The organism is Pseudomonas sp. GW821-FHT09C09 (assembly GCF_059418105.1).
In genome coordinates, this window is record NZ_JBWKPF010000002.1 from 111,921 (window position 1) to 342,606 (window position 230,686).

The following is a 230,686-nucleotide window of genomic DNA, read 5'->3' on the forward strand; positions in this document are numbered from 1 at the left end:
TTCACCCCGGAATCAGACGAAACAGAGCATCAAAGCTCAATCGCCCACGTCTGACTCACCAACTCCTTCCCGAAGCTGAATATCGACTCTTCCTCAACCAACTCAAACCCCGCCCGCTGATACAACTTGCGCGCATCCACCAGATTGCTGGTCGTCCACAGAATCATCTTTTTGTACCCGACATCCCGGGCAAACCTCAGGCATTCCTCGACGAGTCGATTGCCGATCCCCAGCCCCCGAGCGCTGGCGTCCACAAACAGCATGCGCAGTTTTGCCGTGGTTGCGTCGTGCCGGATGACAAATACTGACCCGACAACCTTGCCATCCTTTTCCGCAATCCAGCAGCGTTCGCTGGCAGGGTCGAACTCGCGCAGGTATTTGGCGACGATTTCGGCGACCAGCGCTTCGAACTCCCAGTTCCAGCCGTATTCGCGGGTGTAGATCACGGTTTGTTGCTGCACCACCAGACCCATGTCGCCGGGCTGCGGGTCGCGCAACAGGTAGGCCGGTTGCTTGTCGCTCCCGAGCAAGGTCTGGATCTGCTTCATGGACTCGATCAATTGCAGTTGCTGCGGCTCGGCCAGGCGTTCGAGCAGGGTGATGACTTCCTGCCGAGAGGCCTGTTCCAGCGGGGCGAGGATTTCGCGGCCGAGGTCGGTGATGTGCAACAGGCTGGCGCGGGCGTCGGTGGCGGAGGGGACCTTCTGGATCAGGCCCTTTTTGTCGAAGCTGCTGATGAGCCGGCTCATGTAACCCGCGTCCAGGCTCAGCATCTGGCGCAGGTCGGCGCTGGTCAGATCGCCGCCGGAGGCCAGTTCGTAGAGGATGCGCAGCTCGGTCAGCGAGTAGTCGCTTTGCAGCAGGTGTTCCTGCAGAACACCGATCTGGTGGGTGTAGAAGCGGTTGAATTGCCGGACGATGTCGGCTCGTTCGATCAATGGAGTCGCGGACATGGCAGATGCTCAGATAGTTGCCTTGAGCAACTATATAGTTGCCTGAGGCAATCAAGTCAAATGAATTGTCCAACGTTTCTCAGGGCAAACTCTGCCGGATCGAACCGTTCTCTGGTGTCCATTCGAATGTTTCTGAGAACCACCGTTTCGAGGTGTGATGCGTAGAGCATTTCCGAAAAATAAGTGATCAACAGTGTGCGACGACGGGCGCCGGTGGCGTTCAGGCTGCCGGCGTGAATGAGATCGGCATCGAAAATCAGGATGTCGCCGGCGTTGCCCGTCAGTTGCACGGATCGGGATTCGTCAGTGAAATCGAATGGGGGCTCGCCGAGTGCAGGGCGATGGCTGCCGGGGATGATACGGGTTGCGCCGTTCTCCGGGCCGTAATCGTCGAGATAGACCAGCGCGACAGCGGTGTCGCCGGGGCGCTGCGCCGACAAGTCGCGGTGCAATTGTTGATGACCGCCACCTGCAAGCGGCTCACGGCCCTCGACCTGGGAAAGGAAGAAGCGTTCGCCGATCAATTCGCCCGCCACGGCCAGAACTTGTGGCAATCGACAAACAGCCTGAACGGTCGGGTCAGTGTCCAGCAGCGAATGGCGCCAATCCATGCCACGGGGCACGGGCCATTCGCTTGAGGGTTTTACGCCGGTGTCGAACGTATTCCGTAGTCCGGTCAGCCATGCAGCCGGGATTGCCCGGCGCAGCAGGGCGTAGCCGTTTTGGTGAAGTTGTCTAGCGCAGGGCGTAGACCCAGGCATCCGTTGCGGTCCCGTCATCCAGAGTCACCTTGGTCAAAACCCGCTGATACTCGGCCCCTTCAAACTCATCGAGCGCCGCCCAGTGCTGCTGGAAGTTTTCTGACGAGAAAATATAGCCTTCGATGACATCGCCATCTTCAGCAATCACCAGCCCGGGAAACCCCATCGCCGCACCCCAGCCGGCGTGCGACAGACGCCCCTTCAACGAAGCGGCCTGCCAGGTGCCGCCGATGTTCAGCATCACATGCTCATTCGGCCGGCCGGGGCCCAGGGTTCCATAAACGAAGAGACGTTCCACGATTGCTCCTTCCGATCAAAAGGAACGAATCCTGACGTAACGTCGATGTGCAGGCAACAGCGCCATCAGTTTTGAGCCGACCGGGTCAGAAACCCGTCGATCAAGGCCACAACCTGTTGCTGGATCACCTCACGCGAACGGCCGCCGCCATCCCCGCAAATGATGCCGTCGCCTGGCGAGTCTTCTTCAAGCAACTCCACGGCGCCGGGCTTGCAGGATGCCACGAAGCTGAAATGGCTGGCGTCGCTGATCTCGACATACTGCGACGATGCCGAAGGCAGGCGCTTGGCAAGATTGGCCGACTCCAGATGGGCGGGCAGGTCTTCGGACGGCGCGCCAGCGCCAATTACCAGTGTCGGAATCGGCAGTGCGGTGAGGCTTGCGTCGGTCATGCCACGTGACAGGCCCAGGTCCAGTGACACGATGGCGCTGACGCGTTTATCACTCAAGTCCGCGCCCATCCGGCTTTTGGATTCTGCTGTGGCGGCGACGTTGATCGTCTTGTAGACGGAACAACTGGCCAGTTTTTGATGGACCGCGCAGTCCTTGGCAAAACGCTCGGGGTCGAACCGTGAGCCGGCGAGTTCGAGGGCGGTCCAGCCGCCAAGTGAATGGCCAGCTACCGCAATTCGACGCATCGAAACGGCACCCAGTTGCTCGGGTCGAGCGGTGACTGCATCGATGACGCGGCTGATGTCGGCAGGTCGTTGCCACAGCTGTGCAGCGGCTTTCGGGCTGCGGTCATGCGTCGTGGTGCCGGGATGGTTGACCGCCGCCACGATGTATCCCTGACGGGCCAAGGCTGTGGCCAGCCATGCCTGGTTGCTCCAATTACCACGGTAACCATGGGAGAGCACCAGCAACGGATGCTCACCGGCAGTCGGTGGCGCATCGCGCACGGCGGACGTCCCGACAAACACGATATCGTCGGCAATCAATTGCGGGGTAGCAGTGGTCCTGGCGGGATACCAGACGACCATTTCCAGCGGACGGTCGTTTTGCGCGTCCGGTAGTGTAGAAGTCCGGAACCCGATGGGTGTTTCGTCAGCGTTTGTGTTGGCTGAAAGGCAGATCAGAAGCAGGAGGCCGAAAGCTTTTTTCATTGTTTTTTTCTTCCTTGATCAAATCGGGCAAACGGGACGTTTGCCCAGACGTTCTACCAGTCTGACGAGATCGCTGTCCGGATTCTGGACAAGAAATTGCGGTCGTACAGGTCGTTTTCGTATCGTCGCGACTAGATTCAACTTGATCCGGTATCTGAACGCATTGAGCTCTCAACGTGGCACAGGTGCCCATTCAATTCCATCACGTCTACTCTTGGGTGGCAGTCCGTTTTCGAAGTTTGAAATCTTGATCACACGGTAATGGCCACCCCATTTTATTTGGCTGGCCGGAGAGCGGCAAAGCACGATATCCCGGTCAAAGCCTTTCTCGATATCGTCACTGTTAGGTTTTCGGGTAATGCTGATCCATTGGTTGGCCCCTTTTTTAAGCCGGCGACCTGATACATACAAATGCAGACCCAGCGGGAAGAAAATAAAGAATATTAAGACAGGTAATGCATAGGCGAATTTCGCAGTAGTACTTACAAACCCACCCTCAGCTGTGATCCCGGTATTGCCGAGAATCATGGCAGCGATCATTCCGATGGCCATCAAGGTAGTAGCGAGGCATACCGTTTGCATATCTGCATTTTTTCTTATCAAGGCCTGGCGTACTCGTTTAAGCAGTACGGGGTCCGAAATCAATTCCCAATCCTTTTCCTTCCACTGGGGGATCAGTCGGTATCCGTCCTCAGTCAGGAGTTTTCTTACTTTATAGCTGTTCCAGAGCCAAAGCGCGAAAGCCAGTAGCTCATAAAAAATAAAGGCGATAAGTGCGTAATTGGCCAAACCTTGAATAGAAAAGAAACCTTGGGACGAGGGGCTGGTGTCCAGCGCAATCACTGCTGCAGCACATCCCGTAAACGCATTGCTTGCGATTAAGGCCGCCGCGTCAGAAAGGCGCGCCAATGTAGTTTTGTGGTCCATGATTTCAGTAATACCATCGATCAGTAATTCCCATGACCTGTTGTTAGAGCATGAGAGCGGATAGGGCGGTTATGCGTGGCTGGGCCCAATGATGGGGCCGCCCACATGATTAAGTTTGATTCGAGATACCTCTGTGTTAACAGAGGTATCACCGACTGACCTGTAGAGGCGTCAATGAAAAACCGTGCAGATCAAGCAGGAGATTATGTCTCACGGTGTTTGGCGACCCCCTCCCATGCAAAGGGTACGAGGTCAAAAACAGTCGTGACTTCTGCAAAATTCATAAGTCGGCCTTGAGGGCGATCCAGCGCATCGGTCACCATATACAGGCGCCACTTTGGATTACTCAGGTACTTCTGCTCATTTCGCGTCATGTAAAAATGCATGACCTGAGTGCTGGTCCCTTTGACCTCCAAGTGAAGTTCTTCGCCCGTCTTTCGGTCGACTAACAATAGATCGTAGCCACAGTTATCTTTCTGACGATCAGTCACCCGATATTCATTATCGAACTCCCGGATCGCTTTATCGATCGCTGCCTTTTCAACGCGTTTTCTGTGTTCGGCATCAGGAAACTTGAAAGTGGGTGCCTTGGTTTCGGCAATGACTGGCGCAAGCCCGACAATCGTTTCTGCAAGCTCTGCAAAGTCTTGTCGCCAAGCATCATTCAAGCCGTTGCCTTGCACATAAATGATTGGCGAGCGCTTGAAATGGTCACCGGAAACCACATTCTGACGTAATTGTAGAGGAATGAGTGTGGCTTGGTCTGCACTGAAGCAGTAACTGTAGGGATGACCCTGGATGTCCATTTCAAAGTCGCCGACCTCATACTCTGGTCGGTCGCGATAAGCGTATTCGAACACCGCATTTTCATACCACCCAACTACGGTAAGAGGGCCGGTTCCATTTCGTGCGGCGACAAATATCAGAAGCCAGCCGCTTGCCTGTCTTGGACTGGGAGCACTCTGCTTTTTCCCCATTGGGGGGATGTATCCGTAGTACCTGCCGTCCTCGGATTTTCTGAAATTGAATCTCTCATGCGCTTCGTTGTACTCGCCGATGTGAGCATGCCGGCCCACCACTTCGTCACCCTCATAAAAGGTAGCCCAACCGGTTTTAACGAATGCGATTCTGTCCATGAGTGACGATGTCCGTTTGGATGAAACGACGAGGCTACGATTCTTGAATTATCAGGTCAATGTTGAATTGCCATCATGTGATTGGAAGAGGAGGTCAAAGTGGACATGGCCCTGAACCGTTTCGCCAACTCCAGCGCCACCCGACCACTTCCCACCGTCGGCAACAGATGCGTAAACGGAAAATCGATCATCCGGTTCTCACGCACGGCTCGCAGGGTCGACAGCACTGGATCCTGCATCAGCAACTGGCGCTTGCGACTGGCTGGCGACCAGTGTGCGTCGGCCAGCAGGATCACGTCCGGGTCCGTGGCGAGCAGGGTTTCACGGCTGACGGTCACCCGGTATTGGTTGATGCCGGCGAACAGGTTTTGCGCCCCGGCGGCGGCCAGCAGAGTGGTGACAAAACCACGCCGGCCTTCGCTGTCGAGACCGTTGACCTCGCTGTCGAGGTAGAACACTGACAGTGGCCTGCCCGGACGGGTTAAAGCCTTGGCCTTTTCCAGATCGGCATCCATCGCATCGCTCAGTTCCCGAGCGCGCTGCTGTCGGTGCAGCAGGGCACCAAGGGTCAAGAGGTCGTTGCGAATGTGTTCAAAGTAATCCCGCGAGTGCCCGTTGCAGGCCGACTCCAGCAGATACGAAGCCACGCCGTTGTGCCCCAGTCCGCTGCGTGACGTCACGCCGTTGCCAAAGGCCGAGGCGAACCCGCCGACCACCAGATCCGGTTTCTGCGCGTACAGCACCTCGCTCGACGGATAACGGTGCGAGATCACTGGCACGCCGAAGTACTCGGTCTGAGGCGCGCCGGTATCATCCAGATAGGCCACACCCGCCAGCGCCGAGCCTGCGCCCAACGCCAGCACCAGATCGGCCGCATGCTGATTGAGCGCAACAATCCGCGATGGTGGCGAGGCCGGAAGGTGCCAGGTCTCGCCACAATTGCGGTAATCATCTGCCAGAACCGGAGAAGCGCAAAACAGGGCAGCGGCCAGAAAACGCAGCCTTCTCACGAGCGCTCCTTGATCAGCAGATCCTCGACCACTTCACCGCCCACCAGATGCACTTCGACCAGTCGCTGTGCATCGGCGTGACTACGCACGCCGTACCAGCAGGTTTCCGGGTACACCGTCAGCACCGGGCCGAGATTGCACGGGAACTGACAATGCGTGCGGGTCAGCAAAACGCCGCCCGGGGTTTCGATGCGATCATGGGCCAGCAAGTGCCGGCGCAAGGTTTTCCATAGCTGCAAGGCGCCGCGCTGGGTGCAGCGCGGGCCGGTGCAGAGGAACACGTGGCGCGCATGCTCGGGAACGTGCGACCAGTCCGGGTGCGAATCGACGCCGTCGATGGTTTTGATGTCAGCCATCAGAAACGGTACGTGTAGCGCACTTCGGAGGTGAACGGCCGTCCGAGGTTGTCGATGTTGTTCGAGCGGCTGGTGACGTAGTCGCGGTCGAACAGGTTCTCCACCAGCAGGCTCAACCGGTGTTGGTGGGCACCGTCGAGATAGCGATAAGCGTCGGCATCCACCACCGAATAATGGCCGTACTCGACCTGTTTCGAGCTGATCACATCGCGGATATAGCGGATCGCACCGCCGGCGCCCCACATCCGGTCAACCGACTCGTAACCGATGCGCGAACGGGCGAAGAAGCTCGGCACATCATTGATCGTCACTCCCGCGCGGGACTCGGTCAGATTGCGGGTCATGTCCGCTTGCAGGCTCCATTGATGATTGAGCGCCAGTTTCGCGTCCGCCTCGAAACCGCGCATCTGGATCCGCCCCTGGCCGTTGACCCACTGGATGTCATCGAGGGTAATCAGGTCATCGATCTTGCGTTTGAACAGGGTGACGCTGGCACTGAACTCGCGGTCGATCAACAAGCCTTTGTAATCGAGACCGAGTTCGGCGTTGCGGCTTTTCTCCGGTTTCAGGTTACGGTTGCCCAGTTCATCACCCGGTTCGTTGACGAACAGTTGCTCGGCGTTCGGCAGTTTGTAGGCCGTGCCGTACTGGCCACGAACAGACCAGTTTTCATTGAGGTCGTACAGCGAAGTGAGCATGCCGACCGTGGCGCTGTCGCCGCCGCTCATGGCTTCGTGGCGGATACCGATGCTCGGATGCCAGTCGGGCAGGGCATCGATCTTCGGACGCAACTGGGTGTAGAACGCGTGGGCTTCGGCCTTGTCGTTGTCGATGATCAATACATCGTCCTGACCCTTGAACCATTGATTATCCGTGCCGAACACCAGCACATGGCCGCCGGGCAACTCGGCCTTGCCTTCGGCCTGCACGCCCCAGTCGGTGAAGCCCCAGTAGTCGTTGTGGTTGATGGTCCGGGTGCCGCCATCGGCGGTGTTGTTGATGCGCGTGTAACGGGTGTCCCAGTCGTTGATGTGGCCTTTGACGAAGTAGCTCAAGCGTTCATTGACGTTCTGTTCGAAGGTCGCCGTGGCGATCTGCTGGATGCGGTCGTTGGTAGTCTTGTGGTTGTCCACCGGGCGAGCGAAGTCGAGGTTGGCGTCGGCGTATTGGTAGAACAGTTCCAGGCGCGTGTCATCGCCGAAGGACTGAATCGCCTTGGCGCCGAAGGTCGTGACTTCGTAGGCGCGGTTCTTTTCGCTGCTGTTTCTGATGTCGCGATTGCGAAACGGCTGATAGCCGTCCGAAACGTTATGGCTGACGTAGGCCAGCAGGCCCAGGTCGCCGAAACCGTTGGTGAAGATGTTCTCGACCCGCGCATCCTCGGTGGTGCCGCCGAAGGTATCCACGCCCATGTTCACTTCGCCGGAGGCTTGGCGGCTCTGCGGGCTGCGGGTGACGATGTTGATCACGCCGGACACGGCCTGGGTGCCGAACAGCAGACTTTGCCCGCCCTTGAGCACTTCGATACGTTCGATGGCGTTGGCCGGCAGGGTGTCCAGGTACAGACCGCCGTACAGGCGATTGTTCAGGCGCACGCCGTCGAGCAGGATCAGCGTGTCATCGTTGCGTCCGCCCAGCAGGGAATAGGTGCCGTAGTCGAACGGGCCGTTTTTCGGCGCGACGTACAGGCCGGGAATGAACATCTGCATCACGCGGCTGACATCGGCGCTGGGGCCAGCACGTTCAATTTGCTCGCGGGTGACGATCTCGACCTTGCTGCCGAACTGCGCCATGTCGGCCACGGTGGTGGACTCCACGGACGGCGCGGAAACGATTTGCTGAGTGAGTTCGAGCGGCACGTCATCGGCCAGCAACAGCGGGCTGAACAGGCAGCCGAACAACAGGGATGGAGCCTTGGTGTTGAAAGGTTTGATCATCGTCTTCTCGAAAGGATCTTCGCAGAAGAGCATGCAGGAGAAGGCGTCGCGCACAAGCCGACACCGGCCCATGCCCGCCCACCGCAGGAGTTTGCCAAACAGCATTTCAGGCCGGTCTCCGGGCTCGCGCATCTGGACGCTTTCACCTTCCCATGGCCGTCTGGCCACAGTGGTATGTCGAAAGCATCACGCGCCTACCGTTGCGGGGGCAGCACCGGACTGGTTCGAAACGAACGCACCGGTTTCCCGTTTCACCCCATGCACGGCGGCATGGGACACCTGAAACAGGGCGGCATCTGAACATTCGGACGGGCGCTCGTCAACTTGCCGGATCAAGCCACTTGCGTGTTCTGTTGAACGAAGCGCTCGATCAACCACCGCGCTGCCGGGCCCGGTGGCACATCGGTGCGGTAGATGGCGTCGAAGGTGTATTGCCCGCTGGCGTACTCCGACAAATCCAGTTGTACCAGTCGGCCGCTGTCCAGATCCTCCTGAATCATTGGCCTCGGCATGTTGCCCCAGCCGATGCCCTCACGCAGCAACATGTGTTTGGCGCCCAGGTCCGCCAGGCGCCAGGTGCGGTTGCTCAGCACAGCAAACTCCTTGTCTTTGGTCAGTTGCGAGCGGTCGGACAGCACCAGTTGCGTGTGCTCGCGCCCGGCACCGGGAACATTGCCTTCGGCGGTCGCCAAAGGATGATTCGGCGCGGCCACCGGAATCAGCTCGACGCTGCCGATGCCGATTCTTTCGATGCCGTTGATGCCGTCGTTCATCGGCCCGCTGACGCCCACCACCGCGCCGCGATTGATCACCCGTTCAGTCACGGCGCCGAGCGCTTCCATGTGCAGATGCAGGGCAACGGTGGGGAATTTCTCGCGAAAGGATTTCAGTGCATCGACCACACGCTCGGCCGGCAACATCACGTCGAGCACCACATGCACTTCGGCCTCAAGCCCCTGCAGCAGGCCTTTGACCTTGGCGCGCAAGCCATGCACGCCGTTGGCGATGGTCCGGGCTTCGGCCAGTACGGTACGGCCGGCATCGGTGAGTTGCGGCTTGCGGGTGGTTTCACGATCGAACAGGGTGACGCCCAGTTGCATCTCAAGGTTGGCAATCGAGTAGCTGATCACCGAGGTCGCCCGATGAAGTTTGCGCGCGGCGGCGGCGAAGCTGCCGACTTCGACGACGGTGAGAAAGACCCGCAGTTGATCGAGTGTCGGTGTGCCTGGGTCGGAGATCATTTCGGTGTCCTTGAGTCGCCATGAGGCGTTTACTGGATGTTCAGCTTACCTATTTTATCGAACGTAACGATCTAAATTAGACGGCTATTCAGATGAGCTGCCGAGGCGCAACATTTCTTCATCCGGACGGTTCAAGTCGAACCGGACCCCATTGAAGGAAATTCTCCCATGGCTACTTCTGCAAACATCGCCCAAGCAACTTCTGTACAGAACGCTTCCGACACCAAACAAGCCTCGGCTGCCTTGATCGGCCGCGTCTTGCTCAGCGTTATTTTCATCCTCTCCGGTTTCTCCAAACTGGCCGCGCCGGCCATGATGATCGGCTACATCGGCTCGGTGGGGCTGCCGCTGCCGCAAGTGGCGCTGGCACTGGCGATCATCGTCGAAATCGGTGGTGGCCTGGCGTTGATCGCCGGCTACCGTACTCGCACCGTCGCCGCTGTGCTGGCCACATTCAGCGTGTTTACCGCACTGGCCTTCCACAATGCGCTGGCTGACCAGAACCAGTTCATCCACTTCTTCAAAAACATCGCCATGGCCGGCGGCCTGCTGCAAGTCGTGGCCTTCGGTGCCGGTCGCTTCAGCCTCGACGCCCGTCGCCGCTGAAAGCCGGGCGCCGCGAGGGACTGGTTCCCTCGCGGCGCTTTGCCGTTTGTTGGCCGTTCCCCGCATCAGAATCGAGTAATCATCATGACCGTTCAGCAACACCTCTCCGGCTACACCCGCGAACCTGTCACTCACCGCACTCTGCGCTACCGCACCAGCGGCAGCGGACACGGCTCGATCGTGCGACTGATGAGCCCTTCGGATCTGGGCCAGTTGATCAAGCCCTTCGTATTCCTCGACCTGTTCGAAGGCGAGGCGTCGTTCATTCACAACATGCCGATGCACCCGCATTCGGGGATCGCTACCGTGACGGTGATTACCGAAGGCAACCTGCGCTTCGAGGACGCCGAATCGGGAAAGGGCATGATCGATTACGGCGGCGTCGAGTGGATGCGCGCGGGCGGCGGGGTGTGGCACGGCAAGGAAATGTCGGTGGGCACTTCGCAGCGGATACAGGGTTTTCAATTGTGGGTGGCTTTGCCGCCGGAGCTGGAGAACGCCCGTGTCGACAGCCAGTATCTGGAGTCCGCCGCGATGCCTGAAGTGGGCCCGGCGCGGGTGATTCTCGGCGCTCATCAAGGCGTGCAAAGCCCGGTTCGGGCGCCTGCCGGTATCAACTATCTGTTGGTCACGCTGAATGCCGGCGAAACCTGGACTTACACGCCACCCGAAGGCCACGAGTCATTGTGGCTGAGCGTCAGCCGTGGATTGCTGGCGACACCGGATCTGGTCAGCGCGGGTGAAATGGCGGTCTTCGAACCGGGTAACGGTGCCGTTACTCTGAAGGCCCTGCGCGATGGCACGGTGTTCGTGATCGGCTCGGCGCAGCCTCATCCCTACGATCTGGCATTGGGCAACTACTCCGTGCACACCAACCCGCAGGCCTTGCGAGAGGGCGAAGCGAAGATCGCGGAAATCGGCGCGCGGTTGCGCGAGTATCTCAAGCAGGCGGATGGAGTGGGGGCGGTGCCGGTGTTCAAGTAGTCCAGTAAAAAGTCATTTGATGATGCGGGCGCTACGGCTATAACTGTCGACAACATGGGTGGCAGAGGCTTTTATGGCGGGCGAAAAACTTGAAGACATCCTGACCAAAGGCCTGTCCGTAGTGTTCTGCGGGATCAATCCCGGTCTGTTGGCGGCGGAGCAGGGACATCACTTCGCCGGGCGGAGCAATCGGTTCTGGCGCACGTTGCATCTGGCCGGATTCACAACCCATGAGGTCAGTCCGGAAAACGATCGCTCGATCCTGCATTACCACTGCGGGCTGACTGCCGTGGTGGAAAGGCCGACGGCGCGGGCGAATCAACTGACGGCGCAGGAATTCACCGCAGCGGCGGCGAACTTCGAGCGCAAGATCAAACGTTATGCCCCGCGTTATGTGGCGTTTCTCGGCAAGGCTGCCTATGCCGGATTGTCAGGGAAAAAAACGTTTGAATGGGGCGCACAGGACACGACATTCGGCAGGGCAAATGTGTGGATTCTGCCCAACCCCAGCGGCCGCAATCTGGCGTTCAATCAGGACCAACTGGTGACGGCGTATCGAGCGCTTTATCTGGCGTCGAGCGCATCGCGATAAAGCGCCGCGTGACTTTCATCAACGGTGCTGTGCGCTCAGGCATAATTCCGCGCCGAGCAGCAATCGCCCCAATGGCACCCGGCCTGTCGTCCAGGAAACCCGCAATCCATGCATTCGCTCCAATCCGCAATCGAGTTCATCGTCCCGTTCGAAAGCCACAAGCTTTACGCCGATACGCTGCCGGGCAGCGGTCGCCCGCATTTGTTCTGCATCCACGGTGGCGGTGCCCGCAGCCGAGAGGTGTTTGCAGACCTGCGGCAGATATTGCACGGGCAGGGCATAGGCTCCACCGCGCTGGACTGCATCGGGCATGGGCAAACCGGGGGCGTATTCGCCGAGTCTTCCCTGCAGCGGCGCGATCAGCAGTCGCTATCGGTCATCGAGCACAGTGAAACCAGGCCGACCGCTCTGATCGGCATCAGCATGGGCGCCTACAACGCCGTGCGCCTGAGCGAAATCCTGGATGTCCGGATGCTGATCCTGGTCGTGCCCGGGATCTACACCCCGCAGGCGTACAAGGTGCCGTTCGGCCCTGAGTTCTCGGCGATCATTCGCCAGCACCGCAGCTGGCTGGCGAGTGATGCCTGGGACATTCTCGGTCGGTTCAAGGGCCGGTTGCTGGTGATTGCGGGGGAGTGGGACGAAGTCATTCCGTTGGAAATCCCCGAGCGTCTCCTGGCCGCTGCAACTCAGGCACAGGACCGGCAGTTGTGGGTTGTTCCGCAGGCGGGTCATAACGGTTTGTTGCCGCTGGTGTTGCAGAATCCCGAGTGGGTGGCTGCGATCACCACCGGACTTGTTTCGAGCGCTTGAGAGCAAGCCTGTGAGGGCCGTCTGATCTTCCATCCGTGCGACAGAATTCGTCTATCGTCATGAAGATCAACACATGGCCACGATCAGGGAGCTGATCATGAATCGTCAGGAAGACCTCAACGTTATCTGGAAGCGCATATTCTGGATTTTCATCGCCTTGTTGGTGTTGGCGATAGCCGTAACCTACAGCTTGCCCGACTACAAAGTGCCGTTTATCGTTTGTATCGCCGGCAATGTCGGGGGCTATGTGGGGTTTCACCGACGACTGTCAATGCTTACCGACCCGGAAATCGAAAACCTCTCCCGATCATGGTTCGCTCTGATCCTGCCCTCATTCATAGGCGGGATACTGGCGGGGCTGTTGTATCTCTTGTTCCTTTCCGGCGTTATCAGGGGCGATCTGTTTCCGGTGATCGTTCCGGACGACAATCCGCAGTGTCTGAAGCAAATCTTCAATGACATCTTTTGCCAGCATGCGGAAGGGTATTCGGCTTACGCCAAGTTACTGTTCTGGTCATTCGTGGCGGGCTTCAATCAAGACTATGTCGTTGATCTGATTGAAAACATAAAGGGCAGCGACAAAAAGACTGAATGAAGCAGGCGCTTAGTTCTGCTTTTTTGAAATGACTTCGTTCATGTACTGATTCAAATCGCGAAAGTCGTTAACGCTCCAGGCGTGCGGCGGGATCTTTACACCATTTTCGCGCAAGGTTTTCGGGATCAGGTCACCGTTCGGGCGAAGGATGATCGAGGAGACGATCACGCCCGGATAATCACTCATTCGTTTCTTGAAGGCGGGTGTTGTGAGGTCTGGTGTCGGAGGCGTGCTTTTATTGGCCAGTGGACCGGTTCCCTTGATATCCGGCCCGTGGCACACGGCGCATCTCTGTGAGTAGAGATTCTTTCCGTTGATATTGTCTGCGAAGGAGAGTGCTGTTTGAGAAAGCAACAAAACTGTCAGTAACGCGATGGTTGATGTCTTCATTCTTATAGTTTGCCAGCACAATGCCACGGAACTTCCTGGAACGCTCCGCTAGCGGTCAGTATTGAGCCGAGCTCTTCAATTATTTGCCTATTGAGAGTGGGATTATCGGAACACTGGTCGGCTTCTCCGAAAACGGTCCAAGCGTCGCTGTCAATTCGGACAGTTCCAAACTGGCTTTCTGGATGGGGGTGGGATGCCCATATGCCATGCTCAGTCGTGCTGACCGAGAATCCCAATGGCGCCAGTACCAGGCGGAGCGCCTCCTGGAACCCGATATCCAATGGCTGTGGATAGAACTCAATCAGCAGTTCTTTGCTGCCATAGGCTTCTCTGATCGCGAAAGCGTACATGACCGTTCTCCTGAGGTATTTCGAGTACGTTGCACCGTCTCAAAAAGGGGACTGATTTATTATCTGAAAAAGTCAGCCCCTTTTATGCGCTTATTCCAACTCAGTCGGCACGCTGCGCCCCGAACAGAACGGGAACCGCGTCCAGAAAATGAAACAACTCGGGCACCTTGGTGTTCAAGCTTCGCGAACCATCATCTTCCTCACTGATTGCGAAGTTGCCATTTTCGAGTTGATCAACCAGCCACTCCATAAACGCAGCAACTGAGCTGCCCACAACGTATTTATCGTCTTCGTCACCGCCAAAGTTGATGACCTGACCCACGGTTCCACGCGCTCCCGGGTCCAGATCCACTCCGAGATGGTTGCCACCGTAGTCGTAGGCGAAAGGAATCCAGTATCGGTTGGCGTACAGCGCCTGGACAGCGTCGGGAGTTCCTGAAGTGCAGAACGCGCTCGTCTCGGTCATTTCTTCGGTCGACCACCCATCGATAATGTCTTTCCAGGACTCCCAATTCTCTCTGGCTTTTGCCAGCGACAGAAACTCAAGACCATAGAAAAGGCCTGAATTCGTAGCACCGCGTTGCCCGTCATGCCACCTGTAGAGATCCTTCAGGCTTTCTGGAAAAGGCCTGCCAACCAGGTTCTCGAACTCGGTGATTGCGGCATCCGAACATCCCGGAGCCAAATCTTCACGTATTTCAGGAATATTGGCTTCCAACCATCTTTCAAGTCGTTCCATCACTGCTTTCATTGAAGCTTTCCCAGCCTGAAAACGTGCACGCTAACGTAGCTTGCGGTTTTGTGAAAGACCGGAACATCCATCGGGTGCCTGGGCATACTTTCCTTGAAACTTGTGAACCCTTTTGCTGAAGAGCAAATAGTGAGCGCCGCACGCCAGAAATACCGCAGCAGCAATCAAGAATGCGCTCAAGTAGATATTGCTCTCCACGATCTCTATGGCAGTGCCGAGAGAGCTCTGAGCGGCAATGACGCATACGATCGCCAGAATATTGCAAGCAATCACACTTCCGTAAAAAGCAAAAAGCGAAACAGTCAATGAAAATGCGACATGACCCAGGCTGTCAGGTGCAGGCCCAAACAGGAATGGCCATACAGAATATGCGACATACAACGTGATAATGAGCGCAAGAAAGGCGGGTGGTTTTTTCATGTCTGGATTAGCTTTCGTCCGAGTTGAATGCTGGTGAAAAAAAGCCGAAATACTACCGATGTTTTAAGCCGCTGTCGTTACCTGTCGAGGCTGCTTATTCAGCATTTACCGATGTTGAGTGTGCGCTTTTGTCAACTCAAACAGTCAGCAAACATCCAAAAAACAATGACGAGATTGGCCAGCAGAGAAACAAATCAAAGCCTTGTTCGCGCCGCATCACACCGAGTTTATCCCGCGTCAACTGATCGCACGTTGACACCATAAAGCCATCTCCTATCGTTCTTCGCAGACCGCATCCAGGGACCGGATGAGCCGGACAGCCTTTGCGGGCGCGGTCGTTTATGCGATCTCAACTACAAGGAGCATCAATATGTCCAGTGCGACCCAAACCATTGATGTGCTAGTCAACATCGATGTGGATTATCTGCTCGCTCATCCCAAGAACGTAGGCGGCGCCATTTCCATGCTGGTGACGCGCGATGCCGTCGACAGCCACGCCAGCGGCGACACCGGTGAAGGCGGCAGCGAATTGTGGATCGACGTCAGGCCCGGCGACAACATCCGCTGGCGCGCCACCACACTGTCGCGCAACTTCGATCGCATTGCTGTGATCAAGGACATCGAGAGCGGCGACCCCCACCAAGGCGGCGATTACAAGGGCACCATGACGAAACCGATACACTTCAACGTCCCCGGTGTGGTGCTCTATTTGAACAACGCCGGTGTCGGCGGTATTTCGAAAACCGACGTGATCTACACTCTGTGGCAAGCCACCGCTCAGAATCCAGGGAAACTCTGGTACAAAATCACCTTCGCGCTGTACGACCGCGACATGAACCAGATTGGCTCGGACAACACCTGGGACCCTTACATCACCGTCAATAACCAATAACTGAACAGCCAAAAGCCCGGCCAGATACTCTTCGTCAGTGACGAAGGTGTCTGGCCGGGCTTTTTTATCGAATTTCATCAGTCTTGTTCAGGGAATGTTGGGGCGCGTAATGCTTGAATAGTCCCCGCTGTGGGCTAGGCTCAAATTCAACTTCCCGGGATGCAGGAACCCAACTCCAGCGTTACCGGAGATTCAAGATTCTGGCCAAAAAGAACAACTTCACTAAAGGGTTACCGATGGATCGATATGATGCCCCGCTTGTTGTAGAGCGCACTTGGCGGGCAGGCATGTTGAAGGGATTGATTACAAGAAATCCATGCCTGAGCATTTTCTTCATGACACTGGCCGTGTTCATGGTGTTGCAGTACAAACCTGCTGTCCTCAACTACACAACACGCTTTGTCGACTTTGCCGAGTACATGTTGCTGCACGGCGTCACACTGTTTCCCATTGCCGACGACCTCAAGCCTTATCCCGACTACACTGTCCTGAATACCTTGTTGGTCTATCTGGTTTCCTTGCCGTTCGGCCGTGTCTCCATTCTTTCAATGGGTCTGCCTTCCTGCATTGCCGCGTCCCTGATGCTGGTGTTCATTTATAGGCTCGGGGCTTTGCACAGCAAGAAGTGGGGCGCATACGGCGTGCTTTTCAGTCTGTTGACCTGGGCCTTTCTGGACGGTGTGAACTCACTGGCACTGGATATCTATCCGGCCCTGTTTACGTTGATCTGCTTCTACGTGGCCTATTCGGCCGAGTTGAAAAAGGATCCGCGTCGCCTGGTGTTCCTGTTCGTCGCGTTGGCGCTGGGCTTTGCGTTTCGTGGGCCTATCGGATTGATCGGGCCTGCCTGTGTCATCGGGGCTTACTACTTCCTGAGCCGTCAATGGCGCATGTTGCTGCTGTTTTCATTTCTCTCGGGCTTGATTTTGGCCGCCGGGGTTGTGCTGCTGGCCTGGGCGGCCTACCTGCAAGGAGGACAACCGTTTCTGGAAGAAGTGTTGAACATGCAAGGCATTGGACGCTTCGGCTCCGATCACGCGCCGCGCTATTACTTCTACTTCTCCGCAGGCCTGTTTACCTACGGCTTCACGGTGTTTTACGCCATCAACGTGATTCTTAAGAAGTACAAACTGTTCTTCCGCTCGACCCGCGATAAAGACATCGACCTGCTGCTCTATCTGACCGGGTGGCTGTTAGTGCTGCTGGTGCTGTTCACAATCCCGAGCTCCAAGAAAGCACGTTACATCCTGGCAATCACCCCGGCCATTTCACTGCTGGCCGCCTACCTCTTTGTCAGCAAGGAAGCCGCCTTCGTACGCGCCAAAAACGGCCTGTTGAACTTTTGCCTGAAGTTGCCCGTACTGGGGCTGGGGATGCTGGTGTCGGTGCTGGTCTACAACAACTTTGCCGAAGTTGCGTTGCAACCTAACTACCTGGGCGCAGGACTGGGGTTGATTGCGCTGTTGAGCTTCTACAACGCCAGACGCGAGTACTTCTCCGAACATCCTTATCGCGAGTTCATGACGCTGTCGTTCGGGGTAGGGGCGTTCTTGATTCTGGATATGTTTTTCTTCAATCCCATCACTTATCACCTGGAACTGATGATCGAGCCCACGCCGAAGTTCTTGCCGTATTGGTTTTGGTAAATGGCAGTAGAAGCAGCAATCGACTGCTTCTACAGCAACCGACCGCTTACGCCACTTCGACGCGATCCAGCGCCTGATTCAGTGCCAAATGGGCTCAGAGCCGGACTGTGGACGAAACCGGTGTAGCGGGGGAGTTTTTCGGTTGGCAGGGCGTCGGTGAAGAGGGAAAGCTGCCAGTTATGGAACGCGTCCAGAATAGTGATGGAACAGATCCTGAGGTCAGCAGGATTTCTGGTACGCCAGAAACGACAAAGCCCTGAATAATCAGGGCTTTGTCGTATCAAATATGGCGGAGGCGATGGGATTCGAACTCATGGACCTGTTACAGTCGACGGTTTTCAAGACCGTTGCCTTAAACCACTCGGCCACACCTCCGTTGCGTTGCGGGCGCCATAATACCTGAATGAAACACACTGTCAAACTCTGTGCATGGCTTGTTACAGAGCGTCTGTTATCATCTTTGCGACTGAACGTTTCAAACCAACAGGAGTGTCGCCATGCGCGAACAGGATTACGCAGTTCACAACAGCGTGCAGGCTGAGCAGCTAGAGGTTAGCCGCGTCCTGCGCAACACATACGGCTTGCTGGCGCTCACCCTCGCTTTCAGCGGTGTGATGGCTTTCGTGGCCCAGCAGATGCGCGTCGGCTACCCGAACATTTTCGTGGTGCTGATCGGTTTCTACGGCTTGTTCTTCCTCACCAACAAACTCCGTGATTCGGCCTGGGGCCTGGTGTCCGCGTTTGCCCTGACCGGTTTCATGGGTTTCCTGCTCGGCCCGATCCTCAACCGCTACCTGGGCATGCAGGGCGGCGCTGAAGTGGTCAGCTCCGCGTTCGCGATGACTGCACTGGTGTTCGGTGGTCTGTCGGCCTACGTGCTGATCACCCGCAAGGACATGAGCTTCCTCGGTGGCTTCATCACCGCCGGTTTCTTCGTGTTGCTGGGTGCGACGCTGGCGAGCATGTTCTTCCAGATCAGCGGCCTGCAACTGGCGATCAGCGCAGGTTTCGTACTGTTCTCGTCGGTCTGCATCCTGTTCCAGACCAGCGCCATCATCCACGGCGGCGAGCGCAACTACATCATGGCGACCATCAGCCTGTATGTATCGATCTACAACCTGTTCATCAGCCTGTTGCAGATCTTCGGCATCATGAGCCGCGACGACTGATTGCTACACCGCTATAAACAAGAAACCCGCGAGAGCGGGTTTTTTGTTGTCTGCAAAAACGTGATCAGTTGATGACCATGCTGCCATCGGCGTGCTGCTTGTAAATCGTGTAGGGCAGCAGAAGTGTATCCAGCACCCCGGAAACGGCTCCGTCAACCACCAGCCCGAGGGACGGGTTCTTGTAGTTGAACGCATCGACGTCATCCGGTTTTTCGGCGTGCAGCATGCAGAAGTCGTACGTCACGCCGCTGTAGATGCGCGGTACGGCGCCGCAGTAGGTTTTGTTTGCCTTCAACTGATGGACGTTCGTTTTATCGCTGAGCGCCACGGTCTGTATGGTCCCGCAACCCGCCAGCATCGATGCCGCCAGTATCACTGCCTGAATTTTCATGCCGCGAATCCTTCGCTGGAAAACACTCAATCTACGCCGCTCACGCCATCGGCGGCAATCGTCGTTTGACCGGGGTCTTCTTGACGATCGCGGTATTGGTCTCGGCCAGCGTATTGAGGCGATCGAGCAAGGTATCCAGCTGCTCCATCGACCGCACATGCAGGCGGGCGATGAAACAGTCCTCGCCGGTGACCTTGTCGCACTCGGTGAACTCGGGAATCGACAGGATCTGCCGCTCCACTTCCTGCAACTGCCCCGGTAGCGGTCTTACGCGGACAATCGCCTGCAACTGGTAACCGAAGCACTTCGGGTCGATCTCCACGGTATAGCCCTTGAGCACGCCGCGCTCTTCCAGTCGGCGCAAGCGCTCGGCCACACTCGGTGACGACAGCCCGCTGATCTGCGCCAGGGCTTTGAGCGAACGTCGGGAGTCTTCCATCAAGGCCCCGATCAGGATCTGGTCGATATCGTCGGTCATACAAAAAACTCCCGCATTAGGCAAATGACGCAAACCACCCTTGATAAAAAAGGCGGAATTCGAGTTTAGCCTGCTTTTTGCGCTGGAGAAGCTCCGGTCTCGCTTGGCATACTTTTGCCACACATTAAGGAGATTGATGATGGACAAAACAATCCGTCGCGGCTCATTCGAAATGACCGCTGCCATGCTGATATCCGGGACGATCGGCTGGTTTGTGCTGGTGTCCGGGCAACCGGTGCTGGACGTGGTGTTCTGGCGCTGCGTATTCGGCGCCGGAACGTTATTGCTGATTTGCGCCGCTTTCGGCTTCTTGCGCCCAGGCATTCTGACCCGCACCACGTTCCTGTTGGCGGTACTCAGCGGCATGGCGATTGTCGGCAACTGGGTGCTGTTGTTCGCCTCGTATTCGCGGGCCTCGATTGCCATCGGCACGGCGGTGTACAACGTGCAGCCGTTCATGCTGGTGGGATTGGCCGCGCTGTTTCTTGGCGAGAAGATCACCCTGCAAAAGCTGTTCTGGCTGGCGATTTCGTTTATGGGAATGCTGGCCATCGTCAGTGCCCACGGCGGGCAGGGCGAGGGCGGCAATGATTACCTGATGGGCATCGCGCTGGCGCTGGGGGCGGCGTTTCTGTACGCCATTGCCGCGTTGATCATCAAGCGACTGACTGGCACGCCGCCACACCTGATCGCGCTGATACAGGTCTGCACGGGTGTGTTGCTGCTGGCACCGTTCGCCCACTTGAACGCGCTGCCACAGGCGCCGAGTGCCTGGGCCAGCCTGGTGACGCTGGGCATCGTCCACACCGGTCTGATGTACGTGTTGCTCTACGGCGCGATCCAGAAACTGCCGACGGCACTGACCGGCGCACTGTCGTTCATCTACCCGATTGCTGCGATTTTCGTCGACTGGTTTGCCTTCGGACATCAACTGCAGACCCTGCAATGGATCGGCGTAGCGGCAATCCTGCTGGCCGCCGCCGGCATGCAACAGGGCTGGGGCTTCAAGTCGCGGCGTCTGGCGGCGCAGTGATCCTCAGATGTTCCAGCGCGGTGCGGTCTTCGCCAGGCGCTGGCGCATTTCGCCGATGTTGGACGCCAGTTGCCGGGTCAGCAGACGGTAACCGTCGAGAGGGCTGTAGACCGGCGCATCAAGGCTGGCGTCCGGCAATTCCACCGGGCGCCCGAGACGCTGGGTTGCACCGGTTTTCAAGGCTCGGGCCATGCCGATCAGTTGCACGCGAATCTGCCGGTGCTCGGCCTTCAAGGCCGATTGCAGATGCGCCATCGCTTCAGGATCGTTGGTGTCCGGCCGGGTATTGCCGAGTATTTCCAGGGTGCTGATGCACATGCGCAGGTTGCGCTGGATCGCATCCAGTTCGGTCATCGACACCTTCACTTCCTTGGACACCGACGGCATCAGTGAGCGCAGTTGCACCATCACCGTGTTCAGCCGGCCCATCAGTTTCAAGTGTTCATCGGCCGAAACCGGTTCACCGCTGATGATCCGCCCGTACACCGTGGCGCAATCGCGCAATGCATCGGCCAGGTTGTAGCGCCACGAGTACACCGCGTATAGCGGCAGGGCGAAGGAAAAGGCCAGGGCCAGGGCGATACCGATCAGGATATCGACCCCACGCCACAGCCCGTCGGTGATCGGGTTGTCGCCATGCCCGGCAACAATGAAAACGGTGATGGCGGAGAGCAGGGCGGTATAGCCACCCTTGCCGATGGCGTGATACGAGAAGAATCCGCACACCACCGCCATCGCGAAATAGGTCAGCCATGGCATTCCCAGCCAGGCCTGTTGCGCCACCAGCAACAAACCGACGCCGGCGCCGATCAAGGTGCCAGTGGCGCGTTCGGCGGCTTTCTTGCCGATGTTGCCGTGGTGCTGCAAACCGCCGATCACCACCAGCATGGTCACCGATGCCCACTCGCCGTGGGGCAGGTTGATGCCGGTGGTCAGCAGGATCGTCGCCAGCAACCCCAGTGCCACCCGCACCGAATGAATCAACCGCGCGTGCCGGTAGCGACGGTACGGGTCCAGCAACGGCCGCAGAATCCGCCGCAACAGCGGCGGCCAGCGGTGAGGGCTGAAAGTGCTCAGCGGTGATTCCTCCTCAGAAGATGTAATCGGTAGCGATGAAATTCGAATCGCGCCCGCGAATGATTTCGCTGATCAGGTCCTTGTTGGGCTCCTGGAACTTGGTTGCCACCAGCGTACGGATCGAAAACACCCGCAGCGCATCGTGTACCGACAGCGTGCCTTCGGCGGAGTTCTTGCGACCGTTGAACGGATAGGTGTCCGGGCCGCGCTGGCACTGGGCGTTGAGGTTGATCCGCCCGACCTGGTTGGCGAAGGTGTCGACCAAACGGCCGACCGCTACCGGGTTGGTGCCGAAGATGCTCAGTTGCTGGCCGAAGTCCGATTCCAGCACGTAGTCGATCACGGTATCGAGGTGACGGTACGGCACGATCGGCACTACCGGGCCGAACTGCTCTTCCTGATACACGCGCATCTGCGGTGTCACCGGGTACAGCACCGCCGGATAGAAGAACGATTCGCGCGATTCGCCGCCATTCGGGTTGACCACCTGGGCGCCCTTGCTTTGCGCATCGGCGACCAGGCCGTGCAAGTAATCGACCTTGCCCGACTCCGGCAGCGGCGTCAGCGACACGCCGTTGTCCCACGGCATGCCCGGTTTAAGGCTGGCCAGTTTCGCGTTGAATTTCTCGATGAAGCTATCCACTACATCTTCATGAACGAACAGGATTTTCAACGCAGTGCAGCGCTGGCCGTTGAACGACAGGGAGCCGGTGACGGCTTCGCTGACCGCGTTGTCCAGATCCACTTCCGGCAGAACGATGCCGGGGTTTTTCGCGTCCAGCCCCAGTGCGGCGCGCAAACGGTGCGGTTTCGGGTGCAGTTTCTTCAGGTCGCTGGCGGCCTTGTTGGTGCCAATGAACGCGAAGATGTCGATCTTGCCGCTGGCCATCAGCGCGCTGACGGTCTCGCGGCCACTGCCGTAAATCACGTTGATCACGCCGGTCGGGAAGCTGTCGCGGAAGGCTTCGAGCAGCGGACGGATCAGCAGCACGCCGAGCTTGGCCGGTTTGAACACCACGGTGTTGCCCATGATCAGCGCCGGTATCAGCGTGGTGAAGGTTTCGTTCAACGGATAGTTGTAAGGCCCCATGCACAGCGCCACGCCGAGCGGTACGCGGCGGATCTGGCCGAGGGTGTCCTGTTCCAGTTCAAAACGGCTGGAGCGGCGGTCGAGTTCTTTCAGCGCATTGATGGTGTCGACGATGTAGTCGCAGGTGCGGTCGAACTCTTTTTCCGAGTCCTTGAGGTTCTTGCCGATTTCCCACATCAGCAGCTTGACCACGGCGTCGCGCTGCTGGCGCATGCGCCCGAGGAAGGCTTCGACGTGCTGGATACGTTCGGCCACGCGCATGGTCGGCCACAGACCCTGGCCCCGGTCATAGGCGCGCACGGCGGCGTCGAGGGCGGTGAGGGCGGTGTCGGCGTCCAGCAGCGGCGTACTGCCGAGGATCACTTGTTCATCGCCGTTTTCGCCGTGCAGATAGACCGGGCTGCGCACGGTGGCGAGGGGGCCATCCCAGCGGCGCAACTGGCCATCGACCAGGTATTCGCGTTGTTCGACCTGACCGTCGAGGCGGTATTTTTCCGGGATGTCGCTGACAGAAGGGAACAGATTGCCAAGGATGTTTGCTGTGGTCATGTCGCTACCCTGCTTGCCAATTGAAAAGTCTGTACAGGTTATACGCCTGAACGCGCTGCAATTTAAACCCGCAAATGTCACGCGAATGTCACGCAAAGGCGCAGGGCAGAGGGCTCAGCAAAAATGCCACCGTTTAGCCGATGCCGAGAGGCATCCCGACTGTCCCCGTTTGCCCCCTTCACTGGCCCGCATTGCCCTCAACCCGACGCCGTCGCTGCCTTAAGGTGTGATCACAACAATAAGTGGCACCCCACGCGAGGATCGTTATGCGGGCATCCCGAATCATGTTGCCGCTGATGCTGGCCGCTGCACTGGCCGGCTGTGGCGAAGACCCTAAACCCCCGGCCAGTACCAACAACGCCATGCCCAAAGACCCGGCGCTGGCGCAGATCTACGCCAACAGCTGCCAGCTCTGCCATGCCAACCCCGCCGCCAATGCGCCGCTGACCGGTGACCGCAAGGCCTGGGAGCCGCGCATCCAGCAGGGCGCCGACACGCTGCTCGACCACGCCATCAATGGCTACAACGGCATGCCGCCGATGGGCCAGTGCGTCGAGTGCTCGGAAGAACAATTTTTTCAGTTGATCGGCTTCATGGCCGATCAGCCGCTGCCACAATAAGGGTGCGCGCATGACGATGGATCTGACTCGACGTCAGCTGTTGCAACGGGCAAGCATCGTCGGCGCTTTCAGTGCGCTGGCGACGAATCCGGCCTTGGGCCAATTGATGCGCGCGCCCCGGTTGATCCCGTGGCGCAACTGGTCGGGCGGGCAGAGTTGCCTGCCGGCGGCGCGAGTGGCGCCAAAGAATCTGGATGAACTGACGGCGGTGATCCGGCAGGCATCGGGCAAGATTCGTCCGGTCGGCTCGGCACATTCCTTCAGCGCATTGGTGCCCACCGACGGCACATTGCTGTCGCTCAGCTACTTCAACGGCATGCTCGATCACGACCCGAAAACCCTGCAAGCCGAATTCGCCGCCGGCACGCCGATGTCGCGCATGGGCACGCCGCTCAAGGACGTCGGCCAGGCCCTGCAAAACATGGCCGACATCGACTACCAGACCCTCGCCGGCGCGATTTCCACCTCGACCCACGGCACCGGCAAAACCTTCCAGTCCTATTCAGCCCACGTCTGCGGCATGCAACTGGTGACCGCCAGCGGCGAGGTGCTGGATTGTGACAGCCAGCGTCATCCCGAAGTGTTCAACGCCGCCCGGGTATCCCTCGGCGCATTGGGCGTGGCCACCAAAATCCGTCTGCAAAACCGCCCGGCCTACCGCCTGCGCGAGCGCCAGTGGATCGCCAAGACCGAAGAATTGCTGGAAGACATCGACAAGAACACGAGCGAAAACCAGCACTGGGAAATGCTCGTCGTCACCCATTCCGACTACGCCCTGTCGATTGCCCTCAACGAAACCACCGACCCGGCCACGCCGCCGATCCCGCCTGAAGAGGAGGGCGGCAACGAGTTCGTGACCCTGATCGAGAAGATCGACAAGTACGGCAGCGACTTCCCGGGCCTGCGCAGTTCGCTGCTCAACAGCCTGCGGCATCTGGCGAGTTTCGAGGATCGGGTGGGCGACTCGTTCGACATCTACGCCAACGTGCGCACCGTGCGCTTCAACGAAATGGAATACTCGGTGCCCGCCGAACATGGCCCGGCGTGCCTGCGCGAGATTCTCAAGCTGATCCGCGACAAGGACCTGCGCACCTGGTTTCCCATCGAGTACCGCTACGTCAAGGCCGACGACATTCCTTTGAGCATGTTCGAAGGTCGCGACAGCTGCTCGATCTCGGTCCACCAGCATTACCAGATGGACCATCACAACTTCTTCGCAGCCGTCGAGCCGATCTTCTGGAAGTACAACGGCCGCCCGCACTGGGGCAAGTTGCACACGCTCAACGCCCGCACGTTGCAGACGTTGTACCCGCGCTGGCAGGAATTCATTCAGGTACGCCAGGCGCTGGACCCGAGCGGCAAGTTTCTCAACGGACATCTGTCGTCGATTCTGGGGGTGAGCTGATGGCGGTCAATCGACGTAATTTCGTACTCGGTACTTTGGGTGTCGGCGCGCTGCTCGTGGGCGTCGGTGCGTGGCTGCGGCCGGGGGATCGCGGCGGGCCTTACAGTGAGTATTTCCGGGCGCTGAACAACGAGCTCAAGACCAAAGGTCCGATGCGCCCGGTGTTGTTGATCGATCTGGATCGCCTCGACCACAACATCGACGTGGTGATGGGGTCGGTGAAACGCAGCGGCAAGCACCTGCGCCTGGTGGAGAAATCGCTGCCGTCGCCGGGGCTGCTCAGCTACATCGGCCAACGGGCCGGGACGCAACGGTTGATGTCGTTTCATCAGCCGTTTCTCAATCACGATGCACAGGTCTATCCGCAGTCCGACATCCTGCTCGGCAAGCCGTTGCCGGTCCGTTCTGCCGAGCTGTTCTACCAGACCCACAAAGGCCCGTTCGACCCGGCGAAACAACTGCAATGGCTGATCGACAACCCCGAACGCCTGCAGCAATACCTCGCGCTGGCCCAAGGACTGGGCACCCGAATGCGGATCAACATCGAACTGGACGTCGGCCTGCACCGGGGCGGGGTCAGTGACGTGAACGTGCTCGGGCAGATGCTCGCGCTGATCGCCGCCAACCCGCAGCACCTGGAATTCGCCGGGTTCATGGGCTACGACCCGTTCGTGGGCATGGGCGTGCCGGGGATTCTCGGTTCGCCCGAGGAATTGTTCGCCAAAGTGATGGTGATTTATCAGCGCTGCGTCGATTTCACCCGGCAGCAATACCCGGCCCTGTGGCATGACGGCTTGTGCCTGAACACCGCCGGCAGCCCGAGTTATCGCATGCATGAAAACGAAACCCTGAGCAGTGAAGTGTCGGTGGGCACGGCGATGCTCAAGCCGACTCACTACGATCTGCCGTCACTGGTCGAACATGTGCCTGCCACGTACATCGCCACGCCGGTATTGAAAAGCACCGGCGCGGTGAACATCCCGGCACTGGATGACAAGTCGAAACTGTTTTCGTGGTGGGACGCCAACCAGCGCCAGACTTTCTTTATCTATGGCGGCAACTGGATGGCCGAGTTCGAGTCGCCGCCGGGACTTCAGAGCAATGGTGTTTACGGGCGCAGCTCGAATCAGGAGATGGTCAATGGTTCGAATGCCGTGGGGCTGACGGTGGAGGATCAGGTGTTCCTGAGACCAACCCAGACTGAAGCCGTCCTGTTGCAATTCGGCGACTTGCTGGCGGTACGTGGCGGCAAGATCGTCGATACCTGGCCGGTTTATTCCTGACGTTAAATCACGACGAAAACCTGTGGGAACCAGCCCGTTCCCACAGGTTTTTTTATGCCCGCCGTTTCCCGATCAAATTCTGTAATGAAGCTTTTATGACAAAAGTTCGGTAGCACATCGCCAGTCCGGTCATGCCTATGTAACGCGCTTGAGGGGCCCTTTGGGCGCTTTTCACAAGCCGAGGCGGGACGCCGGGAGTGAGGCAATGGGGACTATGGAACGCTACTCGAAAGTGGGCATGCAGGAACTCGATCAACGCCTGTCGAAGATCGTCGAAGCTGCGCGCAAGAAGCCGGTTTCGGTGTATCGCTACGGTGCGCCGTGGGTCTGGATCGTGTCGCAGGATGACTGGCAGGGTGCCTTGAAAGAGGTCTCCAGCTACATTCCGCCGGGTCATTCGCTGGTGCTGCTGCGCCCGCAGATCGACGACCTGTTCGACGCCCACGCCGATCTCCTGCACGAGCTCAACGCCCGGCCCGGCATGCTGATCCCGGCGCAAACGGTCATGCACATCCTGCTCCTGCAACTGTTGTATTCGGTGCCGAGCGAGCAGCAGTTGTTCGAACAACTCAATTACAACCTGCTGTTTCGCTGGTTCGTCGGCCTGGGCCTGAACCAGAAAGTCTGGAGCTACAACGTCCTCAGTCGCGACATCGCCACGCTGCTCAATGAGCCCCGTGCGGTGCTGCTCATTCAGAAAATCATCGGCGAAGTGTTCTGCGGTGCCTTGCTGCAAATGCCCGAGTTCTCCTTGAACTTCGCGCTGCTGCACACCTGGCTCGGCAAGCACGCCTGCGCCCCGCACGTCAGCAACTGACGGCGGCCAGCAACCGACGCAATACACAGGGCGCCGAGACGCCAACAGGTCATCGCGAATTTCAGGGGGTAGTGTGGAGCAGATTTTCACGTCACGGCTGGCGCTGTGGGGCTGGCTGCTGGTGACGGCCGGCGTGCAGCCGGCGTTCGCCGAGGAGGCCGCAAACGCAGGTGCGCAGCGTCTGGTGGACGTCAACGAATACTTCGTGCGCGGCAACACCGTGCTCGATGCCCGGGCCATCGAAGAGGCGGTGTACCCGTTCCTCGGCCCGCAAAAAGCCCTGAGCGACATCGAAGGTGCGCGGGACGCCTTGCAGAAGGTCTATCAGGAACGCGGCTATCAATCGGTGTTCGTCGAACTGCCGGAGCAGGCAGTGGCCGACGGCATCGTCTACCTGCAAGTCAGCGAAACCAAAGTCGGCCGGGTGCGGGTGGTCGGCGCCAAACACTATTCGCCGCTGGATATTCGCGACAACGTCCCGGCGCTGAAGGAAGGCGAGGTGCCGGACTTCGCCAAGGTCCAGGGCGAACTGGCGCAACTCAACAAGACCCCGGGCCGGCAGGTGATGCCGCTGGTGCGCGAGGGGCAGCGCCCCGGCACCATGGACGTCGATCTGCAGGTCGAAGACCAGAACCCGTGGACCGCCAGCGTGGGTCTGAACAACGACTACAGCGCCGACACCGAAAAACTCCGTGCCGTCACCAGCCTCGGTTACAACAACCTCTGGCAACTCGGCCACAGCATCAACCTGACCTACTTCACCGCGCCGCAGGACACCGACAACGCCAAGGTCTGGTCCGGCTCGTACACCGCGCCGCTGACCGACCGCTGGAGCGTGCAGTTCTCCGGTTACCAGTCCGACAGCAACGTCGCCACCATCGGCGGCAGCAATGTGCTCGGCAAGGGCCATTCCTACGGTGTGTCGGCGATCTACACCATCCCTTCCAGTGGCAGTTGGTCGAACTCGCTGTCGGCCGGCATCGACTTCAAGGACTTCGACGAACGCCTGACCCTGTCCGGCGAGAGCGACAAGGTGCCGCTGAAATACGCGCCGTTCACCTTCGCCTACAACGGCTATCGCTACACCGAAAAAAGCCAGCTCGGCCTCGGCCTGAGCCTCGTTGCGGCCACCCGCAGCATTTTCGGCTACGGCAGCTCCGACGAAGAATTCGACTACAAACGCTACCGCGCCAAGCCGAGTTTCGCCGTGCTCAAGGGCGATACCAGTTTCACCTGGACCTTCGACAACGACTGGCAGAGCGCGAGTAAAGCCGCGTTCCAGCTGGCGTCGGGGCCACTGGTTTCCAACGAACAATTCTCTGCCGGCGGCGCGACCTCGGTACGCGGTTATCTGGCCGCCGAACGCACCGGTGATGACGGCGTGCTGCTCAGTCAGGAAGTCCGCACACCGTCGCTGGCCCGGTACGCCGGCACCTGGATGCAGGACTGGCGCTTCTACGCCTTCGCCGAAGGCGCGCAACTCTACCTGCGCGACGAACTGCCGGACCAGGATGCCAGTTACGCCCTGGCCAGTGTCGGCCTCGGCACCCGCGCCAGCCTGAGCAAATGGCTGTCCGGCAGCGTCGACTGGGGCTACCCGCTACTCGAAGGGCCGAACACCTCGAAACAGGAATCGCGCCTGCACTTCAACCTACAGGCCACTTTCTAACAAGGAGCACTTTCCATGCAGCGCCTATTCCTTTCGTTGTTGATCTGCCTGGGCTTCGTGCTCCCGGCCACGGCTCAGGCCTGGTGGCAGGACGACTGGCATTACCGCAAACAGATCGCCGTCGACACCACGCCGCAAGGCGCCGGGATCAATCAGGCACTCGGCCGTACCGCGCTGCTGGTGCGCCTGCACACCGGTAATTTCACCTTTGACGGCGTGAAAGAGGACGGCTCGGACCTGCGCTTCGTCGCCGCCGATGACAAGACCGTGCTCAACCACCAGATCGAAAGCTTCGACGCGCTGATGGGCATGGCGCTGATCTGGGTCGATGTGCCGAATGTCGAGGGCGGTCAGCGCCAGGACATCTGGATGTACTACGGCAACCAGAAAGCGCCGGCCACCGGCAACGGTCAGCTCACATTCGATCCGAATTACACCGCGCTCTATCACTTCGAAGGCGCCACCGGCACCCCGGCCAAAGACACCACCGCCTACGGCAACACCGCGCAGAGCGCGACCGGCGCCGCGATCGACGGCGTAGTAGGGCGGGCCTTGCAGTTCAGCGGTCAGCCATTGCTGCTGCCGGCCAGTCCGTCGTTGCAGCACAACGCCGGTAGCGCCTTCACCTTTAGTGCGTGGCTGCGACTGGATCAGGCCAACGGCGAGCAACTGATCCTGGCCCGCCGCGAAGGCACCAACAGCCTGCTGGTCGGTGTGAACCAGGGCGTGCCGTTCGTGGAGATCGACGGCCAGCGTGCGGTGGCCACTCAACCGCTGAATCCGGGTCAATGGCAACACGTTGCCCTGACCGCTGAAGGTTCGAAGGTGACGCTGTACATCAACGGTCGCGAAGGTGCGACGCTGGCTCAAGCGATGCCGGCGTTCAACTCGGTCATGGCCATCGGCGCCGACCTGCACGAAGGTCCTTTCCAGCCGTTCGTGGGCGCCATCGACGAACTGCGCCTGTCGAAAGTCGCCCGTCCGGCACCGCTGTTGCTGGCCGACGCCACTTCCCAGGGCGCCGAGTCGAAACTGGTCGCCTATGGCGTCGATGAAGAACAGTCCGGTTTCGGTTTCGGCAGCCTCGGCTTCCTGCTCAATGCCGTGCCGGTAGACGCCTGGGTGATCATCGCGGTGCTGGTGCTGATGATGTTCCAGTCGTGGATCATCATGCTGCGCAAGAACCGCACCCTGAGTCGCGTGACTTCGGCCAACGAAGACTTCCGCGTGCAGTTCGCCAAGGTCGGCACGCGCCTGGAGATGTTCGCCGACGACACGCAACTTGCCCAGCGTCTGCAGCACTCGCCGCTGTGGCGCCTGTACCAGGTGGCGGTGAAGGAGATCCGCACCCGCCGCGAGCAGGGCGCCGATACCTCGTCCGTCTCCGCCGCGACCATCGAAGCCATCCGCTGCTCCATGGACGGCGTGCGCACCCGGGAAAACCAGCAACTGAGCTCGAAACTCTCGACCCTGTCCAACGCCATCGCCGGCGGCCCGTACATCGGCCTGCTCGGCACCGTGCTGGGGATCATGGTGGTGTTCCTCGGCACGGCCATGGCCGGTGACGTGAACATCAACGCCATTGCGCCGGGTATGGCGGCCGCGTTGCTCGCCACGGCCATGGGCCTGTTCGTCGCGATCCCGGCGCTGTTTGGCTACAACCGCCTGATCACCCGCAACAAGGAAGTCAGCGCCGACATGCGCGTGTTCGTCGACGAGTTCATCACCCGTCTGGCGGAGATGCACGGCGAAGGCCAGTCCAGTGAAGCGGCGCATCAGCGCGGTCATCACGCCAACCACTCCGTACCGGCCTGAGGAGCACTGACATGGCGTCCGTAAATGCCTCCCACGACGATGATGAAGATGCAGCGGTAGACAGCATCAACATCACGCCACTGGTGGACGTGCTGATGGTGGTGCTGGTGATGTTCATCCTCACCGCCACCGCGCAGGTCTCCGGGATCCAGATCAACCTGCCCAAGGCCAGCGCCGCGGTGTCGCTGTCCGAGGCCAAGACCAAGGCGATTTCGGTCAACGACGGCGGTCAGGTGTTCCTCGACGCCTACCCGGTGACCCTGCCGGAGCTGGAAGAACGCCTGCGCATCGAGAAGGCGCAGAACCCGGACTTTCCGGTGATCGTGCGCGGCGACGCCACGGTGCAGTACCAGAAGGTCATCGAAGTGCTGGATCTGTTGCGCCGGCTCGAACTGTCCCAGGTCGGTCTCGTCACCGGCAAACCGACGCAGGGCTGAGTCATGACTGCACAGATGCCAATCGAACCGCTGCCGGTGAAGAAGTCGCCAGTGCGCTACGCGAAGTGGGGCGCCGGGCTGATCCTAGGCGCACTTGCCGCGTGGTTCCTGTGGCAGTGGGCCAACGACATGAGCGGCATCCGCCGGGAAGCGCCGAAGGTGCCGACGATCATTCCGTTGCCGCCACCGCCACCTCCGCCGCCGGAAAAACCGCCGGAGCCGGAAACCCCGGTGGAAGAAAAAGTCGTCGAGCCGGAGCCGACCCCCGAACCACAGGAAGTGAAACCCGAGGAAGAAGCGCCGCCATCGCCGGCGGACGACCTGGCCAACCCGATGCAAATGGACGGCGACGCCCAGAGCGGCAACGACGCCTTCAACATCGGCGCGGGCAAGGGCGGCGGCATGGCCGGCGCCGGTGGTGGGCGCGTGGGCAACGGCACCTACAGCCAGTTCCTCGCGTTCACTTTCCAGAAGCTGCTGCGCGAGAACCCCGACCTGCGCAACCTCGCATTTTCGTTGCAGGCCGATGTCTGGCTGAGCGGCGTCGGCGAGATCACCCGGGTCGAACTGGTCAAGTCCAGCGGCAACCCCGAGATCGACAGTCAGGTGCTGGCCGCGTTGCGTAACGCGCCGCATCTGAGCGAACGGCCACCGGCCTCCATCACCTTGCCTGTGCGCATGTCCCTGCAAGGGCGGCGTCCGGGTTAACCGAATTCATAAAGCTGTATGAAAAGGAGTTGTGTGCAGATGATTTCCAACGTGAATCGATTGTCCCTGGCGGTCGGCATGGTCATCGCGACCCTGGTCGGTCAGGCCGCGGCAGCGCCTGCGCCCTCGGAGAACGCCACGATCAATCTGATCCGCTTGCTGGTCGAGCAGGGCATTCTGAAACAGGACAAGGCCGACGCGCTGATCGCCCAGGCCCAGAACGAAGCCGCCCAGGCCAAGCAGGCCGCGGCGTCTACCGCTGTGGCGGCCGGGCCGGTCGCCGCACCGGGCGATGTGCGGGTGCAATACGTGCCGGCCGCAGTGCGCGATCAGATCCGCGATCAGGTCAAGGCTGAAGTCATGGCCACCGCCAAGCAGGAAAACTGGGCCGCGCCCAACACCTTCCCGGACTGGGCGTCGCGCATCAGCTTCGACGGCGACATTCGCCTGCGCGACGAATCGCGCTACTACTCGGGCAGCAACAGCAACGAAATCGTCGACTTCGCCCGGCTCAACAACAACGGCCCCTACGACGTGAACCCCAACAGCAGCACCGCGTTGCCGCCGTTGCTCAACACCCGTGAAGACCGCACCAACCTGTTCCGCCTGCGCGCCCGGCTGGGCATGAAAGCGGTGATTTCGCCGGAATGGACTGCCGGTATCCGCATCGGCACCGGCTCGGACAACAACCCGGTGTCGACCACCCAGAGCCTTGGCGGCGGTTTTGCCAAAAAGGACATCTGGCTCGATCAGGGTTACCTGACCTGGAAGCCGTCGGATGAACTGACCCTGACCGGTGGCCGCTTCGCCAACCCGTTCATGTCCACCGACATGCTGTATTCCAACGACCTGAACTTCGACGGTGTGGCGGCGATCTTCGACCACAAGCTCAGCCGCGACTGGGGCGTGTTCGGCACCGTCGGCGCGTTCCCGGTGGATTACACCAGCGACACCACCACCAGCAACGGCTTCGACAAGGAAGAAAGCGACAACAAATGGCTGTACGGCGCGCAGGTCGGCGCCAAGTGGGCGATCAACAGCAACAACCGCTTGAAAGGTGCGCTGGCTTACTACCGCTTCGAAGACATACAGGGCCAGCGCTCCAGCCCTTGCGAACCGTGGGCCGGCGCGCCGGGCTGCGACAGCGACGGCACCCGCGCGGCGTTCATGCAGAAGGGCAACAGCGTGTTCCTGCTGCGCGACATCACGCCGAACCCGCTCAACCCGAGCACCACGCCACAACCTCAATTCGTCGGCCTGGCGTCGGAGTTCAACCTGCTGGACCTGAACCTGGTCTGGGACGCCGACCTGCCTGCCGACTTCAAACTGCGCAGCCAGGGCAACTACATCCACAACCTCGGCTACGACGAAGGCGACATGCGCAAGCGTTCGGCCGGGCAACTGGTCAACAACCTCGACAGCAGCGGCAACATCGAAAGCGGCGCCAATGCGTGGATGGTGCAGTTCACCCTCGGCAACGCGCTGGACCTGAAGAAGCAGGGCGACTGGAACCTGTTCGCCGGCTACAAGTACATCCAGCCGGATGCCTTGCCGGACGGCTTCAACGACTCGTCGTTCCACCTCGGCGGCACCAACGCCAAGGGCTACATCCTCGGGGGCAACTACGGTCTGGCGAAGAACGTCTACGCCACCGGCCGCTGGATGAGCACCGAAGCGGTGTATGGCGCGCCGTTCGACATCGACGTCTTGCAGCTCGAGATCAACACGCGCTTCTAAGGCGCCGGGAGAGGGTTATGAACGCGCGATTTTTAGTGTTGGGTCTGGGCTTGATAGTCGCCAGCGGGGCCAGCGCCGAAGGCATGGAGGAACGCCTGCGCACGCAATTGCGCAGCACCACCCAGCAGTTGCAAACCCTGCAAAGCCAGCAGGCCCAGGCCAGCGCCGCGCAACTGGCGGCGCAGAACGAAGCCAAGGCAGCGCAGGCGCAAATCAAGCAATTGACCGCCGAACTGGCCAAGGCCAAAGGCCTCGCCGAGCAACTGGCCGGGCAGCAACAGAGCCTGCACAGCCAGGCCCAGGCGCAGGTGGCGGCCAGCAACGAGCAGACCGGCAAGTTCAAGAAGGCCTATGACGAGCTGTTGGTCATGGCCCGTGCCAAAGAGGCAGAACGGTCTAAGCTTCAAGCGCAATTGGCCGAACGTGAAACACAAGTGCAGCAATGTTCGGTCAAGAATCAGCAAATGTACGGCGTGGCCAAGCAGATCCTTACCGCCTACGAAAACATCGATGTGGCCGAGGTGATGAAGATCCGCCAGCCCTTCGCCGGCAGCGCCCGGGTCAAGTTCGATGAACTGGCTCAAGGCTTCGGCGATGACCTGTACAAGACACAATTCGATGCGCCGCAAGCCGCGATCGCGCACTGATTAAAAGACTCATAGACAAGGAAGAAGTAATGACTCAATTGATCTCCCACGTATCCCCGCAATCCCTGACCGAAGTGCTGCAAGCCGCCGGTTATCGCGTCAACCAGACCGAACAGAACGGCATCGTTCAACTGCTCAGTGCCAGTCAGGGCATCGGTTATGCCGTGCGTTTCGGCAACCCGGCGGTGGTAGAGCAGGGCAGCTACGTCGACTTCACCTTCAGCTGCGCACTGCGCGTACAGGGTGAGCTGCCGGCGGGTGTGGCCGAGCAGTGGAACGCGACCCGTCGGTTTGCCCGGTTGTCGTTGCAGGGCGAGTTTCTGGTGATGGAAATGGATGTGGTGGTGGCCGCTGGCGTCAGCGGCGATTACCTGCGCGGCAATCTGGAGCTGTGGGATCGCCTGCTTCAGGAATTCATCGTGTACCTGCGTGATTTCACCCAGAACGCCGCTGCCGCTCAGGCTCCAAAGGTTGAGCAAGAGGAAGTCGCGCTGTGACGAAACCTGCCATGGTGATCAGCGCCGCTGCGGTGGCGCTGTTGGTGGTGGCCGTGGCGCTGGTGGTGCGGCCGGGCAATGACCCGGTCGCCGCCCAGCAACCGGCGCCGGTCGTGGGCGCCAGTGCCGGGCCGGCGGTGGCGCGGTTGGGCAATCAGCAGGTTACGCCGGAGGAATTGCAGGCGTTGCTGGCGGCTGTTCCACCGCAGACCCGCGAGCAATTGCGCGGCAATCGTGAGGCTCTGGAGCGCTGGATACGTTCACGCCTGGCCGAAAAAGCCGTGCTGGAACAGGCCGACGCCCAGGGCTGGGCGCAGCGTCCGGACGTGGTGCGGCAGACCCGCGCCGCCACCGAGCAGATCGTGTTCCGCGACTATTTGCAGTCGGTGAGCCAGGTTCCAGCGGATTACCCGAGCGCTGCCGAGTTGCAGCAGGCGTATGACGCGGGCAAGGCCAATTGGCAGACGCCGGCGTTGTATCGGGTGAGCCAGATTTTCCTCGGGGTGAACGAGCCGCAGAATCTTGATGCGGTGCGCAAACAGGCTGCGGATTTGAGCAAGAAGGCGCAGGCAACCCCGGCGGAGTTTGCAGCACTGGCCAAAGAGTTTTCTCAGGATCGGCTCACTGCTGAGCGCGGTGGTGATACGGGCCTGCAACCGTTACAGCAACTGGTGCCGGAAGTCCGTGGCGCCGTGGCGCGACTCAAGGTCGGCGCGGTTTCCGATCCCGTTCAAAGCAGCGCCGGTTTCCACGTGATCAAACTCACCGAGCAACAACCGGCCCGTACCGCGACCCTCGACGAATTGCGTGACCAACTGACCCAGGCTTTGCGTGCCCAGCGTCAGGAACAGATCGCCCAGGCCTATCTGGACGGCATGCTCAACACCGCGACGCTGAGCATCGACGGGGCCGAGCTCAACAAGGTGCTGGAGGAAAAACTGTAATTCAGACTCACCGCAGCTCCCACAGGAGATGTGTGCAAAGGCAAACAACAAAGATCGACAGGGAGTCATCGATGTCATTCACCGAACCCGCAGGACGACAGGGCAGCCCCGATTTTCGCTGGCCGCAGGAAAAGGCCGAACCCTGGCTGGCGCAGGTTGCGAAGATCGAGGGCGAAATCGCGCAATATTTTCTGGTCAGCGCCCGTTGCGGTTGCTTCATGCAGGCCGCCCGCAGCCTAAACGTGCGCTCGACCCTGCTGCGCAAACAGCTGGCGCAACTCGAACAGCAACTGCAATGCGCGCTGTTCAGCTTTCAGGGCAGTGCTTTGACGCTGACCCGCGAAGGTCAGCAATTGCAGGCGCAACTGGTGGCCCTGGCCCACGAACGCAAACTCCCGGTGATCGAGCAACCCCTGATCAGGCTGGCCGTCGCCGAATCGATCCTGCATGACATCCTCGGTCGCGACCTCATCGCACTGCTGCGCCGCAACGCCAGCGTGCGCCTCGAGATCATCGCCCTCGACAGCGAACTGGCCCTGCGCGCCGTCAGTGCCGACATCGTGCTGTGGCTCGCCCACGGCGAAACCCCGCATCCCGGCCCGACCTTCGCCACCAGCGAACCGCAGCGCCTCGCACAACTGGAATACCAGCCGCACATTGCCAAACGCTATTCGCGCGTGACCGCACGGCCAGAGAGCCCGGATGATCTTGCCGATTTCATGCTGGTGCAATGGCAGCATGATCGGCAGATCGACAGCTTCCGGCCCTGGAACAATCTCGTCGAACAGCGCTTGGCCGGTGTGGTGCAGATGCAGTCTTATGAACTGATGCTGGAGATGATCCGGTGCAGCGCGTGCATCGGGTTGTTGCCTATGTATATGAGCCGGTTTGATCGCGGGCTGGTGGCGTTGCCGGGGTTGTTTGATGAGGCGATGCGGTTGCAGGCGTGGTTGGCGGTGAACAGGGAGTCGCAGAGTGTCGGGGAGGTGCAGGTGTTGGTGGAGTTGATCAGGCGCACTTTCAGCGAGCGGGGGGAGTGGTTTGAATGACTGTATAGAGGAGAACGGATTTATTTTTTATAAATAAATCCGTCCCCTTTGGTGGTCCCCTTTGTTGCTTTGTTCAAGATCGAGTTAACGGTTTCAGGGAAACATCGGATCAGCAGGAATCGGTAGCGTTGATTGTGAATAAGTGTTCGTCATACTGGAAACATCAGCGCTGCTTACGCCCTGACTGGCTGTTTCTGGCGTCAATGGAATAGCCCATAAGAAGTCGTTTCCAGTACAGGCAACCAGAGCTCGCGAATCATCCGGGCTGATCGCGATTCCATAAGGGCGATCTCGGAGCGGGATTGTTGAAATAACTTGCCCTAGCGCAGTGTCAATTGTTGTAAATGCATAGATGAAGGGGCTACCGCTTTGAAAGAAGCTTGAGCTGCAATAAGCCCGGGTTCCGGCGTGATTCAAAACAATGCATCGAGAATAATTCGGGACCGGTATCGCCTTGACCTGCGCCCAAGTCTGAGTATTCAAGTGCAAGATCAGACTTTGGAGAAACTGATTGCCATTATGTGTATGAACGGACACATAAACACTATTGCCGTCCGGGCTCACTGCCACCTCGTAGGCGAATTGGGAAAGGGGCACCGTTCGGATAACGCCAAAAGTCTGTGCGTCAATCACAGAAATCGAAGAAGGCGATCCATTGCCGTAATTGGCAACGTAAACCCGCCTGCCGTCCGGGGATATATCAATGCCTCTGGGATAGGGCCCAACAGGAATTGTTCCGACGACCCTGAAATTCACAAGATTGATCACCACGACCGAGTTCCCCTGCCAGGTGCTGACAAAGGCGTGGGTACCATCCTTGCTTAAAACTATCCCGATGGGCCACCCTGCCACAGGGATATCAGCAATCAGCGAGTTGGTGCTCATGTCGATCGCTAACACTCTGCCAAAATCGACGACAAAGGCACGTGAGGCATCTTGATTCAGGGCAATTTCGCAAGAGTTTGTCGCTGGGACGGGTATTCGACTAATCACAGTTGAACGAGCTGTATCAATAACCTGTATGGAGTTTGCACCTGAGGTGTAAGCGAATTTGCCATCCTGGCTATAAGTAACGCCAAAGGCAAAAGAAGATAAAGGAATCGGTCCAAACGGTGCCTCCTCCAAAATAGTCAAGCTCGCACTGGCCGTGCTACCGCCACTGACAGCCGTAATTGAAAATGTTTCCGTTACTTGGCTCGCCGTCACTCCGGCGAGTCTCACCCTACCCTCTGTCCCTGTCACGAAATTGCCGATGCTTGTTCCATCTGCAAACGTCGTACCTTGCGGCAAGGTGACACTGACAGTTTTTCCCGCACTCGGTTGCCCCGCCTGGGTGACAAGCAACTCAATACCCGTCACCTGCCTTCCAGCCGTTGCGGTGTAAGGCCCATTGAGAAACGCTAATACAACGGCCGCTAACGCCTTGACGGTATACACCTGATCCGCAAACTTCGTCGCCGTCGCAAAGTTATTGCTCTTGTCCTCCGACACCCAGAATTCCATCCGCAAACTGGAGGCATCTGCCAGCAAGGCCAGAAAGCTGGCCGGCAGCGGTTTGGGCCAGAAGCCCTGGCTGACCCAGGTCGCATTGACCTGACTGCCGCCGCCATTCCAGATCTGCAAGGTGACGGTCGAGCCGTCGGGTTTATGTCCGGCCAGTTTGAGCCACACCTGCTGCCCCGACGCGATTCTCGTCCACGTCAGGCCGTGAATCGTGGCGTCTTTGCCGTTCAGTGCTGCAACGTCGAGAATCTTGCCCGGTTCCCCCTCCACGATGATCGGCGGGTTATACACTTTCTGGTTGGCTGTAATGGTGATTGAAGTCGTCGGCGACGCATTGCTGTTGGTCAATTGATCGATCACCCGGGCACTTACCGAATGAGTGCCATCGCCGATCTGTTGGAGTTCGGCTGCGGTCAGGGTGTGAGTGATCGGTTTGGTGGGGTCGGGGTTGGTGAACGTGATGCTCCAGGTGCCAATGGTCAAGGTGACCGTGTCGTAAGGCCGTGCGTAACCGACGGTGAGGGTGATGACCGCTGGCTGTCCCGGGCCAATGCTGGCCGGATGGCTGACGGTGATATTGGGGGCCGGGTTGTTGAACAGCACGTTGAGTATCGGTGTGGAGTCCTCGAAGTTACCGCTGGGTCGGGTCACCCGATAAAACATTGTGTTGATACCGTTCACCAGCAGTCCCGGCGGCAGATACATGAGAATGCGGTCGTTTTCTTCGCCCGGCTGGATGATTTTGATCGCCGAAGTGGGTTGACCATTGAGCCAAATCACCACGGTATCGAAAGCGGTCAGCGTGGTGGACAGCGTTGTCACCGGATCAATCACCATCGCCAGCCCGGTGGTCGCCGGGTAGATGACCAGAGGCGCACCGAGGTGGGCAAACCCCGTCGGTTGCACTGAAGTAAGCGCACCGGGAACGAACATGGGCAGGAGCGCAAGCGCGCTATCAGCCTGCGCTGAATTGACGTTGATATTCATCTTTTTCTCCTCGGGCGCCGCGCCTGGACCATTTCAGGGCAGGTCTCATCTCAGCGCGAAAGGAGCAAATCGTCACCTGTCAGATCTGACAGGTGAGCCTGATTTCAAGACGAATGGTCGTCGGTGAACGGTTTTCCTGCCGACACAAAAACGGCCCCGCAAAGGGGCCGTTTCAGTTTCAGCACTCAGGTCCGAGGTTCAGTCGCCACATCCAGATTATCCAGCACCCGGTTCACCGCCAGTTCTGCCAGCATGATCAGTTGCCCGATGCCCAGCAGCACATGCCGCTGCGGCGCCTCGATCATTCCGGCGAAATCGCTGGCCATGGTTTTGGCGGAGGTCAGGGTTTCGCAAGCGTCGGCCAGCAGTTCTTCATTCGGGATGCCGGGGGCGATGAGGTAGCGGGTGTTGGGTTTGAGCAGCGGCTTTCTGGGGTGGAACGGGTTGAGGTAGTGGTCGAGGGCGCGTTCGGCGGCTTCGTGGAATTTCTTGGAGTCGAGGGTTTCGTAGGGCGAGGTCGGATCGGTTTCGGGTGGGTTTGGCGTTGGTTTGATCATGATTGAATCTCCAGAGTCATGGAGCCGCCACGATTCGCTGCGATACGAAGGGGTGGCAGCTATACGCGGGTCGCAGACCGGGACTCTAGAACCGGCAGACCCGAGGGTCTCCCACGTACAGCCGCCATAAAACTGGAGAATGTTGTGCGTCTAGAGATCGCGGGCTGCGAGACCCGATCACTGATTCATCAGCGACCCGAAAACGATAGAGCCGGCCCTCAAGGCACACAAGCCGGCGAATTCTGGCGGATGCGTAGACAATGGCGCAAGGCGTTGTGGCTTGCCGGACATTTCGGTCAACGGCTTTAAACAGTCATGGCGAATCCGTGAAGCAGATTAAAGTGATCGGCTACGCACTGCTCCACGGCCGGTAAATAAATGCGTCCCCTTTTTCCTCGTCCCCTTTTTCCTTTTTCTATGAGCTGATGCTGGAGATGATCCGGTGCAGCGCTTGCATTGGTTTGTTGCCGATGTACATGAGTCGGTTTGATCGCGGGTTGGTGGCGTTGCCGGGGTTGTTTGAGGAGGCGATGCGGTTGCAGGCGTGGTTGGCGGTGAACAGTGACTCGAAGAGTGTCGGGGGAGGTGCAGGTGTTGGTCGAGTTGATTCAGCGCACGTTCAATGAGCGACAGGAGTGGTTTGAATAACCGCCTCAAAAGGACGGACTTAATTTAATAAATCCGTCCCCTTTTTCAGTCCTTTTTCAGTCCCCTTTTCAGTCTTTTGTTGTAATTAAGTGCGTCAGGTTAGTTGGTCTTTAGTTTTATAATTTTTATAGAGGTTATGTCGCCCAAGGTATTGTTTTTTAAACTGTTGGTAAGGCCTACCCAAACGTGTGCAAGGCTGTCTGCGTTTAAAGTTAGTTCTCTGGTGACTTCACTCCAGAACATGCCGAGCGGCGCCGATGTAAAATTGCCTCCAGTAGCAAATATGTAGATTAAATTTGCATCGTGATAAATCTTTCTCGCTGTTATTATTAGTTTGTATTTTCCTTTGGTTAATCTTAATTGCTTATCGATAAATGAATAGGTTCCGATAGTGGAATTGAACCGTAAGAATCGATCTTGGTCTTCCTCCATTAATGTCTGAACTCCGTCACCAGCCAACCAATCATTTGTACCGTTAGTGAAGTCCGTATCTTCGATGACTTCTCCTTCATTCGCACGAATGCTCAAGCCCGCACTGGCCGCTACACCACCACTGACAGCAGTAATGGAATAATTCCCTTCCACACTCCCCGCCGTCACCCCATTAACCGTTATCTTCCCATCAACGCCGGTCACGAAGTCCTTGGTTCCCGCCCCTCCGGCAAACGTCGTCCCCGGCGGCAAGGTGATGGTGACGGTCTGTCCTGCACTGGGCAGCCCTGCCTGAGTGACAAGCAGTTCAATCCCCGCCACTTGTTCACCCGCCGTCGCGGTGTAAGGCGCGTTGAGAAACGCCACCACGAGAGCTGGCTGTGCCTGAACGGTATAACTGCGAATCGGAAACTTCACCGCCAATCCTGCATTGGCCACCCCGTCATAGTTCAAACTGAACAGGATGGTCAACACACTGCCATCCTTGAGCCCCTGCAACCAGGTCAACGGTACAGGCCGGACCAGTTCCGGTCCGGCGCCCAGGGCGTCACCATTCAGGTCGTCGTGGAAGACCGGATTACCCTTGCTGTCCACCCCCTCATAGCGCAACCATCCGTTCTGTCCCGACACTTGATGTGCCCACGCCGCCAACTGAAGTACGGAGGTCGGAAGCAGTGTTGTAGCGTCCAGGTCAGATGTGTCGTTCCTATCAATCGTCGGCACAGGCAGTCTCGGATCGTGATCCGCAATTCTCTTTACTGAGGCGTCGAGTACTTGCGAGTCGTACAGCTTGCCACTACGTTGCAGTACATAACGTAAATTGAACTGTTTACCCATGTTCGCCGCGAGAAATGCGCTGTCCAAAGGAAAGTTTGCCCGGCTTGCGGAATTCAATGGTTTGAAATCGAATGTCGGTGAGCCAGCCCAAGAGCCAATCAGTTTTACGACATCGCCTGAACGGAAACCGAGCACTTCCACCTGGCCGTTTGCACCTTTCAGGTTAGTGGGATCCAACGGGTCCAGAACACCACCCACCGATTTCTGAAACCGTGGTGGCAGCAGATCCGGTAACCCTTCACCCACCACTCGGGCCATGGCCGCTACCGATTGGCCGATAGATGTGCCATTGCGCAGCACCGCATACATGCTCTTCACTGTGCTGCCGGCGATCACCTTGTCATTGTCTACCCACAGGATCACGACCTTTTTCTGTCCGAACTCGTCTGCTTCCACGACTCCCTTCAACGGCACCACGACGTCGAGTTTACCTTCAGCGCTTGCCGTATAGGTTCCATCGATGACATCCCCCGCAAGCAGGCGCGGGTCGTTGGTCAGCACAATCACTTGCAGTCGATTGGTGCCCAGTAACTCCAGGTCGATGATCTCGGACACATCGCCAGGATCGTTCGGGCGCTCACGATAGATCACCCCCTGGAAGCGTTTGCCGTCCAGGTTCTCGTCGACGGTTTGCGAGGCTGACCACACGGCGTCGGGGTCGGGTGTATTGAGGAGTTGGTCAGTCGCGGTGAATGAAAAGTCCAGCTTGCCGCTCGGCCTGATGGCCTTGTCGAGGAATGCGCGATCCACGATAAAACACACGGTGGTCGGTGCCGCCGAGCCGGGGTCAGGTGGTTGCGGTGCGTCGTTGGCGCCCACTTTGAAAGTGACGATCTCCCCATTGCACTTGAGTGTGATCGTGTCGTAGGCCCGGCAATAGGGATAGGTGAAGCACACCTGTGCGCTGACAAACCCTGGCCCGACGCCGTTCTTGATCTCGTCAGGCAGCGTCATGCCGAGTTCGGAATGGCCCACGATATCGGGGCGGACGTCTTTCAAGCCAGGCCGGATCATGTTGAAGAGCGCTTCCAGCATCGGCGTGGAAGAGCCGACGTTCTGGCTGTTGCGAAAAATTTCGTAGTACAGCTCGTTGACCCGGTCGGAGTGCAGTCGCCCCACTGGAATACGCATTTCAATCGGGGCGTTCGGGTTGCCGACAGGCTTGCTGTCCAGTGGCGCCACCTCACCCTTGAGCTTCAGCACGATGGTATCAGTCGGATCGACCGTGCCTGCCTGTGGCGGATCGATTCGAACTCTCGCGCCCAGGCCGTCAGGCACTAGATTGTAAATGGCAAGCGGGACACCGATGTGCGCGCCGATAACTGGATCAGTGGCGCCCTGCACGAAAGGAGGAGTCAGCACCAGGATGGTGTTTTGCAGTGAGGTAGGCGTAGCCATGTCGATGCTCCGGCGAGGTAGGGATGCAGGAGCTATCAAACGCTGGATACGTGAAAGCGTCACCTGTCAGATCTGACAGGTGAGCGCTTTTTCAAGACGAATGGTCGTCGGAGAACGATTTTCCTACAGACGCGAAAACGGCCCATGCAGGGCCGTTTTGGTTTCATCACTCAGGGCCGAGGTTCAGTCGCCACATCCAGATTATCCAGCACCCGATTCACCGCCAGCTCCGCCAGCATGATGAGTTGCGCAATGCCCAGCAGCACATGCCGCTGCGGCGCATCGATCATCCCGGCGAAATCGCTGGCCATGGTTTTGGCGGAGGTCAGGGTTTCGCAAGCGTCGGCCAATAGTTCTTCGCTTGGGATGCCGGGGGCGATGAGGTAGCGGGTGTTGGGTTTGAGCAGCGGCTTTCTGGGGTGGAACGGGTTGAGGTAGTGGTCGAGGGCGCGTTCGGCGGCTTCGTGGAATTTCTTCGAATCGAGGGTTTCGTAAGGCGAGGTCGGGTCGGTTTCGGGCGGGTTTGGCGTTGGTTTGATCATGATTGAATCTCCAGAGTCATGGAGCCGCCACGATTCGCTGCGATACGAAGGGGTGGCAGCTATACGCGGGTCGCAGACCGGGACTCTAGAACCGGCAGACCCGAGGGTCTCCCACGTACAGCCGCCATAAAACTGGAGGATGTTGTGCGTCTAGAGATCGCGGGCTGCGAGACCCGATCGCTGATTCATCAGCGACCCGGAAACGATAGGGCCCGTCCTCAAGGCGCACAAGCCGGCGGATTCTGGCGGATGCGTAGGCAATGGCGCAAGGCGTTGTGGCTTGCCGGACATTTCGGTCAACGGCTTTAAACAGTCATGGCGAATCCGTGAAGCAGATTAAAGTGATCGGCCACGCACTGATCCACGACCGGTAAATAAATGCGTCCCCTTTTTTTTCCGTCCCCTTTTTTTCACCGCTATTTAACGGTGATGTTTACTGGTGTTGAAACGACAAAACCCGCCCTCCCGGATAAAGGGGAGGGCGGGTTCGCATGGTTGGGTCGGTAAATAAGTTCGTCTCCATCTTGCCTTCGAAATTAAGATGACGGCTATATCGAAAATACTACAGTTTGGTACGGTGATTCGCAACTTGCATATAATCGATCACCCTTGCGATTTATGGCAAGCAAACCTGGGTAGCTGCTCAGATTCCAAGCCGTCACCTCGTGAAAACTTTGTGAGTCAAGAACTGTGATCTTCCTGCCAAGTCTACTTGCGATATAAATTCGCGTCCCATCCCGACTCAGCTTGACTCCGTGGGTGTAATGCCCAGAATAAACAACCCTGACCACCAAATGGCTTTTCAGATCAATGACCGTTAAATTACCGGAAGTTGCATCGGTTACGTACGCGAATCGACCATCCGGACTAACATCGACACCATAAGGAAAGCCCCCAAATAGAATTTTTCTCGTAACTTTCCCAGTCTGCACATCAATTATGTCAGCCCCTTTTTCCAAAACGCAGGTTGTCACAGCCTGCCTTCCGTCGGGGCTAAAGCAAATACCTGTCGGCGCTCTACTAACAGGTATTGTTTTTATGACTTTTAGTGTGGCAATGTCAATCTCGGAAACGTTATTTTTATGTTGATCAGTTACATATACTGACGGTCCCGCAGGATTCAAGGCAATACCGATAAGAGAACTTCCAATCGGGATGGTGTTAATAATTTCTTGTGTGGCTGAACTTAAAACTGATACCGTGCCGGCAGCATGGCCCGCAACAAATATCAAGCTCCCGTCTCCAGTCACAACAAGCTGAGCGGCAACATCACTCAATGGGATTTTGCCGATTACACTATTACTTGCAGTGTCAATCACCGATACGCCATTAAGTGTCGCCACATATATTCGACTATCATCCGGACTGAGCGCCAAACCTTGGTACGTGCCACCCCCTTCCGGGATTGTAGCGAGAAGCCCCAGAGCCTTGATTGTCAAAACAGCTGTTTGCACCACCGTGCTACTTGTGGCTTTTAAGAGGTAATCTCCCGGGAGTCCCGACGCTCTCATATCCCTGAGAGTGATGATGCCGTTCAGATCCGTAGTAAAACTTCTCTCATCATTGCTACCATCGGCATATACCACTCCTTGCGGCGGAGTAAACAAAATAGGTGCACTCGTCAAGGGCTGCCCATTACGAGTCAACCTCACCTCGAAATCCTTAATTCGTCCTTTATCGGCGACACTGTAAGGAGCGTCTATAAACTCCAATACGTCGGTTGTCGCGGAACCAATCACTTGCGCTTTTGCCTCCTTGGAAACTCCAATAACCTTTCCTTCCCTGATCTGCGTGTATGTCACCCGCACCGTGCTGTCGGGAATGACCTTGGCGTAGGGAATATCCACTGACAATTGTCCCGGTACCTGACTGACTGGCACCTTCACTTGATGTGTAGCCGTCACGACCCCGTTTACCAAAGCCTCGAAAGTCAGATCGCACTCATCCCCTACCTGCCAAATCGTATTGATCAAGTGAATCAGCGCCCACAACGGCCCGCCATTCATCTTGCCCAGATCAACAATGGCCGGATCGTCACCGTTGTCTCCGAGGATTTCCTGAAGGATCGCCTCGTGCAGTTCTACCCAATCCAGATGCACATTAACCACACAGTCCTTGGACCAGAATTCCTGCGGGTTGAATACTCCGTTCGATGACGTGCCGGAAAAGTCGTCTATCTGACTGATGACGTTGTACTTGAATATGAACTGTGGGTTGTTGGGGGCATGGGCGAAATCGGCAGTGTTGAAGGTCAAGACCACTGGTTTGGTTTCGGGGTTGGGATCCTGCGCAGTCGGTACGAGCTGATGGGTGAGGGTTTTACCGCCATAGTTGATGGTCAACAGGTCATACAGTTGCTTGCCCGGATAATCCATTGTCACGATCACGCCCGCTGCTGCCTCGGCCGGGCCGATACTCTTCGGGGTGACATCAATGCTCAGCAACGAATTGCCAGGGTTCGGGTCCGTGTCATTGCCGGCAGGGTCAACTAGGGAATGCAACACGGACAGCTCTGACGAATCCTCATTGCCCGACTGGCGCTGGAGGCTGACCTTCAGAATGTTTATTCCGTCTGACAGCAACCCCAATGGCACGAGAAACTCAAGCGGTGAGGTCGTATCCACGGTGGTCTGGGCCGGAGTCGGCACAGGCAAGCCATTGAGGTAAATCCGTCCGGTCTCGTTGCGTACCTGACCCTGATAAGGCCCAAACAACACCAGCAGTCCCTTCGAGTCCGCGTAGTAATTGAGCCGGGAGAGCCCAACCTGGGCGACCGGGTGAATGATCGGGTAGGTCTGGCTTGGAATATAGGGCGGTGTCAGTGCCAGGGCGACGATGGGGCCGCCGCTGGATGCGGGTTTGTTCATGGCACGCAACTCCTTGGTGATTGATGTGCCATGAGAGCCCTATGCGATCCATTTCTGCTACTGTCAAATCTGACAGGTGAGGCTGGTTTTAAGACGGGCGGTCATCAATTGGTACATACACTTCCCGCAGATAGAAAAACGGCCCAGTAAAGGGGCCGTTTCAGTTTCAGCACTCAGGGCCGAGGTTCAGCCGCCACATCCAGATTATCCAGCACCCGATTCACCGCCAGTTCCGCCAGCATGATCAGTTGCCCGATGCCCAGCAGCACATGCCGCTGCGGCGCATCGATCATCCCGGCGAAATCGTTGGCCATGGTTTTGGCGGAGGTCAGGGTTTCGCAAGCGTCGGCCAATAGTTCTTCGCTTGGGATGCCGGGGGCGATGAGGTAGCGGATGTTGGGTGTGAGCAGCGGCTTTCTGGGGTGGAACGGATTGAGGTAGTGGTCGAGGGCGCGTTCGGCGGCTTCGTGGAATTTCTTGGAGTCGAGGGTTTCGTAGGGCGAGGTCGGGTCGGTTTCGGGCGGGTTTGGTGTTGGTTTGATCATTGTGAAGCTCCTTGAGAAATGGAGCCGTCATCCACCGCTGCTAAACGAATGGGGTGGCGGCTGTACGCGGGTTAGCAGACCAGGCTCAAGGATCCCGGCGCACCGAAGTGCCCCACGCAAGCCGCCATAAAACAGAAATGGCGAAGCCAACGTGCCTTGAAAATTAACCGAGCTGCTAAACCCGATCGCTGATTCGTCAGCGACCGACACACGATAGAACCCGGCCCCCAAGGCACACAAGCCGGCGGATTCTGGCGGATGCGTAGGCAATGGCGCAAGGCGTTGTGGCTTGCCGGAAGTTTCGGTCAACGGCTTTAAACAGTCATGGCGAATCCGTGAAGAAGCGGTTTACAGTGGCCGGCCACGCACTGATCCAGGAGGGATCTTTCATGCCTGAGCACAACCCCGCCATTCACCTCGAACGCTTCAGTGAATCCCACGTCGAAGGCGTCACCGCGCTTTACAACGACCCGGCCGTGACCCGGCAGGTGTTGCAGATGCCGTTTCAGTCTGCCGAGATCTGGCGTCAACGACTGATGCCGGAAAACGAGCGGATGGTGAAACTGGTGGCGCTGCATCAGGGTGTGGTGATCGGGCATCTCGGGCTGGAGGCTTTTTCTCGCATTCGTCGCAGCCACGCCGGCAGTGTCGGCATGGCCGTTGCGGTGGCGTGGCAGGGCAAGGGTGTCGGTTCGAAGCTGTTGTCGGCTGCGCTGGACATCGCCGACAACTGGATGAACCTGCACCGGGTGGAGCTTTCGGTGTACGCCGACAACGAGGCGGCCATCGGGCTCTACCGCAAGTTCGGCTTCGAAACCGAGGGCCTGTTTCGCGATTACGCCGTGCGTGACGGGCAATGGGTCGACACCTTGAGCATGGCGCGTCTGCGCAAGCGCTGACCTTTTGTCAGTCCATGGCCGAAGTGGCGACCGTGCAGGCAAATGACTTGCACGGTCGTCTTCGGCATCTGCCATGCTCGAAGTCCGCAGCACCGCTCCTTGAAGGAACACCGCAATGGACGACGTACAGCAACTGGGCGAAATGCTTCGCCACTATGCCGACAGCGAAGCGCACAAGAAGCAATTGTTCGAGACGCAGTCAGCGACCTGGGCCACACGGATCACTGAGTTGTTCGGGCAGATCCAGCAATGGCTGGAGCCGGTGCAGGCGCCGGGTTTGCTGGAGGTGGGTCGGGAGGCTTATGTGGCGTTCGGGCCGAGCATTCCGGTTGAGACGTCAACCTTCAAGACTGAAAAACTGAGCATCGTGATTGCCGGCAAACCGGTGGAGTTTGTGCCGGATGTGATGGGCAGTGGCGGGCAGATTTCGCTGGCGGTGATGGGGCTGACGGCGGCGCGTTATGGGAGTGTTTCGCTGGTGGGGCTGCCCAATGGTGATTGGCAGTGGCGCAAGACCAATGGTTTGAAGGATCCGGATACGTTTGTGTTTGATGCGAATTTTCTGGCTCTGCAACTGCAAAGCCTGATTCCGCGCGATCGCACCTAGGGCCAAATCGATCCCACACCCAGTGTGGGATCGATCATCGGGTGCAGTTACATTTCGAGATTGACCCACCCCGGCTTCGCCACCTCCGGCGCCACCGCTTTCACAGTCTTGCCCGTAGCCAGCTCAACCCGCCGCGCCACCTCCGGATCATCCGCAAACGGCGTCAGACTCGCATCATCCAGGCTTTCAGCCGTTTCGTGGCGCAAGCAATACTCCACCGATAGCCACAAAAACAGCACGCCCAACACATTCAAAAAAATATCGAACATGACCGGCTCCCTGCCTCAGGCGATCTGCGCTTCACGGTGGGCAATTGCAACATCCGCCACCCGCACCGTGCGCCATACGTTGTAGGCCATCAGCAACATGCCCGTGAGGAAGAACACCCCGCCGGCAAAGCGCACGACGAACCCCGGATGGCTGGCCTGCAGCGCTTCGACGAACGAGTAGGTCAGCGTGCCGTCCTCGTTGATCGCCCGCCACATCAGGCCCTGGGTGATGCCGTTGACCCACATCGAAGCGATGTACAAAACGGTGCCAATGGTCGCCAGCCAGAAGTGCAGGTTGATCAGCGGCGTGCTGTGCATCCGTTCACGGCCGAAGACCTTCGGCACCATGTGGTAGGTCGCGCCGAAGGTGATCATCGCCACCCAGCCGAGGGCGCCGGCGTGTACGTGGCCGATGGTCCAGTCGGTGTAGTGGGAGAGGGCGTTGACGGTCTTGATCGCCATCATCGGGCCTTCGAAGGTCGACATGCCGTAGAACGCCAGCGACAGAACTAGGAAGCGCAGGATCGGGTCAGTGCGCAACTGATGCCAGGCGCCGGACAGGGTCATCATCCCGTTGATCATCCCGCCCCAGCTTGGCGCCAGCAGGATCAGCGACATCGCCATGCCCAATGACTGCGCCCAGTCCGGTAGCGCGGTGTAGTGCAAGTGGTGCGGGCCGGCCCAGATGTACAGAGTGATCAGCGCCCAGAAGTGCACGATCGACAACCGGTACGAATACACCGGCCGATTGACCTGTTTCGGCACGAAGTAATACATCATCCCGAGGAACCCGGTGGTCAGGAAGAAACCCACTGCGTTGTGCCCGTACCACCACTGCACCATGGCGTCGGTGGCGCCGGAATACACCGGATAGGACTTGAACCAGTCCACCGGGATCGACAAGTGATTGACCACGTGCAGCATGGCGATCACCAGGATGAACGCGCCGAAGAACCAGTTGCCGACGTAGATATGTTTGGTCTTGCGTTGCACCACCGTGGTGAAGAACACGATGGCGTACGCGACCCAGACCACCGCCATCCACACCGCGCCGGAGAATTCGATCTCGGCATATTCCTTGGTGGTGGTGTAGCCCATCGGCAGGGTGACCAGCATGATCGCGATCACCGATTGCCAGCCCCAGAAGGTGAAGGCAGCGAGTTTGTCCGAGTACAGCCGCACCTGGCAGGTCCGCTGCACCGCGTAGTAGCTGGCGGCGAATTGCGCGCTACCGGCGAAACCGAAAATCACAAGGCTCGTGTGCAACGGTCGCAAGCGGCCGAAGGTGGTCCACGGCAAGTCCAGATTCATGTCCGGCCATACCAGTTGCGAGGCGATCCATACCCCCATCGCCATGCCCACGACACCCCAGAAAACAGTCGCGATGACGAATTGGCGGACGACCTTGTAGTTATAAGCCTGTCCGATTGTTGCTGTGCTCATGGTCAATTCTTCCACGGTCAAAGTCTTGCCAGGCCACCCGGTCTGGCACGAGCTGCACTGTAGAAACACCGCCAGAAACAAATACAGGCTCAGGAATTATTCATTTATGCGGATCAGATCGAAGCGCTGCCTGCGGCCATCTGCCGCGCCCTGATACGGTTTTTATGCGTTCAGGTGAATCTGTAACGGGCTGCGCTGCAACGTCATAGTGCCTTCAGGAATCTGTGGGAACGAGGCATCTAGAGATTGCGCCAGATCGCGCAATCTCTAGATGCCTCGTTCCCACAGGAGTTGTGCTGAGTGCTGATGAGGTAGCCGATGTATCAATACGACGATTACGACCGGGCGCTGGTGTTCGAGCGCGTTGCGCAGTTTCGCGATCAGGTCGAGCGCTTCATGGCCGGGGAGTTGAGCGAAGAAGAGTTTCTGCCGCTGCGCCTGCAGAACGGTCTGTATATGCAAAAGCACGCCTACATGCTGCGGGTGGCGATTCCCTACGGCACCTTGAGCGCCGAACAGATGCGCACACTGGCGAGCATTGCCAGTGACTACGATCGTGGCTACGGCCACTTCACCACGCGGCAGAACATGCAGTTCAACTGGATCGAGCTGCACGAAGTGCCGGACATTCTCGAACGCCTGGCGCAGGTCAACATGCATGCGATCCAGACCTCGGGCAACTGCGTGCGCAACATCACCACCGAAGCCTTCGCCGGGGTGGCGGCGGACGAGTTGATCGACCCGCGTCCGCTGGCGGAGATCCTGCGGCAATGGTCGACGATCAACCCGGAATTCCTGTTCCTGCCGCGCAAGTTCAAGATCGCCATCTGCTCGGCGAAACAGGACCGCGCGGCGATCATGATGCATGACATCGGCCTCTACCTTTACCCCGGTCGCGACGGACAGATGCAGCTGCGGGTGATCGTTGGCGGTGGTCTGGGGCGCACGCCGATCCTTGGTTTGCAGATTCGCGACGGCTTGCCGTGGCAGCATTTGCTGTCCTACGTCGAGGCGGTGCTGCGGGTCTACAACCGCCACGGCCGGCGCGACAACAAGTACAAGGCGCGGATCAAGATTCTGGTCAAGGCGCTGGGTATCGAGGCGTTCGCCAAGGAAGTCGAAGATGAATGGCAACACCTCAAGGATGGCCCGGCGCAACTGACCGAGGATGAATACCTGCGGGTCGCCAACGCCTTTGTGCCGCCGAGCTACCGCGCACTGGCCGGCACCGATCTGGATTTCGGCACGCACCTGGCCGACAACCCGGCGTTCGCCCGTTGGGTTGCGCGCAACGTGCAGCCGCACAAGGTTCCGGGCTACACCAGCGCGGTGCTGTCGACCAAACCGGGCGTTGCGGCCGCACCGGGGGATGTCACCGGTTTGCAGATGCTGGCGGTGGCCGACTGGTCCGAGCGCTTCGGCTTCGGCGAAATCCGTATCGCCCACGAGCAGAACATCGTCCTGCCGGACGTGCCCAAGTCCGAGCTTTACGCATTGTGGCAACTGGCGAAAGAGCAGGGGCTGGGTGCCGCCAACGTCGGCCTGCTGACCGACATCATTGCCTGCCCCGGCGGTGATTTCTGTGCGCTGGCCAACGCCAAGTCGATTCCGATTGCCCAGGCGATTCAGGCGCGTTTCGACAACCTCGATTACCTGCATGATCTGGGCGACATCAGCCTGAACATCTCCGGCTGCATGAACGCCTGCGGCCATCACCACATCGGCAACATCGGGATCCTCGGCGTCGATAAAAACGGCAGCGAGTGGTACCAGATCACCCTCGGCGGGGCACAGGGCAAGAACAGTGCGCTGGGCAAAGTCATCGGCCCGTCGTTCAGCGCCGCCGAGGTGCCGCAGGTGATCGAGCGGATCATCGGCACCTTCGTCCGTTACCGCGAGGCGGAAGAGCTGTTCGTCGATACCGTGGCACGCATCGGCCTGGAGCCGTTCAAGGAACGGGTCTACCCGAAAGCGCTGGAGGTGTCGGCATGAACAATCTGCTGCGGATGGAAGAGAGCGGGGCACGGATCGTGCTCGATGATCCGTGGACGCTGATCCGTTCACCTGAAACAGCGTCCGGTTCCGGGATGCTGATTCTGCCGCTGGCCCACTGGCTCGAATCGCCCTCGACTCACGCAGTCTGGCTGGGCCCGGACGATAGCGTCGAAAGCCTGCTGCCATGGCTGACCTCGCTGCCGCTGATCGCCCTCGACTTCCCGAGCTTTCGCGACGGCCGCGCCTACAGCCAGGCCTATCTGCTGCGCAGCCGCTTCGGCTGGAAAGGCGAGTTACGTGCGATTGGCGATGTGCTGCGCGACCAGCTCAGCCACATGCGCCAGTGCGGCTTCGACAGCTTCGCCGTGCGCGAGGACAAATCCGCCGAGGATGCGCTCAAGGGGCTGGCGGGGATGAGTGTGTTGTACGGGCGCTCGGTGATCGAGCCGCGACCGTTGTTTCGGCGCAGGTGATGCAGGGGAAACCCTTAGAACCCTGATGAATCGGGGATTTTTCCTTGGGTCGATGCTGGCCTTTTGGTAGAGTCCCCGTCGCCAGCGGGTTTTCGGCTGGACGACGGAACGAAGAAGGGAGTCTGATCAGTGGGTCCGGGCAAAAAGATTCTGGGCCTCACCGCGTTGCTTTTGATGCTGACGCTGTGGGCCGGTTACATCTACGTATTCAACGAGAACCGTGGCGGTCAGCTCGGCGGTGTCGGCGAAAGCACCGCGTGGTGCGGCACACCGCCGTCCTCGGATGCGGCGCTGCTGGGCAAGGATCAACTGACCTTGCGCATCACCAACAACCTGCGCGGCGAGTTCATGCTCAGCGGTGCAGTGGTGGTCTCCGAGCGCACCTTCAACCGCTATGACCTGGGCCGCAACGAACTGCGTCTGCGCCTGGAACCGTTGCAGTGGTCCTACGGCGTTACGCCGATCTTCCTTGAGCAAGTGAAGATTCTGCCTCTGAGCCGCAACCTCGCCTCGACCGACAAAAGCGCCTTCGCCCAGCTCGAGTCGCGCCCGATCGGCGTTCAGGGCCGGGTCACCGAGTTTCCTTTCGACACCTATCGCTACGGCTACAAACCGGTGCTGTACTACGTCAAGGGCAACGAGCGCGTCGACCTGCGCTTCAAGAACATCACCACGCTGATGGAGATGTCCAACACCTTCACGCCGATACAGAAGTACAACCGCGCCGACTACATCAACGAGAAAAACGTGATGGTCCGCGATGAGGACTACAAAGCCTACGGCCACCACGAGTGCGCGTTCAGCGTCGAGCGCAAAGGCGCGTTCAAGGTTGTGGTGCTGTTGATGTTGCTGGTGCTGTGCCTGCCGTTGCTGCTGGTGTTCTACCGTGACGAGCCGGGCATCGATTTCCTCGCCACACTAGTGGGCATCGGCGTGGTGCGCACGGTGCTGGTGGGGCCGGTGCAGGATTTCCAGCTGTACAACATCGACTTCCTGTTTGGCGCTGCGTTGTTGCTGGTGGGCACGGTGTCGCTGATCAAGGCGATGCGGCTTCACAGTCGGCGGGAGATGGCGTTGCGCAGCGGAGAGACGTCGACCTGGTGAATCTGATCTGAATCGGGTTCTATCGTGCTTCAGTCCGGGGGCGGGATTCATTTCCCGTCCGGCAAGCGCAAAGCCTGTGGTTTTAGCTATACCTGTAACTCCCCGATGCAATAAATCAGGCCTTCTGACAGGAGTTACAGCATGAAGCTAGCCCTAATGATGAGCACCCTGTGCATTGCCACGCTTGGCGTGGTGGGTTGCTCCAGCAAGACCGTCGCTCCGGATGAGTATTCAGGCTTCCTCAAGGACTACAGCCAACTCAAGGAGGCCAAGTCACCGTCCGGTGCCGAGGTGATGCGCTGGGTCGATCCCAAACTCGATATCAACAAGTTCACCAGCGTCTACATCGAACCGACTCAGCTGTATCCCAAGCCCCAGCCAACGGTAAAAATCCCGCAACAGACCCTCAACGGCATCACGGCTTACTATGATCAGGCGCTCAAGCGTGAAGTGGGCAAATCCCTGCCGTTGGCCAGCGGGCCAGGCCCGGGCGTGATCGTCGTGCGCGCGGCCATCACCGCCGTCAGCAGCAAGACCGAAGGTCTGCATGCCTATGAAGTGATCCCGATTGCCCTGGTGGCGGCAGCGGTCACGACCGCCAGCGGCAGTCGCGATCAGGAAACCACCCTGGCCACCGAAGCGGTGTTCCTCGATGGCGGCAACAACAAGGTTGTGGCGCAGGTCGTGCGCAAGGGCACCGGTAAACCTCTGGAAAACGATTCTCAGGTCATGAAGGCCGATGACGTGAAAGCCGTGATCGATGGCTGGGCGTCGGACATGCACCAGTCTTATCTGAAAATGAAGTCAAAATAAGGTGGACCTGATGGCCTCCACGGCGTGAGTCGTGGAGGCCGGTTTGCGAGAGCGGGGCTGTCAGTGCTTTTTCGCCTGCTCGCGAATCCGTTCTTCCTGCTCGCGCAGTTCCGGGGTGAACTCGGCGCCAAAATCTTCGGGGCAGAATATCTGGCGAATCTCGATCTCGGCTTCGGTGCCCGGCATTGGATTAGGGCAGCGCTTGACCCACTCGATGGCTTCTTCCTTCGACTTCACGTCCCAGATCCAGTAACCGGCGATCAGCTCCTTGGTTTCGGCAAACGGGCCGTCGATCACGCTGCGTTTTTCGCCGCTGAAACGTACCCGGGCGCCTTTGCTGCTCGGGTGCAGGCCATCGGCGGACACCAGGATGCCGGCCTTGGACAGTTCTTCGTTGTAGTTGCCCATGTCGGTCAGCAACTGTTCGCTGGGCATCACGCCGGCTTCGGAATCCTGGCTGGCTTTGACAATGATCATGAAGCGCATGGTGTTTCTCCGTGAGAAATGGGGGGATTCACTGCTTTGTCGAACGGCCAGGGCTTGAATCGACAGCTCGTTAAAGAAAAGATGCAGAACCGCGTTTTAACAAGCATCGCCTTCATACGGAATGTGTCCGCCATGCCTACCCTGGAACTCACCACCCTGATCCCCGATCGCACCCCGGAAGAAGTGCTCGATTTCTGTCTGGAGGGCATCAACTTCCCGAAGATCTTCCCGGAGCGCGTTACGCCGCTGGGAGATATCGACCTGAACAACCTGCGCATCGAGGAGGGCCGGCAATTTCGTTTCCGGCACTGGATGTTCAACCTGATTCCGTCGAACTGGACGGTGACGATCCGCGAAGTCGGCGACACGCATTTTGTCGATGAAATGCTCAAGGGGCCTTTGCGTGCCTTTCGTCATGAACATCGGGTGGCAGCGGGCGAGGGCGGTACGCTGTACACCGACCGCGTGACGTATTCGGCGATTGGCGGGGCGTTCAGCGAAGGACTGCTGGTGAACGGTTACATGCGCCGCATCTTCGAGGCCCGGCATCGCAACATGCTGCAATTGCTCGGTTAGCGCTCAGGGTTGTATCCAATCTTGAGCGATGGCACATGACAATTTCGGTTCAGGCATAGGTCGTCGGACAATTTCGTGGTTAACTTCCGCCTCTTGCATGCTTTCCCAACAACGTTAAGAAGGACTCCGTTCATGGCTCAAGTCACTCTCAAAGGCAACCCGGTTCAAGTCAACGGCCAACTGCCACAAGCCGGTTCCAAGGCGCCAGCCTTTTCCCTGGTAGCCGGCAATCTGTCCGACGTCACCCTGAAAGACTTCGCCGGCAAGCGCAAAGTGCTGAACATCTTCCCAAGCGTCGACACTCCGACCTGCGCCACTTCCGTGCGCAAGTTCAACGCTCAGGCCAACGAACTGGCCAACACCGTGGTGCTGTGCATCTCGGCTGACCTGCCATTCGCCCAGGCCCGCTTCTGCGGCGCCGAAGGTCTGGAAAACGTACAGAACCTGTCGACCCTGCGTGGCGCCGAATTCATCCAGAACTACGGCGTGGCCATCGCTGACGGCCCGCTGAAAGGCCTGACTGCCCGTGCGGTGGTTGTTCTGGACGAAAACGACAACGTGCTGCACAGCGAACTGGTCAAGGAAATCGCTGAAGAGCCGAACTACGACGCGGCGCTCGCCGTATTGAAATAAGCGCTTTTACAATTGTTAACGGCCTGGCCCTGTCCAGGCCGTTTTCATTTGTGTATCAGTGTTTTGGCTCACACCTTGAAACGTAAGTTGAAGGTAAATTGCCGGTAAAGCTGCTTTGCTTTACCCCCACCAGTGCTTATCGTTCAGCCTCCCGTAAAAGAAGCCCACGCGCCCAATGGTTAATCACTCCATGCAATCGTCTTCCCGAAACTCCCGTCGCTGGCTGCTGAGCCTGCTTGTCCTGCTGGTCATCGCCGGCCTGTGCTGGAAATTCTGGCCCGCCGGATCGACCCACAAAGAGGGTGGCGAGAAAGCCGCGACGGGTCACGCCGGTCGCTCGGGGATGATGCGTCCGGGCTTCGGTGGCGCGGCAGGGCCGATTCCGGTACGCGTGGCGCCGGCGGTGACCGGTGACTTCCCGCTGTACTACAAGGCGCTCGGCACCGTGACGGCGCTGAACACCATCAATGTGCGCAGCCGGGTCGGCGGCGAGCTGGTGAAGATCTATTTCGAAGAAGGGCAGATGGTCAAGGCCGGCGACCTGCTGGCGGAGATCGACCCGCGCCCGTACCAGAACGCCTTGCTTCAGGCTGAAGGCACCTTGCTGCAGAACCAGGCACAGCTGAAAAACGCCCAGGTCGATGTCGAGCGCTATCGTGGCCTGTATAAAGAGGACAGCATCGCCAAGCAGACCCTGGACACCGCCGAAGCACAGGTCGGCCAGTTCCTCGGCACCGTGAAGACCAATCAGGCGGCGGTCAACGACGCCAAGCTCAATCTCGAATTCACCAAGATCCGCGCACCGATTGCCGGTCGCGTCGGTCTGCGTCAGCTCGACGTCGGCAACCTGGTGGCCGCGAACGACACCACGTTCCTCGCGGTCATCACCCAGACCCAGCCGATCAGCGTGGTCTTCACGCTGCCGGAAAACACCCTGGAAACCGTACTGGCCCGCTACCACAGCGGCGCCAAACTGCCCGCCGAAGCCTGGGACCGTGGTGACACGAAAATTCAAGCCACTGGCGTGCTGCAAAGCCTCGACAACCAGATCGACGTGACCACCGGCACCCTGAAATTCAAGGCGCGCTACGAAAACCGCGATCAGTCGCTGTTCCCCAATCAGTTCGTAAACGTCCACTTGCTGGCCGACACCCTCAAGGGCGTGGTACTGGCTCCGTCGGCCGCCATCCAGTTCGGCACCAACGGCACCTTCGTCTACGCGCTGGACGGCGACAAGAAAGTCACCATCCGCCAGTTGAAGATCGGCGCCAGCGACGGGCAGAACACCGTGATCACCGAAGGCCTGACCGCCGGCGACCGCGTGGTGCTGGAAGGCACCGACCGCTTGAAGGAAGGCAGTGAAGTGGAAGTGGTCAACGACAGTCAGGATGTACCGACCACGCCGACCGGGCACCTGCAAGGCAAGTCCGCCGCCAGCGCACCTGACGCTGCCGTCACCGACAAGGCCAAGAAGGGCGCATGAACATTTCGCGTCTGTTCATCCTCCGCCCGGTCGCCACCACGCTGAGCATGCTGGCCATCGTGCTGGCCGGCCTGATTGCCTATCGCCTGCTGCCGGTTTCGGCCTTGCCGCAGGTGGATTACCCGACCATCCGCGTCATGACCTTGTACCCGGGCGCCAGTCCGGACGTAATGACCAGCGCCGTCACCGCGCCGCTCGAACGCCAGTTCGGGCAGATGCCGGGCCTGACGCAAATGGCTTCGACCAGTTCCGGCGGGGCCTCGGTGCTGACCCTGCGTTTCAGTCTCGACATCAACATGGACGTCGCCGAGCAGCAAGTGCAGGCCGCGATCAACGCCGCGACCAACCTGCTGCCGACCGATTTGCCGGCGCCGCCGGTGTATAACAAGGTCAACCCGGCGGACACCCCGGTGCTGACCCTGGCGATCACCTCCAAAACCATGCTGCTGCCCAAGCTCAACGATCTGGTCGATACGCGCATGGCGCAGAAGATCGCCCAGATCAGCGGTGTCGGCATGGTCAGCATCGCCGGCGGTCAGCGTCAGGCGGTGCGGATCAAGGTCAACCCGGAGGCACTGGCGGCCAACGGCCTGAACCTGTCGGATGTACGCACGCTGATCGGTGCGTCCAACGTCAACCAACCCAAGGGCAACTTCGACGGCCCGACGCGGGTGTCGATGCTCGACGCCAACGACCAGCTGACTTCGCCCAAGGACTACGCCAACCTCATCCTGGCCTACAAGAACGGCGCGCCGCTGCGGCTCAAGGATGTCGCGCAGATCGTCGATGGCGCGGAGAACGAGCGTCTGGCGGCGTGGGCCAACCAGAACCAGGCGGTATTGCTGAACATCCAGCGTCAGCCGGGCGCCAACGTGATCGAGGTGGTTGACCGGATCAAGGCACTGCTGCCGAGCATCACCGATAACCTGCCGGCCGGCCTCGAAGTGACCGTGCTGACCGACCGCACCCAGACCATCCGCGCCTCAGTCACTGACGTGCAGCATGAGCTGCTGATCGCCATTGCCCTGGTAGTGATGGTGACGTTCCTGTTCCTGCGTCGGGCCAGTGCGACCATCATTCCGTCGGTGGCGGTTCCGCTGTCGCTGATCGGTACGTTCGGTGTGATGTACCTCGCCGGGTTTTCGGTGAACAACCTGACATTGATGGCCCTGACCATCGCCACCGGTTTCGTGGTCGACGATGCGATCGTGATGCTGGAGAACATCGCCCGCTTCATCGAAGAAGGCGACAGCCCTATGCAGGCTGCGCTCAAGGGCGCGAAGCAGATCGGCTTCACCCTGATTTCCCTGACCCTCTCGCTGATTGCGGTACTGATTCCGCTGCTATTCATGGCCGACGTAGTAGGGCGGCTGTTCCGCGAATTCGCCATCACCCTGGCGGTGGCGATCCTGATTTCCCTGGTGGTCTCGCTGACCCTGACGCCGATGATGTGCGCGCGTCTGCTCAAACGTGAGCCAGAAGAACATGAACAGGGCCGTTTCTACCGGGCCAGTGGCGCGTTCATCGACTGGATGATCGCCGCCTACGGGCGCAAGTTGCAGTGGGTGCTCAAGCACCAGCCGCTGACCCTGCTGGTGGCCATCGGTACCCTGGCGCTGACCGTGTTCCTTTATATGGTGGTGCCCAAGGGCTTCTTCCCGGTACAGGACACCGGGGTGATCCAGGGCATTTCCGAAGCGCCGCAGTCGATTTCCTTTGCCGCCATGGGCGAGCGTCAACAGGCGTTGGCCAAGGTGATTCTCGAAGACCCGGCGGTGGAAAGCCTGTCGTCCTACATCGGCGTCGACGGCGACAACGCCACGCTTAACAGCGGTCGCCTGCTGATCAACCTCAAGCCTCACGGTCAGCGTGATCTGACGGCCGCCGAGGTGATCACCCGCCTGCAACCGCAACTGGACAAACTGGTGGGCATCCGTCTGTTCATGCAGCCGGTGCAGGACCTGACCATCGAAGACCGTGTCAGCCGCACTCAGTACCAGTTCAGCATGTCATCGCCGGACGCCGAACTGCTCAGCCTGTGGAGTGGACGTCTGGTCGAGGCGCTGGCCCAGCGTCCTGAACTGACCGACGTCGCCAGCGATTTGCAGGACAAGGGCCTGCAGGTGTTCCTGGTGATCGACCGCGATGCGGCTTCACGCCTCGGCGTGTCGGTGGCGAACATCACCGATGCGCTGTACGACGCTTTCGGCCAGCGGCAGATCTCGACCATTTACACCCAGGCCAGCCAGTACCGCGTGGTGTTGCAGGCTCAGGCCGGGGAGAAGATTGGCCCGCAGGCGCTGGATCAGATTCACGTCAAGACCACCGATGGCGGTCAGGTGCGGTTGTCGAGCCTGGCCCATGTCGAAGAGCGTCAGGCGCAACTGGCGATCACTCACATCGGCCAGTTCCCGGCGGTGATGATGTCCTTCAACCTGGCCCACGGCGTGGCGCTGGGACATGCGGTGGACATCATCGAGCAGGTGCAGAAGGACATCGGCATGCCGATCGGCGTGCAGACCCAGTTCCAGGGTGCGGCCGAAGCGTTTCAGGCCTCGCTGTCGAGCACCTTGCTGCTGATCCTGGCGGCGGTGGTGACCATGTACATCGTGCTCGGCGTGCTCTACGAGAGCTACATCCATCCGATCACCATTCTCTCGACCCTGCCGTCGGCGGCGGTCGGCGCCTTGCTGGCGCTGCTGCTCAGCGGCAATGACCTGGGCATGATCGCGATCATCGGCATCATTCTGCTGATCGGTATCGTCAAGAAGAACGCGATCATGATGATCGACTTCGCCCTCGACGCCGAGCGCAACCAAGGCATGGCGCCGGAGCAGGCGATCTATCAGGCGGCGCTGCTGCGCTTCCGCCCGATCCTGATGACCACGCTGGCGGCGCTGTTCGGCGCGGTGCCGCTGATGCTGGCCACCGGTTCCGGTGCTGAATTGCGTCAGCCGCTGGGTCTGGTGATGGTCGGCGGATTGCTGCTGAGCCAGATCCTGACGCTGTTCACCACGCCGGTGATCTACCTGTACTTCGACCGCCTCGGTCGGCGCTGGGGCCGTGCGCCTTCGGCCGTGGAGCCGGTAGAACAGCCATGAACCTGTCCGGTCCTTTCATCAAGCGCCCGGTGGCGACCATGCTCCTGAGCCTGGCGATCATGCTGCTGGGCGGTGTGAGCTTCGGTCTGCTGCCGGTGTCGCCACTGCCGCAAATGGACTTCCCGGTGATCGTGGTGCAGGCGAGCCTGCCCGGCGCGAGCCCGGAGGTCATGGCGTCCACCGTGGCCACTCCGCTGGAGCGCTCGTTCGGCGCCATCGCCGGCGTCAACACCATGAGCAGCCGCTCCAGCCAGGGCTCGACCCGGGTCATTCTGCAATTCGACCTCGACCGCGACATCAACGGCGCGGCGCGGGAAGTGCAGGCGGCGATCAATGCTTCGCGCAATCTGTTGCCGAGCGGGATGCGCAGCATGCCGACCTACAAGAAGGTCAACCCGTCGCAGGCGCCGATCATGGTGCTGTCGCTGACCTCGGATGTGCTGGAAAAAGGCCAGCTCTACGATTTGGCCTCGACCATCCTGTCCCAGAGCCTGTCCCAGGTGCAGGGCGTGGGTGAAGTGCAGATCGGCGGCAGCTCCCTGCCGGCGGTGCGCATCGAACTCGAACCCCAGGCGCTGAACCAGTACGGCGTGGCGCTGGACGATGTGCGCAAGACCATTGCCGGCGCCAACGTGCGCCGGCCGAAAGGCTCGGTCGAGGATGACCAGCGCCTGTGGCAGATCCAGGCCAACGACCAGCTGGAGAAAGCCAAGGACTACGAATCGCTGATCATCCATTACAACGGCGGTGCAGCCCTGCGTCTGAAGGACGTGGCCAAGGTCACCGACGGCGTGGAAGACCGCTACAACAGTGGTTTCTTCAACGATGACGCAGCGGTGCTGCTGGTGATCAACCGCCAGGCCGGCGCCAACATCATCGAGACGGTCAACGAGATCAAGGCGCAGTTGCCGGCATTGCAGGCTGTGTTGCCGGCCAGTGTGAAGCTGAATCTGGCGATGGACCGTTCGCCGGTGATCAAGGCCACGCTGCACGAAGCGGAGATGACCCTGCTGATCGCCGTGGCGCTGGTGATCCTGGTGGTGTTCCTGTTCCTCGGTAATTTCCGTGCTTCGCTGATCCCGACCCTGGCTGTGCCGGTGTCGCTGGTCGGCACCTTTGCGGTGATGTACCTCTACGGCTTCTCGCTGAACAACCTGTCGCTGATGGCGCTGATTCTCGCCACCGGGCTGGTGGTGGACGACGCCATCGTGGTGCTGGAGAACATTTCCCGGCACATCGACGAAGGCGTCAAACCGATGAAGGCCGCGTATCTGGGGGCCAAGGAAGTCGGGTTCACCTTGCTGTCGATGAACGTGTCGCTGGTGGCGGTGTTCCTGTCGATCCTGTTCATGGGCGGGATCATCGAGAGCCTGTTCCGCGAATTTTCCATCACCCTGGCCGCTGCCATCGTGGTGTCGCTGGTGGTTTCCCTGACCCTGACGCCAATGCTCTGCGCCCGTTGGCTCAAGCCGCACACGCCGGGCCAGGAAAACCGTCTGCAACGCTGGAGCCGCCGCACCAACGACTGGATGGTCGGCAAGTACGCCACCAGCCTCGACTGGGTGTTGCGTCACCGGCGCCTGACGCTGTTGAGCCTGATCATCACGGTCGGCGTGAACGTCGCGCTGTACGTGGTGGTGCCGAAGACGTTCCTGCCGCAACAGGACACCGGCCAGTTGATCGGTTTCGTGCGCGGCGACGACGGTCTGTCGTTCAGCGTGATGCAGCCGAAAATGGAGACCTTCCGCCGCGCGGTGCTCAAGGACGAAGCGGTCGAGAGTGTCGCCGGGTTTATCGGTGGCAACAACGGCACCAACAACGCCTTCATGCTGGTGCGCCTGAAACCGATCAAGGAGCGCAATATCTCGGCGCAGAAAGTCATCGAGCGTCTGCGCAAGGAAATGCCCAAGGTACCTGGCGCGCAATTGATGCTGATGGCCGACCAGGACCTGCAATTCGGCGGTGGTCGTGAGCAGACCACCTCGCAGTACACCTACATTCTGCAGAGCGGTGATCTTGGGGCCTTGCGCGAGTGGTACCCGAAAGTGGTCACCGCGTTGCGCGCCTTGCCGGAACTGACCGCCATCGACGCCCGTGAAGGACGCGGTGCGCAGCAGGTGACGCTGATCGTCGACCGCGATCAGGCCAAGCGCCTGGGCGTGGACATGAACATGGTCACCGCCGTCCTGAACAACGCCTACAGCCAGCGGCAGATTTCCACGATCTACGACAGCCTCAACCAGTACCAGGTGGTGATGGAGGTCAATCCGAAATACGCCCAGGACCCGGTCACCCTCAATCAGGTGCAGGTGATCACGGCCGATGGTGCGCGGATTCCGCTGTCGACCATCGCTCACTACGAAAGCAGCCTGGAAGACGACCGGGTCAGTCACGAAGGCCAGTTCGCCTCCGAAAGCATCTCCTTCGACATGGCCGAGGGCGTGACGGTAGAGAAGGGCAGTGCGGCCATCGAGCGGGCGATTGCCAAGGTCGGCCTGCCGGAAGACGTGATTGCGAAAATGGCCGGCACCGCCGATGCCTTCGCGGCCACCCAGAAGAGCCAGCCGTTCATGATCCTCGGCGCGCTGCTGGCGGTGTATCTGGTGCTGGGCGTGCTGTATGAAAGTTACATTCACCCGCTGACGATTCTGTCGACACTGCCGTCGGCCGGGGTCGGCGCGTTGCTGTCGATCTATGTGCTGGGCGGCGAATTCAGCCTGATTTCGCTGCTCGGGCTGTTCCTGCTGATCGGTGTGGTGAAGAAGAACGCAATCCTGATGATCGACCTGGCGCTGCAACTGGAGCGTCATCAGGGCATGGCGCCGCTGGAGTCGATCCGCAGTGCCTGCCTGCAGCGTCTGCGGCCGATCCTGATGACCACGCTGGCAGCGATCCTCGGCGCCTTGCCGTTGTTGCTGAGCCGGGCCGAAGGCGCCGAAATGCGTCAGCCGCTGGGCCTGACCATCATCGGCGGGCTGATCTTCAGCCAGATCCTGACCCTTTACACCACACCTGTGGTTTACCTCTATCTCGACAAGGCCCGCCATCGCTTCAACAAATGGCGTGGCGTACGTACCGATGCCGCACTGGAAACTCCGCTATGAATGACCGTTCGCTTATCCAACTGGCCAGTATTCGCGGCTCGCGTCTGCTGAGCCTGTCGCTGTGTGTGGCGATGCTCAGTGCGTGCGCCGTCGGCCCGGACTACCAGCGCCCGCAGACCGCCGAAGTCGCTCAGTACAAAGAGGCCGAAGGCTGGCGTCAGGCCAGTCCGGCCGACTCTCTGGCCCGTGGCGCCTGGTGGGAACTGTACGGCGACCGTCAGCTCAACGAGTTGATCGAGAAACTCAACAGTTCCAACCAGACCGTCGCCCAGTCCGAGGCGCAGTACCGTCAGGCTCAGGCTTTGGTGCGCGATGCCCGTGGAGCGTTTTACCCGACGCTCGACCTGAGCCTGGGCAAGACCCGCTCCAGCCAGGGTACCGGCAGCAGCAGTTCGAGCCTGAGCAGTTCTTCCAGCGGTATTCGTGACACCTACAACGCCCAGTTGGGCGTGAGCTGGGAAGCCGATGTCTGGGGCAAGCTGCGTCGTGGACTGGAGGCCAATGAAGCCAGTGCCCAGGCCAGCTTCGCCGATCTGGCGGCGATGCGCCTGAGCCAGCAGTCGGAACTGGTGCAGAACTACCTGCAATTGCGCGTGATCGATCAGCAGAAGCGTTTGCTCGAGTCGACGGTGGAGGCCTACGAGCGTTCGCTGAAAATGACCCAGAACCAGTACAACGCCGGGATTTCCGGACGCGATGCGGTGGCGCAGGCACAGACGCAGCTCAAATCCACCCAGGGCGATCTGGTGGACCTGATCTGGCAACGGGCGCAGTTCGAAAACGCCATCGCGGTGCTCACCGGCGAGCCGCCGGCACAGTTCAAGATTGCTGAAACCCAGGACATCCCGAAGCTGCCGCAGATTCCGTTGAGCCTGCCGTCGCAACTGCTGGAACGTCGCCCGGACATCGCCTCGGCGGAACGCTCGGTCATCGCAGCGAACGCCAATATCGGTGTTGCCAAAGCGGCGTATTACCCGGATTTCAGCCTGAGCATGAGCGGCGGCTACAGCAGCAGTACTTCGCGGGATCTGATCAGTCTGCCGAACCGTTTCTGGTCGGTCGGGCCGAAAATGAGCCTGCCGCTGTTCGACGGTGGCCGTCGCTCGGCGGAAGTCGATCGCACCGAGGCGAAGTACGACGAGACCGTGGCCAAATACCGGCAGACCGTGCTCGACGGCTTCCGTGAAGTTGAAAACTACCTGGTGCAGTTGAAGGTGTACGAGGACGAGGCGGCGGTGCGCCAGGAAGCGCTGGATGCGGCGCGGGATTCTCTGCGTCTGACCCAGAATCAGTACAAGGCCGGGCTGATTGCCTATATCGACGTAGTGGTGGTGCAGGCCACGGCGCTGAGCAACGAGCGCACCGTGCTCAACATCCTGCAAAGTCGACTGATTGCCAGCGTGCAATTGATCGCGGCGTTGGGTGGTGGCTGGGACGGGCAACTGGAAACCAGCCAGAATCCCTGACGCTGAATTCCCACGTAAAGCGTGGGAATGATCAGTGCCGTGACTGCCGGTCTAGAGCCTTGTCGAACGATCAAACAAGCGTTTCATCGGCTTGATGGCCATTTGATTACTTTGTCAGTGCGTTCTTCTGTGCAATCAGTACAATCGGCGCATTTGGCCCCACCGAGAACGGAAGCAGTACGGCGGGGTGGTCACGAGAATTCCCATGCTCATCGGTAGTTATTCCTTCACGCTGGTTTTCATTTCGCTGTGTGTGGCGATCCTCGCGTCTTACACCGCGCTCGACCTCACCGGGCGCATCGCCACCGCCAAGGGTCGCGCCGTGCATTTATGGACGGCCGGCGGCGCCTTTGCCATGGGGGTTGGCGTCTGGTCGATGCACTTCATCGGCATGCTGGCCTTCAAACTGCCGATCAACCTGGGCTATGACATTCCGATCACCGCGCTGTCGCTGTTGATCGCGGTGCTGTCCTGCGGTTTTGCCTTGTGGCTGGTCAGCCAGCCGAAACTGCCGGCCTGGCAACTGGCCTTCGGTGCCTTGATCATGGGCGCCGGCATCAGCGCCATGCATTACACCGGCATGGCCGCCATGCGCATGCAGCCAGGCATCGATTACGACCCGACCCTGTTTGGCGCGTCGCTGTTGATCGCGGTTGGCGCTTCGGCGGCGGCATTGTGGATTGCCTTCCGCCTGCGTCAGCAATCGCCTTACGTGCGCCTGTTCCGTGCCGGCGCAGCCATTGTCATGGGCATCGCGATTGTCGGCATGCACTACACCGGCATGGCGGCGGCGCGGTTTCCCGACGGCAGTTTCTGCGGTGCGGCGCTCAGCGGTCTGAACGGCAATGGCCTGGACAACCTGGTGCTGATCACCACGCTGGCGGTGCTGACCATTGCGCTGCTGACCTCGATTCTCGATGCCCGCCTTGAGGCCCGTACTGCCGATCTGGCCCATTCGTTGACCGTGGCCAACCGCGAACTCACCCAATTGGCCCTGCACGACACGTTGACCGGCCTGCCGAACCGCATGTTGCTGGACGACCGGATCAATCAGGCGATGAAAAAGGTCAACGAGCAGGGTGGCTGTTTTGCGCTGATGTTCATCGATCTGGACGGCTTCAAACCGGTCAACGACGCGTTCGGCCACCACATGGGCGATCAGTTGCTGCGCGAAGTGGCGGTGCGTCTGCGTGAAGATCTGCGCAGCCTCGACACCCTGGCGCGGATTGGCGGTGATGAATTCGTGCTCTTGGTGCGTTTGAGCGAGCCCGACGATGCGCTGGGCCTGGCGGCGCGTCAGGTCGGTTTGATCGCGCAGTCGTTCCGGGTCGCCGAACATGAGCTGCAGATTTCTGCCAGCGTCGGCATCGCGGTGTATCCGGGCAACGGCCAGAACGCCCAGGAATTGCTGATGAATGCCGATGCGGCGATGTACCACGCCAAGGGCGGTGGCAAGAACGGCTACAGCTTCTTCGACGCTTCGATGAACAGCAACGCCCGCAAGCAACTGCAACTGTTGCAGGACCTGCGCGCGGCGCTCGAACACAATCAGTTCAGTCTGCATTACCAACCCAAATTCCATGCCGCCGATGGTCACCCGGTCGGTGCCGAGGCGCTGCTGCGCTGGGAGCACCCGCTCCACGGCATGCTGATGCCGGACAAGTTCATCGACCTGGCGGAGAAAACCGGGCTGATCATTCCGATCGGCGAATGGGTGCTCAACGAAGCCTGCCGGCAGATGCGCGAATGGTACGTGCTGGGGTACACCGACTGGCGCATCGCGGTGAACCTCTCGGCTTTGCAGTTCTGTCACACCGGACTGGTGCGCAGCGTGGCCAAGGCGTTGGCCACGCACCACTTGCCGGCCAACAGCCTGACTCTGGAAATCACCGAAACCACCGCCATGAGCGACGCCGACGCGAGCATGACGGTGCTGCAGGAACTGTCCGACATGGGCGTCGACCTGTCCATCGACGACTTCGGCACCGGTTATTCGAGCCTGATGTACCTCAAGCGCCTGCCGGCCAACGAGCTGAAGATCGATCGCGGTTTCGTCCGTGATCTGGAACACGACAGCGATGACGCGGCGATTGTCTCGGCGATTGTCGCGCTGGGGCAGGCACTGGGCCTGCGTATTGTGGCCGAAGGTGTGGAGACCGGCGTGCAGCAGGACTTCCTGACGCAACTGGGCTGTGATTCGCTGCAAGGCTATCTGCTTGGCCATCCGATGCCGGCCGATCGCTTCCTGCAGGATATCGAGCGCGGCAAACAATTGGCGGCGAGCTGAACGGCTGACGCAGGCCATGCAAAACCCCGCAATGACGGTTATTCTTGCCCCGACTGTTACGTGTGCATTGGGGGGAAGGCCAGCATGGATAAAGTCATTGTGATCACCGGCGGCGGGCGCGGAATCGGGGCCGCTACCGCGCTGTTGGCTGCCGAGCAAGGCTATCGGATCTGCATCAATTATCAGTCTGACGAACAGGCGGCCCACCACGTACTCGATCAGGTACGCGAACGCGGCGCCACCGCCATTGCCGTTCGCGCCGACGTCAGCATCGAAGACGAAGTGATCGGCCTGTTTCACCGGGTCGACACCGAGCTGGGCCGGGTCACCGCACTGGTGAACAACGCCGGCACCGTCGGGCACAAATCGCGGGTCGACGAAATGTCCGAATTCCGCATCCTCAAAATCATGAAAACCAACGTCCTGGCGCCGATCCTCTGCGCCAAGCACGCGATCCTGCGCATGTCGCCCAAACACGGCGGGCAGGGCGGCAGCATCGTCAACGTGTCTTCGGTTGCCGCGCGTCTGGGCTCGCCGAACGAGTATGTCGACTATGCGGCGTCCAAAGGTGCCCTCGACACGTTCACCATCGGTCTGTCCAAGGAAGTGGCGGGCGAGGGGATTCGGGTCAATGCGGTGCGTCCGGGCTACATCTACACCGATTTTCACGCCCTGAGCGGCGATCCGGACCGGGTCAGCAAGCTGGAGTCGGCGATTCCAATGGCCCGGGGCGGGCGGCCGGATGAAGTGGCGGAGGCGATTGTCTGGTTGTTGTCGGACAAGGCTTCGTATGCGACCGGGACTTTTGTCGATCTGGGCGGCGGGCGTTAGTGAGGGTTCGTTCCCACGCGTTGCGTGGGAACGATCGCATCAGAACGACCGCACAATCCGCCCCAACGTCTCCATCGCCTTCTCCGAGGCCTCGGTCCACGGGCTGCCGTAGTTCAACCGGATGCAATTCCTGAATCGTTGAGTCGGCGAAAAAATCGGCCCGGGTGCGATGCTGATGCCCTGCGCCAGCGCCATCTGAAACAACTTCAACGAATCCATCTGCGGTGGCAGTTCCAGCCACAGGAAATAACCGCCCGCCGGTTGGCTCACGCGGGTCTGCGCCGGAAAGTAGCGGGCGATGGCCGCGAGCATCGCGCTTTGCTGTTCTTCGAGGGCGTAGCGCAATTTGCGCAGGTGACGGTCGTAGCCACCGTGTTGCAGATAGTCGGCAATGGCCGCCTGGGCCGGCATCGAGGCACACAGCGAGGTCATCAGCTTCAGGCGTTCGATCTTCTGCGCGTAGCGTCCGGCGGCGACCCAGCCGATGCGGTAGCCGGGGGCCAGGCTCTTGGCGAACGAGCCGCAATGCATCACCAGGCCTTCGGTGTCGAAAGCCTTGGCCGGTTTCGGCGCCTGCTGGCCGTAATAGAGTTCGGCGTAGACGTCGTCTTCGATAAGCGGCACCTGATGCCGTTTCAGCAGTTCCACCAGTTCCTGTTTCTTGGTTTCGGGCATGGTCGCGCCCATCGGATTCTGGAAACTGGTCATGCACCAGCAGGCCTTGATCGGGTGCCGCTCCAGGGTCTGGGCGAGCACGCCGAGGTCGATGCCGTCGCGCGGGTGTACGGGGATTTCCACGGCTTTTAGCTTCAATCGCTCCAGCACTTGCAGGCTGGCGTAGAACGCCGGGGCCTCGATGGCCACCAGGTCGCCGGGTTCGGTCACCGCTTGCAGGCACAGGTTCAGCGCTTCGAGGGCGCCGTTGGTGATCAGCAGTTCTTCCATCGGCAGCATCAGCCCGCCGACCATGTAGCGCAGGGCGATCTGTCGGCGCAGTTGCGGGTTGCCCGGCGACATGTCGGTGACCACCATGCGCGGGTCCATCTCCCGGGCAGCGCTGGCCAGCGAACGTGACAGACGTTGCAGCGGGAACAGTTCAGGGCTGGGGAATGCGGAGCCGAACGGTACGGTGCTCGGGTCCTTGATCGATTCCAGCACCGAGAACACCAGTTCACTGACGTCGACCTTGGTGGATTCGTTGACCTGACTGCTGATCACCGGCTCCGAGAACGGGCTCGGGGCGTGGGTGTTGACGAAGTAGCCGGAGCGCGGCCGGGCGCGGATCAGGCCGCGACGTTCCAGCAGGTAATAGGCCTGGAACACCGTGGACGGGCTGACGCCATAGGTCTGGCTCGCGTAGCGCACCGACGGCACCCGCTGGCCGGGACCGAGGACGCCGGAGCGGATCAGTTCAGCGATGTCGTCGGCGAATTTTTCGTAGCGTTTCATCTTGGGTCCGGATTGATTTCTTTCTGGAAGACCGTGTCGCCTTCATTCGCGAGCAAGCTCGCTCCCACAGTTGACCGTATTCCTCTGTGGGAGCGAGCTTGCTCGCGAATGGCAGCGCCGCAGTCTAAGGGATCATCGATTCATCGGCGCAACAAACCGGCTCTTCGCCACGCTATAAACCTCGGGCTCGTCACTGTCGGCAATCTTGAAGCTCAAGGTCTGCGAGCTGCTGGCCGGGCGTTCTGTGGTCATGGCCACCGACACCGGCACATCGACGATCTCGCCCGGAGCCAGGCTCAGTTCGGTCTTGCCTTGCAGCTGGAAGCCGTCGCCATCTACCAGGCTCAGGTTGTAGTCCTGGCGCTGCTGGGTTTTGTTGATGACTTTGAGGGTGTAAATGTTTTCGATCTGGCCCTGGCCGTTCTCGCGGAACAGGCCGCGATCCTTGGTCACGTCCAGCGACACCATCGGCCGTTCAACCAGCGCGAGGGCGAGAGCGCCGATCATCACCACCAGTACCGCGACGTAGCCAATCAATCTCGGGCGCAGCAAGTGCGTCTTGCCACCCTGCAACTCGCGCTCGGAGGTGTAGCGAATCAGGCCACGGGCGTAATTCATCTTGTCCATGATCGAGTCGCAGGCGTCGATACACGCCGCGCAGCCGATGCATTCCATTTGCAGGCCGTCGCGGATGTCGATGCCGGTCGGGCAGACTTGCACGCACAACTGGCAGTCGATGCAATCGCCGAGGCCGGCTTCGGCGGGTTTCACCTCGCGTTTGCGCGGGCCGCGGTTTTCGCCACGGGCTGCGTCGTAGGAAATGGCCAGGGTGTCCTTGTCGAACATCACGCTCTGGAACCGCGCATACGGGCACATGTGCATGCACACCGCTTCGCGCAGCCAGCCGGCGTTGATGTAGGTGGCGGCGGTGAAGAACAGCACCCAGAACAGGCTGACACCGCCGATCTGCAAGGTCAGCAACTCTTCGGCCAGCGGACGGATCGGGGTGAAGTAGCCAACGAAAGTCAGGCCGGTCAGCACGCTGATTGCCAGCCACAACGTGTGCTTGGCCGCACGCCGCGCCAGTTTGTTCAGGCTCCACGGCGCCGCTTGTAGCTTGATCCGCTGGTTGCGTTCGCCTTCGGTGATCTTCTCGCACCACATGAAGATCCACGTCCACGAACTCTGCGGGCAGGTGTAGCCACACCACACCCGGCCGGCGAACACGGTAATCGCGAACAGGCCGAACGCGGCGATGATCAGCAGCGCCGACAGCAGAATGAAATCCTGCGGCCAGAAGGTCGCGCCAAAGATGTGGAACTTGCTTTCGGAAAGGTCCCAGAGCACCGCCTGACGCCCGCCCCAGTTCAGCCACACGGTGCCGAAAAACAGCAGGAACAGAAACCCCGCGCCGCTCATGCGCAAGGTGCGGAACAGGCCGGTGAAGCTGCGGGTGAAAATCTGGTTGTCGCTGGTGGCGTGTTTCGCCTTCATTGGGCGCGCCGGTACTTTTTTTATCTGGGGAGATGCTTCTACGGTTCGGACGGGGATTCGTTCGCTCATGGTCGTTCGCTCATCAGCCTCCATCAGGCCAGTGAACTATGAGCGTCGATCTGTTTGCATAACAGACTCAGGTATTTCAATAAAAAGCGTATCAGATGGGTTTTGCGCCCGGCCCTGCGACAACTTGAAGCAGTTGGCGGGGCGGGGCGCAGACGCCTATCCCGGACGGCTGCGGGGGATATTGACCGGGGTCAGTCAAATCACCGAATCACTGTCGGTGGCTTTCAGGTGTTTGCGCCCGTCCTTTGCGCCTGCGACGGTCAGCGCATCGGCTTCGGCCTCGGTGATGTAAATGCGCCGGCCTTCGATTTCCACGGCAGACATCGATTTGTCGCTGTCGGTGATGACCGTCAGGTCGCCGCACAGGCGAATCTGTTCACCGTTTTCGGTGGCAAAAAAACAGGTCTGGTTTTCGATGCGCACGGTCATGGGGCTGTCCTTTTTTCCAAGGGGTGTTGAAAGGTTAGGGCGCAGCCCCGGGGGATCGTTCTGTGCAACCGATTAATGGTCACCGGGCGATCAGACAATCACCGGCGGCATGGTCGACGGTGGCTCTTCCTTGGGCGGCGGCGTGGTGCCCGGTGGCTCCTGTTCCGGGATCGGTTGCGGCTCGGTTTCGGGCAGCACCGGTTTGTCGATGTTCGGATCGGGCGTTTCAGCGGGGATCGGAATAGTCATCAGTTGAACCTCCGTGTGGCACATGGCGTGAGAAGTGCTTAAGTGGGTTGACCACTTCTGCGCGAAATCGATCCGATTTTGTGGCGGGGCAAATCCCTGTGAACTTTTGCCGGTAAGGGTCGCTCGGAACCTGAGAGAGTTCATCGTCGGGTGCAGGCCCGGCCGTGATCGCCAAACAGGCAAACGAGCGTCCTTGGGGCGTTAAGGAGAGATGCTCAATGACTGCTGAAAAACCCTCCGAACAGAGCTACAACCCGCACATTCCGCTGTCCCAGGCGTTGCTGCTGCCACGCATCGCCATTGAAAACACCCAACCATCGCTGGATGGCGGGCAGTTTGCCGTCAAGGCTGTAGTCGGGCGCGAGATCGTGGTCACCAGCAAGATCTTCGCCGACGGTCACGACAAACTGGCGGTGCGCATCCGCTGGCGCGAAGAGGGCGAGGAAGTCTGGCAAAGCGAAGTCATGAGCGATCAGGGCAACAACGGCTGGGAAGGCCGGTTCCGGCCCCAACGCATGGGCCGCTATCTGTACCTGATCGAAGCCTGGATCGACCAGTTCGCCAGTTTTCAGTACGAACTGGAGAAGAAACACCTGGCCGCCGTCCCGGTCAGCCTGGAGATGCAAGAAGGTCGCACCATGGTGCAGCAGGCCGCCGAACGCAGCGAAGGCCAACTCAGCGAACGGCTGGCGGCGCTGCACCATGAATTGTCCGGCCTGCTCGAAACCGAGCAGGTCGCGTTGTTTCTGCACTCGCAAAGTGCGCAACTGATGGCCGAGGCCGATCATCGCCCGTATCTGAGCATCAGCCCGGAATTTTCGCTGGACGTTGAACGGGAACTGGCGGAGTTCGCCAGTTGGTACGAGCTGTTTCCCCGCTCGATCACCGATGATCCCGCCCGTCACGGCACCTTCAACGATGTGCACTCGCGGTTGCCGATGATTCAGGACATGGGCTTCGACGTGTTGTATTTCACGCCGATTCATCCGATCGGCCGCAGCCATCGCAAGGGCCGCAACAATTCCCTGACCGCCGGGCCCGACGATCCCGGCAGCCCTTACGCAATTGGCAGCGAAGAGGGCGGGCACGAAGCGATTCATTCGCAGCTCGGCACCCGCGAGGATTTTCGCCGACTGGTGGCGGCGGCCGCTGAGCATGGTCTGGAGATCGCCCTCGATTTTGCGATCCAGTGTTCCCAGGATCACCCGTGGCTCAAGCAGCATCCGGGATGGTTCAACTGGCGGCCGGACGGCACGATCAAATACGCGGAGAACCCGCCGAAGAAATACCAGGACATCGTCAACGTTGACTTCTATGCGCCGGAAGCGATTCCGAGCCTGTGGGTCGAGCTGCGCGACATCGTCTTCGGCTGGGTCGAGGAGGGCGTGAAGATCTTTCGTGTCGACAACCCGCACACCAAACCGCTGCCGTTCTGGCAATGGCTGATTGCCGACGTACGCACCTTGCACCCCGAAGTGATCTTCCTCGCCGAGGCGTTCACCACCCCGGCGATGATGGCGCGGCTGGGCAAGGTCGGTTACACCCAGAGCTACACCTATTTCACCTGGCGCAACACCAAGCCTGAACTGGCGAGTTACTTCAGCGAACTCAACGAATCGCCGTGGCGCGAGTGCTACCGGCCGAATTTCTTCGTCAACACCCCGGACATCAACCCGGCGTTCCTGCATGAGTCGGGACGTCCCGGGTTTCTCATCCGTGCGGCGCTGGCGACCATGGGCTCGGGCCTGTGGGGCATGTATTCGGGGTTCGAACTGTGCGAATCGGCGCCGGTGCCGGGCAAGGAGGAATACCTTGATTCCGAGAAGTACGAGATCCGCGTCCGCGACTTCAACCAGCCCGGCAACATCATTGCCGAGATCGCCCAGCTCAACCGCATCCGCCGGCAGAACCCGGCGCTGCACAGTCATCTGGGCCTGAAAATCTACAACGCCTGGAACGACAACATTCTGTATTTCGGCAAGCGCAGCGCCGATGGCAGCAATTTCATTCTGGTGGCCGTCAGCCTTGATCCACATCACCCGCAGGAGGCGAATTTTGAACTGCCGCTGTGGGAAATGGACTTGCCGGACGACGCCACCACCCACGGCGAAGACCTTATGAATGGCCATCGCTGGGACTGGCACGGCAAGTACCAGTTCATGCGGATCGACCCGGCTTTTCAGCCGTTCGGGATCTGGCGCATCACCGCAGCCTGATCCGGGCCGACGCATTCATGCATTGAACAGGAGTTTCACATGGCGAAGAAACCCAAGTCAGCCACCTTCATCAAGGACCCGCTCTGGTACAAGGACGCGGTGATCTATCAGGTTCACGTCAAATCCTTTTTCGACTCCAACAATGACGGAATCGGCGATTTTCCCGGCCTGATCGCCAAACTCGATTACATTGCCGAACTCGGCGTCAATACCATCTGGCTGTTGCCGTTCTATCCCTCGCCACGCCGTGACGACGGTTACGACATCGCCGAATACCGTGGCGTACACAGCGATTACGGGACCATGGCCGACGCCAAGCGCTTCATCGCCGAGGCGCACAAACGGGGTTTGCGGGTCATTACCGAGCTGGTCATCAACCACACTTCGGATCAGCACCCGTGGTTCCAGCGGGCGCGCAAGGCCAAGCCCGGTTCGGCGGCCCGCGACTTCTATGTGTGGTCGGATGACGACCAGAAATACGACGGCACGCGGATCATTTTCCTCGACACCGAAAAGTCCAACTGGACCTGGGACCCGGTGGCCGGTCAGTACTTCTGGCACCGTTTCTATTCGCACCAGCCGGACCTCAATTTCGACAACCCGCAAGTCATGAAAGCCGTGCTGTCGGTGATGCGTTATTGGCTGGACATGGGCATCGACGGTCTGCGGCTGGACGCGATTCCGTACCTGATCGAACGCGACGGCACCAACAACGAAAACCTGCCGGAGACCCACGACGTTCTCAAGCAGATCCGTGCAGAAATCGACGCCAATTACCCGGACCGCATGCTGCTGGCCGAGGCCAACCAATGGCCGGAAGACACCCAGTTGTACTTCGGCGACACTGACGCCGAAGGCGTGAATGGCGACGAATGCCACATGGCATTCCACTTCCCGCTGATGCCGCGCATGTACATGGCGCTGGCTCAGGAAGATCGCTTCCCGATCACCGACATCCTGCGCCAGACCCCGGAGATCCCGGCCAATTGCCAATGGGCGATCTTCCTGCGCAACCACGATGAACTGACGCTGGAGATGGTCACCGACAAGGAGCGCGACTACCTCTGGAACTACTACGCCGCCGACCGCCGTGCGCGGATCAACCTCGGCATCCGCCGACGTCTGGCACCGCTTATGGAGCGCGACCGTCGGCGCATCGAACTGCTCAACAGTCTGCTGCTGTCGATGCCCGGCACGCCGACCCTGTATTACGGCGATGAAATCGGCATGGGCGACAACATCTATCTGGGTGACCGCGATGGCGTGCGCACGCCGATGCAATGGTCTATCGACCGTAACGGCGGCTTCTCCCGGGCCGATCCAGCCAGTCTGGTGCTGCCGCCGATCATGGACCCGCAGTACGGCTTTCAGTCGGTCAACGTCGAAACCCAGGCCGGCGATCCGCATTCGTTGTTGAACTGGACTCGTCGCCTGCTGACGGTACGCAAGCAATCCAAGGCGTTCGGTCGCGGCACCTTGAAAATGCTTTCGCCGGCCAACCGCCGCGTGCTGGCCTACACCCGCGAATACACCGGGCCGGATGGCAAACACGAAATCATCCTGTGCGTGGCCAACGTTTCGCGCAGCGCCCAGGCCGTGGAGCTGGACCTTTCGGCCTATGTGGGCATGGTGCCGGTGGAGATGCTTGGCGGTAATGCATTTCCGCCCATCGGCCAGCTCAACTTTCTGCTGACCCTCGCGCCTTACGGCTTCTACTGGTTCGGCCTCGCGGCGGAAAACCAGATGCCGAGCTGGCACGTCGAGCCGGCGCAGAGCCTGCCGGACTTCACCACGCTGGTGCTGAAAAAACGCATGGAAGAGCTGCTGGAAGCGCCGTCCCGGGCCACCCTCGAGCAAGGCATCCTGCCGAACTGGTTGCAGAACCGCCGCTGGTTCGCCGGCAAGGATGCGGCCATCGAGCACGTTCGACTGGCTTATGGCGTGCGTTTCGGCGACGCGCAGCATCCGGTGCTGCTCAGCGAGATCGAAGTCAGCAGCGGCGGGCAGACCAGCCGTTACCAACTGCCGTTCGGCTTTATCTCGGAAGATCAGGTCGGGCCGGCCTTGCCGCAGCAATTGGCGTTGTCCCGTGTGCGTCGGGTCCGTCAGGTCGGTCTGATTACCGATGCCTTCAGCCTCGAAGCCTTTATTCGTGCGGTTTTACAAGGCATGCAAAGTGGCACGGTGCTGGACTCCAGCGATGGCGAAATCCGTTTCGCGGCCACGCCGCAACTGGAAAGCCTGGGACTCGGTAGCGAGTCGGAAGTGCGTTACCTGTCGGCCGAGCAATCCAACAGTTCGGTGGTGATCGGCAACAGTCTGGTGCTCAAGCTGATCCGTAAAGTCGCTTCTGGCGTACACCCGGAACTGGAAATGAGCGCTTACCTGACCGCCGCCGGATTTGCCAATATTTCCCCGCTGCTGGGTTCGGTGATTCGCCGCGACGGGCAGGGCGAAGACAACCTGCTGATGATTGCCCAGGGCTATTTGAGCAACCAGGGCGATGCTTGGGAATGGACGCAAAACAACCTCGAACGCGCCTTGCGCGATGAACTGGCGGACGCCGTGTCCGAACAGTCGCAGCACTACAACGCCCTCGGCGAACTGAAGGATTTTGCCGGCATGCTCGGGCAGCGTCTGGGGGAAATGCATCAGGTACTGGCGGCGCCCACCGACAATCCGGATTTTGCGCCGCAGGTCAGTTCGGCCAAGGATGCGCAGGCCGCCGGCAAGGACGTGGGCGCTCAGGTCGAGCACGCGCTCAAGCTGCTCAAGCAACATCAGGGCGAACTCGATGCGGCGGATCAGAAGCTTGTCGGTCGACTGCTCGACCACAAGAAAACCATCCTCGCTCATGTGCAGGAACTGGCGAAGAAATCCGCCGGCGGTTTGCGCATCCGCGTCCATGGCGATCTGCATCTGGGGCAAGTGCTGGTGATCAAGGGCGATGCGTATCTGATCGACTTCGAAGGCGAACCGGCGCGGCCACTGGCCGAGCGTCGCGGCAAGCACAGCCCGTACAAGGATGTCAGCGGTGTGCTGCGTTCCTTCGATTACGCGGCCGCGATGACCATCAACGTGCACAACGTCGATAACAGTCCCGAAGCCGAAGCGGCGCGGCGACGGGTGGCTGAACGCTATTTGCGTGAAGCCCGCGAGGCATTTGTCGAGGCATATCAGCGAGCGGCAGCTAGTCTTGATCATGCCTGGCAGGATCCTGAAGGTGCCGACGCCGCACTGGCGTTGTTCGGTCTGGAGAAAGCGGCCTACGAAGTGGCCTATGAAGCCGAAAATCGCCCCACCTGGCTGCCCGTGCCGTTGCACGGTCTGTATGGGTTATTGACGGGGCTGGAACCCTTTTCCGATCTTGGTGGAGAGTAGTCATGAGTTTCTCGAACAAGGAACAGGGTCACGTTAAAGAGCGTTTGCTGCCCGGGGCCAGGGACATCAATGCCCTGGTGCGCGCAGAACATCAGGACCCGTTTTCCATTCTCGGGCCCCACGGCGATGGTGCCGGCGGGCAGTTCATCCGGGCGTACCTGCCCGGCGCATTGAGTGTCAGCGTGCTGGACAAGGACAGCGGCGAGGAGCGCGGCCCGCTGGAGGCGACCGAGACGCCGGGGCTGTTTGTCGGGCATTTCGAATCGGCACGGCCTTATCTGTTGCGTACCCGTTGGGCCGGTGGCGAACAGGTTGCGGAAGATCCCTACAGCTTTGGCCAGTTGCTCGGTGAAATGGATTTGTATCTGTTCGCTGAAGGCAATCACCGCGACCTCAGCAGTTGCCTTGGTGCACAGTTGAAAACCGTGGATGGCGTCGACGGTGTGCGTTTTGCCGTGTGGGCGCCGAATGCCCGGCGGGTGTCGGTGGTCGGCGATTTCAACGTCTGGGACGGGCGTCGGCATCCGATGCGGCTGCGCCATCCGTCCGGGGTCTGGGAGCTGTTCATTCCGCGCCTGCAGGCGGGCGACTTGTACAAATATGAAATCCTTGGCGCCCACGGCATCCTGCCGCTCAAGGCCGACCCGATGGCGCTGGCCACCAGCTTGCCGCCGGACACCGCGTCCAAAGTCGCCTCGCCGTTGCAGGTCGACTGGCAGGATCAGGACTGGATGACCGGCCGCCGCGAGCGCCAGCAACACAATGCGCCGCTGTCGATCTATGAGTTGCATGCCGGTTCCTGGCAATGCGAATTGGACGATCTCGGTGAAGTGGCCCGTCAGTACACCTGGCCAGAGCTGGCCGAGCGCTTGATTCCCTACGTCAAGGAACTGGGCTTCACCCACATCGAACTGATGCCGATCATGGAGCACCCGTTCGGCGGCTCCTGGGGTTACCAGTTGCTGTCGCAATTCGCCCCGAGTGCGCGTTACGGCACGCCGGACGAGTTCGCGGCGTTCGTCAATGCCTGCCATCAGGCCGATATCGGGGTGATTCTCGACTGGGTGCCGGCGCATTTTCCGACCGATACCCACGGTCTGGCGCAGTTCGACGGCACCGCGCTGTACGAATACGGCAACCCGCTGGAAGGCTTTCATCAGGACTGGGACACGTTGATCTACAACCTCGGCCGCACCGAAGTGCACGGCTACATGCTGGCGTCGGCACTGCACTGGCTGAAGCATTTCCATGTCGACGGACTGCGAGTCGATGCGGTGGCGTCGATGCTGTATCGCGACTATTCACGCAAGGCCGGGGAGTGGGTGCCCAATCGCCATGGCGGACGGGAGAATCTGGAAGCCATCGACTTCCTCCGTCACCTGAACGATGTGGTGGCGCTGGAAGCACCGGGCGCGCTGGTGATCGCCGAGGAATCCACGGCCTGGCCCGGCGTCAGTCAAAGCACTCAGCAGGGCGGCCTCGGCTTTGCCTACAAATGGAACATGGGCTGGATGCACGATTCGTTGCATTACATCCAGCAGGATCCGGTGTACCGCGCCCATCATCACAACGAGTTGAGTTTCGGTCTGGTGTACGCCTGGTCCGAGCGTTTCATCCTGCCGATCTCCCACGACGAAGTGGTGCACGGCAAGCATTCGCTGATCGACAAGATGCCCGGCGACCGCTGGCAGAAGTTCGCCAACTTGCGGGCCTATCTGAGTTTCATGTGGACCCATCCGGGCAAGAAACTGCTGTTCATGGGCTGCGAGTTCGGGCAGTGGCGCGAGTGGAATCACGATCAGCAGTTGGATTGGTATCTGCTGCAGTATTCCGAGCACAAAGGTGTGCAGAAACTGGTTGGCGATCTGAATCGGTTGTACCGCGAAGAGCCGGCGCTGCACGAGCAGGACGACGCGCCGCAGGGTTTCCAGTGGCTGATCGGTGACGATGCGATCAACAGCGTCTATGCGTGGCTGCGCTGGAGCAAGGAGGGGACGCCGGTGCTGGTGGTGGCCAACTTCACGCCAGTGCCGCGTCAGTCGTACCGGGTGGGCGTGCCGTTTGCCGGGCGCTGGAAGGAGCTGCTCAACAGTGATGCCGACACCTATGCCGGTTCCAACTATGGCAATGGCGGCGGGGCGTTCACTGAAGACGTGGCCAGTCATGGTCAGGCCTTGTCGCTGGAGCTGAATCTGCCGCCGCTGGCGGTGTTGATCCTCAAGCCCGAGGGTTGACGATAAACCTGCGGGAGCAAACGACTTGCTCCCGCAGGAGCGTCGTTACCACCGCATCCGCACCCCCAGACTGCCGATCAACCCGTTCAGATCATTGTCATCCACATCACTGCTGTAGTCGGCACTGACGTACAGACTCACTGACGGCGTGACCTTCGCCACCAGACCCAGGCCGAGTTCCACCGTCGAAGACTTGCGGCTGCTGCTGATCTTGTCCACCTGATCGAGGGTCACCGCGTTGCCGGTGTACACCGTGTGCCACAGGTTGGTGCGCACGTAGGGTTCCACGGGTAGGCCGCTCAGGTCGTAACTGCCTTTGAGGCGGGCACCGACCCGGCCGCTCCACGACGAAATGTCAGTCGATGAGGCGTTGCCCGAGCCCGCGTAGGGCGTGTCGAGGGTGATGCGCTGATTGATCAACTGCGCCTGCGGTTCGACTACCCAGTTTTCGCTCAGGCCGATCGGGAAACCGCCTTCCACCGAAAGGGTCATCGCGCTGCCTTCCGTGGCCAGGCGCGCGCCCTGTTCATTGCGGCTGAAACCACTGACCCGGCCGCCGCTGGCCGACAGATCCACGTGCCAGCCTGCGGAGCCCGTGAGGCTGTAATAGGCGCCGAGGCTCTGGCCCTGCAGATTGAGGGTGTCGGTGGTCGGGTCGGCGAGGGCGCGGTTGACGATCAGGCCGGTGCCGTTACCCTGGATCTGATTCAGGCCGCCGATCAGGCCGATGCGCTGGGTCTGCCCGTCGCTGCCATGCAAGGTCAGCACGGCCGGCCCTTTGACTTCCCCCGAGCCGGGCACCGCAAACCCGGTGCCGAAGATATCGGTCTGTGCCAGGCGAGAGGGCTGCCCGTAAAGCTGATCCCATTCCGAGGGGGCGAGATCCTCGGTGAGCAAATGTGTGCCGTGCAGGTCAGGGCGCGGGCTCAGGCGTTGCGAATCGGGCGTGATGACGGTCGCGGGCAGCGTCATGATCGGCACGTCCTGGCGATACCAGGGAGTGGTCTCATCCGCCACAGGACCCGCCTGTGCCTCCATGGATGAGCACAGCAAGATAGAACTTGAAACGGTGCAAAAGGTGATTTTGATCTCGTGTGGGGTGAGTGAGGTTTTCATGAAGGTCTACCTTGCTAGCGCATGCGGTATCTCGCCTGGGCGTCTCTCCTACCCCGAACGAGGGGCGACCGAATGGAGCGAGGCGAACCTGGGGCAGCCCGTTTCACGAGTGTCCGAAGGCTCGCCCCGAGTAGTGATTCCGGGGGTAGTAAGGTAGAGCTAAGAAGACGGCTGACATTGCGTCAAGAAAATGGACGATGAGCGGTTGGTTTGAATCGGGAGTCACAACCTTCTGTTTTTATTTACCTATATAAGTTCTTGTTTGTATGGAGTATCACCGCGAAAGCGGCAGGATAGAGGGGGGGCAGCAACCGACGGTCGGTCTACCAGTCGATACGGATACCCAGGTTGGCGGCCACGCTGCGTTGCTCATTGCTGTCAATATTGCGGCTGTAATCGGTACTGGCGTAGACACTGATCGACGGGTCCAGGCGCAGCGCCACACCCAGGCCGATGTCTGCCGTGGAGGCCTTCTGTTGGCTGCGGATGACATCGGTGTCTGCGAAGGTGACGGAGTCGCTCCCGGAAAAGGTGTGCCAAAGGTTTGCGCGCAGGTAGGGTTCCAGCGTCTGACCCTGCAAGCGGTAATGTCCGACGATGCGGGCTCCCAGCCGAGCGGTCAGGCTGCTATCGGAATCGAAGGAAACACGTGAGATTCCGTCGTTCTGGCTGTCGAGGGAGACCGCCTGATGGATGATCTGAACCTGCGGTTCGATCAGCCACCGGTCGTTGATGAGAAGCGGGTATCCGCTTTCGACCGAAGCACTGAGGGCGTGGCCGCGATTATCCAGTCGAGCGCCACGAACCGAGCGGCTGTCGCCATCGAACCGGGTGCCCATCAGTACGGTGTCGAGGTAAGCGCCGCGCGGGTTGATCAATGTCCAGTACAACCCGTAACTGTCGCCCTGCAGTTTGATGTTGCCAGCCATGTTGTCTTCGACGGCGTCGCTGAAGCCGCTGACGTCACCCCGTAAACGGCTGTGACCGATGAACAGACCGACTCGCCAGGTCATGGCATCCGAGTGCTCGCCGTAAAGATCATGTCCAACCTGTACGCCACTGAGCGAACCGTCCAGGCGCGGGGTCACCGTTCCTGCCCAGGTCTGGTCGAGGTTCTTGCCATAGATCCTTGCCCATCCGGAGCTGAAGGTTCCGGTCCGGTCCAGCAGTTGCTGAGTGCCTTGACGATCATGGAAGGTCCCCAGTGCATTCAGCGCCAATTGTGCTGCAGCCGGGGGCAGCACTGACCACACGGGAACCTCCGGACGGTACAGGGCGATCGGCGCAGCGCCGGGGACAGCGGCAGGCAGCGCCGGTAACGGCGGGCTGCCGGCGGGAGCGACGGCTGCCACGGGAGTGGCCACCACCGGAACATATATCGGCGCAAGGCTCGGATCGGGATTGGGCACGCTTACCACTGCCGGTGCAACGATGGCCGAACGCAGATACCAGTTGTTTTCCGTGCCCGCCGTCACGCCACCCTTGAACAGCCGGTAATCGTATGCACCGGCCGACACCGGACTGGTCAGGGAAAACGCGTTGTCGCTACTGAGTGTGCTGCCCAGTGCCTGCACCAGTTGAATGCCGTTCTGTGCGGTCAGGGCGCCATTGCCGCCCAGGTTGGTCACGGCAATGGCTGTCGTGCCGCTCAGGCTACCGTTGCTGACCACCAGCCTGTCGCTGGGGGCGTCATCGCCGGCAATCACGCTCTGCAATCGCAATTGACCACCGGCGCCGACGTAGTTGCCTTGCACAGTCAGGGTATCGCTGGTGCGATTGTTGTTGGCGGTCATGTCGATGACGCCAGCGTTGTTGAGGGTCACTGATTGTCCGGCTACCGCAGGCGAGACGACGCCTTGAACAGACGTCAGCGTGCTGCTGGCGTCGATATTCAGTACGCCCCGGCCTGTGGTGGCATCGCCAAGGGGCAGACTGTCTGCGCCCAGATCCATCCGTGAGCCGTTGTTCAGGTTTACCGTTTCCCAGTTGGTATAACGCGGGACAAGCGCGGTGCGGCTGTTGTCGAACGTCAGCACATCGCTGCCATTGCCGCCATCGATCCGTGGCGTCAGCGCGAGCAGGCTGTCGTCGAGGTTGCGCAGAATCGCACTGTCATTGCCGTCACCCATGAGGATCGCCGAGCGCACGATACCGCCACCGTCCCACACTAACCGGTCATCGCCCGTGCCGGCCCTTATCTCCCCGACGATTTCGCCACCGGTGAGCGTGATGCTGTCGCTGCCACCACTGACGCTGAGGTTTCCCCCGATCCGCCCGCCGGAAACACGAATGGTGTCATTGTCGAAGCCGGTCACCAGATTGCCGATGATCTGTCCTCCGGACAGTTCGAAGACATTGTTATCGAGCTTCATGTCAACACGGCCGATGGTACCGCCGCTCATTTGCGCGAAATCGCCGTCTTCGAAGGCGCCGGTGATGGTTCCGCCTGTCATCGTGAAGCGGTCGAATCCATCACCCTGGGTCAACGAAGCGATGGTGCCGCCGTGCATGATGAACGTGTCCACGCCATTACCCTGGTGAACCGCGCCGCTGATGGTGCCGTTGTCGATCTGCAGCACATTGTTGCCATTGCCCATGTCGAGAACGCCCCTGATGGCGCCCGACTGCATGAGTACACGGTCGGCCCCGGCACCGAATGTGACGTTGCCGGGAATGTTGCCGTTGCCATTGACAGGGAATGTCAGGCTGTTGTTTCCCGACAGGTCAGTGAGCGGCGTGCTGCCAGGACTGTCGCAGGTGTACGCGTCATCTCCGGGCGTCGGGTTGAAGGTGCAAAGGGCGAACGCCGGATCGGGCGATTCGAGCAAGAACCAGATGGAAACAACCAGCAGACTGTAATGGCGGGTGCTGTAGGGGCCGGGAGCTTTCATGGAAGGTCTCCGCTCATTGGCGCCGACGCGCGGCGCAATGGCTTGAACCTAACAAGGCTTGTGACAATCGACTACTGTCAGAACTGACAGTGGATGAGGGCATAACTGCAGAAATGCGGCGTTTATGCCTTAAATGTGCACTTCGACTGCCAACGGCAGATGATCCGACAGATGCGTCCAGGGTTTGCTGCCAAGAATCTGCGGATCATGACTGCTGGCATTGCGCAGGTAGACCCGGTCCAGCCGCAGCAGCGGAAAGCGCGCTGGGTAGGTCTTGGCCGGCCGCCCGTGATGGCGCTCGAACGCTTCGTGAAGGTAGTCGCGGCGGGCGAGGGCGACGTTGCCTTGCATCTGCCAGTCATTGAAGTCGCCGGCGATGATCACCGGTGCATCGTCCGGCAGGGATTCGAGCAACTGGCAGAGCAGCTGCAGCTGCAATTGCCGGTGGCTTTCCAGCAGGCTCAGGTGCACGCAGATGGCGTGCACCTCGGCATGCCCCGGCACGTCCAGTATGCAATGCAGCAGGCCCCGTCGTTCGGGGCCGGTGATCGACACGTCGAGGTTGCGGTATTCGCGGATCGGGTACTTCGACAGCAGTGCATTGCCGTGGTGGCCGTCGGGGTAGACGGCGTTGCGCCCGTAAGCGAAATCGCTCCACATGCTGTCGGCGAGAAATTCGTATTGCGAGGTTTGCGGCCACTCGTTGTAGCGGTTCGAGTGGCGTTCGTGTTCGCCCACCACTTCCTGAAGAAACACCAGATCGGCGCTGGTGCTGCGTACCGCTTCACGCAGCTCCGGGAGGATGAAACGCCGATTGAGTGCGGTGAAACCCTTGTGTGTATTGACCGTCAACACCCGCAGGCGATGAATGGCGGACACGTCGATGGCATGACGCTTGGGATCGCTGGACACGTTCGCTCCTATGAATCATGACTGCCTCTTCTTGCGACTGATCCGGGCGCGGGCAGTTCACCTTGAGTGACTGCCTGCGCCCACTTGTCAGTCAACAAAGACAATTTCATAAGGCAGGCGCATGCGCTCCAGAATAGCCTTGGGCAACAGCGGCGCAATGCCGATGGCCGGCTCGCCGTTCAACTGGCTGGCGTAGGCGTGCGTGGCGTGGCTCTTGCGTGCGACGGTCCAGGTGTCGAGGCGCAGCTTGCGGGCGCGGTGCCACGGGATCTGTGCCTGATCACGTTCCGGCCAGTGCCAGGCCCAGACCGGCACATCGTGGTACGTGGCGCCGGCCTGTCGGGCGGCTTTGGCGCTGGCCCGGCCGACCACTTCATGATCGGCGCTGCCGTCCTCGCACCAGGTGCTGAACACCACGTCACCGGGGCGCAGGTAGCGGGAAATGAATTCCGTCAGCTGGGTTTCCTGATCGAGCAGGGCATTGTCGGTGAAACCGCCGCGCACCCATTTCAGGCTGTGCATCGGCAGGCCCAGACGGCGCAGGGCCTCGACGCTTTCCTGGGGGCGGAACACGCTCAGGCGTTTTTCTGACCACTGGCGCGAGCCGGGGTGACTGGCGCTGCCGTCGGTGATCGAGAGCAATTGCAGGGGATGGCCGAGGGCCGACAACAGTTGCAGCAGGCCGCCGCAGGTCACCACTTCATCGCCGGGATGTGGCGCAATGACCACCGCACGGGCGCCGGGCGGCACGAGGCTGTGGGTGTTGATGACCGGAATATTGTCGAGTTGCGCGGCGCTGTTCCATATTTGCGCCGGCAGGCCGCTTTCGTTGAGAGATAACGGTTTCATGGGGCAGGACGTCCTTGTTGTGTCTGGCCTTCAGTCGCACACGACCACGCATGTACGACCCCTGAAGACTGGTTGATTACCCGGCAGCGCTCCGAACCCTGGATTGCCGCGATGCAGAGTATTGCTCAAGAAGGACGGTTCGTCGCGTCGCAGATCAATCTGCTCCGCTTTTTTTTATTCAGTCTGTGCCAAGTGTCGCAGATAGTCGCCAAAACCACCGCGCGCGCGACTGTCCAGGCGTGCGCTGGTAATGACCTGCGGGCGATGGCTCCAGGCGATGCTGGCCCCGCAACGCTCCAGTTGCCGGACCAGTTGCACATCCTCATCACAGGGCAACGGCTCGAACCCGCCGGCGCGGACGTAGGCTTGCGCACTGACACCCAGATTGGCGCCATGGATGTGCCGGTGACCTTCGCAGGCCTGGTAATCACGGTGATAGCGAATCTGCGCCGCTTCATCGAACGATTCATGCCAGTGTTCGACCGTCACCGTGCCGCATACGGCATCCATGCCCAGCCCCAGTTGTGCCACCAGCCAGTCTTCGGCGACCCGGCTGTCGGCGTCCGAGCAGGAAATCCAGCGTGCACCGCGTTCAAGCAATTGCTGCGCACCGAGGGCGCGAGCCTGCCCGACATTGCGCGCGTCGATGTTCAGCGCCAGCACCGGGTACTGGCTGACGATGTGCGCCGAACGATCGGTGCAACTGTCGAGCACCACCAGGATTTCCACCGGTTCACCCGCCAGCAAAGGATGGTCACCCGCGCGCAGGGCGGCGCAGAGGCAGTCATCGAGCCACTCTTCTTCGTTGTGGGCAGGAATCAGGATGCCAATCATCGCAACCCCTCCAGCGCGGCCACCGAGCGGGGCTCGCGGCTCCAGACTTCAAGCAGGAAATCCGCTTCCTGATGCAGGACGAGTCGCGGCAGATGCAAGTGCTCATGGATCAGGTCGTGGACCTGACGGGCATTGAGCGGGCAACCTTCGATAGGCGGCCGCCAGTGACAGGCGAGCAATTGCCCGTCTGCCGTCAGTGAATCGCTGATGCGGCGGAGGACCTCTGTCAGATCCTGTCGATCGAGGTAGTAGCCGATTTCGCTGAAGACGATCAGGTCGAATTTTTCCTCAGGCCAGTCGCCAGGCAGACGACCGTGACGCACCTCGGCGTGGTCGAACAGGCTCAGTCGGGTACGCGCCAGATTGACCGCAGCGGTGGACGTGTCGCAGCACACCAATCGATCGCAGCGCTCGGCCAGTGCCGCACTCAGTTCACCGTTGGCGCATCCCGGTTCAAAGATTGCCCGGTAGTGCGGGCGGGGCAGGGCCGCCAGGGTCACGAGGCGCTTGCGCTGCTCGTACCAGCGCTGGCGGAATCCCCAGGGGTCGTTATTGCCCGCGAACAGGCCTTCGAAGTAGCGATTCTCGACACTCACAGGAAGACCACCTCGAACGGTTGCAGCAGTCGATCGATGACATAGGGCGCGAGCACTGGTGGCAGGCCCGCGTCGGGATCGCCCTCCAGTTGGCTGGCAAACGCATGCACCGCATGACGCTTGCGCGCGACCTGAGCGGGGCTGAGCAGAATCTTGCGCGCCCGTTCCCAGGGCACGATGGCGTCTTCGGGGGTTGCCCAGTGCCAGGTCCAGACCGGCAGTTCGTGGCAAATCGCACCGACGCGCCGGGCCGCTTCGATGCTGGCGCGGCCGACGGCTTCATGGTCGCTGTGGCCGTCCTCGCGCCAGGTGGTGAAGATCACGTCGTCGGGTTGCAGGTAGTGGGTCAGGTACTCGCACAACATCGACTCGCGCGCGGCGACTTGCGTGTCGGGGAAGCCGCCGCGCAACCATTGCAACTGATGCATGGGCAGGCCGAGGCGGCGCAGGGCTTCGGCGGACTCCTGCGGGCGCACGACGCTCAGGCGCTCCACCGGCCAGCGACCCGAGCCGGGATGACTGGCGCTGCCATCCGTGACCGAAATCAGTTGAAGTGTGCGCCCCGCCGCAGCGAGCAACTGCAGCAGTCCGCCGCATCCCAGGACCTCGTCGTCGGGGTGTGGAGCAATCACAACGGCCCTCGATCCCGGCGGCACCAGGTCGAGAATGTCGATACTGTCCAGCGCCGTCAGATGACGTGAGCCCTGCCATTCCTGCAGGGAGGTTCCCTCGCCGACGATCGGGTTGCGTTTCATAGGGCCCAGCTCGCGCGCGGTTGCTGCGCTATCAGTTGGCCCAGTGCCGCCAGATCCCGTTCGGCGTGGCTCTGGCGCAGGTAAACCGGCAGGTCGGCCGCCAGGCGGGCAAAGTGCGGATCCTTGCAGAACGGCCCGGCCCCCAGTGCACGACCGGTCTCGCGGATGACCTGTTCGGCGGCGTCTTCGACCACGGCGCGAACGCGGCGGGCCAGCAGCTCGGCATCGGCCGCGGGATCGCTGTCGATGTCCAGAGCGCTGACACGCAGCACTTGAGACGCGGCGTGCAAGGCGCTGTCGACGGCGCCGAGACTGGCCAGCGCGTGAGGCTCTTCATGTCGTGCACACTGCTGGCGCAAGCGCTCGGCGATCTCTTTCGCGGCGCCGTACCAGCACGCGGCGATCCCGATCCCGCCGTGCCAGAAACCCGGACGTTGCAGGTAGTCGCCAGGGTCGCCGATCGCCTGGGCCTCCACATCATCGAACAGCACCTCGACGCTGCCGGTGGTGGCCATGCCGACGGCTTGCCAGCCCTGATCGGTCACGCGTACACCCGGTTGATCGAGCGCCATGGCCACCAGTTGCTGTCGATCCTCTTCATCCCACGCCGTGAGCAGGGCATGACTGAGCACCGCCGCCCCGGAGCACCAGGCCTTGCGCCCGTTCAACCGCACCAGTTGCCCCGAACGGCTGACCCGAACCCGCGCCTGCGGTGGTTCGGCGGCCCACATGCCCCACGTACTGTCGGGTGTCGGTGTGCCGCCGAGCTGCTCGATGATCGCCAAGGCATCGGTATGACCTTCGTAGAGTTTGCACAAACCCAGATCATGGCCGCCGACTTCGGACAGTCGTTGCCAGCGCTCCAGCGTGCGACCGCTGCCGGGCAACGGCAGTCGGTCCAGTCCGGCCTCGACCATTTCCCGCAGGCACCGTCCCAGCGCTGCGCTATCCCGGTAGTCCGGCGTGTGACGCGAGAAATAGTCCGAAAGATCCATCTCAGTCTTCCTCGTCGCGTTGCAGTTCGAACAACAGCAGCGAGCGTCCGGTGACCGAGTATTGATGACCGAAATCGAAGCGTTCCTGACCCCGGATCGACGGTTGATTGGTGTCGACCATGCAGGTCCAGAAACTGCCTTCAGGTACTTCCGGCAGGGTGAAGTTGACGATGTCGTGGTGGGCGTTGACCACCAGCAGCAATGTGGCGTCAGCACCCTTGCGGCGGATGCCGGTTTCCTGTGCGCGGCCATCGAGCAACATGCCCAGGCAACGGTTGTGTGCATCGTGCCAGTGTTCGGTGGTCATCTCGGTGGCGTCCGGTGCCAGCCAGGTCACGTCCTTGACCCCGATGTCTTCGTTGTATTCACCCACCAGAAAACGCCCGCGGCGCAGGATCGGGTAGGTCAGCCGCAGCTTGATCAGGCGTTTGACGAACTTCAGCAGCGCCTTGCCGTCCTCGCTCAGGTCCCAGTTGACCCAGCCGATCTCGCTGTCCTGGCAGTAGGCGTTGTTGTTGCCGTCCTGGGTGCGGGCGAACTCGTCACCGGCCACCAGCATCGGCGTGCCTTGGGCCAGCAACAGGGTGGCGAAGAAATTGCGCATCTGCCGGTGGCGCAGCGCATTGATTTCCGGATCGTCGGTGGGGCCTTCGACGCCGTGGTTCCAGGACAGGTTGTTGTTGCTGCCGTCCTGATTATTCTCGTCGTTGGCTTCGTTGTGCTTGTCGTTGTAGGACACCAGATCGTTGAGGGTGAAACCATCGTGGGCGGTGACGAAGTTGACCGAAGAATAGGGACGCCGGCCACGCTGGTTGAACATCTCGCCGGAAGCGGTCATGCGGCTGGCGAAGTCGGCGAGCTGACCGTCATCGCCTTTCCAGAACGCACGCACGGTGTCGCGGAACTTGTCGTTCCATTCGACCCAGCCCGGCGGGAAGTTGCCGACCTGATAGCCGCCGGGCCCGCAGTCCCAGGGCTCGGCAATCAGTTTCACCTGTCGCAGCACCGGGTCCTGACGGCAGGCGACGAGGAAGCTGTGGCGTTCGTCGAAACCGTCGTGATTGCGCCCGAGGATGGTCGCCAGATCGAAGCGGAAACCGTCGACGTGCATTTCGCTGGCCCAGTAGCGCAACGAGTCGGTGACCATTTGCAGCACGCACGGGTGACTCAGGTCCAGGGTGTTGCCGGTGCCGGAATCGTTGATATAGAAGCGCTTGTCGTCCGGCATCAGCCGGTAGTACGAAGCGTTGTCGATCCCGCGCATCGATAGCGTCGGGCCTTGCTCGTTGCCCTCGGCGGTGTGGTTGTAGACCACGTCGAGGATCACTTCGAGATTGGCTTCGTGCAGGTGCGCGACCATCTCCTTGAACTCGGCGATCTTGCCGCTGGCCAGGTATCGCGGGTCCGGGGCGAAGAAGGCGATGCTGTTGTAGCCCCAGTAATTGGTCATGCCCTTGTGCAGCAGGTGCTGGTCGTTGACGAAGGCGTGGATCGGCAGCAGCTCCACGGTGGATACGCCGAGTTTGCGGATGTGTTCCAGCACATCGTCGACCATCAGCCCGGCAAACGTGCCGCGCACGTTATCCGACACGGCGGGGTGACGCATGCTGATGCCGCGCACATGAGTCTCGTAAATGATGGTTTTGTCCCACGGTACGCTGACACGGTGGTCGTTGCCCCAGGTATGCGCCGGGTCGATGACCTTGCATTTGGGCACGAACGGCGCGCTGTCACGCTCGTCGAAACTGAGGTCGGCATCCGGGTGGCCGATGGTGTAGCCGAACAGCGCTTCGGACCACTTCAACTGGCCGACCAGTTGCTTGGCGTAGGGGTCGATCAGCAACTTGTTGTGGTTGAAGCGGTGGCCGTTTGCCGGATCGTAGGGACCGTAGACCCGGTAGCCATAAATCAGCCCCGGATGGGCGTCGGGCAAATACCCGTGGAAAATCTCGTCGGTATATTCCGGCAGTTCGATGCGTTCGAGTTCGACTTCGCCGGCATCGTCGAAAATGCACAATTCGACGCGGGTGGCGTTGGCGGAAAACAGCGCAAAGTTCACCCCCAGCCCATCCCAGGTGGCGCCGAGCGGGAAGGGCAGACCCTCGCGGATTCGCGTGGGTTCGGCATGCGCGGCGGGCTCGGCTTTCTTTGGACGGGTCATAGGTGCTCCTGCAAATCGGGGGTGGGCATTTTCAAAGGGCGAGTGAGCCCGCTGTGGCGAGCGAACCCGCCACAAGGCCATTCAGTTCAACGGTTGGAAAAAGCCTTAGATGGCCGGGGGCTTGCGCGGGGCGCGGGGCTTTTTCTCGGCGGCTTTTTCGCCCGGGGGAATCACTTTGGCGGCGCTGGCTGGCTTGGCTTTTGCCGTTGTGGCTTTGGGCTTGGCCGCTGTTGCCTTGGGGGCAGAGGCCTTGGTGCTCGCCGTTTTGGCAGTGGCAGCCTTCGGCGATTTCTTTGGGGCCAGTGCTTCGGCTTCGGCCAGTTTGCGCGCCATCTCCCAGTGGCGGCTTTCCTGACCTTCAGGCTTACCTTCCGATTCCCAGATCTGATAGGCGAATTCGCGGATGCGTTTATCGTCGGTACTCATCGCAATGCTCCTGAACTGAACTCATGCTTCTAGAAGTGTTGGATAAACAGATTGACCGGGAAATCCCCCAGCGCAGCGCTGACCTCCAGCTCCCTGTTTTTTGTGACTGCGGTGCTTGAAAAAAGTCCCTTCAGATTTTCGTCGGAGGCGGCGAACGGTAATTCCACCCGCGTATCGCCCCAACGCAGCGCATCGACCTGTGGGACGGCACCGTTTTCCAGCAGGGTCGCGCAACGGATCGGCACGATGACGATGGCCCGTTTCCCCTCGTGCTCACGGGCAAACGCGAGCACGTTGTGCGCCTGGCTGCCCAGCACTTCCAGGGCCTGGTACGAGCCGCGGCGAAACAGCTCGACGTGCTCGGCGCGCAGGTTCAACACCTGCTCGATCAACGCCTGCTTGATCCGCCCGTTACGCCAGTCCGCCAGCAGATCCGGCACGGGCGCAGGCGCCATGTCCCGCTCGCGCAGGGCGTAGTCCACCGGCCGGCGGTTATCCGGATCCACCAGGCTGAAATCCCAGCGCTCGTTGCCCTGATACAGATCCGGCACACCCGGTACGGTCATGTGCAGCAAGGTTTGCGCCAGACTGTTGAGGGCGCCGGCAGCAGCGATGCTGTTGACGCTCTTGGCCAGCGCCCCTCGCAGCAGCTCGCCTTCAGGTGCCAGCAACAGTTGCTCGGTGAAAGATTGCGCGGCGTTTTCGTAGGCTTCGTTCGGCGCACTCCAGCTGCTTTGCAGCTTGGCTTCGCGCAGGGCTTTCTGTTGCCACTGCCAGATGCGTCTGGCGTAGTCGGCGAAACCCGCCTGATCGTCGTTGTGCAGCTCCAGCGGCCAACTGCCGAGCAACGCTTGATAGAGGATCAATTCGTCCGCTGACGACGGCATCTGATCGTCATTACGCAGTGGTCGGGCGAGGGCGCGCCACAGTTCGACCTGTTCGGCGTACCAGTGGCTGCGCTCGCTGAGCACGGCCAGCCGTGCACGGGTGTCTTCGCCGCGCTTGTGGTCGTGGGTGGCGGTGGCCAGCAGGTTGTCGGGGAATGTCGCCAGACGTTGCTGGTTTGCCGCATGAAAATCACTGACCGGGGCGCTGAACTGTTCGGTGTTGTAGCCCACGTCATTGCGCGACAGCAGCACCGCCGAGCGGTACAGCGCGGTGTCTTCCACGGCTTTGGCGGCAGCAGGCGAGGTGAGTTGCTGAAAGCGCACGCAGGCATGACGCAGGATCTTGCGCGAACGCCCACGGGGTTTGCGCCGCCATGGCTGGCCGCCGAGCCAGCCGGCGACGGACTCAAACACCGGCCAGTCGCTTTCGCTCAGTGTCTGCCGCGCACCTTCCATGGCCTGCTGGAAAAACACCTCGTCCTGGGCCGAGCGGCCCATCGCGCTGATGTAGGTGCGATACACCGGGAAGTGCACGATCAACGCCTGCAACACCCGGCGGATCGAGCCGAGCGTGAGGTCGCGGGTCATCAGGTCGTCCCGCGCCACTTGCAGCAGCGCCTGGGCAACGCTTTCGCAATCGCTGGCCAGCGAACCGTTGAGAATCTGCTGACGCGCCAGCCGTGCCTCTTCGATAAACGCGGCGGGACGCTCGGTGCGCCGCTGCCACAAGTCACCGAGCACATGCTCGCCGGCCGGGTCGTGTTGCAGCAGTGATAGCTGATTCATGAACTCGTAACCGGTGCTGCCATCCACCGCCCAGTCGGTGCGCAGGTTTTCTCCGTCGCCGAGAATCTTCTCGACGTAGATCGGCAAGTGTCGCCCCGGTGCCAGAAAATCGAGGCGTCGACGCAGTTTGCGACAGTAACCCCGAGGATCGGCGAGCCCGTCGATGTGGTCGATGCGCAAACCGTCGATCAGGCCTTCTTCGATCAACTGGAAGATCTTGCCGTGGGTCGCTTCGAACACGGCAGGCCGCTCGACCCGCAGACCGCCGAGTTCGTTGATGTCGAAGAAGCGTCGCCAGTTGATGTCGTCCGCCGCCGTGCGCCAACTGGCCAGGCGATAGCTTTGCCGCTCCAGCAGTTGATGCAGACGCTGGAAGCCCTCGTCGGTTTTCGAGTCGTAATGCGTCAAGTTGCGCTGGATGGCTTGCAGGATGTGCGGGTCGCTCGCCAGTTGTTGCAGTTCTTCCTTTAGCGGGATGGCCAGCGAGCGGGCGTCGGTCTGGTAGCTGAGGCTGCTGAAGCGATCGGCCAGCGACTTGAGCGCTTCGTTCGCCGGCTCGTCGGTTTTGAGCAGTTCGCCGTAATCCCCGGGGCAGATCGGGAAGTGATGCTCGTAATGCTCGACGTGGAAGGTGCCGGACTCGGCGTTGAACACCAGCGGCAGCGTGCCGTCCTGCAATGCAATGCCGTAATCGCTGCCGAGGAAGGGCAGTAACAACTGGCCTTCCATCAACGGGTCCGGCGAGTGCCATTGAATGTCGAAGAACTCGCCGTAGGGACTGAGTCGGCCCCATTCCAGCAGATCGAGCCACCACGGATTGTCACCGCCGCCCACTGCCATGTGATTGGAGACGATGTCGAGGATCAGCCCCATGCCGTGTTCGCGCAGAGCAGCGACCAACCGGCGCAGCGCCGGTTCGCCGCCAAGTTCCGGGTTGACCCGGGTCGGGTCGACCACGTCGTAGCCGTGCATGGAGCCGGCGCGGGCGGCGAGCAACGGGGAGGCATAAACATGGCTGATACCCAGCCGGGCAAAGTACGCCACCAACGGCACCGCTTCATCGAGGGTGAAACCCTTGTGAAACTGCAGACGCACCGTGGCGCGCAAGGTCAGGTTTTGCACTGCACTCATTGGTCACGCTCGGCGGCCTGAAGGCGGGCGCAGGCGAGCAGTTCGAGACGCCGCGCGGCATCGACGCCATCGAGCAATGTGTCACTGGTGCCCGGCAGGCGCCGCGACCAGTTCGGATGAGTGTCGATGGTGCCGGGCAGGTTGGCCTGTTCGTCCAGCCCCAGCGCGTCCTCCAGCGGCAGCAACACCAGCGGCGCGCGGGTGTGACCAAGGAAGCGGACACTGGCGTCGACCACCTGATCGGCTTCGTGGGACTCCTCGCGAAAGTTCTGCGGGTCCTGGCTCAGGGCATTGCGCAACCCGTCGCGTTCGCGCTCGCGATAGCGGCGCCAGTCAATTTCGCCGTTGGCGTCGATCAGCCCGAGTCGCGCATTCCAGTCGATGTCCCGGCCATGCCACCAGCCATTGAGTGTCGGCAGGTCGTGGGTGCTGGTGGTGGCCAAAGCATTGTCCGGCCAGTCGAGGATCGGCTTGAACCAGGTGTTGTCCTGTTCGAACAGCAGCACGCGCATGCCGAGCATGGCCCGTGCGACCAGTTTTTCCCGCAGGCCATCGGGTACGGTGCCGAGGTCTTCGCCCAGCACGATCGCTTGATGGCGGTGGGACTCCAGGGTCAGCAGACGCAGCAGGTCGTCCACCGGGTAATACAAGTACGCGCCGTCCGCCGGCGCCGCGCCGTTGGGAATCACCCACAGCCGTTGCAGGCCCATGACATGGTCGATGCGCAGACCGCCGGCGTGGGCAAAGTTGGCGCGCAGCATGTCGATGAACGCCCGAAAACCATTGCGCACCAGACCTTCCGGGGAGAACGCCGAGATGCCCCAGCCCTGGCCGGAGCGATTGAGTATGTCCGGTGGCGCACCGACCGTCAGTGATGCCAGCAACTCGTCCTGAAAACTCCAGGCCTGACTGCCGGCGCCGTCAGCACCCACCGCAAGGTCGGCAATCAGGCCGATGCCCATGCCGGCACTGCGGGCGGCGTTTTGCGCGCGTTCCAGGCAGCGGTGAATCAACCACTGGCAAAACGCGAAGTAGCCGATGCGTTCGGCGTACTCCTCGGCAAACGCACTGAGAGCAGCACCGCGCGGGTCGTGCCAGTGTTCGGGCCATTCGCGCCAGTCGAGGTTCTCGCCACGGGCGGCGCGCATTTCCTGGATGGCTTCGAAGCGACAGTGATTTTCCAGCGCTTCGCCACCCGCATCGCGGTAGCTGGAGAAATCCGCCTGCAATGGATGCTCGCCACGGATGAAACCTTCGTACAGCGCTTGCAGGAGTTTTTGCTTGGCGTCGGCGGCGCTGGGCCAGTCGATCAGTTTCAGGTTCTCCAGTTGCTGGAACTGATCGTTGAGGCCTGCGGCGTCGATGGCATCGCGCAGTGCGCGCTCGCCGAGAATGGTCCCCGGCGCGGCATACAAGGAATTGAGGAACAGGCGGCTGGACGGTGAATAAGGGCTGTAGCGCCCGGTATCGGCGCTGAACATCGCGTGCAGTGGACTGATCGCCAAAGCGTCGGCCCCGCGTTCGCCGGCGCTGCGGGCCAGTTCCTCAAGTGCCTGGGTGTCGCCGAAACCGCCGTCGCCGGGGCGGCGCAGGCTGTAAAGCTGCACGCTCAGGCCCCAGGCGCGGGGGATCGGGTTGTCCACGGCATCGCCCACGCTGTAGCAGCGCTCGGGGGCTACGGCCAGGGTGAAATGTTGATCGGCGATATGGATTTGCTGATACCCGACCGGAATTTCACCGGGCAGCACCGCATCGGCATCGAGTTTGAGCGACAGCCGCGTGCCGTCCTCCAGATGAATCTCACAGGGGCTTCCGGGTTCGAAGTAACGCGCCAGGTCCAGGCCCACGCCGACATCGGCGGTCAGCAGCGGCGGCAATTGGCGGTCCTGTTGCACCTGTTGCAGTTCCAGCAGGCTGGCGTCGATTTCCTGGGCCGAGCCGGCCGGGTGACCGAGCCCGGTGAGGACATTGCGCAGCACCGCCGGGGCGACTTTTTGCTGACGGCCATTGGCGTCGATCCAGTCGACCGCGAGGCCGGCTCGGCTGGCGAGAATTTCCAGTTGCGCATCGCTCATAGGCGCTCTCCATCCAGGGGTGGCAAAGGGGTTGCGGCCGTGAGGCTGACGAGCGCGCAATACGGGGGCAGTTGCCCTTCATCCGTCAGGTCGGCAGCGGGTGGCTGACGGAACAGCCACACCGATTCGGCCTGTGGTGGGTTGACCACCGGGCTGTCGCCGAGGTTCAGGTCGATTCGCAGCTCGCTGCCATTCCCCAGACGCCAGCGCGCGCTGACGGCGCCAGGCCCCAGCACTTGAGCGCCGAGCGCCTGGGTTCCGGGCAAGTGCGGAATGATGTGTTGGTGGCGCAGTTGCAACAGCTGTCGATACAGCGCCAGGGTGGCCTGCTGTTTCGGTGTGCCGCTGCCGATCAGCCGCGGTTGCGAGGTGTGGAACGTCTGTTCGGCGTTGGGATCGGGAATTTGCTCGCGGCGCTGTGGATCGGCAAACGCACTGAACGCGGCGAACTCGTTGCGCCGGCCTTCGCGTACCAACTTCGCGAGTTCGCCGTGGTGGCTGGTGAAAAACAGAAACGGTTGCTCGGCGGCAAACTCGTCGCCCATGAACATCAACGGAATCATCGGTGACAACAGCAACAACACGGTGGCGGCTTGCAGGGCACGGGGATCGGCCAGTTGATGCAGGCGTTCGCCGAAGGCGCGGTTGCCGATCTGGTCGTGGTTCTGCAGGAACAGCACGAACGCGGTGGATGGCAGATGTTCGCTCGGCTCGCCACGGGGCGTGCCGTGGCGGGTCAGGTGACCCTGAAACACAAAACCCTGGCTCAGGCAGCGGGCCAGTTGTTCGGTGGGATGCTCGGCGTAGTCGGCGTAATAGGCATCGGTTTCACCGGTCAGCAGTACGTGCAGCGCGTTGTGGCCGTCGTCGTTCCACTGGGCATCGTAGGCGTCCTCCAGCAGGCTGGCCTGATTGTGTTCGTTCTCCACGGTCAGCCAGACATGCCGCGCAGGGTCGATCTGCTGGCGGATGCGCTGCGCCAGTTCTTGCAGGAAATCCGGGTCTTCGATGGCATGCACCGCGTCCAGGCGCAGGCCGTCAAAACGGTATTCCAGCAGCCACATCAACGCATTTTCGACGAAGAAGTCCCGCACTTCGCGGCGACGGAAATCAATGGCGGCGCCCCAGGGGGTGTGTTTGTCTTCGCGGAAAAAGCCCTTGGCGTAGCGATGCAGATAGTTGCCGTCGGGGCCGAAGTGGTTGTAGACCACGTCGAGAATCACCGCCAGACCATAACCGTGGGCACTGTCGATCAGGTGTTTGAGCTGTTCCGGTGTGCCATAGGAAGCCTGCGGCGCGAAGTGCAGCACGCCGTCGTAGCCCCAGTTGCGCTCGCCGGGAAACTGCGCGATCGGCATCAGTTCGATGGCGGTGATGCCCAGCCCGGCCAGTCGCGCCAGATGCTGTTCGACTTCGGCAAAACCGCCGAGGGCGCCGGCGTGCAGTTCGTAGATCACCGCTTCGTTCCATGGCCGGCCTTGCCATGTGCTGTGCCGCCAGTGATAAGCGTGCGGATCGACTACCACGCTGTGCTGGTCGAGGTCGCCATCCTGCGCCCTGGAGGCCGGGTCGGGCACCTCCAGTTCGCCGTCGATGTTATAGCGGTAGCGTCGACCGGCGGGGCAGTGGCTTTTGATCACGAACCAGCCATCGCCCTGCGGCAGCATCGGCAGGGACTGTCCGTTGTCCAGCTCGACGCTGACGTAAAACGCATCCGGCGCCCACAACGCGAATTGCGTGTGGTCGGCATCCAGCATGATCGCGCCGTGGGGCCAGGTTTCAGGGGACCGTGACGGCATCGTTGACAACCTCCCTGGTTATTTGTGGTGCGTTTTACCCAGCGCCTTGGCCACCAGTTGTTCGTAGAGTTCGGCGTAGGGTTCGACGGCCTGGCACCAGTTGAACGGTGCCGCCATCGCCCGGCAACGCATGGCGTGCAGCAGGTCCGGAAAGGCAAACACCTTGAACGCGCGGCTCAGGGCTTCGCGGTAGCTGTCGGCCGTGGACTCGTTGAACAGGAACCCGGTGACGCCGTTTTCGATGGTGTCGGCCAGCCCGCCGGTGTTGCGTGCTACCGGCAGCGAGCCGAAACGCTGGGCGTACATCTGGCTCAAGCCGCAAGGTTCGTAACGCGAAGGCATCAGCAGGAAATCGCTGCCAGCGAACATCCGTCGGGCGTCGGTTTCATTGAAGCCGATGCGCACGCCGATCTGGCCGGGGAAGCGCAGGGCCAGTTCGCGCATGGCCTGTTCTTCTTCGGGTTCGCCGCGACCGATGATCGCGATCTGGCCGCCGTTCTGCACGATGTACTCGGAGACCGCTTCGGTCAGATCCAGGCCTTTTTGATAGACCAGTCGCGACACCACGGCAAACAGCGGACCTTCGGAGTCTTTCAGGCCGAACAGCTCGCGCACATGGGCGGCGTTGATCGCTTTGCCTTCCCAGTCACCGATGGCAAACGGCGCGAACAGGTGCGGGTCGGTGGCGGCGTCCCAGCTTTCATCGATGCCGTTGGGGATGCCGCTGAGCAAGCCTTGCTGGGTCTTGGCAGCGAGAAAACCGTCGAGACCGCAGCCGAAATCAGGCGTGGTGATTTCCTGCGCATAGGTCGCGCTGACCGTGGTGATGTGGCTCGAATAGGCCATGCCGGCCTTGAGGAACGACATCTTGCCGTAGAACTCCATGCCTTCCTGTTGCAGGGCATGGGCGGGAATCCCGAGTTCCGGGCACGAACCGAGGCTGGTCACGCCTTGATAGGCGAGGTTGTGAATGGTGAACAGGGTCGGCGTGCGCTGCCCGCGCCAGTGCATGTAGGCAGGCGCCAGCCCGGCCGGCCAGTCGTGGGCGTGCACCAGATCCGGGCACCAGTGGATTTGCGCGAGATTGGCGGCGATATCGGCGGCAGCCAGGCCCAGTCGGGCGAAGCGGATGTGGTTGTCCGGCCAGTCACGGCCATTGTTGGCACCGTAAGGGCCGCCGTCGCGGGCGTAGAGTTCAGGGCAGATCAACACATAAATGACCAGACCGTCAGGCATGTCCATGCGCCCGATCTTGCAGGGAGGCAGTGCGGCATGGCCGCCCAGTTCACCGATGATATGGATCGGATTTTCGCTGTTCATCACTTGCGGGTAACCGGGGATCAGCACCCGGACATCATGCAGATGCGCCATGGCGCGGGGCAGGGCGGCAGAAACGTCACCAAGACCGCCGGTCTTCACCAGATCGGCGATCTCCGAGGTCACGAACAACACTTTCTTCTTGTTGGGATTCTGACTGGCTACCGGTGCCAGCGTCCTGGTGCCCGGGACGTTGATCGACCGGCTGCCGGGAACGCTCGCGGTGCTCGACTCGCCGACCGGCTGGTGAGCACGCTCTCCCTGAATATCCAATGCCGCACTGATCATATGAATCTCCCGTTTTGTTGATCTGATTCTTGTCTTGAACAAGCGATGTCCATGGCCAAATCCTGTGGCCGGGCGCAAACGCGCCACGCATCGGTGAGCAAACGCTACCCAACACGCGCAAGCAGAATGGGTGAAGAGGCCGTTGCAAGGAATGAACCAGTCGCTTTGGCCCTGTCTTTCAGATGACCCGTCGCGATCAGCAAAAGTTTCGATAAAATTTCCGCGTTGTGACCGGTCGGTTTCGCCTCGCGAAAACCAGTCTAGGCCAGATCCTAGAGCGGGCCAGGGCAATCGGATGAATTGTTCGACAATCGGCTGGAGGGCCTTGAATTTCGCGGGCTGTGCGATGTGACGCACCGACGAAGTGCATGTTTTTCGCAAGTGTTGGGGCAAAAGAGTGACTTGTCAGTCACGATTTCGGGCGCCCTGGTCAGCGCATGCACTGTTGCAGTGCGGACAGTTAATTGCCGTGCTGTTTATTTTCAGAGACACATCCTACAAAAAACCTGGAAGCGTCTGACTGCTCCCGAGCGCGAATCCCAGCAAAGTCCTGTGTCTGGAAAACACTAGGAACTGTGAATGTTTACCGCCGCTCACTCAGTCGCCTTCAAGTTCGTCACTGGGGTGGCGTGCCCATGACCCATCCCGCCATCCTCGACGCTGCCGCCGCCTCGAAAGCCCCCATCGTTGCGCCCGCTGCCTGCCCGCTGGAACAAACCCATGTGCAACTGCTGCCGTTGAGCTACGGCCTGGTGGAAAGAGCGTTCGATCCGGGCGCCGAATTGAAATTGCCGTACACCTTGACCACGCGCCCGCTGGGCATTCGCCGGCTGCGCGATGGCTGGCTGTACATCATCGACAGCCTCAGCGGCGAGTTGTACGAATACCGAATGCTCGACGGTATCGTCACGGCGCTGCTGCATCAGGGCAAACAGGTCAGCGAGGATCAGCGCGCAGCGATTGAAGAGCGTCCGGCGCTGATTTTTCCCCGGCAAAGTACGTTGTACGTGACCTTTGCCGAGGTGCAGTGGACGGCGGGCAAATGCCATCAGGTGCTGGACAGTAGTGAAGAGCGCAACCACTTCATGCAGGCGGTCGCCCTTGCTCCGGTGGATTGCCTGACCGGTGGCGAGCATTTGCTCACCGTCGAGCAGACCCGGCAGTGGCTGGCGGAAGTGGCGGCGGGGGCCGAGCCGGTTGCCGATGCGGACGCGACGCGGATGCCGACCGTGCAGGTCAGCGACGCCCCCGAGCACGAGCGCGAACCTTTTCTGTGGGAGCAACCGCGGCGCTTTCGCGAGGCGCACATCGGCGAATTCCTCGGCCGGGTGCGCGGGCCTTACCAGGACGACACGCTGTTTCTGCTGGTCAACGACGATCTGGGCGTGATGCGCGATCTGGCCGAATATCAGGACACCGTGGTCGGCTGGGTCGATGAGTGGAGCAACACCGGCCACAACGCGCGCGATTATCTGCTCGCCAGTTACATCGAGTCGCTGAGCCAGCTGAGCGAGGCCGATGTCGACGGATTGGCCAAGGCCAGCGAACAGCCGCAAGCCAAAGCCCTGTTTGCCGATCTGGAGCAGTTGCCCGAGCCGGAGCGCGAGAATACGCGCCAGGCATTGCTCGATTACTTGAACAAGGGCGGGGATGTCCAGGCCGATGGGCCGGCGCCGCCCGAACTGCAAAAGCTGCGCGCCCAGAGCGTTGATGACGGCATGGGACAGAATCGCCTGGCCCCTGCGGCTGAGGTGGATCGGCGTTTTTATACGCGCCAGTACTTCGAAGCCGTCGCCCCCGGGGACTTTGTCGAACAGCATCTGGAGACGCTGATCCGCCTCGGCAAGGATCAGGATCGGCGCATCAAGGACGTGCTCGACGGCCCGCTGCTCAGCGGCAGGCGCGGGGTCAACGACCTGATCGACCGCCCGGCGATGGACGAGCGACTGAACCTGCTGCGTGACGACCTCGGTCGCTGGAACCGCTTGCTCGAACGCATCACCGCCGACCGCACGCAACTGCTGGTCGGCGGACGCTTCCATCGTTCGGCCTGGTACTACGACGCGCAAGTGGCGGCGCAACTCCATCAAGCCCTCAGCGCCGAATACGCCTGCCTCAAGAACCTGTGCCGCAGCGACGAAGCGAGCGAAAAACTGCTCGGTTATCTGGAGGAACACCCGGAACTGACCCGAACCGTCTTCTACACCTTGCCGCTACGCCTGCAATCGGAGCAGAGCGGGCAATACTCGACGCTGTTCAACGCGCTCATGGCCACGTTCAACAACCTGCCGGACTGGCTGGCCAAACTGAAAAAGATCGAACAACCGCAACTGCCGGCCCTCGACGAAATGCCCGAACACACCCGCGTCGTCGCGGCAGCCGTGCAGGACACCTACAGCCCGGCACTGAACCTGGGCCTGAACCGCGTGCTGGAAGGCTTCGACCTGTCGGGCGAGAAAATCCCCGACCTCGACGAACTGTTCCAGCGCCTGCCCAAAGCACTGCGCCTGCGCCTGTTCGACGCGGCAAAAACCAGCGGCGTGACCTTCACCGTCGCCAGCCCGGCTGAGCAGTCCGCGCTGCAAACGGCGATCAAGGAAGTTCTGCGCGAACGCGAATACCTCAAGACCCTCAACCGTGAGCGCAACCAGATCACCCACAACAAGAATCGCCAAGGGCACAAAACCCCAAGGGCGATGGAGTTGCAGGAAGAGATTGTGCGGGTGCGGGCGCAATTGACGCAGATCGAAGGGCGATTGGCGGCAGCGTTGAGCCCGATTGAAGAACTGCCGGATCGCTCGGCCCGGTTGTACGGCGCGACACCTGCAAGGGCAGGGGTGACGGTGGTGTTTCCGCCGGCGCAGCAGCAGGAACTGCGCGGGTTGTTGGGGAATATCCGGATGGGGTTGGGCGGAGTGTCCGCGGGGAGTCTGGTGAAGACGGAAGGGATGGGGTTGGTGGTGGTTTTGGTGCAGGTGGTGAATTTGGTGGGGGCAGCAAAGGAGTTGAAAAAGCAGTCCAGGAACGAACGGAGTTGGGGGCCGGTTTTGAATGCATTGATGGCCACTGGTGCTGCTGGGTTCACGGCGGCACAAAGTTTGGGTGATACGGCGTTGAAAGCTCGAAGTGCTGGGCTTGTTGCAAATCTCCAGCGGCATGCTCTGCAGAATGTGTTCGTGCAGATGGGGAAATTACATATTGGGCTAGGCGCACCCACTTACCTCTTAGGCCTCATTTCGTCAGCAACGAGCTTGAATGCCCAACAGAGGAAGCTGCAGGAGGCAACGAGAAGAGGGGATCGTCCTGCGCAAAACACTGCGGCACTTGCAACATTGGGGGCGGGTGGCCTAGTGACAATTAATGCATATGGGCTCTCCAATACGGTTCACGCAACATTCACTGTTTTGAGTGCTCCGAACAGTGCAGCACGTACCGCCGCCTGGGCCGCCGCTGGCACACGTCTTTCCACCGTGTTTTTCCGCTTCAATCTAGCGGGCGCCCTATTCACCGTGCTGGAACTGAGCGGTACCTGGTTGTTCAACCGTTACAACCTCAATGCCCATGACAAGTGGCTAAAAATCACGCCTTGGGGGAGGGATGCCGAAACACGGGGTGACTACTCTCTGCAGGATTACCAAAGTTATCTGGCTTTTCTGATCCACGCGCCTTACGCCCAACTGGGACCCAATCCTTATGATTCCTGGTTGAAGAACCTGCTGTTCAAAGCCAGACCCAGCGATATCCACCTCGTGTTACCCAGACTGACATTGGGTGATCTATTGCCGCCTCTAGGTGGGAAAGCTACTCACCTATTGGGCATCGGCGCTCACCGTATTTCGATGCCGCTTCACAGTCGCGGAACCCCACGAGAGCGCAAGGATGTGGTCAGCGAAGTAGTCCTCCGAAGTCTGCGCATCGTCAAATCATCAGCGGAGGGCTTGGTCCTTTGCCTCCAGTACCCGGTAGACCCCGATTTCGAATTTACGCCGGCCAAGGAAACGCTGGAGTTGGCCGTCTGTATTCAAAACCTGAACGACAAAGGTGAGTGGACATCGCGCACCCGTGTCATTCATATCGATCCACGGGGGGAGGGACATTTTGCGGTGGTTACTCCGCAACTGGTGAAAGAGAAACCACCGATTTTGCTAGTTGAAACCCAATTACTGGAGCAGGCCGCTCATGCTGAATAATCACGTCGAGCCGGGAGTTATTCCGCAAGTCGAGACACCTCGAAAAGCAGGAGAAGTTGAGCCGATTCCGGGCGGTAAGGTCACCTATCTCGCACCGCTACCTTTGCCAACACCAATGCCTCCCTATGGACCTCATATCGGGAGCCTGAATGACGCATACATGGACTTTGGCCTCGGATCTCCACAGGTATTTTCATGGCAAGTCATTTTGGGAGGCCCTTTCAGCGTTGCATGCATGATCGCCTTTCTATTTCCCTTAATAGGCGGGTTCCTGTTTTTTTTATTTGGCATGGGATGGGAGGACATAACTCATGCAATAAACGGGATTTTTCACGAGGCCTATGGAAAAGCATTTCTTGCCCTTTTCTGGGGACTACTTATCGGCCTCGGCGTCTGGCACCACAACCACAAAAAACGCGCCTCAATCATCCCGACCCGCTTCAACCGCCAACGCCGCGAAGTCTGCTTCATGCCCGAGGGCGCCACCGAACCGGTGTTCGTCCCCTGGGAATCCCTCTCCGCCTGGATCATCGAAGCCCAGGGCGCTACCCAATACGGCATCCACCGCCAGTACGGCATGGGCATCGGCTTCTACCACGGCGAAACCCTCACCAGCCTCGAATTCCAATGCGCCGGCCTGCCACTCGCCATCAGCCATTGGGAAGCCATTCGCGGCTACATGGAATACGAGGTCAACGACCTCAAATCGATCCAGGATCTGCAAGACCTGCAAGGCCCCGACGACCCACCCCACGAAGGCCTGCACACCTTCCGTAATGCCCGAGCGCGCATGCACCAGCAGATGCGCGACGGCTCTCGTTCGCGGCTGTCGGGTTTCTTCTGGTACCTCTATCACGTCATGACCTTGTGGACGATTCCCAATCGACTCGTCGAATGGGAAGTGCGCCGCCTCGAAAGAATCGGCAAGCAAGCGCTGCCCGAGGCCATGCGCCAATGGTCGGAACCGCTGCCGAAAGAGCAATGGGCCAAACCGAGTGAAGAGCTGCTGCGGCTGAGTGAGCAGGTACGTCAACTGCAAAAGCGCCAGCCGCATCGGCCGATCACCGAGATCTTTGCCGAGGTGCAGTGTATGGCTTCAACCAGCAGTCGCCGCGCATGAGTGGATGTTATCGATGGCGAGGTTGTCCGGTGGCTTGGCTGCCACCGGTCAAGGCGTCCGATCAGTTCAACAGCCGGATGGGGTTTCCCGCTACCCAGGCCCGAATGTCCTCGATCATCTGCGAAAAAAATTGTTCATAGTTCTGGCGACTGACATACCCGACATGAGGCGTGGCCAGCACATTGTCCAGCGTGCGGAACGGATGCAGCGCCGGCAGCGGTTCTTCATCAAACACATCCAGAGCTGCCCCGGCGATGCGTTGTTTCTGCAAGGCCTTGATCAATGCCGCTTCGTCGACAATCGGCCCGCGCGCGGTGTTGACCAGCAGAGCGGTGGGTTTCATCCAGTCCAGGGCCTGGGCATCGACCAATCCACGGCTGCGGTCGCTGAGCACCAGGTGCACCGACAGCACGTCGGCCTGTTCGAACAGTTGCTGCTTGCTGACATAGGTGACGCCAGCCTGTTCGGCGCGCTCGGCGGTGAGGTTTTCGCTCCACGCAATGACGCGCATGCCGAACACCTGTCCGAACTGCGCCACCCGCTGACCGATGCTGCCGAGCCCGAGAATGCCGAGGGTCTTGCCATGCAGGTCGCCACCCAGTCCCTGCTGCCACTGGCCGGCGCGCAGGGCGTTGGCTTCGTTCACCAGATTGCGGGTGGCGGCCATGATCAGCGCCCAGGTCAGTTCCGGTGCGGCATGTTTGTAGCTGTCGGTGCCGCAGACCTTGATTCCGAGGCGCGCGGCGGCGGGCATGTCCAGCGCTGCGTTGCGCATGCCACCGGTGACCAGCAATTTGAGGTTCGGCAAACGCTTGAGCAGGTCTTCATCGAAGCGCGTGCGTTCGCGCATCACGCAAATCACCTCGAACCGGCCCAAGCGCTCGGCCAGTGTGGCGTTGTCCGCCGGGTACTCATGGACGAAGGTCACTTCGCCGAGACTGTCCAGCACCGACCAGTCGACCACGTCTCGCGCCACGTCCTGCCAGTCATCGATCACTGCAATCTGCACCGCCATCAGCCTTGACTCCTCAACGAACGGGATTGGTTTTGTTCAGCCAGCCAAGCAGCGCCTGATGGAACTGCGCCGGTTCTTCCATCTGCGGGGCATGGCCCAGGCCGGGAAATTCCACCAGCGTGGACTGCGGAATCAGCTTCGCCACCTGCTTGCCCAGCACGTCGTAGTGGCCGATTTTCGCTTTCACCTCGGGTGGCGCAATGTCCTTGCCGATGGCTGTGGTGTCGGAGGTACCGATCAGTAACAGGGTCGGCATCTTCAGATCCTTGAACTCGTAGTAGACCGGCTGGGTGAAGATCATGTCGTAGATCAGCGCCGAGTTCCATGCGACCTGAGTCTTGCCCGGGCCGTTGCTCAGACCGGCGAGCATGTCTACCCAGCGGTCGAATTCAGGTTTCCAACGACCGTCGTAATAGGTGCTGCGCTCATAGTCACGGATGCCCTGGGCGGTGACTTTCAGTTCGCGCTGATACCACTGGTCAACGTTGCGATACGGCACGCCGAGGGCTTTCCAGTCTTCAAGGCCAATCGGGTTGACCAGTGCCAGTTGCTCGACTTGATCCGGGTATTGCAGGGCGTAGCGAGTGGCGAGCATGCCGCCGGTGGAGTGGCCGAGCAGGGTGGCTTTCTGGATGCCCAGCGCCTTGAGCAATTGCTGGGTGTTGGCCGCCAGTTGCTGGAACGTGTACTGGTAATGATCGGGTTTGCTGGAGGTACAGAAACCGATCTGATCCGGGGCGACCACCCGGTAACCGGCCTCGCTCAGGGCCTGGATCGAACTGTCCCAGGTCGCGCCGCAAAAATTCTTGCCGTGCATCAGCACTACGGTGCGTCCGTTGGCCTTGCCGTGGGCGGCGACGTCCATGTAACCCATCTGCAGAGACTGGCCCTGGGACTGAAAGGCAAAGTGCTTGAGGGTGTAGGGATAATCGAAACCCTGCAGTTCCGGGCCATATTGCGGGCCTTCGGCGTGAGCCAGCAGGGGCAGGGCAGCGGTCAACAGCAGGCCGGGCAGCCAGCGGGTCAGCGACACAGACATGGGACAACTCCACAGGAAATCGGCCGATGCTGGAACGGCCGGATTAGGGCGACGTTAAACACAGGCAATGCCGGCGCCCGATCGTTCAACCGAGCCAGCCCAGGGTGAGCATCGCCAGCACCCCATAGCGTGCGCCTTTGGCCAGGGTGACGATCAGCAGGAATCGCCCGAGCGGTTCGCGCATGACCCCGGCGATGAGCGTCAGGGGATCGCCGATGACCGGCAGCCAACTGAGCAATAGCGACCAGTGACCATAGCGCTGATAGTGAACGCGGGCGCGCTCCATGTGCTTCGCGCTGACGGGAAACCAGCGCCGATCCTGAAACCGCTCCAGTCCGCGCCCCAGCCACCAGTTCACCAGTGAGCCAAGGACGTTGCCCAGCGTCGCCACCGCCAGCAGGCCCCAAAGCCAGTAACGATCGCTGACCAGCAACCCGACCAACACGGCTTCCGATTGCAGCGGCAGCAGCGTTGCCGCGCCAAATGCAGCGAAGAACAGTCCGAGGTAACCCGCCGTCATCAATGGGCCGGGTAATCCGCCACCACCACATCGGTACCGTCCTTCTTCAGGCCGATCACTTGATAGGCATCGCTCATGCCATCCATTTCCATGCCCGGCGAGCCCATCGGCATGCCCGGCGCTGCGACTCCGAGCAAGTCGTCACGCTTGCTCAGCGCCAGCACCTGTTCTGCAGGCACATGGCCTTCGACGAATTTGCCGTTGATGATCGCGGTGTGGCAGGACGCCAGACGAGGTGGTACGCCGTGTTGTTGCTTGAAGCTGCTCATGTCGCTTTCGACGTGATCTTCGACCTTGAAGCCGTTGGCTTCCAGATGGCTGATCCATTTTTTGCAGCAGCCGCAGTTGGCGTCGCGGTGGACTTCGATCGGAATGAGGTCGGCGGCTTGCGCCAGGGAGGACAGGAGCAGGGCGCTCAGGGCGGCCAGACGCAGAGGGTTTTTCATGCAGGGTTCTCGACTCGGGTGACGGCCAAAAAGAACGCATTTTGACCGGTTTTTCCGACCGGGCATCAACGGAGTGTTTCCAGTTGATACAAGGCAGGCTGTCAGCATGATCGTAGATCAAAGCTGACAGCCTCCTGAGTGCAAGATGACAAATCCGTCAGCTGACCTTGAACCGCCCCATGATCGCACTCACCCGGCTGTTGGCTTCCAGCAACTGGCGGGTATTGGTTTCACTGGCCTGGCCGCTTTGCACCAGCTCATCCACCATATGGCGGATCTGCACCATGCTGCGGTTGATCTCTTCGGTGACAGCGCTCTGCTGTTCGGCGGCGGTGGCGATCTGGGCGCTGAGGCTGTTGATATGGCTGACGGAACCGGCCATGTCATCGAGTCCGGTGGTGACGCGTGCGGTGGCGTCGGCGGCAGACTGGCAACTGGCCTGGGTGTTTTCCATGGCGCTGACCGACGAGCTCACACCCTGCGTCAGGCGGGCCAGCATTTCGTTGATCTCCGAGGTGCTGGCCTGGGTCCGGGCGGCGAGGGCGCGTACCTCATCGGCAACCACTGCAAAACCGCGACCCTGCTCACCGGCCCGGGCGGCTTCGATGGCGGCGTTCAGCGCCAGCAGGTTGGTCTGGCCGGCGATGGCACCGATCACACCGAGGATCTCGGTAATGCGTTGGGCGTCCTGCTGCATGTTTTCGACTTTGTGGGTAGCACTGGCCACTTCGTCGATCAACGCCACGACGCTGCTGGTCGCTTCTCCGACTACCACCCGCGAACGGTCGGCGTTTTCGTTGGCACGCTGGGTAAACGCAGCGGTTTCGGCAGCATTCTGCGCAACGCTTTCGGCGGTCGAACTCATCTCGTTGATGGCGGTGACGGTCTGGTCGGTTTCCGAGGCATGGCGCAGCAGGATCTGGCTGGTGTGCGCCGAGGTGCGTTGCAGGTTGTCGAGGCTCGAAGCCATGGCTCCGGTGGCCTGGGTGACTTCGCCGATCATGTTCTGCAGATAGGCGATGAAAGTATTGACGGAGTGACCGATCGCGCCGAGCTCGTCTTCGGCACGGATGGTGATGCGGCGGGTCAGGTCGGCATCGCCGCTGGACAGCGAATCAATGTTGGCCTTGAGCGCTTTCATGCGCGCAACCAGTTGGCGAATCGCGTAGACCTGCAACAGCACCAGCAGGATCACCAGCGGAATCTGCAACAGGCTCAGGCTGCTCAGTACGTCGTCACGTTGCGCGGTGAGCATTTTGGTCGGCAGTGCAGTGGCGAGGAACCACGGCGTGCCTTCGATCGGGCGCATGAAGAAGGTGCTGGCTTCACCGTTGTTGTCGAATTCGACGCGCTGGGCCTGATCACGTTGTTGCAAGCCAGCTTTTACCTGACTGGCGAACGGTGAACTGCCGGCCAGTTCGCTGATGTTTTTCAGCACGATCGGGCCGTTGATGCGTGAGCTGTTGCTGATGATCTTGCCGTCGGCCTCGACGATCAGCATTTCGGCGTTGAGGTCTTTTTCCTTGCGCGCCACCAGGTCGTTGAAAAAACCCAGGGTCACGTCGATGGTCGATACGCCCCAGGCGCTGCCGTTTTTCTGGATGGCCATGGCGCAGTTGGTGCGCGGTTCGGCGCTCGCATCATCTTTATAGGCAGCGGCCCAGGCGCATTGGCTGCGCGGGGTCTGCATACCGCCCTTGTACCAGCTCTGGTCGTAGTAGTTGGGGGCTGCGTCGCTGTTCCAGAAAGTATTCACGGCGAGCTTGCCGGAGCTGTCGCGGTGCCAGAACGTGCTGAACTTGTTGCGACCTGCCTCGCGCTGGCCGGGCAGTGGCCAGATACCGCCGCCAAATACTTTCAACTCGCCGTACTGATCCACCAGCCCCGGCAGCACCGTATCGATGGCGGCGCTGTCGAGCAGCGGGATGGTCTGAGTGATGCTGCGCTGCTGCGACTGAACCTTGTTCAGTTCGCCCTGGATCTGTTCGGCGACTTCTGCGATGCGATTGAGCACCACCTGTTCTTCGGTATGACGCAATTTCGGCGCAACCAGTTGGCTGATGCCTACCACGGTCAGGACTGACAACAACAGGATGAAAAGAACCAGAAACAGCGTATAGCGAGCCTGAATGGTACGGAATGCGGGCATGGAGACCGGTCCTTCGTTTCTTGTTAGGGGCGAGGAGTAAAGCAGTAGGGGGATCCCTTACATATCGTCGTTGCGAGGGGAAGCTTTAGGTACTTACGTACTAAAAAGTGCTGAAGCGAAAATCGGCAAGTAACAGACCGGACACATTCAAACTAACCAGCTCGTTCGTTAGAGTAAAAATTCGATTTATACCTGGCTGGATAAATGCCTTAAAGCCAATGGCTGCGGGAGTCCTGTGGGTTTGTATCGAGAATGTACGAAATTTGTAAAAAAGTGAAAAACAGATTGGTGCCATCGGTTTGCCGGCCGATACTCCGGGCAATTCAAGACGTTCCACAAGGATATTTTCATGTTCTTTCCGCAAGGAGCACGCTCATGACCGTTGGTTATACCGGCGCCTGGCAGCCCAAGGCAGGTTTGTTGGTCCGCGATAATTCGCCATCGAGCAAACCGGTTTCGCAGAGTGTCAAGGTCAAGCAAATGCTGGCGAAAGTCGGCAACGATCCGACCGTACTCAACACCCGGGAGATGGACAAGCAGGGGATCCACAAGAGCGTCAAGGGTTTCGACCCGGAAAACGTGACGCCCAAGCAACTGGGTAAACTGACTGACTTCCTGCGCAGTCGGGGACTCATTACGGATATCACGGCGATGACACTGCTCAATGCCGGTGACAAGTTCGATCGTTTCGGCATTCAGAAAGACCCGGACACCAAGTTCAATGCGCTGGAGTATTTCGCCACGCAACTGGACACGATCCAGAACAACAATCTGAAGGGCAACAAGTACGCCAACGGGCTGATTCCCGAGTACAAGAAAGCCATTTACGTGCTGCAAAGCCTGAAGGTCTATGGACAGGGCGGCGACCGTCCGCCTCCGCCGACTGACAAAGGTGTCAGCGCCAAGGCATGACCCTGCAACGAAAAGCCCCCGATAAGGGGCCTTTTCGTTAGTGCGCGACGCTCGCCATTTTCAATTGCAGGTCATCGTGCAGCCGCTGCATCTGCGGGCAAATCAAAGTCAGTGAGGGAGGTTTTGCGCCGCGAGAAAACAACGCCAGCCATCCTGCACCTCGTTCATCCGGCGCCAGTCCGCTGAACATGAAACCCGCCGATGTCAGCGCATGCAACGCGCTATCAAAACCTTTCGCCAGCCTCAGCCTGATTGAAATGAGCCAATGCGCCGGCAGCTCCTGCAACTGCTTGAGCAAACAGCCGTCCATTTTCCTGAAAGTCCCGTCATAACGATCCCACCGCTGTTCGAGATACACCGGTTCACCCACCCATGGCGCGGCCTTTTCCTGCGTTCCGAACACACTGCACATCTGCAGCATGAAGTCTCGGCAGCTGTCGGGCCATGCCAGGGCTGGAAGCGGCCGCCGGTTTCCATCGACAGGTGTGTAGCCGATGACGAGCGACTCCCGTGCCGCGGCGTCATGCGGAGACGGGACACCGTCGGGCAGCCATCCCGTATTGTGAAAGCCGAGGCGGCCTGCCATGCGCTGTGTGTAGGGGTGGCAGGTCACCTGTTTGATCGTCACACCCCGCAATCCCAGCGCCTGGGCATGGATCAACAGTTGGCGGCCCAGACGGGTGGCAATACTCTGACCCCGGGTTTGCGGGTCAACCACGCTGAGTGCCAGTTCTGCGAGTCGTGAGTCTTTGGCGCGAATCAATGTTGCGTGTCCCACCACATCATTTCCGGTTACCGCGACCAGCGAGTGCCAGCGGCCTTGCGCATGGTTGCGGTCAATCATGCAGGGCAGATAAACGTGGGCCTGGGCGTAGAGGTCGCCATAGATCTTGCGAAACAGCCTGCTCACGGCTTTTGCGTCGCTGTTGCGGTAGTTTCGCAGCGTTACGCTTTCCATCAGCGAAACTCCGCACGGGGACTGTTGTAGACACGCAGGTCCAGGACGCGCTGGCGCTTTCCGGAGCGTGGGTGGCGTGACAGGTCTTGAACCGTGCAACAGTCGATCCGTAAATCCAGAAGATGATCGGCGTTCAATTGCGAGATCAACGGATAGCGCTCGATCAACGCGCTGCGCAGCATCCGCTCTGATTCCGCCGAAGCGGGGTGCACGGCATCCGGAGCCCATCTCAGGGTCAGGATGTCTTTTGTCCCGGTCTGCTCGATCACCAGTTGCCAGTCCTCACTGCGGGTGATGTGTTGAACGGCATTGCCAATTTCATCAGGCAGTAACGTCAGAATGCCCACCCGGACTCGCTGGCTGTCGGCGCAACGGCCCATCAATGCGAATTTGCGTGCGGGGGTATGCTCAACCTCTCGCCAGCAGGCGCGGTCGCCGACCGGGTAGCGAAACAACGGCATCAACCGCCGGGTGAGATTGGTCATCACCAGGCGTCCGGTGCGATTGCATTCCTCGATCACTTCGCCGGTCTGCTCGTCGAGGATTTCCAGCATGCTGTGGCCCTGGGGCATTCGATGTTCACCCAATGCGCAGTCGGGATGACTGGCGCCGATGAAGCCGGCGTCGACACTGGCGTAACCCATGGAGGCAACCCGTACATTGGGGAATACCCGGCCGAGCAGTTGCAACTGTGCCGGGAACAGGCTTTCACCTGCGTAGAGCAGGGATTCGACGCACTCCAGCCGCCGTCCCTGGCGCTCCAGCCATGCGGCAAAGGACAAACAATTCGCGGGAACACCCGCCAGGACATTGATTCGATGCCGTGTTATCGCATCGGCCAGAACGGCCGGATCTACGTGACCGGTGAAAGGGAACTCCACGACACCCGGTTGTACATGGGCCAGGGCATCGTGGGTGAAGATGAAACTGGCATACAGATCGCCGACGAAAAACAGGTTGGCGACCCGGTCACCCTTGTTCAACCGACCCTTGAGGCTGCCTGCGAAATCTTCCACCAGCGTTTGCCATTCACGGCGCTCGAAAACCGACAATTTGCCATCGCCGGTCGTCCCGCCGGTTTTGAACACCAGTGCGTTATCCAGGCCTGCGGTCAGCACCGGCCAGTGGTCGAGGTCGTGGCTGCCTTTCCAGTACTGCGCAGGGTCAATGACCGGCAGTTCGGACAGCGAGGTTACCTGCTCGGGCACCTTGCTGAAGTGGCTGGCGTAAAAGCTTGAATGCTGACGCGCAAAAGCCACCAGTTCCTGCCATTCAGTTCTTGGATTCATGGTGTGCTCCCTGCAGAACGGCGGCGCGGGCTCCCCGGTTATCGATCAGCAGAGGCGTCTTGCCGCTGTGGCTGTTTCGGGTGAGTCGGTCGATGGCGCACACTTGTGCCTCTACTGTCAGCAGCCCGGTCTGCACGAGGGTTGCCAGCGTCGGGTAGCCCAGCAATCGTTCATGTACCTCGTGGGGTTCGAGCGCACTTCGGACTTTCATGCATTCGAGCCCGTCGGGGGCATGTTCGAGGATCACCTGGAATTCGCTCTGCAGGTGCTGCGCCAGCTGCGACAGACAGATGAAATCGGTGCCGATGCGCACCAGCCTGCCATGGCGCTGAAGCAATTCGAAACGGGGCGTCGTCAGGCCGCAGCCACACTGTCCGGGCACCCATCGACCGCTGTCGCCGACGTCATAACGCTGCACGTCCTGACCTTGCCGTTCGATGGACGTGAACACCAGGCGGCCGGTTTCGGTGTCATGGACGGGACGATCGGCCTCGAACGCGAGAATTTCCAGGTGCTGGACATCGCTCAAAAGATGAAACACACCGTCGCCGGTGGCCGGGCACGCGTGACCGAGCGGGCCGGCATCGACACTGCCGTAGATCGCCGAGCGGATCAGGCTGACGCCGCAATCCTGCAGCAACTGGCGGCTCTGTTCGCCGAGGTGCTCGCCGCCCACAAATACTTTTTCGACCCCGCCATAGGCGCGCAGACGCACTTGTTCGTTGAGGAACAAGCGATGCAGGGTGCTCGGCATGCCGATCAGCGTGTTGACCTGCTGATCGACGATCAATTGCGCAATCTCCCGGTAATCGTCATCGGCCGGGGCACCCATTGGCAGGTGTGTGACGCCCAGTTGCTCCAGCACTTTGGAGAAGCTGAAAAAGCCGCCATACAGACCGCCGCTGAAAAACAGGTTCATCACCCGGTCCCGGCCCGGATCGAGTCCGGCGGCGAACAGACCGTCGGCCGTAGCGCGCATCTGACGGTGGAAGTCGCGATAACTGAACCCCGAGAGCGCCGGTACACCGCTGCTTCCGCCGGAGCGGAAATACAGCTGGGCCGCAGGGTTGATCGGGCGGGCGATGAAATCTTCCTTGCTCATGATCGGCAGGTTTTTCACGCAGGGCGAAATGGCTGCGCCGTCGAGTGAAGCACGGGAGGGCAGCTGTGTCGGTGACAGGCTTACCGAGACTCGCCGGCTCAGGCGCTGCAAGGCATAGACACCGTCATGCGGTTCGCCTTCGTAGCCATCGTGAATCGCCGACATCGGGGCAATCCGGGTGACTCCGGCGGCGATCAGGCTCCCTGAAAGCTCTGAAATCTGTTGTTCCGGGCAGATCAAGGCGCAGCTTTGCAGAACGTTTCGCCATGGCAGCAACGTCTCGATCAATCGCGCGTGCGGCATTGGCTTGAGCAGCAGGCTGCGAAACAGCGGTGATGGCTGCAATGACTGGTCGTGGGTCCAGATCACCCGCCAGCCCGGCGTTGCCCAGACATCGCCAGCCACCTCGGTAAAACTCTGTGCGAGCCGAGCCATGGCCGTATCGGTGGTGATTTGCGAGGCTTCCTGGAGGGTTGGCGGCAATGGCGGCCATTGCCCCGCACGGCGTTCGAATGCTTCTGACAGGCGTAAACCGATTTCGCGCAGTACGGCCGGGTCGTCGCTGTCCACCAGCAACCATTGCGGGCTGGAGCAGGCTTGCTGATCGAATCGGCAGACTTCATCCACCACGTCATCCAGTATCTGTGGCGTGACGGCGTCCGGGGTCAGATAAACGAAGCTGATGCGATGTCCCCAATCGATCCAGCGGCACCCGGCGGGAATCTGCTCACGGATCGCTTGCAGCGCCGGTTCACCACCCCAGGCCGAGACGCCGTTGGCCCATCGGCACAACTGGCCGATTTGTCCGGTGGTCGCCGGAACGACAGCGATATGCCCGGCCAGTTGGCCGCTGGGGTCGCATTGCGTCAGCCCATGGAGCAATTGCGCGGTCAGGCCGTCGTCGCTGCTGCTGGGGCGCAGCCAGTTGACGTTGCCGGTCAGCAGGCTCTCGATCACCGCGCAGAACGCCAGGAGTGTCGCGTTGCCGGGGGTGATGTGAACCACCAGGCCCAACGGGCTCCAGCACTCGAAGCGTGGTTGGCGATAATCGGGGCGCCGCAGCGCAGCGGGTTGATCCCCCAGCTCACGTTCGAGCTTGCGCAACAGCCCCTGAGGCTCGCAGAACTCGATCAGCGACTGGCGTTGTCCAGCGTCGAGTGGCAGGGCCAGCGTGCTGTCGCCCAGCCGGACCGCAAACGCGGCCGCCGCATCGATGACCGTCTCGCTGTGCAAGGGCCGGCTCAGGCGTAATGGCAGCGTCTGACGCAGTTGATTCAGCGCGGCATCCAGGCTGAATTCATCGTGAAGTTGTCCATTGATCAAGTACATATCAGTGCCTCCCCAGCAGTTCGGAAGCCGCCATGGCGCAGCTTCTGCCGGCGGTAGTGGCGGCACGGCCATGCAGTTCGAACCAGTCGCTGTCCAGACCGCAGCCGCAGCTCGCGCCGGGGTGCAGGGTGACGAGGTCGCTCATGACGACGGCATGGGCCGGGCTCGAGGAAATGTAGGGTGAGACCGCACTCAGCAGCCCCGGCCGGCCGTAAGGCAGAACGGAGAAATCGGATGGGTTGCGCACAAGCACCTTTGAATAGACGGGAACATGGAAATGATGGTGAGCGCACTCGAAGTAAGGCACCGGGTGCTCTACCGCGCCGTAGCCGTCGCGGCAACGGGACAGATCGATCCCGAGTTGGCGATGGATACGCGCGTACAATTGCTGGCGAGGGATTTCATGCGCCGCACGGGTTTTCCAGCCGCCGCCAAACAGCACCAGCGAATTCGCTGCCAATTGCAGGTTCGCCACTCCGGTGGCCTGCATGCGTTGCAGGGCTTGCCAGAGAAACGCCGGGAAACCGATGATCCGCACCGGCAGGCCTTCTTCGGCAAATGACTGCAAGGCCGAGATGACGCCGAAGCCGTCGAACTCGTGGCCGCCTCCGGTTCGTCGCAATGCGTAGGCCACGCGGTTGACCGGCGCGAACTGGCACAGGAACTGGTCGGTGAACGACGTTCCAAGGGTGATGCTGGCTTCGGGCTCGTAACTCAGCAGCAAGTAGTTGCACGGTGTTTGCGGACTGTCCCAGCCATAGTGGTGGAAGATCCGTTCGACCATGTATTGCGCGGCGGCCAGACTGCGTTCGTCATAACGCATGCGGCTTTTCTGGCCGCTGGTGCCGGACGATGTCAGTTCCAGTGCGTCTGCGCCGGTCGGGCTGAGCAGTTGTTGCTGTTTGAAAAAACTGGCGAAGATCGGCGGCAGTCGCGACCAGTCGTCGAGGCTGTCCAGGTCCGCCACGGTCAGTCCGTTGGCCTTCAGCCAGTGTTCATAACCGGGCGTGTGCTCGCTGTGAAACCGGCTGATTTCAGCCATGGCCCGATCAAAAAGCCCTGCCGGCACGGATTCCGGACAATAGGGTTGCGTCAACGCACAGAGTGCGTCGCTATGGGGGAAATGGAACATCAGGCGTCCTTGTTATAGATGTGGCGAGGAAGCGGTTTCTGCCGAGGCGTTTCGAAGAAACCGGTACAAGAGAGGCAGGCTCAGCAGCCCGCCCACTGCCGCCCAGAGGGCGAAGGATTCGAGGCGGGCACCGCCGCCGATGGCCGCGATGAGTGAACCGCCGGTGCCCATCATGGCAATGGAAATCATGCCCACGGCTGCCGAGACCAGCCCCTTGCTGTCATCGCTGGAAAACAGCGCCAGCCGATACAGCACGGCATTGCTCATGCCCAGGCCGACGGCGTACAGCGTGAGGCCGGCAATCAGCACACCGAGGGATACGCCGATCAGCGCGCCAGCCAGCAAGGTCAGCAACCCGAGGCAAAACGGCCAGAGCGCGAGGCGAATCAATTGCGGCAGCTTGCGTGAGGCCAGCAGCCGGTCAAGGATCAGATTGCCGGCGATGACCGCCGAAAAGATCGGGATCTGCCACAGCGCGTACTCTCGCGTCGACAGGCCAAGCCCCTGGATCAGCAACAGTGGCGCGAGCCCGATCCAGGCGATCAACGGCAGGCTCATCAGGCCGAGCGCAAGGCTCGCGCCAAGGAACTCGGAGTTGCGCAGCAGCGCCAGGTAGCGACGACGGGTCTTTCGCCAGGACAGCGGAACGGGGGCCTGTTGGCCGCCATCGCGGCGAACCACTCCGATGGTTTCCGGCAGGCAGGTGTAGAGCCCGATCCACGCGGTGGCGGCAGCCAGACCCAGGGCAAGAAACAGATCGCGCCAGTTCATCCACTCCAGCAACAGGCTGCCGAGCAGCGGCCCCAGCAACGGTGACAGCAGTGCGATATTGCCCAGCAGCGCCATCAGCCGCACGGCATCGGCTTCAGAGAAGACTTCCTGGAGCACGGGATAACTGACAGCAACCACGAACCCCAGTCCCATGCCTTGCAGCAGTCGTAACATGTTGAAGACTTCAATTCCCGGGGTGATGATCGCTGCGGCGCAGGTCACTCCGAAGAACGCACAGCCAACGAGCAACACGGGGCGCCGGCCAAACCGGTCGGACAGTGGCCCGATCAGCCATTGCAGGCAGACGCCTCCGATCAGATACAGATTGAACGCATTGGGAATATGCAGTGGATCGGCGCCGAGGTCTTCGGTGACGGTGAGCATGGCCGGCATGATCATGTCGCTGGCCATGTAGGTCAGCCACTCGAACAGCGTGATGGCCAGACAGAAACCGAGTGTTTTTAGCGGGGGGATATCGATGAGTGTTCTTTGCATGCGCTTCCTTGGCCTTCAAAGGGGAGAGCGCAAAGGGTAGGGGCGAGGGGGGACGTGTTCCTAGGTCATTGCTGCGACCTTATATGTCGCAGATTTGCATGATATTGCCGAAGTCGGATTACTTGCTGATGCTGGCGAAACATCTGACATTTTGAGTGGGGGCATATACGGAAAATGCCCACATCCTCGTGGGCATTTTTCACAGGTATTCAATCAAATGTTGCATTTGAAGAGACGATAGTCGGTGCTCTTGCGATGTCGGATTTACCGATGTTGGTAGTAACCAGGGCCTCCGCCGTAGTAGCGATGATCGCCATGCCAGCCGCCGTGGGGGAAAATGATGCAGCCGCTCAGTGTGAGCAGTGCCAGAACTGGAATCAGCCAGGTGATTCGACGCAGCATTTCAAAAGTCCTCATGGTTAACGCCGTATGGAGTCAAAACTCTTCATCGGCTGTAACATGTGACCTCGTTTGCAGCGGCGCATCCCCGTGACACGGTATGCCCATGGCATGAAAGCCGATACAAACCCGATACATTTAAAAGTTTCAGGAATTTGCAATGACTCAGTCGCAACGTTTGAAGTACTCGATTCTGATCGCCCTTACCGTACTGGCGATCATGTTCGGCCTGTCCTGGTTGCAGAATGCCGGGATGATCAGCCAAAAAGTGTTCCAGTACATCGCCATTGGCGTGGCGGTGGTCGTGGTGGTGATCAACGGTGTGATGCGCCGCAAGGTCAAACCCTGACGGCGCTCGAGAAGGGAATCAATCGCTGTTGAGGACGGCGGCAGCCTGTGGATGCAGGCTGTAGCTCTTGTCGGCATTGAAGGTGATCACACCTTCGGCGCACAGGCGCTTCAAGACTTCGCGCACGCTGAGAAAAGACAGCGGAATGCCCAGTTCCAGCAATTGGCTGTGGACACCGCGCACACCCAGGCTGCGCTCGCTCTCGGCGGCGACCAGCAGGGCATCGATGACTTTCAGGCGAATCAGGCTGGTGCGCAGGCCGAAGCTCTTGAGCAGCAGGCGAATACGTTCATTGCCGTGGCGTTCGACTCGTGGTCCGAATACGCCGGCGTGCGAACCCATGGAAGCTCCTTGTGGTGCCTGGCTACCGTCCGATGGTAGTTGCGGGATGTACATGCGATTTCTCCTTTTCAGAGCCTGATCAGGAAGGGTTATGGGTGCTCTCTCTAAACAAGACGTATCAGCCCGACAAATCATGAAGCGAAAAATGTAGAAAATTTGTCGTTGATTCGTCTTTTCTCCGTGATCCGGGCTTTAAACGGATGCCTGTTGGCGAATTTAATGTGGTTCGCTGGTGAGTCCGCTGCGATGAGGTCAGCCTTGGTCGTTCGAGGCTCGCTGAAAGAGCAAAAAAAACCGCTGCATTGGCAGCGGCAAAAAATATGGCACTTCAAGTTTGTGTCAAGTCGACCCACTGGCTATTCGGGTTTGAAGCCTGGTTTTCCGTTGGCTTCACGCCATTCTTTAATGGCTTTGAGCACTCCGGCGGGGCTGTCCTCGGCACCTTCCTCCGGGTAGTACAACACGCCCGTGCCGTTTGGGTGTTCCGAGGTGCTGACGATGTTGTCAACGAAAGAATCATGTTCCCGTTCTGATCGAAATTTACCTTGGAACAAGCGTTCTATAACTGCCAGATATTCTGTTTCTGTGTACTGTTCGAACCTGTCCTTGAGGATCATTCCTGCCGTTCTCCTTTTTTTGAATGAGCATTGATGTGCTGTCTTGGAGTCATCAATCGAAGGTTATCCACGTCGTAGACAGCACCTCCTTCATTGACCGGCGTGACATGATGGATTTCCATCTTTGCTCGCTTGCCTACCTGCTCTGCCGGATCGGCACTTGGAGACAGCCCATCTCTCATGTCGACTCTGTTCAGCCGTTTGAACTCGATACTCAGCCGTTCGTCGCTTGCCACAGCCTTCCAGAATGCCCTGCGAAACGCCCTGAAACTCGAAAACTCCCGTCCTCTCAGTTTATCCGCAATCTGTGCGGGAATCGGCGCGCCCTCAGGTGTCGATGCACCGCCCAGCCAGCGTCCGGCTATAGCTCGTCCGTTCCCGCTGACCACACCGGGATCCTGTCGCCGGTCCCTGAACATCGTGAATGTCGCAGGGATCCCGGAATCGATCGGGAACACGGTGATGAATCCACCGAGACCGTACAGATCAAGTTGTGGAAACGGATCCAGCCGACCGATTGCCGGGATAATCGTCGCGCCTTCGTAAACGGGCACATCCGTATCGGGGAACGGCAAGTCCGTTGACGAGCTGAGCGGCTCGACCAATGGCGTCCACGTCACGATAGGGCCCTTGGCGTCGGCAATGCTGGAAACGTAGACGTTTCTTGTCGCATCAAACTGCGCCAGTGTTACGGGCACATTCGCAGGAACGGTGACGCCGTCGGTGCTGACAACAACGATTTCTGTCTTTTTGCCCAGCGTTCTGGCGGCCAGCCTTACTGGCAGGTTGATTTCTCCACCATTGGCTGCCCGTTCATAAAGATCGGCCGTTACATCCGGGGCTAGTTCCGAAAGCGGAACGCTTGCGGAGTAAAGATCGCCATTGCCCATTGGGGAGGGAAGCAAAAGTGCAGCGAATCCGACCAGAACAGAGGGGGCGGATACGGTGACTGCTGCCGTAGCAACGGAGACAGCCGTGCGCAATGCACTCCTGAGCGCCAGCGCAGTCGCCCGGCTGGTTACAACAGTGCCCCCCGCGCCAGCAAACACCGGGCCGAACGCGGCCCTTGAACCGACATTCGCCAGTGTCGGGATTTGCCCCGGTGCGACGGCTTCGGCTTGCCATTGCGCCTGCACACGCGCCTGATCCGCGAGAAATCTGGCCTCGGCCCGAGCGGCTCGTCGATGCTCCCGTTTCTTCTTTCTCCGGGCTCTTTGCCGTGCCCTGCGTTCCTCAAGAAGGGCTCTTTCAGCCTTTTGTCGGTTCTGTTCCTGCTCGGCTTCCAGTGCTGCCTGTGCCAGTTGTTCAAGACGAATCCGCTCGGCAGCCAGGTGTCGGGCCGCCGCTTCGGCTGCCAGACGCGCCTGCTCGAGGGCCAGGCGTTGTGATTCAGCTTGTGCCGCCAACCGTTGCTGTTCTAGGGCTCGTTGCTCCTCTTGTTCTCGATGCTGCCGCGCGGCTTCCGCCAGTGCTTGCTGATGTTGCTGCTGCGCCAAAAGCCGGGCATGTTCGGCGGCCTGGCGTGCCGCTTCAGCTGCTGCAGCTTGCGCTTGATCACTGGCCTGAATGGAAATCAGCCAGTTGTGTACGTTGGCTTGTTGCTGATGCAAAACGGCAATCGTCTGAGCCAGCAGTTTCGCTTCGAACGCGGCCCGATACGATTGCCGCCACAAGGCAATTGCCGGGCCGTCAGGCGCCAAGCGTCTGTCTAGCGCCTGAGCGCGTTCAAGAAACTGGTAAACGGTTATGTGGGTGGGGTCACTGCCGTAAAAGCCGTGGGACAAAACCGTCTGGTGTTGAAGCTCCGCGGTTTTCCTCTGGATCACTCTGATACGTACGCCCAGTTCCCGCAGAATCGCTGCTGCCGGTGGCAATGGATGCATCGACTCTTCAAGCCGGGCCGCAGCCAGATCCACTTCTATGGCTTGCGGGATATTCCCGGCTTTTAACTGATATTCAGTGTCCAGTCGTGTAGTAAAGACTTGCAGCGCCTGCTGGTATGCATGGGTATTTCGTGGCGGTCCGAATGGGCCGCTATTTGGCAATGTGGTGCCGGTCGGGGGCGTGACGGGTAAGCCCGGTGGGGCAGGAGCCGTCGTATGGACGGCGACGTCCCACTCCCAGGGCGGAGGTTTTTGCAGCATATTCATATCCTTTTGAATGTGCGTCGTTCTTGATAAGTACCGAGTGTTTTTTCTGTTCCCTTGTTGCGAGTTAAAGGTACAGCGAAGCCACCGAAGCCGTTTCCGAGACACTCGTGGGTGTTTACGCTGGATGAATTGGGAGTTTTCAGCGACGGAGGGAATAACGTGGAAAACTCTTCTGGCTAACAGGAAAACTCCTATAAGACCGGACGATATTCTTTGCTGATGTGTTCTTTTCGGTGCCGTCCATTGCCCGTCAGTGATCGCTGGCGTGACTACCTAAATTTTTTTTTCCGGTTTCGTTTCTAGAAAAGGCTCATTGCGCGTGGACGCGTGGGTGATTTCAGGGCGGAGCTGCTGCGCATGGCTTTTCGATCACGGCGCGCTCCGCTCTCAGGCATTTCGATCAGGAGCGAGCGTGATTATTTCCAGGCAGTTAACCGGGCTGACCCTTGCCGGCATGTTTCTCGGGCTGAGTCTGTCGGCTCAGGCGTTCAGTCCTTCCACCCAGGCCGGGGCCGACATTCGTCGCACGGGATTTGGCGTGCCGCATATCCGCGCCGAAAACGAACGTGGCCTCGGGTTTGGTATCGGTTACGCCTATGCGCAGGACAATCTGTGCCTGCTGGCCAATGAGATCGTCACGGTCAATGGCGAGCGGTCGCGCTACTTCGGGCCGGACCAGTTGACGGTCGAAGAACGCGAGAACCGCGTCAGTGATGTGTTCTTTCAATGGCTCAATACCCCTCAAGCGGTCAGTGCCTTCTGGCAGGCGCAGCCGGTCGAAGTGCGTGATCTGGTGGAGGGTTATGCCGCCGGCTACAACCGGAATCTGGCCGAGCGTCGTCAGCAAGGGCTGCCGCAACAGTGCCAGGGCGAATGGGTGCGTGATATCGCGGCCGAGGACCTGGTGAAGCTGACGCGTCGGTTGCTGGTCGAGGGCGGTGTCGGTCAGTTCGCCGAGGCACTGGCCGGCGCCACGCCGCCGCAAGCCACTGCACAAAACCCAAGCCACGCCCGCGCCTATGACCTGGCTGCCACGCGCTTGCAACGTTTCGCCCTGGACCGCGGCAGCAACGCGGTGGCCGTGGGCAGCGAGCGCTCCTTCAATGGCCGTGGGATGTTGCTGGCGAACCCGCACTTTCCGTGGGTCGGTGGCATGCGTTTCTATCAGATGCACCTGACCATTCCCGGCAAGCTGGACGTGATGGGCGCGGCGTTGCCGGGCCTGCCGATGATCAACATCGGTTTCAACCAGCACCTGGCCTGGACCCACACCGTTGACTCGTCCAAGCACTTCACCCTGTATCGCCTGCAACTCGATCCGAAGGACCCGACCCGCTACCTGCTCGATGGCAAATCACTGCCGTTGAACAAGCAGACGGTGACGGTGCAGGTCAAACAGGCGGACGGGCAGGTGACGCCGGTATCGCGCGACATCTACAGTTCGCAGTTCGGCCCGATTGTGCAGTGGCCGGGCAAGCTCGACTGGGACAACCAGTACGCCTACAGCCTGCGCGATGCCAACCTCGATAATGATCGTGTGCTGACGCAGTGGTACGCGATGAATCGCGCCGCCAATCTCAAGGATCTGCAGGATTCGGTGCACAAGATTCAGGGCATTCCGTGGGTCAACACCCTGGCGGTGGATGACAAGGGGCAGACGCTGTACATGAACCTGTCGGTGGTGCCGAACGTCAGCGCCGACAAACTGGCCAGGTGCAGCGACCCGCGTATCGGCCTGCAAATGATCATCCTCGACGGCTCCAGCAGCGCCTGCGCCTGGGACATCAATCCGCAGGCGGCGCAGCAGGGCATTTACGCGTCCAGCCAGTTGCCGCAATTGCTGCGCAAGGATTTCGTCCAGCACTCCAATGATTCGGCCTGGCTCGCCAACCCTGCGCAACCGCTGACCGGTTTTTCGCCGCTGATCAGTCAGGAAGGCCAGCCACTGGGGCTGCGCTCGCGTTTTGCGCTGGATCGTCTGGCGAACCTGAGCAAAAAAGGTTCGGTGTCGGTGCAGGACCTGCAGCACATGGTGATGGATGATCAGGTGTTTCTCGCCGGTCAGGTGCTGCCGGACCTGCTGAAATTCTGCGCATCGCCAACCGGCGGTGACGCCGCATTGAAATCGGTGTGCAGCGTTCTCAAGGCCTGGGACGGTCGGGCGAACCTGGATTCGGGCATGGGCCTGGTGCATTTCCAGAACATCATGCAGGCCTTGCAGAAATCGCCGGCAATCTGGCGTGTGGCGTTCGATCCGAAGGACGCGCAGCACACCCCGCGCGAACTGGCGACTGAAAAGCCCGAAGTGGCAAAGGCTTTGCGCGAAGCGATGCTGGCGTCAGCCGAGTCGGTCGGCAAGATGGGCCTGACTGCACAAACCCGTTGGGGCGATGTTCAGGTGGTCAGCAGTGGTGGTCAGCAGACGCCGATCCATGGCGGCCCGGGTACGCTGGGTATCTACAACGCGATCCAGAGCGTGCCGCGTGAGGACGGCAAACTCGAAGTGGTCAGCGGAACGAGTTATCTGCAGGTGGTGACGTTCGACGACAACGGGCCGCACGCTCAGGGCCTGCTCGCGTTCTCGTTGTCCAGCGATCCGGCGTCGAAGTATTCGCGGGATCAGACCGAAGCCTTCTCGAAGAAACAGTGGAGTGCACTGCCTTTCACCGAACAGCAGATCAAGGCCGATCCGCAGTATCAGGTGCAAAGCGTGCGTGAAGAACTGAACAAGACAGGGAAGGTAGCGGCGCAGTAATCAGTCGTCACGATGTTGCAACACGCACTGAAGGCCGCTCCCGCAAAGGGGCGGCCTTCAGCTTTTTGGCGGTTGCTGCGGCATCGGATTGATCACCGGGTTGCCGTCCTGGTTGCGGGTGATGAACACCGGCAGGACTTTGGGCATCGAGCCGGCGAAGCTGTTCAGCTCTTTGATGTTGTAGATGCCGCCGACCCGGATCGACCCGGTGGCACTGTCGGCCAGCATCAGCGGTTTGTCCAGGTAACGGTTGATCAGTGGCAGGGCTTCGTTCAACGCCAGGTTGTCGAGGATCAGCTTGCCGCTGCGCCAGGCCAGCGAGGTATCGCTGGCGTAGGTCTGGCTGATTTGCGGCATGTAGTCGCCGTGCTTGTAGCGAGCCTGCATCGAAGGCCCCAGACGCAGGCCGTCACCGGACAACTGAGTGTTGCTGGTGACCAGCACGGAACCCTCGACCAGATTGACCTTCACCTGATCTTCATACATCCAGACGTTGAACCGGGTACCGGTGACGCGAATTCTGCCTTCGGCCGCCTTCACGATGAACGGGTGGCTCAGGTCGTGGCTGACTTCAAAGAACGCCTCGCCCTTTTTCAGGGTGACGCGGCGCTCATCCTTGTAATTGCTGAAGGTCAGATCGGTATTGAGGTTCAGCTCGACCTGACTGCCATCGCTCAAGGTGACGTGGCGGACGTTGTCGGTGGCCGCAAAATGCTGATAGCTGTTTGGCAGCCAGCCAAGGTTCCATCCGGTCCAGGCCGCCAGTGGCAACGCCAGAGCGCAAACGGATGCCGCTACCGCATATTGACGCCAGGTCCGGGCCGGTGGGCGAATCGGTACGATCACCGCAGGTTCCGGGCGCGGCAAGTGCTCGGCGACATCCCAGATTTCCAGCATGGCCTCGTATTCGAATGCATGCAGTGGATGCGCGTCGCGCCATTGCTCGAATGCCAGCCGTTCCTCGGCGGTGCAATCGACGGCGTGCAAGCGCATGCACCAATGCGCAGCGGCATCGGTGATCGCATCGTATTCGGCTTCGGAGAGGGTGTTCTGGGTCATTGACTCGTCCTGATTTGCTGCATTCTAACCTTGACGGGAAGGTGGCGAGAACCGGGGTCATGGCGATTTCCCATCAATGGGGCCATTTTCCCTGTCAATTCCCCGGAAACAGGGTGTACTGAGAACAGTATTCATAAACCGAGTGAAAAAATGATCAAAAGCACCCTGTTCGCATTTGCAGTTGCCAGAGGCTGTTCTCAAGGAATGCGCGGGCATCGTGCCCGCGCATTCCCATTTCAAGGGGACTGAACCGGATCCAGCTGTCGGCCAATTTCGCAGATCAGGCGGGCGATGGAGTCGGCGTTGCGCAGGATCACATCGATTCGCACGTCCGGTGTCTGCTGATCGAGAAAGGCGTTGCGAGCTTCCTGCATGGTTTTGCTTCCCGTCAGCTTCAGAACTTCCTCACTGATGAGCTGCATGTCCGGGACCTTGTCGATGTCGACCCAGGACTTGAGCGTTGTATTCCATTCGGCGAACAATTGTGCCCGGGGAGTGCTCAGTGACAATGCAGACGTCTGATCGAACTGCAACTCCTGAAACAGTAACGCTCCAGGAGCCGTGATGGTCGAGATCAGGTCGCTGAACGGCTCCCGGGCTCTTAACGAGGCAATATCCAGCGCCTTGCTGTACTGGTGGGAAAACTCGTGAATCAGCGTAGAGGCCTGCGCGTGGCCATCGACATCGAATGCCTCCAGCAAATGGTTTTTGAACTGCTCCAGTTGCTGGTCGAAAAAATGCTCGGTGAAATGCACCAGTTTCTTCTTGTCGCCGTCCAGTACAAACGCAATCACATCGTGCATGAACCGGTTAGAACCGACGACGAAGCGATCGGTGTTCAGCAATTCATCGGCAGGATCCACCAGTGCCCGGCAGATCGGCAGGATCGTGGCGCTGATCTTGGCAAGCGTCTCCTTGGTGACGAGGGACACATCAAAAAAACTCTCAAGGAAACCACTCACCCGGGGATTGTCAGTGCCGTGGCTGAGCGGTGTGAGATTGTGCAGGCAGTAGAAGGCGTAGCGCCGGGCAAGGTCGATGGCGTTTACCAGCATCCTGGCCTTGTCCGGGTACTTCAGACGGATTTCATCCATCCCGCGAGCCTCGATGTTCAGCATCGTGCGGCGCAGCCGGGAAATGGTGTTGCGCTCAGCCAGTTTTCTGAAGGCCTGGCCGTAGTGAACGGTCTCATGAGTCGGGCTCTGCACCATGGCCAGACCGCTTTTCTGAAACCGGAAACTGTGTTTCCCGGCACCCGTCAATTGCCAGGATGAGTCGCGCTTTGTGACCTGGTAGACCTTGCCATTGATGGCTGCATAGTCGCGATTGCTGCTGGGCTGGTGATAGGCACCCGTTGTCGAACCGTATACAAGATCCTTGAGCGCGAGGTCAGTGACTTCGAATGACTGCATCAGGGTGCGCGCTGGAGATGTCGGTTCGACTTCGCTGATGTCGGGCGTCGTGATCTCTCCCGTTTCCTGCTCGACAGCCTCCAGAGCGGCCGATACCTCTGGCAACAGCGCCATCTGCACCATTTGCACGCCTCCGGCAATAAAGGATTGCAAGGCCCGTTTCCAGTGATGGTCTTGCAAGGCTTCGGCCGAGTCTTTCATGTCTTCGTAGGCGCGCCAGAGAAACGGCACGAAAGCCAGTTTGCCCTGCAATGTTGCCGAAACTTGTTTGATGCCTCGGCTGAACAGGGTCTTGGCGGTTTCCCAGTCGGACTGTGCTTTGGGCTCGGGCTGAGATTCAAGCTGCTGCTGCAAAAGCTTGAGGTTATCGTTGTACAAGTGATCCAGCAGGTTGCCTTCGATCGGACGGCTGGCCAGCGTCATCTCGCTGGTCTGGCCAGCGGTGGCCGCCAGCAGGCTGCGAAAGATGGCTTGTCGTCCGGCTGGCAAGCGCCGAAGCAACAGATTCTGAAGAGCCCCGGGTGTGTTCAGGGCCGCGATCAGTGCCTCTTCGTCCTTGAACTCATGAAACACCTGTTCGGCATACGGTGCGTAAAGCACCAATGGTCCCACTTGTTTCTGACCCGGAGCGAAAACGTAGAGCCCCAACGCGGTTTCCGCTTTCGCGCCCGCCGTCTTGACCAGCGCCAACGGGCTGACGACCGTGTGGGCGCCGGGCACGGTGGCGCGGGCGTATCCATCGGGCATGTCCAGCCCCTGGCACACTTGCGCATAGGCGGCGGCAGACAAGTGCTGCTGCAGGTACAAAGCATGGGCGTGCTGCATCAATTGCCAAGGGGTCTGGCGAAAAAAACGCTGCTTGCGCTCGCGCCCCTCAACCGTGTCCGTCGAGAGCGCGACCGCGATCTTGCGACCATAGGTGGTCGGGATCTCCAGCGATAGCAACAATTGATCGACGGCTCTGCGATCCAGACCGGGAGGCAAGGTTTCGGCGGTTTTCGATACCACCCTGTACCCCGTGCCCTGGAGTACGTTGACGTGATTCAGGGCAAATTCGACCAGGTCGCGGGGCGGGCCGGCGAGTGCCAGATTGGGGATGACCTCGATCTGCCGGGGATCGAGATGTTCGTTTGGAAAACGAAGGCCGAGCGCAGTTTTCAATGCTTGTTCGACATGGTCGGCCAGCGGCGTAACACCCGTCAGGTAATCCTTGTCGTCGATGACACTCCGGTTCCACCGCTCAAGCAGTTCGACGTGCCGTTTCTGGTCTTTGACCGGCGCCATGCTCAGCCAGGCAGGAAACGTCTGCTGGTTCTCGATGGCCCGGGCATGCTCGCTCGCCAGGCTCAGGTTGGTCGGGGGCAGCATCTTGCGTAGTGCTGACAATGCCTTTTCCCGCCGTTCCACCCCTTGGTCCATGCGTCGACGCACTTGTTCGCAACGTGCCAGATAGTGCTCGATGCCCGATTGCATACGCTCATGCAGTACGTTGCGATGGATGATGCGCATTCGTCCCAAGGTGTAGCGCTGATGAGGCTGATATTGATCGGGAACGATATTTTCCAGCAGCGACAGACGTTGAACATTGTCGAGCAGCCGCCGGCTCAGTGTCTGCCGGGCAATGGCGACGCTCTCGAATGCCTCCAGCCCCAAGGCTGGTGTCCATAGCACGGTACGTCCGGAGTGTTGTGGGTCGAGGCCTCCGCGTTCGGTCATGAGTATGCAATGGGCCAGGACCCAGACCGTTCTGCCGTCGGGAGACTCAAGCGTCAGGGCATAGGCATCGGGCCGGAAGCCTTCAAGCCCAAGACGTTCCATACGGCTCGGCCGGTCAGCATTGATGACGGTTTCGACGACCGCTGGCGCCCAGGCAGGCAAGCTGCCGCTCGATGCCCTGAGCCGGGCTTCGCCGTTCACGCCGACGAACCAGGCGTGGGCCAGATCCGCTTTCATGGTCTCGAGCCAGGCGCGCTGGGTCGCACGGGTTGTCATGGGCTGATTGTCGAGACTCTCCAGAAGTGGAGACTCGACGGCCTCGAACGTCTTGATGGCGGCGCGGGCCTTGTCGGCCAGGAGCAGCGAAGGCTGCTGACTGCCGGACCAGACCGGTTGCGTGCTCCAGCGTCCCTGCGCGTCAAGTGGTTGCAAGCGCTCGTGAATCATCGAGCGGATATCCAGGCTCTTGTCGAACAGAGCGTGCAGGTTCACCACTCCGTCGCTGAGACGAAACACTTGCAAGGCATATTCGATGTTCTGTCTTTGCTTGGTGATGATCGCTTCGCACAGGAAGCGGAATACTTCGCCGGCTACACGGTCTCCCGAAACCTGTGGCTGATCGAAGCCCAGGAAGCGGCTGCGCTCGTCCAGGCTGAGCAGAGCATAGAGTTCGTCTTCGTGACTTTCTGTGATGAATTTTTCTTGCAGGGTCGCTTTCAGTTCCTGATAGTCCTTGAGCTGCTGCAAACCCTGAGAGGGCGTGTAGAGAAACGCATCGGGGCCACTGATCATCAGCGAGCCCGCCAGCTCCACATAATTGGCCGGGTTTTCCCATAGGCGTACTGTCTCGGCGATGGGGGCAGGACGACCATCGGCAACCGGTCGAATCAGTTGATGCAACGTACCGAACTGGTTTGCATCGAGGATTCCGGCTTCGCGCTTGAGCATCCAGTCGACACGGGCCTGGTCTTCCAGCACCCGGGCGAGAAATGTGCGGCGCGTCGAGCCCTGGGCCGCCGCGCTGTTCCAGTAATCTTCCAGCTGCCGGAACAGCAGAGCCGGCAACATGCCGGACGCCTGGGTGACGGCATTTCTCCACTGCTCCTGATCGTGCGTACCCTGAATTCTGTCGGGATGGGAAAACTCCGGCAGGCGAGCACTCGGCCAGCGCTGGTGACGGTAATGCAGCAGCACCGCTTCACTCAGGCTCAGGGTGTCGGCCCTGGGGACGCCTTCAGTGGCTGCCTGATTGCTTTCTCCGTCTCGGGCCTTGTAAACGCTGACCCGGGTGCTGCTTTGTTGCAATGCCCCGAAGTGAGGCTTGAGCAGCTCATCCAGCGCGCTGTCCAGCAGTTGCGTGAGGGTTGGCAGCTTCTTGAGTTCATCGAGCATGGCCTGGGCGTTGAGTATGGGACCTTGCCTGAGGGTGGAATCACGATCCTCGAACACATCCTCCTCAATGATCGAAAACGTCACCGAAATGCGCTCGGCGTCCTGTAATCGTCGCTGCTGGGCCAACGGTAGAAATGCGAGAAACGTGTCCTGATCGTCGATTGTTTTGAGGCGCGCTTCGAGCTGCGCCTTCAGATTGGCGCGACTGTGGTATTTACGGATGCCTTCATACGGGGTGTAGAGGATCTGGCCCTTGTCGTAGGGCGTGTCACTCAGAACGAATGCGCCCGGCAGGGGCACTGGAGTCTGGCTGTCGGCATTGAGCAGAATACGTTCGGCCAGCATTGGCGGCTTTTGCTGGCGCCGCAAGGCATCGGACGCCAGCCTGACATCGGCCAGCCATCTGAAATCCTTTTCTGCCAGGCCATGGGTTCTGCCCAGCCCGGGCCATAGGCTTGGGGAGTCGAGGGCTTCGGGGAAGAGCAATGGAGAGATGGGTACAGGCATCGTCAAGTCTCGAAAAAATGAAAGTGCGGTGAGGTTCGAGACAGGAAGTTAAAGGCGCACAGACGGGCGAAGGTGGTACCGGGGTATTGCGCGGGAACCATCGCCGCGTGCATTGCAGGGTTGACAGGCCACCGGCTGCCCGTGGTTAATCCGGAGGCGTCAGTTCGTACGCTGTTGTTCCCTCCAATAATTATTCTGGAGCTTCAGATGTCTGCGCCACACGATCATGCGGTCTCGTCCACGGTGTCCCTGGACGAGCTGACCCAACTGCTGGAAACGATCTTCATCCGTCACGGTACCTCGACCGAGGTGGCCGCAACGCTGGCCGCCAATTGCGCAAACGCCGAGCGGGACGGTGCTCACAGTCACGGTGTTTTCCGGATTCCGGGTTATGTTTCCACCCTCGATAGCGGCTGGGTCAACGGCAAGGCCGTGCCAAAGGTCGAGGACGTCGCATCAGGGTTTGTCAGTGTCGATGCCGGTAACGGTTTCGCCCAGCCTGCACTGGCGGCGGCGCGTCCGCTGCTGGTGGAAAAGGCCCGCAGTGCCGGGATCGCGATATTGGCGATCCGCAATTCCCATCACTTCGCCGCGTTGTGGCCGGACGTCGAGCCGTTCGCCGACGAAGGCCTGGTGGCACTGAGCGTGGTCAACAGCATGACTTGCGTGGTGCCGCACGGCGCCGACCGGCCACTGTTCGGTACCAATCCGATTGCTTTCGCTGCGCCACGGGCCGACGGGGCGCCGATCGTGTTCGACCTCGCCACCAGCGCCATCGCCCACGGTGACGTGCAAATCGCCGCACGCAAAGGTGAAAAACTGCCGGCGGGCATGGGCGTAGACAGCCTCGGCCAGCCGACCTGTGACCCGAAGGCGATTCTTGAAGGCGGTGCTTTGCTGCCGTTTGGCGGGCACAAGGGCTCGGCGCTGTCGATGATGGTTGAGCTGCTCGCCGCTGCGCTCACCGGTGGCAACTTCTCGTTCGAATTCGACTGGAAGAATCATCCCGGGGCCAAGACCCCGTGGACCGGTCAACTGTTGATCGTGATCGACCCGAGCAAGACCGCCGGGCAGAGTTTCGCCGAGCGTAGTCAGGAACTGGTCAGACAGATGCATGGGGTAGGGCTCAAGCGTTTGCCGGGTGATCGGCGGCATTTGCAGCGGGCCAGATCATTGGCCGAGGGCATCGTGCTGGACGAGCAGACCCTGGCGCAGTTGCGTGAACTGGCGGGCGAGTGACGTTTTGCTGGACATGAAAAAGGCGAGCCCGATGGCTCGCCTTTTTTTGTTCTCGCTCAGCGGCGGCCGAGCAACAGACCGACCACCAGACCGAAACCGGCCGAGATCGCCACGGTCTGCCATGGGTGACCGCCGATGTAGCTTTCGGTGGCATCCACCGCCGGTTTGGTGCGGTCACGCACGCTGGACACCGAATCCAGTGCCTGCTGCAGTTTCAGGGCGATTTGTCCGCGCAGGGTTTCCGCTTCCTCGCCGACCAGTGAAGCACTGCTTTTGAGCAGTTTGTCCGACTCTTCGATCAGAGCCTGAAGTTCGCTGAACGCTTGATCCTTGATTTGGTCTTCAGCGGCTTGAACGGCGCTTTTGCGGGCCATTGGGTGACTCCTTGCAGGTGAATGGACAGTGAACAATGGAGTGTGGCGCTGCTTGAAAAGTTGCAGTGAATTTCCGTCAGGAAGAAAAACCAGCGCCGGAGATTTCCGTCCAGCGTGTAAGATGTCGCCATTTCATGCAGCAGGTAATTCCCCATGAGTTTCAATCTGGCCGACAAATCCCTCGCAGAGCGCGCTGCGCTGGAAGACGAGAAATCCCGACTGTTCGAACTCTGGCAGAACAATCTGGGCAAAGCCAAGGGCGAAGCCGCACGATTGTTCGGCGAGCGCTCCAAGCGCAAGGGCAAATGGGCCGAGTTCGTTCGCGCTGAACTGGACGGCATGTCGCCGCCGGAGTTCGCCAATATGGTGCGCAGTGAAGTCAACCGGCTGATGGCGGCCAACAAGTAATCATTCGGTCTTGAAACTGGCGGCAATCGCTTCGCGCACTTTCAGCACCACCGGATCAATCTGGGTATTGGTGCGCCAGCCCAGTTCGACCGGATAACGCGGCAAGGCCAGCGGGCAGGGCAGCAGGGCCAGCCCGCTCAGTGACGCAATGGCCTGCGCCGCGTGGGTCGGGATGGTCGCCACAGCGGTACTGCCCTTGAGCAGGTGCGGCAACGCCGCGAAATGCGTGGTCGAGGCGCACACCTGGCGACTCAAGCCGAGTGCCGCCAGCCCCTCATCGGTGATCCCGATAAACCCACCCGAAGAGACGAGGATGTGCTCCCGGGCAACAAACTCCTCCAGACCGATCTGCTGCTGGCCGGGCGCAAGGCTCGCCGGGTCCACCAGGCACGCGTAACCCCCTTCACCCAAGACCTGACGGCTGAGCAGGCGTTCTGCGAACCCGCCAGCGGTGATCGCCAGGTCAATGCTGCGCTCCATCAGGGCCCGGGCGACGATCTGGCTGTGGGTCTGGCGGAAGATCAGACGCAACTTCGGCGCCCGTCGCCCGATTTCTTCGATCAGACGCCGCCCGTAGGCGATTTCGAAATCATCCGACAGCCCGACACTGACCGAGCGCCCGTCGTACTGATTGGCCGCCGGGTCGACCATCGCCAGGCTCTGCCGGCATTTGTTCAGGGCATCACTGACCACCGGTTTCAACTGATTGGCCTTGAGCGTGGGCGCCAACCCTCGACCAGTGCGCACGAACAATTGATCGCCGTACACCTCACGCAACCGGCGCAACGCGGCGCTGACTGCCGATTGCGTCACACCCAGACGCAACGCCGCACGGCTGGCACTGGACTCTTCATGCAGCGCTTCAAAGACTTTCAGCAGGTTGAGGTCAACGGTTGCGATATTCATTTGGCTCATATCATTCAGCAGTGAGTCGGGCTTTATTCATGATCCCGTGGCGCCGGAGAATGAGCAACACCTGAACTTCACGGAGTGACCGCCATGCCCAAATCAATCGTTGCCGCCCTGCAGATCGGTGCCTTGCCCGGTGGCAAGGGTGAAACCCTGGAACAGATCCTGAGCTGGGAAGGCGCCATCATCGAGTCCGGCGCCTCGCTGGTAGTGATGCCCGAAGCACTGCTCGGCGGTTATCCGAAAGGCGAGGGTTTCGGGACGCAACTGGGTTATCGCTTGCCCGAAGGGCGCGAGGCCTACGCCCGTTACTTCGCCAACGCCATCGATGTGCCAGGCGTGGAAACCGAAGCGCTGGCCGGGCTGTCGGCGCGTACCGGGGCCCATCTGGTGATCGGTGTGATCGAACGGGCCGGCAGCACCCTGCATTGCACCGCCCTGTATTTCGACCCGCAGGCGGGCCTGGTGGCCAGACACCGCAAACTCATGCCCACCGGCACCGAGCGGCTGATCTGGGGCAAGGGTGACGGTTCGACCTTGCCGGTGCTGGACACTCAGGTCGGCAAGCTTGGCGCGGTGATCTGCTGGGAAAACATGATGCCGCTGCTGCGCACGGCGATGTACGCTAAGGGCATCGAGGTCTGGTGTGCGCCGACCGTGGACGAGCGCGAGATGTGGCAAGTGAGCATGCGCCACATCGCCCATGAAGGGCGCTGCTTTGTGGTCAGCGCCTGTCAGGTGCAGGCCTCGCCGAATGAGTTGGGCGTGGAGATCGCCAACTGGCCGGGGGATCGACCACTGATCGCCGGTGGCAGCGTGATCGTCGGGCCGATGGGCGATGTGCTGGCCGGGCCGCTTCGGGGCGAGGCCGGATTGCTCACCGCCGAGATCGATACCGATGAACTGGTGCGGGCCCGCTATGACTACGACGTGGTCGGCCACTATGCACGGCCGGATGTGTTCGAATTGAGCGTGGACGAGCGCGCCAAACCCGGTGTGCGTTTCACCGCTTGAGGCGCTGCTGTTGCCACTCCTCACGGGTGATTTCCCAAATTTCCCGTGGGAAGCGGCCGCTGACGAAGTCATCCTCGTCGGTGCGGATCAAGCGCATGCCGGTGCGTTCCGAGAGCTTTCGCGAACCAAGATTCGGTGCGGCCTTCGGCACGCGCATCAGCGGTTGATCGAGGGTTTCGAACCAGTAGCGGGTCACGGCTTCGCTGGCTTCGGTCATCAGACCCTGGCCCTGCCAGGCCGGGGCGAGCCAGAACCCGCGATGGTTGTCCGGCTCGTCCATCAGGCTGATGTTGCCGATCAATTGCTCAGGTGCCGACTTGAGACGAATCGTCCAGTGCCACTCTTTGCCTGCCGCAATCGCCGGCAGCGCAATGTCCCGCAGGTAGGTGAGGGCGCCGTCGTCCGGGTAAGGCCAGGGCACCAAAGCGTTCAGGTAGCGCACCACTTCCCAATGAGGAAATTGCTGCTGGATGGCCTCGGCATCCGCCAGCTCCAGCGTGCGCAGAATCAGCCGTTCGGTGTACAACGTGGGCGTTTGTTCCATAAACCAGCGACTTCCCTGTTTTCTGACCGTGAGCGCTGCAGGCTACCGCATCTTTACCAGGTTGCGGCACTGGCTCGCGGCAGGCTGAGTTTGCCGCTGTCGACAAAACGCATGGTGCCAAATACGCCGCCCGCCAGTTTGCCGCGCAGCACATAAGGCAGGTTGTCGAGGGTTTGGGTCTGACTCAGGCCGAGAGTCTGGCGCAACACCGAAAACGCCGAAATGCTCACCGGGACGCTGACGATGGCTTCGGAGAACCGTGGAATGGAACCGCTTTGATCGCTGACACCGGACGCGAACGAATGCCCGTTCACGTCAAGATCCAGCGCAATGCCGTTGTAGTCGATGGCGGTTTCGTTGGGGTTCTGCACCCGCAGCTTGATGGCGAAGCGCACTTCCAGGTCCTGGCTCGGCAGCGGTTCGACGCCGACCACGTTGATGTTCACCGGATCGCGGTTGGGGAACAGCGCGCAGGCGCTGAGGGAGAGCAGAAGCAGGGACAGGATGACGGCTTGGATACGACGCATTGATGCTCTCTCATTGAAAAAGGGCTGAACCGTTGCCGGTATCAGCCCTTTTTTCATCGAGCGGACAGGATCAACGGTTCAACTGTGCGACAGCGGCCGGGGAGGCAGGTTCAGCTTTGGCCGGCATGTCGGGGTTTTCCATGACCTGAAGGATAGAGGCTTCCGGGTCGAAATCATCCTCTTCCAGTTCGATGAACTCTTCCGGCAGGAAGATGTTCAGCACGATCGCACACAGCGCGCCAACGGTGATCGGCGATTCGAAAATATTGCGCAGCGCCTGCGGCAGTTCGCGTAGCACTTCCGGCACGGCGGCAATGCCCAGACCCATGCCGACGGAAATCGCCACGATCAGCATGTTGCGCCGATGCAGGCCGGCCTCGGCGAGTATCTTGATCCCGGCCACGGCCACGGTACCGAACATCACCAGCTCCGCGCCGCCCAGTACCGGTTTCGGCATCAGTTGCAGCACCGCGCCGATCATCGGGAACAGACCCAGCAACACCAGCAGGCCGGCAATGAAGAACGCCACGTAACGGCTGGCCACGCCGGTGAGCTGAATCACCCCGTTGTTCTGGGCGAAGGTTACCATCGGCATGCTGTTGAACACCGCAGCCATCGCCGAGTTGAGGCCGTCGGCCAGCAGCCCGGACTTGATCCGGCGGATGTACAGCGGGCCTTTGACCGGTTGCCGGGAAATCATTGAGTTGGCCGTCAGGTCACCGGCAGCTTCCAGCGGCGACACCAGGAAGATCACCGCCACCGGCACGAATGCCACCCAGTCGAAATTGAAACCGTATTTGAACGGCACCGGCACGCTGACCACCGGCACTTCGGGCAGGTTGGCGAAATCCACGGTGCCCATCAGCCACGCCACCACGTAGCCGAGGGTCAGGCCGATGACAATCGCGCCCAGGCGCAGGAACGGCACGTCGACCCGGTTCAACACCACGATGGTGCCCAGCACCAGCGCCGCCAGGAACACATGGCTGCCCGCGCCCAGGTCCGCCGCGCCGAAACCGCCGGCAATGTCGGTCATTGCCACTTTGATCAGCGACAGGCCCATCAGCGTAATGATAGTGCCGGTCACCACCGGGGTGATCAGCATGCGCAGCTTGCCGATGAACTGGCTCAGCACCACTTCGATGAACGCGGCGAAGAAACACACGCCGAAGATCGTCGACAGGATCTCGTCGGTGCCGCCGCCCCGGGCCTTGACCATGAAACCGGCGCTGAGAATCACGCTGATGAATGAAAAACTGGTGCCTTGCAGGCACAGCAGCCCCGAGCCGACCGGGCCAAAGCGTTTGGCCTGAACGAAGGTGCCGAGGCCGGACACGAACAGCGCCATGCTGATCAGGTACGGGATTTCACTTTGCAGACCGAGGGCGCCGCCCATGATCAAGGTCGGGGTGATGATGCCGACAAAGCTGGCCAATACGTGTTGCAGCGCGGCAAACACCGTCGCGGTGAAGTGCGGACGGTCGTTGAGACCGTAGATGAGATCGTTGTTGCGCGGGGCTTTTTCAGAGACGGTCATGGTGGTTTGCGTGCCGCAATGCGGGGCCGGGTCGGAAAATGGGTGCGCAGGATGCCGCAAGCGAGGGGCGAGGGCAACGCATTAAAACTGCCCAAAAGGTCAGGTTCGACCAAAGGCTGACAGCAGATCTTCTTCAAACGCCTTCTGTGCATCCCCCGGCACCTGTGCCCGATGGCGAGCCAGATGGAACGCCACTTCGAAGCTCAACTCGCCTTCCAGCACCGGGCGCAGCAGCCCTTTGTCCTGCCATTGACGGGCGTAATGGCTGGGCAGATAACCGAGATGTTTACCCGACAGAATGAAGGCAAGGGTGCCTTCGACCTGTTCCGAACGCGCCGAACAGACCTTGCCCTGAAACGGTTCGTCGCTGCGCAGAAAACGGTACGGATGATCGACCCGGTCACACGCCTGCAACGCCGCTTCATCGGGGGCATCGTTGGTGAACAGCGGATGGCCGGGCGCGCAATACAGATGCTGGGTTTCGCTGAACAGTTCGCGGTAATCAAAGGCGCTCTGCACCTGGGAGAAGTAACCGATGGCCAAGTCCAGTCGCTGTTGCAGCAGCAGGCGCTCCATTTCGCCGGGCATGGCGCTGATCAGTTCGATACGCACCGATTCGTCCCGCTCGCGAAAGCGCCGGATCGCCTCGGCCACCCGTTGCAGCACCGATTGATCGACCGCCTCCGACAGGCCCAGACGCACTTCCCCGATCAAACGTCCGGCCACGCCGTTGGATTGATGGCGGAAGGTTTCAATGGAATCGAACAGGCTGCGTGCAGCAATCAGCAGTTGTTCGCCTTTGGGAGTGAGGCTGAAACCACCCTTGCCACGGTTGCACACCCGATAGCCGAGACGCGTCTCAAGCTTGGCCATTTGCTGGCTGATGCTCGACTGGCTCAGCCCCAGCTCACCTTGGGCGGCGCTGAAACCGTTGGACTCGACCACCCCGAGAAACAGGCGCAGCAGCTGCAAATCGACATTGTGGAGCTGACCGAGCATCACATTACTCCGGCATAAAGTCAGGTTAACAAACTTGATATTTTTGCAATGTATCCGACGGCGCATCCTGCAACCACTTCCTCTGGTCAGGTGTTCGTCATGGCTCCCTTGTTCAAGCTGTGTTTACCCGCGCTGTTGCTCTCCGTCTCCATCGCCGCCCAGGCCGAGGACAAGACGCTCAACCTCTACAGCTGGGCCGATTACGTGGCGCCCGACACCCTGCAGCGCTTCGAAAAGGAGACCGGCATTCACGTGCGCTACGACACCTTCGATACCTCCGAGGTGCTGGAAACCAAACTGCTGACCGGCGGCAGCGGTTACGACGTGGTGGTGCCGTCCTCCAGCGTGCTGGCCCGCGGGTTGGCCGCTGGTGCCTTGAAGGAAATCCCTCACGACGGGCTCAAGGGCTACGCCAATCTTGATCCGGACCTGCTGGAAAAACTCGCGGCTGTCGATCCCGGCAACCGCTACGGCGTGCCTTACACCTGGGGCACGCTCGGCCTGGGCATGAACGTTGAAGCGGTCAAACAGCGGTTGCCGGATGTGCCGCTCAACAGCCTCGATCTGCTGTTCAAGCCCGAATACGCCAGCAAGCTCAAGGATTGCGGGATTGCGATTCTCGATTCGCCGCAGGAAGTGATCGGTCTGGCGCTGCACTACCTCGGCAAGGATCCGTACAGCACCGACAGGAACGATCTGGCCGCCGCCGAAGCCTTGTTGCAGAAGCTGCAGCCCTCGGTGCTCTACGTCGCCACGGGCCGGCAGATCAGCGATCTGGCCAACGGCAGCGTGTGCCTGGCGCTGACCTACAACGGTGACGCAAGCATGGCCGCCGATCAGGCGCGCAAGGCCAACAAGCCGTTTGAAGTCGCTTACCGCATCCCGAAAGAAGGCACGCTGGTGTGGCAGGACAACCTGGCCATCCCCAAGGACGCGCCGCACCCGGAGGCTGCGCGGGCCTTCATCGAGTTCATGTTGCGCCCCGAATCCGTGGCGGCGCTGACCAATACGCTGTTCTTCGCCACCGCCAACCAGGCTGCGACGCCGCTGGTGGACGAAGCGGTGCGCAACGACCCGCACATCTACCCGAAACCCGAAGTGCGCGAGCGGCTGTACGCCGACCGCAGCATGAGCCTCAAGGACATGCGCCAGCGCACGCGCCTGTGGACCACTTTCCGTAGCCATCAATAACCCTGGAAAAAAACCAAAGGAGCACATCGATGGACGTGCCAATGCAGAACGATCAGGCGCTGACCCGTGACAGCCTCTACGGCACCGCCGCTGAAAGCACTTACGCCGGGATCACAAGCTTCATGCGCCGGCGCTACAGCCGTGACTTGCGCGGCGTGGACGTGGCCGTCAGCGGCGTGCCGTTCGACACCGCCACCAGCAACCGTCCGGGAGCCCGTTTCGGGCCGCGCGGGATCCGTGCGGCGTCCACCGGGATCGCCTGGGAGCGGCACTGGCCATGGGCATTCGATCCGTTCGATCATCTCGCGGTGATCGATTACGGCGATTGCGATTTCGATTACGGCTCGCCGCACACCATCCCGGAAAGCATCGAGGCCCACGCCGAGCACATCCTCAGCGCCGGCAGCGCGATGCTCACCTTCGGCGGCGATCACTTCATCAGCTATCCGCTGCTCAAGGCCCATGCGCGCAAGCACGGCACGCTGTCGCTGATCCACTTCGACGCCCACAGCGACACCTGGCCGGACGAGGGCGGCAAACGGGTCGACCACGGCACCATGTTCTGGCACGCGGCGCGGGAAGGGCTGGTGGATCCGGCGCGTTCGGTGCAGATCGGTTTGCGCACCACCAATGACGATCATCAGGGCTTTCAGGTGCTGGACGCGCGGCAGGTGCAACGCCGGGGCTGCGAAGCGATTGTCGAGGCCATTCGCGCGCGGGTCGGGGATAGCCCGGTGTACCTGACGTTCGACATCGACTGTCTGGATCCGGCCTTCGCACCGGGCACCGGTACACCGGTCTGCGGCGGGTTGAGCACGGTGCAGGCGCTGGAAATCCTCGGTGGCCTGCGCGGGATCAATCTGGTGGGCATGGACGTGGTGGAAGTCGCCCCGGCCTATGACCATGCGGACGTGACATCGCTGGCGGCGGCGACGCTGGCGATGGAGATGCTTTGTCTGTACGCGGCAAGGCACAAAGTCGACGCGTGACCGGCTCTGAGCCTGGTGAAAGCTCCTGACAATTTCTGACACCAGGCTCTGCTAAGCTCCGGCAAATTTCCGTCCAGAGCCCCGCATCGTGTCGCGAACCACTCGTTTACTGACTTTGCTGCAAGTGTTGCGCGGCAAGAAACGCCCGGTGACGGCGGCGACGCTGGCCTCCGAGCTGGAAATTTCCGAACGCACCCTCTATCGCGACATCGCCGAGCTGACGGCGCTCGGCGCGCCGATCCACGGCGAGGCGGGCATCGGTTATGTGCTGCGCAGCGGTCTGTTTCTGCCGCCGCTGATGCTCAATGCCGATGAGACCGAAGCCATCGTTCTGGGCTTGCGTTACGTCGATCAGCGTGGCGACGAGGTCCTGAGCAAAGCCGCCGCCGATGCGCTGGCGAAAATCGCAGCGGTGCTGGATCCCCAGGCTCAGGAGGCGATGCGCAATCCGACGGTGATGCCCGGGCCGCCCGGTTACGGGTTCCCGCAGAACGTGGTGCCATTGAATGTGTTCCGTCAGGCGATCCGCGATCAGGCCAAGCTGCACATCGATTACGCCGACGCACAGCAGGTGCCGAGCCAGCGCTTGATCTGGCCTCTGGCGCTGGGCTTTCTCAACGAGGTGCGGATCATCGTCGCGTGGTGCGAGTTGCGCAGCGCGTATCGCACGTTTCGCACCGACCGGATTGCCGCTGCCAGCTTGCAGGGCGAGCGTTATCCGGGACGCCGCAGCGACCTGCTGCGCACCTGGCAGCGACAGATGCAACTGGACGACAACGGGCGTTTCACTCCTGACAAAAACTGACGCAGGGCTGTTCTAGGATGGTGTCAGAACCGAAAACAAGGAGTTGCACTCATGTTCCATCCCACCTCGATACTCGCCCCGGCCATCGTTGAGTACATCAACGCCGCCAATGCTCGCGATACGTCCCGGGTCGGCAGTTTTTTCGCCGAGGATGCCCATGTGTTTGATGAAGGCCGCCATCAGGTCGGCCCGCAGGCCATCGCCGACTGGATGCAAGACACCGCCCAACGCTATCAGCCGCGGGTCGAGGTGTTGGGCGTCCAGCAGCGCACCGGTAAAGTGCTGGTGCAAGGGCTGATTTCCGGGACGTTCCCCGGCAGCCCGCTGGAGCTGCGCTACACCTTTCGCCTCAACGAGCAGGGCAAAATCGCACGGCTGGATATTTCCGTGTAGCCGTCGTGGCATACTGCCGCGCATGACTTTCGACTCCCCCTTAAGCGCCTGGCAACATGCCGTCGAGCACAAGGGTTTCATCCAGGATGAAGCCCAGGAGCACGCGGTCTGGGCGTTGCAAAAATGCCATGAAGCCTTGCACGCCGGTGCCCGTTCGGTCACCGGCGTCTACCTGTGGGGCCCGGTCGGGCGCGGCAAGACCTGGCTGATGGACCAGTTCCATCAAAGCCTGCGGGTGCCGGCGCGGCGGCAGCACTTTCATCACTTCATGGGCTGGGTGCACCAGCGTTCCTTTCAGTTGACCGGGATCGCCGATCCGCTGCGGGCATTGGCCCGGGAGCTGGCGGCCGAAGTGCGGGTGCTGTGCTTCGATGAACTGTTCGTCAACGACATCGGTGATGCAATCATCCTCGGCCGGTTGTTCCAGGTGATGTTCGACGAAGGCGTGGTGGTGGTCTGCACCTCCAACCTGCCGCCGGATCAGTTGTATGCCGACGGATTCAACCGTGACCGCTTCCTGCCGGCGATCACTGCGATCAAGCAACACATGCAGGTGGTCGCGGTGAACGGCGCTGAAGATCATCGATTGCATCCGGGGGCCATCGAACAACGCTATTGGGTTGTATCACCGGGGCAGGGTAGCGCGCTAAACCAGGTGTTCGACGCATTGGCCGCCGGGCAAACCGTCAGCAACGAACCAGTGCCGGTCGGCTACCGCGCCTTGAACGTGGTGCAGGCCAGCGAGTCGGTGCTGTGGTGCCGTTACGCCGACCTGTGCGAGCAACCGTTCGCCGCCATGGACTTCATCGCGCTGTGCGACACCTACCGGGCTATCCTGTTGAGCGAGGTGCCGAACCTGAGCGCGCAAAAGCGTGAAGGGCGGATCGCCCGTGGCACCGAGGACGGCGCGGAGCGGGTGGTGGCCGGCGACCGCGAATTGCCGCAACTGTCGCTGCACGATGACGGCGTACGGCGCTTCATTGCGCTGGTCGACGAGTGCTACGACCGCAAGGTGCCGCTGTACATCGAGGCGGATGTACCGATGGGCGCGCTGTACACCGAAGGTTACCTGGAATTTCCGTTCCGCCGGACCCTCAGCCGTTTGCAGGAGATGCAGCTGCAACGCTTTGCCGACACTTGATGCACGGAGGGCGCGACATGCCTCAGCCACTGTCCCATCACTTGCTGACCATGGCCTATCAGAACGCTTGGGCCAACCATCGACTGGCCAAGGCCTGGCTGCAGCTCGACGACACGGAGCTGGCGGCACCGAGGGTCAGTTTCTTCCCGAGTATCCGCCTGACCCTCAATCACATCCTCACGTGCGACTGGTTCTACGTCGATGCACTGGAACGCGAGTTGCGTGGTGACGAGCCGCATCCCGATTGCTACGGGTTCTTCAATGCAGACGAACCCTTCACCGAGGCGCAGGCCTTGCGCCGCGAACAGGCCCATGTCGATCGCCGCTTGATCGCCTATTGCGAACAACTGCGCGATGCCGATCTGGGGCGCATCGTCACCATCGCCCGCGACACGCCGCAGCACGACAGCCGTCTGCGGATGATTTCGCACCTGTTCGAACATCAGATCCACCATCGTGGCCAGGTCCACGCCATGCTCAGCGGCACGCCAGTGAAACCACCGCAACTGGATGAGTTTTTCTGCGCCGGCGAGTCCGGGTTACGGGCCGAGGATTTCGCCGAGCTGGGTTGGACGGAAGAATTGATCTGGGGCCACTGAGACGGCCGGGTTGTGGCCAGGGACTGCCTCGCGCTAAGGTCGGTAAGCCTTTCAGTGCGTATGAAACGCACCGGGGCCCCGTGCGATCGAGGATGGAAATGGATTCCGCAGAAATTCTTGTACTTCAAGCCAGTTACACCAATCCGCTGCATGCCGAGGCCATCGGTGTGGTGCTCAACCATTACGCCGAAGACCCGATGGGCGGCGGCGAGCCGATTGCCCCCGAACTGTTGCAGCAACTGCCCGCAGAGCTGGCCAAGCGGCCCCACGCTTTCAGCGTCCTGGCCTTTGTCGGCGGAGAGCCGGCAGGTCTCGTGAACTGCTTCGAGGGTTTTTCGACCTTTGCCTGCAAACCGCTGGTCAACGTGCACGACATGTCGGTGGTGTCGAAATTTCGCGGCCTGGGCCTGAGCCAGAAAATGCTGCGCAAGGTCGAGGAAATCGCCCGTCAGCGCGGCTGCTGCAAGATCACCCTGGAAGTGCTGGAAGGGAATGCCGTCGCTCAGGGCTCCTACACCAAATTCGGCTTTGCGCCGGGCATGTTCGACCCGAATCACGGGCGCATGCTGTTCTGGATCAAGGAACTGCAGGCATAAAAAAGGCGCCCCGAAGGACGCCCAACTGTCATCTGCGAAGCCAGAGCGGAGCCATCGCAGGTCCATCGGTAAACCTTGTTACATCACGGACGGTAATGCTCGGTGACCTGCGCGGTCTGGTCGTCCGGGACGCGAAGCTCGTTGGCCTTGGTGTCAGCCTGCTGGCTTTGGGCGGTGTGGACCGGGAAGTTTTCCCAGTGATTGCGCATCCGCTCGGCACCGCCCTCGGCGAAAGCGCTGGCGGATGCAAGTGAGATCAGACCGGCAAGGATTGCAGTCGTGATTTTCATGGTTGTCTCCTGCGAAAAAATGTCGGAGCCGTTCATCCATGACTCAAACCCTCGAGGCGCAGTGTCCGTCGAGGGTATTAACCAGGGGTTAACGCGTGCCCCGTGCAGGTTTTACCGATTGTTTCCGAAGGGGCGGAGAGGGCGATTCAGTAGAAATCAGGGTATTGCGAGAGCATGAAAAAAGGGCCGTTTCCGGCCCTTTCTGGTTATTGCTTGACGACTTCCTTCGGCGCCTCTTCGGGCTTTTTCGGCTTCATCAGGCTGAAGTCGATCAGTGCTCGCTGTTCGCGTTCGTAAGGGTTGCCGATCAACAGTGGACGCTGTTTGAAGCTGTCGCTGACCACGCTTTTGCTGCGGTCCAGTTCATCGAAACTCAAACCGGCCAGGTCCGCCCAGGTGTGGATCAGGTGGGCACTGCTGTAAGGCCGGCTCAGATCCGCAGCGAAACTCCAGTCGTGGTTTTCACGCCACTTCGGCGAGGCCCAGGCCATGAACGGAATGGTGTACATCGGCGCGGTCGGTTTGTTTTCGTTACGACCCAGGGTGTTATGGCCTGCCGAGTCGAACACGTCTTCACCGTGGTCGGAGAGGTACAGCAGGAAACCGTTCGGATCGGACTTGGCGTAGTCCTTGATCAGGCTCGAGACCACGAAGTCGTTGTACAGCACCGCGTTGTCGTAGCTGTTGTAGGTTGGCACCTGATCGTCACGCACGCCGGCAGGGACGCCAGTGCGGTCCTGGAACTTGTCGTAGCTCGGCGGATAACGGTACTGGTAGCTCATGTGCGTGCCGAGCAGATGCACGACGATCAGCTTGCGCGGTGCCGGGTCGGTCAGGGCCTTGTTGAACGGCTCGATCACGTCGCCGTCGTACTGCGCGGCGTTCTGATTGCGGTTGTTGTTCAGGTACACCTGCTCGTCGGCCTGTTCGGAAAAGGTCGTGAGCATGGTGTTGCGCTTGGTCATGGTCTGCTGGTTGGTGATCCAGAAGGTCTTGTAGCCCGCCTGTTTCATCATGCTGACCAGCGACGGCGTGGACAGGTACAGGTCCGGGTTCTCTTCGTCGGCGAAGGTCAACACCTGCTGCAGCGCTTCGATGGTGTAAGGGCGCGGGGTGACGACGTTATCGAAGACCGACAGCTGATCCTTGAGCTTGTCCAGTTCCGGCGTGGTCTTGCGCTGATAGCCATAGAGGCTCATGCGCTGGCGGTTGGTGGACTCGCCGATCACCAGCACCAGGGTCGCAGGCTGATTGGCGCCGGCATCCTTGAGGTTATGCAGCGGCGGGATCTTGCTCGCGCTGTGGAGCATGCCCTGCATCTCGCCCAGGGTTTCCAGGTAGCGGTGATAGGCCACGGCCATCTGCCATGGCACGGCCGGTTCGATGCGGGTTTCGAATTTCTCGAAACCGCCGGCGAAGCTGCCGGTGCGCTGGGTCTGCTTGATCAGCGGGTAACCGACCACCGCGATCAGAATCGCCATGGCGGCCACGAAGGCGCGGCCACGCGGCATGTAGACCGGACGCAGGCGGGTCCAGAGGAAGTAGGCGAACGCGGTGTGAGCGAGGAACGCAGGAATCATCCACCAGGCGAAGTACTGGGTGATGTACTCGCCGGCTTCCGACACGTTCGACTCGAACATGATGAAGATGACGCTCTGGGAGAATTCCTGCTGATAGATGAAGAAGTAGCCCAGGCTGGCCATCGAGCAGGCCCACAGCACCACGCCGATCACGGCGGCGAGCAGGCGGGTGCGTTTGGGGAACAACAGCATCGGCGCGAGCCAGACCGCGCTCATCACGAATGCCTGACGGAATCCGGTGAAGCCCGAGGTGCCGGTCAGCTGGATCAGCAGTTGAGTGATACCGGAGAAGTACCAGAAGAACACAAACAGCCAGATGAAACCGGCCCAGTCAAAACCTGCCGCAGCAGACTTGCTGCGTTTAAACCATGCCATTCAGCACTCCAACTCAGTCACCATTGCCACCGCCGGGACGTTTCATGAAATCGGGAGCATGAAACCGACGAACGGAAGCCGCGCGCAGACACGCACGGCAGAATGGGCCGGAGTATCAACAAGCGAATGTGAAAACTTCGTTAGTTGCCGCAAATGGCAGAGGGCGGATCATGTCGGGAACGGCTGGGCAGCGGTTCCCGGATCCGGCGGGCGGTCAGGCGTGGGGTGAGCGCTGGACGCGTGGCAGAGGCTTTGGCTCGACGCCTTGGGTCATCAGACGCAGTTGCGCCAGCTCTTGTTTAAGCTGGTCGCGTTCGTCTTTCAACTGACGAAGTTCATCGCGGCGGATCGTGACGTACAGGGTTTGTGGCGGCATTGCTGTGTGTACTGTGCCCATTGCTCACCTCGCAAATGGCGTGTCTCAACTGCAGATCACTCCCGATATCGGGCGCTGACCTGCTATCGGCGCCGATTCTGGTTTCTTTTGCTCGTGAATGGAACTTTTTTATTTTTCATGGTCGTTGTGTCTTCGCCACGTTTCCCGACGTTATCAGTCTGGATCGGGCACAATGCCCGGAAACTTCACACCGACGCTCTGGACTAACCTCCATGAGAGCGTTGGGCTATAACCTTTGACACACTTTTATTTGTAGTAAGGAGCATCAGCACATGCAACTCGGGATTATTGGACTGGGCCGCATGGGCGGCAATATTGCACGGCGTCTGATGCTCAACGGTCACACCACCGTTGTTTACGACCGCAATACCGCCTTTGTCGACACCCTGGCCGCCGAGGGCTCTACCGGCGTTGCCGATCTGCCTGCGCTGGTTGCAGGCCTGGCCAAGCCGCGTGCCGTGTGGGTCATGCTGCCGGCCGGCGCGCCGACCGAAGACACCATCGAAACCCTGAGCACGCTGCTCGAGGCGGGCGACACCATCATCGATGGCGGCAACACCAACTATAAGGACGACATCCGCCGGGCCAAGACCCTGGCCGAGAAGGGCCTGCACTACATCGACGTCGGCACCTCCGGCGGCGTATGGGGCCTTGAGCGCGGCTACTGCATGATGATCGGCGGCGATGCCGAGACCGTTAAGCGTCTGGACCCGCTGTTCGCCGCACTGGCCCCGGGCATGGGCGACATCCCGCGCACCAAGGACCGCAAGTCCGACGATCACCGTGCCGAGCACGGCTACATCCACGCCGGTCCCGCCGGTGCCGGTCACTTCGTGAAGATGATTCACAACGGTATCGAGTACGGCATGATGGCGGCCTTCGCCGAAGGCTTCGACATCCTCAAGACCAAGTCCAGCGAGCTTCTGCCGGAAGATCAGCGTTTCGACCTGAACGTGGCCGACATCGCCGAAGTCTGGCGTCGTGGCAGCGTGGTGTCGTCGTGGCTGCTCGACCTGACCGCGGATGCCCTGGCGGTCGACCCGAAACTCGACGGTTTCTCCGGTTCCGTGGCCGACAGCGGCGAAGGTCAATGGACCATCGAAGCGGCAATGGAACAAAAGGTGCCGGTACCGGTGCTGTCCAACTCGCTGTTCTCGCGCTACCGCTCCCGCGGTCAGGGCACGTTCGGTGACAAGATCCTCTCGGCCCAGCGCTTCGGCTTCGGCGGCCACGTAGAGACTGCGAAGAAATGACCCATACGATCCGCAGAAAATCCAAGGCAGAACCCGCGCCACCGACCACGCTGTTTTTGTTCGGTGCCCACGGCGACCTGGTCAAGCGCTTGCTGATGCCGGCGCTGTACAACCTCAGTCGTGACGGCTTGCTTGACGAAAATCTGCGGATCGTCGGCGTTGACCACAACGCCATCACGGATGAAGCCTTCGCCCAAAAGCTCGAAGACTTCATCCGCACCGAAGTGGCGGCGAAGGTCGGCAAGGGCGATCAGATGCTTGATCCGGCCTTGTGGGCCAAGCTCGCCAAAGGTATCAGCTACGTCCAGGGCGACTTCCTGGACGACAGCACTTATTCCGCGCTGGCGGCGAAAATCGCCGACAGCGGCACCGGCAATGCGGTGTTCTACCTGGCCACCGCGCCACGATTCTTCAGCGAAGTGGTGCGTCGCCTCGGCGCCGCGAAACTGCTGGAAGAAACCCCGGAAGCCTTCAGAAGGGTAGTGATCGAAAAACCGTTCGGCTCCGACCTGCAAACCGCCGAGGCGCTGAACGCCTGCCTGCTCAAGGTCATGTCGGAAAAGCAGATCTACCGGATCGATCACTATCTGGGCAAGGAAACCGTGCAGAACATTCTGGTCAGCCGGTTCTCCAACAGCCTGTTCGAAGCGTTCTGGAACAACCACTACATCGACCACGTGCAGATCACCGCCGCCGAAACCGTCGGCGTCGAGACCCGTGGCAGTTTCTACGAACACACCGGCGCCCTGCGGGACATGGTGCCCAATCACCTGTTCCAGTTGCTGGCGATGGTGGCGATGGAGCCACCGGCCGCGTTCGGCGCCGATGCGGTGCGGGGCGAGAAGGCCAAGGTGGTCGGTGCGATTCGTCCGTGGACCACCGAAGAAGCACGGGCCAATTCGGTGCGCGGCCAGTACAGTGCCGGCGAAATCGACGGCAAGCCACTGGCCGGTTATCGCGAAGAAGCCAACGTGTCGCCCGACAGCACCACCGAAACCTACGTGGCGCTCAAGGTGATGATCGACAATTGGCGCTGGGTCGGCGTGCCGTTCTACCTGCGCACCGGCAAACGCATGAGCGTGCGCGACACCGAGATCGTCATCTGCTTCAAACCGGCGCCGTATGCGCAGTTCCGCGACACCGAGGTCGACGAATTGCAGCCGACCTACCTGCGTATCCAGATCCAGCCCAACGAAGGCATGTGGTTCGACCTGCTGGCCAAGCGGCCGGGGCCGGCCCTGAACATGGCCAACATCGAGCTGGGGTTTGCCTACAAGGATTTCTTCGAAATGCAGCCGTCCACCGGCTACGAAACCCTGATCTACGACTGCCTGACCGGTGACCAGACGCTGTTCCAGCGCGCCGACAACATCGAGAACGGCTGGCGTGCGGTGCAACCGTTCCTCGATGCCTGGCAACAGGACGCGAGCGTGCAGAGTTACGCCGCCGGCGAAGACGGGCCTCAGGCTGCCGATGATCTGCTGACTCGCGATGGTCGCGTCTGGCATGGTCTCGGATGAGTGAGCCTATCCGTTTTCTGCTGAGCGACATGGACGGCACGTTGTTGCTGCCCGATCACAGTCTGAGCCAGCGCACCATTGATGCCGTCCGGGCGCTACGCGAGGCGGGCGTGTTGTTCAGCCTCGCTACCGGACGTCCGCCCAAGGCCATGCTGCAGCAGATCGAAGCCCTGGGCGTCGATCTGCCGACGGCGGCATTCAACGGCGGCACGATCGTCAATCCGGACGGCAGCATTCTGGTTGCTCACTATCTGCCGGCCACAGCGGCACTGACGGCGCTGGCACTGTTCGCCGATCAGCCGGAAGTCGAGATCTGGGTGTTCAGTGGTGGTGACTGGCTGCTCAAGGACCCGCACGGGCCGATGGTCCCGCGCGAGCAGCATGGGCTGGGTTATCCGCCGGTGGTGGTCGAGAGCTTCGAGCCTTATCTGGAACGCATCGACAAGATCGTCGCGACCAGCAACAACACCGACCTGTTGATCGAGTTGGAGGCGCGCTTGCTGCCGAAGGTCGAGGGCATGGCGCAGGTGTCGCGTTCGCAGCCGGTGTATCTGGACGTGACGGCGCTGGAGGCCAACAAGGGCGCGGCTCTGGCAACGATTGCTGCCCATCTCGGTGTGCCATTGGCGCAGACCGCAGCGATTGGCGATGGCGGCAACGACCCGGCGATGTTTCATGTCGCCGGCCTGTCCATCGCCATGGGTCAGGCAGAAGACGCCGTGAAGCGTCAGGCAGACGTGGTGACCGGGACGAACACCGAGGACGGTGTGGCTCAGGCCATCGAGCAGTACATATTGCCGCGTTGATCGATGCATAAAAAAAACGGGAGCCCCAGGGCTCCCGTTGTTGTATCTACAGCCAGTAACTCACGGCATACCAGCCCAGCAATCCCATCACCACGGTGTAAGGCAACGCCATCCACACCATCCGCCCGTAAGACAGCCGCACCAGCGGTGCAATCGCCGACGTCAGCAGAAACAGGAACGCGGCCTGACCATTGGGCGTCGCCACGCTCGGCAGGTTGGTGCCGGTGTTGATCGCGATGGCCAGGGTCTCGAAATGTTCGCGGCTCATGTGGCCGGACAGGAATGCCTGTTTCACTTCGGTGATGTAGATCGTCGCCACGAACACGTTGTCGCTGATCGCCGACAGCAGGCCGTTGGCGATGAACAGCATTCCCGGTTGCTGCTCGGCGGGCAATGCCAGCACCCACTGGATCAACGGCGCGAACAGTTGCTGATCATGGATCACCGCCACTACGGCAAAAAACACCACCAGCAGCGCAGTGAACGGCATGGCGTCCTTGAAGGCGCTGCCCAGACGATGCTCGTCGGTGATGCCGGTAAATGCGGTGATCAGGACAATGACCATCAGACCGATCAGACCCACTTCGGCGACATGGAACGCCAGGCCGGCAATCAGGATCAATGCGGCGACGCCTTGCACCAACAGCGCGGCGCGCTGGCGAGGCGTGCGTTCGGCATCGTCTTCGCTGGCGTAATCGGCGAGAACGGCGCGAACGTTGTCCGGCAGCAAGGTGCCGTAGCCGAACCAGCGCAGTTTCTCCAGCAGCATGCAGGTCAACAGACCGGCCACCAGCACCGGCAGGGACACCGGTGCGACCTTGAGGAAGAATTCGGCGAAGTGCCAACCCATTTCATGGCCGATCAGCAGGTTCTGCGGCTCGCCAACCAGTGTGCAGACACCGCCCAGCGCGGTCCCGACAGCGCCATGCATCAGCAGGCTGCGCAGGAAAGCACGGAACTGTTCCAGATCTTCGTGATGCAGCTTCGGCAAATGCTGATCGTCGCTGAATTCGCTGTCCTGACGCGGATCGTTGCCGGAGGCGACACGGTGATAGACCGAATAGAAGCCGACGGCAGCGCTGATGATCACGGCAGTCACGGTCAGCGCGTCGAGAAAGGCCGAAAGGAACGCCGACAGAAAGCAGAACATCAACGCGAGCAGCATCTTCGAACGCACGCCGAGCAGCAGCCGCGAGAACAGGAACAGCAGCAGATCCTTCATGAAGTAGATGCCGGCGACCATGAACATCAGCAGCAGGATTACCGGAAAGTTGTGCTGTAACTCTTCATAAAGCGCCTGGGGCGTAGTCATCTTCAACAGCAGTGCTTCGATCAGCAGCAAGCCGCCGGGCATCAGCGGGTAGCACTTCAGCGCCATGGCCAGGGTGAAAATGAACTCGATCACCAACAGCCAGCCCGCAGCGACAGGACCTGCCGACCACAGCACCACGGCGTTGAGAATCAGGAACCCGACGATGCACGCCTTGTACCAGCGGGGCGAATGCCCGAGAAAATTGTGCGCGAACGCCTGGGCCATCGAACCGGACATCGGTTGCTCCTTGCTTTAAGAAGCGCGCAAGGTGCCGTAAGCGTTGAGCAAGATCAAGTGCGGGAAGTTTCTGTTCATGGGTTCAGATAGCGCGCCACCACGGCGCGGTAGTTGCCATCCAGTGAATAGCCGCCGACCAGGATCCCGCCTTCCGGTTGCACCGCCAGCGATGTAGCGGTATCGAGACTGCGGCCCAGTCGCGTACGCAACCAGCCGTGGCCGGCGCCGAAGCTGTGATCGAGGCGACCGTCGGCCAGATAACGCGCAACGATGAAATCGGCCTCGACCCCGCCAATCGTCGCGCCTGCCGCGATAAGCCGGCCGTCCGGCATGCGCTGTGCGGCGCTCCACTGGCAGCCGCTGGGGCCGATGTCCAGCAGGGTGGGTTGACCGTTGTTGCAGTGCAGGTCGGGGCGACCATTGCTGTGGATGGACAGCGCCATGCAGCGGATCGGGTCGCGGCTGCTGCCAAAGCAATGCAGGTGATTCGCGGATTCGATGATCTGGTTGACCAGCGCGCTGTGTCCTTGAGCCTTGAAGGCAAGGAAACCGTCCAGCGCAAAGCGTTCGTCGAGCTGCCCGTCCGGCAGGTAGCGTGCGAGCAGGCCTTCCTGGGGGAAGTCGATGGCGCCGGCCACCACGATTCGTCCGTCCTCTTGCAGCAACAAGCTCCCCAGCCAGGTATTGAGCAGCAAGTGCCGGACCATCACAAACCCTCGGCCATTGAAGGTTGCGTCAAGATTACCGTCGGGCGTGACGCGGATCAGCATGCCGACATGGTCGGCCAAAGAGCAGTGGTGGTTGGCAATCAACAGAATATGCCCGTCATCCTGGACTGCAAAATCGCAGGCTTCTGCCCCCGGGACACCGGGTGGCAGCCAGGTGTCGCGAGTGCCGATGGACAGATCGCCGGGCAAACGCACTATTTTCCGGCCGTTGTCGCCGAATTCTACGGCCGGCCGACCCTCTGCATCGAACAGGGCGAGGGCGGGCAAGGTGCGATGTTCGGACTCGTAATGCAGGCCTGCCAGCAGGATTCGCCCGTCAGGCAAGACCTGGACCTTGCTGCCCGTGGCTTCGAAACCAGGGGCGAACTGGCCGATCACGCTGCCCTGAAAACCGAAGCCAAGATCCGCAGAACCATCATCCAGCAGACGGGCCAGGCCGAAACGGCTGCCTTGAGGCGTGCCGACCTTGGCGGCGATCAGGATACGACCTTGCGGATCAAGGGCGACATGCTGGGTCAGGCTGGACGTGCTGCCGGAGAAATAAACCTGAGCCACGCCGTTATTGGCAAATCTCTTGTCGAGTTGTCCGGCGTTATTCGCTAGCGCCGGGAGCGCAATAGCGGACTGGATTGACATACCTGCTCCTCCTTGCAAGTTGACCAATAGCCGGGAGCCGGGTCGGTAACTGCATGGCGAAACATTCAATCCCTGTAGTCGCACAAGTACAACTGACAGAACTAACAGGTGGAGCGTCGTTGTGTGCCAGAACAGTGACTTTTTGAACCAGTCGCAAGCCTGCCAAGTATTCAGGCGCGAAAGTGTGGAGGAAAGTTGTACAAAGTGGCTGAAGTTAAAAAGGATTCAGCAACTTGAAAGAAGAGGGCGGATGACTGGAAAGTCATCCGCATTGCCCTCGGATCAGTGTGGCATCGACCAGGACTGCAGTGCATAACCTTCGTCGCTCAGTTCAGCGCGAGCCTGTTGCAACAGGCATTCGAGCTGGGCCGGATCGGAATAGGCGCTGCTTGGAATGCGGGTGCGACCAATCTGCGAGTTGGTGCGGTCGATGACGGTCAGGCTCAGTTCGCCATTGCCGTCTTGTGGGGCCCAGGCCACGCATTGGAAAGGTTTAAATGCGTGGTTGGCAATCAAAAGAGCTTCGTTGATACGGAGCGGGGCGGTCATGGGGTCTTCTCTCTGTATTGCCCAATCAAGTGATGTGCCGTCGGTTGGGCTTACCGTGCGGCGAGTTACTTGTACTGATGCACGCAACCCGCCGGCAGGTCACACAGGATTTGAAGAAATTTCGACTTTCTTTCATACAATCTCTGTTACGGCGTTTTTTGAAAGCTGGGTGAAAGAATCGAGTCGATAGCCAACTAACAAAACAGGTTCTTATAACTGCTTCACTTGTACACCTATAAGCAATCGATACAAGGCGCCGTCAAATTCTTGCTAATGTTACAGCCAGGTCTGCCAAATGACTGTTTTTACAATCATTTCCTATAATTTGGCGCCAAGGAACAGTCATGAGCGAAGCGCCTGCGTTACGACGTTTATTGGTAGTCGACCCTTGTGACGACTGTCACCGATTGTTGCCCGGTTTACGCGCCGTAGGCTGGGATGTTGATAGTTGTAGCCTGGAAAATGCCGCCGACCGCAGTTGCGATGTCGGCCTGCTTCGTTTGCAGCCTTTTCACCTGGAACGCCCGGAAGCCGTCAAAGAGTTGATCAGCCGCAGCGGTACCGAGTGGATTGCCGTGCTGAATCAGGAAGTGCTGCGCCTGCAGAACGTCGGGGACTTCGTTTGTGAATGGTTTTTCGACTTCCATACCTTGCCGTTCGACGTCTCTCGGGTGCAGGTCACCCTGGGGCGGGCGTTCGGCATGGCGCGCCTGCGCGGCCAGGGCAATGTCCATGTGGACCAGCCGGAACACGAGCTGCTCGGCGACAGCAAACCGGTCCGCGAACTGCGAAAGCTGTTGAGCAAACTCGCCCCCACCGAGTCACCGGTACTGATTCGCGGCGAAAGCGGGACCGGTAAGGAACTGGTCGCCCGTACCCTGCACCGACAGTCGCAGCGCCATAGCAAACCGTTCGTGGCCATCAACTGCGGGGCGATTCCCGAACACTTGATCCAGTCCGAGCTGTTTGGCCATGAAAAAGGCGCATTCACCGGCGCCCATCAACGCAAGGTCGGACGTATCGAGGCGGCCAACGGCGGCACATTGTTTCTCGATGAAATCGGCGATCTGCCGCTGGAGCTGCAGGCCAATCTGCTGCGCTTTCTCCAGGAAAAGCACATAGAACGAGTAGGCGGCAGCCAGCCGATCCCGGTGGATGTCCGGGTGCTGGCAGCCACTCACGTCGATCTTGAAGCGGCGATCGAGAAAAAGCGCTTTCGTGAGGACTTGTACTACCGGCTCAATGTGCTGCAAGTCGTGACCGCGCCGTTGCGAGAGCGGCATGGCGATCTGTCGATGCTGGCCAACCACTTTTCCCATTTCTACAGCCACGAAACCGGCCGTCGGCCGCGCAGCTTCAGCGAAGACGCGCTGATCGCCATGGGCAAGCACGACTGGCCGGGCAATGTTCGTGAACTGGCCAACCGTGTACGCCGGGGGCTGGTGCTGGCTGAGGGTAGGCAGATCGAGGCCCGTGACCTGGGGCTGATCAGTCAGCAGTCGCTGACCACTCCGATGGGTACCCTCGAAGACTACAAGACCCGGGCCGAACGCCAGGCGTTGTGCGATGTACTGAATCGGCACAGTGACAACCTCAGTGTGGCCGCCAAAGTGCTGGGGGTTTCCCGGCCGACGTTCTACCGCTTGTTGCACAAACACCAGATCCGCTAGGGCGCGGTGCTTCTTCGGGGAAGAAGCTGAAAAGGCCCGCTGCGATACAAGTCGCAGCGGGCCTTTTTATGATGTTGCGTTCATGGTGGGGCGGGTTAGAAGTAGTACGGGAATTTCAGGCTGAAGGAAAAGTCCGGGGCATCGTCGGTCATGCCGATGGACAGGTTGGGTACGATGGTCAGGTTGTCGGTGGCCGCAATGGTCATGCCGACGTTGAAGTAACCGGCGTTGGCGTCACTGGACACCACCGATTCCCAGTCCCCGCCATCCTGCTTCAGCTTGCTCTTGCGTTGTACAAGGTCAGAAACCGAGAACGACATACTCATTTTTTCATTGAGTGCGAAGGCTATGCCTGCGCCGATCTGGAAGCTGTCGCCGATGCGGACCTTGCCCGGGGTTTTCTGGTTGACCGTGGAACTGATGTCGTCAAACGACTCCTCCAGGTTGTGGGTGTAGGACAAACTGCCGAACAGCACGGCCGGGTCAAACGTCTTGACCAGCGAGATACCGGGGGTGATCGACCAGACGCCGTTACCGGTCGGCAGGGTGTCAGGCACGAACAAGTTGGTGTTGGCGTCGGTCTGGCGCAGTTTGATGCCGAACGGGTCCTTGCCGGTTGGCGCCTTGACTCGCAGGGTGACCACCGCGTCCGGAGTGTTCACCGACTCGTCGAGAAACTTGTAGGCGATACCGAAGTTGACGTCGCCAAGGGTCGGATCCCGCGAGACATCCTGTTCCGTGGTGACGTTGGCTGCGCCCTGATTGCCCCCGCCTGACTGATAAGTCGAATCGCGATACACCACAGGCACGTTCACATCGAACTGCCAGCGGTTATCGAAGTTGTAGCGGCCCGTCAGGTCGAGGGTCCAGGTGTCGGCCTTGATCCGGTCGAGGTTGATGTTGCCCAGAAAGATCGAGTCCAGTGCCAGGAAGCCGTTGAGAATCAGCTGGCGAGTGTCATAACGCGAATAGGTTATGCCGGTTTCCAGGCTGAACTTGCCGCCACCGAAGAAGCCGCTGGCCTCGTCGTACAGGTTGGACACACTCTGTGCAGGTTGTGAATCGTCGGCCAGCGACTGGCCATAGGATGCGCCACTGCCCCCGGCGGCGCCCCCCGACGCTGCTGCAGCCCCGGTACCGGTGGCCACTTTGGGATTGCCTTTCATGTCGGCTGGCGACTTGGCCAGACGTTTTGGTGGTGGAGAAGCCGGTTGGTCTTCGACCTGGCGGACTCGTTGCTCGAGCACCGCCAGGGCTTTCTGTTGCACTTCGTATCGTTGCTTAAGCTCCAGAAGTTCCTGTTTCAAGGTCTCCACATCCGCATCGGGTGCTGCTTGCAGCATCGCCGCGGGTAGAAGAGTACTCAAACATACAGCGGCACGCAGTGATACTGATCGATACATGAATAAGCCGTCCCTTTAAGCCCAATGGATCGAGACTCAGCGTAGTTCAATATCCGATATTGCGTAGTGCTCTGAGTTGACTCAAATTGCAGTCCAGTGCGCCGGCGCTCATGCCGTTATTGTTAAGGACAACATTGAGTTGCGTCAGGTTGTTGACGACGTTTGCATTTCCGAGCAAGCGGGTATTCTGCAGCAGACCTCCTTGAGCCACTTGTTGCAGGGCCGTGCCCTGATTGCCTGCGGCCTGGATGGCCATTTGTACGCCACCGCCAGTGGCCGAAACCGCGACACTGCCAGCGGCATTACTGCCGGAAATCGTTTGTCCGGCCATCAGGGCCTGCCCTTGGGCCGGTACCAGTGCGGGGGCCTGGTTGGCTTCGGAAACATTGATGGCCACGTTGTTGTAGGCCGTGTTGCCGTCGCCGGCGGCGCGTACGCTTTGCGTCACGCCCTGGGAACTGTTGAGTCCTGCGCCACCAATGACCGAGCCGGTACCCGTTTGCGGGGTGCTGCCGTTGCCGGTTTCCTTGATGGTCGAGACATAGAATTCGGGTTTTACGGTTGCTGCCTGCAATTGCATCGAGGTCGCAGCCCCGATCAGATCACCGCTGGCGTTGCGCCAGGTACTGCTCATGACGATGCCGAAGCTGATGATCCGCCCCGGCATCACATAACGACCGCGAAGCTGTGACAGCTCCGAATCCTGGATTTCTATGGGTTTGAATCCTGCATTGGCATAGCCTGACGCACTCGCTGCCAGGCAGGCGGCGGCCAGCCAGTATGAGGTTTTCATCTGCTGCTCCCGGGACATCCAGCCCCACTCTTTATAATCGGCGATTAAAAGAAGTCGCTCTGTATGAACCCGAAGTCCATCAATTCAGCATCTTTGACGGGGTTGAAGTTATCCAGCTTGTTCTTGGCGGTCAGCGGTGCCGGAGGACTGCGTAATGCATTGGTCTTGTCGTATCCGGGGCCGACGATGGCAAAGACAATGCCGTTCCAACCTTTGACAAAGTCATCATGGGCGTAGCGTTTGTGTCCTAAAACCGGGTCTCCGATGTAGACCCAATCCTTGTCTGCCCGCTGCAGCACCACGAAATGCTTGTAGCCGCGAATTTCCATCAGTACCACCACCGGGATAGTGACCGCGTCGAGTTTTTCCGGCGGAATCTTGTAGCCCCTGGCGCGCATGCCGATGCTTTCTATGTAGCGCTTCATGTCCAGCATGGAAAAACCCTGAGTACGGACAAGGTCCTGGTCGGAGTTGACCAGCATGCCTTTGATGATGTGCTCCTCATCGACGTCGAGCCAATAAGCCTGGCGCAGTACCGTCGCCAGTGCGGCGGCGCCGCAGCTGAAATCGGTTTTTTGTTCGACGATGTCGGAAAACTTGCGCTCACGAATACTTTGCACGTTCTTGTAGACGAGTGTGCCGCCCGGCAGGGCAGCCACGGGCATCTGGGCAGCCTGGGCGAGGCCGGACAGGCAAAGCAGAGCGAGGAGGGTAGTCTTACGCATGATCGATACGCCTATGCGGACTGAGGAAAAGCCCCGTTTCCGGGGCTTTCGTTTCGATCGCGATTACATGCAGGCTTTGCAACCTGCAGCGATGGACAGCGAGTTGCTTTGTTGGTTGCCAACGCCGGCAGCGTTGTTGAAGCCACCGTTGCCGGACCAGTTGTTGCCCACGTTGGTCATGTTGGCGTTGTTGGTGACAGGGTTTTTCCAGCCGTCTGGGGTCATCACTTGTTGAGTGGTCACACCAGCCAGACCGAAGACACCCACGGCAACGAAATCAGATTTCTGATCTTTGCCGCCGTTACCACCGTGGCCACGGTCGTTGTCGCCGTAGCCGCCACCATAACCACCATGACCGTGATCATCGTCTTTGGTGGTTGCAGTGCCTGCGGCCACGAATGCGCCGCCTGCGGTGAATGTGCCAGTAAGGGTATCTTTTTTGTAGGTCTGAGTGCCGTTGTTGCCGACTTGCAGACCGGTGGTGCTTTGGTTGGCGGCGGCAGCGGCTTGCGCTACACGACCACCGGATACAGCGATTGCCAGGTTGTTTTTCTGTTGGTTGAAGTTGCCGGCGGCGTTGTTCACGCCGATGTTACCCGAGCCGCTGTTGCCGACGTTGTTCAGGCTGGCATTGGCAGTGCTGGAGTAGTTGGCAACGGTGTTGTTGGTGTTGACCTGGGTTGCGCTGGAGGCGGATACGGCGGAGCCGAAGATGAAGCTTTCGTCGGCGGTTGCCAGTGCAGCGGCGTTGTCTTGCTGGTTGCCGTCACCGGCAACGTTGTTTGCGCCGATGTTGCCGTTGGCGCCGTTTAGGGAGCCGCTGACGTTGGCGTTATTTTGAGTGCCCTGGTTCAACACGGTGTTGCCGTTGTTGTTTTGCACATCAAGCACTGCAGCACCGGCACCAGCGCCGATTTGCAGCAGTTCTTCAAGGGTTGGGCCTTTTGGGCCGTGATCGTGACCATGACCGTGATTGTCATCACGACCGCCTGCCTGTGCTGCGATTGCCATCACTGCTGCGAGTGCGAAAACCAGTGGTTTGAGAGCCATTGTAGGTTTCATGGTGTTTCTCCGTCGTGCTTATTAGTTGGTTAAGTGTTGGTACTTTCTAATTGCACTGCTTGTTTGGGTCAGTCAGCGACCCGGATGCTCAGGGTGTTAGCCATTCGGTTCCCCACCCCGGCACTCTGGTTCACCTGGATTACCCCGCGACTGCCGGTGAAGGCCTGATCACTTGTCGTGACCTGGCGACTGCCGGGGGTACCAGTTGCTCCTGAGCTCGGTAACAACGCCACGTTCTGTTGGGAAAGGGCGCTATCGTCAACGCTCTGCGGTGCAGCACTGATGCTGATGCGCATGGCGTTGGCCATCTGGTTGTTGGCCCCGGAACCCTGGTTCACGCCCAGTGCGCCGTTGCCGTTACTGAATGAGGTGCCGCCGATGGTCGAGCTCGCGTTGATCGAGCGGTCGGCGGGGGTGTCGAGTTTCTGGTGAATGGTGGTGGTGGCGCTGGCCGACGTGCCGATGGCAATCGACTTGACGTTGGTCTGTTGTTGCTGGTCGCCGGCGGCCTGGTTGACGTTGAAGTTGCCGTTGTACTGAACGCCGGAGTTCTGAATGTTGGCGCTGTCCACGGCGCTCGGATCGGCCATGACGCTGGTGCAGCCAAGCAGAGCAAGCAGGAGCAGGGAACGATTCATCTTATTGGCCTCCGGCCATGCGGGTCAGCGGAGCCAGACCGGTGCTGAGGGAGCGGTTGATGGTGTTGGAAATCGTGCCGCCACCGCCGCCGCCGTGACCGGCACTCATGCCGGGCAGGCCGTTTGGATTGGTCAGGACGTTCATGCCGGGCAGGCTGGAATCAACCCCGATGTTGCCGCGAATGGATGAGCCACTGGCTACACTGGCAAAGTCACCGTCATTGAGTTCGGTGCTGGTCATCGCCTGATTGATGCGACCGGAAGGGTTGGCATTGACGGTGGTGGGATAGGGGTCTTTGCCGAAAGCGCTGCGTCCGATCGGAATGGGCTGGACGTCGCGGTTGAGTACGATCACGCCATTGCCTTCGGCCTGAACGTTGAAACTGAGGAATGTGCTGGCTGCTGATCCGATCAGCAGAAGGCAAGTGAAGGCTTTGTTGATGTTTCCCACGGCGGCAATTCCTTCTTCAGTGGGCTGGCCCAAGTCAGCGTTGTGAAGGAGAGAGCGAAAGCTGTGCCGGTTTTTAAATGTTCTTGGATTTCAACGAGTTGGCTCGAAGGTGTGCAGGGCTGATACAAAAGCTGTTTCAACATTGAAACAACGCGTCATCGGCACAAGCGCCCATACCTGTTGCAAAGCTCTGGAACAAGGGTTTGCGAGCAAGTGTTTCACAGGCGTAACAAGTCGGGTGACAAAGCGATGAAGGCCGTTGAGACGGGCACTTTGCACCGGGGGGAGTGTTTCAGGAACGGACACTTCTGCCCCGGGACGGGGACATTGACCCGAAACCCGGGTCAGCCTTCCAGCAAGGTTCGTACGGCGTCGAAGGCTTGAGTCTGCCGTGCGGCCCAGTCGCCCTGAATGATCCTGACGGGCTGGTGATGTTGCTCCAGCCAGGCCTTGGTGGCGTCGTAGAACCCCACTCGTTCACTCAACTGCGGCTGGCAGCGCTGGCCGTCGTCCGTCCAGTCGATCTGTTCCGGAGACAGCAACAGGTGCAGGTCGTAATGACGCGCCAGCAGTTCCGGTTCCAGCCAGGCCGGGCAGTCGCCGAACAACGTCTGGCTCCAGAGAATATTGCTCAACAAATGAGTGTCGAGAATCAGCAACGACGGCTGCTGCGCTCGTGCTTCGTCTTCCCACTGCAACTGGCCGCGGGCAATCTCGGGAATGTCTGCGAGGCAGGTGTCCCGGGGATTCTGCTCGATGAACCAGCGCACGTACTCGTCCACCCGCAGACCGCCGAACTGTTGCTGCAACCTGGCCGCCAGCCAGCTCTTGCCGGTGGATTCCGGACCGGTCAGAACAACGACTTTCATGCGCGCAACGCCGGATCGGCGCGCCATTCCCGCCAGCCCAGCACCGCGATCAGGGTGAAGAGGGCGTACAGCGCAGCGGTGAGGTAAAGGCCCTTATAAAGAAACAGGCCGACGAAGATCACATCCAGCACGAACCACAGCGCCCAGCATTGCAGGCGCTTGTGCGCCATCCAGAACTGCGCGACCAGGCTGAAAGCGGTCAGCGCCGCGTCGAGCCAGGGCTGCGCGGCATCGGTCCAGTGCGCCATGGCCGCGCCCAGCAAAAGGCTGCCGGCGGCGCCAATAGCCAGCCCTTGCAGAATCGAACGGGAGTCGAGCCGGCTGACCTCACGCCCGTCATGCATCGTCCCGGCCCGGGTCCATTGCCACCAGCCGTAGACTTGCAGCGCGGCGTAAACCACTTGCAGCAACATGTCCGAATACAGCTTCACCTCGAAGAAGATCCAGCTGTAGAGCAGCACCATGACCAGCCCGATCGGCCAGCACCAGGGGTTCTGTTTGACCGTCAGCCAGACGGCGATCACACCGAGGGCGGCGGCAAACAGTTCGAGCCCGGACATGCAAGATCCTTGGAGGGAGTAAAAGAGGGAGCGGATTGTACCCAAAAACCGGTGGGAGTGAGCTCCCACCGGTGACCGGGATCAGACGCGGAACTGGCGCAGCAATCCGTTCAGTTGCTCGCTCAACTGTCCGAGCCGCACGCTGGCGGCACTCGACTGCTCGGCAGCCAGTGCGGTGCTGTGGGACAGGCCGGCAGCCTGGGTGACGTTCTGGTTGATGTCCTCGACCACGTGCGCCTGTTGCAGGGTCGCACTGGCGATGGAAGCGTTCAGGCCATTGAGGTTGCGCAGTGCCTGGCCGATGGCATTGAGGCTGGCGCCGGCCAGTCCGGCCTGCTCGATGGTCAGTTGCGACGCCTTGCTGCTGTCGCCGATCACCTTAACGGCGGCTTCGGAATGATTTTGCAGGCGCTCGATCATCGACTGGATTTCCGCCGTGGATTTCTGCGTGCGTTGCGCCAGCAGGCGGACTTCATCGGCCACCACGGCAAAACCCCGGCCCTGTTCGCCGGCCCTGGCGGCTTCGATGGCGGCGTTGAGTGCCAGCAGGTTGGTCTGCTCGGCGATCGAACGGATCACTTCCAGAACGCTGCCGATCTGCGTGCTTTCGGTTGCCAGCGTACGAATCACTTCGACGGCCTGATCGATGGTGCCGGACAACTTGTCGATCTGTTGCAGGCTGCCGTCGATGTTGATCTGGCCCTGTTGCGCCTGGGCTTCGGCATCGCGCATTTCGTTGGCGGCATGCTCGGCGTTCTTCGCCACATCCTGCACGCCGTAGGTGACTTCGTTGATGGCCGTCGCCACCAGCTCCATCTGCTGTGACTGTTGCTGGCTGCGTTGTTGGGCCTGGCTCGCGTCATTGCCCAGCTCAGTGGAGGACTGGCCCAGCGCGCTGGCCGACACCTGCAAATCGCCGATCACCCGGCGCAGCTTGGCGGTAAAGGCATTGAAGTGATGGGCCAGTTGCGTGACTTCATCCTGGCCGTGGGTGTCGAGGCTGCGGGTCAGGTCGCTTTCGCCGCTGGCGATGTTGGCCATGGCGTTCACGGTTTCCTGCAAGGGGCGGACGATGCTGCGGGCAATCAGAATCACCAGCACGCCCATGATCAGCGCGATCACCAGGCCTACGACAGAAGCCTTGATCACCTGGCCCTGAAACTCGGCCTGCACATCGTCGACATACACACCGGAACCCAGCACCCAGCCCCACGGCTCGAACAGTTTCACGTAGGAGGTCTTGGCCACCGGCTCGCTGGCACCGGGTTTCGGCCAACGGTAATCGACCATGCCGGCGCCCTTGGCTTTGGCAATGGCAACCATCTCGTTGAACACCGCAAAGCCGTCCGGGTCGCGGATCGCCGAGAGGTTCTGGCCTTCGAGCTTGGGATTGGTCGGATGCATGACCATCACGGGTGTGAGGTCGTTGATCCAGAAGTAATCGTTCTGGTCATAACGCAGGCCGCGAATCGCGGTCAGCGCCTGTTTCTGGGCGGCGTCACGGGTCAGGGTTCCGGCCGCTTCCAGGCCTTGGTAGTAGGTCAGCAAACCGCTGGCGGTCTGCACCACATGCTGGGTTTTCTGGGCCTTGGCGTGATACAGGTCATCGTGGATCTGCTTGAGCATCAACAGGCCCAGGGTCAGCAGCATGACCACCGCCACAATCAAGATGAGCCACAAGCGTCGGCTGATCGACACACTGCGCAAGCTGTTCATAACGCTGTCACTCCGATTTCTTTTTCTTGTAATAAATCACCGCCAGCATCCAACCACGTTTCAGTGGCCGGGCATACGCGACCCAAGTCGTAGAGCGCGGCAGCGCTATTGCGGCTTGTCTGTTAGGATTTCGGCCCCGTGGGGGAAAACCTGAACCCAAGTTGCCATTTCACGGAATTTTGACCGTTTCGTGTGGATCCTTGGCCCGCGGAATCGGTACAGCAACAAACCGCTACGCTGATCGCAGTGAACGTAAAAAAATACTATCGGGGCATGCCTGAGCGCATCGCTCTTTGGGGGATTGATGGACCTTTGGACCGCCTTGCAGGCACTGATTCTCGGAGTTGTAGAAGGGCTGACGGAGTTTTTGCCCATATCCAGTACCGGACACCAGATCATCGTCGCCGACCTGCTGAATTTCGGCGGCGAACGCGCCATGGCGTTCAACATCATCATCCAGCTCGGCGCGATTCTCGCGGTGGTCTGGGAGTTTCGCCGCAAGATTCTCGACGTGGTCATCGGCTTGCCGACCCAGCCGAGTGCACGACGCTTTACCGCCAACCTGCTGATCGCCTTCCTGCCCGCCGTGGTGCTGGGCGTGATCTTTGCCGATCTGATTCACAAATACCTGTTCAACCCGATCACTGTGGCGACGGCTTTGGTCGTGGGCGGCTTCATCATGTTGTGGGCCGAGCGCCGGCAGCATGAAGTGCACGCCGAAACCGTGGACGAAATCACCTGGAAAGATGCGTTGAAGGTCGGCTTCGCCCAATGTCTGGCGATGATCCCGGGCACCTCGCGCTCCGGCTCGACCATCATCGGCGGCCTGTTGTTCGGTCTGTCGCGCAAGACCGCCACCGAGTTCTCGTTCTTCCTGGCGATGCCGACCATGGTCGGTGCGGCGGTGTATTCGGGCTACAAGTACCGTGCGCTGTTCGTGCCGGCGGACTTCCCGGTGTTTGCCATCGGTTTTGTCACTGCATTCGTTTTCGCCATGATCGCCGTGCGCGGTTTGCTGAAGTTCATCGCCAGCCACAGCTACGCGGCATTCGCCTGGTACCGGATCGTGTTCGGCCTGTTGATTCTGGCGACCTGGCAGTTCGGCTGGGTGGACTGGGCGGCGGCCAAGGCATGAGTGATTCCCGCGCACGCCGCCCGGATCGCGGCCCGTCCGGTGGCAGCATCCAGCATCTGAAGTTGAAGTTGTTCGTGTTGCTGATTGTCTGCGCGTTGCCGCTGTTCGGTTCGCTGTCGATGTGGCTGCGCGGGATCTCATTGGTGCCGTTGATGGCCTACGGGATTGTCAGCGTGCTGGCGTTCTTCCTGTACTGGGCCGACAAGCGCAAGGCCCGCGCCGACGCCTGGCGCACTCCGGAAAACGTCCTGCACGCCGTGGAACTGGCGGGCGGCTGGCCGGGTGCATTGATCGCCCAGCAAGTCTTCCGGCACAAGACGCGCAAGGTGTCGTTTCAGATTCTGTTCTGGGTGATCGTCGCGCTGCACCAGGTGTTCTGGATCGATCAGCTGTTCCTCGGTTCGAACCTGTTGGCGCTGGGGTAGGGCTACAGCAGCAACCCCGCCTGGGTTTTCTTCGGCAGCTTGCTCACCACCAACTGGTGAGAACGTTGCAGCAACCCCCGCAGTTCCTCGGCGCCCAAGGGGTAGGGCGGGTGCATGATGATCCACTGCGCCCGCGCCAGGTACGGCGCCGGGTGAATGCCCGGCCGGTCGCAATGACCGAGAAACAGGTCCTTGTCGACCTTGAACGCCAGCGACTCACCGCGCAGCCCCTGCAAGGCGAACATCTTGTTGCCGGCAATCGAAAACACCCGCACACCGCCCCATTTATAGTCTTCCCGGGCGCCGGGCAATGCCAGGCAGAAATCCGCGACATCCTTCTCGCTCATCTTTCCTTGTTTCATAACAGCCGCTCTCCACAGGCATTGAACGATTCCACCAGATGATCGATCCACGCGCGCACCGCCGGCATCACCCCGCGCCGGTGCGGATACACCGCTTGCAGCCAACCGCCGGGCAACGACCAGTCCGGCAGCAGTTGCACCAGCGTGCCGTTGTTCAGCTCCGCCTCGCAATACATCATCGGCAGCAGGGTGAAACCCTGGCCGGCCAGCACGCAAGCCTTGCGCACGATGAAGTCGTCGATGCCCAGCCGGGCTTCCAGCGCCAGATCGCAACTCTTGCCGTGCTGATCGAGCAGGCGTACATGCACCATGCGATCGGCCTCCAGCGCGCCGAGCACCGGCAGGGTTTTCAAGTCCTGCGGATGATTGATTTCCACGCCCTGTATAAAGGAAGGGCTCGCAACCACCACCATTTGCGCCTGACGCAAGCGGCGGGTCACCAGCATCGGTTCTTCGTCGCCGTGTTCGCGCACCCGCAGGGCCACGTCGATGCCTTCGGTGATCAGATCGACCCGGCGATTGATCAAAGTGACTTCCAGTTGCACCTGCGGGTATTTGCCGAGGAAGTTGCTGATCACCACCGGCAGCATTTCATGGGCCAGTCCTGTGGGGCTCGAAACCCGCAGGCGGCCACGGGGTTCGCTGGACATGCTGGCCACCGTCTCGTCGGCCATTTCCGCTTCCAGCAGCATCGCCTGGCAGTGGCGCAGATAGCGTTCGCCGACTGCGGTCAGCTTCAATTGGCGGGTGGTGCGTTGCAGCAGGCGCGCGCCGAGGCGTTCTTCCAGTTCGGCAATCCGCCGCGACAGGCGCGACTTGGGAATGCCCAGCAAGCGGCCGGCAGCGGCGAATCCGCCGGCCTCGACCACTTTGGCGAAATAGTAGAGATCGTTGAGGTCTTGCATGGGGAATTCCGACTGTTCTATCAATGGGACAAACTATCGCATTGTTGCCGTCTAATCAGCTATTGGTTTCGTAGGTAGGATTGTCTCCATTCCGTCGCCACCGGCGATTCTTTCCAGGAGATTCCACTATGAAACTGCTGCACATCGATTCGAGCATTCTGGGCGACAACTCTGCTTCCCGTCAGCTGAGCACTGAAGTCGTCAAAGCCTGGCAAGCCGCCGAGCCAAGCGCTGTCGTGACCTACCGCGACCTGGCTGCCGACGCCATCAGCCACTTCTCGTCCACCACTCTGGTTGCCGCCGGCACCACCGCTGAACTGCGCAACGCCGCACAACAGCACGAAGCCGAGCTGAGCGCCAACACCCTGGCCGAATTCATCGCTGCTGACGCCATTGTCGTTGCCGCGCCGATGTACAACTTCACCGTGCCAACCCAGCTCAAGGCCTGGATCGACCGCATCGCCGTCGCCGGCCAGACTTTCCGCTACACCGAAGCCGGCCCTGAAGGCCTGTGCGGTGGCAAGAAAGTGATCATCGTCTCCACCTCGGGCGGCATCCACGCCGGTCAGGCTTCGGGCGTTGCTCACGAAGACTACCTGAAACTGGTCTTCGGCTTCCTCGGCATCACCGACATTGAAATCGTCCGCGCCGAAGGTCTGGCCTACGGTGAAGAAGTTCGCAACAACGCCATGAGCGCTGCCCACGCCCGCATCAGCGAGCAACTGTTCGCCGCTGCGTAAGGCTTTCGTAAAGAACAGCTCTCGTTCAGGCAACACCCAAAAAACTCTGTATTCTGGTTCTGCAAGGGCTAGATACGGAGTTTTTTGTGTCCGACTGTTACATAATCTGGCCCGGGTTATGCAGTCTTACGATCAACGTCTGAGTGCAACGCCGCGCCGGATCACCGAACCACGGAGTTTCGGGCGTCGAACACAACGGATCTTTCGATTGAGTAACAACAGGGTGGGGCATCCCATGATGCGTCTTTGTGCAACGTTACTGATTTGCCTGCTCGGCAGCCTGAATTCAGTGCACGCAGCCCCCGGCCAGCACCCACGCTGGAGCGTCGGTTATCACGAGATGACGTTCCTCGATCCGCTCGACCTGCAACCGATGCGTGCCATCGCGTTCTATCCCTCCAGCGACCGCGAGCACATGAGCCTGCTCGAGGGCTATTCGGTCGAAGCCGGCGAAGACACCAAAATCGCCCTCGGCCGCTTTCCGATGCTGATGCTGTCCCACGGCAACACCGGCACGCCGCTGGCCCTGCACGACCTCGCCACATCGCTGGCCCGCAAGGGCTTTGTGGTGGTTGCGGTGATTCATCCCGGCGACAACTCCAGGGACCACAGCCGCCTCGGCACCTTGAGCAATCTTTATGGGCGCCCGATCCAGATTTCCGAAGCCATTACCGCCACTCTTGGCGACCGCATGCTCGCGCCGTTCGTGAACGCCGATCAGGTCGGCGTGATCGGTTATTCGGCGGGCGGTGAGACCGCGCTGATTCTTTCAGGCGCGCAGCCTGACCTGGATCGCCTGCGCCGTTATTGCCAGGAGCGTCCGGACGACCGCGACGCCTGCAACACCCAGGGCGAACTGATCGTCGATCGCGATGACTTGCAGCCTGTGGCCGATCCGCGCGTGCATGCGTTGCTGCTGATGGCGCCGCTGAGCCTGAAATTCGGTCGGCACACCCTGGCCGACGTGCATGTGCCGGTGCTGCTGTACAGCGGCGATGGCGACAAACTGGTGGCCTTCGACAAGAACGCCGCGGCCCTGGCGCGCAAACTGCCGACTGCACCGGACTTCAAGTTGCTGGCCGGGGCCGGGCACTTCGTGTTCATGGCGCCGTGCAATGAAGAGCAGATTCGTGCGATGCCGGCGCTGTGTACCGACGCTGACGGGGTGGATCGCGAAGACATTCACCGCAACCTGATTTCCGAGGCCGGGCGGTTCTTCTCCCATGCGCTGGGCAAGCCTTCCCGGGCGGGGATGCAGACGGCGGATCAGTAAGCGTCAGGCCATCGCCCGACGCTTGAGCCACAAGGTCAGCGCCAGTCCGGTCACGGACAACAGCGCTGCACCTAGGAAAATCCACGAATACCCCAGATTCAACGCCACCGCGCCCATCAACGGCCCGGCAACCGCCAGCGCCAGATCGAAAAACACCGCGTAAGCACTCAACCCGGCACCACGGCTGGAGTTGGGCACCTGCTTGATGGCTTCAACCCCCAGCGCCGGGTACACCAGCGACAGTCCGAACCCTGCCAGCCCGGCGCCGATCAGTGCGTAACCGGTCGAGGGGGCGAGCCACAGCAACAACAGCCCGACGGTTTCGATGCTCATGCAGGCGATGGCCGAAGCGAAGCCGCCGAATCGGGCGATGGCGGAAATGAACAACAGCCGCGACAGAATGAAGCACACACCGAATACCGTCAGGCAGTAGGCCGCGCCGGTCCAGCCGCGATTGAGGTAATAAAGGGTGATGAACGTGGTCAGGGTGCCGTAACCGATCGAGGCCAGGCTCAGACTGGCACCGAACGGCGCGATCCGCCCGAACACCGCCCAGAACGGCAGACGCTCGCCGCGCACTACCGGCACCGAAGGTTTGTTGCGAATCAGCAGCAGAGCGCCGGCGGCCAGTACCGACAAGGCAATACCGAGGCTGGTAAAGCCATAATCGGCCACCATCAGCACGCCCAGTGGTGCGCCGATAGCGATGGCGCCATAGGAGGCGATGCCGTTCCAGCCGATGGACCGGGCGGTATGTTCCGCACCCACCTGGCCCATGCACCAGCTGATGGTTCCTACACCAATCAGCCCCTGAGCGATGCCGAGCAGCAAACGCCCGGCAATCAGAATGATCAGGCTTGTCAGCGGGAAGTCCTGCAGCAACGTGGAAACCAGTGTCAGCAGGCCGCTGAGGACGATACCCAACAGGCCATAAACAATCGCCCGTTTGGTCCCGACGGTATCCGACATGCGCCCAGCCATGGGGCGGCTGAGCAGGGTGGCCAGGTATTGCGAGCCGATCACCAGACCTGCAACGACGGCACTGAAGCCCAGTTGTTCGTGTACGTAACCGGGCAGCACCGCAATCGGCAGGCCGATGCAGAGGAAAGCGATAAAGGTGTAGAAAACGATGGAGACGATCTGCAGGGTGATCGCCATGGAGCTTTGCGGTGGCTGTTGCTGCGCAGACATGAGGGCTCGTTCGCGGGCGGCGGTGGGAGAGTCCGCATCATGGCTTGGCGCTGGAATAAAAGAAAGCAGGCTAACTATCTTTCCTGGGCGCAATAAAAAGCCCCGCCTTGGGGCGGGGCTTTCGACTCGAGGCCGCTATCAGAACACGACGCCCTGGCTGCGCAGGTAATCGTCATAAGTGCCGCTGAAGTCGGTCACGCCGTTCGGGCTCAGCTCGATGATGCGCGTGGCCAGGGACGATACGAACTCACGGTCGTGGCTGACGAAAATCAGCGTGCCCGGGTAGTTTTCCAGCGCCAGGTTCAGCGCCTCGATCGATTCCATGTCCAGGTGGTTGGTCGGTTCGTCCATCACCAGTACGTTCGGCTTTTGCAGGATCAGCTTGCCGAACAGCATGCGACCTTGCTCACCACCGGAGATGACCTTCACCGACTTGAGGATCTCGTCGTTGGAGAACAGCATGCGGCCCAGGGTGCCACGAATCACTTGCTCGCCCTGAGTCCACTGACCCATCCAGTCGAACAGGCTGACGTCGTCTTCGAAGTCGTGGGCGTGGTCCTGAGCGTAGTAGCCCAGCTCTGCGCTTTCGGTCCACTTCACGGTGCCGGCGTCCGGGGTCAGTTCGCCCATCAGGGTGCGCAGCAGGGTGGTCTTGCCGATACCGTTCGGGCCGATGATCGCCACGCGTTCGCCGGCTTCAACGGTGAAGCTGAAGTTCTTGAACAGGGTCTTGCCGTCGAAGCCCTTGGACATCTGCTCGATGGTCACGGCCTGGCGGTGCAGTTTCTTGGTCTGTTCGAAACGGATGAACGGGCTCACGCGGCTCGATGGCTTGACCTCGGCCAGCTGGATCTTGTCGATCTGCTTGGCACGGGAAGTGGCCTGCTTGGCTTTCGAGGCGTTGGCCGAGAAGCGGCTGACGAACGTCTGCAGTTCGGCAATCTGGGCTTTCTTCTTGGCGTTGTCCGACAGCAGTTGCTCGCGGGATTGGGTCGCCGCGGTCATGTACTCGTCGTAGTTGCCCGGGAACAGACGCAGCTCGCCGTAGTCCAGGTCGGCCATGTGCGTGCAGACGCTGTTCAGGAAGTGACGGTCGTGGGAAATGATGATCATGGTGCTGTTACGCACGGTGAGGATCGATTCCAGCCAGCGAATGGTGTTGATGTCCAGGTGGTTGGTCGGTTCGTCGAGCAACAGCACTTCCGGATCGGAGAACAGTGCCTGAGCCAGCAGAACGCGCAGCTTCCAGCCCGGCGCCACTTCGGACATCGGACCGAAATGCTGTTCCAGCGGAATCCCCAGACCCAGCAGCAGTTCACCGGCGCGGGATTCGGCGGTGTAGCCGTCCATCTCGGCGAACTCGGTTTCCAGCTCGGCCACGGCCATGCCGTCTTCTTCGCTCATTTCCGGCAGGGAATAGATGCGATCGCGCTCGGCCTTGACCTTCCACAGCTCCTCGTGACCCATGATCACGGTATCGATCACAGTGAATTCTTCGTAGGCGAACTGATCCTGACGCAGTTTACCGAGGCGAACGTTCGGCTCGAGCATCACCTGGCCGGCGGACGGCTCGAGGTCGCCACCGAGGATTTTCATGAACGTCGACTTGCCGCAACCGTTGGCGCCGATCAGGCCATAACGGTTGCCGTTGTTGAATTTCACCGAAACGTTTTCGAACAGCGGCTTTGCGCCGAACTGCATCGTGATATTAGCTGTAGAAATCAAAGGTTTATCCTGCGAAGCATTCTGAGTAGCGAGGGTGCGGCCGGAGCGCTTGGCCCGAGTCGAAGTGCGCTGAGGCGGGAAATCCCGTCATCAACCAAGGGGGGGCGCGTAAAGTTTGGCGGCGATTGTACTGGTCTGGCTCTTCCAGCGATAGGGCGGTGATCCCCGGAATGCCAATTGGCGCAATCGCGGGACAGTTTTTCACAGATGAAGGTTCACTATTGGTTACAAACTGTGGCTAAAATGCCATCCATTCACCCAGGCCCTTGCCCGGCATGGGCTCAAGGATGTGCCACCGAGACGCTGTTTTGTATCCAGACCACTGCCACAGACCTATGGCCACAGCCAGAAAGGCGCGCAGTTTGTTCACTTTTGACGTGTGACGATTTCCGTGAAACTCATCATTGCTGCTATTTATGTCATTTCCATTGCATACGTTCACCTGCGTGGTCGTGTGCGTCACAAACTGGGCCGTCAGTTGAGCGATCACTCGACGTTTCTCGCGCCGATCAACTGCTTCCTTTATCTGTTTTCGAAGAAGCCGAACAAACCCTACCTCGACCCTAAGGACTTTCCCGATCTGAGCCCGTTGCAGGCCCATTGGGAAGAAATCCGCGAGGAAGGTCAGAACCTTCTGCGTGCCGGTGCGATCAAGCGCTCGGACCAGTACGACGACGTCGGTTTCAACTCGTTCTTCAAGACCGGCTGGAAGCGCTTTTACCTGAAGTGGTATGGCGACAGCCATCCGTCGGCGCTGCAACTGTGCCCGCGCACCACCGAACTGGTGCAGAGCATCGGTTCGATCAAGGCGGCGATGTTCGCCGAATTGCCACCTGGCTCGAAACTGGTGCGTCACCGTGACCCGTACGCCGGTTCCTACCGTTATCACCTGGGTCTGGAAACGCCGAACGACGCCGGTTGCTACATCAACGTCGATGGCGAGAACTATCACTGGCGCGACGGCGAAGCGGTGATGTTCGACGAGACCTACATTCACTACGCCGAAAACACCACCGACAAGAACCGCATCATCCTGTTCTGCGACGTCGAGCGCCCGATGAAGTATCGCTGGGCAGCCGCGTTCAACGGCTGGTTCAGCCGTACCGTGATGTCGGCCGCCGGTGCGCCGAACGATGCGGGCGACCGCACCGGCGGTATCAACCGCCTGTTTACCAAAATCTACAAGATCCGCCTGCGCGGCAAAGAGCTGAAAAAGCGCAATCGCGCGCGCTACTACCTGGAAAAGTGGGCGATCTTCGGTGGTCTGCTGGCGATCTTCATTCTGATCTGATAACTGATCTGATAAATCGGGCGACTGTTGAAAGACAGTCGCCCGATTTCATTTTCACGACGCTTTTTTGGTTTTTTTCGCCGCTGTCGTCTTGCTCGCGGCTTTCTTCGCCGGTCTGGCCGGTGATTTCCCGCCGAGACTGCGTTTGAGCAGTTCGGTCAAGTCGATAACATCAGCCGACTTGCGCTCTTCTTCGCCGTCAACGGTCTCAACGTCCTCGATCTTGCCCTCATGGGCCTTTTTGTCCACCAAGGCCATGATCTTGTCTTCGAATTCGTCGGTGTAATCTTCGGGCTTCCAGTCGGCGCTCATGTCTTCAACGAGTCGTTTGGCCATGTCCAGCTCGGCTTTCGCCAGTTGCGGCTGGGTCACTTCGCTGCCCAGCGCCAGTTCATCGAGGCTTCGCACTTCCTGTGGCCAGCGCAGTTTCACCAGCACCAGTGCCGACTCCAGTGGCATCAACGCCGCCAGGTACTGGCGCGTGTGTAACACCACACGGGCGAGGGCGACTTTCTTGGTTTTGCTCAGGGTTTCGCGCAGTAACGCGTAAACCTTGCCACCGCGTTTGTCCGGGGCCAGGTAGTAGGGCGTGTCGATGTTCTGCAGCGGGATCTGTTCACTGTCGACGAAGGCAAAGATGTCGATGGTCTGGGTCGAGACCGGGTGGGCCGAACGGATTTCTTCCTCGCTGAGCACGACATAGCGGCCTTTTTCGAACTGCACGCCTTTGACGATGTGCTCCTTTGTCACTTCTTTCCCGGTGACCTTGTTGACCCGTTTATAGCCGACCGGGTCCATGCTGCGACTGTCCAGCCAGTCGAAGTCCACGCCCTGGGACGAGGTCGCCGACACCAGCGCCACGGGGATGTGCACCAGACCGAAACTGATTGCGCCTTTCCAGATTGCCCGAGCCATGGTGCCGTTCTCCGAGTGATGTTCGGGTGACCCGTCTGTATGCGTGAAAGTTTCCGTTGCCCGCCAACGGGCAACTGGTCAAACGGTGTTACACCTTGTTTAGCGATGACGGGTTAACAAATCCGAACCCTCGGCGTAGCGTGGACTCGAAGGCTCTATTCCACGTGCATCGAGAGAGGCCGTCCATGAACCGTTTTCTGCTTGGCATCGCATTGTTGGCCCTTAGTGGCGGGCTGGTTCACGCCGATGCCCTGTTGCTGGCGCAAAGTCCGACCGGCAACAACAGCAATCCCTACAACAGCCCGATTCACCGGGCCAATCCCAACAGCATGCAGGGCACGCAGCCCGCCAATCCGGTGATTCGCGGGCCGAGTACGGTGCCCGCGCCTCGCCAGCCCACCGTCGAGAATGGCGGCATCGGCAATGGCCAGCCCCTGCGTTCGGTGCCGAGCACGCCGCCGAAATTCATTCCCAACCCACCCGCCCGTGATGGCGACAGCAACCGTTGAATGGCAGAACCGCTCTGTCAGCCCTTCAAACGAACAAAAGGAATCGTGCATGTTGCGTAAAACCCTTTTAGCCGGCCTGTGTGCCGGCGCTGTTATCTGCAGCCCGGTATTCGCCGCTGCCCCCAAGGAACTGCAAAGCGAGCAGGGCACCCTTGAAGTCACGACGATTACCCAAGGGCTTGCGCACCCATGGGCGCTGGCGTTCCTGCCTGATCGTCAGGGCATGCTGGTGACCGAGCGTCCGGGCAATCTGCGGGTGGTGGGGGCTGACGGCACGTTGTCGGCGCCGATCGATGGCGTTCCCAAGGTATGGGCCAAGGGGCAGGGCGGGTTGCTGGATGTGGTGCTGTCACCGGACTTCAAACAGGATCGGCTGGTGTACCTGTCTTACGCCGAGGGTGGTGGTGCCGGCGACAAGGCCGGGACGGCGGTCGGGCGCGGGCGTCTGTCGGACGACCTGAAAACCATGAAGGACTTCAACGTGATCTTCCGTCAGGAACCGAAGCTGTCCGTTGGCAATCACTTCGGCTCGCGGCTGGTGTTCGACCGTGACGGCTACCTGTTCATCACCCTCGGCGAAAACAACGACCGCCCGACCGCCCAGGATTTGGACAAGTTGCAAGGCAAGGTCGTGCGGATCTACCCCGACGGCAAGGTGCCGGACGACAACCCGTTTGTCGGTCAGTCCGGTGTGCGCCCGGAGATCTGGTCCTACGGCCATCGCAACCCGCAGGGCGCAGCACTCAATCCATGGACCGGCACATTGTGGGAAAACGAACACGGCCCGCGCGGGGGCGATGAGGTGAACATCATCGAGCGCGGTAAGAACTACGGCTGGCCGCTGGCAACCCACGGCATCAACTACTCGATGCAACCCATCCCGGAAGCCCAGGGTAAAACCGTCGAAGGCACCGTCGCCCCGCACCATGTCTGGGAAAAATCACCGGGTGTCACCGGCATGGCGTTCTACGATGGCGACCGCTTCAAGCCATGGCAGCACAACGTGTTCATCGGAGCGCTGGTCACTCAGGAACTGATCCGCTTGCAATTCGATGGCGATAAGGTGGTGCATGAAGAGCGTTTGCTGGGCGATCTGAAACAACGGATCCGTGATGTGCGCCAAGGACCGGACGGCTATCTGTATCTGCTGACGGACGAGTCCGACGGCTCGCTCTACAAGGTCGGACTCAAATAAATGCTTCATGCGGGTGAGCGGGCGTAGAGCACCACCGCCGCCCGTAGTTTGCCGCGTCCGAACCGGCACATTTTTTCGAACTCCCCATGGCTGACCGGCACATGCTGGCAGTCCATGGGCTGGCGGTGCTGGCTGTGATCGACATCCGGGTCGTGCAGGTAGACGAAATCCTCGTCGCAATCGGTGACGATCACCCAGTGTGGGGATTTGGAGCGGGTCAGCCGATAGCTGCTGATCAGCACCAAAGGCTGCCCGCCGGCGTTCAGCAGGCGGGGCAAATCCAGTGTCGTGCCGATGATCTGATCAACGTCGGTGTCGTTCAGCTGTGCCATGAACTCGTCATGCACCAGGCGCATGACGTCTTTTTTATGCGTGTCGCGCACGCCGTCGAGAAACAGTGGCCCGGTCATGCTCAGTTGCAATCGCACGCGAAACCCTCGGCGCCATGCGGCCAACGCCAGGCCTTGAGGGCTGCAACCGCCATGGCCGGCGGTCATGAACACGGTGGTCGCTTCGCGCCAGAGCTGCAGTTCTTCACGACGCTCCAGCAGACGATCAGCCTGCAAGGCGCCCATGGCCATCAGCAGGCACGCCGGCCCGCAGGTGAAATCGGTGGTCTGCCGGTAATAGGGCACCTTGATGCTGCGTGAGTCGTGATGTTGCAGGATGCGCTTTTCCAGGCGCAAAGCGTCCGCATGGTCTTCGTAGTAGTCGTGAATCAGTGCAAAGCGCCGATAGCCACTGCGTTCGTACAGCGCGATGGCGGTCGGGTTGTCAGTGCGCACCTCCAGCCGCAGGTAGGCGCAGTCATGCTCAAGCGCGCAGGCTTCGATGCGCTGGAGCAATTGTTTGCCCAGGCCACCGCCCCGGGCTTCGGGGGAAATGGCGATGGAATACAACCGCGCAAGCGACGTGCCGCGATGGAACAGCACCAGCGCATAACCCACCAGCTGACCCTCGCGCTCGGCCACCAGCAACTGGCCGTGGGCGCGGGTAATCATCCACTGAAAGCTGCGGCGAGTGAGCCGGTCCGTGGTGAAACAGTGCATTTCCAGTGCCTGCAGCGCCGCTAAATCATCAACTGTCGCCAAGCGAAAAACAGTGTTCATATGACCGCCGTAAAAGTTGCGTAACGAAACGGGACTTTCGAAAAAGTTCGTGCTTAATAGAAAAGGTCTTGTTCTCCAACGGATCAATTTCTATGTCAGCGGTACAGGGTCATTGGCGCGAAGTATCCAGTCAAAGTTTGCCACCGGCAACTTATTTAAAACCGCAAATCAGAACTTCCAGTCAAGTGTTGATCATCGTCGAACGCAAGGAAGACTGGGCCTCATATTTCCCCAGCGAAGACATCCTGACGGCCCAGGAATACCTCGAACAGCCTCCCGACAGCGAGCCGGGAAAACGCGTGCAGGTGATCAACCTTTGCCGTAGCTACAAGTACCTGGGCCACGGCTACTACTGCTCGTTGCTGGCCGAGGCGCGGGGTCACAAGGTGATTCCGTCGGTGCGCACCATCAGCGAACTGACCCGCAAATCCCTCTACGGTCTGGCACTGGATGACCTGGATAAAACCCTGGAAAAAGCCCTCAGTCATCATCTCTACAGCGATACCGAAGGTTTCACGCTGACACTTTATTTCGGCAGAACGCATATCGAGCCGTTGCAGGATCTTGCCCGGCAATTATTTGAAGTGTTCCCGTGTCCGATTCTTTTAGTTGAGTTCCGTCGAACTAACGGTTGGCACATCGAAGGTATCAAGTCCGGTGCTCTGCACAAGTTGCGCGACGACCAGGAAGACCAGTTCGCCAATGCGCTGGACGGCTTCAGCCGCAAGGTCTGGCGTGTACCGCGTTCGCCGCAAGTGGCGCGATATGACCTGGCGATCCTGCACGATCCACAGGAAGCGTTGCCGCCGTCGAACGCCCGCGCGCTGGAAAACTTCGTGCGGGTCGGCAAGGGCATGGGCATCGATGTCGAGCTGATCGAGCGCAAGGACTACGCAAGGCTCGCCGAGTACGACGGCTTGCTGATCCGCGAGACCACCAGCGTCGACAACCACACTTACCGCTTCGCCAAGAAAGCCGAAAGCGAAGGGCTGGTGGTGATGGACGACCCGACGTCGATCCTGCGTTGCACCAACAAGGTCTATCTCACGGACCTGCTCAACAGCCATCAACTGGGCATGCCGGCCACGGAAATTCTCTATAAGGAACGACCGGAAGACTTCGAGCGGGTCGGCGAACGCCTCGGGTTTCCGCTGGTGCTTAAGATCCCGGACGGTTGCTTCTCTCGCGGCGTGATCAAGGTCGAGAGCCAACAGGCCTTGCTCGAAGCCACCGCTGAACTGTTCGAACACTCGGTGCTGTTGCTGGCCCAGGAGTTTTTCTACACCGAGTACGACTGGCGTATCGGCGTGCTCAACCGCAAACCGATCTTCGCCTGCCAGTACTTCATGTCCAAGGGCCATTGGCAGATCTACAACCACAAGGCCAAGGGCCAGGACGTCAACGGCGAATGCCGCACGCTGGCGATCCACGAAGCGCCGCGTGCGGTGGTGGAACTGGCGGTGAAGACCGCCAACCTGATCGGCGACGGCTTGTATGGCGTTGATCTCAAGCAGGCGGGCGACAAAGTGGTGGTCATCGAGGTCAACGACAACCCGAACCTCGACGCCGGCATCGAAGACGCTTACCTGCAAGACGATCTGTATTCGCTGGTGCTGGAGGAGTTCGTGAGGCGCCTGGAACTCAAACGTCGTGGCCAGGCCTGGTGAGCGGCCGATGATCAACAGCTTTGCACTGAGCCACGGCGGGTTGCAGCGGGTCGAACGGCTGGACGCCGAGGTGATGTTGTTCAGCGACCCCGACGCGGCTGAACGCGACCTGCTCCACAGTCACTTCAAACTGGATGAGCATGCTCTGGCCTCGGCGCTGGACCCGGACGAGGTGTCGCGGATCGAGTTTCATCCGGATCATCTGTTTCTGATCTGGAAGCGCCCCGAGAACTACTCCGGCGGTGGCAGTCTGGCGTTCGAGGTGTCGTCCTGCGGTTTGCTGTTCTCGCCGGGCCAGTTGCTGGTGATCGCCACCGACGACACGCCGCTGCACGGTCTCGGCACGGGCCGGCCACTCAATACGCCACTGGATGTGTTGCTGGATCTGCTGTTCAACAATATCCACCACTATCTCGGGCATTTGAAGGTAATCAAACTGGTCGCCCGGGAGTTGCAGCAGAAATTCAACGCCTCTATGCAAAACCAGCATCTGGTGCAGATGTTCAACCTGAGCGAAAGCCTGATTTATTACATCAACGCGCTGCACAGCAACGGCGCGGTACTGACGCGGTTGCGCAACCACGCCGAGAAACAGCATTTTGGCAGCGAAGCCATTGGCCTGATCGACGACCTGATCATCGAAAACAACCAGTGCTACAAGCAGGCGGAAATCTATTCCACGGTGTTCTCCGGGCTGATCGACGCTCGGGGCAACCTGATGAACAACAGCATGAACAACCTGCTGCGCAAGCTGACGCTGATCAACGTGGTGTTCCTGCCGCTCAACCTGATTGCGAGCATTGGCGGCATGTCGGAATTCAGCATGATGACCGCCGGGACGCCGTGGTGGGTGTCGTACCCGTTGTTCCTTGCGGCGATGTTGCTGGGGGCGAGCGGGATGCTGTTCGGGCTCAGGCGTCTGGCGAAATGACGGCGGCCGGGCGTTTGCGATCCCGCAGGCCACGGACCACCAGGTACAACAGCGGCCCGACCGAAACAAACACCGCCGTCAGCAACAGATACGGCACCACCGACCAACCCGATTGCCCACGCTTGCGCGCATCCTTGTACATCCAGATGCCGGCCAGCGATGCCAGCAGATAAAGATCGATCACCACCTGGGCGGTGTCTGGCCGCGACATCAGACTGATGCCGAAATCGATCAGCGATTGCTCGGCTTGCAGCATCACGCTAACGGTGTAGCCGCTGAAGGCGATCAAAGCAGTGAGGGGCAGGGCGATGGACATCATGTATTCCTTCCTTGGTCAGATGAGCGAAACGCCAGCCTACAGACCCAACGCAAAAATCGCCATTGACTTGCCAGCAACGCCCGAGCTAATTTCGGGGCCATGACTTCCACCGTATTGCGCTGCCAGCCAAGCATTATTACCGCCATTCCTCATTTGGCGGGCTAGCTCACGACTGCAGCACCCAACCCGCCCTAGAGGCGGGTTTTTACTTTCTGTCTCCGGGGTTCTGAATAAAAAGTCAGGAGACGAACATGCGCCACAGCCCCGACCAGCAAGCCTTGCTTGAGCAATACGTGAAAAAGATCCTCGCCGCGCCGGTTTATGAACTGGCGGTGCGCACGCCGCTGCAATCTGCGCCGGCACTGTCCGAAGCGCTGGGCAACCGGATCCTGCTCAAGCGTGAGGACCTGCAACCGACGTTCTCCTTCAAGATTCGCGGTGCCTACAACAAACTGGTGCAATTGAGCGACGCGCAGAAGGCTCGGGGCGTGATCACTGCGTCGGCGGGCAATCACGCTCAAGGCGTAGCGCTGGCGGCGCGTGAATTGGGCATTGCTGCGACTATCGTCATGCCGGCAACAACACCTGAGTTGAAAGTGCTGGGCGTCAGCAGTCGCGGTGCTGAAGCGCTGCTGCATGGCGAAAGCTTTCCGTTCGCCCTGGCCCACGCGCTGCAACTGGCCGAGCAGACCGGACGAACGTTCGTCTCGCCGTTCGACGATCCTGACGTAATCGCAGGCCAGGGCACGGTTGCAATGGAAATCCTGCGTGAGCATCAGGGCGCACTGGACGCGATCTTCGTCCCGGTGGGCGGTGGTGGTTTGATCGCCGGTATCGCGGCGTATGTGAAATACCTGCGGCCGGAGGTGCGGATCATCGGCGTGGAGTCGGAGCACTCGGCCTGCCTGAAAGCTGCGTTGCAGGCGGATGCGCGAGTGGTGCTGCCCAGCGTCGGTACCTTCGCCGATGGCGTGGCAGTGGCGCAGATCGGCGCCTACGGGTTCGAGATCTGTCGCTTCTGCGTGGATGAAGTGATCACAGTCAGCAACGACGAACTCTGCGCAGCGATCAAGAATATCTACGACGATACCCGCTCGATCACCGAGCCTTCCGGCGCGTTGGCGGTTGCGGGCATCAAAAAGTACGTGGCGCAGACCGGCGCACGGAATCAGACGCTGATCGCCATCGATTCCGGCGCCAATATCAACTTTGACAGCTTGCGCCACGTCGCCGAGCGCGCTGCGGCCGGCGGGATTAAGGCGTAAAGGTGTTCAGGGCAGCAGCGGGCGCAGAAAGCTGCGCTCGTAGCTGACGATGAACTTCTTTTCGACCAGATCGGCCACCAGTGCCGTGCTTTCCGGGTCGGTCAGTGCAATGTGGCGATAGCTTTCGTAATCCGCCAGGGACGGAAAACTGAACAGGCAGTAAGCGATGTTGCTCGCGCCTTCCGAGGGCAGAAAATAGCCGTGATGCGTCCCGCCCAGCCGTTCGACGATACCCAGCCACGTCTTGGCATAGGCTTCGAAGGCGTCGAGCTGGTAGGGATCAATCACGTATCTGACGTGGCAGGTAATCAATGCCGCTGCTCCTTGGCGAGTTACTCGGGGATGGCAGTGCCGACCTTGTCCGAAGCCGACCAGATGCGATAACGCACTTCGACGTCGGACGGTGCATAAACCACGATCGGCAGTTTGCTGTTGTAACGCACGGTGAAGCCGTCACCGATCACAGGGACGAAGGCGCGCTTTTTCTGGGTGCCGGGCGGGCAGGCCATCATCGTGCTCATCGGGCCGCTGACTTTTTCCAGGCGGTAAAACGAATACCCCCAGCCTTCCAGATTTTTCTCTTCCAGGGTGCCGCCCAGGCGCTGGCGGTTGCAGTCCACCTCGAGGGTCCTGCCGGCGAGGATCTCGACTTTGAAGTTGTCTTCCTGGGCCTGCTGCGGCAGGTGAATGACCTGCCGGGTGAAGCCCGCTTCGGCTTTGGGGTAGGGCGCCGTGTCTTCGAGTTTTGCGGCGTGGGTGAGGGTGGACAGGCTGGCGAGCATCAGGCCGGCGGTCGCGTAAACAGTGAAATTTCCCATTGAAGCCTCCTGGCGGGTGTACGTTGGTAGACGGGCATTCTTACTGCCATGGGCGATGAATGCAAACCGCCAACCGCTTGCAAATTGCAGTGCCTGCACGATCGAATCTTGCATTTTGCAACTGGCCAGTTGCCCGCGTTTTCGCCAAGTTATTGATTTGCAAGGAGGAGAAAACCACCCGATGAAAGGCACGTTTTATGCGTTGATTTGGTGCGGCGCACCGAGTTTGTGCGCCTACACTCCAATGGGCATTTCGCAGTACAACCGCTTGCCATACCCAGGGATTCAGCGGGGATACACCCGCCGGGAACAGTGGCAACGGTCAATGTGAATACTTGATTGGCAGTCTCACAGTAAGGAGAGGGTTCGCCATGTTTCTGTCTGCCTTGGAACTACGCAATATCATTGAAAGCAGCTTTCTGCCGAAACGCTGCCAGTGCACGCTGTCCCCGGATCTGTCGATGACCGTCAAGGTTTATGGCGATCACCGTACCGATCAGGTCGATCTGCTGGTCAGTGGCATCGATGCCAGTCACCTGAACAGCTGTCGCGAAATCAACGGCCTGATCGCCGGGTTGCGCTCCAATCTCGCGCAACACTCGGCGACCCATCATTCAGTGCCGCGATCCAAAGTCTTCTAACCGACCGTTTCACCCAGTTCGACCGTCACGCGCCGGGCCTGCACGAAGCCAAGGCCCAGCGCGAACTCGACCAGCACCGCGAGCAGAATCCCGGGGCCGGCATGGCCGTTGAGCCATTCAGCAAACCCCAGCACCGCCAGGCCAAAACAGCCGACGATAAAGCCGTTGTTCATTGCATTGCGCGCGATCGACACCGGCGCGTTGCGCACCAGATAAAACATCACCCCCAACGCTGCAAACAGCACCGCCATGCGTCGTGCGACAAATCCTGCTGCCTCGGAGTATTCAATGCTCCAGATCGAAAGCAGTACTTGCGGCACGAGGCCCCAGGCCAGCGCCAGCAGGAAACACAGGGAAAAGGTGATAGTCGATAACGTGCGAAACGACAACTGCATGGCGAATCCTTGCGGCAGTGAGGAGGGGCCCCGAGCATAACCTTCGAGACCCTTGCCCGCCTACCGCAAAGCCGCAAATCAGAGCTTTCTGTCAGTTCTGGAAGCTGCAGGCGTCAGACATTTTCCGGTAAGTGATTTCCTCGGGTTTGCCTGACGTGTCGATGTACTTCATGTCGGCATCGATCACTTTGCAGGCCTTGGTTGGCTGCTCGGTCATCGAGACCACTTTGGCCACATTCAACGACATGCCATAGGTGTACGGCACTGCTTTGGTGGTCGTGGTGTCATTGGCCTGGGCCAGCCCGGCAAACGCGGTGCAGGCGAGGGCGGTGGTGAGCAGGAATGGACGAATGTTCATGGAGAAACTCCCGTGCGACGGATAGAAAGCCCGGCGTGAAACACGCCAGACCTGCCGCACTGGGCGTCAGCATCGGCTGAGAGCGTGCGGATGTGTAGAGTCTTTGACCACGGCGTTAAGCGAGGGTTAACCCGGCTGAATGCCGGCTGTCTGACGGGGGATTGTTTCGTGGGGGATTCTCGGCGCCTTCCTACAGGAACCGCTGCCTTGTCTGCTTCCGGGGGCTGGAGCGGGGCGGTTATGGTTTTGGTGTCGCTGCAAAATCAGCGACTTAGGTTTGGTCACCTAACGTAATCACCTGTGCATGTGTGCCATTATTCGCCCCGACGGACATTCGTGTCTGTGGAGTGCATTGCTGTGGCGGCTGTGTGCAGGGTCGCCTTCGGGCGAGCCGAGTCGGGTGGTTCTCGGTTGACCAAGCCTGTACACAGTCCGCCTCCCCATCGTTTGGTCACGGTGCTGGCGGTTACATTCAAGCTGCCTTGAGTAATTCCAATGCCAATACTGAAACTAAGCTCCGCCCGCTACCTCCCGCTCAACAGCGGCGTCACCGACAGCGCACCGCTGGTCATCGACACCCAAGCCAACCCCCAAGACATCTTCGAAGCCGCCGTCCAGCGCGTACGCGCCGCCGCCGACCTGCTCGAAACCCTGCATTGCCTGTGCTTCAAACACGCCGATGTCCAGGACATTCCCCACATCACCCATGCGCTGTACCTGCTGGCGCAGGATGGCAATGATTTGCTGCAGGTAGCCCAACAGAGAATGTTGAACTGGACCGCACCGGCCTGACATTTCGCCAGCGTTCAATGGGGGACGCGATGGTCCCCTGTTGAATTAAAACGTTCAAGCTACGGATAAGGTTTCAGTTCAATCAGCGATTCGCCTTGTGCGGTCGCAGGTAACGGCAACTCATCCGTTTCCAGATAGGCATCCGCCGGCCCGTAAATCAAATACTTGTGGTCGCTCTCATATCCAGCGTTCTCGAAAATGACTTGAGGGCCTTTCGAACCGCTCAATACCCAGCGAGGACGGTTCCTTTCGGCGAACTCCACGCGGTGAATCCGCCTGTCGTCCGTATCTCGAAAAAACAGGATGCCTTGTTGGTAGTTGGAGCTGAACTCGCCAGTGATCAGAAAGACATTCACGCCTTTGCCTGTGGGCACGCATTGCCAATCAACACGACTGCCGAAAGACGTATCGGCATCTGCATATAAGAATCTGGTTTCTTGCTCCTGACGGATTTTGTAAACGTGAGCGTCGGAGAGGGGGTGGCCCCGCAGCAAGGAAAGTCTGCTGTCGGGGCCTGCCAGATCGCACTCAGCCACCGTCGTGAACGATGGCTGAGCGGCAACGACATGAAGGCTTGAAGTGATGAGTCCAGCCGCAAAGACTGCGTTGAGCCTCAAGCGGATTTCACCACCTGCTTCGGCGACACGACGGTGCCTGGCTTGTCGTTGGCGGCCGGGGCCGGAATGACGGGCGGCAAAATGGCGATCCCGGTGCCGGCACCCGGTGCACCGCCGGTATTGGCCTTCACCTCCGCACCGCTGATGGTCACGCCACCGGCATCGACCTTGACGAAGCTGCCGCCAGCCTTGGCCGTCAGCTCCATGCCGCCCTCGATCACGACTTTGTCGCCAGCGTGGTAGTGAATCTCCGTACCCGCTTCAACGAACTGCCCGGTGCCGACCTTCACGTGCTGGGTCACGCCTACGGTCAGGTGATCGTTGGCGCGCATTTCGCTCTTGCGGTCCAGGTGGGTGATGCGGTGTTCCTCGACCTTGAATTCGCTCAGGGTGTTGGCTTCAACGGTGTCGTGCCGCTCGTTGCCGACGCGGATCTTCTGGTCGTGCTCGATGTTTTCGTCCCAGTCGCGCTGGGCGTGGATGTAGATCTGCTCCACGCCTTTCTTGTCTTCGATGCGGAATTCGTTGTAGCCCTTGCCGCCCGGGGAACTCAGGGTCTTGAAGGTGCTGCGGGTCTTGTTTGCCGGCAGGTCGTAGGGGACGACGTTTTCCTTGTGGTACAGGCAGCCGGTGACCAGCGGTTGGTCGGGGTCACCTTCAAGGAAGGTCACCAGCACTTCCATGCCGATGCGCGGGATGGCGATGCCGCCGTACGCCGCGCCGGCCCAGCCGCTGGCGACGCGCAGCCAGCAGGTGGTCTTGTCGTCGGCCTGGCCTTCACGGTCCCAGTGGAATTGCACCTTCACGCGGCCGTACTGGTCGCAGTGGATTTCTTCGCCGCCGGGGCCGGTGACGATGGCGGTCTGGCTGCCGAGGACTTTCGGTTTCGGGTGTTCGAGGGCAGGGCGGTAGTGCGCGTCCCACGGGGTGGCCACGAAGCTGTTGCGGTAGCCCTGGTGGAAATCACTCTTGTCGTCGGTGACGTCGCTGGTGACGTTCTCGCCCAGCACTTGCGGTTGCTTGCCTTCGTGGAAGACTTCCAGCAGCAGCCACATATCGTTCCATTCGGCGCGAGGATGTTCGGCCAGGGTCAGGAAGTGGCCCGTGGTCAGCGTCGGCTCGTCACCCTTGCCTTCGGCGAGTTTGTAGTCGCTGCGATGGCGTTCCAGGGCTCGGGTCGAAAGGAACTTGCCGCGCTCACGTGTAGTGAAGCGACCGGGGTAGTCGTAGTCCTCGAGGTCCGGCATGAACGCGGATTTGGCCGCGCCTTCAGGCAGGATCTTCGGTTTTTCGAAATCGTAATCGCGACGGCTGACGCGGCTGGTGCGGGTTTCCAGGCGCAGGTTGAAGCGCTTGATCACCGGTTTGTCGGCGGTCATGCCGGAGTCTTGCTGGTAGTTCACCGGTTTCAGTTTGCGGAACACGGTCTGGTCATCGCCGAACACCAGTTTGTGGCCGCTGCTGCTGTGCTGGAAGTGGAAGTGAATGCCTTCCTCCTCGCACAGGCGCTGGATGAAATGCAGGTCGGATTCGTCGTACTGCACGCAGTAATCGCGTTCAGGATACTCGGCGCTGAGCTGAAAGCTGTAGGCGTCGGCCAGAATGCCGCGATCTTCCAGTACCTGGGCGATGATCTTCGGCACGGTCAGTTGCTGGAAGATCTGCTGGTCATGGTTGTGCCGCAGGTAGGCCAGTTGCGGCACCAGACTCAGGCTGTAGCGGGTCAGGGTCTTGCCGGAGTCGCCTTGCTCGATGCGATACACCAGGCCATGAATCTTGCCCTCGCCGGTGGCGCCGAAGGTCAGGCAGCCGGGCTTGTGCAGGAGTTCTTCGAGCTTGAGGTCAGGACGGGCGCTGACCAGTTCGAGGTCGAAACGGAACGGTTCGTTGAGGGCTTCGCGACCGGTGAAGCTGAGGACTTGCAGGTCGGCGGAAGCGCCTTCGAGCGTGAGGGTAATGTGGGTAGCGTTGGCGTCCAGCATGCCTTGTTTTCCGTCCTTTGGATTAGCGTGGGCGGATGGTGCAGGATTAAACGGCCTCGTTCAAGGCGCAAATGCCGTAGAAGCACAGCCCCGAAGGTATAGGGAAAACCCTTAGAGCCACGGTTTTATCCAGTAAAACCGGCACTTGGCGCTGCCAGTCCCAAGACTGTCACCTGATTTGGCGCTCAGGAACAATCAGTCAGTTTCAGACTAAAGTCGCCTGTAGCACGTCAAAGCCATCTGCCATCATGGGCGCTCACCCCCGCGTGTTCACTTCCTCCCGGTTCTTCACTGTGCCGGGACGGGAGCTATTTCTGGTTGTTTGCGCCCCCGCGCAATCGTTGTTCTGTTGGAGTTTTCAATGCGTCCCCCATTTCCCCTCATCACCCCGCGCCAGTCGCTTGGCTTCGGAGCCCTGGTGCTGTGCGCCGGTTTTACCGCACAGGCTCAGGCCGGCGGTTTCTTCGAAGACACCACGGCGAAGATCGAATCGCGCACGGTGTATTTCAACCGCGATTTCCGTGACGGGCACACCTCCAGTGATCAGGGCGCGTCCAAGCGCGAAGAGTCGGCTCAAGGCTTCATTCTCAATCTGCAATCGGGTTACACCGAAGGCACCGTGGGTTTCGGCATCGATGCGCTGGGCATGGCGGGCTTCCAGCTCGATTCCAGCCCTGACCGCAGTAACAGCGGCCTGCTGCCGTCCAGCGGCGACAACCCGCGCGGTTCGAAAGGTCAGTACGCGAAAATGGGCCTGACCGCCAAGGTGAAGGTTTCGGACACGGTGCTGAAGTACGGCGCGTTGCTGCCGGATCTGCCACTGCTCAAGTACAACGACGGCCGTCTGCTGCCGACCATGTTCAACGGCGCGATGCTGACCTCCAAAGAGGTGAAGGACCTGACCTTCATGGCCGCACGCCTGGACAAGTACACCGCCCGGGACTCGACCGATTCCCAGGACATCCGCGTGCACTGCAAGAACAAGCGCTATGCCTGCAACACCACCGCCGATCATTTCGACATGTACGGCTTCGACTACAAGATCAACGATCGCCTGACCGCGCAGTACCACTACGCCGAGCTGGAAGACATCTATCGCCAGCACTTCGTGGGTCTGTTGGCCAACCAGCCGCTGGGTGATGGTGTGCTGAAAGCGGATCTGCGTTTGCTGAAAAGCGCCGACAGCGGTGATGCCAAGGCCGGCTCCATCGACAACCGCGCCTTGAGCGGCATGCTGTCCTACGGCATCAGCGGCCACACCTTCAGCGCCGGCTGGCAGCGCATGAACGGCGACAACTCGATGCCGTACCTCGATGGCAGCAACCCGTACCTGGTGAACTACGTGCAGGTCAACGACTTCGCCGCTGCGCAGGAACGTTCCTGGCAGCTGCGTTACGACTACGACTTCAAGGCCATCGGCATCAACGGCCTGAGCTTCCTGACCCGTTACGTGAACGGCGATCACATCAAAGTGCCGGGCAGCGATCAGGAAGGCAAAGAGTGGGAACGCGACAGCGAGCTGAAGTACGTGATCCAGAGCGGCACGTTCAAGGACGTCAGCCTGCGTCTGCGTAACGCGACGTATCGGACGAACTACGAGAAGTTCGCCCGGGACGTGGATGAGACCCGGTTGATCGTGAGTTACAACTTTTCGGTGTTGTAAGTCCGTTCAACTCATCGAGCGAAAAAAAACCATCGCGAGTTAACTCGTGATGGTTTTTTTGCGCCTGCGGTCAGAGCCAATGCCAGAACCGGCTCCAGAATCCGCGATTCAAATCATCCTTGCACGCCGCATATTGCTGACCGTACATGTCCGAACGGTTCTGCACCTTTCGCGCCACCGGCGGCAACCAAGCCTTGCTGGCATAAGTCTTCTGCCGGAAACCGCCCCAGCCCTCGTGGTAGTTGAGGTACTGGTTGTAGGCGTCGTACTTGTACACGCCGTTGATCGAGGTGGTCTTGTCCATGTACCAGCCGACGAAGTCGATGGCGTCATCGAAGTCTTCACGGTCGGCGCCGTGGCGGCCGGTGCTTTTCTGGTAGTCGGCCCAGACTTCATCCTTGGCCTGCGCGTAACCCGCTGCGGTCGTGACGCGGCCCCACGGGATCACCCACAAAAGGTATTTGCGCGGCGTCTTGGCGTCGTAGCGGTAGCCGGACTCCTGATACATGATCGCGAACGGCACCTGGATCGGCACGCCCCAGCGCTTTTGCGTGACTTGCGCGGCGTCGTACCAATCACTTTTCTCACGGAAAATCTCGCAGAGGTTTTCCGGCGAACGCGGCGGCGATGTTCCGCAACCGCTCAACAGTGCCGCCAAAATCAAAAGTCCAACCGTGCGCCCCGAATTCAAAAGCCGTCATCCCGTCGTGCAAAAAAGGGCGCCAGTCTACGCGGTCAGGTCAACTGGTGGCGATAAGGCAAATCCGGACCTGTTTTACTGCATGTAAGGGCGGCCGCCTGTACGGCAAACCTGAGCATGCCGTCGATCTGCTCGCGGCTGAGGTGCTGAACGCCTTCCACCGAATCCAGTTCATGTTCGGTCAGCCAGGTGATCAACGCGGCCTGGAAGGTATCGCCCGCGCCGACGGTATCAGCGATTTTCACCGAACTCGCCGGCACCGACCATGAGCCGTGAGCACGGCTGAACACCGTCGCGCCTTCACCTCCACGGGTCAGGAACACCACCTGGCAGCGATGCTGCAGCCAGCCTTCGATGACCCGCTGCGGATCCTGCTCGGGATACAACAGGCTCAAGTCCTCGTCGCTGACCTTGATCAGATCCGCCAGCTCCACCAGCGTGGCGATCCGCTCACGCCACAGATCGATGTTCGGCTCGGGATTGAGGCGCACGTTCGGGTCGAGGCTGATCAGGCGTTTGCCGCTTTCGCGCCGTATCAGGGCGAGCAGGGTATCGGCCACCGGTTGCACCACCAGCGAGAACGAACCGAAGTGCAGACCACGCACCTCCGGGCCCAGCGTCGGCAGGTGCGCCAGGCTCAACTGGCGGTCGGCGCAGCCTTCACCACGGAAGCTGTAATGCGGCGAGCCATTGGCACCCACCGCGACCATCGCCAGCGTGGTCGGCGCGGCGAAATCCACCAGGTAATCCGGGCGTACGCCTTCGTCCTGCAGCACCTGCTGCAAGCGCCGGCCGAGGTAATCGGTGGACAGCCCGGCGAACAGCGCCGAGTCCACGCCCAAGCGACGCAAACCCACCGCCACGTTGAACGGCGAGCCACCGGCAATCGCCTTGAAATTGACTTTCGACGCCTGCCCGCCAGCATCGTCTTCGCTGAAGAAATCGAACAGCGCTTCGCCACACACCAGGTACATAGTTGTTTGCTCTTTATAAGGTTGCGACATGCAGTCGATAGCGTTCATAGGCCTGCTGGAAGGCCGCGACATTCGCGGCAACCGGCAGGGTTTCACTGTTCAGGTCGAGCTTCACGCAGCGTTCGCACAGGTCGGCCAGGGTGTCTTCATGGCCGTTTGACCAGGACTTGCACCATGCGGCCTGAATCGCCGCGCCGAGGGCGGCGGCTTCGCTTTGCTCGGTGCAGATCACCGGGGTGTTCATGATGTCGGCGACGATCTGCCGCCACACCGCACTTTTCGAGCCGCCGCCGATCAGGCAAATGCTGCGGCTTTGTAAACCATTCTGGCGCAACAGATCCAGTCCGAAACGCAGGCCGTAGGTGGTGCCCTCGACGGCGGCGCGGCACAGATTGGCTTGCGTCAGGTTATCGATAGTCAGGCCGTGCAGGCTGCCGGTGGCGTGGGGCAGGGGAGGCACGCGTTCGCCGTTGAGGAACGGCAGCATGCTCACGCCCTCGGCACCGATCGGGGCCTGGGCAACCAAGGCATTGAAAGCGTCGAGATCGAGCTCGAACAGTTCGCGAATCGCGCCGGTGGCGTTGGTCAGGTTCATGGTGCAGATCAACGGCAGCCAGCCGCCGCTCGACGAGCAGAAGGTCGCGACCGAAGCATCCGGGCTGACTTTTGGGGCTTCAGCGTAGGCGTACACCGTGCCGGAAGAGCCGAGGCTCATGGTGATCGCCCCCGGTTGAATATTGCCGGTGCCGATGGCACCCATCATGTTGTCGCCGCCGCCGCTGGACACCAGTGCGTCGGGGTTGAGGCCGAGGTATTCGGCAATCGCCGGCAGGATCGTGCCGACCGCTTGATGGGCGTCGATCAGCTCTGGCAGCGCCGCTTGCAGGCGGCCGCTGGCGTCGATGTCGCGCAGCAGTTGCAGATCCCATTGACGGGTGCGCACGTTGAAGTAACCGGTGCCGGATGCGTCGCCGTATTCGCTGCAGCTACGGCCGGTGAGCCAGAAATTCAGGTAGTCGTGGGGCAGCAGGATTTTGGCGATCCGTGAGAATACGGCGGGGTGTTGCTCCTTGGTCCACAACAGTTTGGACACGGTGTAGCCAGGCGCAATCACTACGCCGAGGCGTTCCAGCGAACCTTTTTCGCCGCCCAGGTAAGTCAGCAGACGGTCGTTTTCTGCGGTGGTTTCTGTGTCACACCAGAGCTTGGCCGGGCGCAGGACCTGGCCTTGCTCGTCAAGCAGCACCAGACCGTGTTGCTGGCCCGAAACGCCGATGCCGAGGATCGACTGGCCGTCGACGTTCGCCGCCAGCAACGCACGCCGGGTGGCGAGGGCGAAGGCCTCCAGCCACTGCCCGGTGTCCTGTTCGCGACGGCCGTTGGCGCCGCTGATCATCGTGTGGGCGGCGGCGCCCTGGCCCAACACCTGACCGCTGGTGGCGTCGAGGATGATGGCTTTGGTGCCTTGGGTGCCGCAGTCGATGCCGAGGAAGAGTTGTTGGGTTGTCATGAGTGCTTCACCCGTCAGGACAGAATGCTTTCCAGCGTCCGCGTCACACCTTCTTCACGCAAGTTGTTCAGACACCACTCAAACGCCGCCACAAACTCCGCCGAACGCGGTATCGCCGTACCGAAAATCTCCTCAACCCCCAACAACCGCTCAGTGATCAAGGCATCCTCCGCCACCAACGCCTGACAAAACGCCGCCCGAGGATCCGGAATCGAGTAAGTGTCGCCATTCTCGTCCACGCCCTTCAGATAAAGCGCCCACGCCGCCACCACCAGCGCCGCACGTTTGGTTTCCCGCCCATCCGCAATCAACCGATTGATCGTCGGAATGGTGAACTTGGGAAACTTCGACGAACCATCCGAACACACCCGCTCAAGCTGATCGGCAATCGCCTGATTGGAGAACCGCGCCACGAGCGTGTTCTTGTACTCGGTCAGGTCGATACCCGGCACCGGCGCCAGTTGCGGGGTCACGTCCAGGTCAATGTAGGCGCGCATGTAGCGCACGAACAGCGGGTCGTTCATGGTCTCGTGGACGAAGCGATATCCCTTCAAAAAGCCCAGATAGGTCAGGGCCAGATGACTGCCGTTGAGCAGTTTGATCTTCATCTCTTCGTAGGGCGAAACATCGTCGGTGAACTGCACGCCGACTTTTTCCCAGGCCGGGCGGCCGTTGACGAACTTGTCTTCCAGCACCCACTGCACAAACGGCTCGCACACCACCGGCCAGGCATCGTCGACGGCGTGTTTGTCCGCCAGTTGCAGGCGATGCGCGGTGCTGGTCATCGGGGTGATGCGGTCGACCATGGCGTTGGGGAAGCTGACGTTGGCGTCGATCCAGTCGCGCAGATCCGGATCGAGTAGCGCGGTGAAGGCCAGCAGTGCCTTGCGGGTGACAGCGCCGTTGTGTGGCAGGTTATCGCAGGACATAACGGTGAACGCCGGAATGCCCGCCTTGCGTCGCCTGGCCAGCGCTGCACAAAGGAAGCCAAACACGGTTTGTGGCTGTTGCGGGTAGGTCAGGTCGTGCTGAATCTGCGGCAGGTGCGCCATGAACTCGCCATTGCTGTCATCGATGCAATAACCGCCTTCGGTGATGGTCAGCGAGACGATGCGGATTTGCGGGTCGGCGAGTTTGTCGATCAGCACCTGGGCGCTGTCGCTGGCCAGCAGCATGTCGCGGATGGCGCCGATGACGCGGACTTCGGTGTCATCGCTGTCGCCGAGTTCGAACAGGGTGAACAGGTAATCCTGTTCCTTGAGGTCGTCCCGGGCGCGGCGGTCTTCAGCACGCAGGCCGACTCCGCAGATGGCCCAGTCCAGTGCTTCGCCAGTATTCATCAGCGCATCGGTGTAATACGCCTGATGGGCGCGATGGAAACCGCCAACGCCAATGTGGGCGATGCCCTGGCGGGTGTCGCTGAGGCTGTAGGCCGGCAGTTTCACTTCTGCGGCGAGGCGGTTGAGGTTTTGCTGGTTCAGTTTCATCGGGTCAGTCTCGAAATCAGGCGGCGGCGCGCAACGGGCGGGTCAGCGCCACGCCGTCGGCATCGAACAGATGGCAGTGGGCGGCGTCCAGGTGCAGGTTCAGTTGTTCGCCGTAACGGCTCGCCAGATCACCGCGCACGCGCATGGTCAGGGCTTCGCCGGCGTTGGTCTTGACGTGGCAGAAGGTGTCGCTGCCCAGTCGTTCGCTGACGTCGGCAGTGACTTGCAGGGTGCAGTCGCCCGGTTGCGCCAGTTCCAGATGTTCCGGACGAATGCCGAGGGTCACGGCGCTGCCGACGCTCAGGTTCGATGCACTGAACGGCAGGGTGATGCGGGTGCCGGCGTCCAGCGATACTTCGCAGCTCGGGCCGTCGATCCGGGCGATCTTGCCCTTGAGGAAGCCCATTTTCGGCGTGCCGAGGAACCCGGCGACGAACAGGTTGGCGGGGTTGTGATACAGCTCCAGCGGCGAGCCGACCTGCTCGATCTTGCCGCCATTGAGCACCACCACCTTGTCGGCCATGGTCATGGCTTCGACCTGATCGTGGGTCACGTAGATCATCGTCGCTTTCAAGTCTTTGTGCAGGCGCAGCAGCTCCAGGCGCATTTGCACCCGCAGGGCGGCGTCGAGGTTGGACAGCGGTTCGTCGAACAGGAAGATTTTCGGGTTGCGCACGATCGCCCGGCCGATGGCCACGCGCTGACGCTGGCCGCCGGAGAGTTGTTTCGGCTTGCGTTCCAGCATCGGGCCCAGCTCGAGAATGCGCGCCGCTTCGCCGACTTTCTTCTCGACTTCAGCCTTCGGCACACCGGCCAGATCGAGGGCGAACGACATGTTCTTTTTCACGGTCATGTGCGGGTACAGCGCATAGGTCTGGAACACCATCGCCAGGTCACGCTTGGCCGGGCTGACTTCGGTGATGTCGCGCCCGTCCAGTTCGATGGTGCCGCCGCTGACTTCTTCAAGGCCGGCGATCAGTCGCAGCAGGGTGGATTTGCCGCAGCCCGACGGGCCGACGAACACCACGAATTCCTTGTCGTTCACCTCAAGGTCGATGCCCTTGATGATGGAAAAACCTTCGAAGCCTTTTTGCAGATTCTTGATTTTCAGGTTGGCCATGGTGGCGCTCCTTTTGCGAATTCTTATTTGACGGCGCCGAACGACAGGCCGCGCACCAGTTGTTTCTGGCTGATCCAGCCGAAGATCAGGATCGGTGCGCAGGCCAGGGTCGAAACGGCCGACAACTTGGCCCAGAACAGTCCTTCAGGGCTTGAGTAGGAGGCGATCAGCGCGGTCAGCGGCGCGGCTTTGGACGAGGTCAGGTTCAGTGACCAGAACGCTTCGTTCCAGCACAGGATCAGCGACAGCAACACCGTCGAGGCGAGGCCGCCCTTGGCAATCGGCAGCAGCACGCGGAGCATTTCCTGGGCCAGGGTGGCGCCGTCGAGGCGCGCGGCTTCGAGGATGTCTTTGGGGATGTCCTTGAAGTAGGTGTAAACCATCCAGACCACGATCGGCAGGTTGATCAGCGTGTAGATCACGATCAGCGCGATGCGCGTATCGAGCAGGCCGAAACTCTTGGCCAGCAGGTAGATCGGCATCAGCACGCCCACCGGCGGCAGCATCTTGGTGGAGAGCATCCACAGCAGCGTGCCTTTGGTGCGCTGGGTTTCGTAGAACGCCATCGAGTAGGCCGCCGGCACCGCGATCAGCAGGCACAGGGCCGTGGCGCTGAAGGAAATTACCACCGAGTTCCAGGCGAAACTGAAGTAGTCGCTGCGCTCGTTGATGTGCAGGTAGTTCTCCAGCGTCGGCGTGAAAAACAGCTGCGGCGGCGTCGCGAAGGCGTCGATTTCGGTCTTGAAACTGGTCAGCACCATCCAGAAGATCGGGAAGAAAATGATGATCGCGATGGCCCAGGCCAGCGTGCCGAGCAGCAGGCTTTGCAGCCGGCGGGATTGTTGGAGAGTCATGGCAGGCCTCAGGCTTTGTCAGTCAGGTTTTTGCCGATCATCCGCACCAGAATGATCGCGGCGATGTTGGCGATGACCACAGCGATCAGGCCTCCGGCCGAGGCCATGCCGACGTCAAACTGCACCAGCGCCTGGTTGTAGATCAGGTAGGCGAGGTTGGTCGACGCGTAGCCGGGGCCACCGTTGGTGGTGGTGAAGATTTCGGCGAACACCGACAGCAGGAAGATCGTCTCGATCATTACGACCACCGCAATCGGCCGTGCCAGATGCGGCAGGGTCAGGTGCCAGAAGATCGCGACGGGGCCGGCGCCATCGAGGCGGGCGGCTTCTTTCTGTTCCTGGTCGAGGGACTGCATGGCGGTCATCAGGATCAGGATCGCGAAGGGCAGCCATTGCCACGACACAATGATGATGATCGACAGCAGCGGGTAGTGCGCCAGCCAGTCCACCGGTTGCGCGCCGAACAGCTTCCAGAGGTAGGCGAGGATCCCGGAGACCGGGTGGAAAATCAGATTCTTCCAGATCAGCGCACCGACCGTGGGCATGATGAAAAACGGCGAAATCAGCATCACCCGCACGATGCCGCGACCGAAAAACTCGCTGGCCTCCAGCAGCGCACTGATCAACACGCCGAACACCACGCTGATCAGCAGCACGCTGCCCACCAGCAGCAAGGTGTTGGTGGCGCCGGGCAGGAAGCCCGAATCTGTCAGGAAGTAGGTGAAATTATCCAGCCCGACGAATTCGTTGATGCCCGGGTCGAGCAGGTTGTAACGGATCATCGAGAAATAGACGGTCATGCCCAGCGGCACGATCATCCACAGCAGCAACAGGGCCACCGAAGGGCTGACCAGAAACCAGCCGGGATTGGCCACGCGGTTTTTGCGCCGGGGTTGCGACAGGTCGATGTGGGCTTTGGCAGTTGAAGTATTCATGGGGATCACAACCGAGTCATACAGACCTATGAAGATCCCCTGTGGGAGCGGGCTTGCTCGCGAAAGCAATCTGACATTCAACATTGATGTCGACTGAACGTCCGCTTTCGCGAGCAAGCCCGCCCCCACAGGAGGCAGGAGCGAGCTTTGCGGGTTACTTCGGATAACCCGCGCGCTTCATCTCGCGTTCGGTGGTTTGCTGCGCGGCGGTCAGTGCCTGGTCGACCGTGGTCTGGCCGATCAGCGCGGCCGAAAACAGCTTGCCGACCTGGGTGCCGATGCCCTGGAACTCGGGAATGGTCACCAGTTGAATGCCGATGTAAGGCACGGGCTTGAGGGTCGGTTTGCTCGGGTCGGCCGCCTTCAGCGATTCCAGCGTCACCTTGGCAAACGGCGCTGCGCTCATGTAAGCCTCGCTGTAGGTCGAGGCGCGAGTGCCCGGCGGTACGTTGACGATACCGTCGGTCTTGGCGACAAGTTCGCCGTACTCTTTTGAGGTGGCCCAGGCACTGAACTCTTTGGCGGCGTCCTTGGCCTTGGAGCTGGTCGGAATCGCCAGCGCCCACGAGTACAACCACGCCGAACCTTTGTCGGTGACCTGATGCGGCGCAAAGCTGAAGCCGACGTGATCGGCGACCTTGCTCTGGGTCTTGTCGGTGACGAACGAGCCGGCGACGCTGGCATCGACCCAGATCGCGCATTTGCCGCTGTTGAACAGCGCGAGGTTCTCGTTGAAACCGTTGCTCGATGCACCCGGCGGGCCTGATCTCTTCATGGTGTCGACGTAGAAGTTCAGCGCGTTCTTCCATTCCGGGCCGCTGAATTCTGGTTTCCACTGCTCATCGAACCAGCGCGCACCGTAGGCGTTGGCCACGGTGGTGATCAGCGCCATGTTCTCGCCCCAGCCGGCCTTGCCGCGCAGGCAGATGCCGTATTGTTCCTTGTCCTTGTTGGTGAGTTTCTCGGCGAAGCCTGCGATCTGCTCCCAGGTCGGACGCTCCGGCATGGTCAGGCCGGCGTCCTTGAACAGGTCGGTGCGGTAATAGGTAATCGAGCTTTCAGCGTAGAACGGCAGGGCGTACAGCGAACCCTTGACCGACAGGCCTTCGCGCACCGACGGGAATACATCGTCGAGGGCGTAGCTGGCCGGCAGATCCTTCATCTGTTCGAGCCAGCCTTTTGCACCCCAGAGTGCGGCTTCGTACATGCCGATGGTCAACACGTCGAACTGACCGCCCTGGGTGGCGATGTCGGTGGTCAGGCGCTGGCGCAGGACGTTTTCTTCCAGCACGACCCAGTTCAACTTGATGTCCGGGTGCTCGGTCTCGAAGGTTTTCGAGAGCTTTTGCATGCGGATCATGTCGCTGTTGTTGACGGTGGCAATGGTCAGGGTCTGGGCGCCAAGGCTGACGCTGCTGAGGGTCATGCAGGTGAGGGTAAGCAGAGCTTTTGCAGTGGGTTGCATCGTGCACTCCTTTTCTGCACCCGGAGGGGGACAGAAGGACAGTTATTGTTTTTGTGTCTTCCGGCTGCAGGAAGAATGTGCACTGATTACAGCCTTCAATCGCAGGGCTGACAAATCATCCCTAGCACTTGAATCGATACTTTTTTGCAGCCGTGAGTGGAGTGATTAACGCAGGGAAGGGGGTTTCAGCAGCATTGCACTGATGAAACCGTACAGGTTTTCAGGCGTCAGCCGTGGTTCTGCTCGGTCAGTCGCTGCACCACCAGCCGCCGGTAATGCGAGGGCGTCATGCCTTTGAGCTGCTGAAAGCGCCGGTTGAAATTGGAGATGTTGTTGAAGCCCGACTCGAAACACACCTCGGTCACCGGTTTGTCGCCATCCGCCAGCAGTTCGCAGGATTTGCTGATGCGCAGGCGATTGACGAACTCGATGAAATTGCGCCCCGTGGCCTGCTTGAACACCCGGCTGAAATAGGTGGGTTTCATGCCCAGATGCTCGGCGACTTCCTCCAGCGGCAGTTCGCGGGCGTAGTGGGCGAAGATGTAATCCACCGCACGGTTGGTGCGGTCGATGTTGTGTTCGTCGGCCAGTTGCGGGGTGGTAGCGCCGGACAGCAACTGGTAGTCGTCGCAGGCTGCCAGCAATTCCATCAGGATGAAAAAGTGCCCGAGACGGGTGATGCCGCTTGAGTCGGCGATGCGTTGCATCAGGGTCATGGCCTGACGAATCGTCTGCGGAGAGCGGAATTCGATGCCGTATTGCGCGCGCTCAAGCAGCGGCGCCAGGGTCTTGAGTTCAGCGAACACCTGATGGCCGCTTTCAAAAAGCTCATCGGTGAAGTTGACCAGCATGTCGCGCTTCTCGACCACTTCGTCTTCGGCCACCTGGCTGATCCAGTTGTGCGGCAGATTGGGGCCGGTCAGGAACAGGGTCTGCGGGTAGAAGTTGCCGATGTAGTCGCCGATGAACACCTTGCCCGAACTGGCCACGATCAGGTGCAGTTCGTATTCCTTGTGAAAATGCCAGCGTACCAGCGGGCAGGGGAAGCCGTGCTGGCGATAGATGATGGACAACCCGTTGTGGTCATCCATCAATTCATAAGAAGGGTCGGTCACGCGGGCAGTTCGGGTCATGATCGGGCGCTTTTTTTGTTATCGCCCGGCGATCATGCCTCTTTGTGCGCGGGGTGCGCCAGTTTCCATTGCGGTTCAGAGCGAGCGTTGTTCGGCCTTCATCAAGCTGGCAATCCGGCAGAACTCCACCAGATCCGACTCTTCCATGAAGTCGACATTGATGATGTTGCACTTCAATGCCCAGTCGGTTTTATCCAGATCGAACCATTCGTTCAGTTCGTCGTGAATGTCGACGGGGCCGCCAAGTGCGGTGTAACTGGTGGCGGATAACGACCAGGGCTTCCAGGTCCCCGGCGGGTTCTGCAGAACGCTGCCAATAAATTGCCTCAACTCATTTGGGCTGGTAATGCCATTGCCGGACCATTGATGGCTGATCTTATCGTGGAACAGTTTGTGATCCAGTTGCCAATGTGACCTGGCCGCAGCAAACACACGTTGTTGCGTACTGGCGCGTTTGAGTTCACGAAGGCTCAATGACAAGTTCTGGCGGGGAACAAGTCGATGGCCCAGAAAGTGGATCACTATTTTATTGAAGTAGTCGTAATCGAAGTCGCTCCCGTCAAGACTGTGAAAATCCAGAATAATGAATTCATCCGGGTTGCTGTCGAGGAACTTATTGACGTCGGTGATCAGATTTTCCAGGGTCCGAGAGTTTCGATGGCCGTTATGGTGGATGACAAATTTTTTCGGGCCTTCTCCCTTTTGATCATGGGTCAGGCGAATATCAAGTGCCCTGGAGCCATGATTCAACTGGGCATGAAAGGAGTCATGCTGGCATGCGAGCCAGTGGCGTGGAGGGCCGAAAAACGGATAGGAAGCGCGCCAGTCACTGCCGGCGTTATGAGTGCCTGGCAGAGTCAGTTCAGAAATCGACAGTGAGTCAATGGCGGGTGTCGAGCCCATCCAGTTGTTAGTGCTCATAAGTGCATCCTGCATTAGTTTTAAAAGATGCCGCTCTGTCAGATGTTCAGGGCGGCACTTGCAGGATGTTTATAGTGTTTGATTTTTGGGTTGGCTATATAAGGATCAATTCAAGTTGTTGGGTTTTATTTTTGAAAGTGTCCAGGCTGATTATTTATTCTGGTTCTTTGCCTCAATCCACTGCGCCATGTACTGAGTACTTTTGTGTGAGTGGTGGCGCAGCATGCTGCCAGTAAAGTTTTGACGCCTTAGTTGACCAATATTTTTGCGACATTCCTGCAACTTGTTGATCAATGCCGGTCCATGTATGGCTTGCGGGTAAACGTCATTGAGCAACGTTTGTCCCTGAGACTGCGCGGCGTGCCAACGCACTTCGTCGCGATAAAGTTCGACTGCAGCATTGGCCAGATCCTGCGCCGTACGACCAATGGCGCCCGGCCAGGGTTGGTCGGTGTGCATGCCTTCGGCACCGATCGGCGTGGTGACACTCGGCGTTCCGCAGAGCATGGCGTCGATCAATTTGCCCTTGATCCCGGCGCCGAATCGCAAGGGTGCCAGGCAAACACGCGCATCGGACATCACCTGCAACGCATCCTCGGCCCAGTTCATGATGTGAAAACCCTGCGCGGCGTTGTGCAGCGCAGCAGCCTTGGGCGGCGTGTAGGCGCCGTAGATGTGCAATTGAGCTTTCGGCAGTTGTTCGCGGATCAGAGGCCAGACGGACGATTTCATCCATAGAACCGCGTCCCAGTTCGGCGCGTGACGGAAATTGCCGATACTGAGGAAGTGCGCGCGCTCCTCGAAAGGTTTTGCCGGTGTGCTGGACGGTTTGACCATCAGCGGGCACCAGTGCAGCAACTCGGGCGGCAACTTGAACTGCTGTACCAGCAACTCGATTTCCACCGGCGAGATCATCAGGTTCAGATCGCAGCGGTAGAGCGCGGCAATTTCGCGTCTGGCCAGATCGGTGTCAGCCATCAGCTCGAATTCTTCGCGCAGCGCGGGCGCGAACAACTCATTGAAGTCGTTCGCGTCATCGCTGGCTTTCAGCCGATCCTTCAAGCGTTGATGACGAGCGTGCCGCAAACTCTGCAAGTCCGACGTTTCCAGTACGCGCAGAGCATCGGGACAATGTTTTTCCACGCGCCAACCGAATTGTTCTTCGATCATGAATTGATCGAACAGCACGATATCCGGTGCCAGTTCGCTGACGAAGACATCGAAGCTGCTGTTGTTCAATTCGATCGGAACAGTGCAAATGCCCAACTCGGCAAGATCGGCCGGATGTTCGCCAACGCCCGCAGGGCTGGCAAAGGTGATTTGCCAGCCCTGTTGCAGGAAAGTCTCGAGAATCTGCATCACATGCCCGCTCGCGGCGGAAGAGCGGGGTTCCGGCCAGACGTAACCAATGACGAGGACTTTGGTTGCGGGCTGACTCATGAGAAACGATTCCGGACGGCGAGAGGGGGGATAAAAAGGCGCGCGAATTAGAGCATAACCCGCGCGCCAAGTGATGCGTTTTTGTCAGAGGGATGCGCTACTCAGATTGACTCGCAGAGAACCCTTGATAAAGCCCAGATTCGAGGTGTTTTTAATCCCGCGACGAATTTTGTCGAGATTCAGCAGAAACCCCTCCGGATGAATGCGCGCCTGATTGAGCAGGGAAACCGCCAGCGAGTAAGAGTCGGCGTTGTGCAGTGCCGGATGCCGTCGCACCAGATCAGGCAAGCTGGCGGAAATGGCATTGAATTCGGCAAGCCCTTCGCCAAACGCACTCGCATGCTGCAGGTTCGAAAGGTTATCGGGGCTAATCGATTTGGTGTCTTTGGCGCTGCCCAGTTGGAGCAGGCCGGCCACATCAAACTCCGCCGGGGCAGTGTGCCCACCTTTCACCTTGCCGTAATAAAGGTCCAGGGTATCCGGCGCGCCGTGAGCCAGTTCATGAATCAGTGCATCGCCGACCCGGCCATCGTCGTACTTCGCTGTACGGTAATAGTCGTCCAGCCCTTCGGGATAGATCACCAGAAACTTCTCCGGAGGATTCTTCAGGTACGAACCGTCGAGAATGCTGGCCTTCCAGCGTTGGTAGGTCTCCGGGCGCAAAGCCGCGACGGCTTCTGAACCTTTTTCGTAAGAGATGTTTGCCTGCGTGATGAAATCCAGATCGTTGCGCATCTGGTGCAGATTGGATTTCACATGCTTGAGAACCTCATCCGAATCATTGCCGAAAACATGCTTGAGGATGGCTCGCATGTCAGCGTTGTCGTTATCCAGTAGCATCAACGTTGCGTTGTCGAGTTTCGATTTGGCAGCCGGCAGCGCTTTTTTCACATAACCCTGGGTGTAACTGAAAGGCTTCGCACGACCGAAAAGCCGCCGAAGTGGTCCCCAGGGCGATATCTTCAGATTTCTCAACTTCGGCCCCCACGCACCGCCGACCCTCAGGTTCAGCGCGTACCAGTCACTGTTTCGCTGCAGTGCCAGCAGGTTGACCGGATCGCTTAGGTTCTCCGCCGCTTTCCAGGTGCCCTGAAACAAGTCGGTTTTTTGCGCAGCCTTGACCAAGTCATAAGACTGAGCGCCGCCTGTCAGTTTGCGCAGTTGGCCGGTGGCGGTTTTCACGGCCTTGAGCCCGTGTTTGCTCAGGAGCAACACGCCTTTTTTGGCCAGCCGTCCACCTTGCACCGCCAATGCCGGCAAACCATCCAGAGGATTGAAAATCGACACCGAAAAGTGCGCTCCGGCCTTGGCCAGGCTCAACGCTTTGGTGGTCGTCGAGGTTGTCTTGCCGACGATGCCGGCAATGGTGGCGCCGAATCCGACTACCAGACCCAGCAATGCCAGACCATCGAGAATACAGCCGCCAATACCTTCGGAGACTCGCTCTGCATCGCCGGAGCGGATGTCTTCAATGCATTTCTTGAAGGGCACGATCACGTTGATGATGGCTTCGTTCACCTGATCGTTCCTGGTGCGAATCCTCTGCAGTGCTGTGGGTGCGTACAGCGAAGAGTACAACTCTTCACGGGTGGCTACCGGATGATTGCCCAATACACTTTCTGCCAAAGCATCAAATGCCCGGGAAAAAAACAGGGGAACCGGCTGGGTTTCATCCGACACCAAGGCGAAGTTCCAGAGTTTTTCCACCACTACACTGGAGGACACTCCTTGTTTGGGGGCGCTACCCTTCATATAGGCGTCAAAGTCCAGAGGCCACCGCTGTTCGGGGTTCTTGGGTATAAAGTCTGTATCCGCCCCCTCATACGACAACGAAGGTTCTTCATATACAACACCGGTGGATCGCAACTTGTCGGCCAGCTCAGGGCGCTCACGACACAACCCTCTGAGGGAAAACAGTTCGTAACAGCGAAAGGCTCTGCCATGTTGGCATCCGAGAATAATGCCGTAACGGCCCTTGGCGGCATTACGCTGACGTCGGGTTTCCTGAAATTGATTAAGCGGATTTACTGCTTTACGGACGGTATATAAGGTAATGAAACCATTGGCGATCATTGTCCTGTCAGATTCTGGCAAGTTGGCAACCGCCATCTTCAGAATGGATGACAGGCACTTTTTCAGTGCCAGATAGTATTGCTCGAAAGCCTTGTTGAATATCGAGTCGATCGGCTTCAGCTCACTGAGGCGCGAAAAGGCGCCACGGGGCAGGTTGATCTTTCCAACGGCTGCGAACCTGTCGGTAAGTTTGCCGTTTACGACCAGATCGCCAGACATGTAGAGATCAAGAATCGAAACACGGAGTCTCCCTACTTCGGAGGTCTGGTGTACATTCCCCTCGCTGGAGGGAACAAAAAGAGCCGCCCACTCAAGAAAGTTGCGTTCGCCAAGCGCTAGATCGAAATTGGCCTTGAATACTTGTTGTTCAAGATAAAGACCTTCCGGCATTACACGCTTGAGCTCCTGCAGTGCCAACTCCCGCCTATCTGGTGGCACAACTGCAATACCCGTTTCGACATCGTTCAATGCTTCCACATACTGGCTGAAACGTTGGGCGGCGGTGGTAAACGCATTCACGTCATCATCGTTGCCGGCTGTGGCTGGCAGTATTCCGTTGAGCATCGCCCACTGGATGATGGGCGTGATGGTCGTCAGCTCGTGCAGCGTACGTTGAGTAGTACTGACGGGGGCCAGCTCGGAAAAGGCTTTTACCCGTTCGTAGGTCATCAGGCGTGACGCACCGGGCGCCGTGAGTTCGATCATTGCAACCGCCTGGGAGACGATTACCCAGCCTGGCTTGCCGATCGCCAGTTCGGCGGGCGTCTGCTGAACCAGCAATTGTGGCGCAGCACAGGCCAGCAGAAGGTGGGCGGCCAACGGTGTGTAGAGCGGGTCCAGTTGCAGTTCGCGGGTCAGCTGCCATTCAAACGCTTCAACCACTTGCGGTGCCGTTTTCGACGCATTATCCGGATGATACAGCTGAAACCCGGCAATAACCTTTGCGTGCCGTTCGACTTCAATGCCGAGATCAAGAATCAGCGCGGTGGCGACCATGCATTTGATCTGTCTCGAAGCCACTTCACGGTCTTCATCCAGGTGCCATCCTAGACGGTCATGCAGATAAATGCCCAGTGCACCAGCTTCAGGGGTCTGCAAGAAGTGGTCCAGATGAATGGCCGCGTGCTCGCGCCTCGAACTGGCCGTGACTGATTTGAAGTCCGGTGTGACGAGATATTGCAGAAGGCTGAATCGGCCCTGTGTGGTGTCTTTGGCGATCTGCCTGATGGTTTGACGCTCGGTCGCCGAAAGATGGAAGGCCGAATCAGCAGGTGCCATCAACAGTTCGTGATAGTCCCCAATGGCCGGGCTGGCCGGCAGTTGAAACTCGAGCCAGGCAATCATTTGCCGGGTATCTGCAACGTTGGTCGGTAGTGTGTAGTCGTGGAAACGCAGCCACTGTTGGACGCCAATGATGTCGTTGGAAAAAATGTAGCCTCCTGTCTGTTCTGCGCAATCGGCCAGTATGCCCATCTCATGACGCAGTTCGGCAGTGATCGACCTATCGTTAGTCAGATTGCGCCAGGCCCCTTGATCCTGAACAAACAGCCTTGCGTGTTCATCCACGCATACAGCCGCGTCCGCTGAAAGCGAGTGAACGTCTGCAAGAAAAAGAAAGTCGTCGGTTCTCAGCATCTTTGACAAGGCGATGCGGGCATATTCAACCGCGTGATCGAACGTCGTGTCCGATACGCGCGGAACAGTGGTGTAGTGCAAGTTAACGTCTTCAGCGGGTGCGCGGTTTTGCGCAATAGCGGAAAGTGCCAGGGCAACACTGGTTTTCTCTGCCTGATCCAGTTTTTGACGTTTGGCAACCTCGAAACTGTCGATGTCGAGCAGGCTTTCGCTCTGTACAAGTTGCATGAACAATTTATCCTTGAATTGTTTTTGGTCTTGGGCCTCGATGTTTATGTTTAGTTGGTGAAACAATAAATCCAAAACTACCGGGCGCCGCCAGAGTAATGGTGGCTAGCAGTGGATGGATAGCTGTAGTTGGTTTCAAAGTTGGTCAGGGCAGATTGAAGTAGTCTGCCCGCTGGCGGAAATATAAGTTATGGAAAAGTCAGGATTGTGCAAGAACTGCTTTGACTTTGTCGCGCAATTGATCAATTGAAAACGGTTTGCCGATCACATGCATATCTGCCGGCACTTCGATTGTCTCGGCATATCCGCTGGCAAACAGAATCGGCAGTGAAGGGCGGATATTGCGGGCCTCGGTGGCCAGTTGACGGCCGTCCATGATCGGCAGCCCGACGTCGGTCATCATCAGATCGATGTGCTGATTCCCGTCCTTGATGATTGCCAGGGCCTGTTCGCTGCCGTCCGCCTCAAGCACCTTGAAGTCCAGTTCCTCCAGCACGTCGACGATCAGCATGCGCACGATGGTGTCGTCTTCTACTACAAGGATGGTGGACGCGGTGGTGGACATAGTGGCGGCTCTCAAGAATGGGGGACGGGGCGCCGGTCGATCAAAATTGCCGGGCTCTTGCATGAGTAAGTGGCGCATGGCCACAAGTTCCCGGATGGATACAAAAAAGAATAGGCGCAAACGGGCGGGCAAGGATAACCGTTGGCATGCGATCCGGCGCAGGCAAATGTGGGAAAACAGTGCTAAGACTGTGAGAAAAATGGATCCATGCCGCTGTTTTGGGGCAAACTCCCTGGTTTTCAACAGTTCGACAAGGCTGCCACATGTCCTCTCCGTCTTCGGTTGATGAATCACGGTTTCGCAAACTGCTGACCCGCAACATCGCGCTGCCACTGGGCGTCGGTGCGATCAGTGCCGTGTTCTTCGTGTCGCTGATCACTTATTTGCTGTCGGTCATCCAGTGGGTGGAGCACACCGACCGGGTGATCAATAACGCCAACGAAGCGGTGAAGCTTACGGTCGATCTGGAAACCGGCATGCGCGGCTACCTGCTCAGTGGCGACGAGCATTTCCTCGATCCCTATGAAACGGCCAAGCCCCGCATCGCTGTGGCGCTCAACACCTTGCTTGAATTGACCGCCGACAACCCGGTGCAGACCGATCGCTTGCGCCGCCTGCAGGCGCTGCAGACCGAGTGGGCGACCTACGCGCAATCGATGATCGACCTGCAGCGCGCCAGCGGCGACTACAAGGCTGCGGTGAAGGCCGGGCGCGGCAAGCGCCTGACCGATGAGATCCGCAAGCAATTCGATGACGTGATCGACACCGAGCAGACATTGCGCACCACGCGCAACGAAGATGTGCGCCGGACCACGATCTGGAGCATCAGCCTGTATCTGCTGTTCATCGCCGGCATCAGCGGTTTGCTGGCCTATATTGGCCGACGCGATCTGGTCAGTCTTTCCAACAGTTACAGCGCCAATCTGGCCGCGCAACTGGCCAGCGCCGAACGCCTTTCGCAGCAAGCCTGGCTGCGCACAGGCCAGACCGAACTGGCCGAGCAGGTGTTGGGGCAACTGACGCTCAATCTGTTGGGACGCAACATCCTGCAATTTTGTGCGCAATACCTGGGCACTGCCGTCGCGGCGTTGTACGTGCGCGAAGAACATGGCGGCCTGAAGCGCGTGGCGACTTACGGTTTTTCTCGCGAACAGGAACAACAGGAACAATCCCTCTATAGCGATGAAGGCATCGTTGGCCAGGCCGCGCAGCAGGCGCGGCTGATTCGCCTCGATTCGGTGCCGGCCGATTACTTCAAGGTCAGCTCAGGTCTGGGTGAAGGCCTGCCGCACAGTGTGCTGGTGGTGCCGACCAGCGATGACGACCGGATTAACGGTGTGATCGAACTGGGCTTCCTGCGTCCACTGACCGAGCGTGATGTGGCGCTGCTGGAACTGATTGCCGGTAACATCGGCACCTCCATCGAAGCGGCGCGTTATCGCCAGCGTCTGCAGGAAGTCCTGGCCGAAACCCAGCAGCTCAACGAAGAGTTGCAGGTGCAGCAGGAAGAACTGAAAACCGCCAACGAAGAACTGGAAGAGCAGTCGCGGATTCTCAAGGAGTCCCAGGCGCATCTGGAAACCCAGCAAGTCGAGCTGGAGCAGACCAACGAGCAACTGGCCGAACAGGCCCAGACCCTGGCCGAGCAACGCGACGCCATGGACCAGAAGAACACCGAGCTGAATCAGGCTCAGGTGCAACTGGAAGAGCGTGCCGAAGAGCTGCAGCGTTCGAGCAAGTACAAGTCCGAGTTCCTCGCCAACATGTCCCACGAACTGCGCACACCGCTGAACAGTTCGCTGATCCTGGCCAAGTTGCTGGCGGAAAACCCGCAGGAAAATCTCAGCGCCGAGCAGGTGAAGTTTGCCGAGTCGATCTATTCCGCCGGCAACGACCTGCTCAACCTGATCAACGACATTCTCGACATTTCCAAAGTCGAAGCCGGCAAGCTCGAAGTGGTTCCGGAAAACACCAGCGTGGCGCGTCTGGCCGATGGCCTGCGCAGCGTGTTCGAGCCACTGGCGGCAGACAAGAAACTGACGTTCAGCGTTGAGTTGCAACCGGATGCGCCGATCACTCTATTCACCGACCGCCAGCGTCTGGAACAAGTGATCAAGAACCTGCTGTCCAACGCCGTGAAATTCACCGAGCACGGCACGGTCAGCCTGACCATCGCCGGCCAGCCGGACGATCGCATTGCCTTTATCGTGCGCGACTCGGGGATCGGGATTGCGCAGGACCAGCAGGAAAGCATTTTCGAGGCCTTCCGCCAGGCTGACGGCACCACCAACCGCAAGTACGGCGGCACCGGTCTGGGGTTGTCGATTTCCCGGGATCTGGCGATGTTGCTGGGCGGTTCGATCAGCGTCAGCAGCGCGCCGGGGCAGGGCAGCGTGTTTACCCTGGTGCTGCCGCAGCAATACAGCGAAGAGGGTGAAACGGCGTTCGCACCGCTGACGTTTACTCCGCCCGCACCAGTTGCCGCGCCGGTCGTGGCGGTTTCGCCGGTGGCCTCCGCTGATATCCCGCGCTTCAATGACGACCGCAACAAGGCGCCGTTCGACAGCCGCTGCATTCTGGTGGTGGAAGACGAGCCGAACTTCGCCCATATCCTGTACGACCTGGCCCATGAACTGGGTTATCAGTGTCTGGTCGCCCACGGTGCCGACGAAGGTTATGACCTGGCGAAAGAGTTCGTGCCGGATGCGATCCTGCTGGATATGCGCCTGCCGGACCACTCGGGCCTGACCGTGCTGCAACGCCTCAAAGAACACGCCGAAACCCGGCACATCCCGGTGCACGTGATTTCGGTCGAGGATCGCGTCGAGGCCGCCATGCACATGGGCGCTATCGGCTACGCGGTCAAACCGACCACCCGAGAAGAGCTCAAGGACGTGTTCGCGCGTCTTGAAGCCAAGCTGACCCAGAAGGTCAAACGCGTGTTGCTGGTCGAAGACGACGATCTGCAACGGGAAAGCATCGCCCGTCTGATCGGTGACGACGACATCGAAATCACCGCTGTCGGCCTGGCGCAGGATGCGCTGGAGCTGCTGCGCACGACGATCTTCGATTGCATGGTCATCGACCTGAAGCTGCCGGACATGCTCGGCAACGATCTGCTCAAGCGCATGTCCACCGAAGACATCTGCTCGTTCCCGCCGGTCATCGTCTACACCGGACGCAACCTGACCCGCGATGAAGAGGCCGATCTGCGCAAGTATTCGCGTTCGATCATCATCAAGGGCGCACGCTCGCCGGAACGCTTGCTGGACGAGGTCACACTCTTTCTGCACAAAGTCGAATCGCAGTTGTCCCATGAACGGCAGAAGATGCTCAAGACCGCACGCAGCCGCGACAAGGTCTTCGAAGGCCGCAAAGTGCTGCTCGTGGACGACGATGTACGCAACATCTTCGCCCTGACCAGCGCGCTGGAAACCAAGGGTGCAGTCGTGGTGATCGGTCGTAACGGCCGTGAAGCGATTGAAAAACTGAAAGAAGTCGAGGACATCGATCTGGTGCTGATGGACGTGATGATGCCGGAAATGGATGGTTTTGAAGCCACCATGGAAATCCGCAAGGATCCGCGCTGGCGCAAGCTGCCGATCATCGCGGTGACGGCCAAGGCCATGAAGGACGATCAGGAGCGCTGCCTGCAGGCGGGCGCCAATGATTACCTGGCCAAGCCCATCGATCTGGATCGCCTGTTCTCGCTGATTCGCGTGTGGTTGCCGAAGATGGAACGCATTTAGTGGAACGTAGTAATCACATTGAACGAAACAGTGAAATCGAACTGCGGTTGCTGATCGAGGCGATTTATCTCAAGTACAGCTATGACTTTCGCGATTATTCCGGCGCATCGATCAAGCGCCGGGTGCAACATGCGCTGAGCCAGTTCGAATGCGCGACCATTTCGGCGTTGCAGGAAAAGGTCCTGCATGACCCGACGGCGTTCATGCAGTTGCTGCAACTGCTGACGATTCCGGTCAGCGAGATGTTCCGCGACCCGTCGCACTTCCTGGCGATCCGTCAGGAAGTGGTGCCGCTGCTCAAGACTTACCCGTCGATCAAGATCTGGATCGCCGGGTGCAGTACTGGTGAGGAGGTCTATTCGATGGCGATTCTGCTGCGCGAAGAAGGTCTGCTCGACCGCACGATCATCTACGCCACCGACATCAACCCGCGCTCGCTGGACAAGGCCAAGCAGGGGATCTTTTCGATGGAGAATGTGCGCGCCTACACCGCCAACTATCAGCAGGCCGGCGGTCAGCGCTCGTTTGCCGACTACTACACGGCTGCGTATGGTTACGCGATTTTCGACAAGAGCCTGTGCGAGAACGTGACCTTCGCCGATCACAGCCTGGCAACGGATAGCGTATTCTCCGAAACTCAATTAATTTCATGTCGTAACGTATTGATTTACTTCAATAAAAAACTTCAGGATCGAGCGTTTGGATTGTTCCATGAGTCGCTGTGCCACCGTGGATTTCTGGTACTGGGCAGCAAGGAAACGCTGGATTTTTCCGGCTACTCCAACCAGTTCGAACCCTTGGTGAAACAAGAACGGATCTACCGCAAATCATGAACAGTGCAGCGGATTTGCCTCGGGTCGAGGCGATTGTGGTCGGGGCTTCCGCCGGTGGCGTCGAGGCCTTGTTGACCCTGCTCGGTTCGCTGCGGGCAGGCTTCGGTCTGCCGATCATCATCGTGCTGCATCTGCCGGAAGAGCGACGCAGCCAACTCGCCGAGGTGTTCGCCCGGCGCGTGGCGTTACCGGTAACCGAGGCCATCGATAAACAGGACATCAGTCCCGGCACGGTGTATTTCGCCACACCGGGTTATCACCTGTCGGTGGAGCAGGATCGCAGCCTGTCGTTGAGCCTGGAAGACCGTTTGCACCATTCGCGGCCCTCGATCGATTTCCTGTTCGAATCCGCTGCCGATGTCTACGGCCCGACGCTGGCAGCCGTGCTGCTGACCGGGGCCAACCACGACGGTGCAAGAGGTCTGGCCCAGGTCAAACGCCAGGGAGGGCTGACCATCGTTCAGGATCCGCAAGACGCGCTGGTGGCGACCATGCCCGAGGCCGCATTGAAGACTCATCGACCGGATCACATACTTCCCATACGCGGCATCGGCCGTCTGCTTGTCGAGCTGGAACGAATCGCATGCTGAGTAATATCCAGGCAAAACTGCTGATCGTCGACGATCTGCCCGAGAACCTGCTGGCTCTCGAAGCGCTGATCAAACGCGAAGACCGCACCGTTTACAAAGCGCTTTCGGCAGACGAGGCGCTGTCGCTGTTGCTGCAACACGAGTTCGCCATGGCCATTCTCGATGTGCAGATGCCCGGCATGAACGGCTTCGAACTGGCCGAACTGATGCGCGGCACCGAGAAGACCAAGAACATCCCGATCATTTTCGTCAGTGCCGCCGGCCGTGAACTGAACTACGCGTTCAAGGGCTATGAAAGTGGCGCGGTAGACTTCCTGCACAAGCCGCTGGATATCCATGCGGTGAAGAGCAAGGTCAACGTCTTCGTCGACCTGTATCGCCAGAGCAAGGCGATGAAGCAACAGGTTGAAGCGCTGGAGCAGAGCCGTCGCGAACAGGAAGCGCTGTTGCAGCAACTGCAAAGCACCCAGGGCGAACTGGAGCAGGCCGTGCGCATGCGTGACGATTTCATGTCGATCGTCGCCCACGAAGTGCGCACGCCGCTCAACGGCCTTATCCTCGAAACGCAGCTGCGCAAGATGCACCTGGCCCGGGACAACGCCGCGGCGTTTACCCTCGACAAGATGCACGCCATGGTCGACCGCGACGAGCGTCAGATCAAAAGCCTGATCCGGCTGATCGAGGACATGCTCGACGTGTCGCGGATCCGCACCGGCAAGCTGTCGATCCGACCGAGCCGCTTCGATCTTTCGCAACTGGTGGGCAACCTGCTGCAGAATTTCGCCCAGCAGATCGAAGCGGCCGAGACTGAAGTCAGCTTTACCGCGACGGAACCGGTGGAAGGGCAGTGGGACGAGTTCCGCATCGAGCAAGTGGTGTCGAACCTGCTGACCAACGCCTTGCGTTATGGCGGCAAGAGCCCGGTGCAGGTGCGGGTTTATCGCGAAGGCAATGAGGCACGGGTCGAAGTCGCGGATCAGGGCATCGGCATCAGCGAGGAGAACCAGAAGCGCATTTTTCAACAGTTCGAACGGGTCTCCGCCAAGACGGTGGTCGCCGGTCTCGGGCTAGGTCTGTTCATTTCCGAGCAGATCGTCGCCGCCCACGGCGGCTCCATCGTCGTCGAAAGCAGGATCAACGAGGGCGCCCTGTTTCGCGTTTGTCTGCCGCTCCAGGAAAACGGCGAAACAAACGCAACCTCTGAGTGACCACACGGTCGTATCAGCAGCTATTGACCGAACAAAGGCTTCCCATGAGCGTAGATGCACAAGATGTAGTACTCGTCGTCGAGGACGAACCGGTGATCCTGATGGTGCTGACAGACTATCTGTCGGGGCAGGGCTATCGCGTATTGCAGGCCGAAAACGGCGAGCAGGCGTTCGAGATTCTGGCGAGCAAGCCGCATCTGGACATGTTGATTACCGATTTCCGCCTGCCGGGCGGAATCTCCGGCGTGCAGATCGCCGAACCCGCCGTCAAATTGCGTCCTGACCTGAAGGTGATCTTCATCAGCGGCTATCCGCAGGAAATCCGCGAGACCGGCAGCCCGATCACCCGTCGGGCGCCGATCCTGGAAAAACCGTTCGACCTGGACGTGTTGCAGGAGAAGATTCAGGAACTGCTGGCCTGAGGCGTCAACCGCCTCAGCTCTTGATCATCTCCCGCACCTTCGCCGTCAACAGATCGAAGGTGAAGGGCTTGGTGATCATCTGCATGCCCGGGTCGAGAAAACCGCCGCGTACCGCGGCGTGCTCGGCGTAACCGGTGATGAACAGCACTTTCAATTCCGGCCGGTATTGTCGACCGATTTCCGCCAGTTGCCGGCCGTTCATGCCCGGCAGACCGACGTCGCTGATCAGCAGATCAATGCGCTGCGCCGAGTCCAGGATGGGCACGGCACCGTCGGCGTCGCTGGCTTCGACAAAGCCATAACCCAACTCGCTCAATACGGCGCTGACCAGCACCCGTACGGCCGGGTCGTCCTCAACGATCAGCACGGTTTCGCCTTCCAGGGCGTCCGGAGTCTGTTCCGTATCCATCGGAGTGTGGGGCAGGGACTCACCCTGGAAGCGCGGCAGATAGAGTTTCACCGTGGTGCCCTGATCGATTTCGCTGTCGATCGACACATGCCCGCCGGACTGCTTGCTGAAGCCATAGATCATCGACAGGCCGAGCCCGGTGCCCTGACCGATGGGTTTGGTGGTGAAAAATGGATCGAATGCGCGGTTGATCACGCTCTGCGGCATGCCGCAGCCATTGTCGGTCACACTCAACACGACGTAATCGCCGGGCGCCAGATTGCTGTAGCTCGCGGTGAAATCGCGATCCAGCACCTGATTGCCCGTTTCGACCACCAGATTGCCGCCGTCGGGCATCGCGTCGCGGGCGTTGATCACCAGGTTGAGCAGGGCGCTTTCCAGTTGATTGGGGTCGGCCTCGGCCACCCACAATTGCTCGTGCAAACGCATGTCCAGCTGGATGCTCTCGTTCAGACTGCGTTGCAGCAGCTCGCCCATCGATTGCACCAGATCATTCATCTGCACCGCTTTGGAATCCAGCGATTGCCGGCGGGAAAACGCCAGCAAGCGGTGAGTCAGGCCCGCCGCACGGTTGGCTGAGGTCACGCCCAGATCGATCAGGCTGTCGAGATCATCTGTCCGGCCCCGGGCAAGACGCCGGCGGAGCAGTTCCAGACTGCCGATGATCCCGGTCAGCATGTTGTTGAAGTCGTGGGCGATCCCTCCGGTGAGCTGACCGACCGCTTCCATCTTCTGCGACTGGCGCAGCGCTTCTTCGTTGTGCCGCAGTTGCGCGGTGCGTTCCTCGACTTGTTGCTCAAGGGTTTCGAGGGTCGATTGCAGACGCCGCTCGCTTTCGCTCAGATCGATCAGCCGGTCGCGGGCTTCGTACTGTCGTCGTCGACCGCGCAACGCGGCAGAGATCAGGCTGACCAGCGTCGCCGGGTGGAAGGGACGTTCAAGAAAGGTCACGTTGCCAAGCAGTTCACTGAGCCGGGAAGAGGGGCCCTGTTCGGATCCGCCGTGATGAGTGAGGAGTACGATTGGCAGATCCGACCAGGCGGGCTGTTGCTCCAGATACTGCAACAGGGTTTCCAGTTCCGGACCACACAAGGCTTCAGCGGCGATCAACAACAGGCCTGCGCCGGGCTCAAGTTCACTGCACAGGCTGGCGAGGTCCGGGGTGATCAGGCCGCCATACCCGGCCTCGTTGAGGATCATCAGCGCAATCTGGCTGTCGCGACCCAGGGGCGCCAGAATCAGCGCCCGTTCGGACAGCGGGACGGTGACGGTCACAAGTTGTCTTCCTTGAGCAGCGGATTGCTCGCGCCGAGGTAAGTGGGCACACCGCGCAGCACGCCCTGGAAGGCTTCCAGCGGTTCGCCGATGGTCATGCCCTGGGCGGAAATCCGGTATTCACGGATGGTCGATTCGTGGCTGCCGGTACGCTTCTTGATGATCGAAATCGCCCGGCGCACCTTGCCGAGGGCTTCGAAGTAACGCAGCAGGATGACCGTGTCGGCCAGATAGGTGATGTCCACCGGCGCCTGCATGTCGCCGACCAGACCATGCTGGGCGACGGTCATGAAGGTCGCGGCGCCTTTGCGGTTCAGGTACAGCAGCAGTTCGTGCATGTGCAGGACCAGCGCATTTTCTTCCGGCATCGCGGCCTGATAGCCGTTGATGCTGTCGATCACCACGGTCTTGATATCGGCTTCATCGACACAGCGGCGTACCCTGTGGGAGAACTCACCGGGGGACAGTTCGGCCGCGTCGACTTGCTCGATCAGCAGATTACCGGTGGCTTGCAGGGCCTTGAGGTCGATGCCGATGTTTTTCATGCGCTCGAACAGCAGGCCCAGCTCTTCGTCGAAAATGAACAATGCCGCTTTTTCGCCGCGCGTTACCGCTGCGGCAGCGAAGATCATTGAGATCAGCGATTTGCCGGTACCGGCCGGACCGAGGATCAGCGTGCTGGAGCCGGTCTCGATGCCGCCACCGAGCAGCGCGTCCATTTCAGTAATCCCGCTGGTCAGTTGCAGACGCGGGTAATCGCCCCGATGTTCAGCCGCCACCAGTCGCGGAAAGACATGCACGCCATCGCCCATGATGGTGAAGTCGTGAAAACCGCCGCGATACTTCTGCCCGCGATACTTGATCACCCGCACGCGTCGGCGTTCGGCGCCGTAGTTGGGGGTCAGTTCTTCGAGGCGGATGACGCCGTGGGCCACGCTGTGCACCGTCTTGTCGAGGGATTCGGTTGTCAGGTCATCCAGCAGCAACACCGTCGCGTCATAGCGCACGAAGTAATGCTTGATCGCCAGGATCTGGCGGCGATAGCGCAAGGAGCTTTGTGCCAGCAAGCGGATCTCCGACAGACTGTCGAGCACCACCCGGGTCGGCTTGAAGCGTTCGACCACTTCGAAAATCTGTTTGGTGGCTTCACCCAGTTCCAGATCCGAGGAGTACAACAGGCTTTGCTGATGCTCGGCATTGAGCAGGCTTTCCGGCGGTGTAAGCTCGAAAATCTCGATGTTTTCGTTCAAGTCCCAGCCGTGGGATGCCGCCCCCTGGCGCAGTTCGCGCTCGGTTTCGGAGAGCGTGATGTACAGCGAGCGCTCTCCGGCACGGGCACCGGCGAGGAGAAAATGCAACGCCACCGTGGTTTTACCGGTACCGGGCTCGCCCTCCAGCAGGAACACATGACTGCGAGAGAGACCACCGGCCAGGATGTCGTCCAGACCTTCGATGCCCGTGGCGGCTTTTGCGCTGATCAACTCGTTCGATGTAGACAAAAAATGCCCTCTCATGACTAGGGGAAGCGAGGCAGCGGGCGGTGTACGCCTTTGCGGGCTGCCTGTTTACTTGACCCTTTGCCGAGAGGGCGGTTCCGAATTTCTTTCCGGGTGTGTCATGGAGCCTGTCAGAAGTCGTTCAAAGACCCTGCTGCAACGAGGGGTCGTCCGGATTCATCTGCTCAAGCTGGGCCAGCAGAACCTGAACGTTCTGCAACTGACCACTTTCTTTCCAGTAACTGATCAGCAGCACCCGTGCCTTGCGGTCGGCCGGATGACGTTGAACGATTTCCTGCAATTGTTTCTGCGCCGCTTCGAGTTCCTCGGCGCTGTGCAGCGTGGTGGCGAGGTCGTAGCGATAATCCTTGTTGTCGGGTTCCAGCTCCACGGCCTTGGACAGGCCAAGCAGGGCGAATTCCCGTTGATCGTGATGGAGCAGCCACAGACCCAGGGCATGTTGCAGGTAGGCGGAGTCGGGTTGGGCCTTCAGCTGTCGAGCCAGCAGTTGCCGGGCGGCGTCGCTCTGGCCCTGGCGGTCGAGCACCTCGATCTGCATCACCAGCGCCGGCAGGTTGGCCGGATCCAGACGCAGGGTCTGCTCGAGGGCATCCTGCGCCTGTTTGAGCTCGGCATTGTGCAGGTACAGACGCGCCAGTTGCGCATGGTTGGCGGCGCTTTCCGGCTGATGCTTGAGCGCCTCTTCCCACACGTCGATGCCTTGCTGCAACGGCGCAAAGTACAGGCCCAACTGGTCCGGCGACAGGCCGAGCAGGGCGTTGATCGCGGCAAAACGAACGTTCTGGTCCTCATCGTCGAGCAGCGGGCCGAGCAACAGACTGCGCTGGCCGCCCGGCACCAGACCGGTCACGCTCCTGATCGCCGCCACTCGTACGTCGGGGGATTCGTTCTGCAGATCGGCATCGGCCAGTTTCAACGCTTGCGGGCTCGGGTAGTTCGGCAGTTCGGCATGCAGCCAGACGCGCCGCTTGACGGAAAGATCCGGGCGTCCCAGTTGCTGGTACAAAACCCGCGCCGCGCCCGGCTGGCCGGCCCGGGCGGCGGCCAGCGCTTCACTGTAGCCATGCTTGATGGCTTCCGGCACCACGGGAGCGGTGCTGCGCAGCGACAGCCAGGCAACCAGAAGGACAAGCACGAGGCCAAGACTGATGAACACGTAGCGGCGGGACTGAGGCATGCAGGTATCCGAAGCTTTCATATTGACGCAGAGGGGCAAGCTTCGGTCAGCTGAGGCCTTGAGTCAAACACTCTGCCCGATATGTCATGCGACTGAGGATGAATATCCCTACAACCTCTGTCGGCCCTGGAAGCCGTCGAGCTTTCGATGCAGTGACTACGCTTGGTGAAGTTCCTTTGACGAGTGCGTTCATGCAAGCCCTGCTCAATTATTTCAAGACGGTGATCCATCCCGGTCAGGCAGTGTTGCTGTTTGCCCTGCGCACCATTGCAGCCGGGTTGCTGACGCTGTACCTGGCGTTCCTGTTCGATCTGGATCAACCCAAATGGTCGATCATGGCAGTGGTCATCATCAGCCAGCCGCTGGCCGGGATGGCGTTGGCCCGCAGTTTTGGTCAGGTCATCGGCACCACGCTGGGTGCGGCGGTGGCGGTGCTGATCATGTCGATTTTCCCTCAGGCGCCTTTGCCGTTCATCACAACCCTGGCGCTGTGGCTGGCGCTATGCACGGCCGGCGGCACCTTGCTGCGCTACACCAGTTCCCAGGCATTCGTGCTCAGTGGCTACACCGCCGTGGTGGTGGCGCTGCTGGCCATTCCGGACCAGGACGGCACCTTCCTGCTGGCGGTTACCCGGGTGACCGAAACCCTGCTGGCGGTGGCCTGCGTCTGTGTCGTCAGCCTGTTGACGGCTCGTCCGGAGGCGGTTTCGCGCAACTACTTCGCCAAAGTCGATCAGGTGATCAAACTGGTCGCCACCCATGCCGCTGCGGTGATTCGCACTGAAGAAAGCGAAACCGAATTCCAGCGCCGGCAAATGCAACTGCTCGGCGAAATCAGCGCCCTGGAAGGTTTGCGCCGTCATCTGTATTTCGATGCTCCGCGTCTGCGCAGTGCCAACAATCTGGTGCTGATGCTGGGCAATCAACTGATGCTGCTCACCTCACGTCTGACAGCCCTGCGTCATCAGCGGCAGTTGCTGACCGAGCGCTGGGACGGGGATCTGCCACTGGAGGTCCAGCGCTTGCGTGCCGATGAACTGGCGTTTCTCGATCAACTGGCACAGTACGGGCGGTCACTGCCGGAAGACATGAGGCATCAACTGGTTGTCCTGCAGCAACAGTTCGAAGCGCTGGCCTACAGGGCCGAACAGTTGACCGAGGACATGAGCGCAACCTTGCGTTCACTGGCATGGGCCCTGCGCTGGGAGCAGGCCCGGCTGCTGCAACAACTGGAGCAGATCCTCGAACTGAGCGAAGCCATACAGGACGGGCGGGAGGCCAGTTGCATGTTCCGTGGCCAGTCCAGCCCGCTGCACCTGGATTTCACTCTGGCGACGATGAATGCGATCCGGGCCTTCAGTGCATTGCTGGTGGCCGGGCTGATCTGGATCGAAACCGCCTGGGACGGTGCCCGTGGCGGGATGATTCTGGTGGGCATTCTGTGTTCGCTGATGGCAACGTTCCCGCGCCCTTTGATCGCCGCGCAGAGCTACGCCCGGGGACTGGGCCTGGCACTGGTGGTTTCAGCGTTGTATCAGTTCATGCTGGTCCCGGCGGTCAACGACTTCGAATGGCTGGCGATATTGCTGGCTCCGCTGCTTTATGTCATCGCGGTGGGACTGGCCAGCCCGGCCACGGCGGGCATCGGCATGGGGCTGGGGTTATCGAGTTTCCTGATGCTCGGCCCGCAGAACGTCGGAACCGGACAGAACACCGCCATTCAATGGTTCGAGTTTGCCGGTGCCTACGTCAGTGCGGCGATGCTGGCCCTGATCGTCTATGCGTGGATCTTTCCGTTCCGGCCGGTGTTGCGAATCCGTCGGTTCTACAACGAAGCGCGGGAGCAGGTGTATCAACTGACCAAATTACCTACCACGGACGAAGAGCAATTCGCGTTCGAAAGCCGCATGGTCGATCGCCTGACCACCATGCTGGGTCTGTTGCCGGCAGCCAATGACCCGGACATGCAACGACGCTATGAAATCAGCCTCGCCTGTGTGGCGCTCGGTGTCGCCATTCACCAGCTCAGACAACAGGTGCAGGGCAACGCTTTGCTGACGGACTCTTTCGGCCGGCAACTGATGGATGCTTTGCGCCACACCGGCCGCTTCGTCGCTGGCCGCCCGGATGTGAACCTGCCAGCGTTGCTGACGACGCTGCATGCGCTCGGTGACGAGCTGGATGACCTGCATGCCGCCACACACGAGCACCTGTGGTCGGTGTTCCGCATGCGTGTGGCGCTGCTGATCGTCGTCTCGTTCCTTGAGCGTCACGGTGAATATCTGCAACACAACGCCCCTGAAGGAGAACCCGTCCTTGCCCATTGATTTCGAGATCGGCGGGGTCTACCTGCCGCCAATCGCCCAGGCGCTGATCCTTGCCATACCGGTCTTTCTGTTGCTGGACTGGGTATTGCGCCGCCTCGGCGTGCTGCGCCTGGTCTGGCATGAAGCGCTGTTCGAGGGCGCGTTGTACGCCTGTGTCTGCGCCACATTGATTCTGTTGATGGGAGCCTGATGCCTTGAAGACGTTGCTCACTCGATTGACGACATTGGCTGTGGTGCTGCTGGCCATCGTGCTTGGCTGGTTCGCCTGGGAGCATTACACCCGTGCGCCCTGGACGCGGGATGCACGAGTGAGGGCAGACGTGGTGACCCTGTCGGCGGATGTCTCGGGACGCATCGTCAGTCTGGCGGTGCAGGACAACCAACACGTCGAGAAGGGCCAGTTGCTGCTGGAGATCGATCCGGCTCGCTACAGTCTGGCGGTCGAGCATGCCAAACGTTCGGTCGAGGTAGCCAAGGCCACCCTGGGTCAATCCCGGGCGTCCATCGTGGCCAGTGAGGCCTTGCTCAAGCAACGCGAGAGCGAAGAACGGCGCAGGCGCACGCTAAAACAGGGCTTCGCGATTTCGGGTGAAGAGTGGGAAAAGTCCAGCACCGACGTGGCTGTGGCCCAGGCCGACCTGCTGCGCAACCAGGCCAATCTCGGCCTGGCAGAGGCCAATGTGCAATTGGCGATTGCAGCACTGACTCAGGCGGAACTGGATCTGCAGCGTACCCGTGTCGAATCGCCGGTCAGCGGCTACGTCACCAACCTGTTGACCCGGCAGGGCGACTACGCAGTGGCCGGCGGCGCATTGCTGGCACTGGTGGACAGCGACTCGTTCTACGTCAGTGGTTATTTCGAGGAAACCAAGCTGCCACGGATCGAGGAGGGCGACAGGGTACGGATCGAGTTGATGAGCGGTGAGAAGTTCGGCGGCACCGTGCAAAGCATCGCCTTCGCCATCGCCGACCGGGAAAACGCGCCGGGCAGTCGATTGCTGGCCAACATCAATCCCAGTTACACCTGGGTGAAGCTGGCACAACGGGTGCCGGTGCGGATCGGTATCGATCCCGACTATGCGGGCAAGGATCGCCTCAGGGCAGGCACCACAGCCACCGTCACCGTTCTGGAAAACCACGAAAGACAGGCACAAAAAAGCCCCGCGACCGAATGATACGCGGGGCAAAAAATTGGTTGGTTGCGGCCAACCAAAGGAGCTCTTTAAAAATGTGTTACTTGCTGGCGACCGTTTCCGGTTGCCAGCCGCCACCGAGGGCCTTGTAGATCGCGACGATGCCGCGATACAGATCCACTTCGGCCTGTGCCTGGCTGTCTTCGGCGTTCAAACGTTCACGCTGGGCGTCGAGCAGCACCAGGAAATCCGTGGTGCCTTCGCGGTAGCGGATCTCAGCCAGATCGGCAGCCTTGCGGCTGGATTCGCTTTGGCGGATCAGCGAGATCAAGCGTTGCTGACGCTTGCCGTAATCGCTGAAGGCGTTTTCCGATTCTTCCAGGGCCAGCAGCACTTGTTGCTCGTAGGTTGCCAGTGCGCCTTCGGCATCGGCGTCGGCACCGCGCAAACGGGCCCGCACGCTGCCAAGGTCGAACGCCGCCCAGGTGATGCTCGGGCCCAGCGCCCAGGCGTTGGCCGCCGAGGAACCGATCTGCGAGCCACGCCCGGCGGTCCAGCCGAGGAAGCCGCTGAGGCTGACCCGTGGGAACAGGTCGGCCTTGGCCACACCGATACGCGCCGTGGCGGAAGCCAGTTTGCGTTCGGCGCTGAGGATGTCCGGGCGACGTTGCAGCAGTTCGCCCGGGTTACCGATCGGCAATGCCTTGGCAATGGCTGGCAAGTCTTTCGGGCTCAGGTCGACGGTCAGCTTGTCCGGACGTTCACCCAGCAGGGTGGCGATGCGGTTTTTCTGCCGAACCTGCTCTGCCTGCAATTGCGGCACGCTGGCTTCGACCGAGGCCAGACGGGCATCGGCGCGCTCGACATCGAGCTGATCGCCCACGCCGGCGTCACGCAGGCTGATGGTGATCTTGCGCGATTCCTGCTGGTTTTCCAGGTTGGCCACGGCGATCTTTTCCCGCAGCTGGGCGCCACGCAGTTGACCGTAGGCGTCCACCAGCTCGGCAATCATGGTGACTTGCAGCTGGTACAGATCGGCTTCGGCAGCCTGCTGATCGGCTTCGCTGGCTTCCAGATTGCGCTGGATGCGACCAAACAGATCGACCTCCCAGGCCATGTCCAGACCCAGGTCATAGCGTTCGCTGTTGACCCGTTGGGTGGTCTGGCCGGGAATCTGTCCCTTGCCCAGATTGCTGCTGGCACGGCTGGTGATGGTCGGCATCGCATCGTTGCTGACGTCGTCGCGGATCGCCCGGGCCGCTTTCCAGCGAGCAAAGGCGACGCGCAGTTGACGGTTACCCTGCAGTGATTGAGTCACCAACTGGTTGAGGGTCGGGTCGTCGAACTGCTGCCACCAGATGCCTTCGAATTTCGAACGGTCAAAGTTCTTCTGGCCGGCGGCGCCGTCGGTGGCGGCCGTGATGTTGGCCGCCTCCGTGGCTGGGGTCTTGTAGTCGGGGCCGACTGCACAGGCGCTCAGGGCCAGTACCAGCAGGCTCGGCAGGAAGACTTTCAGACTCATTGGTGCGCCTCCAGTTGCTGTGGAAGATTCTGCGCCTTGGCCGCTTTGCGGGCTTCACTGCGTTCCACGAAGTTGCGGATCAGTACATAGAACACTGGCGTCAGCAGCAGACCGAAGAAGGTCACCCCGAGCATCCCGGAGAACACCGCCACACCCATGGCGTGACGCATCTCGGCACCGGCACCGCTGGAGAACACCAGTGGCACCACACCCATGATGAACGCGAACGAGGTCATCAGGATCGGCCGCAGACGCAGACGGCAGGCTTCCAGTACCGCGGCCAGCGGATCGAGACCTTCCTGCTGTTTGTCCTTGGCGAACTCGACGATCAGAATCGCGTTCTTACAGGCCAGGCCCACCAGTACGATCAAACCGATCTGGGTGAAGATGTTGTTGTCGCCGCCGGAGATGATCACGCCGGTGATGGCCGACAGCAGGGTCATCGGTACGATCAGGATCACCGCCAGTGGCAGGCTCCAACTTTCGTACTGAGCGGCGAGCACCAGGAACGCCAGCAGTACGCAGAGCGGGAACACGAACAGAGCAGTGTTGCCGGACAGAATCTGCTGATAGGTCAGGTCGGTCCACTCGTAGGTCATGCCGTTCGGAAGTTCATCCTTGAGCAGTTTCTCGATGGCTTTTTCGGCCTGGCCGGAGCTGTAGCCCGGGGCTGCGGCACCGTTGATTTCAGCAGTGATGAAGCCGTTGTAGTGCATCACGCGATCCGGACCCGAGGTGTCGCTGACCTTGATGAAGGTCGCCAGCGGGATCATTTCGCCCTTGTTGTTGCGTACTTTCAACTGGCCGATCTGGTCGGATTCGAGGCGGAACTGTTGCTCGGCCTGAACGTTGACCTGATAGGTGCGCCCGAAGCGGTTGAAGTCGTTGGCATACAGCGAACCCAGGTAGATCTGCAGGGTGTCGAAGATGTCGCTGACGGCCACGCCATGGGTCTTGGCTTTTTCCCGGTCGATGGCGGCATCGACCTGCGGCACGTTCACGGTGTAGCTGGTGAACAGGTTGGCCAGTTCCGGAACGTTATGGCTCTTGGCAATGATGTTCATGGTTTCCTTGTACAGCTCTTCGTAGCCCAGGTTGCCCCGGTCTTCGATTTGCAGGCGGAAACCACCGATGGTGCCCAGACCTTGTACCGGCGGCGGCGGGAAGATCGCCATGTACGCTTCCTGGATGTTCGCGTATTGGCCGTTCAGGGCCCCGGCAATCGCACCGGCGGACATGCTCGGGTCTTTACGCTCGTCGAACGGTTTCAGGGTCACGAACACGATGCCGGCGTTCGGGCTGTTGGTGAAGCCGTTGATCGACAGGCCCGGGAACGCTACTGCGCTTTCCACGCCCGGCTGTTTCAGGGCCAGGTCGGACATGCGCTTGATCACGTCTTCGGTACGGTCCAGGCTCGCGGCGTCCGGCAGTTGCGCGAAGGCCACCAGGTATTGCTTGTCCTGGCCGGGTACGAAACCGGTCGGCGTGCTGGAGAAACCGAAGAAGGTCAGCACCATCAGGCCTGCGTACAGGAAGAGGGCGATGCCGCTGCCACGGATGACCCGGCGCACGGTGCCGACGTAGCCATGACTGGCGCGGTCGAAGAAGCGGTTGAACGGACGGAACAGCCAGCCACCGAAGATCTTGTCCAGCACCCGCGAGAAGCGGTCTTTCGGTGCATCGTGACCTTTGAGCAACACAGCGGCCAGCGCCGGCGACAGGGTCAGCGAGTTGAAGGCCGAGATCACGGTCGAGATCGCGATGGTCAGTGCGAACTGCTTGTAGAACTGACCGGTCAGGCCCGAGATGAACGCCGCCGGTACGAACACCGCACACAGCACCAGCGCCGTGGCAATGATCGGGCCGGTCACTTCACCCATGGCCTTTTTGGTCGCGTCGAAGGGATTGAGCCCCAGTTCGATGTTCCGCTCGACGTTCTCCACCACCACGATGGCGTCGTCCACCACGATACCGATCGCCAGTACCAGGCCGAACAGCGACAGGGCGTTGAGCGAGAAGCCGAACAGGTGCATCACCGCAAATGTACCGATCAACGATACCGGCACCGCCACCAACGGAATGATCGAGGCGCGCCAGGTCTGCAGGAACAGGATCACCACCAGAACCACGAGGATCAGTGCTTCGAAGAGGGTGTGAACCACCGCCTCGATGGAGCCGCGCACGAAGATCGTCGGGTCATAGACGATGCTGTAGTCCATGCCTTGCGGGAAGCTTTTCTTCAGTTCTTCCATCTTGCCGCGAACTTCGTTCGAGATTTCGATGGCGTTGGAGCCCGGACGCTGGAAGATCGGGATCGCCACGGCCGGCTGGTTGTTCAGCAACGAACGCAGGGCGTACTGGCTGGAACCCAGCTCAACGCGGGCGATGTCCTTAAGGCGAGTGATTTCACCGTTGTCGCCGGCGCGAATGATGATGTTCTCGAACTCTTCCTCGGAGACCAGACGGCCCTGAGTGTTGACCGACAGCTGGAAGCTCTGGGCATTCGGGGCAGGGGGCGCGCCCAACTGGCCGGCGGCGACCTGACGGTTCTGCTCACGAATGGCGGTAACCACATCAGTGGCGGTCAGATTGCGCGAAGCGGTCTTGTTCGGGTCCAGCCATACACGCAGCGAGTAGTCGCCCATACCGAACAGCTGCACGTCACCGACACCACCGAGGCGAGCGAGCTCATCCTTGATGTTGAGGATCGCGTAGTTGGACAGGTACAGCATGTCGTAGCGTTTGTCCGGCGAGGTCAAGTGCACGACCATGGTCAGGTCGGGCGAAGCCTTGTCGACGGTAATGCCGATGCGGGTCACTTCTTCCGGAAGTTTCGGCTCGGTCCGGGTCACACGGTTCTGCACCTGCACCTGCGCGTTGTCCAGGTCGGTGCCCAGGGCGAAGGTGATGGTCAGGGTGATCTTGCCGTCGGCGGTGGACTGCGAGGACATGTACAGCATGTTCTCGACGCCGGTGATGGCTTGCTCCAGTGGAGCGGCCACGGTTTCACCGATGACTTTGGGGTTGGCGCCCGGGAAGTTGGCACGTACCACCACGGTGGGCGGCACGACTTCCGGGTATTCGCTGATCGGCAACTGGAACAGCGAGATAGCGCCGGCGATCAGGATCAGCAGCGAAAGCACCGCTGCGAAGATCGGCCGTGAAATGAAGAATTGGGAAAAATTCATCGGAGTTGTCGTCCCTTAACCGCGTGGGGTCGCAGCAGCCAGTTTCACAACCGATCCCGACGCGCCTTTGGCAGGTGCGACTTTGGGCAGGTTGCTGGCTTCCAGCGCTTGTCGTTGTTGAGCGAGAGCGGCAATGGTTTGCTCGCTGGCCATCGGGATCACTTCAGGGGATACCGGAGAACCAGGGCGAACCCGTTGCAGACCCTTGACGATGATCGTGTCGTCCTTGTTCAGGCCGCTGCGCACGATGCGCAGGCCTTCGATCTTCGGACCGAGCTCGACGGCGCGGTAGGCGGTCTTGTTGTCGCCATCCATCACCAGCACGAACTTCTTGCCGAGGTCGGTGCCGACCGCTTCATCGTTGATCAGCATGGCGTTATAGGTGCCGCTGCCGACCAGTTTCAGACGCGCATACAGACCCGGCGTGTAAGTGCCGTCGCTGTTGTCGAACACGGCGCGACCACGAATGGTGCCGGTCTTCGGGTTGACCTGGTTGTCGACGAAGTTCATCTGGCCCAGGTGCGGATTGCCGTCTTCGTTGGACAGACCCATGTACACCGGAGTGGTCGCGCCGCGCTGACCTTGACGGGCGAGTTGGGTGTATTTGAGGAATACACGCTCATCCGCGTCGAAGTAGGCATAGACCTTGTCGGTGGAAACCACGCTGGTGAGCGGGGTGGTGTCGGCGGTCACCAGGTTGCCGGCGGTGATCTCGGCCCGGCTGACGCGGCCACTGATCGGTGCGGTTACACGGGTGAAGCTCAGGTTCAGTTTGGCCAGATCCAGTTGTGCTTGCAGTGCACCCACAGCGGCGCGTGCCTCTTGTGCGGCGCTGGTGCGCGAGTCAGCCAGTTCGGCAGAGATGGCGTTACTGGCACGCAGGCGTTCGCCACGGCCGGCTTCGTTTTCACTGCGGGTGGCGTTGGCGCGAGCCTGGGCTACGAGGGCTTCAAGACGGCGAACCTCGGCCTGGAACGGACGCGGGTCGATCTGGAACAACAGGTCGCCTTTCTTGACCAGTGCACCTTCGGTGAAGGCGACTTCGTCGATCTGGCCGGAGACCCGTGGACGGATTTCAACGGTTTCCGGCGCCTCGAGGCGCCCGGTGAATTCGTCCCACTCGTTGACCGGTTGTTCCAGCACCTTGGCCACGCTGACCTTGGCAGCAGGCATGGCGGCGGCGGTTTCTGGAGTCTTGCCGCAGGCGCTCATCACCATCACGGCCAACAGAGCCAACGGGAAGCGCAAATGTTTGAGTGATTGTTCCATGGATGCATCCGCCAATGTATTGAAGATGGGCGGATGATGCTCGGCAGGTAGATAGCAAACGAATCGAATGACACGAAGGTAACTATCATTCGGAATGATATAAGACCGAGCGAAGCCCTCTAGCATGCACCTTTCGTTAGGGGGCTATCAATATGGTCGATGACAAATCTGTGTTGCGCGACCTGCAAGGATGAGATCGACAGGAATTCTTTGCGGCAGATGCAAAGAGACGGCCATGGCGGCCGTCTCGATCAGCGTGTTGCGCAGTGACTCAGTTGACGCCTTTGCGGTTCGGCCCGAAGCGGTTCGGACCTGGCTGGCTGTCCTGCACGAGAAACACCAGGTTGACGATCGGGAGCAGCAACCACCAGCCGCTGCGGTCGGTGTCGTGCATGCGACGTGCACCGACGGCGATGCTTGGCAGCAACATCGCCAGGCTGTACAGGTTGTAAAGGATGCCCTTGGTATTGAGGATTGCATCAAGAACACCGACGACAATGCAAATACCCAGGTTGATCAGAATGAACATCCAGTATTCGCGACGAGTGGCGCGACCCTTGAATTCGGCGTAGTTCTTCAGCGCTTCCATGTAAGGGTTGCCCGTCGCGATGGCGGGACCGCTTGCAAAGGACGGCTGGGTCGCCTGAGGTGCGCCGCATTGCGGGCAAGCCACGGCCAGGCTGCTAATTTCCTTGGCGCAACCGCGGCAGAAAACCATGCTCATATTTTTTCCCTAAAATTATTCAATCGATAGACAGGACAAAACGAACGCGGCAATGCCTGACAAGATAATGCCGGCAATCGCGAGGTTTCTTCCTGGATGTTTTTGGTTGATACAGACAATGCCGCAAATGAGACCCGCGATGCTGAGAAATCCCACACCGACAATCGCGTCCCTGTCCCATTCGGAGTCATCAAACAGGGTGAGTGCGCTGATAATTCCGAGGATCAACGAAACGATGGCCAGCCAAGGCATTTCGGCTTGCGTTTGCGGCACTGGGGCCTGCTGGGGAGCCCCGCATTGGGGGCAGGTGAGCGCCGATTCGTGAAGCTCCTTGGCGCAAGCACGACAATAGACCATTGCCATCGTTTTCCTTAACTGAGTGCGAATGCCCGACTTGTCATTTGTCGGGGCGGCGACAAGTTAAACTTTATTGCCGGATTTGTCATTAGGCACTTTGCCAGCACTCACGCGGCGCACCGAAATGACAGGGTTATTTGCGCCAGTCATTTCTTCGGCATGGTCGAGCGCTTCACTGGCTCTTTGCTGCTCAGGATGCGTCGCGCGGCATGTACCGCCCGTTCGGAGAGCATTTCCATGCGCGATGATTGCAGGTCCCAGGCGTGCCAATAAAGCGCCACGTCAGTGAAATGACCGGGTACCAGATCCACCAGCTCCCGACTTTTCAGCAGGTCGCTTACCTGCATGTACGGCACCATCCCGTATCCGAGGCCGCGACGTATGGCTTTGAGGCGTGCTTCGGGAAGTGACAGGTAATGGGTCGGATAAGCATCTGCCTGCAGACCGAAACGTGACCGCATGAAATCAGACTGCAAGGTGTCCTTGCGCGAATAAGCGAAAACGGGCGCCTTGCGTGCAGCCGTGCGGGTCAGACCCTTGGCAAACCAACGCTCCTGAAAGGCGGGCGATGCCACGAGTTGGTAGCGTACTGACCCCAGCAACTCGGCAAAACATCCACGCATCGGCTGTGAGCGCGTGCCGATGCAACCGATGACCTGGCCACTTTCCAGTAATGCATAGGTGTGGTCCTGATCGTCGACCACGACGTCGAGCAGGATTTTTTCGCTGACGAATATCTCGGCCAACGCAGGGAAAAACCAGGTCGCCAGCGTGTCACCGTTGACGGCTATGACAACCCGCAGATGGTCTTTTTCGTCACCGGTCAGGTCGTTGAGGAGTTCCTCTTCGAGCACCGTTGCACGGCGAAGATAGAGCATCAGCTTGCGTCCGGCCTGAGTGGGTTCGCACGGTCGTCCGCGCACTACTACCGAGCTGCCCAGGCGAACTTCCAGTGCGTGTATCCGTTGCGACACCGCCGACGGCGTTACGCTGAGCCGTTCCGCGGCCTTTTCGAAACTGCCGCTGTCGACGACGGCAAGGAACGCCTGCATCTGTTTTGCATCGAGTTGCATGGTCGCCAGTCTCGTTAAGTTTTTCTAATCCGCACTGAAAGATACTTCGTTTTTCTTCATCTCGGTACCGAACTGCTCAATCATTCCATCACCGCGATCTGACCGATTCAGACCCGCACAAACGTCGCTATTGACCCCACGGTGTCAGCGTTATGAGGAATGAAATGTCCAGCGACCGATGCCTGCCATGAAACTCAACATGATTATTGCTGTGAGCGCTGTCGCATTGGTCGGCAACTATATCTGGCAGTCCCACGACTTGAAGCTCGGGCCCTACGAATATCAGGCGTCAGCGAATGCTCTGCTATCGAGGCACACCCACTCAGGGGCGCGTCAGCTGGCCTTGGACAAGGCCTGCAAAAAGTGTGCATCGCTTGGCAAGCAGCTCGGCGAGTTTGAAGTTCAATCTCGCTTGCCGCTGGATCCTGAGAATGAAGTCGCCCACGTGACGTTCGTCTGCAAGTGATCCCAAACAGTGCAGTAAGAATCCTTTTACCGATGGAGAAAGCCATGAGGTTCGCTATTTTTACGTTGTTCGCGATGCTTTTGAGCGCTTGTGCCACCTCTGTTCAGAATTGGTCCAGGCCGGGCGCAAGTGCCTCTGACATCCAGCACGACAAAGCTGAATGCCAGTACCAGGCCAAAGCCGCAACGGCCAGCTACCACTCGACGCCGGCAGCAAACGACCAGACCCATGGCATGGGCAGCGCCGTGGGGGACGGCATCGTTATCGCCGAAAAACAGATCGATCTGACCAATGATTGCATGCGGGTCAAAGGCTACGCCGGGCAATGACGCACGCCTGTATCCCGTGCGCCGAGAGTTTCACCGCCCCCACGATGAACCCGTCCGCGTTTCTTTATAGTAGAGTCGCCATCGAACCACCTGTCGTCTGAGGCTTTCCGGCAATTGGTGTACGCAAAACCGACAGATGGACACGACTTTCAAATGAGCAACTCTACGACGACCACCAGCGGCAATTGGTATGCGGTCATTGCGCTGGCACTGGCAGCATTCGTCTTCAACACCACCGAATTTGTCCCGGTCGGCCTGTTGAGTTCGATTGGCAGCAGCTTCGACATGACGTCGGCTCAGGTCGGCCTGATGTTGACCATCTATGCCTGGGTGGTGTCGCTGACGTCGCTGCCCATCATGCTGCTGACGCGCAACGTCGAGCGGCGCAAGCTGTTGATCGTGCTGTTTGCGATGTTCATCGTCAGTCACATTCTGTCGAGTGTGGCGACCAGCTTCGCCGTCCTGTTGCTGAGCCGGATCGGCGTGGCGTTATCCCATGCATTGTTCTGGTCGATCACCGCTTCTCTCGCCGTGCGACTGGCGCCGCCGGGCAAACAGGTCCAGGCCTTGGGCTTGCTGGCGACCGGCACTTCCCTGGCGATGGTGCTGGGCATTCCCCTCGGCCGGATATTGGGCGAGGCGATGGGTTGGCGAACCACCTTCATCGCGATCGCCGTGTTGGCGGCTACGCTGGTGTTCTGGCTGGCGAGGGTCTTGCCGTTGTTACCGAGCCAGAACTCGGGATCACTCAAAAGCTTGCCGTTGTTGTTGAAGCGACCGGCGCTGGTGGCGATCTATGTCCTGACGGCCATGGTCGTGACAGCTCATTTCACTGCCTACAGCTACGTCGAGCCTTTCGTTCAGGTGGTGGCGGGCATGAGTGGCGAGACGGTCACGCTGATCCTGCTGCTATTCGGCGGCGCGGGGATTTTCGGATCTCTGCTGTTCAGCTGGCTGCACCGGTACAGCCCGCAGCGCTTTCTGATCGTCGCCGTGTCGTTACTCGCATTGTGCCTTGCATTGCTGTTGCCGTTGAACGGTGAGGTTTCTTACCTGTGCACCCTGAGCCTGTTCTGGGGAATGGCGATCATGGGCTTCGGCCTGGCGTTGCAGTCCAAAGTTCTGGTGCTGGCACCTGACGCGACCGATGTGGCGATGGCGCTGTTTTCGGGGATCTACAACATCGGCATTGGCGGCGGGGCGTTGATGGGGAGCTGGGTGGGGAGCCAGTTTGGTTTTGCTTATGTTGGGGTGGTGGGTGGGATGCTGGCGGGGTTGGCGTTGTTGATTTATTGCCTGTCGAGTTACCGTTTAGCTCGGATCGGGACTTCTGCTTGAGTCCTGAACCGCTTTGCTGTCGGGAGCAAAGCGGTTTCGGCAAGTCTTCAGAGACTATCCGGATCCCCGAAAAACATCTGAATCCGCGACCTCAACCACCGCTCCCCCGGATCGTT

At 60.1% G+C, this 230,686-nt stretch carries 199 protein-coding genes, 1 tRNA gene, 2 pseudogenes and 1 riboswitch (1 of these 203 running past the window's edge); of the genes and pseudogenes, 83 read left to right on the top strand and 119 right to left on the bottom strand.

All coding sequences use genetic code 11. The features are described 5' to 3' along the window. Window positions 1-29: 29 nt before the first annotated feature. The 10 genes from AC07NR_RS05590 to AC07NR_RS05635 form a co-directional block, all read right to left on the bottom strand. A complete protein-coding gene (locus AC07NR_RS05590; RefSeq protein ID WP_248739432.1) occupies window positions 30-953 on the bottom strand; it encodes a bifunctional helix-turn-helix transcriptional regulator/GNAT family N-acetyltransferase in 924 nt (307 codons plus the stop codon). 56 nt (window positions 954-1,009) lie between these two features. Next, a complete protein-coding gene (locus AC07NR_RS05595) occupies window positions 1,010-1,714 on the bottom strand; it encodes a phytanoyl-CoA dioxygenase family protein (protein WP_495078462.1) in 705 nt (234 codons plus the stop codon). Beyond that, window positions 1,689-2,012 (bottom strand): gamma-glutamylcyclotransferase family protein, encoded by a 324-nt coding sequence (locus tag AC07NR_RS05600; RefSeq protein WP_248739433.1) that lies wholly within the window; start codon window positions 2,010-2,012, stop codon window positions 1,689-1,691. The genes AC07NR_RS05595 and AC07NR_RS05600 overlap by 26 nt, the downstream gene beginning before the upstream one ends. Before the next feature lie 65 nt (window positions 2,013-2,077). Further along, a complete protein-coding gene (locus tag AC07NR_RS05605) occupies window positions 2,078-3,115 on the bottom strand; it encodes an alpha/beta hydrolase family protein (protein WP_495078015.1) in 1,038 nt (345 codons plus the stop codon). 171 nt (window positions 3,116-3,286) lie between these two features. Further along, a complete protein-coding gene (locus AC07NR_RS05610; protein ID WP_495078016.1) occupies window positions 3,287-4,042 on the bottom strand; it encodes a hypothetical protein in 756 nt (251 codons plus the stop codon). Window positions 4,043-4,245: 203 nt separating this feature from the next. Then, window positions 4,246-5,178, bottom strand: coding sequence for a protein NO VEIN domain-containing protein (locus AC07NR_RS05615; protein ID WP_495078017.1), 933 nt, complete (start codon window positions 5,176-5,178; stop codon window positions 4,246-4,248). Between the two features lie 56 nt (window positions 5,179-5,234). Continuing rightward, on the bottom strand, window positions 5,235-6,188 hold the full coding sequence (locus tag AC07NR_RS05620; RefSeq protein ID WP_495078018.1) for an ABC transporter substrate-binding protein: 954 nt from the start codon (window positions 6,186-6,188) through the stop codon (window positions 5,235-5,237). Then, the gene (locus AC07NR_RS05625) at window positions 6,185-6,544 is read right to left on the bottom strand and encodes a (2Fe-2S) ferredoxin domain-containing protein (protein WP_423205577.1); all 360 of its coding nucleotides are present in this window, start codon (window positions 6,542-6,544) and stop codon (window positions 6,185-6,187) included. Before AC07NR_RS05625 ends, AC07NR_RS05620 begins: the two co-directional genes overlap by 4 nt. Next, window positions 6,544-8,481, bottom strand: coding sequence for a TonB-dependent receptor plug domain-containing protein (locus AC07NR_RS05630; RefSeq protein ID WP_495078019.1), 1,938 nt, complete (start codon window positions 8,479-8,481; stop codon window positions 6,544-6,546). Before AC07NR_RS05630 ends, AC07NR_RS05625 begins: the two co-directional genes overlap by 1 nt. 92 nt (window positions 8,482-8,573) lie before the next feature. Further along, window positions 8,574-8,779, bottom strand: a riboswitch (cobalamin riboswitch). A gap of 34 nt (window positions 8,780-8,813) precedes the next feature. Continuing rightward, the gene (locus AC07NR_RS05635) at window positions 8,814-9,722 is read right to left on the bottom strand and encodes a LysR family transcriptional regulator (RefSeq protein ID WP_423205579.1); all 909 of its coding nucleotides are present in this window, start codon (window positions 9,720-9,722) and stop codon (window positions 8,814-8,816) included. A gap of 168 nt (window positions 9,723-9,890) precedes the next feature. Between AC07NR_RS05635 and AC07NR_RS05640 the strand changes: the two genes are divergently transcribed. The 5 genes from AC07NR_RS05640 to AC07NR_RS05660 all read left to right on the top strand — a co-directional run bounded on the left by AC07NR_RS05640 (window position 9,891) and on the right by AC07NR_RS05660 (window position 13,312). Further along, window positions 9,891-10,328 carry a DoxX family protein gene (locus tag AC07NR_RS05640; RefSeq protein ID WP_495078020.1) on the top strand — a complete coding sequence of 146 codons (438 nt, stop codon included), beginning with the start codon at window positions 9,891-9,893 and terminating at the stop codon, window positions 10,326-10,328. Window positions 10,329-10,412: 84 nt separating this feature from the next. Next, window positions 10,413-11,312 (top strand): pirin family protein, encoded by a 900-nt coding sequence (locus tag AC07NR_RS05645; protein WP_495078021.1) that lies wholly within the window; start codon window positions 10,413-10,415, stop codon window positions 11,310-11,312. 73 nt (window positions 11,313-11,385) lie between these two features. Further along, on the top strand, window positions 11,386-11,904 hold the full coding sequence (gene mug, locus AC07NR_RS05650; RefSeq protein WP_495078022.1) for a G/U mismatch-specific DNA glycosylase: 519 nt from the start codon (window positions 11,386-11,388) through the stop codon (window positions 11,902-11,904). 108 nt (window positions 11,905-12,012) lie between these two features. Next, complete coding sequence (locus AC07NR_RS05655) at window positions 12,013-12,717, top strand: alpha/beta fold hydrolase (protein WP_495078023.1); 705 nt, start codon at window positions 12,013-12,015, stop codon at window positions 12,715-12,717. Window positions 12,718-12,814: 97 nt separating this feature from the next. Further along, window positions 12,815-13,312, top strand: coding sequence for a hypothetical protein (locus AC07NR_RS05660; RefSeq protein WP_495078024.1), 498 nt, complete (start codon window positions 12,815-12,817; stop codon window positions 13,310-13,312). Between the two features lie 9 nt (window positions 13,313-13,321). Here AC07NR_RS05660 and AC07NR_RS05665 read toward each other — a convergent pair whose 3' ends face one another. From AC07NR_RS05665 to AC07NR_RS05680, 4 genes are all read right to left on the bottom strand, one after another. After that, on the bottom strand, window positions 13,322-13,702 hold the full coding sequence (locus AC07NR_RS05665) for a c-type cytochrome (RefSeq protein ID WP_495078025.1): 381 nt from the start codon (window positions 13,700-13,702) through the stop codon (window positions 13,322-13,324). 2 nt (window positions 13,703-13,704) lie between these two features. Next, on the bottom strand, window positions 13,705-14,052 hold the full coding sequence (locus AC07NR_RS05670; protein ID WP_495078026.1) for a hypothetical protein: 348 nt from the start codon (window positions 14,050-14,052) through the stop codon (window positions 13,705-13,707). Window positions 14,053-14,152: 100 nt separating this feature from the next. Continuing rightward, entirely contained in the window at window positions 14,153-14,803 is a 651-nt protein-coding gene (locus AC07NR_RS05675) for an SMI1/KNR4 family protein (protein ID WP_495078027.1), read from the bottom strand. 30 nt (window positions 14,804-14,833) lie between these two features. After that, complete coding sequence (locus AC07NR_RS05680) at window positions 14,834-15,223, bottom strand: hypothetical protein (RefSeq protein WP_495078028.1); 390 nt, start codon at window positions 15,221-15,223, stop codon at window positions 14,834-14,836. A 370-nt stretch (window positions 15,224-15,593) separates the two neighbouring features. Between AC07NR_RS05680 and AC07NR_RS05685 the strand changes: the two genes are divergently transcribed. Further along, complete coding sequence (locus tag AC07NR_RS05685) at window positions 15,594-16,115, top strand: AidA/PixA family protein (protein ID WP_134826658.1); 522 nt, start codon at window positions 15,594-15,596, stop codon at window positions 16,113-16,115. A gap of 335 nt (window positions 16,116-16,450) precedes the next feature. Further along, window positions 16,451-17,761: an ArnT family glycosyltransferase gene (locus AC07NR_RS05690; RefSeq protein ID WP_495078463.1), complete on the top strand. Its 1,311-nt coding sequence runs from the start codon at window positions 16,451-16,453 to the stop codon at window positions 17,759-17,761. 287 nt (window positions 17,762-18,048) lie between these two features. Here AC07NR_RS05690 and AC07NR_RS05695 read toward each other — a convergent pair. Next, window positions 18,049-18,136 (bottom strand) — tRNA-Ser (locus tag AC07NR_RS05695). Window positions 18,137-18,258: 122 nt separating this feature from the next. On the opposite strand from AC07NR_RS05695, the gene AC07NR_RS05700 reads away from it, so the two are divergent. Continuing rightward, window positions 18,259-18,930 carry a Bax inhibitor-1/YccA family protein gene (locus AC07NR_RS05700; protein WP_027613775.1) on the top strand — a complete coding sequence of 224 codons (672 nt, stop codon included), beginning with the start codon at window positions 18,259-18,261 and terminating at the stop codon, window positions 18,928-18,930. A gap of 64 nt (window positions 18,931-18,994) precedes the next feature. On the opposite strand, the gene AC07NR_RS05705 is transcribed toward AC07NR_RS05700, so the two are convergent. After that, window positions 18,995-19,321, bottom strand: coding sequence for a YceK/YidQ family lipoprotein (locus AC07NR_RS05705; RefSeq protein WP_495078029.1), 327 nt, complete (start codon window positions 19,319-19,321; stop codon window positions 18,995-18,997). Window positions 19,322-19,361: 40 nt separating this feature from the next. After that, window positions 19,362-19,799 (bottom strand): Lrp/AsnC family transcriptional regulator, encoded by a 438-nt coding sequence (locus AC07NR_RS05710; RefSeq protein ID WP_064381847.1) that lies wholly within the window; start codon window positions 19,797-19,799, stop codon window positions 19,362-19,364. Between the two features lie 139 nt (window positions 19,800-19,938). Between AC07NR_RS05710 and AC07NR_RS05715 the strand changes: the two genes are divergently transcribed. Beyond that, window positions 19,939-20,832 carry a DMT family transporter gene (locus AC07NR_RS05715; protein WP_085708257.1) on the top strand — a complete coding sequence of 298 codons (894 nt, stop codon included), beginning with the start codon at window positions 19,939-19,941 and terminating at the stop codon, window positions 20,830-20,832. A 3-nt stretch (window positions 20,833-20,835) separates the two neighbouring features. On the opposite strand, the gene AC07NR_RS05720 is transcribed toward AC07NR_RS05715, so the two are convergent. After that, window positions 20,836-21,876, bottom strand: a complete 1,041-nt coding sequence (locus tag AC07NR_RS05720; protein WP_495078464.1) for an FUSC family protein — start codon at window positions 21,874-21,876, stop codon at window positions 20,836-20,838. A gap of 46 nt (window positions 21,877-21,922) precedes the next feature. Continuing rightward, window positions 21,923-23,548 (bottom strand): NADP-dependent glyceraldehyde-3-phosphate dehydrogenase, encoded by a 1,626-nt coding sequence (locus tag AC07NR_RS05725; RefSeq protein ID WP_495078030.1) that lies wholly within the window; start codon window positions 23,546-23,548, stop codon window positions 21,923-21,925. 266 nt (window positions 23,549-23,814) lie between these two features. Here AC07NR_RS05725 and AC07NR_RS05730 point away from each other — a divergent pair, with 266 nt between their 5' ends. From AC07NR_RS05730 to AC07NR_RS05790, 13 genes are all read left to right on the top strand, one after another. Beyond that, window positions 23,815-24,168, top strand: coding sequence for a c-type cytochrome (locus AC07NR_RS05730; RefSeq protein ID WP_495078031.1), 354 nt, complete (start codon window positions 23,815-23,817; stop codon window positions 24,166-24,168). Between the two features lie 76 nt (window positions 24,169-24,244). Next, window positions 24,245-25,573, top strand: coding sequence for a D-arabinono-1,4-lactone oxidase (locus tag AC07NR_RS05735; RefSeq protein ID WP_495078465.1), 1,329 nt, complete (start codon window positions 24,245-24,247; stop codon window positions 25,571-25,573). 74 nt (window positions 25,574-25,647) lie between these two features. Next, window positions 25,648-26,856, top strand: coding sequence for a DSD1 family PLP-dependent enzyme (locus AC07NR_RS05740; RefSeq protein ID WP_305838559.1), 1,209 nt, complete (start codon window positions 25,648-25,650; stop codon window positions 26,854-26,856). Between the two features lie 205 nt (window positions 26,857-27,061). After that, a complete protein-coding gene (locus tag AC07NR_RS05745) occupies window positions 27,062-27,673 on the top strand; it encodes a transposase (RefSeq protein ID WP_423205593.1) in 612 nt (203 codons plus the stop codon). Between the two features lie 73 nt (window positions 27,674-27,746). Continuing rightward, complete coding sequence (locus tag AC07NR_RS05750; RefSeq protein WP_134826665.1) at window positions 27,747-29,342, top strand: ShlB/FhaC/HecB family hemolysin secretion/activation protein; 1,596 nt, start codon at window positions 27,747-27,749, stop codon at window positions 29,340-29,342. Between the two features lie 15 nt (window positions 29,343-29,357). Then, window positions 29,358-31,157 (top strand): DUF2341 domain-containing protein, encoded by a 1,800-nt coding sequence (locus AC07NR_RS05755; RefSeq protein ID WP_495078032.1) that lies wholly within the window; start codon window positions 29,358-29,360, stop codon window positions 31,155-31,157. 11 nt (window positions 31,158-31,168) lie between these two features. Continuing rightward, window positions 31,169-31,594 (top strand): ExbD/TolR family protein, encoded by a 426-nt coding sequence (locus tag AC07NR_RS05760; RefSeq protein ID WP_007955109.1) that lies wholly within the window; start codon window positions 31,169-31,171, stop codon window positions 31,592-31,594. A 3-nt stretch (window positions 31,595-31,597) separates the two neighbouring features. After that, the gene (locus AC07NR_RS05765) at window positions 31,598-32,302 is read left to right on the top strand and encodes an energy transducer TonB family protein (RefSeq protein ID WP_495078033.1); all 705 of its coding nucleotides are present in this window, start codon (window positions 31,598-31,600) and stop codon (window positions 32,300-32,302) included. A gap of 39 nt (window positions 32,303-32,341) precedes the next feature. Next, complete coding sequence (locus AC07NR_RS05770) at window positions 32,342-34,039, top strand: putative porin (protein WP_495078034.1); 1,698 nt, start codon at window positions 32,342-32,344, stop codon at window positions 34,037-34,039. 17 nt (window positions 34,040-34,056) lie between these two features. Further along, window positions 34,057-34,686 carry a DNA repair protein gene (locus AC07NR_RS05775; protein ID WP_495078035.1) on the top strand — a complete coding sequence of 210 codons (630 nt, stop codon included), beginning with the start codon at window positions 34,057-34,059 and terminating at the stop codon, window positions 34,684-34,686. 29 nt (window positions 34,687-34,715) lie between these two features. Next, entirely contained in the window at window positions 34,716-35,183 is a 468-nt protein-coding gene (locus AC07NR_RS05780) for a YbjN domain-containing protein (protein WP_495078036.1), read from the top strand. An 11-nt stretch (window positions 35,184-35,194) separates the two neighbouring features. After that, a complete protein-coding gene (locus AC07NR_RS05785) occupies window positions 35,195-36,127 on the top strand; it encodes a peptidylprolyl isomerase (protein WP_495078466.1) in 933 nt (310 codons plus the stop codon). 71 nt (window positions 36,128-36,198) lie between these two features. Continuing rightward, window positions 36,199-37,176, top strand: coding sequence for a LysR family transcriptional regulator (locus AC07NR_RS05790; protein WP_248739533.1), 978 nt, complete (start codon window positions 36,199-36,201; stop codon window positions 37,174-37,176). A gap of 93 nt (window positions 37,177-37,269) precedes the next feature. Here AC07NR_RS05790 and AC07NR_RS05795 read toward each other — a convergent pair whose 3' ends face one another. Then, window positions 37,270-39,666 carry a YncE family protein gene (locus AC07NR_RS05795; protein ID WP_495078037.1) on the bottom strand — a complete coding sequence of 799 codons (2,397 nt, stop codon included), beginning with the start codon at window positions 39,664-39,666 and terminating at the stop codon, window positions 37,270-37,272. A gap of 185 nt (window positions 39,667-39,851) precedes the next feature. Next, window positions 39,852-40,223 (bottom strand): DUF6124 family protein, encoded by a 372-nt coding sequence (locus AC07NR_RS05800; RefSeq protein ID WP_495078038.1) that lies wholly within the window; start codon window positions 40,221-40,223, stop codon window positions 39,852-39,854. Window positions 40,224-40,639: 416 nt separating this feature from the next. On the opposite strand from AC07NR_RS05800, the pseudogene AC07NR_RS05805 reads away from it, so the two are divergent. Next, window positions 40,640-40,871 (top strand): annotated as a pseudogene (locus AC07NR_RS05805) (LysR family transcriptional regulator); the annotation flags it as partial. 99 nt (window positions 40,872-40,970) lie between these two features. Here AC07NR_RS05805 and AC07NR_RS05810 read toward each other — a convergent pair. The 4 genes from AC07NR_RS05810 to AC07NR_RS05825 all read right to left on the bottom strand — a co-directional run bounded on the left by AC07NR_RS05810 (window position 40,971) and on the right by AC07NR_RS05825 (window position 47,492). Further along, entirely contained in the window at window positions 40,971-43,538 is a 2,568-nt protein-coding gene (locus tag AC07NR_RS05810; RefSeq protein ID WP_495078039.1) for an Ig-like domain-containing protein, read from the bottom strand. 170 nt (window positions 43,539-43,708) lie between these two features. After that, entirely contained in the window at window positions 43,709-44,080 is a 372-nt protein-coding gene (locus AC07NR_RS05815; RefSeq protein WP_495078040.1) for a DUF6124 family protein, read from the bottom strand. Window positions 44,081-44,628: 548 nt separating this feature from the next. Further along, window positions 44,629-46,947 (bottom strand): YncE family protein, encoded by a 2,319-nt coding sequence (locus AC07NR_RS05820; protein WP_495078041.1) that lies wholly within the window; start codon window positions 46,945-46,947, stop codon window positions 44,629-44,631. Window positions 46,948-47,120: 173 nt separating this feature from the next. Beyond that, window positions 47,121-47,492: a DUF6124 family protein gene (locus AC07NR_RS05825; protein WP_305833089.1), complete on the bottom strand. Its 372-nt coding sequence runs from the start codon at window positions 47,490-47,492 to the stop codon at window positions 47,121-47,123. Window positions 47,493-47,881: 389 nt separating this feature from the next. Between AC07NR_RS05825 and AC07NR_RS05830 the strand changes: the two genes are divergently transcribed. Together AC07NR_RS05830 and AC07NR_RS05835 are read left to right on the top strand one after the other, a co-directional pair. Further along, complete coding sequence (locus AC07NR_RS05830; RefSeq protein WP_495078042.1) at window positions 47,882-48,391, top strand: GNAT family N-acetyltransferase; 510 nt, start codon at window positions 47,882-47,884, stop codon at window positions 48,389-48,391. Between the two features lie 115 nt (window positions 48,392-48,506). Beyond that, complete coding sequence (locus tag AC07NR_RS05835) at window positions 48,507-48,998, top strand: hypothetical protein (protein ID WP_423205599.1); 492 nt, start codon at window positions 48,507-48,509, stop codon at window positions 48,996-48,998. A gap of 47 nt (window positions 48,999-49,045) precedes the next feature. Here AC07NR_RS05835 and AC07NR_RS05840 read toward each other — a convergent pair whose 3' ends face one another. Continuing rightward, window positions 49,046-49,267, bottom strand: coding sequence for a CcoQ/FixQ family Cbb3-type cytochrome c oxidase assembly chaperone (locus AC07NR_RS05840; RefSeq protein ID WP_096821818.1), 222 nt, complete (start codon window positions 49,265-49,267; stop codon window positions 49,046-49,048). A gap of 15 nt (window positions 49,268-49,282) precedes the next feature. After that, window positions 49,283-50,710: a cytochrome-c oxidase, cbb3-type subunit I gene (gene ccoN / locus AC07NR_RS05845; RefSeq protein WP_305833086.1), complete on the bottom strand. Its 1,428-nt coding sequence runs from the start codon at window positions 50,708-50,710 to the stop codon at window positions 49,283-49,285. Between the two features lie 318 nt (window positions 50,711-51,028). On the opposite strand from ccoN, the gene AC07NR_RS05850 reads away from it, so the two are divergent. From AC07NR_RS05850 to AC07NR_RS05865, 4 genes are all read left to right on the top strand, one after another. Further along, window positions 51,029-52,702 (top strand): nitrite/sulfite reductase, encoded by a 1,674-nt coding sequence (locus AC07NR_RS05850; RefSeq protein WP_495078043.1) that lies wholly within the window; start codon window positions 51,029-51,031, stop codon window positions 52,700-52,702. Continuing rightward, a complete protein-coding gene (locus AC07NR_RS05855) occupies window positions 52,699-53,178 on the top strand; it encodes a DUF934 domain-containing protein (RefSeq protein ID WP_119426233.1) in 480 nt (159 codons plus the stop codon). The genes AC07NR_RS05850 and AC07NR_RS05855 overlap by 4 nt, the downstream gene beginning before the upstream one ends. A 129-nt stretch (window positions 53,179-53,307) precedes the next feature. Beyond that, window positions 53,308-54,282 carry a hypothetical protein gene (locus AC07NR_RS05860; protein ID WP_248739541.1) on the top strand — a complete coding sequence of 325 codons (975 nt, stop codon included), beginning with the start codon at window positions 53,308-53,310 and terminating at the stop codon, window positions 54,280-54,282. A gap of 141 nt (window positions 54,283-54,423) precedes the next feature. Further along, window positions 54,424-55,095, top strand: coding sequence for a DUF3313 domain-containing protein (locus AC07NR_RS05865; RefSeq protein WP_248739542.1), 672 nt, complete (start codon window positions 54,424-54,426; stop codon window positions 55,093-55,095). Window positions 55,096-55,155: 60 nt separating this feature from the next. Here AC07NR_RS05865 and AC07NR_RS05870 read toward each other — a convergent pair whose 3' ends face one another. After that, window positions 55,156-55,581: a YciI family protein gene (locus AC07NR_RS05870; RefSeq protein WP_085708233.1), complete on the bottom strand. Its 426-nt coding sequence runs from the start codon at window positions 55,579-55,581 to the stop codon at window positions 55,156-55,158. A gap of 132 nt (window positions 55,582-55,713) precedes the next feature. Here AC07NR_RS05870 and AC07NR_RS05875 point away from each other — a divergent pair, with 132 nt between their 5' ends. The 8 genes from AC07NR_RS05875 (at window position 55,714) to AC07NR_RS05910 (ending at window position 69,062) form a co-directional block, all read left to right on the top strand. Continuing rightward, window positions 55,714-56,157 (top strand): SRPBCC family protein, encoded by a 444-nt coding sequence (locus AC07NR_RS05875; protein ID WP_248739543.1) that lies wholly within the window; start codon window positions 55,714-55,716, stop codon window positions 56,155-56,157. A gap of 132 nt (window positions 56,158-56,289) precedes the next feature. After that, window positions 56,290-56,790 (top strand): thiol peroxidase, encoded by a 501-nt coding sequence (gene tpx, locus AC07NR_RS05880; protein ID WP_085731150.1) that lies wholly within the window; start codon window positions 56,290-56,292, stop codon window positions 56,788-56,790. A gap of 175 nt (window positions 56,791-56,965) precedes the next feature. Continuing rightward, window positions 56,966-58,273 carry an MdtA/MuxA family multidrug efflux RND transporter periplasmic adaptor subunit gene (locus AC07NR_RS05885; RefSeq protein ID WP_495078044.1) on the top strand — a complete coding sequence of 436 codons (1,308 nt, stop codon included), beginning with the start codon at window positions 56,966-56,968 and terminating at the stop codon, window positions 58,271-58,273. Beyond that, complete coding sequence (locus AC07NR_RS05890) at window positions 58,270-61,374, top strand: MdtB/MuxB family multidrug efflux RND transporter permease subunit (protein ID WP_085708229.1); 3,105 nt, start codon at window positions 58,270-58,272, stop codon at window positions 61,372-61,374. The genes AC07NR_RS05885 and AC07NR_RS05890 overlap by 4 nt, the downstream gene beginning before the upstream one ends. Next, a complete protein-coding gene (locus AC07NR_RS05895; protein ID WP_495078045.1) occupies window positions 61,371-64,478 on the top strand; it encodes an efflux RND transporter permease subunit in 3,108 nt (1,035 codons plus the stop codon). Before AC07NR_RS05890 ends, AC07NR_RS05895 begins: the two co-directional genes overlap by 4 nt. Then, window positions 64,475-65,944: an efflux transporter outer membrane subunit gene (locus AC07NR_RS05900; protein WP_495078046.1), complete on the top strand. Its 1,470-nt coding sequence runs from the start codon at window positions 64,475-64,477 to the stop codon at window positions 65,942-65,944. Before AC07NR_RS05895 ends, AC07NR_RS05900 begins: the two co-directional genes overlap by 4 nt. Window positions 65,945-66,149: 205 nt before the next feature. Then, entirely contained in the window at window positions 66,150-68,231 is a 2,082-nt protein-coding gene (locus tag AC07NR_RS05905) for a putative bifunctional diguanylate cyclase/phosphodiesterase (protein ID WP_495078047.1), read from the top strand. Between the two features lie 84 nt (window positions 68,232-68,315). Continuing rightward, window positions 68,316-69,062: an SDR family oxidoreductase gene (locus AC07NR_RS05910; RefSeq protein ID WP_085708225.1), complete on the top strand. Its 747-nt coding sequence runs from the start codon at window positions 68,316-68,318 to the stop codon at window positions 69,060-69,062. 39 nt (window positions 69,063-69,101) lie between these two features. Here AC07NR_RS05910 and mapR read toward each other — a convergent pair whose 3' ends face one another. The 4 genes from mapR to AC07NR_RS05930 all read right to left on the bottom strand — a co-directional run bounded on the left by mapR (window position 69,102) and on the right by AC07NR_RS05930 (window position 72,752). After that, window positions 69,102-70,511 (bottom strand): GntR family transcriptional regulator MpaR, encoded by a 1,410-nt coding sequence (gene mapR / locus AC07NR_RS05915; RefSeq protein ID WP_085708224.1) that lies wholly within the window; start codon window positions 70,509-70,511, stop codon window positions 69,102-69,104. Between the two features lie 132 nt (window positions 70,512-70,643). Next, window positions 70,644-72,074, bottom strand: a complete 1,431-nt coding sequence (gene ccoG / locus AC07NR_RS05920; RefSeq protein WP_265814573.1) for a cytochrome c oxidase accessory protein CcoG — start codon at window positions 72,072-72,074, stop codon at window positions 70,644-70,646. 195 nt (window positions 72,075-72,269) lie between these two features. Beyond that, window positions 72,270-72,503, bottom strand: coding sequence for a DUF3203 family protein (locus tag AC07NR_RS05925; RefSeq protein ID WP_119426223.1), 234 nt, complete (start codon window positions 72,501-72,503; stop codon window positions 72,270-72,272). A 90-nt stretch (window positions 72,504-72,593) separates the two neighbouring features. Beyond that, entirely contained in the window at window positions 72,594-72,752 is a 159-nt protein-coding gene (locus AC07NR_RS05930; RefSeq protein ID WP_167443771.1) for a hypothetical protein, read from the bottom strand. Window positions 72,753-72,970: 218 nt separating this feature from the next. On the opposite strand from AC07NR_RS05930, the gene AC07NR_RS05935 reads away from it, so the two are divergent. Genes AC07NR_RS05935 through glgB form a run of 3 tightly spaced genes read left to right on the top strand, consistent with a single transcriptional unit; the run spans window position 72,971 to window position 80,583 of the window. Continuing rightward, a complete protein-coding gene (locus tag AC07NR_RS05935) occupies window positions 72,971-74,968 on the top strand; it encodes an alpha-1,4-glucan--maltose-1-phosphate maltosyltransferase (protein WP_495078048.1) in 1,998 nt (665 codons plus the stop codon). Window positions 74,969-75,007: 39 nt separating this feature from the next. Further along, a complete protein-coding gene (gene treS, locus AC07NR_RS05940; RefSeq protein WP_495078049.1) occupies window positions 75,008-78,349 on the top strand; it encodes a maltose alpha-D-glucosyltransferase in 3,342 nt (1,113 codons plus the stop codon). 2 nt (window positions 78,350-78,351) lie between these two features. Next, window positions 78,352-80,583 carry a 1,4-alpha-glucan branching protein GlgB gene (gene glgB, locus AC07NR_RS05945; protein ID WP_495078050.1) on the top strand — a complete coding sequence of 744 codons (2,232 nt, stop codon included), beginning with the start codon at window positions 78,352-78,354 and terminating at the stop codon, window positions 80,581-80,583. A gap of 45 nt (window positions 80,584-80,628) precedes the next feature. On the opposite strand, the gene AC07NR_RS05950 is transcribed toward glgB, so the two are convergent. The 14 genes from AC07NR_RS05950 to glgA form a co-directional block, all read right to left on the bottom strand. Further along, window positions 80,629-81,699, bottom strand: a complete 1,071-nt coding sequence (locus AC07NR_RS05950) for an autotransporter domain-containing protein (RefSeq protein WP_495078051.1) — start codon at window positions 81,697-81,699, stop codon at window positions 80,629-80,631. A gap of 323 nt (window positions 81,700-82,022) precedes the next feature. Continuing rightward, complete coding sequence (locus AC07NR_RS05955; RefSeq protein ID WP_495078052.1) at window positions 82,023-84,590, bottom strand: autotransporter family protein; 2,568 nt, start codon at window positions 84,588-84,590, stop codon at window positions 82,023-82,025. A gap of 129 nt (window positions 84,591-84,719) precedes the next feature. Continuing rightward, window positions 84,720-85,502: an endonuclease/exonuclease/phosphatase family protein gene (locus tag AC07NR_RS05960; protein WP_495078053.1), complete on the bottom strand. Its 783-nt coding sequence runs from the start codon at window positions 85,500-85,502 to the stop codon at window positions 84,720-84,722. A gap of 87 nt (window positions 85,503-85,589) precedes the next feature. Then, complete coding sequence (locus AC07NR_RS05965) at window positions 85,590-86,351, bottom strand: PIG-L deacetylase family protein (protein WP_085708214.1); 762 nt, start codon at window positions 86,349-86,351, stop codon at window positions 85,590-85,592. A gap of 174 nt (window positions 86,352-86,525) precedes the next feature. After that, window positions 86,526-87,185, bottom strand: a complete 660-nt coding sequence (locus AC07NR_RS05970) for a glycosyltransferase family 2 protein (RefSeq protein WP_495078054.1) — start codon at window positions 87,183-87,185, stop codon at window positions 86,526-86,528. Further along, complete coding sequence (locus AC07NR_RS05975) at window positions 87,182-87,781, bottom strand: class I SAM-dependent DNA methyltransferase (protein ID WP_495078055.1); 600 nt, start codon at window positions 87,779-87,781, stop codon at window positions 87,182-87,184. Before AC07NR_RS05975 ends, AC07NR_RS05970 begins: the two co-directional genes overlap by 4 nt. Further along, on the bottom strand, window positions 87,778-88,536 hold the full coding sequence (locus AC07NR_RS05980) for a PIG-L deacetylase family protein (RefSeq protein ID WP_495078056.1): 759 nt from the start codon (window positions 88,534-88,536) through the stop codon (window positions 87,778-87,780). Before AC07NR_RS05980 ends, AC07NR_RS05975 begins: the two co-directional genes overlap by 4 nt. Next, a complete protein-coding gene (locus AC07NR_RS05985) occupies window positions 88,533-89,531 on the bottom strand; it encodes an acyl-CoA dehydrogenase family protein (RefSeq protein ID WP_495078057.1) in 999 nt (332 codons plus the stop codon). Before AC07NR_RS05985 ends, AC07NR_RS05980 begins: the two co-directional genes overlap by 4 nt. Window position 89,532: 1 nt before the next feature. Continuing rightward, window positions 89,533-91,692 (bottom strand): glycogen debranching protein GlgX, encoded by a 2,160-nt coding sequence (gene glgX, locus AC07NR_RS05990; protein WP_495078058.1) that lies wholly within the window; start codon window positions 91,690-91,692, stop codon window positions 89,533-89,535. A gap of 105 nt (window positions 91,693-91,797) precedes the next feature. Further along, complete coding sequence (locus AC07NR_RS05995; protein ID WP_495078059.1) at window positions 91,798-92,118, bottom strand: DUF2934 domain-containing protein; 321 nt, start codon at window positions 92,116-92,118, stop codon at window positions 91,798-91,800. Window positions 92,119-92,147: 29 nt separating this feature from the next. Then, window positions 92,148-94,922: a malto-oligosyltrehalose synthase gene (locus AC07NR_RS06000; RefSeq protein ID WP_495078060.1), complete on the bottom strand. Its 2,775-nt coding sequence runs from the start codon at window positions 94,920-94,922 to the stop codon at window positions 92,148-92,150. Further along, the gene (malQ, locus tag AC07NR_RS06005) at window positions 94,919-96,997 is read right to left on the bottom strand and encodes a 4-alpha-glucanotransferase (RefSeq protein WP_495078061.1); all 2,079 of its coding nucleotides are present in this window, start codon (window positions 96,995-96,997) and stop codon (window positions 94,919-94,921) included. Before malQ ends, AC07NR_RS06000 begins: the two co-directional genes overlap by 4 nt. Continuing rightward, window positions 96,994-98,796, bottom strand: a complete 1,803-nt coding sequence (gene treZ / locus AC07NR_RS06010; protein WP_305833067.1) for a malto-oligosyltrehalose trehalohydrolase — start codon at window positions 98,794-98,796, stop codon at window positions 96,994-96,996. The genes malQ and treZ overlap by 4 nt, the downstream gene beginning before the upstream one ends. A gap of 18 nt (window positions 98,797-98,814) precedes the next feature. Beyond that, window positions 98,815-100,401: a glycogen synthase GlgA gene (gene glgA / locus AC07NR_RS06015; protein ID WP_085708204.1), complete on the bottom strand. Its 1,587-nt coding sequence runs from the start codon at window positions 100,399-100,401 to the stop codon at window positions 98,815-98,817. A gap of 464 nt (window positions 100,402-100,865) precedes the next feature. Between glgA and AC07NR_RS06020 the strand changes: the two genes are divergently transcribed. Together AC07NR_RS06020 and AC07NR_RS06025 are read left to right on the top strand one after the other, a co-directional pair. Continuing rightward, window positions 100,866-104,591 (top strand): toxin VasX, encoded by a 3,726-nt coding sequence (locus AC07NR_RS06020; RefSeq protein WP_495078062.1) that lies wholly within the window; start codon window positions 100,866-100,868, stop codon window positions 104,589-104,591. Beyond that, window positions 104,581-105,711, top strand: a complete 1,131-nt coding sequence (locus AC07NR_RS06025; RefSeq protein ID WP_495078063.1) for a hypothetical protein — start codon at window positions 104,581-104,583, stop codon at window positions 105,709-105,711. Before AC07NR_RS06020 ends, AC07NR_RS06025 begins: the two co-directional genes overlap by 11 nt. Before the next feature lie 61 nt (window positions 105,712-105,772). Here AC07NR_RS06025 and AC07NR_RS06030 read toward each other — a convergent pair whose 3' ends face one another. The 5 genes from AC07NR_RS06030 to AC07NR_RS06050 all read right to left on the bottom strand — a co-directional run bounded on the left by AC07NR_RS06030 (window position 105,773) and on the right by AC07NR_RS06050 (window position 110,880). After that, a complete protein-coding gene (locus AC07NR_RS06030) occupies window positions 105,773-106,726 on the bottom strand; it encodes a D-2-hydroxyacid dehydrogenase family protein (protein ID WP_495078064.1) in 954 nt (317 codons plus the stop codon). Window positions 106,727-106,739: 13 nt separating this feature from the next. Next, on the bottom strand, window positions 106,740-107,765 hold the full coding sequence (locus AC07NR_RS06035; protein WP_495078065.1) for an alpha/beta fold hydrolase: 1,026 nt from the start codon (window positions 107,763-107,765) through the stop codon (window positions 106,740-106,742). Between the two features lie 85 nt (window positions 107,766-107,850). Next, window positions 107,851-108,285, bottom strand: coding sequence for a YqaA family protein (locus tag AC07NR_RS06040; RefSeq protein ID WP_305833065.1), 435 nt, complete (start codon window positions 108,283-108,285; stop codon window positions 107,851-107,853). Beyond that, a complete protein-coding gene (locus AC07NR_RS06045) occupies window positions 108,285-108,731 on the bottom strand; it encodes a DUF411 domain-containing protein (RefSeq protein WP_248739570.1) in 447 nt (148 codons plus the stop codon). The genes AC07NR_RS06040 and AC07NR_RS06045 overlap by 1 nt, the downstream gene beginning before the upstream one ends. 157 nt (window positions 108,732-108,888) lie before the next feature. Further along, entirely contained in the window at window positions 108,889-110,880 is a 1,992-nt protein-coding gene (locus AC07NR_RS06050) for a methyl-accepting chemotaxis protein (RefSeq protein ID WP_495078066.1), read from the bottom strand. A 375-nt stretch (window positions 110,881-111,255) separates the two neighbouring features. On the opposite strand from AC07NR_RS06050, the gene AC07NR_RS06055 reads away from it, so the two are divergent. After that, window positions 111,256-111,792, top strand: coding sequence for a hypothetical protein (locus tag AC07NR_RS06055; RefSeq protein ID WP_134826709.1), 537 nt, complete (start codon window positions 111,256-111,258; stop codon window positions 111,790-111,792). 37 nt (window positions 111,793-111,829) lie between these two features. Here the strand turns inward: AC07NR_RS06055 and AC07NR_RS06060 are convergent, their stop codons facing one another. The 6 genes from AC07NR_RS06060 to AC07NR_RS06085 all read right to left on the bottom strand — a co-directional run bounded on the left by AC07NR_RS06060 (window position 111,830) and on the right by AC07NR_RS06085 (window position 119,270). After that, entirely contained in the window at window positions 111,830-112,750 is a 921-nt protein-coding gene (locus AC07NR_RS06060) for a GNAT family N-acetyltransferase (protein WP_248739572.1), read from the bottom strand. After that, window positions 112,750-114,039, bottom strand: coding sequence for a phenylacetate--CoA ligase family protein (locus AC07NR_RS06065; protein ID WP_495078067.1), 1,290 nt, complete (start codon window positions 114,037-114,039; stop codon window positions 112,750-112,752). Before AC07NR_RS06065 ends, AC07NR_RS06060 begins: the two co-directional genes overlap by 1 nt. Next, window positions 114,023-116,470, bottom strand: a complete 2,448-nt coding sequence (locus AC07NR_RS06070) for an acyl-CoA reductase (protein ID WP_495078068.1) — start codon at window positions 116,468-116,470, stop codon at window positions 114,023-114,025. Before AC07NR_RS06070 ends, AC07NR_RS06065 begins: the two co-directional genes overlap by 17 nt. Before the next feature lies 1 nt (window position 116,471). Beyond that, window positions 116,472-117,602 carry a LuxE/PaaK family acyltransferase gene (locus AC07NR_RS06075; RefSeq protein WP_495078069.1) on the bottom strand — a complete coding sequence of 377 codons (1,131 nt, stop codon included), beginning with the start codon at window positions 117,600-117,602 and terminating at the stop codon, window positions 116,472-116,474. 12 nt (window positions 117,603-117,614) lie between these two features. Further along, window positions 117,615-118,868, bottom strand: coding sequence for an MFS transporter (locus AC07NR_RS06080; protein WP_495078070.1), 1,254 nt, complete (start codon window positions 118,866-118,868; stop codon window positions 117,615-117,617). 264 nt (window positions 118,869-119,132) lie between these two features. Then, entirely contained in the window at window positions 119,133-119,270 is a 138-nt protein-coding gene (locus AC07NR_RS06085) for a hypothetical protein (protein ID WP_167443772.1), read from the bottom strand. Window positions 119,271-119,427: 157 nt separating this feature from the next. Here AC07NR_RS06085 and AC07NR_RS06090 point away from each other — a divergent pair, with 157 nt between their 5' ends. Beyond that, window positions 119,428-119,616 (top strand): hypothetical protein, encoded by a 189-nt coding sequence (locus AC07NR_RS06090; protein ID WP_085708192.1) that lies wholly within the window; start codon window positions 119,428-119,430, stop codon window positions 119,614-119,616. 18 nt (window positions 119,617-119,634) lie between these two features. Here the strand turns inward: AC07NR_RS06090 and AC07NR_RS06095 are convergent, their stop codons facing one another. The 3 genes from AC07NR_RS06095 to AC07NR_RS06105 form a co-directional block, all read right to left on the bottom strand. Continuing rightward, window positions 119,635-120,012, bottom strand: coding sequence for a fe2+ zn2+ uptake regulation protein (locus AC07NR_RS06095; RefSeq protein ID WP_085708191.1), 378 nt, complete (start codon window positions 120,010-120,012; stop codon window positions 119,635-119,637). Window positions 120,013-120,314: 302 nt separating this feature from the next. Continuing rightward, on the bottom strand, window positions 120,315-120,575 hold the full coding sequence (locus AC07NR_RS06100) for a bacteriocin immunity protein (RefSeq protein WP_248739577.1): 261 nt from the start codon (window positions 120,573-120,575) through the stop codon (window positions 120,315-120,317). Continuing rightward, window positions 120,572-122,719 (bottom strand): pyocin-S2/colicin E7-DNase domain-containing protein, encoded by a 2,148-nt coding sequence (locus tag AC07NR_RS06105; protein ID WP_495078071.1) that lies wholly within the window; start codon window positions 122,717-122,719, stop codon window positions 120,572-120,574. Before AC07NR_RS06105 ends, AC07NR_RS06100 begins: the two co-directional genes overlap by 4 nt. Window positions 122,720-123,137: 418 nt before the next feature. Here AC07NR_RS06105 and pvdQ point away from each other — a divergent pair, with 418 nt between their 5' ends. Beyond that, a complete protein-coding gene (pvdQ, locus tag AC07NR_RS06110; protein WP_495078072.1) occupies window positions 123,138-125,480 on the top strand; it encodes a bifunctional acylase PvdQ in 2,343 nt (780 codons plus the stop codon). A 57-nt stretch (window positions 125,481-125,537) separates the two neighbouring features. On the opposite strand, the gene AC07NR_RS06115 is transcribed toward pvdQ, so the two are convergent. Together AC07NR_RS06115 and AC07NR_RS06120 are read right to left on the bottom strand one after the other, a co-directional pair. Further along, window positions 125,538-126,539, bottom strand: coding sequence for a FecR family protein (locus tag AC07NR_RS06115; protein ID WP_085708189.1), 1,002 nt, complete (start codon window positions 126,537-126,539; stop codon window positions 125,538-125,540). Between the two features lie 236 nt (window positions 126,540-126,775). Continuing rightward, complete coding sequence (locus AC07NR_RS06120; RefSeq protein ID WP_495078073.1) at window positions 126,776-131,566, bottom strand: dermonecrotic toxin domain-containing protein; 4,791 nt, start codon at window positions 131,564-131,566, stop codon at window positions 126,776-126,778. 207 nt (window positions 131,567-131,773) lie between these two features. Here AC07NR_RS06120 and AC07NR_RS06125 point away from each other — a divergent pair, with 207 nt between their 5' ends. After that, window positions 131,774-132,805: an Ldh family oxidoreductase gene (locus tag AC07NR_RS06125; protein WP_495078074.1), complete on the top strand. Its 1,032-nt coding sequence runs from the start codon at window positions 131,774-131,776 to the stop codon at window positions 132,803-132,805. A 56-nt stretch (window positions 132,806-132,861) separates the two neighbouring features. Here the strand turns inward: AC07NR_RS06125 and AC07NR_RS06130 are convergent, their stop codons facing one another. Beyond that, entirely contained in the window at window positions 132,862-133,179 is a 318-nt protein-coding gene (locus AC07NR_RS06130) for an ElaB/YgaM/YqjD family protein (protein WP_016982860.1), read from the bottom strand. 153 nt (window positions 133,180-133,332) lie between these two features. On the opposite strand from AC07NR_RS06130, the gene AC07NR_RS06135 reads away from it, so the two are divergent. Beyond that, on the top strand, window positions 133,333-133,587 hold the full coding sequence (locus AC07NR_RS06135) for a hypothetical protein (RefSeq protein ID WP_007957535.1): 255 nt from the start codon (window positions 133,333-133,335) through the stop codon (window positions 133,585-133,587). Here AC07NR_RS06135 and AC07NR_RS06140 read toward each other — a convergent pair whose 3' ends face one another. Further along, window positions 133,588-134,502, bottom strand: a complete 915-nt coding sequence (locus tag AC07NR_RS06140; RefSeq protein ID WP_248739582.1) for a LysR family transcriptional regulator — start codon at window positions 134,500-134,502, stop codon at window positions 133,588-133,590. An 84-nt stretch (window positions 134,503-134,586) separates the two neighbouring features. On the opposite strand from AC07NR_RS06140, the gene AC07NR_RS06145 reads away from it, so the two are divergent. Further along, complete coding sequence (locus AC07NR_RS06145; RefSeq protein ID WP_305833049.1) at window positions 134,587-135,510, top strand: carbon-nitrogen hydrolase family protein; 924 nt, start codon at window positions 134,587-134,589, stop codon at window positions 135,508-135,510. On the opposite strand, the gene AC07NR_RS06150 is transcribed toward AC07NR_RS06145, so the two are convergent. The 4 genes from AC07NR_RS06150 to AC07NR_RS06165 all read right to left on the bottom strand — a co-directional run bounded on the left by AC07NR_RS06150 (window position 135,500) and on the right by AC07NR_RS06165 (window position 139,117). Then, window positions 135,500-136,054 (bottom strand): GNAT family N-acetyltransferase, encoded by a 555-nt coding sequence (locus tag AC07NR_RS06150; protein WP_495078075.1) that lies wholly within the window; start codon window positions 136,052-136,054, stop codon window positions 135,500-135,502. The genes AC07NR_RS06145 and AC07NR_RS06150 overlap by 11 nt on opposite strands. 53 nt (window positions 136,055-136,107) lie before the next feature. Beyond that, the gene (locus AC07NR_RS06155) at window positions 136,108-136,581 is read right to left on the bottom strand and encodes an LEA/WHy family protein (RefSeq protein ID WP_114882757.1); all 474 of its coding nucleotides are present in this window, start codon (window positions 136,579-136,581) and stop codon (window positions 136,108-136,110) included. A 70-nt stretch (window positions 136,582-136,651) separates the two neighbouring features. Further along, window positions 136,652-138,118, bottom strand: coding sequence for a nucleobase:cation symporter-2 family protein (locus AC07NR_RS06160; protein ID WP_085708182.1), 1,467 nt, complete (start codon window positions 138,116-138,118; stop codon window positions 136,652-136,654). A gap of 99 nt (window positions 138,119-138,217) precedes the next feature. Beyond that, window positions 138,218-139,117: a LysR family transcriptional regulator gene (locus AC07NR_RS06165; protein WP_248739585.1), complete on the bottom strand. Its 900-nt coding sequence runs from the start codon at window positions 139,115-139,117 to the stop codon at window positions 138,218-138,220. Window positions 139,118-139,216: 99 nt separating this feature from the next. Here AC07NR_RS06165 and AC07NR_RS06170 point away from each other — a divergent pair, with 99 nt between their 5' ends. From AC07NR_RS06170 to AC07NR_RS06200, 7 genes are all read left to right on the top strand, one after another. Further along, window positions 139,217-140,308: a polyamine ABC transporter substrate-binding protein gene (locus AC07NR_RS06170; RefSeq protein ID WP_495078076.1), complete on the top strand. Its 1,092-nt coding sequence runs from the start codon at window positions 139,217-139,219 to the stop codon at window positions 140,306-140,308. A gap of 29 nt (window positions 140,309-140,337) precedes the next feature. Continuing rightward, the gene (gene speB / locus AC07NR_RS06175; protein ID WP_495078077.1) at window positions 140,338-141,297 is read left to right on the top strand and encodes an agmatinase; all 960 of its coding nucleotides are present in this window, start codon (window positions 140,338-140,340) and stop codon (window positions 141,295-141,297) included. Window positions 141,298-141,385: 88 nt separating this feature from the next. Continuing rightward, window positions 141,386-142,102, top strand: a complete 717-nt coding sequence (locus AC07NR_RS06180) for a helix-turn-helix transcriptional regulator (RefSeq protein ID WP_114882765.1) — start codon at window positions 141,386-141,388, stop codon at window positions 142,100-142,102. 51 nt (window positions 142,103-142,153) lie between these two features. After that, the gene (locus AC07NR_RS06185) at window positions 142,154-142,495 is read left to right on the top strand and encodes a nuclear transport factor 2 family protein (RefSeq protein WP_085708179.1); all 342 of its coding nucleotides are present in this window, start codon (window positions 142,154-142,156) and stop codon (window positions 142,493-142,495) included. A gap of 22 nt (window positions 142,496-142,517) precedes the next feature. Further along, window positions 142,518-143,636 carry a cell division protein ZapE gene (gene zapE, locus AC07NR_RS06190; protein ID WP_495078078.1) on the top strand — a complete coding sequence of 373 codons (1,119 nt, stop codon included), beginning with the start codon at window positions 142,518-142,520 and terminating at the stop codon, window positions 143,634-143,636. 17 nt (window positions 143,637-143,653) lie between these two features. Further along, the gene (locus AC07NR_RS06195; protein WP_495078079.1) at window positions 143,654-144,235 is read left to right on the top strand and encodes a DinB family protein; all 582 of its coding nucleotides are present in this window, start codon (window positions 143,654-143,656) and stop codon (window positions 144,233-144,235) included. 98 nt (window positions 144,236-144,333) lie between these two features. After that, the gene (locus AC07NR_RS06200; RefSeq protein WP_495078080.1) at window positions 144,334-144,831 is read left to right on the top strand and encodes a GNAT family N-acetyltransferase; all 498 of its coding nucleotides are present in this window, start codon (window positions 144,334-144,336) and stop codon (window positions 144,829-144,831) included. An 83-nt stretch (window positions 144,832-144,914) separates the two neighbouring features. Here the strand turns inward: AC07NR_RS06200 and AC07NR_RS06205 are convergent, their stop codons facing one another. The 3 genes from AC07NR_RS06205 to AC07NR_RS06215 all read right to left on the bottom strand — a co-directional run bounded on the left by AC07NR_RS06205 (window position 144,915) and on the right by AC07NR_RS06215 (window position 147,473). Continuing rightward, complete coding sequence (locus tag AC07NR_RS06205; RefSeq protein ID WP_495078081.1) at window positions 144,915-145,121, bottom strand: hypothetical protein; 207 nt, start codon at window positions 145,119-145,121, stop codon at window positions 144,915-144,917. Window positions 145,122-145,327: 206 nt separating this feature from the next. Continuing rightward, window positions 145,328-147,076, bottom strand: coding sequence for a phosphoethanolamine transferase CptA (locus AC07NR_RS06210; RefSeq protein ID WP_495078082.1), 1,749 nt, complete (start codon window positions 147,074-147,076; stop codon window positions 145,328-145,330). Between the two features lie 214 nt (window positions 147,077-147,290). Then, window positions 147,291-147,473: a DUF6026 family protein gene (locus AC07NR_RS06215; RefSeq protein ID WP_085708173.1), complete on the bottom strand. Its 183-nt coding sequence runs from the start codon at window positions 147,471-147,473 to the stop codon at window positions 147,291-147,293. 272 nt (window positions 147,474-147,745) lie between these two features. On the opposite strand from AC07NR_RS06215, the gene gnd reads away from it, so the two are divergent. Genes gnd through AC07NR_RS06230 form a run of 3 tightly spaced genes read left to right on the top strand, consistent with a single transcriptional unit; the run spans window position 147,746 to window position 151,052 of the window. Further along, window positions 147,746-148,726, top strand: a complete 981-nt coding sequence (gene gnd / locus AC07NR_RS06220) for a phosphogluconate dehydrogenase (NAD(+)-dependent, decarboxylating) (protein ID WP_085708172.1) — start codon at window positions 147,746-147,748, stop codon at window positions 148,724-148,726. Beyond that, the gene (zwf, locus tag AC07NR_RS06225) at window positions 148,723-150,246 is read left to right on the top strand and encodes a glucose-6-phosphate dehydrogenase (protein WP_085708171.1); all 1,524 of its coding nucleotides are present in this window, start codon (window positions 148,723-148,725) and stop codon (window positions 150,244-150,246) included. Before gnd ends, zwf begins: the two co-directional genes overlap by 4 nt. Further along, window positions 150,243-151,052, top strand: a complete 810-nt coding sequence (locus AC07NR_RS06230; protein ID WP_495078083.1) for an HAD family hydrolase — start codon at window positions 150,243-150,245, stop codon at window positions 151,050-151,052. Before zwf ends, AC07NR_RS06230 begins: the two co-directional genes overlap by 4 nt. Window positions 151,053-151,098: 46 nt before the next feature. Here the strand turns inward: AC07NR_RS06230 and nhaB are convergent, their stop codons facing one another. From nhaB to AC07NR_RS06245, 3 genes are all read right to left on the bottom strand, one after another. Beyond that, the gene (gene nhaB / locus AC07NR_RS06235; RefSeq protein WP_248739593.1) at window positions 151,099-152,601 is read right to left on the bottom strand and encodes a sodium/proton antiporter NhaB; all 1,503 of its coding nucleotides are present in this window, start codon (window positions 152,599-152,601) and stop codon (window positions 151,099-151,101) included. 74 nt (window positions 152,602-152,675) lie between these two features. Further along, window positions 152,676-153,965, bottom strand: coding sequence for an NHL repeat-containing protein (locus AC07NR_RS06240; RefSeq protein ID WP_495078084.1), 1,290 nt, complete (start codon window positions 153,963-153,965; stop codon window positions 152,676-152,678). A 282-nt stretch (window positions 153,966-154,247) separates the two neighbouring features. Further along, entirely contained in the window at window positions 154,248-154,514 is a 267-nt protein-coding gene (locus tag AC07NR_RS06245) for a hypothetical protein (protein ID WP_085708167.1), read from the bottom strand. 344 nt (window positions 154,515-154,858) lie between these two features. Between AC07NR_RS06245 and AC07NR_RS06250 the strand changes: the two genes are divergently transcribed. Continuing rightward, on the top strand, window positions 154,859-156,184 hold the full coding sequence (locus AC07NR_RS06250; RefSeq protein WP_495078085.1) for a sigma-54 dependent transcriptional regulator: 1,326 nt from the start codon (window positions 154,859-154,861) through the stop codon (window positions 156,182-156,184). Window positions 156,185-156,279: 95 nt separating this feature from the next. Here AC07NR_RS06250 and fapF read toward each other — a convergent pair whose 3' ends face one another. From fapF to AC07NR_RS06295, 9 genes are all read right to left on the bottom strand, one after another. Next, entirely contained in the window at window positions 156,280-157,587 is a 1,308-nt protein-coding gene (gene fapF / locus AC07NR_RS06255) for a fibril amyloid transporter FapF (RefSeq protein ID WP_085708165.1), read from the bottom strand. A 46-nt stretch (window positions 157,588-157,633) separates the two neighbouring features. Then, window positions 157,634-158,380 (bottom strand): fibril amyloid subunit FapE, encoded by a 747-nt coding sequence (gene fapE / locus AC07NR_RS06260; protein ID WP_134826737.1) that lies wholly within the window; start codon window positions 158,378-158,380, stop codon window positions 157,634-157,636. A 44-nt stretch (window positions 158,381-158,424) separates the two neighbouring features. Continuing rightward, window positions 158,425-159,105: a fibril amyloid maturation endopeptidase FapD gene (fapD, locus tag AC07NR_RS06265; protein WP_085708163.1), complete on the bottom strand. Its 681-nt coding sequence runs from the start codon at window positions 159,103-159,105 to the stop codon at window positions 158,425-158,427. A gap of 63 nt (window positions 159,106-159,168) precedes the next feature. Next, window positions 159,169-160,167 carry an amyloid-like fimbrin subunit FapC gene (gene fapC, locus AC07NR_RS06270; RefSeq protein WP_134826738.1) on the bottom strand — a complete coding sequence of 333 codons (999 nt, stop codon included), beginning with the start codon at window positions 160,165-160,167 and terminating at the stop codon, window positions 159,169-159,171. Between the two features lie 68 nt (window positions 160,168-160,235). Continuing rightward, a complete protein-coding gene (gene fapB / locus AC07NR_RS06275) occupies window positions 160,236-160,805 on the bottom strand; it encodes a fibril amyloid subunit FapB (RefSeq protein WP_085708161.1) in 570 nt (189 codons plus the stop codon). 1 nt (window position 160,806) lies between these two features. Continuing rightward, on the bottom strand, window positions 160,807-161,256 hold the full coding sequence (gene fapA / locus AC07NR_RS06280) for a functional amyloid chaperone FapA (protein WP_085708160.1): 450 nt from the start codon (window positions 161,254-161,256) through the stop codon (window positions 160,807-160,809). Window positions 161,257-161,600: 344 nt separating this feature from the next. After that, window positions 161,601-162,125, bottom strand: a complete 525-nt coding sequence (locus AC07NR_RS06285) for an AAA family ATPase (RefSeq protein ID WP_495078086.1) — start codon at window positions 162,123-162,125, stop codon at window positions 161,601-161,603. Further along, window positions 162,122-162,685, bottom strand: coding sequence for a nicotinamide riboside transporter PnuC (gene pnuC / locus AC07NR_RS06290; protein WP_495078087.1), 564 nt, complete (start codon window positions 162,683-162,685; stop codon window positions 162,122-162,124). The genes AC07NR_RS06285 and pnuC overlap by 4 nt, the downstream gene beginning before the upstream one ends. Before the next feature lie 81 nt (window positions 162,686-162,766). Beyond that, on the bottom strand, window positions 162,767-164,401 hold the full coding sequence (locus tag AC07NR_RS06295) for a methyl-accepting chemotaxis protein (protein ID WP_495078088.1): 1,635 nt from the start codon (window positions 164,399-164,401) through the stop codon (window positions 162,767-162,769). A 304-nt stretch (window positions 164,402-164,705) separates the two neighbouring features. On the opposite strand from AC07NR_RS06295, the gene AC07NR_RS06300 reads away from it, so the two are divergent. Then, entirely contained in the window at window positions 164,706-165,536 is an 831-nt protein-coding gene (locus AC07NR_RS06300; protein ID WP_114882802.1) for an undecaprenyl-diphosphate phosphatase, read from the top strand. Then, window positions 165,533-165,961 (top strand): DUF1294 domain-containing protein, encoded by a 429-nt coding sequence (locus AC07NR_RS06305; protein WP_495078089.1) that lies wholly within the window; start codon window positions 165,533-165,535, stop codon window positions 165,959-165,961. The genes AC07NR_RS06300 and AC07NR_RS06305 overlap by 4 nt, the downstream gene beginning before the upstream one ends. A gap of 2 nt (window positions 165,962-165,963) precedes the next feature. On the opposite strand, the gene AC07NR_RS06310 is transcribed toward AC07NR_RS06305, so the two are convergent. Beyond that, entirely contained in the window at window positions 165,964-166,323 is a 360-nt protein-coding gene (locus tag AC07NR_RS06310) for an MmcQ/YjbR family DNA-binding protein (RefSeq protein ID WP_248739598.1), read from the bottom strand. Next, window positions 166,320-167,228 (bottom strand): LysR substrate-binding domain-containing protein, encoded by a 909-nt coding sequence (locus AC07NR_RS06315; protein WP_119426161.1) that lies wholly within the window; start codon window positions 167,226-167,228, stop codon window positions 166,320-166,322. Before AC07NR_RS06315 ends, AC07NR_RS06310 begins: the two co-directional genes overlap by 4 nt. 128 nt (window positions 167,229-167,356) lie before the next feature. Here AC07NR_RS06315 and AC07NR_RS06320 point away from each other — a divergent pair, with 128 nt between their 5' ends. Both AC07NR_RS06320 and AC07NR_RS06325 read left to right on the top strand, forming a co-directional pair. Continuing rightward, window positions 167,357-167,968, top strand: coding sequence for an FMN-dependent NADH-azoreductase (locus AC07NR_RS06320; RefSeq protein WP_085708152.1), 612 nt, complete (start codon window positions 167,357-167,359; stop codon window positions 167,966-167,968). 235 nt (window positions 167,969-168,203) lie between these two features. After that, a complete protein-coding gene (locus AC07NR_RS06325; RefSeq protein WP_114882809.1) occupies window positions 168,204-169,241 on the top strand; it encodes an alpha/beta hydrolase family protein in 1,038 nt (345 codons plus the stop codon). 3 nt (window positions 169,242-169,244) lie between these two features. Here the strand turns inward: AC07NR_RS06325 and AC07NR_RS06330 are convergent, their stop codons facing one another. Together AC07NR_RS06330 and AC07NR_RS06335 are read right to left on the bottom strand one after the other, a co-directional pair. Next, window positions 169,245-170,432: an MFS transporter gene (locus tag AC07NR_RS06330; RefSeq protein WP_495078090.1), complete on the bottom strand. Its 1,188-nt coding sequence runs from the start codon at window positions 170,430-170,432 to the stop codon at window positions 169,245-169,247. A gap of 138 nt (window positions 170,433-170,570) precedes the next feature. After that, window positions 170,571-172,157 carry an ABC-F family ATPase gene (locus tag AC07NR_RS06335; RefSeq protein WP_085708149.1) on the bottom strand — a complete coding sequence of 529 codons (1,587 nt, stop codon included), beginning with the start codon at window positions 172,155-172,157 and terminating at the stop codon, window positions 170,571-170,573. A 391-nt stretch (window positions 172,158-172,548) separates the two neighbouring features. Here AC07NR_RS06335 and lpxO point away from each other — a divergent pair, with 391 nt between their 5' ends. Further along, a complete protein-coding gene (gene lpxO, locus AC07NR_RS06340) occupies window positions 172,549-173,448 on the top strand; it encodes a lipid A hydroxylase LpxO (protein WP_085708729.1) in 900 nt (299 codons plus the stop codon). Between the two features lie 54 nt (window positions 173,449-173,502). Here the strand turns inward: lpxO and ku are convergent, their stop codons facing one another. Further along, window positions 173,503-174,363, bottom strand: a complete 861-nt coding sequence (gene ku / locus AC07NR_RS06345) for a non-homologous end joining protein Ku (protein ID WP_495078091.1) — start codon at window positions 174,361-174,363, stop codon at window positions 173,503-173,505. Window positions 174,364-174,548: 185 nt separating this feature from the next. Between ku and AC07NR_RS06350 the strand changes: the two genes are divergently transcribed. Both AC07NR_RS06350 and AC07NR_RS06355 read left to right on the top strand, forming a co-directional pair. Further along, entirely contained in the window at window positions 174,549-174,872 is a 324-nt protein-coding gene (locus AC07NR_RS06350) for a hypothetical protein (protein WP_423205639.1), read from the top strand. A 49-nt stretch (window positions 174,873-174,921) separates the two neighbouring features. Next, on the top strand, window positions 174,922-176,067 hold the full coding sequence (locus tag AC07NR_RS06355) for a PQQ-dependent sugar dehydrogenase (protein WP_495078092.1): 1,146 nt from the start codon (window positions 174,922-174,924) through the stop codon (window positions 176,065-176,067). Between the two features lie 5 nt (window positions 176,068-176,072). On the opposite strand, the gene rimI is transcribed toward AC07NR_RS06355, so the two are convergent. Next, a complete protein-coding gene (rimI, locus tag AC07NR_RS06360; RefSeq protein WP_423205641.1) occupies window positions 176,073-177,176 on the bottom strand; it encodes a ribosomal protein S18-alanine N-acetyltransferase in 1,104 nt (367 codons plus the stop codon). Window positions 177,177-177,268: 92 nt separating this feature from the next. Here rimI and AC07NR_RS06365 point away from each other — a divergent pair, with 92 nt between their 5' ends. Then, on the top strand, window positions 177,269-178,843 hold the full coding sequence (locus AC07NR_RS06365; protein WP_273903085.1) for a RimK family ATP-grasp domain-containing protein: 1,575 nt from the start codon (window positions 177,269-177,271) through the stop codon (window positions 178,841-178,843). Window positions 178,844-178,850: 7 nt separating this feature from the next. After that, window positions 178,851-179,774, top strand: a complete 924-nt coding sequence (locus AC07NR_RS06370; protein WP_305833027.1) for a magnesium transporter CorA family protein — start codon at window positions 178,851-178,853, stop codon at window positions 179,772-179,774. Here AC07NR_RS06370 and AC07NR_RS06375 read toward each other — a convergent pair. Continuing rightward, window positions 179,755-180,093 carry a DUF2834 domain-containing protein gene (locus tag AC07NR_RS06375; protein ID WP_495078093.1) on the bottom strand — a complete coding sequence of 113 codons (339 nt, stop codon included), beginning with the start codon at window positions 180,091-180,093 and terminating at the stop codon, window positions 179,755-179,757. The two genes, AC07NR_RS06370 and AC07NR_RS06375, sit on opposite strands and share 20 nt — an antisense overlap. 282 nt (window positions 180,094-180,375) lie before the next feature. Here AC07NR_RS06375 and ilvA point away from each other — a divergent pair. After that, window positions 180,376-181,343: pseudogene (ilvA, locus tag AC07NR_RS06380) on the top strand (threonine ammonia-lyase, biosynthetic); the annotation flags it as partial. 21 nt (window positions 181,344-181,364) lie between these two features. On the opposite strand, the gene AC07NR_RS06385 reads toward ilvA, so the two are convergent. Together AC07NR_RS06385 and eco are read right to left on the bottom strand one after the other, a co-directional pair. Next, window positions 181,365-181,670, bottom strand: a complete 306-nt coding sequence (locus AC07NR_RS06385) for an NIPSNAP family protein (protein ID WP_085703035.1) — start codon at window positions 181,668-181,670, stop codon at window positions 181,365-181,367. Between the two features lie 20 nt (window positions 181,671-181,690). Further along, window positions 181,691-182,176 (bottom strand): serine protease inhibitor ecotin, encoded by a 486-nt coding sequence (gene eco / locus AC07NR_RS06390; protein ID WP_495078094.1) that lies wholly within the window; start codon window positions 182,174-182,176, stop codon window positions 181,691-181,693. Between the two features lie 371 nt (window positions 182,177-182,547). On the opposite strand from eco, the gene AC07NR_RS06395 reads away from it, so the two are divergent. Then, window positions 182,548-182,817: a DUF1652 domain-containing protein gene (locus AC07NR_RS06395; RefSeq protein WP_495078095.1), complete on the top strand. Its 270-nt coding sequence runs from the start codon at window positions 182,548-182,550 to the stop codon at window positions 182,815-182,817. Here AC07NR_RS06395 and AC07NR_RS06400 read toward each other — a convergent pair. Then, window positions 182,814-183,212, bottom strand: coding sequence for a hypothetical protein (locus AC07NR_RS06400; protein ID WP_114882834.1), 399 nt, complete (start codon window positions 183,210-183,212; stop codon window positions 182,814-182,816). The genes AC07NR_RS06395 and AC07NR_RS06400 overlap by 4 nt on opposite strands. Before the next feature lie 91 nt (window positions 183,213-183,303). Continuing rightward, complete coding sequence (locus tag AC07NR_RS06405; protein ID WP_495078096.1) at window positions 183,304-183,570, bottom strand: DUF2790 domain-containing protein; 267 nt, start codon at window positions 183,568-183,570, stop codon at window positions 183,304-183,306. A 495-nt stretch (window positions 183,571-184,065) separates the two neighbouring features. Here AC07NR_RS06405 and AC07NR_RS06410 point away from each other — a divergent pair, with 495 nt between their 5' ends. Continuing rightward, complete coding sequence (locus tag AC07NR_RS06410; RefSeq protein ID WP_305833023.1) at window positions 184,066-184,362, top strand: hypothetical protein; 297 nt, start codon at window positions 184,066-184,068, stop codon at window positions 184,360-184,362. Window positions 184,363-184,421: 59 nt separating this feature from the next. On the opposite strand, the gene AC07NR_RS06415 is transcribed toward AC07NR_RS06410, so the two are convergent. Beyond that, window positions 184,422-184,979, bottom strand: a complete 558-nt coding sequence (locus AC07NR_RS06415; RefSeq protein ID WP_495078097.1) for a hypothetical protein — start codon at window positions 184,977-184,979, stop codon at window positions 184,422-184,424. Further along, on the bottom strand, window positions 184,976-186,961 hold the full coding sequence (locus AC07NR_RS06420) for a type VI secretion system Vgr family protein (protein ID WP_495078098.1): 1,986 nt from the start codon (window positions 186,959-186,961) through the stop codon (window positions 184,976-184,978). Before AC07NR_RS06420 ends, AC07NR_RS06415 begins: the two co-directional genes overlap by 4 nt. Before the next feature lie 361 nt (window positions 186,962-187,322). On the opposite strand from AC07NR_RS06420, the gene AC07NR_RS06425 reads away from it, so the two are divergent. After that, window positions 187,323-188,624 carry an OprD family porin gene (locus AC07NR_RS06425; RefSeq protein ID WP_495078099.1) on the top strand — a complete coding sequence of 434 codons (1,302 nt, stop codon included), beginning with the start codon at window positions 187,323-187,325 and terminating at the stop codon, window positions 188,622-188,624. A 70-nt stretch (window positions 188,625-188,694) separates the two neighbouring features. Here the strand turns inward: AC07NR_RS06425 and AC07NR_RS06430 are convergent, their stop codons facing one another. The 13 genes from AC07NR_RS06430 to AC07NR_RS06490 form a co-directional block, all read right to left on the bottom strand. After that, entirely contained in the window at window positions 188,695-189,315 is a 621-nt protein-coding gene (locus tag AC07NR_RS06430; protein ID WP_265814505.1) for a transglycosylase SLT domain-containing protein, read from the bottom strand. A gap of 44 nt (window positions 189,316-189,359) precedes the next feature. Continuing rightward, entirely contained in the window at window positions 189,360-190,298 is a 939-nt protein-coding gene (locus tag AC07NR_RS06435) for a carbohydrate kinase family protein (protein ID WP_495078100.1), read from the bottom strand. Window positions 190,299-190,311: 13 nt separating this feature from the next. Beyond that, entirely contained in the window at window positions 190,312-191,808 is a 1,497-nt protein-coding gene (xylB, locus tag AC07NR_RS06440; protein WP_495078101.1) for a xylulokinase, read from the bottom strand. A gap of 14 nt (window positions 191,809-191,822) precedes the next feature. Next, the gene (locus tag AC07NR_RS06445) at window positions 191,823-193,295 is read right to left on the bottom strand and encodes a mannitol dehydrogenase family protein (protein ID WP_495078102.1); all 1,473 of its coding nucleotides are present in this window, start codon (window positions 193,293-193,295) and stop codon (window positions 191,823-191,825) included. Window positions 193,296-193,311: 16 nt separating this feature from the next. Then, complete coding sequence (locus AC07NR_RS06450; protein WP_495078103.1) at window positions 193,312-194,415, bottom strand: ABC transporter ATP-binding protein; 1,104 nt, start codon at window positions 194,413-194,415, stop codon at window positions 193,312-193,314. A gap of 23 nt (window positions 194,416-194,438) precedes the next feature. Beyond that, window positions 194,439-195,269 (bottom strand): carbohydrate ABC transporter permease, encoded by an 831-nt coding sequence (locus AC07NR_RS06455; RefSeq protein ID WP_085709773.1) that lies wholly within the window; start codon window positions 195,267-195,269, stop codon window positions 194,439-194,441. Between the two features lie 8 nt (window positions 195,270-195,277). Beyond that, entirely contained in the window at window positions 195,278-196,204 is a 927-nt protein-coding gene (locus tag AC07NR_RS06460) for a carbohydrate ABC transporter permease (protein ID WP_119426385.1), read from the bottom strand. Window positions 196,205-196,358: 154 nt separating this feature from the next. Then, window positions 196,359-197,630, bottom strand: coding sequence for an ABC transporter substrate-binding protein (locus tag AC07NR_RS06465; protein ID WP_495078467.1), 1,272 nt, complete (start codon window positions 197,628-197,630; stop codon window positions 196,359-196,361). A gap of 266 nt (window positions 197,631-197,896) precedes the next feature. Further along, window positions 197,897-198,802 carry an AraC family transcriptional regulator gene (locus AC07NR_RS06470; protein ID WP_114882856.1) on the bottom strand — a complete coding sequence of 302 codons (906 nt, stop codon included), beginning with the start codon at window positions 198,800-198,802 and terminating at the stop codon, window positions 197,897-197,899. 75 nt (window positions 198,803-198,877) lie between these two features. Beyond that, on the bottom strand, window positions 198,878-199,723 hold the full coding sequence (locus AC07NR_RS06475) for a phosphatidylinositol-specific phospholipase C domain-containing protein (RefSeq protein ID WP_248739621.1): 846 nt from the start codon (window positions 199,721-199,723) through the stop codon (window positions 198,878-198,880). A gap of 150 nt (window positions 199,724-199,873) precedes the next feature. Next, window positions 199,874-201,163 carry a glycosyltransferase gene (locus AC07NR_RS06480; protein ID WP_495078104.1) on the bottom strand — a complete coding sequence of 430 codons (1,290 nt, stop codon included), beginning with the start codon at window positions 201,161-201,163 and terminating at the stop codon, window positions 199,874-199,876. Window positions 201,164-201,247: 84 nt separating this feature from the next. Then, window positions 201,248-205,099: a hypothetical protein gene (locus AC07NR_RS06485; protein WP_495078105.1), complete on the bottom strand. Its 3,852-nt coding sequence runs from the start codon at window positions 205,097-205,099 to the stop codon at window positions 201,248-201,250. A gap of 199 nt (window positions 205,100-205,298) precedes the next feature. Beyond that, a complete protein-coding gene (locus tag AC07NR_RS06490) occupies window positions 205,299-205,664 on the bottom strand; it encodes a response regulator (protein ID WP_248739834.1) in 366 nt (121 codons plus the stop codon). A 263-nt stretch (window positions 205,665-205,927) separates the two neighbouring features. Here AC07NR_RS06490 and AC07NR_RS06495 point away from each other — a divergent pair, with 263 nt between their 5' ends. Genes AC07NR_RS06495 through AC07NR_RS06515 form a run of 5 tightly spaced genes read left to right on the top strand, consistent with a single transcriptional unit; the run spans window position 205,928 to window position 212,466 of the window. After that, window positions 205,928-209,413: a response regulator gene (locus tag AC07NR_RS06495; RefSeq protein WP_495078106.1), complete on the top strand. Its 3,486-nt coding sequence runs from the start codon at window positions 205,928-205,930 to the stop codon at window positions 209,411-209,413. Next, complete coding sequence (locus AC07NR_RS06500; protein ID WP_085709782.1) at window positions 209,413-210,246, top strand: CheR family methyltransferase; 834 nt, start codon at window positions 209,413-209,415, stop codon at window positions 210,244-210,246. Before AC07NR_RS06495 ends, AC07NR_RS06500 begins: the two co-directional genes overlap by 1 nt. Beyond that, a complete protein-coding gene (locus tag AC07NR_RS06505) occupies window positions 210,243-210,836 on the top strand; it encodes a chemotaxis protein CheB (RefSeq protein ID WP_495078107.1) in 594 nt (197 codons plus the stop codon). Before AC07NR_RS06500 ends, AC07NR_RS06505 begins: the two co-directional genes overlap by 4 nt. Then, a complete protein-coding gene (locus tag AC07NR_RS06510) occupies window positions 210,830-212,044 on the top strand; it encodes a hybrid sensor histidine kinase/response regulator (RefSeq protein WP_114882868.1) in 1,215 nt (404 codons plus the stop codon). Before AC07NR_RS06505 ends, AC07NR_RS06510 begins: the two co-directional genes overlap by 7 nt. A 44-nt stretch (window positions 212,045-212,088) precedes the next feature. After that, the gene (locus AC07NR_RS06515; RefSeq protein ID WP_007954537.1) at window positions 212,089-212,466 is read left to right on the top strand and encodes a response regulator; all 378 of its coding nucleotides are present in this window, start codon (window positions 212,089-212,091) and stop codon (window positions 212,464-212,466) included. 13 nt (window positions 212,467-212,479) lie between these two features. On the opposite strand, the gene AC07NR_RS06520 is transcribed toward AC07NR_RS06515, so the two are convergent. From AC07NR_RS06520 to AC07NR_RS06530, 3 genes are all read right to left on the bottom strand, one after another. Beyond that, window positions 212,480-214,150 (bottom strand): ATP-binding protein, encoded by a 1,671-nt coding sequence (locus AC07NR_RS06520; protein ID WP_495078108.1) that lies wholly within the window; start codon window positions 214,148-214,150, stop codon window positions 212,480-212,482. Beyond that, window positions 214,147-215,649 carry an ATPase domain-containing protein gene (locus tag AC07NR_RS06525; protein WP_248739628.1) on the bottom strand — a complete coding sequence of 501 codons (1,503 nt, stop codon included), beginning with the start codon at window positions 215,647-215,649 and terminating at the stop codon, window positions 214,147-214,149. The genes AC07NR_RS06520 and AC07NR_RS06525 overlap by 4 nt, the downstream gene beginning before the upstream one ends. Before the next feature lie 139 nt (window positions 215,650-215,788). Then, window positions 215,789-216,844 (bottom strand): HEAT repeat domain-containing protein, encoded by a 1,056-nt coding sequence (locus AC07NR_RS06530; protein ID WP_495078109.1) that lies wholly within the window; start codon window positions 216,842-216,844, stop codon window positions 215,789-215,791. 191 nt (window positions 216,845-217,035) lie between these two features. Here AC07NR_RS06530 and AC07NR_RS06535 point away from each other — a divergent pair, with 191 nt between their 5' ends. Genes AC07NR_RS06535 through AC07NR_RS06545 form a run of 3 tightly spaced genes read left to right on the top strand, consistent with a single transcriptional unit; the run spans window position 217,036 to window position 220,346 of the window. Next, window positions 217,036-219,171 (top strand): FUSC family protein, encoded by a 2,136-nt coding sequence (locus AC07NR_RS06535; RefSeq protein ID WP_495078110.1) that lies wholly within the window; start codon window positions 217,036-217,038, stop codon window positions 219,169-219,171. Further along, window positions 219,161-219,361: a DUF1656 domain-containing protein gene (locus AC07NR_RS06540; protein WP_085709788.1), complete on the top strand. Its 201-nt coding sequence runs from the start codon at window positions 219,161-219,163 to the stop codon at window positions 219,359-219,361. The genes AC07NR_RS06535 and AC07NR_RS06540 overlap by 11 nt, the downstream gene beginning before the upstream one ends. Window positions 219,362-219,365: 4 nt before the next feature. Then, window positions 219,366-220,346 (top strand): HlyD family secretion protein, encoded by a 981-nt coding sequence (locus AC07NR_RS06545; RefSeq protein ID WP_085709789.1) that lies wholly within the window; start codon window positions 219,366-219,368, stop codon window positions 220,344-220,346. A gap of 58 nt (window positions 220,347-220,404) precedes the next feature. Here AC07NR_RS06545 and AC07NR_RS06550 read toward each other — a convergent pair whose 3' ends face one another. The 6 genes from AC07NR_RS06550 to AC07NR_RS06575 all read right to left on the bottom strand — a co-directional run bounded on the left by AC07NR_RS06550 (window position 220,405) and on the right by AC07NR_RS06575 (window position 228,437). Continuing rightward, the gene (locus AC07NR_RS06550; RefSeq protein WP_085709790.1) at window positions 220,405-221,826 is read right to left on the bottom strand and encodes an efflux transporter outer membrane subunit; all 1,422 of its coding nucleotides are present in this window, start codon (window positions 221,824-221,826) and stop codon (window positions 220,405-220,407) included. Next, the gene (locus AC07NR_RS06555) at window positions 221,823-225,014 is read right to left on the bottom strand and encodes an efflux RND transporter permease subunit (protein ID WP_085709791.1); all 3,192 of its coding nucleotides are present in this window, start codon (window positions 225,012-225,014) and stop codon (window positions 221,823-221,825) included. Before AC07NR_RS06555 ends, AC07NR_RS06550 begins: the two co-directional genes overlap by 4 nt. A gap of 15 nt (window positions 225,015-225,029) precedes the next feature. Beyond that, complete coding sequence (gene mexE, locus AC07NR_RS06560; RefSeq protein ID WP_085709792.1) at window positions 225,030-226,283, bottom strand: multidrug efflux RND transporter periplasmic adaptor subunit MexE; 1,254 nt, start codon at window positions 226,281-226,283, stop codon at window positions 225,030-225,032. 271 nt (window positions 226,284-226,554) lie between these two features. Then, a complete protein-coding gene (locus AC07NR_RS06565; RefSeq protein ID WP_248739632.1) occupies window positions 226,555-227,007 on the bottom strand; it encodes a DUF805 domain-containing protein in 453 nt (150 codons plus the stop codon). Between the two features lie 15 nt (window positions 227,008-227,022). Then, window positions 227,023-227,370: a DUF4190 domain-containing protein gene (locus AC07NR_RS06570; RefSeq protein ID WP_248739633.1), complete on the bottom strand. Its 348-nt coding sequence runs from the start codon at window positions 227,368-227,370 to the stop codon at window positions 227,023-227,025. Window positions 227,371-227,510: 140 nt separating this feature from the next. Continuing rightward, window positions 227,511-228,437: an HTH-type transcriptional regulator ArgP gene (locus tag AC07NR_RS06575; RefSeq protein WP_495078111.1), complete on the bottom strand. Its 927-nt coding sequence runs from the start codon at window positions 228,435-228,437 to the stop codon at window positions 227,511-227,513. A 187-nt stretch (window positions 228,438-228,624) separates the two neighbouring features. Between AC07NR_RS06575 and AC07NR_RS06580 the strand changes: the two genes are divergently transcribed. The 3 genes from AC07NR_RS06580 to AC07NR_RS06590 all read left to right on the top strand — a co-directional run bounded on the left by AC07NR_RS06580 (window position 228,625) and on the right by AC07NR_RS06590 (window position 230,570). Next, window positions 228,625-228,903, top strand: a complete 279-nt coding sequence (locus tag AC07NR_RS06580) for a hypothetical protein (protein ID WP_134826782.1) — start codon at window positions 228,625-228,627, stop codon at window positions 228,901-228,903. 44 nt (window positions 228,904-228,947) lie between these two features. After that, window positions 228,948-229,232: a hypothetical protein gene (locus AC07NR_RS06585; protein ID WP_495078112.1), complete on the top strand. Its 285-nt coding sequence runs from the start codon at window positions 228,948-228,950 to the stop codon at window positions 229,230-229,232. A gap of 153 nt (window positions 229,233-229,385) precedes the next feature. Further along, entirely contained in the window at window positions 229,386-230,570 is a 1,185-nt protein-coding gene (locus AC07NR_RS06590) for a sugar transporter (protein ID WP_495078113.1), read from the top strand. Window positions 230,571-230,617: 47 nt separating this feature from the next. Here AC07NR_RS06590 and AC07NR_RS06595 read toward each other — a convergent pair whose 3' ends face one another. Then, window positions 230,618-230,686, bottom strand: partial view of a LysR family transcriptional regulator gene (locus AC07NR_RS06595; protein ID WP_085709803.1) — the final stretch only. The gene runs 846 nt beyond the window's last position; only the last 69 of its 915 coding nucleotides appear in the window; the start codon falls outside the window, past its right edge; it ends in the stop codon at window positions 230,618-230,620.

What these genes read in the sequence shown, in the direction of transcription:
- AC07NR_RS05590 (WP_248739432.1), bottom strand. Translation starts at nt 953, where the DNA reads ATGTCCGCGACTCCATTGATCGAACGAGCCGACATCGTCCGGCAATTC.
- AC07NR_RS05595 (WP_495078462.1), bottom strand. Translation starts at nt 1,714, where the DNA reads ATGCCTGGGTCTACGCCCTGCGCTAGACAACTTCACCAAAACGGCTAC.
- AC07NR_RS05605 (WP_495078015.1), bottom strand. Translation starts at nt 3,115, where the DNA reads ATGAAAAAAGCTTTCGGCCTCCTGCTTCTGATCTGCCTTTCAGCCAAC.
- AC07NR_RS05610 (WP_495078016.1), bottom strand. Translation starts at nt 4,042, where the DNA reads ATGGACCACAAAACTACATTGGCGCGCCTTTCTGACGCGGCGGCCTTA.
- AC07NR_RS05615 (WP_495078017.1), bottom strand. Translation starts at nt 5,178, where the DNA reads ATGGACAGAATCGCATTCGTTAAAACCGGTTGGGCTACCTTTTATGAG.
- AC07NR_RS05625 (WP_423205577.1), bottom strand. Translation starts at nt 6,544, where the DNA reads ATGGCTGACATCAAAACCATCGACGGCGTCGATTCGCACCCGGACTGG.
- AC07NR_RS05630 (WP_495078019.1), bottom strand. Translation starts at nt 8,481, where the DNA reads ATGATCAAACCTTTCAACACCAAGGCTCCATCCCTGTTGTTCGGCTGC.
- AC07NR_RS05635 (WP_423205579.1), bottom strand. Translation starts at nt 9,722, where the DNA reads ATGATCTCCGACCCAGGCACACCGACACTCGATCAACTGCGGGTCTTT.
- AC07NR_RS05640 (WP_495078020.1), top strand. Translation starts at nt 9,891, where the DNA reads ATGGCTACTTCTGCAAACATCGCCCAAGCAACTTCTGTACAGAACGCT.
- AC07NR_RS05645 (WP_495078021.1), top strand. Translation starts at nt 10,413, where the DNA reads ATGACCGTTCAGCAACACCTCTCCGGCTACACCCGCGAACCTGTCACT.
- mug (WP_495078022.1), top strand. Translation starts at nt 11,386, where the DNA reads ATGGCGGGCGAAAAACTTGAAGACATCCTGACCAAAGGCCTGTCCGTA.
- AC07NR_RS05655 (WP_495078023.1), top strand. Translation starts at nt 12,013, where the DNA reads ATGCATTCGCTCCAATCCGCAATCGAGTTCATCGTCCCGTTCGAAAGC.
- AC07NR_RS05660 (WP_495078024.1), top strand. Translation starts at nt 12,815, where the DNA reads ATGAATCGTCAGGAAGACCTCAACGTTATCTGGAAGCGCATATTCTGG.
- AC07NR_RS05665 (WP_495078025.1), bottom strand. Translation starts at nt 13,702, where the DNA reads ATGAAGACATCAACCATCGCGTTACTGACAGTTTTGTTGCTTTCTCAA.
- AC07NR_RS05670 (WP_495078026.1), bottom strand. Translation starts at nt 14,052, where the DNA reads ATGTACGCTTTCGCGATCAGAGAAGCCTATGGCAGCAAAGAACTGCTG.
- AC07NR_RS05675 (WP_495078027.1), bottom strand. Translation starts at nt 14,803, where the DNA reads ATGAAAGCAGTGATGGAACGACTTGAAAGATGGTTGGAAGCCAATATT.
- AC07NR_RS05680 (WP_495078028.1), bottom strand. Translation starts at nt 15,223, where the DNA reads ATGAAAAAACCACCCGCCTTTCTTGCGCTCATTATCACGTTGTATGTC.
- AC07NR_RS05685 (WP_134826658.1), top strand. Translation starts at nt 15,594, where the DNA reads ATGTCCAGTGCGACCCAAACCATTGATGTGCTAGTCAACATCGATGTG.
- AC07NR_RS05690 (WP_495078463.1), top strand. Translation starts at nt 16,451, where the DNA reads ATGACACTGGCCGTGTTCATGGTGTTGCAGTACAAACCTGCTGTCCTC.
- AC07NR_RS05700 (WP_027613775.1), top strand. Translation starts at nt 18,259, where the DNA reads ATGCGCGAACAGGATTACGCAGTTCACAACAGCGTGCAGGCTGAGCAG.
- AC07NR_RS05705 (WP_495078029.1), bottom strand. Translation starts at nt 19,321, where the DNA reads ATGAAAATTCAGGCAGTGATACTGGCGGCATCGATGCTGGCGGGTTGC.
- AC07NR_RS05710 (WP_064381847.1), bottom strand. Translation starts at nt 19,799, where the DNA reads ATGACCGACGATATCGACCAGATCCTGATCGGGGCCTTGATGGAAGAC.
- AC07NR_RS05715 (WP_085708257.1), top strand. Translation starts at nt 19,939, where the DNA reads ATGGACAAAACAATCCGTCGCGGCTCATTCGAAATGACCGCTGCCATG.
- AC07NR_RS05725 (WP_495078030.1), bottom strand. Translation starts at nt 23,548, where the DNA reads ATGACCACAGCAAACATCCTTGGCAATCTGTTCCCTTCTGTCAGCGAC.
- AC07NR_RS05730 (WP_495078031.1), top strand. Translation starts at nt 23,815, where the DNA reads ATGCGGGCATCCCGAATCATGTTGCCGCTGATGCTGGCCGCTGCACTG.
- AC07NR_RS05745 (WP_423205593.1), top strand. Translation starts at nt 27,062, where the DNA reads ATGGGGACTATGGAACGCTACTCGAAAGTGGGCATGCAGGAACTCGAT.
- AC07NR_RS05755 (WP_495078032.1), top strand. Translation starts at nt 29,358, where the DNA reads ATGCAGCGCCTATTCCTTTCGTTGTTGATCTGCCTGGGCTTCGTGCTC.
- AC07NR_RS05760 (WP_007955109.1), top strand. Translation starts at nt 31,169, where the DNA reads ATGGCGTCCGTAAATGCCTCCCACGACGATGATGAAGATGCAGCGGTA.
- AC07NR_RS05765 (WP_495078033.1), top strand. Translation starts at nt 31,598, where the DNA reads ATGACTGCACAGATGCCAATCGAACCGCTGCCGGTGAAGAAGTCGCCA.
- AC07NR_RS05770 (WP_495078034.1), top strand. Translation starts at nt 32,342, where the DNA reads ATGATTTCCAACGTGAATCGATTGTCCCTGGCGGTCGGCATGGTCATC.
- AC07NR_RS05775 (WP_495078035.1), top strand. Translation starts at nt 34,057, where the DNA reads ATGAACGCGCGATTTTTAGTGTTGGGTCTGGGCTTGATAGTCGCCAGC.
- AC07NR_RS05780 (WP_495078036.1), top strand. Translation starts at nt 34,716, where the DNA reads ATGACTCAATTGATCTCCCACGTATCCCCGCAATCCCTGACCGAAGTG.
- AC07NR_RS05785 (WP_495078466.1), top strand. Translation starts at nt 35,195, where the DNA reads ATGGTGATCAGCGCCGCTGCGGTGGCGCTGTTGGTGGTGGCCGTGGCG.
- AC07NR_RS05790 (WP_248739533.1), top strand. Translation starts at nt 36,199, where the DNA reads ATGTCATTCACCGAACCCGCAGGACGACAGGGCAGCCCCGATTTTCGC.
- AC07NR_RS05795 (WP_495078037.1), bottom strand. Translation starts at nt 39,666, where the DNA reads ATGAATATCAACGTCAATTCAGCGCAGGCTGATAGCGCGCTTGCGCTC.
- AC07NR_RS05800 (WP_495078038.1), bottom strand. Translation starts at nt 40,223, where the DNA reads ATGATCAAACCAACGCCAAACCCACCCGAAACCGATCCGACCTCGCCC.
- AC07NR_RS05810 (WP_495078039.1), bottom strand. Translation starts at nt 43,538, where the DNA reads ATGGCTACGCCTACCTCACTGCAAAACACCATCCTGGTGCTGACTCCT.
- AC07NR_RS05815 (WP_495078040.1), bottom strand. Translation starts at nt 44,080, where the DNA reads ATGATCAAACCAACGCCAAACCCGCCCGAAACCGACCCGACCTCGCCT.
- AC07NR_RS05820 (WP_495078041.1), bottom strand. Translation starts at nt 46,947, where the DNA reads ATGAACAAACCCGCATCCAGCGGCGGCCCCATCGTCGCCCTGGCACTG.
- AC07NR_RS05825 (WP_305833089.1), bottom strand. Translation starts at nt 47,492, where the DNA reads ATGATCAAACCAACACCAAACCCGCCCGAAACCGACCCGACCTCGCCC.
- AC07NR_RS05830 (WP_495078042.1), top strand. Translation starts at nt 47,882, where the DNA reads ATGCCTGAGCACAACCCCGCCATTCACCTCGAACGCTTCAGTGAATCC.
- AC07NR_RS05835 (WP_423205599.1), top strand. Translation starts at nt 48,507, where the DNA reads ATGGACGACGTACAGCAACTGGGCGAAATGCTTCGCCACTATGCCGAC.
- AC07NR_RS05840 (WP_096821818.1), bottom strand. Translation starts at nt 49,267, where the DNA reads ATGTTCGATATTTTTTTGAATGTGTTGGGCGTGCTGTTTTTGTGGCTA.
- ccoN (WP_305833086.1), bottom strand. Translation starts at nt 50,710, where the DNA reads ATGAGCACAGCAACAATCGGACAGGCTTATAACTACAAGGTCGTCCGC.
- AC07NR_RS05850 (WP_495078043.1), top strand. Translation starts at nt 51,029, where the DNA reads ATGTATCAATACGACGATTACGACCGGGCGCTGGTGTTCGAGCGCGTT.
- AC07NR_RS05855 (WP_119426233.1), top strand. Translation starts at nt 52,699, where the DNA reads ATGAACAATCTGCTGCGGATGGAAGAGAGCGGGGCACGGATCGTGCTC.
- AC07NR_RS05865 (WP_248739542.1), top strand. Translation starts at nt 54,424, where the DNA reads ATGAAGCTAGCCCTAATGATGAGCACCCTGTGCATTGCCACGCTTGGC.
- AC07NR_RS05870 (WP_085708233.1), bottom strand. Translation starts at nt 55,581, where the DNA reads ATGCGCTTCATGATCATTGTCAAAGCCAGCCAGGATTCCGAAGCCGGC.
- AC07NR_RS05875 (WP_248739543.1), top strand. Translation starts at nt 55,714, where the DNA reads ATGCCTACCCTGGAACTCACCACCCTGATCCCCGATCGCACCCCGGAA.
- tpx (WP_085731150.1), top strand. Translation starts at nt 56,290, where the DNA reads ATGGCTCAAGTCACTCTCAAAGGCAACCCGGTTCAAGTCAACGGCCAA.
- AC07NR_RS05885 (WP_495078044.1), top strand. Translation starts at nt 56,966, where the DNA reads ATGGTTAATCACTCCATGCAATCGTCTTCCCGAAACTCCCGTCGCTGG.
- AC07NR_RS05890 (WP_085708229.1), top strand. Translation starts at nt 58,270, where the DNA reads ATGAACATTTCGCGTCTGTTCATCCTCCGCCCGGTCGCCACCACGCTG.
- AC07NR_RS05895 (WP_495078045.1), top strand. Translation starts at nt 61,371, where the DNA reads ATGAACCTGTCCGGTCCTTTCATCAAGCGCCCGGTGGCGACCATGCTC.
- AC07NR_RS05900 (WP_495078046.1), top strand. Translation starts at nt 64,475, where the DNA reads ATGAATGACCGTTCGCTTATCCAACTGGCCAGTATTCGCGGCTCGCGT.
- AC07NR_RS05905 (WP_495078047.1), top strand. Translation starts at nt 66,150, where the DNA reads ATGCTCATCGGTAGTTATTCCTTCACGCTGGTTTTCATTTCGCTGTGT.
- AC07NR_RS05910 (WP_085708225.1), top strand. Translation starts at nt 68,316, where the DNA reads ATGGATAAAGTCATTGTGATCACCGGCGGCGGGCGCGGAATCGGGGCC.
- mapR (WP_085708224.1), bottom strand. Translation starts at nt 70,511, where the DNA reads ATGAAACGCTACGAAAAATTCGCCGACGACATCGCTGAACTGATCCGC.
- ccoG (WP_265814573.1), bottom strand. Translation starts at nt 72,074, where the DNA reads ATGAGCGAACGAATCCCCGTCCGAACCGTAGAAGCATCTCCCCAGATA.
- AC07NR_RS05925 (WP_119426223.1), bottom strand. Translation starts at nt 72,503, where the DNA reads ATGACCGTGCGCATCGAAAACCAGACCTGTTTTTTTGCCACCGAAAAC.
- AC07NR_RS05930 (WP_167443771.1), bottom strand. Translation starts at nt 72,752, where the DNA reads ATGACTATTCCGATCCCCGCTGAAACGCCCGATCCGAACATCGACAAA.
- AC07NR_RS05935 (WP_495078048.1), top strand. Translation starts at nt 72,971, where the DNA reads ATGACTGCTGAAAAACCCTCCGAACAGAGCTACAACCCGCACATTCCG.
- treS (WP_495078049.1), top strand. Translation starts at nt 75,008, where the DNA reads ATGGCGAAGAAACCCAAGTCAGCCACCTTCATCAAGGACCCGCTCTGG.
- glgB (WP_495078050.1), top strand. Translation starts at nt 78,352, where the DNA reads ATGAGTTTCTCGAACAAGGAACAGGGTCACGTTAAAGAGCGTTTGCTG.
- AC07NR_RS05950 (WP_495078051.1), bottom strand. Translation starts at nt 81,699, where the DNA reads ATGAAAACCTCACTCACCCCACACGAGATCAAAATCACCTTTTGCACC.
- AC07NR_RS05955 (WP_495078052.1), bottom strand. Translation starts at nt 84,590, where the DNA reads ATGAAAGCTCCCGGCCCCTACAGCACCCGCCATTACAGTCTGCTGGTT.
- AC07NR_RS05965 (WP_085708214.1), bottom strand. Translation starts at nt 86,351, where the DNA reads ATGAAACCGTTATCTCTCAACGAAAGCGGCCTGCCGGCGCAAATATGG.
- AC07NR_RS05970 (WP_495078054.1), bottom strand. Translation starts at nt 87,185, where the DNA reads ATGATTGGCATCCTGATTCCTGCCCACAACGAAGAAGAGTGGCTCGAT.
- AC07NR_RS05980 (WP_495078056.1), bottom strand. Translation starts at nt 88,536, where the DNA reads ATGAAACGCAACCCGATCGTCGGCGAGGGAACCTCCCTGCAGGAATGG.
- AC07NR_RS05985 (WP_495078057.1), bottom strand. Translation starts at nt 89,531, where the DNA reads ATGGATCTTTCGGACTATTTCTCGCGTCACACGCCGGACTACCGGGAT.
- glgX (WP_495078058.1), bottom strand. Translation starts at nt 91,692, where the DNA reads ATGACCCGTCCAAAGAAAGCCGAGCCCGCCGCGCATGCCGAACCCACG.
- AC07NR_RS05995 (WP_495078059.1), bottom strand. Translation starts at nt 92,118, where the DNA reads ATGAGTACCGACGATAAACGCATCCGCGAATTCGCCTATCAGATCTGG.
- AC07NR_RS06000 (WP_495078060.1), bottom strand. Translation starts at nt 94,922, where the DNA reads ATGAGTGCAGTGCAAAACCTGACCTTGCGCGCCACGGTGCGTCTGCAG.
- malQ (WP_495078061.1), bottom strand. Translation starts at nt 96,997, where the DNA reads ATGAGCGATGCGCAACTGGAAATTCTCGCCAGCCGAGCCGGCCTCGCG.
- treZ (WP_305833067.1), bottom strand. Translation starts at nt 98,796, where the DNA reads ATGCCGTCACGGTCCCCTGAAACCTGGCCCCACGGCGCGATCATGCTG.
- glgA (WP_085708204.1), bottom strand. Translation starts at nt 100,401, where the DNA reads ATGATCAGTGCGGCATTGGATATTCAGGGAGAGCGTGCTCACCAGCCG.
- AC07NR_RS06025 (WP_495078063.1), top strand. Translation starts at nt 104,581, where the DNA reads ATGCTGAATAATCACGTCGAGCCGGGAGTTATTCCGCAAGTCGAGACA.
- AC07NR_RS06030 (WP_495078064.1), bottom strand. Translation starts at nt 106,726, where the DNA reads ATGGCGGTGCAGATTGCAGTGATCGATGACTGGCAGGACGTGGCGCGA.
- AC07NR_RS06035 (WP_495078065.1), bottom strand. Translation starts at nt 107,765, where the DNA reads ATGTCTGTGTCGCTGACCCGCTGGCTGCCCGGCCTGCTGTTGACCGCT.
- AC07NR_RS06040 (WP_305833065.1), bottom strand. Translation starts at nt 108,285, where the DNA reads ATGACGGCGGGTTACCTCGGACTGTTCTTCGCTGCATTTGGCGCGGCA.
- AC07NR_RS06045 (WP_248739570.1), bottom strand. Translation starts at nt 108,731, where the DNA reads ATGAAAAACCCTCTGCGTCTGGCCGCCCTGAGCGCCCTGCTCCTGTCC.
- AC07NR_RS06050 (WP_495078066.1), bottom strand. Translation starts at nt 110,880, where the DNA reads ATGCCCGCATTCCGTACCATTCAGGCTCGCTATACGCTGTTTCTGGTT.
- AC07NR_RS06055 (WP_134826709.1), top strand. Translation starts at nt 111,256, where the DNA reads ATGACCGTTGGTTATACCGGCGCCTGGCAGCCCAAGGCAGGTTTGTTG.
- AC07NR_RS06060 (WP_248739572.1), bottom strand. Translation starts at nt 112,750, where the DNA reads ATGGAAAGCGTAACGCTGCGAAACTACCGCAACAGCGACGCAAAAGCC.
- AC07NR_RS06065 (WP_495078067.1), bottom strand. Translation starts at nt 114,039, where the DNA reads ATGAATCCAAGAACTGAATGGCAGGAACTGGTGGCTTTTGCGCGTCAG.
- AC07NR_RS06070 (WP_495078068.1), bottom strand. Translation starts at nt 116,470, where the DNA reads ATGTACTTGATCAATGGACAACTTCACGATGAATTCAGCCTGGATGCC.
- AC07NR_RS06075 (WP_495078069.1), bottom strand. Translation starts at nt 117,602, where the DNA reads ATGTTCCATTTCCCCCATAGCGACGCACTCTGTGCGTTGACGCAACCC.
- AC07NR_RS06080 (WP_495078070.1), bottom strand. Translation starts at nt 118,868, where the DNA reads ATGCAAAGAACACTCATCGATATCCCCCCGCTAAAAACACTCGGTTTC.
- AC07NR_RS06085 (WP_167443772.1), bottom strand. Translation starts at nt 119,270, where the DNA reads ATGCTGCGTCGAATCACCTGGCTGATTCCAGTTCTGGCACTGCTCACA.
- AC07NR_RS06090 (WP_085708192.1), top strand. Translation starts at nt 119,428, where the DNA reads ATGACTCAGTCGCAACGTTTGAAGTACTCGATTCTGATCGCCCTTACC.
- AC07NR_RS06095 (WP_085708191.1), bottom strand. Translation starts at nt 120,012, where the DNA reads ATGTACATCCCGCAACTACCATCGGACGGTAGCCAGGCACCACAAGGA.
- AC07NR_RS06100 (WP_248739577.1), bottom strand. Translation starts at nt 120,575, where the DNA reads ATGATCCTCAAGGACAGGTTCGAACAGTACACAGAAACAGAATATCTG.
- AC07NR_RS06105 (WP_495078071.1), bottom strand. Translation starts at nt 122,719, where the DNA reads ATGCTGCAAAAACCTCCGCCCTGGGAGTGGGACGTCGCCGTCCATACG.
- AC07NR_RS06115 (WP_085708189.1), bottom strand. Translation starts at nt 126,539, where the DNA reads ATGACCCAGAACACCCTCTCCGAAGCCGAATACGATGCGATCACCGAT.
- AC07NR_RS06120 (WP_495078073.1), bottom strand. Translation starts at nt 131,566, where the DNA reads ATGCCTGTACCCATCTCTCCATTGCTCTTCCCCGAAGCCCTCGACTCC.
- AC07NR_RS06125 (WP_495078074.1), top strand. Translation starts at nt 131,774, where the DNA reads ATGTCTGCGCCACACGATCATGCGGTCTCGTCCACGGTGTCCCTGGAC.
- AC07NR_RS06130 (WP_016982860.1), bottom strand. Translation starts at nt 133,179, where the DNA reads ATGGCCCGCAAAAGCGCCGTTCAAGCCGCTGAAGACCAAATCAAGGAT.
- AC07NR_RS06135 (WP_007957535.1), top strand. Translation starts at nt 133,333, where the DNA reads ATGAGTTTCAATCTGGCCGACAAATCCCTCGCAGAGCGCGCTGCGCTG.
- AC07NR_RS06140 (WP_248739582.1), bottom strand. Translation starts at nt 134,502, where the DNA reads ATGAGCCAAATGAATATCGCAACCGTTGACCTCAACCTGCTGAAAGTC.
- AC07NR_RS06145 (WP_305833049.1), top strand. Translation starts at nt 134,587, where the DNA reads ATGCCCAAATCAATCGTTGCCGCCCTGCAGATCGGTGCCTTGCCCGGT.
- AC07NR_RS06150 (WP_495078075.1), bottom strand. Translation starts at nt 136,054, where the DNA reads ATGGAACAAACGCCCACGTTGTACACCGAACGGCTGATTCTGCGCACG.
- AC07NR_RS06155 (WP_114882757.1), bottom strand. Translation starts at nt 136,581, where the DNA reads ATGCGTCGTATCCAAGCCGTCATCCTGTCCCTGCTTCTGCTCTCCCTC.
- AC07NR_RS06160 (WP_085708182.1), bottom strand. Translation starts at nt 138,118, where the DNA reads ATGACCGTCTCTGAAAAAGCCCCGCGCAACAACGATCTCATCTACGGT.
- AC07NR_RS06165 (WP_248739585.1), bottom strand. Translation starts at nt 139,117, where the DNA reads ATGCTCGGTCAGCTCCACAATGTCGATTTGCAGCTGCTGCGCCTGTTT.
- AC07NR_RS06170 (WP_495078076.1), top strand. Translation starts at nt 139,217, where the DNA reads ATGGCTCCCTTGTTCAAGCTGTGTTTACCCGCGCTGTTGCTCTCCGTC.
- speB (WP_495078077.1), top strand. Translation starts at nt 140,338, where the DNA reads ATGGACGTGCCAATGCAGAACGATCAGGCGCTGACCCGTGACAGCCTC.
- AC07NR_RS06185 (WP_085708179.1), top strand. Translation starts at nt 142,154, where the DNA reads ATGTTCCATCCCACCTCGATACTCGCCCCGGCCATCGTTGAGTACATC.
- zapE (WP_495078078.1), top strand. Translation starts at nt 142,518, where the DNA reads ATGACTTTCGACTCCCCCTTAAGCGCCTGGCAACATGCCGTCGAGCAC.
- AC07NR_RS06195 (WP_495078079.1), top strand. Translation starts at nt 143,654, where the DNA reads ATGCCTCAGCCACTGTCCCATCACTTGCTGACCATGGCCTATCAGAAC.
- AC07NR_RS06200 (WP_495078080.1), top strand. Translation starts at nt 144,334, where the DNA reads ATGGATTCCGCAGAAATTCTTGTACTTCAAGCCAGTTACACCAATCCG.
- AC07NR_RS06205 (WP_495078081.1), bottom strand. Translation starts at nt 145,121, where the DNA reads ATGAAAATCACGACTGCAATCCTTGCCGGTCTGATCTCACTTGCATCC.
- AC07NR_RS06210 (WP_495078082.1), bottom strand. Translation starts at nt 147,076, where the DNA reads ATGGCATGGTTTAAACGCAGCAAGTCTGCTGCGGCAGGTTTTGACTGG.
- AC07NR_RS06215 (WP_085708173.1), bottom strand. Translation starts at nt 147,473, where the DNA reads ATGGGCACAGTACACACAGCAATGCCGCCACAAACCCTGTACGTCACG.
- gnd (WP_085708172.1), top strand. Translation starts at nt 147,746, where the DNA reads ATGCAACTCGGGATTATTGGACTGGGCCGCATGGGCGGCAATATTGCA.
- zwf (WP_085708171.1), top strand. Translation starts at nt 148,723, where the DNA reads ATGACCCATACGATCCGCAGAAAATCCAAGGCAGAACCCGCGCCACCG.
- AC07NR_RS06230 (WP_495078083.1), top strand. Translation starts at nt 150,243, where the DNA reads ATGAGTGAGCCTATCCGTTTTCTGCTGAGCGACATGGACGGCACGTTG.
- nhaB (WP_248739593.1), bottom strand. Translation starts at nt 152,601, where the DNA reads ATGTCCGGTTCGATGGCCCAGGCGTTCGCGCACAATTTTCTCGGGCAT.
- AC07NR_RS06240 (WP_495078084.1), bottom strand. Translation starts at nt 153,965, where the DNA reads ATGTCAATCCAGTCCGCTATTGCGCTCCCGGCGCTAGCGAATAACGCC.
- AC07NR_RS06245 (WP_085708167.1), bottom strand. Translation starts at nt 154,514, where the DNA reads ATGACCGCCCCGCTCCGTATCAACGAAGCTCTTTTGATTGCCAACCAC.
- AC07NR_RS06250 (WP_495078085.1), top strand. Translation starts at nt 154,859, where the DNA reads ATGAGCGAAGCGCCTGCGTTACGACGTTTATTGGTAGTCGACCCTTGT.
- fapF (WP_085708165.1), bottom strand. Translation starts at nt 157,587, where the DNA reads ATGTATCGATCAGTATCACTGCGTGCCGCTGTATGTTTGAGTACTCTT.
- fapE (WP_134826737.1), bottom strand. Translation starts at nt 158,380, where the DNA reads ATGAAAACCTCATACTGGCTGGCCGCCGCCTGCCTGGCAGCGAGTGCG.
- fapD (WP_085708163.1), bottom strand. Translation starts at nt 159,105, where the DNA reads ATGCGTAAGACTACCCTCCTCGCTCTGCTTTGCCTGTCCGGCCTCGCC.
- fapC (WP_134826738.1), bottom strand. Translation starts at nt 160,167, where the DNA reads ATGAAACCTACAATGGCTCTCAAACCACTGGTTTTCGCACTCGCAGCA.
- fapB (WP_085708161.1), bottom strand. Translation starts at nt 160,805, where the DNA reads ATGAATCGTTCCCTGCTCCTGCTTGCTCTGCTTGGCTGCACCAGCGTC.
- AC07NR_RS06285 (WP_495078086.1), bottom strand. Translation starts at nt 162,125, where the DNA reads ATGAAAGTCGTTGTTCTGACCGGTCCGGAATCCACCGGCAAGAGCTGG.
- pnuC (WP_495078087.1), bottom strand. Translation starts at nt 162,685, where the DNA reads ATGTCCGGGCTCGAACTGTTTGCCGCCGCCCTCGGTGTGATCGCCGTC.
- AC07NR_RS06295 (WP_495078088.1), bottom strand. Translation starts at nt 164,401, where the DNA reads ATGAACAGCTTGCGCAGTGTGTCGATCAGCCGACGCTTGTGGCTCATC.
- AC07NR_RS06300 (WP_114882802.1), top strand. Translation starts at nt 164,706, where the DNA reads ATGGACCTTTGGACCGCCTTGCAGGCACTGATTCTCGGAGTTGTAGAA.
- AC07NR_RS06305 (WP_495078089.1), top strand. Translation starts at nt 165,533, where the DNA reads ATGAGTGATTCCCGCGCACGCCGCCCGGATCGCGGCCCGTCCGGTGGC.
- AC07NR_RS06310 (WP_248739598.1), bottom strand. Translation starts at nt 166,323, where the DNA reads ATGAAACAAGGAAAGATGAGCGAGAAGGATGTCGCGGATTTCTGCCTG.
- AC07NR_RS06315 (WP_119426161.1), bottom strand. Translation starts at nt 167,228, where the DNA reads ATGCAAGACCTCAACGATCTCTACTATTTCGCCAAAGTGGTCGAGGCC.
- AC07NR_RS06320 (WP_085708152.1), top strand. Translation starts at nt 167,357, where the DNA reads ATGAAACTGCTGCACATCGATTCGAGCATTCTGGGCGACAACTCTGCT.
- AC07NR_RS06325 (WP_114882809.1), top strand. Translation starts at nt 168,204, where the DNA reads ATGATGCGTCTTTGTGCAACGTTACTGATTTGCCTGCTCGGCAGCCTG.
- AC07NR_RS06330 (WP_495078090.1), bottom strand. Translation starts at nt 170,432, where the DNA reads ATGTCTGCGCAGCAACAGCCACCGCAAAGCTCCATGGCGATCACCCTG.
- ku (WP_495078091.1), bottom strand. Translation starts at nt 174,363, where the DNA reads ATGGCTCGGGCAATCTGGAAAGGCGCAATCAGTTTCGGTCTGGTGCAC.
- AC07NR_RS06350 (WP_423205639.1), top strand. Translation starts at nt 174,549, where the DNA reads ATGAACCGTTTTCTGCTTGGCATCGCATTGTTGGCCCTTAGTGGCGGG.
- AC07NR_RS06355 (WP_495078092.1), top strand. Translation starts at nt 174,922, where the DNA reads ATGTTGCGTAAAACCCTTTTAGCCGGCCTGTGTGCCGGCGCTGTTATC.
- rimI (WP_423205641.1), bottom strand. Translation starts at nt 177,176, where the DNA reads ATGAACACTGTTTTTCGCTTGGCGACAGTTGATGATTTAGCGGCGCTG.
- AC07NR_RS06365 (WP_273903085.1), top strand. Translation starts at nt 177,269, where the DNA reads ATGTCAGCGGTACAGGGTCATTGGCGCGAAGTATCCAGTCAAAGTTTG.
- AC07NR_RS06370 (WP_305833027.1), top strand. Translation starts at nt 178,851, where the DNA reads ATGATCAACAGCTTTGCACTGAGCCACGGCGGGTTGCAGCGGGTCGAA.
- AC07NR_RS06375 (WP_495078093.1), bottom strand. Translation starts at nt 180,093, where the DNA reads ATGATGTCCATCGCCCTGCCCCTCACTGCTTTGATCGCCTTCAGCGGC.
- eco (WP_495078094.1), bottom strand. Translation starts at nt 182,176, where the DNA reads ATGGGAAATTTCACTGTTTACGCGACCGCCGGCCTGATGCTCGCCAGC.
- AC07NR_RS06395 (WP_495078095.1), top strand. Translation starts at nt 182,548, where the DNA reads ATGTTTCTGTCTGCCTTGGAACTACGCAATATCATTGAAAGCAGCTTT.
- AC07NR_RS06400 (WP_114882834.1), bottom strand. Translation starts at nt 183,212, where the DNA reads ATGCAGTTGTCGTTTCGCACGTTATCGACTATCACCTTTTCCCTGTGT.
- AC07NR_RS06405 (WP_495078096.1), bottom strand. Translation starts at nt 183,570, where the DNA reads ATGAACATTCGTCCATTCCTGCTCACCACCGCCCTCGCCTGCACCGCG.
- AC07NR_RS06410 (WP_305833023.1), top strand. Translation starts at nt 184,066, where the DNA reads ATGCCAATACTGAAACTAAGCTCCGCCCGCTACCTCCCGCTCAACAGC.
- AC07NR_RS06420 (WP_495078098.1), bottom strand. Translation starts at nt 186,961, where the DNA reads ATGCTGGACGCCAACGCTACCCACATTACCCTCACGCTCGAAGGCGCT.
- AC07NR_RS06425 (WP_495078099.1), top strand. Translation starts at nt 187,323, where the DNA reads ATGCGTCCCCCATTTCCCCTCATCACCCCGCGCCAGTCGCTTGGCTTC.
- AC07NR_RS06435 (WP_495078100.1), bottom strand. Translation starts at nt 190,298, where the DNA reads ATGTACCTGGTGTGTGGCGAAGCGCTGTTCGATTTCTTCAGCGAAGAC.
- xylB (WP_495078101.1), bottom strand. Translation starts at nt 191,808, where the DNA reads ATGACAACCCAACAACTCTTCCTCGGCATCGACTGCGGCACCCAAGGC.
- AC07NR_RS06445 (WP_495078102.1), bottom strand. Translation starts at nt 193,295, where the DNA reads ATGAAACTGAACCAGCAAAACCTCAACCGCCTCGCCGCAGAAGTGAAA.
- AC07NR_RS06450 (WP_495078103.1), bottom strand. Translation starts at nt 194,415, where the DNA reads ATGGCCAACCTGAAAATCAAGAATCTGCAAAAAGGCTTCGAAGGTTTT.
- AC07NR_RS06455 (WP_085709773.1), bottom strand. Translation starts at nt 195,269, where the DNA reads ATGACTCTCCAACAATCCCGCCGGCTGCAAAGCCTGCTGCTCGGCACG.
- AC07NR_RS06460 (WP_119426385.1), bottom strand. Translation starts at nt 196,204, where the DNA reads ATGAATACTTCAACTGCCAAAGCCCACATCGACCTGTCGCAACCCCGG.
- AC07NR_RS06465 (WP_495078467.1), bottom strand. Translation starts at nt 197,630, where the DNA reads ATGACCCTCAGCAGCGTCAGCCTTGGCGCCCAGACCCTGACCATTGCC.
- AC07NR_RS06470 (WP_114882856.1), bottom strand. Translation starts at nt 198,802, where the DNA reads ATGACCCGAACTGCCCGCGTGACCGACCCTTCTTATGAATTGATGGAT.
- AC07NR_RS06475 (WP_248739621.1), bottom strand. Translation starts at nt 199,723, where the DNA reads ATGAGCACTAACAACTGGATGGGCTCGACACCCGCCATTGACTCACTG.
- AC07NR_RS06480 (WP_495078104.1), bottom strand. Translation starts at nt 201,163, where the DNA reads ATGAGTCAGCCCGCAACCAAAGTCCTCGTCATTGGTTACGTCTGGCCG.
- AC07NR_RS06485 (WP_495078105.1), bottom strand. Translation starts at nt 205,099, where the DNA reads ATGCAACTTGTACAGAGCGAAAGCCTGCTCGACATCGACAGTTTCGAG.
- AC07NR_RS06490 (WP_248739834.1), bottom strand. Translation starts at nt 205,664, where the DNA reads ATGTCCACCACCGCGTCCACCATCCTTGTAGTAGAAGACGACACCATC.
- AC07NR_RS06495 (WP_495078106.1), top strand. Translation starts at nt 205,928, where the DNA reads ATGTCCTCTCCGTCTTCGGTTGATGAATCACGGTTTCGCAAACTGCTG.
- AC07NR_RS06505 (WP_495078107.1), top strand. Translation starts at nt 210,243, where the DNA reads ATGAACAGTGCAGCGGATTTGCCTCGGGTCGAGGCGATTGTGGTCGGG.
- AC07NR_RS06510 (WP_114882868.1), top strand. Translation starts at nt 210,830, where the DNA reads ATGCTGAGTAATATCCAGGCAAAACTGCTGATCGTCGACGATCTGCCC.
- AC07NR_RS06515 (WP_007954537.1), top strand. Translation starts at nt 212,089, where the DNA reads ATGAGCGTAGATGCACAAGATGTAGTACTCGTCGTCGAGGACGAACCG.
- AC07NR_RS06530 (WP_495078109.1), bottom strand. Translation starts at nt 216,844, where the DNA reads ATGCCTCAGTCCCGCCGCTACGTGTTCATCAGTCTTGGCCTCGTGCTT.
- AC07NR_RS06535 (WP_495078110.1), top strand. Translation starts at nt 217,036, where the DNA reads ATGCAAGCCCTGCTCAATTATTTCAAGACGGTGATCCATCCCGGTCAG.
- AC07NR_RS06550 (WP_085709790.1), bottom strand. Translation starts at nt 221,826, where the DNA reads ATGAGTCTGAAAGTCTTCCTGCCGAGCCTGCTGGTACTGGCCCTGAGC.
- AC07NR_RS06555 (WP_085709791.1), bottom strand. Translation starts at nt 225,014, where the DNA reads ATGAATTTTTCCCAATTCTTCATTTCACGGCCGATCTTCGCAGCGGTG.
- mexE (WP_085709792.1), bottom strand. Translation starts at nt 226,283, where the DNA reads ATGGAACAATCACTCAAACATTTGCGCTTCCCGTTGGCTCTGTTGGCC.
- AC07NR_RS06565 (WP_248739632.1), bottom strand. Translation starts at nt 227,007, where the DNA reads ATGAGCATGGTTTTCTGCCGCGGTTGCGCCAAGGAAATTAGCAGCCTG.
- AC07NR_RS06570 (WP_248739633.1), bottom strand. Translation starts at nt 227,370, where the DNA reads ATGGCAATGGTCTATTGTCGTGCTTGCGCCAAGGAGCTTCACGAATCG.
- AC07NR_RS06575 (WP_495078111.1), bottom strand. Translation starts at nt 228,437, where the DNA reads ATGCAACTCGATGCAAAACAGATGCAGGCGTTCCTTGCCGTCGTCGAC.
- AC07NR_RS06580 (WP_134826782.1), top strand. Translation starts at nt 228,625, where the DNA reads ATGAAACTCAACATGATTATTGCTGTGAGCGCTGTCGCATTGGTCGGC.
- AC07NR_RS06585 (WP_495078112.1), top strand. Translation starts at nt 228,948, where the DNA reads ATGAGGTTCGCTATTTTTACGTTGTTCGCGATGCTTTTGAGCGCTTGT.
- AC07NR_RS06590 (WP_495078113.1), top strand. Translation starts at nt 229,386, where the DNA reads ATGAGCAACTCTACGACGACCACCAGCGGCAATTGGTATGCGGTCATT.